The 229,077-nt window shown below is 68.1% G+C and carries 208 protein-coding genes, 6 tRNA genes, 1 other RNA gene and 7 pseudogenes (1 of these 222 only partly in view); 125 read left to right on the top strand and 97 right to left on the bottom strand.

The window, feature by feature from the left end:
- Positions 1–293, top strand: the 3' portion of a protein-coding gene (locus QE416_RS01110; RefSeq protein WP_210073521.1) for an AraC family transcriptional regulator. It extends 643 nt beyond the left edge of the window; the window shows 293 of its 936 coding nt (coding positions 644–936); its start codon lies beyond the left edge, outside the window; the stop codon is at positions 291–293.
- Between the two features lie 78 nt (positions 294–371).
- Here QE416_RS01110 and QE416_RS01105 read toward each other — a convergent pair whose 3' ends face one another.
- Positions 372–1,865: a SulP family inorganic anion transporter gene (locus tag QE416_RS01105; RefSeq protein WP_307312887.1), complete on the bottom strand. Its 1,494-nt coding sequence runs from the start codon at positions 1,863–1,865 to the stop codon at positions 372–374.
- Positions 1,866–1,980: 115 nt separating this feature from the next.
- Between QE416_RS01105 and QE416_RS01100 the strand changes: the two genes are divergently transcribed.
- A complete protein-coding gene (locus tag QE416_RS01100) occupies positions 1,981–2,352 on the top strand; it encodes a MerR family transcriptional regulator (protein ID WP_307312885.1) in 372 nt (123 codons plus the stop codon).
- A complete protein-coding gene (locus QE416_RS01095) occupies positions 2,349–2,924 on the top strand; it encodes a GNAT family N-acetyltransferase (RefSeq protein ID WP_307312884.1) in 576 nt (191 codons plus the stop codon). The genes QE416_RS01100 and QE416_RS01095 overlap by 4 nt, the downstream gene beginning before the upstream one ends.
- An 83-nt stretch (positions 2,925–3,007) precedes the next feature.
- On the opposite strand, the gene QE416_RS01090 is transcribed toward QE416_RS01095, so the two are convergent.
- Positions 3,008–3,751, bottom strand: a complete 744-nt coding sequence (locus QE416_RS01090) for a FadR/GntR family transcriptional regulator (protein ID WP_307312883.1) — start codon at positions 3,749–3,751, stop codon at positions 3,008–3,010.
- Between the two features lie 77 nt (positions 3,752–3,828).
- Here QE416_RS01090 and QE416_RS01085 point away from each other — a divergent pair, with 77 nt between their 5' ends.
- From QE416_RS01085 to QE416_RS01065, 5 genes are all read left to right on the top strand, one after another.
- Entirely contained in the window at positions 3,829–4,719 is an 891-nt protein-coding gene (locus tag QE416_RS01085) for a proline iminopeptidase-family hydrolase (RefSeq protein ID WP_307312881.1), read from the top strand.
- A 37-nt stretch (positions 4,720–4,756) separates the two neighbouring features.
- Complete coding sequence (locus QE416_RS01080) at positions 4,757–6,181, top strand: APC family permease (protein WP_307312880.1); 1,425 nt, start codon at positions 4,757–4,759, stop codon at positions 6,179–6,181.
- Positions 6,178–7,104, top strand: coding sequence for an acetamidase/formamidase family protein (locus tag QE416_RS01075; RefSeq protein ID WP_307312879.1), 927 nt, complete (start codon positions 6,178–6,180; stop codon positions 7,102–7,104). Before QE416_RS01080 ends, QE416_RS01075 begins: the two co-directional genes overlap by 4 nt.
- A 52-nt stretch (positions 7,105–7,156) precedes the next feature.
- On the top strand, positions 7,157–7,897 hold the full coding sequence (locus QE416_RS01070; protein ID WP_210073536.1) for an MgtC/SapB family protein: 741 nt from the start codon (positions 7,157–7,159) through the stop codon (positions 7,895–7,897).
- A 22-nt stretch (positions 7,898–7,919) separates the two neighbouring features.
- A tRNA-Ser gene (locus QE416_RS01065) sits at positions 7,920–8,011 on the top strand.
- Between the two features lie 80 nt (positions 8,012–8,091).
- Here QE416_RS01065 and QE416_RS01060 read toward each other — a convergent pair.
- The 6 genes from QE416_RS01060 to QE416_RS01035 form a co-directional block, all read right to left on the bottom strand.
- Positions 8,092–8,763, bottom strand: a complete 672-nt coding sequence (locus QE416_RS01060; RefSeq protein WP_267787763.1) for a Fic family protein — start codon at positions 8,761–8,763, stop codon at positions 8,092–8,094.
- Entirely contained in the window at positions 8,750–8,923 is a 174-nt protein-coding gene (locus QE416_RS01055; protein ID WP_267787761.1) for an antitoxin VbhA family protein, read from the bottom strand. Before QE416_RS01055 ends, QE416_RS01060 begins: the two co-directional genes overlap by 14 nt.
- Before the next feature lie 71 nt (positions 8,924–8,994).
- Positions 8,995–10,053 carry a helix-turn-helix domain-containing protein gene (locus tag QE416_RS01050; protein WP_307312876.1) on the bottom strand — a complete coding sequence of 353 codons (1,059 nt, stop codon included), beginning with the start codon at positions 10,051–10,053 and terminating at the stop codon, positions 8,995–8,997.
- Positions 10,054–10,139: 86 nt separating this feature from the next.
- A complete protein-coding gene (locus tag QE416_RS01045) occupies positions 10,140–12,458 on the bottom strand; it encodes a DUF3488 and transglutaminase-like domain-containing protein (RefSeq protein ID WP_307312875.1) in 2,319 nt (772 codons plus the stop codon).
- Complete coding sequence (locus tag QE416_RS01040) at positions 12,445–13,701, bottom strand: DUF58 domain-containing protein (RefSeq protein ID WP_307312874.1); 1,257 nt, start codon at positions 13,699–13,701, stop codon at positions 12,445–12,447. The genes QE416_RS01045 and QE416_RS01040 overlap by 14 nt, the downstream gene beginning before the upstream one ends.
- Positions 13,698–14,750, bottom strand: coding sequence for a MoxR family ATPase (locus tag QE416_RS01035; RefSeq protein ID WP_307312873.1), 1,053 nt, complete (start codon positions 14,748–14,750; stop codon positions 13,698–13,700). The genes QE416_RS01040 and QE416_RS01035 overlap by 4 nt, the downstream gene beginning before the upstream one ends.
- A 167-nt stretch (positions 14,751–14,917) precedes the next feature.
- On the opposite strand from QE416_RS01035, the gene QE416_RS01030 reads away from it, so the two are divergent.
- The 6 genes from QE416_RS01030 to QE416_RS01005 all read left to right on the top strand — a co-directional run bounded on the left by QE416_RS01030 (position 14,918) and on the right by QE416_RS01005 (position 23,541).
- Entirely contained in the window at positions 14,918–15,850 is a 933-nt protein-coding gene (locus tag QE416_RS01030) for an ROK family protein (RefSeq protein ID WP_307312871.1), read from the top strand.
- Positions 15,851–15,938: 88 nt separating this feature from the next.
- On the top strand, positions 15,939–17,144 hold the full coding sequence (locus tag QE416_RS01025) for an ROK family transcriptional regulator (RefSeq protein ID WP_210073544.1): 1,206 nt from the start codon (positions 15,939–15,941) through the stop codon (positions 17,142–17,144).
- Between the two features lie 138 nt (positions 17,145–17,282).
- Entirely contained in the window at positions 17,283–18,641 is a 1,359-nt protein-coding gene (locus QE416_RS01020; protein WP_267787754.1) for an extracellular solute-binding protein, read from the top strand.
- Between the two features lie 2 nt (positions 18,642–18,643).
- Complete coding sequence (locus QE416_RS01015) at positions 18,644–19,576, top strand: carbohydrate ABC transporter permease (protein ID WP_210073548.1); 933 nt, start codon at positions 18,644–18,646, stop codon at positions 19,574–19,576.
- A complete protein-coding gene (locus tag QE416_RS01010) occupies positions 19,573–20,484 on the top strand; it encodes a carbohydrate ABC transporter permease (RefSeq protein ID WP_267787752.1) in 912 nt (303 codons plus the stop codon). The genes QE416_RS01015 and QE416_RS01010 overlap by 4 nt, the downstream gene beginning before the upstream one ends.
- A 30-nt stretch (positions 20,485–20,514) precedes the next feature.
- Positions 20,515–23,541: a glycoside hydrolase family 38 C-terminal domain-containing protein gene (locus tag QE416_RS01005; RefSeq protein ID WP_307312868.1), complete on the top strand. Its 3,027-nt coding sequence runs from the start codon at positions 20,515–20,517 to the stop codon at positions 23,539–23,541.
- A gap of 74 nt (positions 23,542–23,615) precedes the next feature.
- Here QE416_RS01005 and QE416_RS01000 read toward each other — a convergent pair whose 3' ends face one another.
- From QE416_RS01000 to QE416_RS00985, 4 genes are all read right to left on the bottom strand, one after another.
- A complete protein-coding gene (locus QE416_RS01000) occupies positions 23,616–23,765 on the bottom strand; it encodes a hypothetical protein (protein ID WP_307312866.1) in 150 nt (49 codons plus the stop codon).
- A gap of 27 nt (positions 23,766–23,792) precedes the next feature.
- On the bottom strand, positions 23,793–24,287 hold the full coding sequence (locus QE416_RS00995) for a hypothetical protein (RefSeq protein WP_210073552.1): 495 nt from the start codon (positions 24,285–24,287) through the stop codon (positions 23,793–23,795).
- A 4-nt stretch (positions 24,288–24,291) separates the two neighbouring features.
- Positions 24,292–26,298, bottom strand: a complete 2,007-nt coding sequence (locus tag QE416_RS00990) for a primary-amine oxidase (protein ID WP_210073554.1) — start codon at positions 26,296–26,298, stop codon at positions 24,292–24,294.
- Positions 26,299–26,370: 72 nt separating this feature from the next.
- Positions 26,371–27,846: an APC family permease gene (locus tag QE416_RS00985; protein WP_307312865.1), complete on the bottom strand. Its 1,476-nt coding sequence runs from the start codon at positions 27,844–27,846 to the stop codon at positions 26,371–26,373.
- A gap of 216 nt (positions 27,847–28,062) precedes the next feature.
- Here QE416_RS00985 and QE416_RS00980 point away from each other — a divergent pair, with 216 nt between their 5' ends.
- From QE416_RS00980 to ffs, 3 genes are all read left to right on the top strand, one after another.
- A complete protein-coding gene (locus tag QE416_RS00980; RefSeq protein WP_307312864.1) occupies positions 28,063–29,562 on the top strand; it encodes an APC family permease in 1,500 nt (499 codons plus the stop codon).
- The gene (locus tag QE416_RS00975; protein ID WP_210073559.1) at positions 29,555–30,253 is read left to right on the top strand and encodes a helix-turn-helix domain-containing protein; all 699 of its coding nucleotides are present in this window, start codon (positions 29,555–29,557) and stop codon (positions 30,251–30,253) included. Before QE416_RS00980 ends, QE416_RS00975 begins: the two co-directional genes overlap by 8 nt.
- Positions 30,254–30,273: 20 nt before the next feature.
- An RNA gene (gene ffs, locus QE416_RS00970) (signal recognition particle sRNA small type) lies at positions 30,274–30,370 on the top strand.
- A gap of 68 nt (positions 30,371–30,438) precedes the next feature.
- Here the strand turns inward: ffs and QE416_RS00965 are convergent.
- On the bottom strand, positions 30,439–31,107 hold the full coding sequence (locus tag QE416_RS00965; RefSeq protein WP_307312863.1) for an NUDIX domain-containing protein: 669 nt from the start codon (positions 31,105–31,107) through the stop codon (positions 30,439–30,441).
- Positions 31,108–31,150: 43 nt separating this feature from the next.
- On the opposite strand from QE416_RS00965, the gene QE416_RS00960 reads away from it, so the two are divergent.
- From QE416_RS00960 to recR, 7 genes and pseudogenes are all read left to right on the top strand, one after another.
- Positions 31,151–31,909, top strand: coding sequence for a DeoR/GlpR family DNA-binding transcription regulator (locus QE416_RS00960; protein ID WP_307317830.1), 759 nt, complete (start codon positions 31,151–31,153; stop codon positions 31,907–31,909).
- Positions 31,910–31,967: 58 nt separating this feature from the next.
- Positions 31,968–34,114 (top strand): annotated as a pseudogene (gene pta / locus QE416_RS00955) (phosphate acetyltransferase).
- Positions 34,111–35,343 (top strand): acetate/propionate family kinase, encoded by a 1,233-nt coding sequence (locus QE416_RS00950; RefSeq protein WP_267787739.1) that lies wholly within the window; start codon positions 34,111–34,113, stop codon positions 35,341–35,343. Before pta ends, QE416_RS00950 begins: the two are co-directional and overlap by 4 nt.
- A 125-nt stretch (positions 35,344–35,468) precedes the next feature.
- A complete protein-coding gene (locus QE416_RS00945; protein WP_373458828.1) occupies positions 35,469–36,212 on the top strand; it encodes an HAD family hydrolase in 744 nt (247 codons plus the stop codon).
- A 122-nt stretch (positions 36,213–36,334) separates the two neighbouring features.
- On the top strand, positions 36,335–38,872 hold the full coding sequence (locus tag QE416_RS00940; protein WP_267787735.1) for a glycoside hydrolase family 65 protein: 2,538 nt from the start codon (positions 36,335–36,337) through the stop codon (positions 38,870–38,872).
- Positions 38,873–39,026: 154 nt separating this feature from the next.
- Complete coding sequence (locus QE416_RS00935; protein WP_307312862.1) at positions 39,027–41,942, top strand: DNA polymerase III subunit gamma and tau; 2,916 nt, start codon at positions 39,027–39,029, stop codon at positions 41,940–41,942.
- Positions 41,942–42,535: a recombination mediator RecR gene (gene recR / locus QE416_RS00930; RefSeq protein ID WP_056229546.1), complete on the top strand. Its 594-nt coding sequence runs from the start codon at positions 41,942–41,944 to the stop codon at positions 42,533–42,535. Before QE416_RS00935 ends, recR begins: the two co-directional genes overlap by 1 nt.
- A gap of 113 nt (positions 42,536–42,648) precedes the next feature.
- Here recR and QE416_RS00925 read toward each other — a convergent pair whose 3' ends face one another.
- Positions 42,649–44,046: a threonine/serine exporter ThrE family protein gene (locus QE416_RS00925; RefSeq protein WP_307312861.1), complete on the bottom strand. Its 1,398-nt coding sequence runs from the start codon at positions 44,044–44,046 to the stop codon at positions 42,649–42,651.
- Positions 44,047–44,228: 182 nt separating this feature from the next.
- On the opposite strand from QE416_RS00925, the gene QE416_RS00920 reads away from it, so the two are divergent.
- Positions 44,229–45,515, top strand: a complete 1,287-nt coding sequence (locus QE416_RS00920) for an aspartate kinase (protein WP_210073576.1) — start codon at positions 44,229–44,231, stop codon at positions 45,513–45,515.
- Between the two features lie 102 nt (positions 45,516–45,617).
- Here QE416_RS00920 and QE416_RS00915 read toward each other — a convergent pair whose 3' ends face one another.
- Both QE416_RS00915 and QE416_RS00910 read right to left on the bottom strand, forming a co-directional pair.
- Positions 45,618–46,892 (bottom strand): tetratricopeptide repeat protein, encoded by a 1,275-nt coding sequence (locus tag QE416_RS00915; protein ID WP_307312860.1) that lies wholly within the window; start codon positions 46,890–46,892, stop codon positions 45,618–45,620.
- A complete protein-coding gene (locus QE416_RS00910; RefSeq protein ID WP_267787727.1) occupies positions 46,889–48,118 on the bottom strand; it encodes an ATP-binding protein in 1,230 nt (409 codons plus the stop codon). The genes QE416_RS00915 and QE416_RS00910 overlap by 4 nt, the downstream gene beginning before the upstream one ends.
- Positions 48,119–48,350: 232 nt before the next feature.
- Here QE416_RS00910 and QE416_RS00905 point away from each other — a divergent pair, with 232 nt between their 5' ends.
- From QE416_RS00905 to QE416_RS00880, 6 genes are all read left to right on the top strand, one after another.
- Positions 48,351–49,421, top strand: a complete 1,071-nt coding sequence (locus tag QE416_RS00905) for an aspartate-semialdehyde dehydrogenase (RefSeq protein ID WP_210073589.1) — start codon at positions 48,351–48,353, stop codon at positions 49,419–49,421.
- A 98-nt stretch (positions 49,422–49,519) separates the two neighbouring features.
- A complete protein-coding gene (locus QE416_RS00900; RefSeq protein WP_307312859.1) occupies positions 49,520–50,992 on the top strand; it encodes a malate:quinone oxidoreductase in 1,473 nt (490 codons plus the stop codon).
- A gap of 7 nt (positions 50,993–50,999) precedes the next feature.
- The gene (locus QE416_RS00895; protein ID WP_307312858.1) at positions 51,000–51,605 is read left to right on the top strand and encodes a thymidine kinase; all 606 of its coding nucleotides are present in this window, start codon (positions 51,000–51,002) and stop codon (positions 51,603–51,605) included.
- 50 nt (positions 51,606–51,655) lie between these two features.
- Positions 51,656–52,684, top strand: a complete 1,029-nt coding sequence (gene galE / locus QE416_RS00890; protein WP_307312857.1) for a UDP-glucose 4-epimerase GalE — start codon at positions 51,656–51,658, stop codon at positions 52,682–52,684.
- A 62-nt stretch (positions 52,685–52,746) separates the two neighbouring features.
- Complete coding sequence (locus QE416_RS00885; protein ID WP_307312856.1) at positions 52,747–53,520, top strand: FadR/GntR family transcriptional regulator; 774 nt, start codon at positions 52,747–52,749, stop codon at positions 53,518–53,520.
- Positions 53,521–53,530: 10 nt separating this feature from the next.
- Positions 53,531–54,352 (top strand): siderophore-interacting protein, encoded by an 822-nt coding sequence (locus QE416_RS00880; protein WP_307312854.1) that lies wholly within the window; start codon positions 53,531–53,533, stop codon positions 54,350–54,352.
- A 19-nt stretch (positions 54,353–54,371) separates the two neighbouring features.
- On the opposite strand, the gene QE416_RS00875 is transcribed toward QE416_RS00880, so the two are convergent.
- From QE416_RS00875 to QE416_RS00860, 4 genes are all read right to left on the bottom strand, one after another.
- Positions 54,372–55,151: an HAD-IIB family hydrolase gene (locus tag QE416_RS00875; protein ID WP_307312853.1), complete on the bottom strand. Its 780-nt coding sequence runs from the start codon at positions 55,149–55,151 to the stop codon at positions 54,372–54,374.
- 1,420 nt (positions 55,152–56,571) lie between these two features.
- Entirely contained in the window at positions 56,572–57,099 is a 528-nt protein-coding gene (locus tag QE416_RS00870) for a hypothetical protein (protein ID WP_307312850.1), read from the bottom strand.
- A 157-nt stretch (positions 57,100–57,256) separates the two neighbouring features.
- Positions 57,257–59,623, bottom strand: coding sequence for a bifunctional lysylphosphatidylglycerol flippase/synthetase MprF (locus QE416_RS00865; protein ID WP_307312849.1), 2,367 nt, complete (start codon positions 59,621–59,623; stop codon positions 57,257–57,259).
- A gap of 85 nt (positions 59,624–59,708) precedes the next feature.
- Positions 59,709–60,206: a hypothetical protein gene (locus QE416_RS00860; RefSeq protein WP_307312848.1), complete on the bottom strand. Its 498-nt coding sequence runs from the start codon at positions 60,204–60,206 to the stop codon at positions 59,709–59,711.
- A 167-nt stretch (positions 60,207–60,373) separates the two neighbouring features.
- Here QE416_RS00860 and QE416_RS00855 point away from each other — a divergent pair, with 167 nt between their 5' ends.
- The 3 genes from QE416_RS00855 to QE416_RS00845 all read left to right on the top strand — a co-directional run bounded on the left by QE416_RS00855 (position 60,374) and on the right by QE416_RS00845 (position 62,331).
- Positions 60,374–60,901 (top strand): RNA polymerase sigma factor, encoded by a 528-nt coding sequence (locus tag QE416_RS00855; protein ID WP_307312847.1) that lies wholly within the window; start codon positions 60,374–60,376, stop codon positions 60,899–60,901.
- On the top strand, positions 60,898–61,479 hold the full coding sequence (locus tag QE416_RS00850; RefSeq protein WP_307312846.1) for a hypothetical protein: 582 nt from the start codon (positions 60,898–60,900) through the stop codon (positions 61,477–61,479). Before QE416_RS00855 ends, QE416_RS00850 begins: the two co-directional genes overlap by 4 nt.
- Positions 61,480–61,884: 405 nt before the next feature.
- Positions 61,885–62,331 (top strand): IS3 family transposase, encoded by a 447-nt coding sequence (locus tag QE416_RS00845; protein ID WP_307312845.1) that lies wholly within the window; start codon positions 61,885–61,887, stop codon positions 62,329–62,331.
- A gap of 312 nt (positions 62,332–62,643) precedes the next feature.
- Here the strand turns inward: QE416_RS00845 and QE416_RS00840 are convergent.
- The 4 genes from QE416_RS00840 to QE416_RS00825 form a co-directional block, all read right to left on the bottom strand.
- Positions 62,644–62,720: transfer RNA gene (locus QE416_RS00840), tRNA-Pro, on the bottom strand.
- Positions 62,721–62,853: 133 nt separating this feature from the next.
- A complete protein-coding gene (locus QE416_RS00835) occupies positions 62,854–64,365 on the bottom strand; it encodes a hypothetical protein (protein ID WP_307312843.1) in 1,512 nt (503 codons plus the stop codon).
- A 115-nt stretch (positions 64,366–64,480) separates the two neighbouring features.
- Positions 64,481–65,389, bottom strand: a complete 909-nt coding sequence (locus tag QE416_RS00830) for a metallophosphoesterase (RefSeq protein WP_307317827.1) — start codon at positions 65,387–65,389, stop codon at positions 64,481–64,483.
- Between the two features lie 11 nt (positions 65,390–65,400).
- Positions 65,401–68,100, bottom strand: a complete 2,700-nt coding sequence (locus QE416_RS00825; RefSeq protein ID WP_307312842.1) for a transglycosylase domain-containing protein — start codon at positions 68,098–68,100, stop codon at positions 65,401–65,403.
- A 119-nt stretch (positions 68,101–68,219) separates the two neighbouring features.
- Here QE416_RS00825 and QE416_RS00820 point away from each other — a divergent pair, with 119 nt between their 5' ends.
- From QE416_RS00820 to QE416_RS00790, 7 genes are all read left to right on the top strand, one after another.
- Complete coding sequence (locus QE416_RS00820) at positions 68,220–68,438, top strand: hypothetical protein (RefSeq protein WP_056229468.1); 219 nt, start codon at positions 68,220–68,222, stop codon at positions 68,436–68,438.
- Positions 68,435–68,902 carry a RidA family protein gene (locus QE416_RS00815; RefSeq protein ID WP_307312841.1) on the top strand — a complete coding sequence of 156 codons (468 nt, stop codon included), beginning with the start codon at positions 68,435–68,437 and terminating at the stop codon, positions 68,900–68,902. The genes QE416_RS00820 and QE416_RS00815 overlap by 4 nt, the downstream gene beginning before the upstream one ends.
- 130 nt (positions 68,903–69,032) lie before the next feature.
- Entirely contained in the window at positions 69,033–69,755 is a 723-nt protein-coding gene (locus QE416_RS00810; RefSeq protein ID WP_307312840.1) for a phosphatase PAP2 family protein, read from the top strand.
- Positions 69,756–69,801: 46 nt separating this feature from the next.
- Positions 69,802–70,236, top strand: coding sequence for a YbaB/EbfC family nucleoid-associated protein (locus QE416_RS00805; protein WP_307312838.1), 435 nt, complete (start codon positions 69,802–69,804; stop codon positions 70,234–70,236).
- Positions 70,233–70,538 carry a hypothetical protein gene (locus tag QE416_RS00800; RefSeq protein WP_141376141.1) on the top strand — a complete coding sequence of 102 codons (306 nt, stop codon included), beginning with the start codon at positions 70,233–70,235 and terminating at the stop codon, positions 70,536–70,538. Before QE416_RS00805 ends, QE416_RS00800 begins: the two co-directional genes overlap by 4 nt.
- A complete protein-coding gene (locus tag QE416_RS00795) occupies positions 70,538–71,425 on the top strand; it encodes a WXG100 family type VII secretion target (protein WP_307312837.1) in 888 nt (295 codons plus the stop codon). The genes QE416_RS00800 and QE416_RS00795 overlap by 1 nt, the downstream gene beginning before the upstream one ends.
- The gene (locus QE416_RS00790) at positions 71,425–71,853 is read left to right on the top strand and encodes a hypothetical protein (protein WP_307312836.1); all 429 of its coding nucleotides are present in this window, start codon (positions 71,425–71,427) and stop codon (positions 71,851–71,853) included. The genes QE416_RS00795 and QE416_RS00790 overlap by 1 nt, the downstream gene beginning before the upstream one ends.
- A gap of 128 nt (positions 71,854–71,981) precedes the next feature.
- On the opposite strand, the gene QE416_RS00785 is transcribed toward QE416_RS00790, so the two are convergent.
- From QE416_RS00785 to QE416_RS00765, 5 genes and pseudogenes are all read right to left on the bottom strand, one after another.
- A complete protein-coding gene (locus tag QE416_RS00785; RefSeq protein ID WP_210073627.1) occupies positions 71,982–72,941 on the bottom strand; it encodes a hypothetical protein in 960 nt (319 codons plus the stop codon).
- 231 nt (positions 72,942–73,172) lie between these two features.
- Complete coding sequence (locus QE416_RS00780; protein ID WP_307312835.1) at positions 73,173–73,679, bottom strand: hypothetical protein; 507 nt, start codon at positions 73,677–73,679, stop codon at positions 73,173–73,175.
- Positions 73,680–73,837: 158 nt separating this feature from the next.
- A complete protein-coding gene (locus QE416_RS00775) occupies positions 73,838–74,800 on the bottom strand; it encodes a hypothetical protein (RefSeq protein WP_307312834.1) in 963 nt (320 codons plus the stop codon).
- 27 nt (positions 74,801–74,827) lie between these two features.
- On the bottom strand, positions 74,828–75,115 hold the full coding sequence (locus tag QE416_RS00770; RefSeq protein WP_307312832.1) for a WXG100 family type VII secretion target: 288 nt from the start codon (positions 75,113–75,115) through the stop codon (positions 74,828–74,830).
- Positions 75,116–75,244: 129 nt separating this feature from the next.
- Positions 75,245–75,541: pseudogene (locus QE416_RS00765) on the bottom strand (acetyl-coenzyme A synthetase); the annotation flags it as partial.
- A gap of 96 nt (positions 75,542–75,637) precedes the next feature.
- Here QE416_RS00765 and QE416_RS00760 point away from each other — a divergent pair.
- Positions 75,638–76,591, top strand: a complete 954-nt coding sequence (locus QE416_RS00760; RefSeq protein WP_307312831.1) for a hypothetical protein — start codon at positions 75,638–75,640, stop codon at positions 76,589–76,591.
- On the top strand, positions 76,588–76,938 hold the full coding sequence (locus tag QE416_RS00755) for a GntR family transcriptional regulator (RefSeq protein ID WP_307312830.1): 351 nt from the start codon (positions 76,588–76,590) through the stop codon (positions 76,936–76,938). Before QE416_RS00760 ends, QE416_RS00755 begins: the two co-directional genes overlap by 4 nt.
- Before the next feature lie 66 nt (positions 76,939–77,004).
- On the opposite strand, the pseudogene QE416_RS00750 reads toward QE416_RS00755, so the two are convergent.
- A pseudogene (locus QE416_RS00750) lies at positions 77,005–77,294 on the bottom strand (acetyl-coenzyme A synthetase); the annotation flags it as partial.
- 318 nt (positions 77,295–77,612) lie between these two features.
- A pseudogene (locus tag QE416_RS00745) lies at positions 77,613–77,903 on the bottom strand (acetyl-coenzyme A synthetase); the annotation flags it as partial.
- A 47-nt stretch (positions 77,904–77,950) separates the two neighbouring features.
- Between QE416_RS00745 and QE416_RS00740 the strand changes: the two are divergent.
- Complete coding sequence (locus QE416_RS00740; protein ID WP_307312829.1) at positions 77,951–79,645, top strand: recombinase family protein; 1,695 nt, start codon at positions 77,951–77,953, stop codon at positions 79,643–79,645.
- Between the two features lie 29 nt (positions 79,646–79,674).
- On the opposite strand, the gene QE416_RS00735 is transcribed toward QE416_RS00740, so the two are convergent.
- The 3 genes from QE416_RS00735 to QE416_RS00725 form a co-directional block, all read right to left on the bottom strand.
- The gene (locus QE416_RS00735; protein ID WP_307312827.1) at positions 79,675–80,487 is read right to left on the bottom strand and encodes a restriction endonuclease; all 813 of its coding nucleotides are present in this window, start codon (positions 80,485–80,487) and stop codon (positions 79,675–79,677) included.
- Between the two features lie 115 nt (positions 80,488–80,602).
- A complete protein-coding gene (locus QE416_RS00730; protein WP_307312825.1) occupies positions 80,603–81,520 on the bottom strand; it encodes a recombinase family protein in 918 nt (305 codons plus the stop codon).
- A gap of 2 nt (positions 81,521–81,522) precedes the next feature.
- Positions 81,523–82,146 carry a hypothetical protein gene (locus tag QE416_RS00725; RefSeq protein WP_307312823.1) on the bottom strand — a complete coding sequence of 208 codons (624 nt, stop codon included), beginning with the start codon at positions 82,144–82,146 and terminating at the stop codon, positions 81,523–81,525.
- Positions 82,147–82,356: 210 nt separating this feature from the next.
- On the opposite strand from QE416_RS00725, the gene QE416_RS00720 reads away from it, so the two are divergent.
- From QE416_RS00720 to QE416_RS00700, 5 genes are all read left to right on the top strand, one after another.
- Positions 82,357–83,223 carry a hypothetical protein gene (locus QE416_RS00720; RefSeq protein ID WP_307312822.1) on the top strand — a complete coding sequence of 289 codons (867 nt, stop codon included), beginning with the start codon at positions 82,357–82,359 and terminating at the stop codon, positions 83,221–83,223.
- A gap of 3 nt (positions 83,224–83,226) precedes the next feature.
- Positions 83,227–84,501: a hypothetical protein gene (locus tag QE416_RS00715; protein ID WP_307312821.1), complete on the top strand. Its 1,275-nt coding sequence runs from the start codon at positions 83,227–83,229 to the stop codon at positions 84,499–84,501.
- 76 nt (positions 84,502–84,577) lie between these two features.
- On the top strand, positions 84,578–85,795 hold the full coding sequence (locus QE416_RS00710) for a DNA cytosine methyltransferase (RefSeq protein ID WP_307312820.1): 1,218 nt from the start codon (positions 84,578–84,580) through the stop codon (positions 85,793–85,795).
- A gap of 36 nt (positions 85,796–85,831) precedes the next feature.
- Complete coding sequence (locus QE416_RS00705) at positions 85,832–86,110, top strand: restriction endonuclease, SacI family (protein WP_307312819.1); 279 nt, start codon at positions 85,832–85,834, stop codon at positions 86,108–86,110.
- Positions 86,020–86,907 (top strand): restriction endonuclease, SacI family, encoded by an 888-nt coding sequence (locus QE416_RS00700; RefSeq protein WP_307317824.1) that lies wholly within the window; start codon positions 86,020–86,022, stop codon positions 86,905–86,907. Before QE416_RS00705 ends, QE416_RS00700 begins: the two co-directional genes overlap by 91 nt.
- A gap of 119 nt (positions 86,908–87,026) precedes the next feature.
- On the opposite strand, the gene QE416_RS00695 is transcribed toward QE416_RS00700, so the two are convergent.
- From QE416_RS00695 to QE416_RS00670, 6 genes are all read right to left on the bottom strand, one after another.
- On the bottom strand, positions 87,027–87,698 hold the full coding sequence (locus tag QE416_RS00695) for a hypothetical protein (protein ID WP_307312817.1): 672 nt from the start codon (positions 87,696–87,698) through the stop codon (positions 87,027–87,029).
- Positions 87,699–87,709: 11 nt separating this feature from the next.
- Positions 87,710–87,970, bottom strand: a complete 261-nt coding sequence (locus QE416_RS00690; protein ID WP_307312815.1) for a hypothetical protein — start codon at positions 87,968–87,970, stop codon at positions 87,710–87,712.
- 59 nt (positions 87,971–88,029) lie between these two features.
- Positions 88,030–89,229 carry a hypothetical protein gene (locus tag QE416_RS00685; RefSeq protein WP_307312814.1) on the bottom strand — a complete coding sequence of 400 codons (1,200 nt, stop codon included), beginning with the start codon at positions 89,227–89,229 and terminating at the stop codon, positions 88,030–88,032.
- Between the two features lie 580 nt (positions 89,230–89,809).
- Positions 89,810–90,130, bottom strand: a complete 321-nt coding sequence (locus tag QE416_RS00680; protein WP_307312813.1) for a hypothetical protein — start codon at positions 90,128–90,130, stop codon at positions 89,810–89,812.
- The gene (locus QE416_RS00675; protein WP_307312812.1) at positions 90,127–90,441 is read right to left on the bottom strand and encodes a hypothetical protein; all 315 of its coding nucleotides are present in this window, start codon (positions 90,439–90,441) and stop codon (positions 90,127–90,129) included. Before QE416_RS00675 ends, QE416_RS00680 begins: the two co-directional genes overlap by 4 nt.
- A gap of 114 nt (positions 90,442–90,555) precedes the next feature.
- Positions 90,556–90,858, bottom strand: a complete 303-nt coding sequence (locus tag QE416_RS00670) for a hypothetical protein (protein ID WP_307312811.1) — start codon at positions 90,856–90,858, stop codon at positions 90,556–90,558.
- Between the two features lie 300 nt (positions 90,859–91,158).
- Between QE416_RS00670 and QE416_RS00665 the strand changes: the two genes are divergently transcribed.
- Positions 91,159–91,518: a helix-turn-helix transcriptional regulator gene (locus QE416_RS00665; RefSeq protein WP_307312810.1), complete on the top strand. Its 360-nt coding sequence runs from the start codon at positions 91,159–91,161 to the stop codon at positions 91,516–91,518.
- Positions 91,515–92,207 carry a cation transporter gene (locus tag QE416_RS00660; RefSeq protein ID WP_373458827.1) on the top strand — a complete coding sequence of 231 codons (693 nt, stop codon included), beginning with the start codon at positions 91,515–91,517 and terminating at the stop codon, positions 92,205–92,207. The genes QE416_RS00665 and QE416_RS00660 overlap by 4 nt, the downstream gene beginning before the upstream one ends.
- Positions 92,208–92,451: 244 nt before the next feature.
- Here the strand turns inward: QE416_RS00660 and QE416_RS00655 are convergent, their stop codons facing one another.
- Both QE416_RS00655 and QE416_RS00650 read right to left on the bottom strand, forming a co-directional pair.
- Entirely contained in the window at positions 92,452–93,126 is a 675-nt protein-coding gene (locus QE416_RS00655) for a hypothetical protein (RefSeq protein ID WP_307312809.1), read from the bottom strand.
- 185 nt (positions 93,127–93,311) lie between these two features.
- The gene (locus QE416_RS00650) at positions 93,312–94,238 is read right to left on the bottom strand and encodes a hypothetical protein (protein WP_307312808.1); all 927 of its coding nucleotides are present in this window, start codon (positions 94,236–94,238) and stop codon (positions 93,312–93,314) included.
- A gap of 1,413 nt (positions 94,239–95,651) precedes the next feature.
- Between QE416_RS00650 and QE416_RS00645 the strand changes: the two genes are divergently transcribed.
- From QE416_RS00645 to QE416_RS00630, 4 genes are all read left to right on the top strand, one after another.
- Complete coding sequence (locus QE416_RS00645; protein WP_307312807.1) at positions 95,652–96,839, top strand: hypothetical protein; 1,188 nt, start codon at positions 95,652–95,654, stop codon at positions 96,837–96,839.
- Between the two features lie 363 nt (positions 96,840–97,202).
- The gene (locus QE416_RS00640) at positions 97,203–97,442 is read left to right on the top strand and encodes a hypothetical protein (protein ID WP_307312805.1); all 240 of its coding nucleotides are present in this window, start codon (positions 97,203–97,205) and stop codon (positions 97,440–97,442) included.
- Between the two features lie 74 nt (positions 97,443–97,516).
- Entirely contained in the window at positions 97,517–97,654 is a 138-nt protein-coding gene (locus QE416_RS00635) for a hypothetical protein (RefSeq protein ID WP_307312803.1), read from the top strand.
- A gap of 71 nt (positions 97,655–97,725) precedes the next feature.
- Positions 97,726–98,652: a hypothetical protein gene (locus QE416_RS00630; RefSeq protein WP_307312802.1), complete on the top strand. Its 927-nt coding sequence runs from the start codon at positions 97,726–97,728 to the stop codon at positions 98,650–98,652.
- On the opposite strand, the gene QE416_RS00625 is transcribed toward QE416_RS00630, so the two are convergent.
- The 3 genes from QE416_RS00625 to acs all read right to left on the bottom strand — a co-directional run bounded on the left by QE416_RS00625 (position 98,641) and on the right by acs (position 103,364).
- Positions 98,641–99,837 (bottom strand): hypothetical protein, encoded by a 1,197-nt coding sequence (locus tag QE416_RS00625; RefSeq protein ID WP_307312801.1) that lies wholly within the window; start codon positions 99,835–99,837, stop codon positions 98,641–98,643. The genes QE416_RS00630 and QE416_RS00625 overlap by 12 nt on opposite strands.
- Positions 99,838–99,972: 135 nt before the next feature.
- Positions 99,973–100,536, bottom strand: coding sequence for a hypothetical protein (locus QE416_RS00620; protein ID WP_307312799.1), 564 nt, complete (start codon positions 100,534–100,536; stop codon positions 99,973–99,975).
- An 848-nt stretch (positions 100,537–101,384) separates the two neighbouring features.
- Complete coding sequence (acs, locus tag QE416_RS00615; RefSeq protein WP_307312798.1) at positions 101,385–103,364, bottom strand: acetate--CoA ligase; 1,980 nt, start codon at positions 103,362–103,364, stop codon at positions 101,385–101,387.
- A gap of 492 nt (positions 103,365–103,856) precedes the next feature.
- Here acs and QE416_RS00610 point away from each other — a divergent pair, with 492 nt between their 5' ends.
- The 15 genes from QE416_RS00610 to QE416_RS00540 all read left to right on the top strand — a co-directional run bounded on the left by QE416_RS00610 (position 103,857) and on the right by QE416_RS00540 (position 117,461).
- The gene (locus tag QE416_RS00610) at positions 103,857–104,786 is read left to right on the top strand and encodes a TadA family conjugal transfer-associated ATPase (protein ID WP_267789338.1); all 930 of its coding nucleotides are present in this window, start codon (positions 103,857–103,859) and stop codon (positions 104,784–104,786) included.
- Entirely contained in the window at positions 104,783–105,691 is a 909-nt protein-coding gene (locus QE416_RS00605) for a type II secretion system F family protein (protein WP_307312796.1), read from the top strand. Before QE416_RS00610 ends, QE416_RS00605 begins: the two co-directional genes overlap by 4 nt.
- Before the next feature lie 37 nt (positions 105,692–105,728).
- Positions 105,729–105,965 carry a DUF4244 domain-containing protein gene (locus QE416_RS00600; protein WP_210073659.1) on the top strand — a complete coding sequence of 79 codons (237 nt, stop codon included), beginning with the start codon at positions 105,729–105,731 and terminating at the stop codon, positions 105,963–105,965.
- Positions 105,962–106,291 carry a TadE family type IV pilus minor pilin gene (locus tag QE416_RS00595; protein ID WP_307312793.1) on the top strand — a complete coding sequence of 110 codons (330 nt, stop codon included), beginning with the start codon at positions 105,962–105,964 and terminating at the stop codon, positions 106,289–106,291. The genes QE416_RS00600 and QE416_RS00595 overlap by 4 nt, the downstream gene beginning before the upstream one ends.
- Positions 106,291–106,620, top strand: coding sequence for an Rv3654c family TadE-like protein (locus QE416_RS00590; RefSeq protein ID WP_307312791.1), 330 nt, complete (start codon positions 106,291–106,293; stop codon positions 106,618–106,620). The genes QE416_RS00595 and QE416_RS00590 overlap by 1 nt, the downstream gene beginning before the upstream one ends.
- A 60-nt stretch (positions 106,621–106,680) precedes the next feature.
- Entirely contained in the window at positions 106,681–109,518 is a 2,838-nt protein-coding gene (gene topA / locus QE416_RS00585) for a type I DNA topoisomerase (RefSeq protein ID WP_307312790.1), read from the top strand.
- Positions 109,515–110,189: a dTMP kinase gene (tmk, locus tag QE416_RS00580; RefSeq protein ID WP_267787680.1), complete on the top strand. Its 675-nt coding sequence runs from the start codon at positions 109,515–109,517 to the stop codon at positions 110,187–110,189. Before topA ends, tmk begins: the two co-directional genes overlap by 4 nt.
- A gap of 68 nt (positions 110,190–110,257) precedes the next feature.
- Positions 110,258–111,436, top strand: a complete 1,179-nt coding sequence (locus QE416_RS00575) for a DNA polymerase III subunit delta' (RefSeq protein WP_307312788.1) — start codon at positions 110,258–110,260, stop codon at positions 111,434–111,436.
- Positions 111,433–112,974, top strand: coding sequence for an alpha/beta hydrolase (locus tag QE416_RS00570; protein ID WP_307312787.1), 1,542 nt, complete (start codon positions 111,433–111,435; stop codon positions 112,972–112,974). Before QE416_RS00575 ends, QE416_RS00570 begins: the two co-directional genes overlap by 4 nt.
- A 61-nt stretch (positions 112,975–113,035) precedes the next feature.
- On the top strand, positions 113,036–113,707 hold the full coding sequence (gene deoC, locus QE416_RS00565) for a deoxyribose-phosphate aldolase (RefSeq protein WP_307312784.1): 672 nt from the start codon (positions 113,036–113,038) through the stop codon (positions 113,705–113,707).
- A 65-nt stretch (positions 113,708–113,772) separates the two neighbouring features.
- A tRNA-Thr gene (locus QE416_RS00560) sits at positions 113,773–113,845 on the top strand.
- Between the two features lie 148 nt (positions 113,846–113,993).
- Positions 113,994–114,125: a hypothetical protein gene (locus QE416_RS00555; protein WP_307312783.1), complete on the top strand. Its 132-nt coding sequence runs from the start codon at positions 113,994–113,996 to the stop codon at positions 114,123–114,125.
- 68 nt (positions 114,126–114,193) lie between these two features.
- Entirely contained in the window at positions 114,194–114,589 is a 396-nt protein-coding gene (locus tag QE416_RS00550) for a hypothetical protein (protein ID WP_210073674.1), read from the top strand.
- A 158-nt stretch (positions 114,590–114,747) separates the two neighbouring features.
- Complete coding sequence (locus QE416_RS00545) at positions 114,748–116,886, top strand: efflux RND transporter permease subunit (RefSeq protein WP_307317820.1); 2,139 nt, start codon at positions 114,748–114,750, stop codon at positions 116,884–116,886.
- On the top strand, positions 116,883–117,461 hold the full coding sequence (locus QE416_RS00540) for an isochorismatase family protein (RefSeq protein WP_267787676.1): 579 nt from the start codon (positions 116,883–116,885) through the stop codon (positions 117,459–117,461). Before QE416_RS00545 ends, QE416_RS00540 begins: the two co-directional genes overlap by 4 nt.
- 10 nt (positions 117,462–117,471) lie before the next feature.
- Here QE416_RS00540 and QE416_RS00535 read toward each other — a convergent pair whose 3' ends face one another.
- The 3 genes from QE416_RS00535 to QE416_RS00525 all read right to left on the bottom strand — a co-directional run bounded on the left by QE416_RS00535 (position 117,472) and on the right by QE416_RS00525 (position 121,087).
- Positions 117,472–118,506: a PAS domain-containing sensor histidine kinase gene (locus QE416_RS00535; protein ID WP_307312781.1), complete on the bottom strand. Its 1,035-nt coding sequence runs from the start codon at positions 118,504–118,506 to the stop codon at positions 117,472–117,474.
- A 170-nt stretch (positions 118,507–118,676) separates the two neighbouring features.
- Entirely contained in the window at positions 118,677–120,266 is a 1,590-nt protein-coding gene (locus QE416_RS00530) for a molybdopterin-dependent oxidoreductase (RefSeq protein ID WP_307312780.1), read from the bottom strand.
- 44 nt (positions 120,267–120,310) lie between these two features.
- The gene (locus tag QE416_RS00525; RefSeq protein WP_307312778.1) at positions 120,311–121,087 is read right to left on the bottom strand and encodes a DMT family transporter; all 777 of its coding nucleotides are present in this window, start codon (positions 121,085–121,087) and stop codon (positions 120,311–120,313) included.
- Positions 121,088–121,358: 271 nt separating this feature from the next.
- On the opposite strand from QE416_RS00525, the gene QE416_RS00520 reads away from it, so the two are divergent.
- Complete coding sequence (locus QE416_RS00520; protein WP_307312776.1) at positions 121,359–121,841, top strand: Lrp/AsnC family transcriptional regulator; 483 nt, start codon at positions 121,359–121,361, stop codon at positions 121,839–121,841.
- 38 nt (positions 121,842–121,879) lie between these two features.
- On the opposite strand, the gene QE416_RS00515 is transcribed toward QE416_RS00520, so the two are convergent.
- From QE416_RS00515 to QE416_RS00500, 4 genes are all read right to left on the bottom strand, one after another.
- Complete coding sequence (locus QE416_RS00515; protein ID WP_307312775.1) at positions 121,880–122,065, bottom strand: hypothetical protein; 186 nt, start codon at positions 122,063–122,065, stop codon at positions 121,880–121,882.
- 91 nt (positions 122,066–122,156) lie between these two features.
- Entirely contained in the window at positions 122,157–123,197 is a 1,041-nt protein-coding gene (locus QE416_RS00510) for an aldo/keto reductase (protein WP_210073689.1), read from the bottom strand.
- 57 nt (positions 123,198–123,254) lie between these two features.
- Positions 123,255–124,292 carry a methionine synthase gene (locus QE416_RS00505; protein WP_307312772.1) on the bottom strand — a complete coding sequence of 346 codons (1,038 nt, stop codon included), beginning with the start codon at positions 124,290–124,292 and terminating at the stop codon, positions 123,255–123,257.
- Positions 124,293–124,312: 20 nt separating this feature from the next.
- Entirely contained in the window at positions 124,313–125,305 is a 993-nt protein-coding gene (locus tag QE416_RS00500) for a putative oxygenase MesX (RefSeq protein ID WP_307317818.1), read from the bottom strand.
- 117 nt (positions 125,306–125,422) lie between these two features.
- Between QE416_RS00500 and QE416_RS00495 the strand changes: the two genes are divergently transcribed.
- Positions 125,423–126,364, top strand: coding sequence for a LysR family transcriptional regulator (locus QE416_RS00495; RefSeq protein WP_267787669.1), 942 nt, complete (start codon positions 125,423–125,425; stop codon positions 126,362–126,364).
- A gap of 59 nt (positions 126,365–126,423) precedes the next feature.
- Here QE416_RS00495 and QE416_RS00490 read toward each other — a convergent pair whose 3' ends face one another.
- The gene (locus tag QE416_RS00490) at positions 126,424–130,797 is read right to left on the bottom strand and encodes a beta-L-arabinofuranosidase domain-containing protein (protein WP_307312770.1); all 4,374 of its coding nucleotides are present in this window, start codon (positions 130,795–130,797) and stop codon (positions 126,424–126,426) included.
- A gap of 332 nt (positions 130,798–131,129) precedes the next feature.
- Between QE416_RS00490 and QE416_RS00485 the strand changes: the two genes are divergently transcribed.
- On the top strand, positions 131,130–131,729 hold the full coding sequence (locus tag QE416_RS00485; RefSeq protein WP_210073697.1) for a hypothetical protein: 600 nt from the start codon (positions 131,130–131,132) through the stop codon (positions 131,727–131,729).
- Between the two features lie 52 nt (positions 131,730–131,781).
- Here QE416_RS00485 and QE416_RS00480 read toward each other — a convergent pair whose 3' ends face one another.
- Genes QE416_RS00480 through QE416_RS00465 form a run of 4 tightly spaced genes read right to left on the bottom strand, consistent with a single transcriptional unit; the run spans position 131,782 to position 138,622 of the window.
- The gene (locus tag QE416_RS00480; RefSeq protein WP_307312769.1) at positions 131,782–133,152 is read right to left on the bottom strand and encodes a hypothetical protein; all 1,371 of its coding nucleotides are present in this window, start codon (positions 133,150–133,152) and stop codon (positions 131,782–131,784) included.
- The gene (locus QE416_RS00475; RefSeq protein WP_307312768.1) at positions 133,133–133,864 is read right to left on the bottom strand and encodes a TIGR03943 family protein; all 732 of its coding nucleotides are present in this window, start codon (positions 133,862–133,864) and stop codon (positions 133,133–133,135) included. Before QE416_RS00475 ends, QE416_RS00480 begins: the two co-directional genes overlap by 20 nt.
- Positions 133,857–134,909 carry a permease gene (locus QE416_RS00470; protein ID WP_307312767.1) on the bottom strand — a complete coding sequence of 351 codons (1,053 nt, stop codon included), beginning with the start codon at positions 134,907–134,909 and terminating at the stop codon, positions 133,857–133,859. Before QE416_RS00470 ends, QE416_RS00475 begins: the two co-directional genes overlap by 8 nt.
- A complete protein-coding gene (locus tag QE416_RS00465; RefSeq protein ID WP_307312766.1) occupies positions 134,906–138,622 on the bottom strand; it encodes a family 43 glycosylhydrolase in 3,717 nt (1,238 codons plus the stop codon). Before QE416_RS00465 ends, QE416_RS00470 begins: the two co-directional genes overlap by 4 nt.
- A gap of 344 nt (positions 138,623–138,966) precedes the next feature.
- Here QE416_RS00465 and QE416_RS00460 point away from each other — a divergent pair, with 344 nt between their 5' ends.
- Positions 138,967–143,040 carry a LamG-like jellyroll fold domain-containing protein gene (locus tag QE416_RS00460; RefSeq protein WP_307312765.1) on the top strand — a complete coding sequence of 1,358 codons (4,074 nt, stop codon included), beginning with the start codon at positions 138,967–138,969 and terminating at the stop codon, positions 143,038–143,040.
- 148 nt (positions 143,041–143,188) lie between these two features.
- Complete coding sequence (locus QE416_RS00455) at positions 143,189–143,554, top strand: DUF5684 domain-containing protein (protein WP_307312764.1); 366 nt, start codon at positions 143,189–143,191, stop codon at positions 143,552–143,554.
- A 392-nt stretch (positions 143,555–143,946) separates the two neighbouring features.
- On the opposite strand, the gene QE416_RS00450 is transcribed toward QE416_RS00455, so the two are convergent.
- From QE416_RS00450 to QE416_RS00435, 4 genes are all read right to left on the bottom strand, one after another.
- The gene (locus tag QE416_RS00450) at positions 143,947–144,372 is read right to left on the bottom strand and encodes a hypothetical protein (RefSeq protein ID WP_307312763.1); all 426 of its coding nucleotides are present in this window, start codon (positions 144,370–144,372) and stop codon (positions 143,947–143,949) included.
- Positions 144,373–145,389: 1,017 nt separating this feature from the next.
- Positions 145,390–145,465, bottom strand: a tRNA-Lys gene (locus QE416_RS00445).
- A 39-nt stretch (positions 145,466–145,504) separates the two neighbouring features.
- On the bottom strand, positions 145,505–146,551 hold the full coding sequence (locus QE416_RS00440) for an iron chelate uptake ABC transporter family permease subunit (protein WP_307312762.1): 1,047 nt from the start codon (positions 146,549–146,551) through the stop codon (positions 145,505–145,507).
- A complete protein-coding gene (locus tag QE416_RS00435) occupies positions 146,518–147,570 on the bottom strand; it encodes an iron ABC transporter permease (protein ID WP_307312761.1) in 1,053 nt (350 codons plus the stop codon). Before QE416_RS00435 ends, QE416_RS00440 begins: the two co-directional genes overlap by 34 nt.
- Before the next feature lie 23 nt (positions 147,571–147,593).
- Here QE416_RS00435 and QE416_RS00430 point away from each other — a divergent pair, with 23 nt between their 5' ends.
- Positions 147,594–148,643 carry an iron-siderophore ABC transporter substrate-binding protein gene (locus QE416_RS00430; protein WP_307312760.1) on the top strand — a complete coding sequence of 350 codons (1,050 nt, stop codon included), beginning with the start codon at positions 147,594–147,596 and terminating at the stop codon, positions 148,641–148,643.
- 117 nt (positions 148,644–148,760) lie between these two features.
- Here QE416_RS00430 and QE416_RS00425 read toward each other — a convergent pair whose 3' ends face one another.
- Both QE416_RS00425 and QE416_RS00420 read right to left on the bottom strand, forming a co-directional pair.
- Positions 148,761–149,432 (bottom strand): fasciclin domain-containing protein, encoded by a 672-nt coding sequence (locus QE416_RS00425; RefSeq protein WP_210073724.1) that lies wholly within the window; start codon positions 149,430–149,432, stop codon positions 148,761–148,763.
- Between the two features lie 156 nt (positions 149,433–149,588).
- Positions 149,589–149,765 (bottom strand): hypothetical protein, encoded by a 177-nt coding sequence (locus tag QE416_RS00420; RefSeq protein WP_307312759.1) that lies wholly within the window; start codon positions 149,763–149,765, stop codon positions 149,589–149,591.
- Between QE416_RS00420 and sigK the strand changes: the two genes are divergently transcribed.
- From sigK to QE416_RS00400, 4 genes are all read left to right on the top strand, one after another.
- The gene (sigK, locus tag QE416_RS00415; protein ID WP_210073725.1) at positions 149,752–150,354 is read left to right on the top strand and encodes an ECF RNA polymerase sigma factor SigK; all 603 of its coding nucleotides are present in this window, start codon (positions 149,752–149,754) and stop codon (positions 150,352–150,354) included. The genes QE416_RS00420 and sigK overlap by 14 nt on opposite strands.
- Positions 150,351–151,163, top strand: coding sequence for an anti-sigma factor (locus QE416_RS00410; protein WP_267787639.1), 813 nt, complete (start codon positions 150,351–150,353; stop codon positions 151,161–151,163). The genes sigK and QE416_RS00410 overlap by 4 nt, the downstream gene beginning before the upstream one ends.
- 77 nt (positions 151,164–151,240) lie before the next feature.
- A complete protein-coding gene (locus tag QE416_RS00405) occupies positions 151,241–151,879 on the top strand; it encodes a DNA-directed RNA polymerase subunit beta (protein WP_267787638.1) in 639 nt (212 codons plus the stop codon).
- A gap of 188 nt (positions 151,880–152,067) precedes the next feature.
- Complete coding sequence (locus QE416_RS00400; RefSeq protein ID WP_267787637.1) at positions 152,068–152,952, top strand: aminodeoxychorismate lyase; 885 nt, start codon at positions 152,068–152,070, stop codon at positions 152,950–152,952.
- A gap of 56 nt (positions 152,953–153,008) precedes the next feature.
- Here the strand turns inward: QE416_RS00400 and pstB are convergent, their stop codons facing one another.
- From pstB to QE416_RS00380, 4 genes are all read right to left on the bottom strand, one after another.
- A complete protein-coding gene (pstB, locus tag QE416_RS00395) occupies positions 153,009–153,788 on the bottom strand; it encodes a phosphate ABC transporter ATP-binding protein PstB (RefSeq protein ID WP_103206156.1) in 780 nt (259 codons plus the stop codon).
- Positions 153,789–153,808: 20 nt separating this feature from the next.
- On the bottom strand, positions 153,809–154,897 hold the full coding sequence (gene pstA / locus QE416_RS00390) for a phosphate ABC transporter permease PstA (protein WP_210073729.1): 1,089 nt from the start codon (positions 154,895–154,897) through the stop codon (positions 153,809–153,811).
- Positions 154,894–155,913: a phosphate ABC transporter permease subunit PstC gene (gene pstC, locus QE416_RS00385; protein WP_074696616.1), complete on the bottom strand. Its 1,020-nt coding sequence runs from the start codon at positions 155,911–155,913 to the stop codon at positions 154,894–154,896. Before pstC ends, pstA begins: the two co-directional genes overlap by 4 nt.
- Before the next feature lie 156 nt (positions 155,914–156,069).
- Complete coding sequence (locus QE416_RS00380; protein WP_210073730.1) at positions 156,070–157,197, bottom strand: phosphate ABC transporter substrate-binding protein PstS; 1,128 nt, start codon at positions 157,195–157,197, stop codon at positions 156,070–156,072.
- Positions 157,198–157,344: 147 nt separating this feature from the next.
- Here QE416_RS00380 and QE416_RS00375 point away from each other — a divergent pair.
- Both QE416_RS00375 and QE416_RS00370 read left to right on the top strand, forming a co-directional pair.
- Positions 157,345–161,297, top strand: a pseudogene (locus tag QE416_RS00375) (Pls/PosA family non-ribosomal peptide synthetase).
- Positions 161,294–162,592, top strand: a complete 1,299-nt coding sequence (locus tag QE416_RS00370) for a M1 family metallopeptidase (RefSeq protein WP_307312754.1) — start codon at positions 161,294–161,296, stop codon at positions 162,590–162,592. Before QE416_RS00375 ends, QE416_RS00370 begins: the two are co-directional and overlap by 4 nt.
- A 109-nt stretch (positions 162,593–162,701) precedes the next feature.
- On the opposite strand, the gene QE416_RS00365 is transcribed toward QE416_RS00370, so the two are convergent.
- The 4 genes from QE416_RS00365 to QE416_RS00350 are packed head-to-tail and all read right to left on the bottom strand — an operon-like array spanning position 162,702 to position 167,195.
- Positions 162,702–163,340 (bottom strand): hypothetical protein, encoded by a 639-nt coding sequence (locus QE416_RS00365; protein WP_307312753.1) that lies wholly within the window; start codon positions 163,338–163,340, stop codon positions 162,702–162,704.
- The gene (locus QE416_RS00360; RefSeq protein WP_307312751.1) at positions 163,337–164,287 is read right to left on the bottom strand and encodes an NUDIX domain-containing protein; all 951 of its coding nucleotides are present in this window, start codon (positions 164,285–164,287) and stop codon (positions 163,337–163,339) included. Before QE416_RS00360 ends, QE416_RS00365 begins: the two co-directional genes overlap by 4 nt.
- Positions 164,284–166,446 carry an RNA degradosome polyphosphate kinase gene (locus QE416_RS00355; RefSeq protein WP_307312749.1) on the bottom strand — a complete coding sequence of 721 codons (2,163 nt, stop codon included), beginning with the start codon at positions 166,444–166,446 and terminating at the stop codon, positions 164,284–164,286. Before QE416_RS00355 ends, QE416_RS00360 begins: the two co-directional genes overlap by 4 nt.
- A 56-nt stretch (positions 166,447–166,502) precedes the next feature.
- Positions 166,503–167,195, bottom strand: a complete 693-nt coding sequence (locus QE416_RS00350; RefSeq protein WP_056229289.1) for a winged helix-turn-helix domain-containing protein — start codon at positions 167,193–167,195, stop codon at positions 166,503–166,505.
- A 114-nt stretch (positions 167,196–167,309) separates the two neighbouring features.
- Here QE416_RS00350 and QE416_RS00345 point away from each other — a divergent pair, with 114 nt between their 5' ends.
- The 4 genes from QE416_RS00345 to QE416_RS00330 all read left to right on the top strand — a co-directional run bounded on the left by QE416_RS00345 (position 167,310) and on the right by QE416_RS00330 (position 170,527).
- Positions 167,310–167,600, top strand: a complete 291-nt coding sequence (locus tag QE416_RS00345) for a hypothetical protein (protein WP_267787632.1) — start codon at positions 167,310–167,312, stop codon at positions 167,598–167,600.
- A 130-nt stretch (positions 167,601–167,730) separates the two neighbouring features.
- On the top strand, positions 167,731–168,330 hold the full coding sequence (locus QE416_RS00340; protein ID WP_210073736.1) for an FABP family protein: 600 nt from the start codon (positions 167,731–167,733) through the stop codon (positions 168,328–168,330).
- 2 nt (positions 168,331–168,332) lie between these two features.
- Positions 168,333–169,421, top strand: coding sequence for a folate-binding protein YgfZ (locus tag QE416_RS00335; protein WP_307312748.1), 1,089 nt, complete (start codon positions 168,333–168,335; stop codon positions 169,419–169,421).
- Positions 169,418–170,527 carry an aromatic acid exporter family protein gene (locus QE416_RS00330; RefSeq protein ID WP_210073738.1) on the top strand — a complete coding sequence of 370 codons (1,110 nt, stop codon included), beginning with the start codon at positions 169,418–169,420 and terminating at the stop codon, positions 170,525–170,527. Before QE416_RS00335 ends, QE416_RS00330 begins: the two co-directional genes overlap by 4 nt.
- Before the next feature lie 3 nt (positions 170,528–170,530).
- Here QE416_RS00330 and QE416_RS00325 read toward each other — a convergent pair whose 3' ends face one another.
- Positions 170,531–171,319, bottom strand: a complete 789-nt coding sequence (locus tag QE416_RS00325; protein WP_307312747.1) for a class I SAM-dependent methyltransferase — start codon at positions 171,317–171,319, stop codon at positions 170,531–170,533.
- A gap of 62 nt (positions 171,320–171,381) precedes the next feature.
- Here QE416_RS00325 and QE416_RS00320 point away from each other — a divergent pair, with 62 nt between their 5' ends.
- Positions 171,382–172,128: a phosphoglyceromutase gene (locus QE416_RS00320; protein WP_210073741.1), complete on the top strand. Its 747-nt coding sequence runs from the start codon at positions 171,382–171,384 to the stop codon at positions 172,126–172,128.
- Positions 172,129–172,191: 63 nt separating this feature from the next.
- Here the strand turns inward: QE416_RS00320 and phoU are convergent, their stop codons facing one another.
- Entirely contained in the window at positions 172,192–172,875 is a 684-nt protein-coding gene (gene phoU / locus QE416_RS00315; RefSeq protein ID WP_210073743.1) for a phosphate signaling complex protein PhoU, read from the bottom strand.
- A gap of 173 nt (positions 172,876–173,048) precedes the next feature.
- Here phoU and QE416_RS00310 point away from each other — a divergent pair, with 173 nt between their 5' ends.
- Positions 173,049–174,263, top strand: coding sequence for a cell wall metabolism sensor histidine kinase WalK (locus tag QE416_RS00310; RefSeq protein WP_307312746.1), 1,215 nt, complete (start codon positions 173,049–173,051; stop codon positions 174,261–174,263).
- Positions 174,260–174,943: a response regulator transcription factor gene (locus QE416_RS00305; RefSeq protein WP_210073747.1), complete on the top strand. Its 684-nt coding sequence runs from the start codon at positions 174,260–174,262 to the stop codon at positions 174,941–174,943. The genes QE416_RS00310 and QE416_RS00305 overlap by 4 nt, the downstream gene beginning before the upstream one ends.
- A gap of 57 nt (positions 174,944–175,000) precedes the next feature.
- Here QE416_RS00305 and QE416_RS00300 read toward each other — a convergent pair whose 3' ends face one another.
- On the bottom strand, positions 175,001–175,549 hold the full coding sequence (locus QE416_RS00300; RefSeq protein WP_307312745.1) for a DNA modification methylase: 549 nt from the start codon (positions 175,547–175,549) through the stop codon (positions 175,001–175,003).
- A 159-nt stretch (positions 175,550–175,708) separates the two neighbouring features.
- Between QE416_RS00300 and QE416_RS00295 the strand changes: the two genes are divergently transcribed.
- Positions 175,709–176,191 carry a CarD family transcriptional regulator gene (locus tag QE416_RS00295; protein WP_056229249.1) on the top strand — a complete coding sequence of 161 codons (483 nt, stop codon included), beginning with the start codon at positions 175,709–175,711 and terminating at the stop codon, positions 176,189–176,191.
- A gap of 48 nt (positions 176,192–176,239) precedes the next feature.
- A complete protein-coding gene (gene ispD / locus QE416_RS00290; protein ID WP_307312744.1) occupies positions 176,240–177,442 on the top strand; it encodes a 2-C-methyl-D-erythritol 4-phosphate cytidylyltransferase in 1,203 nt (400 codons plus the stop codon).
- Here the strand turns inward: ispD and QE416_RS00285 are convergent.
- A complete protein-coding gene (locus QE416_RS00285; RefSeq protein ID WP_307312743.1) occupies positions 177,439–177,900 on the bottom strand; it encodes a GNAT family N-acetyltransferase in 462 nt (153 codons plus the stop codon). The genes ispD and QE416_RS00285 overlap by 4 nt on opposite strands.
- 66 nt (positions 177,901–177,966) lie before the next feature.
- Here QE416_RS00285 and cysS point away from each other — a divergent pair.
- From cysS to QE416_RS00270, 3 genes and pseudogenes are all read left to right on the top strand, one after another.
- Positions 177,967–179,368 (top strand): annotated as a pseudogene (gene cysS / locus QE416_RS00280) (cysteine--tRNA ligase).
- On the top strand, positions 179,361–180,359 hold the full coding sequence (rlmB, locus tag QE416_RS00275) for a 23S rRNA (guanosine(2251)-2'-O)-methyltransferase RlmB (protein ID WP_267787625.1): 999 nt from the start codon (positions 179,361–179,363) through the stop codon (positions 180,357–180,359). The pseudogene cysS and the gene rlmB overlap by 8 nt, the downstream one beginning before the upstream one ends.
- A 19-nt stretch (positions 180,360–180,378) precedes the next feature.
- Positions 180,379–181,020, top strand: a complete 642-nt coding sequence (locus QE416_RS00270; protein ID WP_307312742.1) for an NAD(P)-dependent oxidoreductase — start codon at positions 180,379–180,381, stop codon at positions 181,018–181,020.
- Between the two features lie 236 nt (positions 181,021–181,256).
- Here the strand turns inward: QE416_RS00270 and QE416_RS00265 are convergent, their stop codons facing one another.
- Positions 181,257–182,579 (bottom strand): DUF4032 domain-containing protein, encoded by a 1,323-nt coding sequence (locus QE416_RS00265; RefSeq protein WP_210073757.1) that lies wholly within the window; start codon positions 182,577–182,579, stop codon positions 181,257–181,259.
- A 79-nt stretch (positions 182,580–182,658) separates the two neighbouring features.
- The gene (locus tag QE416_RS00260; RefSeq protein ID WP_103206182.1) at positions 182,659–183,762 is read right to left on the bottom strand and encodes an ABC transporter ATP-binding protein; all 1,104 of its coding nucleotides are present in this window, start codon (positions 183,760–183,762) and stop codon (positions 182,659–182,661) included.
- A gap of 212 nt (positions 183,763–183,974) precedes the next feature.
- Here QE416_RS00260 and QE416_RS00255 point away from each other — a divergent pair, with 212 nt between their 5' ends.
- The 3 genes from QE416_RS00255 (at position 183,975) to QE416_RS00245 (ending at position 185,508) form a co-directional block, all read left to right on the top strand.
- The gene (locus QE416_RS00255; RefSeq protein ID WP_210073759.1) at positions 183,975–184,955 is read left to right on the top strand and encodes a thioredoxin domain-containing protein; all 981 of its coding nucleotides are present in this window, start codon (positions 183,975–183,977) and stop codon (positions 184,953–184,955) included.
- A 41-nt stretch (positions 184,956–184,996) separates the two neighbouring features.
- On the top strand, positions 184,997–185,374 hold the full coding sequence (locus QE416_RS00250) for a hypothetical protein (RefSeq protein WP_307312741.1): 378 nt from the start codon (positions 184,997–184,999) through the stop codon (positions 185,372–185,374).
- A 61-nt stretch (positions 185,375–185,435) separates the two neighbouring features.
- Positions 185,436–185,508, top strand: a tRNA-Thr gene (locus QE416_RS00245).
- A 23-nt stretch (positions 185,509–185,531) separates the two neighbouring features.
- Here the strand turns inward: QE416_RS00245 and QE416_RS00240 are convergent.
- The 3 genes from QE416_RS00240 to QE416_RS00230 form a co-directional block, all read right to left on the bottom strand.
- Positions 185,532–186,002 (bottom strand): nucleoside deaminase, encoded by a 471-nt coding sequence (locus QE416_RS00240; protein WP_307312740.1) that lies wholly within the window; start codon positions 186,000–186,002, stop codon positions 185,532–185,534.
- Positions 186,003–186,073: 71 nt separating this feature from the next.
- Entirely contained in the window at positions 186,074–186,355 is a 282-nt protein-coding gene (locus QE416_RS00235; RefSeq protein ID WP_307312738.1) for a hypothetical protein, read from the bottom strand.
- 3 nt (positions 186,356–186,358) lie between these two features.
- Positions 186,359–188,245: an amylosucrase gene (locus tag QE416_RS00230; protein ID WP_373458825.1), complete on the bottom strand. Its 1,887-nt coding sequence runs from the start codon at positions 188,243–188,245 to the stop codon at positions 186,359–186,361.
- A 91-nt stretch (positions 188,246–188,336) separates the two neighbouring features.
- Here QE416_RS00230 and QE416_RS00225 point away from each other — a divergent pair, with 91 nt between their 5' ends.
- Positions 188,337–188,849, top strand: a complete 513-nt coding sequence (locus tag QE416_RS00225; protein ID WP_307312737.1) for a hypothetical protein — start codon at positions 188,337–188,339, stop codon at positions 188,847–188,849.
- A 94-nt stretch (positions 188,850–188,943) separates the two neighbouring features.
- Positions 188,944–189,882 carry a DMT family transporter gene (locus QE416_RS00220; RefSeq protein WP_307312736.1) on the top strand — a complete coding sequence of 313 codons (939 nt, stop codon included), beginning with the start codon at positions 188,944–188,946 and terminating at the stop codon, positions 189,880–189,882.
- A 61-nt stretch (positions 189,883–189,943) separates the two neighbouring features.
- Here the strand turns inward: QE416_RS00220 and QE416_RS00215 are convergent, their stop codons facing one another.
- Together QE416_RS00215 and msrB are read right to left on the bottom strand one after the other, a co-directional pair.
- A complete protein-coding gene (locus QE416_RS00215; protein WP_307317814.1) occupies positions 189,944–190,495 on the bottom strand; it encodes a nitroreductase family protein in 552 nt (183 codons plus the stop codon).
- Between the two features lie 14 nt (positions 190,496–190,509).
- Positions 190,510–190,918, bottom strand: a pseudogene (gene msrB / locus QE416_RS00210) (peptide-methionine (R)-S-oxide reductase MsrB).
- A gap of 71 nt (positions 190,919–190,989) precedes the next feature.
- Between msrB and QE416_RS00205 the strand changes: the two are divergent.
- The 5 genes from QE416_RS00205 to groL all read left to right on the top strand — a co-directional run bounded on the left by QE416_RS00205 (position 190,990) and on the right by groL (position 195,000).
- Positions 190,990–191,961, top strand: a complete 972-nt coding sequence (locus tag QE416_RS00205) for a DUF2332 family protein (RefSeq protein WP_307312735.1) — start codon at positions 190,990–190,992, stop codon at positions 191,959–191,961.
- Between the two features lie 24 nt (positions 191,962–191,985).
- The gene (locus tag QE416_RS00200) at positions 191,986–192,240 is read left to right on the top strand and encodes a DUF3263 domain-containing protein (protein WP_210073773.1); all 255 of its coding nucleotides are present in this window, start codon (positions 191,986–191,988) and stop codon (positions 192,238–192,240) included.
- A 35-nt stretch (positions 192,241–192,275) separates the two neighbouring features.
- Positions 192,276–192,878: a LytR C-terminal domain-containing protein gene (locus QE416_RS00195; RefSeq protein WP_210073775.1), complete on the top strand. Its 603-nt coding sequence runs from the start codon at positions 192,276–192,278 to the stop codon at positions 192,876–192,878.
- 131 nt (positions 192,879–193,009) lie between these two features.
- Positions 193,010–193,210 (top strand): cold-shock protein, encoded by a 201-nt coding sequence (locus tag QE416_RS00190; RefSeq protein WP_056229192.1) that lies wholly within the window; start codon positions 193,010–193,012, stop codon positions 193,208–193,210.
- 170 nt (positions 193,211–193,380) lie between these two features.
- Positions 193,381–195,000 carry a chaperonin GroEL gene (gene groL, locus QE416_RS00185; RefSeq protein WP_210073777.1) on the top strand — a complete coding sequence of 540 codons (1,620 nt, stop codon included), beginning with the start codon at positions 193,381–193,383 and terminating at the stop codon, positions 194,998–195,000.
- A 75-nt stretch (positions 195,001–195,075) separates the two neighbouring features.
- Here the strand turns inward: groL and QE416_RS00180 are convergent, their stop codons facing one another.
- The 7 genes from QE416_RS00180 to QE416_RS00150 form a co-directional block, all read right to left on the bottom strand.
- Positions 195,076–195,903, bottom strand: a complete 828-nt coding sequence (locus QE416_RS00180) for a MerR family transcriptional regulator (protein ID WP_307312734.1) — start codon at positions 195,901–195,903, stop codon at positions 195,076–195,078.
- 52 nt (positions 195,904–195,955) lie between these two features.
- On the bottom strand, positions 195,956–197,626 hold the full coding sequence (locus QE416_RS00175) for a cell wall metabolism sensor histidine kinase WalK (RefSeq protein WP_210074183.1): 1,671 nt from the start codon (positions 197,624–197,626) through the stop codon (positions 195,956–195,958).
- A 135-nt stretch (positions 197,627–197,761) separates the two neighbouring features.
- Complete coding sequence (locus QE416_RS00170) at positions 197,762–198,454, bottom strand: response regulator transcription factor (RefSeq protein ID WP_055838218.1); 693 nt, start codon at positions 198,452–198,454, stop codon at positions 197,762–197,764.
- Positions 198,455–198,523: 69 nt separating this feature from the next.
- Positions 198,524–200,173 carry a DNA repair helicase XPB gene (locus QE416_RS00165; protein ID WP_307312730.1) on the bottom strand — a complete coding sequence of 550 codons (1,650 nt, stop codon included), beginning with the start codon at positions 200,171–200,173 and terminating at the stop codon, positions 198,524–198,526.
- A gap of 47 nt (positions 200,174–200,220) precedes the next feature.
- Positions 200,221–200,568, bottom strand: coding sequence for a hypothetical protein (locus tag QE416_RS00160; protein ID WP_307312728.1), 348 nt, complete (start codon positions 200,566–200,568; stop codon positions 200,221–200,223).
- Complete coding sequence (locus QE416_RS00155; protein WP_307312726.1) at positions 200,558–201,019, bottom strand: helicase-associated domain-containing protein; 462 nt, start codon at positions 201,017–201,019, stop codon at positions 200,558–200,560. Before QE416_RS00155 ends, QE416_RS00160 begins: the two co-directional genes overlap by 11 nt.
- Positions 201,020–201,954: 935 nt before the next feature.
- Positions 201,955–202,233 (bottom strand): multidrug ABC transporter ATPase, encoded by a 279-nt coding sequence (locus QE416_RS00150; RefSeq protein WP_210073785.1) that lies wholly within the window; start codon positions 202,231–202,233, stop codon positions 201,955–201,957.
- Between the two features lie 107 nt (positions 202,234–202,340).
- Here QE416_RS00150 and QE416_RS00145 point away from each other — a divergent pair, with 107 nt between their 5' ends.
- Both QE416_RS00145 and QE416_RS00140 read left to right on the top strand, forming a co-directional pair.
- Entirely contained in the window at positions 202,341–202,724 is a 384-nt protein-coding gene (locus QE416_RS00145) for a cold-shock protein (protein WP_210073787.1), read from the top strand.
- Positions 202,708–203,280 (top strand): DUF3027 domain-containing protein, encoded by a 573-nt coding sequence (locus QE416_RS00140; RefSeq protein ID WP_307312725.1) that lies wholly within the window; start codon positions 202,708–202,710, stop codon positions 203,278–203,280. The genes QE416_RS00145 and QE416_RS00140 overlap by 17 nt, the downstream gene beginning before the upstream one ends.
- Positions 203,281–203,338: 58 nt before the next feature.
- Here QE416_RS00140 and serC read toward each other — a convergent pair whose 3' ends face one another.
- Positions 203,339–204,460, bottom strand: a complete 1,122-nt coding sequence (gene serC, locus QE416_RS00135; protein WP_307312724.1) for a phosphoserine transaminase — start codon at positions 204,458–204,460, stop codon at positions 203,339–203,341.
- Positions 204,461–204,559: 99 nt separating this feature from the next.
- Here serC and QE416_RS00130 point away from each other — a divergent pair, with 99 nt between their 5' ends.
- The 4 genes from QE416_RS00130 to QE416_RS00115 all read left to right on the top strand — a co-directional run bounded on the left by QE416_RS00130 (position 204,560) and on the right by QE416_RS00115 (position 208,595).
- Positions 204,560–205,258: a metal-dependent transcriptional regulator gene (locus QE416_RS00130; RefSeq protein WP_210073793.1), complete on the top strand. Its 699-nt coding sequence runs from the start codon at positions 204,560–204,562 to the stop codon at positions 205,256–205,258.
- 320 nt (positions 205,259–205,578) lie between these two features.
- Positions 205,579–206,418: a M23 family metallopeptidase gene (locus QE416_RS00125; protein ID WP_307312723.1), complete on the top strand. Its 840-nt coding sequence runs from the start codon at positions 205,579–205,581 to the stop codon at positions 206,416–206,418.
- 338 nt (positions 206,419–206,756) lie between these two features.
- Positions 206,757–207,254: an HNH endonuclease gene (locus tag QE416_RS00120; RefSeq protein WP_115919011.1), complete on the top strand. Its 498-nt coding sequence runs from the start codon at positions 206,757–206,759 to the stop codon at positions 207,252–207,254.
- A 180-nt stretch (positions 207,255–207,434) separates the two neighbouring features.
- Positions 207,435–208,595 (top strand): SpoIIE family protein phosphatase, encoded by a 1,161-nt coding sequence (locus QE416_RS00115; protein ID WP_210073795.1) that lies wholly within the window; start codon positions 207,435–207,437, stop codon positions 208,593–208,595.
- 18 nt (positions 208,596–208,613) lie between these two features.
- On the opposite strand, the gene opgC is transcribed toward QE416_RS00115, so the two are convergent.
- From opgC to QE416_RS00095, 4 genes are read right to left on the bottom strand one after another with little or no spacing between them, the layout of a single operon-like run.
- Positions 208,614–211,157 (bottom strand): OpgC domain-containing protein, encoded by a 2,544-nt coding sequence (gene opgC / locus QE416_RS00110; RefSeq protein ID WP_307312719.1) that lies wholly within the window; start codon positions 211,155–211,157, stop codon positions 208,614–208,616.
- A complete protein-coding gene (locus QE416_RS00105) occupies positions 211,154–211,570 on the bottom strand; it encodes an ATP-binding protein (RefSeq protein ID WP_210111979.1) in 417 nt (138 codons plus the stop codon). Before QE416_RS00105 ends, opgC begins: the two co-directional genes overlap by 4 nt.
- The gene (locus QE416_RS00100; protein WP_307312716.1) at positions 211,513–211,899 is read right to left on the bottom strand and encodes an STAS domain-containing protein; all 387 of its coding nucleotides are present in this window, start codon (positions 211,897–211,899) and stop codon (positions 211,513–211,515) included. Before QE416_RS00100 ends, QE416_RS00105 begins: the two co-directional genes overlap by 58 nt.
- Before the next feature lies 1 nt (position 211,900).
- A complete protein-coding gene (locus QE416_RS00095; RefSeq protein WP_307317812.1) occupies positions 211,901–213,817 on the bottom strand; it encodes a glycosyltransferase family 2 protein in 1,917 nt (638 codons plus the stop codon).
- A gap of 225 nt (positions 213,818–214,042) precedes the next feature.
- On the opposite strand from QE416_RS00095, the gene QE416_RS00090 reads away from it, so the two are divergent.
- The 6 genes from QE416_RS00090 to QE416_RS00065 all read left to right on the top strand — a co-directional run bounded on the left by QE416_RS00090 (position 214,043) and on the right by QE416_RS00065 (position 222,581).
- Entirely contained in the window at positions 214,043–214,600 is a 558-nt protein-coding gene (locus QE416_RS00090) for a cysteine hydrolase family protein (RefSeq protein ID WP_307312715.1), read from the top strand.
- Positions 214,601–214,768: 168 nt separating this feature from the next.
- On the top strand, positions 214,769–215,485 hold the full coding sequence (locus QE416_RS00085) for a hypothetical protein (protein ID WP_115919912.1): 717 nt from the start codon (positions 214,769–214,771) through the stop codon (positions 215,483–215,485).
- On the top strand, positions 215,485–217,029 hold the full coding sequence (locus tag QE416_RS00080) for a DNA polymerase Y family protein (RefSeq protein WP_307312714.1): 1,545 nt from the start codon (positions 215,485–215,487) through the stop codon (positions 217,027–217,029). The genes QE416_RS00085 and QE416_RS00080 overlap by 1 nt, the downstream gene beginning before the upstream one ends.
- 33 nt (positions 217,030–217,062) lie before the next feature.
- Positions 217,063–220,548: an error-prone DNA polymerase gene (locus QE416_RS00075; protein WP_307312713.1), complete on the top strand. Its 3,486-nt coding sequence runs from the start codon at positions 217,063–217,065 to the stop codon at positions 220,546–220,548.
- 64 nt (positions 220,549–220,612) lie between these two features.
- Entirely contained in the window at positions 220,613–221,746 is a 1,134-nt protein-coding gene (locus QE416_RS00070; protein WP_307312712.1) for a DUF2510 domain-containing protein, read from the top strand.
- Between the two features lie 169 nt (positions 221,747–221,915).
- Complete coding sequence (locus QE416_RS00065) at positions 221,916–222,581, top strand: peroxiredoxin-like family protein (RefSeq protein ID WP_210073807.1); 666 nt, start codon at positions 221,916–221,918, stop codon at positions 222,579–222,581.
- Between the two features lie 56 nt (positions 222,582–222,637).
- Here the strand turns inward: QE416_RS00065 and coaBC are convergent, their stop codons facing one another.
- Positions 222,638–223,840: a bifunctional phosphopantothenoylcysteine decarboxylase/phosphopantothenate--cysteine ligase CoaBC gene (gene coaBC / locus QE416_RS00060; RefSeq protein ID WP_307312710.1), complete on the bottom strand. Its 1,203-nt coding sequence runs from the start codon at positions 223,838–223,840 to the stop codon at positions 222,638–222,640.
- A gap of 182 nt (positions 223,841–224,022) precedes the next feature.
- Between coaBC and QE416_RS00055 the strand changes: the two genes are divergently transcribed.
- Positions 224,023–224,787 carry an NRDE family protein gene (locus tag QE416_RS00055; protein ID WP_307312708.1) on the top strand — a complete coding sequence of 255 codons (765 nt, stop codon included), beginning with the start codon at positions 224,023–224,025 and terminating at the stop codon, positions 224,785–224,787.
- Between the two features lie 14 nt (positions 224,788–224,801).
- A tRNA-Arg gene (locus QE416_RS00050) sits at positions 224,802–224,874 on the top strand.
- A gap of 72 nt (positions 224,875–224,946) precedes the next feature.
- Here QE416_RS00050 and QE416_RS00045 read toward each other — a convergent pair.
- Both QE416_RS00045 and QE416_RS00040 read right to left on the bottom strand, forming a co-directional pair.
- Positions 224,947–225,384, bottom strand: a complete 438-nt coding sequence (locus tag QE416_RS00045; protein WP_210073814.1) for an ImmA/IrrE family metallo-endopeptidase — start codon at positions 225,382–225,384, stop codon at positions 224,947–224,949.
- A gap of 10 nt (positions 225,385–225,394) precedes the next feature.
- On the bottom strand, positions 225,395–225,799 hold the full coding sequence (locus QE416_RS00040) for a helix-turn-helix domain-containing protein (protein WP_307312706.1): 405 nt from the start codon (positions 225,797–225,799) through the stop codon (positions 225,395–225,397).
- 84 nt (positions 225,800–225,883) lie between these two features.
- Here QE416_RS00040 and QE416_RS00035 point away from each other — a divergent pair, with 84 nt between their 5' ends.
- The 7 genes from QE416_RS00035 to QE416_RS00005 form a co-directional block, all read left to right on the top strand.
- A complete protein-coding gene (locus tag QE416_RS00035; protein WP_210073818.1) occupies positions 225,884–226,045 on the top strand; it encodes a hypothetical protein in 162 nt (53 codons plus the stop codon).
- A gap of 173 nt (positions 226,046–226,218) precedes the next feature.
- Complete coding sequence (locus QE416_RS00030) at positions 226,219–227,241, top strand: ribonucleotide-diphosphate reductase subunit beta (protein WP_210073820.1); 1,023 nt, start codon at positions 226,219–226,221, stop codon at positions 227,239–227,241.
- On the top strand, positions 227,238–227,531 hold the full coding sequence (locus QE416_RS00025; RefSeq protein WP_210073822.1) for an acyl carrier protein: 294 nt from the start codon (positions 227,238–227,240) through the stop codon (positions 227,529–227,531). The genes QE416_RS00030 and QE416_RS00025 overlap by 4 nt, the downstream gene beginning before the upstream one ends.
- 74 nt (positions 227,532–227,605) lie before the next feature.
- Entirely contained in the window at positions 227,606–227,698 is a 93-nt protein-coding gene (locus tag QE416_RS00020; RefSeq protein ID WP_210073824.1) for a class III lanthipeptide, read from the top strand.
- Positions 227,699–227,742: 44 nt separating this feature from the next.
- The gene (locus tag QE416_RS00015) at positions 227,743–227,835 is read left to right on the top strand and encodes a class III lanthipeptide (protein WP_210073826.1); all 93 of its coding nucleotides are present in this window, start codon (positions 227,743–227,745) and stop codon (positions 227,833–227,835) included.
- 123 nt (positions 227,836–227,958) lie between these two features.
- The gene (locus tag QE416_RS00010; RefSeq protein WP_307312703.1) at positions 227,959–228,213 is read left to right on the top strand and encodes a hypothetical protein; all 255 of its coding nucleotides are present in this window, start codon (positions 227,959–227,961) and stop codon (positions 228,211–228,213) included.
- On the top strand, positions 228,206–229,077 hold an 872-nt coding region (locus tag QE416_RS00005; protein ID WP_307312700.1), incomplete at its 3' end, for a beta-ketoacyl synthase. The genes QE416_RS00010 and QE416_RS00005, both read left to right, overlap by 8 nt.

Raw genomic sequence — 229,077 nt, 5'->3', positions numbered from 1 at the left:
ACGTCGAGGCGCACGCGGCAGAGCCCGTGGTGCTGGCCGATATCGCGCAGGCGGCTCGGCTGTCGCCGCGCGGCCTGCAGTACGCGTTCCGCGCGGCCACCGGACGAACCCCGATGCAGTACCTGCGCCGCGTGCGTCTGGACGCCGCACGCGCCGAGTTGCGCAGCGCCGACCCGTCGGTCGAGACGGTCGCGGCGATCGCGGCACGGTGGGGGTTCTCGAACCTCGGGCGCTTCGCCGCGATGTATCGCGGGGAGTTCGGCGAGACGCCGTCGATGACGCTGCGGTCCTGAGGGCGGCGGGCTCGCGTCGAGAGGGATCCACCGGCGGGCTCGTGGCCCCGGCGTCACCCTTCGAGGCGAGCGCGGGGGTCAGTGTCCCGCGCCGAGCCCTCCGCTCAGGCGCGCGTGCAGCCGGGCGGCGGTGTCGTTCATGCCCTCGATCTCGACCGTCGTGCCGAGGTGCGCGTACTTCGTCTGCACCGCGTCGAGAGCTGCAACCGTGGACGCGTCCCAGACGTGCGAGCGCGACAGGTCGATGACGACCCGCCGAGGGTCGTCGTGGTACGCGAACTTCGTGGTCAGGTCGTTGCTCGAGGCGAAGAACAGCTCGCCCTCCACGGTGTAGCGAGCGGTGTCGCCCTCCACGGACCGCGTCACCGCGGTGACGCTCGCGACCCGTCGTGCGAAGAGCACCGCGGCGGCGATCACGCCCACACCCACGCCGATCGCGAGATTGTGCGTCCACACCGTCACGGTGACCGTGAGCACCATCACGATCGTCTCGCTCAGCGGCATCCGGCGAAGGGTGGAGGGGCGGATGCTGTGCCAGTCGAAGGTGGCGATCGATACGACGATCATCACGGCCACGAGCACCGCCATCGGAACGACGGCGACCACGTCGCCGAAGGCCAGCACGAGCACGAGCAGGAAGACGCCGGCCAGGAAGGTCGAGATGCGGGTGCGCGCTCCCGAGGCCTTCACGTTGATCATCGTCTGGCCGATCATGGCGCAGCCGCCCATTCCGCCGAACAGCCCCGACAGCAGGTTCGCCGCCCCCTGGCCGAGGGACTCGCGCGTCTTCGACGAGGGGGTGTCGGTGATGTCGTCGACGAGTGCCGCGGTCATGAGCGATTCGAGAAGGCCGACGATCGCCATGGCGACGGCGAAGGGCAGGATGATCGCGAGCGTCTCGCCGGTGAGCGGCACGTTCGGAACAAGCAGGGCGGGCAGGCTCTCGGGCAGGGCGCCCTGGTCGCCCACGGTGGGCACCGAGATGCCGAAGACGACCGCGGCTGCGGTGAGCAGGACGATCGCGACCAGCGGCGCCGGGACGACCTTGGTCACGCGCGGCAGCAGATACATGATCGCCAGCCCCGCCGCCGCGATCGGGTAGACCGCCCAGGGCACGCCGATCAGCTGCGGCACCTGGGCGACGAAGATCAGGATCGCGAGGGCGTTGACGAAGCCCACCATGACGCTGCGGGGAATGAATCGCATGAGCTTGGCGACCCCGAGAATGCCGAGGATGACCTGCAGGATGCCGCCCAGGATCACCGTCGCGAGCAGGTAGTCGGCCCCGTGCTCGCGGGCCACGGGGGCGATGACCAGGGCGATCGCGCCGGTGGCGGCGGTGATCATGGCGGGGCGGCCGCCGAGGAAGGTGATCGCCACGGCCATCACGAACGATGAGAAGAGCCCGAGGCGCGGGTCGACCCCGGCGATGATCGAGAAGGCGATCGCCTCGGGGATGAGGGCGATGGCGACGACGAGGCCGGCCAGCACCTCGCGGGTCAGCAGGCGAGGCGAACGCAGGGCCTGCAGGACGGTGGGCTCGGTGCGCGGGCGCGCGGGGGCAGAGGTCATGGTGATGCTCCGGGGTGGGGGAGGGGTCCGCTTCAACGCGGGGAAGAATAGGGGGGTCGCGATCGCGACCTATCGAACTCTACCGTAACGAGAGGGTTGCGGGATCGGGGATGGCATGACCGACGTGCGGCCGATGCAGATCGGCGAACTCGCCGAGCGGACGGGGCTGTCGATCCGCACCCTTCGCCACTACGACGAGATCGGGCTGCTCCGCCCCTCGGCGCGCAGCGAGGGCGGGTTCCGGCTCTACACGGCCGACGACGAGTCGCGGTTGCTTCTCATCCGCCGGATGAAGCCGCTCGGATACTCCCTCGAGCAGATGGGGGAGCTGCTCGCCGTGGTCGACGGACTCACCGAGGCCCCGGGCGATTCCGCTCTGGTGGCCCGTCTCGCCGACATTCGCGACGAGGCGCATCGCCGTCGCGAAGACCTGCGGCGCCAGCTCGCCGCCGCCGACGAGTTCGTCAGCCAGCTGGAGGCGCGATGACCGCTCACGACATCACGCTCGAGGGTCACGGCATCCGTCTGACCCCGGCGGAGCCGGCGGACGCGGCGCAGGCGTGGCCGCTGGCCGACGCGGAGCTCTGGGGTCGCATGACGACCCCGTGGGCGGATTCGGTCGAGGCCTACGCCGCTCGGGTCGAGCAGCAGGTCGCGACGCCGGGGCTGTACGCCTTCACCGTGCGCGACGCCGAGACGCGAGAGGTTCGCGGTGCGACGACGTTCTACGAGTACGTGCCGCCGCAGAGGCGGGTCGAGATCGGGACGACCTGGTACGGCCGCGCCTTCCAGGGTGGGCGCACGAACCCCGCCGCGAAGCTGCTGCTGCTCGCCCACGCCTTCGACCAGTGGCAGGTGAACCGGGTGGCGCTGCGCTGCGACGCGCGGAACGAGCGCAGTGCGCGCGCGATCGAGCGCCTCGGCGCGACGCGAGAGGGGCGGCTCCGGCGGCACCGCATCGCACCCGACGGCAGTGTGTCGGACACGCTGTACTTCTCGATCCTCCGCGAGGAGTGGCCGGCCGTGCGCGCGGGTCTCGAGGGGCGTCTGGGCGGCTGACCCGCCCTCGCGAGCAGGCTCGCGCGGCGGAGGATGCCCGCGCGCGAGCGGAACGTTCTCCGCGGGCGAGGTGAGCGGGATGCTCAGCCGGCCGCAGCCTCGGCTGCCCGGCGGCGCGCGAACTCCCGCGCCTCGGTGAACAGCTCGAGGTCGATCTGCACGTGCCGGCGGGCCAGCTCGGCGGCCTGTTCGGGCGAGGCCTGAACGATCGCATCGACGATCGCGTCGTGCTCTCGCGCCGCGCGCGTCTCCATGCGGCGATGACTGCCGCGATCGCCCCACGGGTGCGCGGGTGCCGACAGTGACAGATGGCGCTCGTGCTCGAGCAGGATGTCGCGCAGCGCGGTGTTGTGCGCCGCCTCGATGATCGCGAGGTGCAGCAGGCTGTCGGCGCGCTGCTTGGGGTCGCCCGACTCGGCGGAGTGGAACTCGGCGAGGCGCTCACGCATGACGGCGATGTCGGCGTCGCTGCGCCGCTCGGCGGCGAGGCGCGCGAGCGAGGAGTGCAGCATCGAGCTCGCGGTGCACGCGTCGACCAGGTCGCTCCAGCGCTCCTCGAACCAGCGGTCGACGCCGACGACGATGGAGGCGGGCCACTCCTCGGCGACGAACGTGCCGCCCCCGCGCCCCCGACGCCGTTCGATCAGACCCCTCGTGGACAGGTCGTCGAGGGCCGCGCGCACCGTCGTCCGGCCGACGCCCAGGAGGGGCGAGAGGTCGCGTTCGGCGGGCAGGCGGGTACCCGGGAGGAACTCGCCCACCGCGACGGCGGTGATCAATCGCTCGGTCACGCGCTCCACCAGGGAGGCGTCGTCGGTGTCGGCCATGGGCTCCCGTCGTTTCTCCCATGTTAAATCCGAAGAAAAGGTTTGCCAACGCACCTTTAAGGGTCCACGATAACTCCATGCAGCGCGAGATCACCGTTCCCTTCCACGACGGCTTCACCTGGGCCCGACTCACCGAACCGGCCGAGCCCTCCGGGAAGGCCCCCCTCTTCGTCCTCCACGGCGGGCCGGGGATGGCGCACGACTACGTCTCGAACCTGGACGCCCTCGCCGATCTGACCGGGCGCACCGTCGTGCACTACGACCAGATCGGGTGCGGCAAGAGCTCGCACCACCCCGACGCGCCGACCTCCCAGTGGGTGCCGCAGCTGTTCGTCGACGAGTTCCACAACCTCCAGCGCGCGCTCGGCTTCGACGAGTACCACGTGCTCGGGCAGTCCTGGGGCGGCATGCTCGGAGCCGAGATCGCCGTCCGCCAGCCCGCGGGGCTGCGGAGCCTGGAGATCTGCAACTCCCCGGCATCCATGGCCCTCTGGCTCGCGGGGGCGGCCCGCCTCCGTGCCGAGCTCCCCGCACGAGCCCGCGAGGCGCTCGACCGCCACGAAGCCGCGGGTACCCTCGACGACCCGGAATACGCGGAGGCCACCCGCGTGTTCTACGAGCGGCACGTCTGCCGAGTGACCCCCATGCCGCAGGACTTCGTCGACAGCGAGCAGCAGATGCTCGCCGACCCGACCGTCTACTTCACGATGAACGGCCCGAACGAGTTCCACGTCGTCGGCACCGGTCGCGACTGGACGATCATCGACCGTCTGCCCCGGGTCGCCGTGCCCACGCTCGTGGTCGCCGGCGAGTTCGACGAGGCCACGCCCGAGACCTGGGAGCCCTTCGTCGAGCGCATCCCCGGCGCCCGGTCGCACGTCTTCGCCGGGGCGAGCCACTGCACCCACCTCGAGATGCCCGAGGCCTTCCGCGCGGTCATCGCCGACTTCCTCGCACCCCTTCCCTGACGACGTACCCCGACCCCCACCCGAACCAGGAGACCCGATGTCGCATCACGCCCCCGAGGCCCAGCAGTCGCTGGAGTCCTTCGGCTACAAGCAGGAGCTCAAGCGCTCCATGTCCACCCTCGACCTCGTGGTCTACGGTCTCGTCTTCATGGTGCCCATCGCGCCGTGGGCGATCTTTGGCGTCGTGTTCAACGCCGCCAGCGGCATGGTGCCGTTGGTCTACCTCACCGGGGTCATCGCGATGATCTTCACCGCCCTCGCCTACGCGCAGATGTCGAAGGCGTTCCCGATCGCGGGCTCGGTGTTCTCGTACGTCGGTCGGGGTCTGCACCCCACCGTGGGCTTCTTCGCCGGGTGGGCGATCCTGCTCGACTACCTGCTCGTGCCGACCCTGCTCTACGTCTTCGCGGCGTCGTCGATGGCGGGGATCTTCCCCGATGTCCCGCAGTGGATCTGGGCCGTGGTCTTCGTCGTCGTCAACACCGTGATCAACGTCCTCGGCATCGGCTCCATCAAGATCGCGAACCGCGTCATGCTCGCCATCCAGCTCGCCTTCGTGGTGATCTTCGTCGTCATCGCGATGATCGCGCTCTCGTCCGGCACGATCCCGGGCGCCGAGTTCACGATGGCACCGCTCTGGGATGCCGAGAAGGTCAACCCCGCCCTCATCGCCACCGCCCTCTCGATCGCGGTGCTGAGCTTCCTCGGCTTCGACGGCATCTCGACGATGGCCGAGGAGTCCACGGGGGACCGGAAGTCCGGCGGACGCGCGATGATCATCGCCCTGCTCGTGGTCGCGGTGCTCTTCATCGCGCAGACGTGGTTCGCGAGCGCCCTGGCCGCCGGCACCATCGAGTTCGGCGACGACGAGGTCAACAACGCGTTCTTCCTGCTGGTGGCCAAGGCCGCCGGCAGCGGGTGGGCCACGGCGTTCCTCGCGGTCAACGTCATCGCGGTGGGTATCGCCAACGCGGTGGCGGCGCAGGCCGCGACCTCGCGCCTGCTGTACTCGATGAGCCGTGACCGGCGCCTCCCCGCCTTCCTGTCGAAGGTGACCTCTCGCCAGGTTCCGATGGCCGCCATCCTGATGGTCAGCGCCATCTCGCTGGTGCTCGTGCTGTTCTTCGTCGGCCAGATCGCCGTGATCTCGTCGCTGGTGAACTTCGGCGCTCTGCTCGGCTTCATGCTGCTGCACGTGTCGGTGGCGGCGTACTACCTCGGCAAGAAGAAGTCGAAGAACTATCTGCTGCACCTCGTCGTGCCGCTGGTCGGGTTCCTCATCATCGGTTACGTGCTGCTCAACGCCGACATGACCGCCAAGGTCGGCGGCATCCTGTGGCTCGTCGTCGGGGGGATCGTGTACCTGATCTTCGCTCGCAAGCACGGGGGAGCCGCTGATCCTCTGCCCGAGCACGCCACGTCCACCGCCGGTGAAGGCGGGGGAGAGGTCGCCCCTCGATGACCGTCGACCACTGGCTCGGCAAGGATCACGGTCGTCCCGGCTACGACGCCTCGGTGCCTCCGGTGCTGCGCCTACGGCCCGGGACCGGTGAGACGATCGCCTTCGAGACCGACGACGCGGTCTACGCCGAGCTCCACGACCACGGTGATCTCGGTGCGCTACGGGCGCCGATCAACCCGGTGACCGGGCCCGTGTACGTCGAGGGCGCCAAGCCGGGCGATGCCCTCGCCGTGCACGTGCACGAGATCCGCCTCGGCGATTACGGCTGGTCGCAGAGCCTCCCCGGCGCGGGCGCGCTGCAGCACCGCATGCCCGACCACGTCATCAGCCGTCGCATCCCGATCGACGCCGAGGGCGTGCATCTCACCGACCGGCACGTGGTTCCCGCGCGACCCATGATCGGGTGCATCGGAACGGCTCCCGCGTCGGGGCGCAACTCCACCGTGATGCCCACGACCGCTCTCGGCGGCAACATGGATCTCACCGACGTCGCTCCGGGGGCCACGGTCTACCTGCCCGTCGAGGTCGAGGGCGCGCTCCTGTCGATCGGCGACATCCACGCCGTGATGGCCCGCGGCGAGTCGTCGTTCGTCGCCATCGAGGCGGCGGGCGTCGCCGTGGTCTCGATCGATCTCATCGCGGATGCCGCTCTGCGGGCGCCCCGGGTCGAGACCGACGAGGAGTGGATCTTCGTCGGCCTCGGAGACCCGGTCCAGGAGAGCATCCGGCGCGGGTACGAAGACGTCTTCGACGAGCTCGTCGACGCGCGGGGATGGGACCGCATGGATGCCTACGCGGTCATGAGCGCGCTCGTGCACAGCGAGCTGGGCGGCCCGACCGGCTCCGAGGCGCCCGACCCGCTGCACCCGTTCCGGGCGGTGGGGGCGGTGACGCTGCACAGGTTGCCGAAAAGCGTGCTCTGACATACTGCGCCGGTGACCGGCGCTTCCGAGCCCGCCGCGAGGGGTGTTTCGCATGGCTGATCTCGACTTCGTGCTGCGCCTGCTGCTGGCAGCGGGGTGCGGCGTGCTCATCGGCTTGGAGCGGCAGTATCGCTCCCGCACGGCGGGCCTTCGCACGCAGGCGCTCGTGGCCATGGGAGCTGCCGCTTTCGTCCTCTTCGGCAGCGAGCTGGGGGTGGGCCAGGGCTCGCTGCAGATCGCCGCCTACGTCGTCTCGGGAGTCGGTTTTCTCGGCGGTGGTGTGATCCTCCGGCAGGGCCTGTCCGTGCAGGGACTCAACACCGCTGCGACCCTGTGGTGCTCGGCGGCCGTCGGCTGCCTGGCCGCGGGCGGGCTGGTGGTGCCGGCGCTGACGATGACGGCGCTGGTACTCCTCGTGCACGTCCTCCTCCGCCCGCTCGGTCGCCTCGTCGACCGCGCCCCCGACGCCAACGCCGAGACGATCGGGGCATTCGTCCTCACGGTGCGCGCGCTCGAGGAGCGCGAGCAAGAAGTGCGCGAGCTGCTCTCCGACACCCTGGAGTCACCCGATGTCCTCGTGCTCGCGATGTCGAGCCACGAAGACGACGGCGTCGATGAGGAGCCGGCGGGCGTGATCCTCGACGCCGAACTGCTCATCGAGGGAGACGCGCCCGAGTTCCTGGATGCCGTGACCACCCGGCTTTCGCGCGACACCGGTGTGCGCGCGATGTCGTGGAGGGCGGAGGACAGCCCGATCACCGTCCGAACCCGGCGCCGATTCGGGCGGGGCTGAGCGACGTGTAAGATCGTCCCTTGGAAGTGTGTCCGAGCGGCCTAAGGAGCATGGCTGGAATCCATGTAGGCGGGGTAACTCGCCTCGCAGGTTCAAATCCTGTCACTTCCGCCACGAGATGAGCCTCACCCTAAGGGGTGGGGCTCATCTCGCATGATGCGGGTCCCTCATAAGACATGGTTTACCCAGAGATCTCAGGTCAGGTCGGGGCGTATCGCCAAGCGTTGGATCTCGTCGGCTGACCAGTCCGCGCGCGTCTCGTCGTCCGGCAACGTGACGACTTTGTCGAACATGCGAACGAGGGGTCCGAGATCTTGCTGATCGGACCCGGCGCGCGCCGCGAGATGGTTCTCGTCACCGTGGACGGGGCGCCAGTCGAGTTGCCACCCCGCGGCTAGTGCGACGCGATTCCAGTAGATGCGCTGCACTCGTCCGTTGCCCTCTCTGAAGGGGTGGATGTAGTTGATTTTCTCGTAGTGATGGGCAATATGCTCGACGAACTCGTCGCGGCGTAGTCCGGAGAGATGATTGTCCTCGGCGAGTGCCGCGAAGCAGATGCTGGCGGCGTGCTCAATGTAGCCGACGGGGAGGAAGAACTCGGCGCCAGGAACATTCTTCCGTACGTCGATCGTCCTCACCTGCCCAGCCCAGTCGTAGATGTCCTGGAAGAGGTGAAGGTGGATCCGTTGCAGCTCGCGCAGATCGTTTGTCGCCGGAACCGGTTCATCCAGCAGCTGCAGTGCTCTCACGAAGGAGAGGTCTGCCTCGGCGGCGCTGAGATCAGCTGCGGAGGTGAGCCCGAGGAGGTTCCTCAGGACGTTGGTTCCCGGTATCAGATACGGATCGACGACTTCAGGAGAGGCCATACCTGCTGCGCACCCGGTCGACAAGCTCAGTCGAGTCGATCTTCCCGGCAACATACGCATCGGCGTCGGTGAGGGTCGCCTTGCTGATACTCAGTCCCTCGATCTCGGCGCTGTGGATCGCCGCCTCGACGCTCTTCGCCCGCACTGCGGTGGTCTCCATCTCGACTCCCGTCCCGTTCGTCACAGTCTACGAGCGACGGCTGACTCTCGACTGGACCCCAGACCTCCTGATCAATTCGGTGGGGTCGCACCAGGCGCGCGGTTCGTTCGGAGCAGCTGCTGAACTTCGGCGAGCGAGACCGAGCGTTTCGATGTGCCCCGTCTCTCAACCCAGCTGAACCCGCCTCCGAAATACTTCCCGGTAGCAAGAGTGCCGCCAAGGACTAAATGGGGGAGGTGCTCGGCGGGCTGTGGGGGGATATAGACGACGAGAACGCGATGATCGCCGCGCTCAATCACTTCGACCCTCAGATCCCGAGGGTGAGGTGTGATGTATCGATTGATGATCTCTTCGACGCGAGGGACTGCCGCATCGATGTTCCGAATGCCGTCCACGTTAGTGATCACATCACGATCAAACTCGTCCCGCGTTGTCGTGAACCCGACGACAATGACGCCGCCCGCCGGTGAGTTGGCGAAGCTGGCGACATCGAGGGCAAGTTCGAATTGACCGGCTGCGCTGTCCACACCCCACAGCTTTGCCTTTGCCTCTAGCCATGATGATTCTGGTACTCCCCGGAATGACTCCCACGCGTGGGAAAGGAGGGACTGCATCGCGCCGTGTGGAGAGTCGACAGACAGCATCGTTCCGCGGACGCTCGCGATGACCCGCATGCAATCACGTGCGAGCTCGCGCATCTCGACGCCAACGTCTGGGGTGAACGTCACCTCAATTTCGTCGCCTTCCGAGTGAGAACGGAAGGTGGCCGACTCGAAATGGAGGCTTCGCCACGAGCTCGCGCTTCGCCTCATCATCGATTCGACTTCGTCGGCGTCATCCATCGGCGGAAATTCTATGGATAGCGAGACGCGGTTGGGCGCGGTGTCAAACCACATGGCTTCACCTCCCGCCGTGCAATCTCTCATTCGTCTGCGAAGCGGGTCTGGTGGGAGGCCGAGGGCTTCTTCCGCGGATTCTGAGAACACAATCAGCGCTGCTTCGCCGGAGAGGTAGGGCGCGACCGACTCGAGCACCGCTCCAACACGGAGTGTCGCGATGGCGTCAAGGTGCACGTCTATGTCCGCATAGCAACCGACCGTTACTCCGTTCGGGAACGTGAATTGGCGCATACTGCAATTCTCGCGCGGCGTGCCTATACCGGCGATCGAGGATGTCCGTGTCCGCGGTCTAGGCGTGTGCGGCCGGCAGTGACTCGTCAGACGGCGGTGGTCTCTCGCTGGATCGCTTCGGCGCCGGGCCGAACGACGAGCGAGCGAGGGTACGCCCGCGCGAGGAACCGGCGCAGCGGTGCAGTTCTCTCATCGAGAGCCGCACGCACGCCCGTGACGGCGGCGACGAGACCGGGTCCCCGAGCGGGGTCGAAGCTGTCGCCCGCGTAGCTCACCCGTTCGACGGCCTCGCGGAGAAGACCGACGTCGTTGGACGGTGCGCCATGCTCCTCGACGAGCAGCACCGCGAAGGCGCGCGGAGACAGCGCGGACGAGACCGGGATGCCGAGATCCACCGCGTCCTCGAGCATCGCCGTCCACGCGGCCACCGGGTCGCCCGCGCGCGCGGCGGCGAGGCGTCGGCGACGCCGCACGATCCGGGCGACGGCCGGGACCCCGGCGAGCACCAGCAGCACGAGGATCCCGAGGACCGGGGCGACCCACGCGGTGCTCTGCCGCGCGGCGACTGAACCACCGCCGGTGGACTGCGCCCCGGGGTCGTTCTCGGCGGCCTCCGACGGCGCCGACGAGGGCTGATCGGCCGGGGCCTCGGCATCCTGGCTCGGGGTGTTCGGGGTGGTCGTGTTGTTCCCGGAGGAGCCCGAAGCGAAGTTCGTGGGGACGCCGAGGCTGTTCGTCGGCTCGAAGGGCACCCATCCGATGCCTTCGAAGTACACCTCGGGCCACGAATGCAGCTGACTCGAGCTGACCGAGTATTCGGTGCCGCCCTGCTGGGGGATGCTCGAGGCCGTGCCGGGAAGGTAGCCGATGACGATGCGCGCCGGGATGCCGAGGGTGCGGGCCATGACGGCGAAGGCCGAGGCGTAGTGCACGCAGTACCCGGCGCGCACCTGCAGGAACTGCGCCACGGCGTCGAGGCCCGCTCCGTCGAACCCGGAATCGACGGGGGCGTCGAGCGAGTAGCGGAACTGGCTGCCGCGGAACCAGTTCTGCAGGGTCACGAGCTTGTCGTAGGGCGTCTGCGCGTTCGCGGTGACCTCACGGGCGGTGTCGCCGATGACGGCGGGCACGTCGGCGGGGAGCGCGGTCAGCGCGGGGTCGAGGTCCGTTCCGCCGACGGTCTTGGAACGGATCTGCTCGAGGGTCGGGCGGGGGACGCTCGCCTGCACCTCGTAGACCTGCTCGCGTGTGGATCCGGCGCGGGTCACCACCGTGCGGTTCTGCGGCATGCCCAGCCAGTCGCCGTTCAGGCCCGTCACCGTCGAGGCCGGGTACGGCACCGGCAGCCAGGGGCTGTCGAGCTGGTCGACGGTGACCGTGGTCGTCCAATCGGCCAGGGCGACGTCGCCGTCGACGCCCACGCGGTCGAACACCGCGCCGTCGGAGGGCAGCGGGACGGTGTCGAAGCTGTCGGGCTGCCAGACGGCACCGTCGAAGCGCGACAGGGTGACCGCGCGCAGGTACGGCGCCGTCGGACCCGTCGTGCGCACCTTCAGCACCTCGACGTCGCGCGGCTGCCGCAGGTCGTTGCCGAGCTCGAGGTTGGGGTTGATCGTCGTACCCAGGCCGCCCGTGCCGCCGCTGGCGAACCGCAGGCCCGGCTGCGGGAGCAGGGGGGTCGCGACCACTGCGACGATCACGGCGACGGCCGCGACGCCCAGAGCCGTCGCCGAGACCCCGAAGAGACGGCGGCCCTGCGCGGGGCGAGCGCGATCGTCCCGGCGCGCGGAGGCCGCGGCACGGGCTCGCGTGTCGATGCGGAGCAGGAACAGCAGAGCGGCCGCCAGCGCCACGAAGCTTGCGACGTCGACGTCGGAGGGGATCGCGATCGTCGGGATGAGCGAGACGGCGACCAGGCCCACCCCGGCGAGCAACGGCATCCGGGCGGTCAGGACGACGTGGTCGAGGACGATGGCGAGCGCGCCGATCGCGGCGATCAGAAGGAACGCCAACCCTTCATCCGGCGGGACGGGGGCGACGCCGTCGCGGATCTCCGCCGAGGCCTGGGCGACGAGCCCGGGTACCGAGGCGAAGGTCGAGGGGGTGGGGATGACACCGAACAGGGCCGTGGAGCGGCCGAAGATCGCCGTGAGCAGCACGATCCACACGACCACCTCCGCGATGCTCGCCACCAGGGCGGGCAGCCGCGACAGACGGACGACCAGCCCCGCGCCGAGTGAGCCTCCGGCGACGAGAACGGCCCCCGCGACCCAGGCGCCCGGGGCGATGACCGAGAAGACCGGCAGCATCGCGGCGGCGATCGCGGCGCACAGACCGATGGTCAGCAGGGTCGCGTCGCGGCGACGGCGGGGAGTGCGCAGCACGGTGAGATCAGCGACCGACACGGGCGTACCCCTGTTCCATCGCGTCGTCCCAGGCGAGGGCCACGTCCGCCCCCGGGCGCAGGTGCGCCGCGCGCCAGCCGGCGGTGCGCACGGCATCGAGCTGCGCGTGCTCGGCCACCACGATCAGTACGGGAAGGGCCGAGTGCGTGCCGACCGACCCGAGGGTCGCGCGGTCCTCGGGTTGCAGGTTCCCCGTGATGACGACGACGGGACCCAGCAGAGCCGAGACGGTCACCGGCACCACGCGGTGGGACGCGTCGTCGGCGCGCGCCCTCAGGCTCGCGAAACCCGCGGCGGCCGCTCGCGCCTCGACGTCGTCGCCGCCTTCGACCGGGTCGGTGAGAAGAGTGCCGTCGCTGTCGACGACGTCGACGGTGTACCCCTCGTGCACGAGGTGGGCGACCGCCGAGACGCACGCGGTCACCGCCGTCTCGAAAGCGGGGTCGCTGCCGGGAGCGTGGGCGGCCAGCGGCGACCACCGCGAGAGCGCGCGGTCGATCACCACGGTGGCGGCCGGCGAGGACTCCTGCTCCTCCTGGCGCACCATCAGCGTGTCGCGGTGGGCGGTGGCCCGCCAGTGGATGCGACGCATCGAATCGCCCGGCGCGTAGGGACGGGCGACGAGGTTGTCGGCCCCCTGTCCCAGCTGCAGGGCCGCGGTCTGGCGCGTGCCGCCCGCCTCACCCGACGCCGAGGGCAGCGGAGCCAGATCGACGATCGCCGGGGCCACGGTCACGGAGGTCGCCCGGCCGAGGGCGATGCGACGGCGCACCAGGCCGAAGGGATCGGTGGTCGTCACTTCGAGGGGACCGATCGAGTGGATGCCGCGCGAAGCGCCGACCACGTCGTAGCGCACCTCGACCGTGCCCGCTGCACCCGAGAGCGTCGAGGCGATGGGTGCCGAGGTCCCCCGGGCATGGCCGGTGAGTCCCGCCGGAAGCGTGTCGCTCCATCGTCCGGGCCCGGTGGGGAGGGCGCTGGAGAGCGTCGTCCGCACCACGACGGTCGCGGGACCTCCGACCTCGGGGGTCTCGGGCGTGACCACACGCGAGACCGACCCCGTGCCGCGCGTCAACAGCAGCGCGATCGCCGACACCGCCAGCAGAGCCACGAGCAGGGTGGCGAAATACAGCAGTTCCGGGATGCCGGCGCGCTGCGCGACCACGAACCCGGCGACGGCGAGGAGGACGGCCCCCGTGCCCCGCAGGGTGAAGGGCCACAGGCGCTTCACACCGGCGCTCACGGCCGCGGGGCGAGAGGAACGCGCACGCTCGTCGCGATGCGCTCGAGCGCGTCGGCGACGACCGCGGCCCCGGCCCGCCCGCCCGCGGCCGAACGGTTGGCGATCAGGCGGTGCGCGAAGACCGGTGACAGCAGAGCGGTGATGTCATCGGGGATGACGTAGGCGCGCCCGTCGAGAGCGGCACGCACCTTGGCGGCGCGTACCAGCTGCAGGGTCGCGCGCGGGCTCGCCCCCAGCCGGATGTCGGGGTGACTGCGGGTGGCTTGCGCGAGGGCGACGACGTAGTCCTCGAGAGCGGGAGCCACGTGCACGCCGCGTGCCCAGGCGATCAGCGCGGTCACCTGACGCGCGGTCACGACCGGTGTCAGGGCGTCGAGAGGGTTCACCGCGTCGCGCTGGCGGAGCATGAGCGCCTCGGCCGCGGCATCCGGGTATCCCATCGAGATCCGCAGCAGGAAACGGTCGCGCTGGGCCTCGGGGAGCACGTACGTGCCCTCCATCTCGAACGGGTTCTGGGTCGCGACGACGAGGAACGGCGAGGGGAGCACGTGCGTGCGGCCGTCGACCGTGACCTGGCGCTCCTCCATGGCCTCGAGCAGCGACGACTGCGTCTTGGGGGAGGAGCGGTTGATCTCGTCGGCGATGACGATGTGCGCGAACACCGCGCCCGGGGTGAACTCGAACTGCCGCTGCACGGGGTTGAAGACCGACACGCCAGTGATGTCGCCCGGCAGGAGGTCGGGAGTGAATTGGATGCGACGCACGTCCGCGTCGACCGTGGCAGCCAGCGCCCGCGCGAGCATCGTCTTGCCGACGCCCGGGACGTCTTCGATCAGCAGATGGCCCTCGGCGAGCAGCGCGATGAGGGCGCTGCGCACGGCGTCCGGCTTGCCGTCGATGACGGTCGACACCGAGGCCAGAATGTCCCCGGTCAGCCGGGCGAAAGACGCCGCGTCGAGAGGGGTGTCGACCCCGGGCCGAGCCGAGCCGGTGGGGGTGTCTGCGCGGCGCAGCCGCGTGGTCGCCTCGGGCGTGACGGTCTCGTCCATGGCATCTCTCTTGTCGCGGAGGCGGGCGCGTCCTCGCCACCGTGACCCGATCGTAACCCGGGCCGTGGCGGAGGGGGTCGGAAAGCCGCGGGTGCACAGGCGTCACTCGGGGAGAGGGGGCTCGCCCCTAGGATCGGGGAGCGTTGGTCCACCCGAGGAGCCCGCGCATGTCGCACACCACCCCGTCCCTGCCCGCCGTCACCCATGTGCTCGCCGTCGACATCGGCGGGACCAAGGTCGACGCGGCCCTGGTCTCGGCCTCCGGCGAGGTGGTCCGCGCGAGCGTGAACCGACGCCCCACCGGCCGTGAGAACGACCGCGACGTCATCGCCGGAAACGTCCGCGCGGCCGCCGAAGCCGCGCTCGCCGCCGTACCGGGAGCCACGGTCACCGCGATCGGCGTCGGCAGCGCGGGCCCGGTCGATCTGCCCTCGCGCTCGGTGTCGCCCCTGAACCTCCCTCTGGCGGCGGGGCTGCCCGTCGACGAGGTGCTGGGCGGGCTGGTCGACGGCCCGATCCATCTCGCGCTCGACGGCACCTGCATCGCCCTCGCCGAGCACTGGCGCGGGGCCCTCGTCGGCTGCGACGACGCGATGGCCATCGTCGTGTCGACCGGCGTGGGCGGCGGCCTCGTCCTCGGTGGTCGTCCCGTCAGCGGAGCGAGCGGCAACGCCGGCCACTTGGGCCAGACCTTCGTCCGCACCCTCGAGGGGGGCGAGATCGTGGCGGCGACGCTCGAGGCCGTCGCCGCGGGGCCCGGGACCGTCGCGTGGGCGCGGTCGCGGGGCTGGGAGGGCGAGACCGGTCTGGATCTCGCCGCTTCGCACGCGGCGGGGGATGCCACCGCCATCGCCGCCGTGAGCCGTTCGGCGACCGCGGTCGGCCAGGCCATCGCCGCGGCCGCCACGCTGTGCGACCTCGAGGCCGTGGCCATCGCCGGCGGTTTCTCGCAGGTCGCCCCCGATTACGTCGACCAGGTGCGCGCCGCAGCCCAGGCGGCCTCGCTGCACGCCTATGCGAGGCGGTGCCGCATCGTCGGTTCGGGTCTCGACGGCGATGGACCTTTGCTGGGCGCGGCCGCACTGGCGCTGCAGTCCTGAGCGCACCGTACCGAGAAGTGCGTGGATGAGCGGGCGTAATCTGGGCGAGAGGGCCCGCGCCGCGGACCGGCGAACGAGGGCGGGGGTCATGCGCACCGGATCCAACCTGCCCGCCGTCGGGGAGTACAACCAGACGCTCGTGCTGGACCACATCCGGCGCTCGCCCGAGGGACTCAGCCGGGTCGAGCTGACGGCGCGCACCGGTCTCAGCGCGCAGACGCTCAGCAATGTCACCCGTCGCCTGGCCGACGAGGGACTCATCGTCGAGGCGGGCAAGGTCATCTCCGGCCCCGGCAAGCCGCGCACGATGCTCAAGCTCGCGCCGCGCTCGCGATTCGCGGTCGGCGTGCACCTGGATCCCGTGGTCGACACGATCGTGGTCGTCGACATGGCGGGCGAGGTCATCGTCCACGACGAGATCGCCCGCCCCGTCGTGTCCGCCCCCGGGAGTCTCGTGGATGCCGTGGGTGCCGCCGTCGACGCGATCGTCGAGCGCGCCGGCATCCCGCGCGAGCTCGTGCTCGGTGTCGGCGTCGCCGCCCCGGGTCCTTTCGACGCGCGTGGGGGGCGCCTGCTCGACCCGCCCCTGCTGCCCGAGTGGCACAACGTCAACGTGCGCGAAGACCTGGGAGCCGTGACGGGCCTGCCGGTCATCGTCGAGAAGGACGTGACCGCCGCCATGGTGGGCGAGATGTGGTTCGACCGCTCCGATGCTCTCGGCGACGCGATGTTCCTGTACTACGGTGCCGGCGTCGGCGTCGGACTTGCGATCGCGGGTGCTCCCGTGCGCGGACGGACCGGCAACGCGGGCGGCATCGCCCACGTCGTCGTCGATCCCGAGGGCCCGGAGTGCGCCTGCGGGGCACACGGCTGCCTGGGGGTGTCGATCGAGCCGCGCGTGCTGCTCGCCGAGGCGGGGTACGCTCCCGCTCGCGCCGGGGACACCCGTCCCGATCTGGATCGGCTCGTGCGAGACGCCCGCGAGGGCGAGGAGCGCGCGGCCGCCGTGCTGCGACAGGCGGGGGCGCGCATCGCCCGAGCGCTCGTGGTGACGAACAACCTCATCGACGTCGACGAGGTGGTCCTCGGCGGTCCGGTGTGGGAGCGTCTCGCGGGAGTCCTGGGCGACATCGTCGCCGAGCGCGTCGCGGTCGACGCCGCCTCGACCGCGACGCGCGAGATCGTCGTGCGCCGCTCACGTGTCGGGTCCGATGTGGCGGCCGTCGGGGCCGCCTGCCTCATGCTCGACGGTGCCTTCTCCGCGCGGCCGGCGCGCATGATGATCGCGCTCTGAGGCGCGCCCACCGTCTCTCATAGCCGGGCGAGTCCCGATCGTTACGCGCGCTCGCGCTCTCGGACTTGCCGAGTTAGTCCATTTGATTTATAAAAGGTTTTGGCGACGCGGTGTCTCCACCCGAGCAAGGGAGCTTCAATGAAGAAACTGACGATGGCGACCGGTCTTCTGACCGCCACCGCCCTGACCGTGGCCCTCGCCGGCTGCTCCGCGGGGAGCGCGGGTGCGGGCGACGGGAAGACGATCCGCGTCGCGTACCAGACCACGGCGACCTTCAACCAGATGCAGACGCTGATGGAGACCGCCAAGTCGCAGTACGAGGCCGCGCATCCGGGTATGACCGTCGAGCTCGTGCCGATCCAGGCCGAGGGCGCCGACTACTACACGAAGCTCGCGCTGATGAACAAGTCGGCCAGCACCGCCCCCGACGTCCAGTACGAAGACACCTTCAAGATCCAGTCCGACGCGGCCGCCGGCTACCTGCTTCCCCTCGACGACTACCTCTCGACGTGGAGCGACTGGTCGCAGTTCGCCGAGGGGGCCAAGCAGGCCGGTCTCGGCCCCGATGGCAAGACCTACGGCGTCTCGCTCGGCACGGACACCCGCGGCCTCTGGTACAACAAGGAGATCTTCGCGAAGGCCGGCATCTCGGTGCCGTGGCAGCCGAAGACCTGGGCCGACGTGCTCTCCGCGGCCGAGAAGGTCAAGGCGGCCGACCCCGACGTCATCCCGATCAACGTCTACTCGGGCAAGACGGCCGGCGAAGCGGCATCCATGCAGGGTCTCGAGATGCTCCTCTACGGCACCGAAGACAGCCTCTACGACACCTCCTCGAAGAAGTGGGTGGTGGGCAGCCAGGGCTTCAAGGACTCGCTGCAGTTCGTCAGCGACGTCTACCAGGGCGGCCTCGGGCCCTCGCTCCAGCAGGCGCTCGACCCCAACATCTTCACCAGCGTGACCGCCGACTGGCTGCCCAAGGGCAAGCTCGCCATCGCCCTCGACGGCTCCTGGCAGTCGGCCGCCTGGGTCGACGGCGGCACGGCCCCGTGGCCCGCATGGAGCGACGCCCTCGGCATCGCCGCGATGCCGACGCAGAAGGGCCAGGCGCCCGGCACGACCAGCATGTCGGGCGGGTGGACGCTCGCGATCGGCAAGAACACCAAGAACGCCGACGCCGCGTGGGACTTCCTCTCCACGGCCGTCAACAAGGACAACGCCACGTCCTACAACATCGACAACAGCCAGATCGCGGTGCGCTCCGACGTGGCCCAGTCCAGCGAGTACCTGGACGCGAACCCGAGCTTCAAGACGTTCTCGAGCTTCGTCGACACCACGCACTTCCGTCCGGCGACCGAGGACTACGACAAGATCTCGAACCAGATCCAGGTCGCCATGGAAGCCGTCATGACCGGGCAGTCCAGCGTCGACGACGCGGCCGCCGCCTACGATCAGGCCGTCATCGGCATCGTCGGCGAAGACAACACCCAGAACGGCTGAACATGACCGCCCTGGCTCAGACCGGGGCGACCGGAACCGACCGGGGGTCGCGCGCCAAGACGCGCGGCCTCCGGTCCTCGGCCCGGGCGCTCCCGCTCCTTCCCGCAGCACTGCTGCTCGCCGTGTTCCTGCTCGGTCCGATCCTCGTCTCGCTGTGGGGCTCCCTCACCAACGCGACGCTCTCGGGCTCCACGGCGGTCGCGAGCGAGTTCGTCGGCCTCGACAACTACACCCAGCTCTTCAAAGCCCCCGACTTCCCGGTCGCGGTCGTCAACACGATCGTCTTCGTGTTCTTCTCGGCCGTCATCGGCCAGAACATCCTGGGTCTCGCACTTGCTCTCATGATGCGCTCGGGCAACCGCGTCGTCACCGCGGTGGTCGGCACGATCGTCGTCACGGCGTGGGTGCTGCCCGAGATCGTCGCGGCCTTCGCCGCCTACGCCTTCTTCCGCGACAACGGCACCCTCAACGCCATCCTCGCCGTCTTCGGGCTCGACCCGGTCAGCTGGCTGTTCACGATGCCGGTGCTCATGGTCATCTTCGCCAACATCTGGCGCGGAACGGCCTTCTCGATGATGGTCTACTCGGCGGCTCTGGCCGACGTGCCGCCCGAGATCACCGAGGCCGCCGAGGTCGACGGCGCGAGCGGCATCAAGCGCCTCCTGCTCATCACGATCCCCATGATCCGCTCGACCATCGGGACGAACTCGATGATCGTCACGCTGCAGACCCTCTCGGTCTTCACGCTCATCTTCGTCATGACCGGCGGTGGCCCCGGCAACAAGAGCACGACGCTGCCGATCCTCGCCTACCAGGAGGGCCTGAAGTTCGGCGAGCTCGGGTACGGCACCGCGATCGCCACGATCATGCTGCTGATCGGTGCGATCTTCTCCTTCTTCTACGTCCGCGCGCTGCGCGAGGAGGTCTCCTCATGACCACCGCCACCCTTCCCGAGGTCACCGGCGCTCGCGTCCGGTCGTCGCGCCGTGCCCCCGCGCGCAAGAAGGCGTCCCTGTCGTCGCCGCGTACCCGTGTGCTGCGGGTCGTCGCCAACACGCTGCTCCTCGTGGTCGGCATCCTGTTCGTCGTGCCTCTCGTCTGGCTCGTCACGGCCTCGCTCGATGCGCAACCCACCCTCGCCATCAAGATGCCCGAGGTCGTCACCCTCGACAACTTCGCGGCCGTCATGAAGCCCGACCTGCTCTTCCAGCCCCTGTGGAACAGCGTCCTGCTGGCGGGAGGCACCTCGATCGCGACGGTCGTGCTCGCCTCGCTCGCCGCCTATCCGCTGTCGCGGTACAGGATGCGCGTGGGAAAGCCTTTCCTCTACGCGGTGCTCTTCGGCACGTGCCTTCCGATCACGGCGATCATGGTGCCGGTCTACAGCTTGTTCGTGCAGCTGAATCTCATCGACTCGATCGGCGGCACGATCCTCTTCCTGACCGCGAGCGCTCTGCCGATCGCGATCTGGATGATGAAGAACTTCATGGACGGCGTACCCGTCGAGCTCGAACACGCCGCATGGATGGACGGTGCGGGTTCGATGCGCACCCTCGTCCAGATCGTGCTGCCCCTCATGCGCCCGGGCATCGCGGTGGTGTTCATCTTCACGTTCATCCAGGCGTGGGGGAACTTCTTCGTTCCCTTCGTGCTGCTGCTCAGCCCCGACTACCAGCCGGCGGCGGTCAGCATCTTCAACTTCTTCGGGTCGTTCGGAGCCGTGGCCTACGGCCAGCTCGCGGCCTATTCGATCGTCTACTCCCTTCCGGTCCTCGGCCTGTACGTGCTCGTGCAGCGCGGACTCGGCGGCCCGTCGGCCCTCGCCGGCGCGGTCAAGGGCTGACCCGTCCCCCCAGACAAGGAATCCACCTTCATGCACGACCGCACCGCGCTCACCGAGATGCGCATCGAACGCTTCGTCCGCGAGCGTCTCGCCCCCGCCGTCTACCGCGCCCGCCAGCCCCTCGACATCCAGGCATGGGAGGCCCCCGGCGAGCCCGTGACCTTCGCCGTGGCTCGGGATGCCGAGTACCGCCCCTTCGCCGTCGGAACGCCGTGGGGTCGGGCGTGGGGCACCACCTGGTTCGCCGTCTCGGGAGAGATCCCCGCCGCCTGGCGTGACGGCTCGGGCGCCTTGCCCGCCGGGACGGTGGCCGAGTTCGTCGTCGACCTCGGGTTCACCGCCGGGCAGAGCGGCTTCCAGTGCGAGGCGTTGATCTGGAACCGCGACGGGGCGCCGATCAAGGGCGTTTCGCCCTTCAACAACGCCACCGCGGCGGCGATCGGCGCCGACGGCCGGATCGACGTGCTCGTCGAGGCCGCCTCCAACCCCGACGTGGGCAGCCTCTTCACGTTCGAGCCGACGCACCTCGGCGACCCCGCGACGGCGGGAGACGCTCCTCTCTATACGCTGCGCGAGATGTCGATCGGCCTGCGCGACCTCGCGGTGTGGGAGCTGCTGCAGGACTTCCGGCTCCTGCACGGCCTCATCGCCGAGCTCGACGCCACCTCCGCGCGCCGGGCGACCCTCCTCGAGGGAATGGATGCCGCGATCGACGCGGTCGATCCCGATGACGTCGCGGCGACGGCGCAGGCCGGTCGCGACGCGCTCGCTCCTCTGCTCGCCGCCCCCGCGGCATCCAGCGCTCATGTCCTGCACGCGGTCGGTCATGCGCACATCGACTCGGCGTGGCTCTGGCCGGTGCGGGAGACCGCCCGCAAGGTGTCGCGCACCTTCAGCAACGTGCTCTCGCTCATGGACGAAGATCCCGAGTTCGTCTTCGCCAGCTCGTCCGCGCAGCAGTTCGCGTGGATGAAGGAGCACTACCCGGCCCTCTGGGCGCGGCTCAAGGCGCGCGTCGCCGAGGGGCGCTTCGTGCCGGTGGGCGGCATGTGGGTCGAGTCCGACACCAACATGGTGGGCGGCGAGGCCATGGCCCGGCAGTTCGTCGAGGGCAAGTCGTTCTTCCTCGAGGAGTTCGGCATCGACACCGAGGAGGTGTGGCTGCCCGACTCCTTCGGCTACAGCGCAGCGCTGCCCCAGATCATGAAGGCCGCGGGCGCCCGCTGGTTCCTCACGCAGAAGATCTCGTGGAACGAGACCAACCGCATCCCGCACCACACCTTCCGCTGGGAGGGGATCGACGGTTCGCGCATCTTCACGCACTTCCCGCCGGTCGACAAGTACAACTCCGAGGTCACCGCGGCCGACCTCGCGCACGCCGAGCGCAACTTCGCCGACAAGGGCCGCGCGCGCACCTCGCTCCTTCCCTACGGCTTCGGCGACGGCGGCGGCGGACCCACCCGCGAGATGACCGCGACGATCGCTCGCACGCACTCGCTCGAGGGCGCGCCGGTGGTGAAGCACTCCACCCCGCGTGACTTCTTCGAGACGGCGGAGGCCGAGTACGCCGATCCGGCCGTGTGGGCGGGGGAGCTGTACCTGGAGTTCCACCGCGGCACGTACACCAGCCAGTTGCGCACCAAGCAGGGCAACCGCCGCAGCGAGCACCTGCTGCGCGAGGCCGAGCTGTGGGCTTCGACCGCGACCGTGCGCACCGGTGCCGCCTACCCGGCCGAGGCGTTCCGTCGCCTGTGGCGCCTGGTGCTGCTGCAGCAGTTCCACGACATCCTGCCCGGCACCTCGATCGCGTGGGTGCACCGCGATGCCGAGCGCAACTACGCGGCGATCGCGACGGAGCTCGAGCAGATCATCGCCGACAGCCTCCGCGCTCTCGTCGGCACCGGGGAGCACGCGGTCGTGGCAAACGCCGCGCCTCACCGTCGCGCCGGCACCCCGGCGCTCGCCATCGCCCCCGCGGTCCCGGCCGGCGACGTCGCACCCCGGCCCGCGGGCGAGGGCTTCGTGCTCGACAACGGCCTCGTGCGCGTGGTCGTCGATGGCCGCGGTCTGATCAACTCGATGATCGAGGTCGCCTCGGGTCGCGAGGCCGTTCCCGCCGGAGAGTCGGCGGGGCTGTTCGAGGTGTTCCGCGACACCCCCACCCAGTGGGACGCCTGGGACATCGACGAGACCTACCGTCGCCATGTCACCCCCCTCGACTCCGCCGAGGCCGTCCGCCTCGACGGCGACGCGGTGCTGGTCGAGCGACGCACGGGCGATTCCACGATCGTCACGCGCATCGCCCTGGCCAACGGGTCGCGCACGGTGCGTCTCTCGCTCGAGGTCGATTGGCACGAGCAGCAGAAGCTCCTCAAGCTCGGTGTGCCCGTGGACGTGCACACCGATCGCGCGGCCAGCGAGATCCAGTTCGGTCACGTCGTTCGTCCGACCCACACGAACACCTCGTGGGACGCCGCGCGCTTCGAGACCGCCGCCCACCGCTGGGTCCGGGTGGCCGAGCCGGGGTTCGGTGTGGCCGTCACCAACGACTCCACCTACGGCCACGACATCACGCGCCACGAGCGCGGGGCGGGCGGGACGTTCTCGCTGGTGCGGCTGTCGATCATCCGCTCGGCGAAATTCCCCGATCCCGGTCAGGACCAGGGAGCGCACCACCTCGAGGTCGGCATCGTCGTGGGCGCCGACGTGATCGACGCCGTGGCGGAGGGCTACCGCACCAACCTGCCCGAGCGGACGGTGGCGGATGCCGCCGAGTCGACGGTCGCACCCCTGGTCACGCTCGATCGTCCCGGGGTGGTCGTCGAGGCGGTCAAGCTCGCGCAGGACGGCTCGGGAGACGTCGTCGTGCGCCTGTACGAGGCGTTGGGTGAGCGCACCCGCGCGCGCGTGGAGGCCGGGTTCGAGGTCGCGGGTGTCACCGAGACCGATCTGCTCGAGCGCGAGGTCGACGCCGCCGCGGTGACGAGCGTGGCGGGCGGAGCGGTCGAGCTCGACCTGCGCCCGTTCCAACTGGTCACGCTGCGTCTCGCCCGCTGACCGCGCAGGATCCGCGGGGCGGGCGAGCGGCGAGGCCCTCCCGCCCCGCGGTGCCGTCGGGTGGGAGGGCGCGCTCAGTCGGCGTCGAGGCCGATCTCGGCGAGCAGCAGCGACGCCACCCGCCACGGCTCGATGCCCGCGGTTTGCCGGGCACCCGGTGGTGGTGCGGCCGCGCTGACGGGGCGGGCGCGGCCCGGGCCGCGGAACGCGCGTCTCTTCGGCACGCGTGACCTCGCGAGCCGCGTCCGGGGTCACACCGACGCCACCGCCATGAGAGCGACGGATGCCGCCATCGCACCGATCTGGGCACGGTCGAGCCGAGCCCGCATCCGACGCATCATCTCGAGAGACAGCACCGCGTACACCGCCGCCGTGCCGAGCAGCACGGGCGCCAGGGCGAGCCCATGGGCGTGGCCGGCGGGGGCGGCGTGCCCGCCCATGCCGAGCTGCAGCCCGCCCATCACGACCATTCCGAGCGTCGTATGGACGGTCATGAGCACGGGGACGTGCGGCGTCCGGCGTTGACGCGGCCGGCGCCACACGGTGAGTGCGATCGCGCCGGCGAGCAGGAGCCCCGTCCACCAGACCGGAGCGACCACCCCGAACACCGCGGCATCCAGCATCGCCAGGAGCATGAGGGCGGATGCCAGGACCTCGGGCGGCCGCACCCGCGCGCGATCGGCTGCCAGACAGCAGGCACCGACCGCGGCAGGGGCGACCGCCGCCACGTGGAGGATCTCGCTCATCGCCTCAGCAGTGGCATTCGGCGGCCGGGGCGTCGCCCGCGTCGTGGCCGTGCTCGTGCTCGGATGCGTGCGCGGCGGGCGAGCAGTGCGTCGAGGCCGGTGCGGGCACGTTCAGCACGGGGTTCCGCTCGAAGAAGTTGTACGGCTTGAGCGTGAACTTGGCGTAGTCCATCGGCATGACGGGCCAGTCCTCGTTGCGGGGGAAGTGCGTGAGCCCGAAGGTGTGCCACAGCACCACGTCTTCGCCCACGAGCGGCTCGTCGCCGGCGATGAATGCCGGGATGCCGGCACCGCCGGGGTGCTGGTTGACGAAGTCGCCCGCGGCGTAGCGCTCGTCGGGGTCGTACTTCGTGACGTACAGGCTCTTCGTGGCGAACGCCGCACGGGCGGCGATCGACGACGTGTCGTCGGCGAGCAGCATCGGCGTCTCGGTCGGGAAGAGCACGTACGAGGTCGCCTGACCGCGTTCGGTGGTCTTCTCGGTCGAGGCGATCTGCCAGACACGGTTCACGGAGCCGTCGGCGAGACGGCCCGAGACCTTCTCGCTCGTGAGGGGAGTGACACTCTTGGTGAAGGCGTTACCGGCCGGGTTCTCGGCCGAGATCGGCACGCGCACGGCGTCGATCTCGTTCACGACGTTCGCGACGCCGTCGACCGTCATGTCCAGGCGGGCCGAGAAGAGGTGCTGGTGGTACGGGGCTCCTAGACCCGGTGCCACCTCCGAGGCGTACGGGTAGCCCTCGCCCGGGTAGGCCGAGGTGAACAGGATGCCGGTGAGCTTGGCCTCGCACTCGATGGTGCCGTCGAGGTAGAGGTACCAGTAGAAGCCGTAGTCGTAGTTGCCGACGGTGGTGAAGAACGAGATCACGAGACGTCGGGAACGGCGCACCTCGCTGGCGCCGGTGAAGATGTCGGTGTGCTTCCAGAGGGTGCCGAAGTCCTCCTCGTGCATGCACACGGCGTTGCGGACGGTCCGCGGCATCCCGTTCTCGTCCGAGAGCACGGCGTCGACGTAGGTGATGTCGCCGACGCAGTCGCAGCCGAGTGCGAGCTCGTTGGTGTAGCGGCCGAAGAGGTACTCACCGGTGTCGAAGTAGTTCTGCCAGAAGCGGTTCGGGGCGGGGTCGGCGTAGGGCACGATCATCTCGCTGATCGAGCCGCGGTACATCACGGGTCGTCCCGCGAACGACAGCTGGCGCAGGATCAAGCCCTCGCGGGTGTCGAAGCCGATGCGCAGGTCCCACTCGCCCCACGAGACGTGCTCGCCGTCGACGGTGAAGCTCGACCCTTCGGGCTGGGTGATGACGATGGGCTTCAGTCCCTCGAGCGGCGGGCCCTGCAGCTCGGGGTCGTCGTAGTTGCCGTGCGTCTCGGGCACGGTGAACCCGGGGGTGTCGATGATCTCGGTGACCCGGCGGTCGGCGACGTCGATGTAGGCGGTGAGGCCGTCGACGGGGTGCGCCCACGGGTGGTCGCCGGGGTGGTCCTGACGGAACGCGAAGGCGCGCAGCACGCGCCGACCCACCTCGTTCTCGTAGCCGTAGTGGCCGGCCGAGAGGGGCACGAGGACGACGTCGGCGGTCGTGAGCCCGCGCGCGGCGAGGGCCGCGACCCACTCGGCGCTCTCGCCCGCGATGACCCCGACCTCCTCGAACTCAGCGTCGAGGATCGGGAGCTGTCCGTCCGAGCCGTCCAGCTCGGTCTGACGGAGCACCTGACCGGTGGACAACGACACGACGAGGTCGAGCGAGTGCGCCGTGCGCAGGTTGAGCAGCTGGACGCGTGCCCGGCGCTCGGGGAAGGGGCCCTCGCCCCGCTCCCATGCCAGCACCTCGCCCTTCGGGGCTTCTTCGAGGCCGACGTAGGCGAAACGGGTGGCTTCGTCGAGCCCGTCGAGGCTGGAGGCGATCGCGTGCACGGCGGTGATCTCCTCGGGCGACAGGGAGGCCAGCGGGTGGGCGGGCGTCGCGGGCGCGGTGAAGGCGGTGGACGTCGGGTCGGTGAGGGTCATGATGTCTCTTTCGGGTGGAGCGGGAGGGAAAGGGGCGGGAGGGATGCCGCGACACCGGGCCGCGGCATCCGGTCATCCCGCGATGGCGTCGGTGAGCTTGGCGTAGGCGGCGGGGCGGCGGCGCCGGATCCAGGCGGCTTGGGCGTACCCGAAGGCGGGGACGACCACCACGAGCGCGAGCAGGGCCCAAGTGACCGCGCCGAAGGTGGGCGCGCCCTGGGCGTCGACGTCTCCGACCATCACGGGGAAGTAGGCGACGATCACCACGGCCGAGATCGCAAGCCCCACGAAGCCGAGCGCCGGCGCGATCATCGTGTTCCACGGACGACGGTCCTGGCGGTTGCGCGAGAAGTACACGATCACCGCGACCGAGGTCACGGCCATCAGGATGACGATGGCCACGGTCGCGACGCCGGAGAGCCAGGTGAACACCTGCAGGAGGGGGTCGAGTCCGAGCAGGGCGAACGCGGCGAGCAGGACACCCGCCGTGACGGTCTGCACGATCGACGACACGTGCGGCGAGAGGTGTCGTGCGTGCACGCCGGACACCGCCTCCGGGAGGACCCCGGCGCTCGACATCGCGTGCTGGTAGCGCGTCAGGACGTTGTGGAACGACAGGACGCACGCGAACATCGAGGTCAGCAGCAGGACGTTGACGATGACCTCGCCGACCGTGCCGAGGTACAACGCGACGGTGCGGAGCATCAGCGTCGCGGGGTTCTCCGCGGCGGCGGCGAGTACGCCGTTCGGTCCCCAGGCCATCACCAGTCCCCAGGTCGACACGGTGTAGAAGACCCCGATGCCGATGACGGCGCCGTAGGTCGCCCGCGGGATCGTGCGGTCGGGGTCGCGCGCCTCGTCGCGGAAGATGGCGGTGGCCTCGAAGCCGATGAAGGCGGCGATCGCGAACATCAGCCCCACTCCGGGCGAGCCGCTGGCGATGTTGGCGGGCTCGAAGGGCGCGAGGCTCAGTCCCTCCGGGCCTCCGGTGGCGACCACCGCGCCGACCAGGACGAGGACGATCGCCACCTCCGCGATGAGAAGGACGCCCAGCACCTTGCTGGACAGGTCGATGTGCCGGTAGCCGAGTATCCCGACCAGCGCGACGGTGGCCAGCGCGTACAGCCACCACGGAAGATCCGGCCCGCCCACCGACACGATGGTGATCTCGAGCAGGTACCCGACGTAGCCGTACACCGCGACCTGGATGGTCGTGTAGGTCAGGATCGCGGTCCACGCCGCGGCGAGCCCGGAGGGGCGTCCCAGGCCGTATCCGATGTAGGTGAAGAAGGCGCCGGGGCGGGGGACGTGCCGGGTCATGGCCGCGAGGCCCACCGCGAACAGAAGCAGGATGACGGCGCTGACGGCGTACAGAGCCGGGTAGCCGACACCGTTGCCGATCAGGATGCCGAGCGGGCCGGCGCCGCCCACGACGGTGAGCGGCGATGCGGCGGCGACCACCATGAAGATGATCGCCGTGACACCGAGGGAGCCCTGCAACGTCCGCTTCGCCGACGCCGCCACTCCCTTCGATTCGAGTTGGGTCATTTCCAGTCCTCCGGAGTTCGGGTGAGGGTGCGCGGTTCGTGAGTCGAGGTTCCCGTGGCGTCGTTGCCGGACCGTGTAGTCGTCGTGAAGGTGTGCCCACACCGAGTGAGACGCCCGCCGGGGGTGTGTCTCAGTCGAGGTCACGAGCACGAAACACGCGGGTCGCCCGGGTGCAACGCCCGCCGCGTACGGTCGGCAGCACCCGACGGAGACCACGTGAACGCACTCGCTCGCGCCATCGCGCGCCCCGACCCTGTCGCCGGCTTCGGCGACCGGTCGCCCCTGCACGGGCTCGACAGGCGTCGGATCGGCATCGTCGACCTCGCCGCTCAGTCGATCGCGGCGGTCGCCCCGGCCGCGGCGGCGACGACGGTCGTCCTGCTGGTGGCGGGTGTCGCTCCCGGGGCGACGGTCACCGCGATCGTGGCCGCGGCGATCCTGAGCCTGGGGGTTGCCCGGACGATCTCGCAGTTCGCCCGTCGCTTCGCCGCCACGGGCGCCCTGTACACCTACACCGCTCGCGGTCTCGGCACACGGGCCGGCCTCGCCGCGGGGGCGGCGATCCTCACGGGGTATGGCGCGGTGGCGATGTTCGCCATGCTCGGCGGCGCGTACTACGCCACCTACCTGGTGTCGGGGCTCTGGCCGTCGATCGACCGAACGATCGTCACCGCACTGTTCCTCGTGGGTCAGGGCCTTCTCGTCGCGTTCGTGCTCGTCCGCGGCATCCGGATCTCCGCCCGTGCCGCTCTCGTCGTCGAGACCCTGTCGGTCGCCCTGATCGTCGTGCTCCTCATCGCGCTTCTGGTGCGCATCCGTCCGATCGACCTCGCCGCGGTCGCGGGGGTGGGAACGGCACACCTCGATCCGACGGCTTTCGCGGCGGGGGCGGTGATCGCCCTGACGGCGTTCGTCGGGTTCGAGTCCGCAGCGACGCTCGGCGTCGAATCGGTGTCTCCGTTGCGCAACGTCCCGCGCGCGATCACCGGCACCGTCGTTCTGTCCGGCCTTCTCTACGTCCTCGCGGCGCTGACCCAGGTGGCCGGGTTCGACGCCCTCGGAGCCGATCTGGCGACCAGCGTCTCGCCGGTCAACGAGCTCACCGAGGCGTACGGTCTGGGCGGATGGGGGGTGGTCGCCGATCTCGGCATCGCGGCGTCGTTCCTCGCCTGCGCGATCGGCACGACCACCGCGCTCGTGCGGGTGCTGTTCGCGCTGAGCCGCGACGGGGTGCTCCCGGACGCCGTCGGACGCGCGCATCGGCGCTTCGGTACCCCGGCGGCGGCCGTCGGGTGCGCGCTCCCGGTCATCACGGCTGTGCCGGTGCTCGTGGTCGCCGCGGGGATCGACACCCGCGACGCGATGCACGTCACGATCGGGGTGGGGGCCGCGGGGTACATCGTGGCCTACATCCTCGTCTGCGTCGCCGCCCCCGTGTTCCTCCGCCGCATCGGTGAATCCACGGTCGGCGTCACGGTGGTCGCGGGGGTCTCGGCGCTCGCCCTCGCCGCGGCCCTCGTGTCGTTCTTCATCGACGACGCGGCCGAGGGTGGGCCGGTCGTCGCGATCGTCGCGGTGCTGGCCGCCGTGTCCGCCGCCGTCATCTCCGTCCTCCGTCGCCGGCACGGCCCGGGGGCGCTCGGTGTCTACGACGAGCCGGTCGCGGCGCAGGTGCTCGGGGGAGTGGTGTCGCCGCGGCATCCCGGCGATGCGTGAGCAGCCGGCGCTCGCCGCACGCCAGCCCGGTGCCGTGCACTCCGCGCTCGCCGTCCTCGAGGCCGTCGCCCAGCTCGGCGCCGGGGTGAGCGCCCAGCGGATCTCCGCCGAGCTCGGCCTCCCGCGTGCCACGACCTACCGTCTCGTGAACCTCCTCGTCGAAGACGAGTACCTCGTCCGCACGCCGGATCTCGCGGGGTTCGCGCTGGGCGCGAAGGTCGCGCAGCTGGCGGCCGTCGTCGCTCCGCCGGCGCGTCTGTCGTCGGCCGCGCGGGCGGTGCTCGCCGAGGCGCGCCTGACCGTACGCGGGGGAGTGCACGTCGCGCTGTTCGTCGACGGGCGGGTCGCGGTGGTCGATGCCGATCCCGACTTCCCCCTGTCGGACGAGGCGCGTCTTGCGCGCGAACCCGCCCGGTACGCGCTCGGCCGACTCATGCTGGTGTCGCAGGGCGACGAGGGCACGCCCGAACTCGACCGCGCGCGCGACGACCTCGCACGATGGGGGGCGACACGCCAGAGCGGAGAACTCGTGGCCGCGTCGGGGTGTCTCGCTGTGCCGATCGTCGATGCGAGCGGCCTGGCGGCGGGCGCCGTGGCGTTCTCGGGGCCGCGACACCGTGTCGACGACCCCGTCGACGTGCTGTCGGCCCTGCGGCCGGCCGCCGACGCCCTCGCCCCGCTGATGGTGTGACGCGCATCGGGTAGGCTGTACTCGGCTCTCCGCGTGGCGGTATCCCGGCCAACTCCCCCAGGACGGAAACGTAGCAAGGGTAACCAGGCTCTACCGGGTGCGCGGAGGGTCTTTTCTTTGCCCGGAAGCCTCGGCTGCGCGACGGGATGCCGGCTGAGTTGCGCGCTTGTCGGACTGCGGTCCCGTCACCGGGAGGCGAAGGGCCCGTCGAGAACCGCCCACTGCAGCAGCATGATGGTCTTGGCATCCTGGATCGATCCGTCCCGGATCATCGAGAGGGCGACATCGATGTCGTACTCGAGGATCTCGATCTCCTCGTCCTCCTCGGCGAGGCCCCCGCGGTCGCCCTCGCGCTCGGCGCCGTCGTAGGCCGCGGCGAAGAAGTGCAGCCGTTCGGTGACCGAGCCCGGACTCATGAAGGCGTCGAAGACGTGCTCCACCTCGGCTACCCGCACGCCGGTCTCCTCCTCGGCCTCGCGGCGGATCGCGGTGACGGGGTCGTCGTCGTCGAGCAGGCCCGCCGCGGTCTCGATGAGCATGCCGTCGGGGTGGTCGTTGACGTAGATCGGGTAGCGGAACTGTCGCGTGAGCAGGACGGTCCGCCGTTCGAGGTCGTAGAGCAGGATCGTCGCGCCGTTGCCGCGGTCGTAGGTCTCGCGGGTGAGGGTGGTCCACTCGCCGTCGTCGCCTCGGTACCGGAACGTGGTCGCGCGCAGCACGTGCCATCCGGCGGCGAGGAGCTCGACGCCGGTGACCTGCACACGGGGGTTCCTGTCGAGGTCGAGTCCGGTCCGGTCGAGGCCGGAGCGGCCGCGGTGGTCGGGAACGGTGGAGCCGGGTGGGGGGAGGGTCATGAGTCGGAACGATAGTGCAGAAACGTGCAAGAATGCGAACGTGATGCTCGCCGCCGCCCGCAAGGACGCCCTCCTCGACCGCCTTCGCCGCGATGGCCGACTCGTCGTGAAGGACGTGGCCGTCGAACTCGGTCTGTCCGAAGACAGCATCCGCCGGGACCTGCGAGAACTGGATGCCGCGGGCCTGGCCGTCCGCGTCTACGGCGGCGCCCTCCCGGCATCGCCGGCCGTCGCCGACTACTCCGCGCGTGCCGAGGTCGCCCGGTCGAGCAAAGCACGTGTCGCGGCGGCGGCGGTGGCCGTGATCGAGCCGGGCGCCACCGTGCTGCTCGACGGCGGTACCACGACCCTCGCGATGCTCGACGTGCTACCGCGCTCGTTCTCGGGAACCGTCATCACGCACTCGCCGACGATCGCCGCGGGGCTGCTGCACCACGACGCGGAGGTCATCGTCCTGGGCGGGCGCATCTTCAAGCACTCCGCCGTGGCCTGCGGGGCAGCCGCGATGGAGGCGGCCCAGAACATCAGCGCCGACCTCTTCTTCCTAGGGGTGACGGGCGTGCATCCCGAGGCCGGGCTGTCGACGGGAGATGCCGAGGAAGCGGCGATGAAGAGAGCGCTCGCCGCCCGCGCGGCCGAGACGTTCGTTCTCGCGAGCGAGGAGAAGCTGGGCGCAGCCTCGCGCTTCGGCATCCTGCCGCTGGACGGGGTGACCGGGATCATCGCCGACCTCGATCCCGGGGCCGGGCTCGCGGGAGAGCTGCGCGCGGCGGGAGCGCGCCTGCTTCCGGCGTCGCCGTGATCACTCGACGCCGAAGCAACCCCGCAGCGGTGTCGGAGGCGCGCAATAGGCTGGACGCGTGACGCAGAGCATCTACATCACGTCGGCCGAAGGTCATTCGGGCAAGTCCTCCGTGGCCCTGGGCGTCCTCGACGCGCTCAGTCGTGTGACGCCGCGCGCGGGGGGTGTTCCGGCCCATTGCGCGATCCACCGCCGAGCGCGACTACGTGCTCGAGATGCTGCTCGACCACGACAGCGTCGACCTCGACTACGACGACTGCGTCGGCGTCACCTACGACGACGTCCGCGACGACGCCGATGCGGCTCTGGGGCGGATCGTCGAGCGCTATAAGGCCGTCGAGGCGCGGTGCGATGCCGTCGTGATCATCGGCAGCGACTACACCGATGTCGGAAGCCCCGCCGAGCTGGCGTACAACGCCCGGATCGCGGCCAACCTCGGTGCCCCCGTGCTCCTCGTGCTGGGCGGTCGCGCGCAGCAGGGCCACAGCGAGACACTCGGCATGTCGGTCGCCCGTACCCCTCACGAGGTCGGCCAGATCGCCTCGCTCGCGGTGGCAGAACTCCAGCACGAGCGAGCGGCGCTGTTCGCCGTGATCGCGAACCGCGCCGATCCCGATCACCTCGACGAGATCATGGCATCCGTCCGCCAGGTCGTCGACGCGGTGCCGGTCGGTGCGCCGGCCGAGCAGCGCAGCGTCCCCGTGTGGGCCCTCCCCGAAGACCGGTTCCTGATCGCCCCCTCGGTGCGCGGCGTGCTGCGCTCGGTCGAGGGTGAGCTGATCAAGGGCGACCCGGCCCTGCTCACTCGCGAGGTCCTCGACGTCGTCGTGGCGGGCATGTCGATGGTCAACGTCCTCCCGCGTCTCAAGGAGTCGGCGGTCGTGGTCATCCCGGCCGACCGCAGCGAGGTGCTCCTCGCCGCCCTCCTCGCCAACGCCTCGGGCACGTTCCCCTCGCTCGCGGGCATCGTGCTCAACGGCGGCTTCGAACTGCCCGACGCGATCGTGCGCCTGATCGACGGGCTGGGCTCGCCGCTGCCGATCATCGCCACCGACCTCGGCACCTACGACACGGCCGTGCGCATCATGAACACGCGTGGCCGTCTCGCCGCCGATTCGCAGCACCGCTACGACACCGCCCTGGCGATGTTCGAGCGCCACGTCGACACCGAGCTGCTCACGCGCGAGCTGGGCGTGGCCCGCCCGAGCGTGGTCACCCCGCTCATGTTCGAATACGGCCTGGTCGACCGTGCTCGCAGCGACCGTCGCCGCATCGTCCTGCCCGAGGGCACCGACGATCGCGTACTGCGGGCCGCTGCCACCGTTCTCTCGCGCGGCATCGCCGACCTCACGATCCTCGGCGAGCCGATCGAGGTGCGCGGGCGCGCGATCGAGCTCGGCATCGACATCCGCGACGCCGAGGTGCTGAGCCCCTTCGACGCCGTCCACGTCGACAAGTTCGCCACCGAGTACGCCCGGCTGCGCGCCCACAAGGGCGTCACCTACGCGCAGGCCGCCGACACCGTCACCGACGTGTCGTACTTCGGCACGCTCATGGTGCACCTGGGCCTCGCCGACGGCATGGTGTCGGGCGCCGCGCACACCACGGCCCACACGATCCGTCCGGCCTTCGAGATCATCAAGACCGCCCCGGGTGTCTCGGTCGTCTCGAGCGTGTTCCTCATGGCCCTCGCCGACCGCGTGCTCGTATACGGCGACTGCGCCGTCATCCCCGACCCCACCAGCGAGCAGCTCGCCGACATCGCCGTGTCGTCGGCCGCGACCGCCGAGCAGTTCGGCATCGCGCCGCGCGTGGCGATGCTGTCCTACTCGACCGGCGAGTCGGGCACCGGCGCCGACGTCGAGAAGGTGCGCACCGCCACCGCCCTCGTGCGCGAGCGGGCGCCCGAGCTGCTGGTCGAGGGCCCCATCCAATACGACGCCGCCGCCGACGCCGCCGTGGCCCGGGCCAAGATGCCCGACTCCGAGGTGGCCGGGCGCGCGACGGTGTTCGTCTTCCCCGATCTCAACACGGGAAACAACACCTACAAGGCCGTGCAGCGCTCGGCCGGAGCCGTCGCCATCGGGCCGGTCCTGCAGGGGCTGAACAAGCCCATCAACGACCTGTCGCGCGGCGCTCTCGTCGACGACATCGTCAACACCCATCGCCATCACCGCGATCCAGGCCCAGGGGGGCACCCAGTGAGTGTCGTCCTCGTCGTCAACAGCGGGTCGTCGTCGTTCAAGTACCAGCTGCTCGACATGGCGCGTGAACAGGTCCTCGCCTCGGGACTCGTCGAGCGCATCGGCGAGGGCACCGGCGTCGCGAAGCACACGGTGAAGGCGGCGTCTTTCGGCGCAGCGGGCGAGCCCGTGCCGACGGTGACCGATGCCACTTCGACCATCGAGCGCGAGATCGCCGATCACACGGCGGGCTTCGCCGTCATGCTCGAGGCCTTCGCGCAGCACGGCCCGTCGCTCGACGAACGCCCGCCCGTCGCCGTCGGGCACCGGGTCGTGCACGGTGGGGCGCGGTTCTTCGCACCCACCGTCGTAACCCCCCTCGTCGAGATCAACATCGACGAGCTCTCGGTGCTGGCGCCGTTGCACAACCCGGCCAACCTCGCCGGGATCGTCGCGGCCAAGAAGGCCTTCCCCCACGTCCCGCACGTGGCCGTCTTCGACACGGCGTTCCATCAGTCCCTCGCCCCCGAGGCGTACACCTACGCGATCGACCGCGAGGTCGCCGAAGCCCACCGCATCCGTCGCTACGGATTCCACGGAACGAGCCACAAGTTCGTCAGCGAAGCCGCCGCGGCCTTCGTCGGCCGCCCTCTCGGCGAGCTCAAGCAGATCGTCTTCCACCTCGGCAACGGCGCCTCGGTCGCCGCGATCGAGGGGGGCCGCTCGGTCGACACGTCGATGGGACTCACCCCGCTCGAGGGACTTGTCATGGGCACGCGTTCGGGCGACCTCGACCCCGCGGTGCTGCTGCAGCTCGCCCGTCGCGCCGACATGTCGATCGCCGACCTCGACACGCTCCTCAACAAGCGCTCCGGCCTGCTGGGTCTGGCGGGTGTGTCCGACATGCGCGACATCGGAGAGCGCAGAGAGGCCGGCGACCCGTCCGCCCAGCTCGCCTTCGACGTCTACATCCACCGCCTGCGCGCGTATGCGGGCGCGTATCTCGCGCAGCTCGACGGCGTCGACGTCATCTCGTTCACCGCGGGCGTGGGCGAGAACGCCGCCGCCGTGCGAGAGGGCGCCATGGCCACCCTCGGCTTCGCGGGCGTCGAGATTGATCCCGAGCGCAACGCCTCGCGAGAGCGCGGCATCCGGCGCATCTCCACCGACGCCTCGCGCGTCCAGGTGCTGGTCGTCCCCACCGACGAAGAGCTCGAGATCGCCCGTCAGACCCTCTCCGTCACCGGCTGAGTCGCTCGCGGCCCCTCACCTCTTCGAACGGCCCGCCGTGCAACCGGCTCGGTCCGCCCCCGACCGCTACCCTGAGATCGCCGCGCATCGGCGCCCGTGACCCGCACCCCGATCTGGAGCCCGCCGTGACCGACAGCCCCGACCTGCCCGACCTGCCCGACCTCACCGCTTTCGAGGGAGTGTTGTTCGACCTCGACGGCGTGCTCACTCCCACGGCCGAGGTCCACATGCGCGCCTGGAAGACGATGTTCGACGAGCTGTTCGCGGCGTGGAAGATCGAGCCGGCCTACACCGATCGCGACTACTTCGAGTACGTCGACGGCAAGAAGCGGTACGACGGCGTTGCGAGCCTGCTGCGCAGCCGCGACGTCGAGGTCCCGTGGGGCGACCCCTCCGACGATCCGTCCGAAGACACCGTGTGCGGAGTGGGCAACCGCAAGAACGAGGTGTTCTCGCGGATTCTCCGTAGCGAAGGCATCGCGCCCTACCCGGGTTCGGTCGCCCTCCTCGATCTGCTGCAGGCCGCGGGAACCCCCATCGCCGTGGTGTCGAGCTCGAAGAACGCCGTCGAGGTGCTCGACGCGGCCGGCATCCGCGAGCGCTTTCCCGTCGTGATGGACGGCGTGATCGCCGAGCGCGACAATCTCTCGTCCAAGCCCGCCCCCGACGTCTTCGCCGAAGCCGCACGCCTGTTGGGCGTCGACCCCGCCCGATCCGTCGCCGTCGAAGACGCTCTGAGCGGCGTGCAGTCCGCCGTCGCCGCCGGTTACGGCGTCGTCGTGGGCGTCGACCGAGGCGTCGGGGCGGACGACCTCCGTGCCGCCGGGGCCACCGTGGTCGTCGACGACCTCGCGGCGTTCGTAGACTGAGCCGTCGCCACCCGCGACACGCGTCATCGCCCGCCCCCATCGGCGAGACCGAGCACCATCCGCGCGAACGGCCCGTGGCCGCCTCGCGCCTACCCGAACCTGCCACCGGAAGGCACGCCCCGATGATCGATCGCGATCGTTTTCCCGTCGACGAATGGCGCCTCGTCGAAACCGAGTTCTCCCTCGACGACGTGGGGGTCACCGAGACCCTCTTCGCCGTCGGCAACGGGTACCTCGGCTTGCGCGGCAATTCCATCGAGGGGCGCTTCGCCCTCGAACAGGGCACCTTCATCAACGGCTTCCACGAGACGTTCCCCATCCGGCACGCCGAGCAGGCCTACGGCTTCGCCGAGGTCGGGCAGACGATCATCAACGCTCCGGATGCCAAGGTCATGCGCGTCTACGTCGATGACGAGCCGCTCTCTCTCGACGTCGCCGACGTCCGCGAGTACGAGCGCGTGCTCGACATGCGCCAGGGAATCCTCCGCCGCAACCTGCTGTGGGTCACGCCCTCGGGCAAGCGCGTGCGGATCGAGGACGAGCGTTTCGTCTCGTTCGACGAGAAGCACCTCGCCGTCCTCCGTCTGACCGTGACGGTGCTCGACGCCGACGCTCCCGTCACCGTGAGCAATCAGCTGCTCAATCGTCAGGACGGCGAGGGGATCTACGGCGGCTCGCCCATGGCATCCAAGCAGTCCGGTTTCGACCCGCGAAAGACCGAGAAGCTCAGCGACCGCGTGCTGCAGCCGCGCGAGTACTGGCAGGACGGCAACCGTTCGGCGCTCAGCTACGAGGTGAGCGAGTCGAACATGACGCTCGCCGTCATCGCCGACCACCTCGTCGAGACGGAGAACGAGTACACCTCGCGTCAGCTCGTCGAGCCCGACATCGCCAAGAACATCTACCGCGTGCACGCGAAGGCCGGCGTGCCCACCACGATCACCAAGCTGGTGAGCTATCACACCTCGCGGGGCGTCCCCACGGGTGAGCTGCTCGATCGCTGCCGACGCACGATCGATCGTGCGGTCGAGACGGGGGTCGACGGGCTCGTCGAGAAGCAGATCGCCTGGTACGCCGACTTCTGGGACCGCTCCGACGTGCGCATCGGCGGTCACGGCGACCTGCAGCAGGCCACGCGCTGGTGCCTGTTCCAGCTCGCGCAGGCCGCGGCCCGCGCCGACGGACAGGGTGTCCCGGCGAAGGGCGTCACCGGTTCCGGGTACAGCGGTCACTACTTCTGGGACACCGAGGTCTACGTCCTGCCGTTCCTGGCGTACACCTCGCCGCTCTGGGCCCGAAACGCCCTGCGCATGCGGTACCTGATGCTCCCTGCCGCCCGCAAGCGCGCGCACCAGCTCAACGAAGCGGGTGCCCTGTTCCCGTGGCGCACCATCAACGGCGAAGAGGCGTCCGCTTACTACGCTGCCGGCACCGCGCAGTACCACATCAACGCCGACGTCGCCTTCGCCCTGGCGAAGTACGTCCGCGCGACGGGGGACGAGGAGTTCCTCGCCCGCGAGGGTGTGGACATCGCGGTCGACACCGCCCGCCTCTGGTCGACGCTGGGCTTCTGGCGCTCGAGCGACGCCGCCGAAGACGGGGAGCGCGACTCGTTCCACATCCACGGTGTGACCGGACCGGACGAGTACACCACCGTCGTCAACGACAACCTCTTCACGAACGTCATGGCGCGTTTCAACCTGCGCTTCGCCGCCCGCACGGTGCGCGACCTCGCCGAGAACAACCCCGAGGCCTATGCGCAGATGGCCGACCGCATGAACCTCGACCCCTCCGAGCCGGAGCGCTGGGACAAGGCGGCCGAGGCCATGCACATCCCGTTCAGCGAGGCCCTCGGCATCCATCCCCAGGACGCCGTCTTCCTCGAACGCGAGATCTGGGACCTCGAGAACACCCCGCCCGACCAGCGCCCCCTGCTGCTGCACTTCCACCCGCTGGTCATCTACCGCTACCAGGTGCTCAAGCAGGCCGATGTGGTGCTCGCGCTGTTCCTGCAGGGAAATCACTTCACGGATGCCGAGAAGCTCGCCGACTTCGAGTACTACGACCCGCTGACGACGGGCGATTCGACGCTGTCGGCGGTCGTGCAGTCGATCTTGGCGGCCGAGGTGGGCTACCAGGACCTCGCCTTGGAGTACTTCCGGCAGGCCGCCTTCGTCGACCTCGGAGACCTGCACCACAACGCCTCGGACGGCGTGCACGTGGCATCGGCCGGTGGGGTGTGGACCGCCCTGGTGAGCGGCTTCGGCGGCATGCGCGACCACTTCGGCCTGCTCACCTTCGACCCGCGCCTTCCGGCCGACTGGCCCGAGCTGTCGTACGTGCTGCACTGGCACGGCACGCGCCTGGACATCACGCTCACCGAGACCGCGCTGACGCTGCGCGCCGGGGGAGAGGGCGACCCCGTCACCTTCGCGGTGCGCGGGGCGACGTACACCGTGGCTCCGGGTGAGACCGTGCGCGTCGCGCTCCACGGGCAGGGCCCGGTGCGGCCGGGTCGGCCCTCGATCCGCCAGCTCGAGGGCTCGGTGCGCGAGGACGGCACGCTCCTGTCGGCCTCGGTGCCGATCGTCACGACGGCGATTCCGATCGTCGGCGACGACGACGGGCCGATCGCGGTCGGGCTCGACGGCGGTTTCTGAACCACCGACGCGGCGGCATCCTCCGGGATGCCGCCGCGTTCGGCGTTTCGGGCGCCGCCGCGCGATGACGGCCCGGGGCTCGGCATCCGGTGTTCTGGCGGGGTCTATCGACGGCGGCGGATGCGATGTCGGAGGTACGCCGTAGGCTGGTGTGGTGACGACAGCCCTGTACCGCCGATACCGCCCCGAGGCGTTCGGCGAGATGATCGGGCAGTCTCAGGTGACCGAGCCGCTCATGACCGCACTGCGCAGCGATCGCGTGGGTCACGCGTATCTGTTCTCGGGTCCGCGCGGCTGCGGTAAGACCACGTCAGCCCGTATTCTCGCGCGTTGCCTGAACTGCGCCGCCGGCCCCACCGACACCCCGTGCGGCACGTGCGACAGCTGCGTCGAGCTCGGTCGCGGCGGCGGCGGATCGCTCGACGTGGTCGAGATCGACGCGGCGAGCCACAACGGCGTCGACGACGCCCGCGACCTCCGCGAGCGCGCGATCTTCGCACCCGCGCGCGATCGCTTCAAGATCTTCATCCTCGACGAGGCGCACATGGTGACGCAGCAGGGCTTCAACGCGCTGCTCAAGCTCGTCGAGGAGCCGCCCGCGCACGTGAAGTTCATCTTCGCCACCACCGAGCCCGAGAAGGTGCTCGGCACGATCCGTTCGCGCACGCACCACTATCCCTTCCGGCTCGTTCCGCCCGCGGCCATGCTCGAGTACGTCCAAGAGCTGTGTGAGACCGAGGGCGTCGGCGTCGAGGCCGGTGTGCTTCCGCTCGTCGTCCGCGCCGGTGGCGGATCGCCGCGCGACACGCTCTCCCTGCTCGACCAGCTCATCGCCGGCTCCGACGCGGACGCGGGCGGTCACGTCCTCGTGCGGTACGAGCGCGCGGTCGCGCTCCTCGGTTACACGCACTCCGAGCTCCTCGACGAAGTCGTCGACGCCTTCGCCGCCAACGACGGTGGGGGAGCCTTCGCCGCCGTCGACCGGGTCGTGCAGACCGGTCAAGACCCGCGTCGTTTCGTCGACGACCTGCTCGAGCGCTTGCGCGACCTGATCGTGGTGGCAGCCACAGGCGCGGGCGCCTCGGCGATCCTGCGCGGCATCCCCGACGATGAATTCGATCGCATGTCCCGTCAGGCGACGGCGTTCGGCGCGCCGCGCCTCTCGCGCACCGCCGACCTGGTGGTCGCCGCCCTCGACGAGATGACCGGGGCCACGTCCCCGCGCCTGCAGCTCGAGCTGTTGGTCGCACGCGTGCTCACCCACGCCGGCGTCGCCCAGGGCACGTCGCCCGCCATGGCGCACGATCTCGAGGCGACGCGCGGCGGCTCGCATGCCTCCGCTCCGGCCCCCGCGACGGGAAGACCGGCGTCTCCCGCGGCCGACATCGCCTCTCCCGGCACATCGCCGGCGTCCCCCGCGGTGGCGAGCCCCGGAGGATTGCGAGTTGCCGCGCCCGGGATCGCCTCCCCGGGCAGCACTTCTCCGGCGGTTGCCGCTCCCTCTGTCGCGCCCGGGATCGCCTCTCCCGGCAGCACTTCTTCGGCGGTTGCCTCCCCCTCCGTCGCGCCCCCGACTGCGTCTCCCGCGGTCGCTTCTCCCGGTGTCGCCGCGCCAGCCGCTGCGTCTGCCGGGAAGATCGCGTCGCCCGGTATCGCCGCACCGGGTGCCGCAGCACCCGGTGTGGCCGCACCCGGTGCCGCTTCGCCCGCTCCGGCGGCACCCGCCGCGGCCTCACCGGGAAAGTCGCAGGCCGTTCCGGTGCGCCCGGCCGATGCAGAACCGCCCTCTTTCGGACCGAGCGACGACGATGCACCGCCGCCGTTCACCGACGACGACGCTCCTCCGCCTTTCGACGACGACGAGCAGTCGCCGTCTGAGACGGCAACGCCACCCGCGCGCGGCGCAACGGGGGCGATCTCCCCGTCGGGCCCGAGCCCGTCCGACCAAGAAGACACTCGGGCGTCGGCAGGATCGCCGTCGCGCCCCACCGCGCGTGCTGCGGCGTCTGCGGGTTCCGGTCGTGTCGAGGCGTCGGACGACGTCCACCCGTTCGACACGGCTCCGACTCCGCAGACCGCGTCGTCCGAACTCGACCCCGAGCCCGAATCGGCGCCCACCGAGGCCCCCGCGGCAGCAGCCCCGCGCCACGACGCCGCTGCGTCCTCGGCGTCGGAGTCGGCTGCACAGCGACCCGCCGCGGCGTCGACCTCGGGCGCGCCGTCCGACGACACGGAAGAGGCCTCGCCGCTCGAGCCGACCGCGCCCACGCCGCCCGCCACCCCCGTAGGCCCGATCGAGCTCGGACACGTCCGCGACGCGTGGCCCGAGGTGCTCGGCCAGCTCGAGGTCGCGAGCCGGTCGTCGTGGCTCATCGTGTCGACCGCCGCCGTCGCCGCCTTCGAGGGCGACGTGCTCACGCTGGCATTTCGGACGGGGAGCGATCTCACCGCCTTCAAGACGCGCACCCCGGAGGGCGGCCCGAGCGAAGATCTCCGCCAGGCCATCCAGGCGGTCCTCGGCGTCCGGGTCAAGTACCTCGCGCGCCTCGAGGGAGACGGTCACGGGGGATCCGGTCCCGGCGGCTCCTCGCGCGGCCCCTCGGCTCCCACGAGTGGCCCGGCGTCGGGCGCTCCCACGACCACGACTCCCGCTCCGCAGGGTTCGGCGCCGTACTCATCGTCGGTGACCGAGTGGGCCGTCGCGCCGATCCCGGCATCCGACGGCTCCGCCCCGGCGGCGATGCGGGTCCCTGCGGCTCCGTCCACGGCCCTCGCCGTCGATGACGAGCCCGACGAGGCGACCGCGGTCGCCCCCTCCGAGCTGCACGAGGGCGTTGTCTTGCCGCCGCGCGAGGTCACCCCCTCGGTGGCCGCACCGGACGAGGTCGACGACGACGACGTCATCCCACCGGTCGACGAGGCCGAGGCCCCGCTGCCGCCGGTCGTCGTTCCGCGCATGGCCCCCCTCAGCGGGGGCGTCCAGCGCTACGGCGAAGCCGTGGTGCGCCAGATGCTCGGGGCGAACTACGTGCGCGATGAGCCCTACGAGCCCCCGACGAGGTTCACCTGATGTACGACGGCATCGTCCAAGACCTGATCGACGAGTTCGGCCGCCTTCCGGGCATCGGCCCGAAGTCGGCTCAGCGCATCGCATTCCACATCCTGCAGTCGCCGTCGTTCGATGTATCGCGCCTGTCGACGCTGCTCGGAGAGATCCGCGACAAGGTGAAGTTCTGCGAGATCTGCGGCAACGTCTCCGAGCAGGACCGCTGCTCGATCTGTCGCGACCCGCGTCGCAATGCGACCTTGATCTGCGTGGTCGAAGACGCCAAAGACGTCGCGGCGATCGAACGCACCCGCGAGTTCCGCGGCCTCTACCACGTGCTGGGCGGCGCCATCAGCCCCATCGCGGGGATCGGTCCCGACGATCTGCGTGTCACCCAACTCATGCAGCGCCTCGCCGACGGCACCGTTCAAGAGGTCATCCTGGCGACGAACCCCAACCTCGAGGGAGAGGCCACGGCGACCTACCTCAGCCGGCTGCTGCACACCCTCGAGATCCGCGTGACGCGTTTGGCATCCGGTCTCCCCGTCGGCGGCGACCTGGAGTACGCCGACGAAGTGACCCTGGGCCGCGCCTTCGAGGGGCGTCGGACGCTCTGACGTCCGTGCGCGCGGGGTCAGGGCATCCCGGCACCCCCACTACCGCCGCACGCGCGCTCGCACCGGGGAATACCCGACGGGTCGCCCGCACGGGCTGGCCCCGGGGTGCGCCGCTACCGCCGCACGCGCGCTCGCACCCGGGTGACGCTCGACAGGGTCGCCCGCACGGGCTGGCCCAGATAGATGCCGAGAGACGCACCGACGGCGAGGGCGATGCCGATGGTCGCCGCCCCGGCGAGCGTGGTGACCCCGGTCATAAGCACGGCAGGATCCTGGCCCGACTCCACGATCCCGAGAAGACCGCGGAAGACCGCGGCACCGGGCACGAGCGGGAGGATCGCCGCGGTCGTGATCGCCACCGAGGGCACGTGCAACCGGTAAGCGACCACGATGCCCGCGAAGCTTCCGACGAAGGCTCCCACGCCGCTCGCGGCGGCGACCTCGAAGCCGAGGCCGGAGGCCGCGACGTAGCCCGCCCAGGCCACCAGGCTGAGGGCGGCGCTCACCACGACGATGCGCGCGCCGGCACCGTTGAACACCGCGACAGCGATGGCGATCACCGCGGCTCCCACGAACTGGACGCCGACGGGTCCGAGCGGCAGCGCGTTCGACGGCGGCGACATCCCCATCCCGAGAACGCGCACCGTTTCGAGCCCCGCGAGAATCCCCAGCACCACGCCGAGAGTCTGCGTGGTGAGTTCGAGGATGCGTCCCGTCGCGGTCAGAGCGAAGCCGTCGATGGCATCCTGTGCCGCGCCCACGACGGTAAGACCGGCGAGCATCAGGACGATTCCGGATGCCACGATCACCGACGGTCTGATGGCCGCGGCCGCGTCGAGACCGGTGTAGCGCAGCAGCGGCGACAGCGCCGCGAAGACGGTGAGGACGAAACCGCCGGCGATCTGCGCGAAGAAGTACGGCACACGCGCGCGCGCCAGCACGTATTGCGTGGTGGCGGCGAGGGCCGCGGCGATGAAGGACAGCACGAGGGCGAGCCAGTTCGCCCCGAACATGATCGCCACTCCCGCGGCGAGCGACGCCTGTGAGGCGATGACGATCGCGGGGCGATAGCGGAAGGGCAGGCGACGGATGGCCCGACACCGCACAATCGCATCGTCGAGCCCCAGGCCGCCGGTGATCTCCTGCACCAGGGCCTGCAGGCGCTGCAGCTTCGCGTGGTCGGGGACCGAGCCCCGCACCACGCGCAGCAGGGTGGTCGGGTGGCTCGCGCCCGGGCGGCTGTGCGCGATCGTGATCGAGTTGTAGGTCACGTCGACGTGCACCGGGTCGAGTCCGTACGCCCCGCACACCCGAACGATCGTGAGGGTCACCTCGTTGGCCGGGGCACCGACGACGAGCATGGTCTCGCCGATGCGGATGGCGAGATCGAGAGTGCGCGTCGACAGGGCCTCATCGATGATCGGAAGCAACGTCGTGTCGGGGGAGGAGACCTCGTCGACATGGACGAGCCGGCGCAGAGACGACAGCAGTCGGCGCGGGGTGGGGGACAACCGCGGGCCTCCAGAGAAGGGGGAGAGAGGGAGGGTTCGATCCTATCGACGGGCTCTGCGATTTCTCCCGGCGTCGACCCATGACGGAGGCGGTATGCGCCCGCCTCTAGGATGATCCTCGGGCGCGGCACGAGCGCCCCGTCGTGGCATCCCGACGCGCGACCTCTCCGGGAGTTCTCCTCATGGCTCTGATCGTCCAGAAGTACGGCGGTTCGTCCGTCGCCGACGCCGAGAGCATCAAGCGGGTCGCCAAGCGCATCGTCGACACCCGCCGCGCGGGTCATGAGGTCGTCGTCGCCGTCAGCGCGATGGGCGACACCACCGACGAGCTGCTCGATCTGGCGAACCAGGTCGCGCCCATCCCTGCGCCGCGCGAGCTCGACATGCTGCTCTCCAGCGGGGAGCGCATCTCGATGGCGTTGCTGGCGATGGCGATCCACTCGATGGGCTTCGAGGCGCGCTCCTTCACCGGCAGCCAGGCCGGAATGATCACGGATGCCACGCACGGCGCAGCCCGCATCGTCGATGTCACGCCCGTCCGCCTTCGCGAGGCGCTCGACGAGGGAGCGATCGTGATCGTCGCGGGCTTCCAGGGCTTCAACCGCGACACCCGCGACATCACGACCCTCGGTCGTGGCGGATCCGACACCACGGCCGTGGCGCTCGCCGCGGCGCTGAAGGCCGATGTCTGCGAGATCTACAGCGACGTGGACGGCATCTTCACCGCGGATCCCCGCGTCGTGCCCCTCGCGCGCAAGCTCGACCGGGTCGGCAGCGAGGAGATGCTCGAGCTCGCCGCCAATGGCGCGAAGGTCCTCTACATCCGCGCGGTCGAGTACGCGCGTCGTCACGGCGTCCTCATCCACGCCCGTTCCACGTTCAGCTCGGGCGAGGGCACCTGGGTGCTCGACGCTTCGAAGACCTCCGCACTCGTCCCCGAAAGAGAAGTCATGGAAGAGCCCATCGTCGCCGGCGTCGCCACCGACCTCAGCCAGGCCAAGATCACCGTCATCGGTGTGCCCGACGTGCCCGGCAAGGCCGCCGACATCTTCAAGATCGTCGCCAAGTCCGGCGCGAACGTCGACATGATCGTGCAGAACGTCTCGGCCGCTGCCACGAGCCGCACCGATATCTCGTTCACGCTGCCCAAGACCGACGCCACCGCGGCCCTCAAGGCGCTCGCCGCGGAGCAGGCCGAGGTCGGGTTCGAAAGCCTCGTGCACGACGACCAGATCGGCAAGCTCTCCGTCGTCGGCGCGGGCATGCGCACGCACTCGGGCGTTTCGGCGACTCTCTTCGAGGCGCTCAGCCTGGCCGGCGTCAACATCGAGATGATCTCGACCTCCGAGATCCGCATCTCGGTCGTGGTGCGTGGTGTCGACCTCGCCGAGGCCGCCCGTCTCGTGCACACGGCCTACGGGCTCGACGGTGACGCCGAGGCGACCGTCCACGCCGGCACCGGTCGCTGATCACCGTCTCGCCTCGACGCGCAGGATGTCGCCGGGCGCGGAGGTCGCCGCGTTCCAGAACGACGCAGGCGCGTCTCGGGATGGCGTGATCGGTGACGCCGACTAGTTCGACGTCTCCCGTCTTTCCTGATCGGTCCGGGGAAAGGGCTCCGGCAACCGGTCACCCGAGAACGACCAGACGATGATGTACAGCACCGCGCCGATGAGGAAGAGCCCGAGAAGGACCACTCCGGCGATCGCCCCCGGCCACAGGAGCACGAGCAGTCCGGCGGGTCTCGTCATCGCGCGCGAGACCAGGCCGCGGGTCATGAGCTGGAACAGGACCACCAGCACACCGCCCGCGTAGGCGCTGCACAGTCCCAGGGTCAATCCGAGAGTGCCGAGGGGATCGCCCGCCGTGGCGTAGACGACGATGCCGATGAGGTCGAGGACGAGAGCCCCCGCGATCGCCCACGAAGTGAACTTCGACAGGGGCCCATCGTCCATCCGAGACGCGACGATGGAGCGGAACAGGTCACCCAGGTTGCGCTGCATGCGCCGGAGCCACAACCCCAGGATGGCGATGGCTCCCGAGAACAGGAGGGCCTGAACGATCGCGCCGGCGAGATGACCGAGGCCGGTGTCGATGCGCCATCCCCACAGGCCGCCGGTCGGAACGCAGACCGCGAGCAGGGCCACGCACAGGCCGAGGACGACCGAGACGGGGAAAACCAGCGCCCTGCTGGCGGCGAGCTCGAAGAAGACCTCGTTGTCGTCGTCGCCGGGGGCCTTCGCCACGCGACGAGCCGTCTCGAGGAGGGCGTCGGATCCGCGCTGACCCGGTCCGCCGAAGACGGCGAGGACGCGTTGGGCATCGTCGTTCGTCGGGTCGATGCGCAGCGCGGAGGCGGCACTCTCGCGAGCTTCGCGCGAGCGGCCCACCTTCCACAAGCACGTCGCCCGCGCGAGGTGCAGATCGACGTCATCGGGCTGCGTCTCGAGCGCACGCTCGAGGGCGGGGATGGCCTCGGCGGCGCGACCGAAGGCATGCAGGACGCGCGCGTAGGTGAACACCGCGAACGAGACCTCGGGGGCCAGTGCGTACAGACGGTCGGCGGCGTACAGGGCCTCTGCCTCCTGGGCGGTCTCCATCTGGGTGAGGGCCAGCAGGCGCCACGCCCACGCGTCGTCAGGAAACGATGACACCGCGCCTCGGGCGAGCGGCGTGAGTTCGTCCCAGCGCTCCAGCTCGACCAGGGCCTCTCCGACGATCCGCTGTGCTTCCGCGTTGCCGGGGTCCCGCGCGAGCACCGCTCCCGCCTCCTTCAGTGCCTGTTGACGCCGTCCGAGACTCAGCAGCGTATCGGCGTTACGGAGTGTCCGTGCGTCGTCGCTCACAGGCGGCGCACGCTTTTGAGGTAGTCGCGCAACTGGGTGAAGGTGCCGTCGTCTTCGCCGAAACGGACGATGTTACGGGCCGCCTCGAGCCAGGGGCCCGTAGACGAGGTGGTCTGAGCGACGCCATGTCGCAGATCGTCCATGCCGATGAGACGCGCCGTGCCGGTTCGTGCGCTCTCGAGCAGCGCGTTCTCGCTCGCGACCTCGCAGACATAGGCGATGTCGGCGCCGCTGTAGCCGTCGGTCAGCCGTGCGAGCTCCGCGAGATCGACACCCTCGACGGGACGGCGGGCCAGGTGGTGGCGGAAGATGGCCCGCCGAGCCTCATCGTCGGGAGGGAGGACCAGCACCGTGCGGTCGAGGCGGCCCGGTCGCCTCAAGGCGGGATCGACATCCCACGGCTGATTCGTCGCCGCAAGGACGAAGACGCCCTCGTTGTCGCTGGCGACACCGTCGAGTTCTTCGAGCAGGGCGACGACGACCCCGCGCATCCCGCTGTGGCGGGCCTGCGAACGGCGCTGCCCAATGGCATCCAACTCGTCAAGGAAGATGACCGTCGGGGCGTCGCGGCGCGCAAGCTGGAAGAGGTCTCGGACGTTGTGCTCGCTCTCGCCCATGTACCGGTCGAGGATGTCGCTGATGCCGACGGAGAGGAACGACGCCCCGAGTTCGCCGGCGATCGCACGGGCGATGAACGTCTTGCCGCACCCCGGCGGTCCGTACATGAGCAGTCCGCCCCGCAGGCTCTTGCCGTAGAGCGCACGCAGCTCGGGATTCTTCAGCGGGGCGAGGAACGCCGCATTCAGCCGCTCTTTCACCTGGGACATGCCGCCGACATCGGTGAGGGTCGTCGTGGGTCGCTGCAGGTCGTGCGCGTCGAACGCCGGGGCACTCTCGCCGTCGACGAACGCGGGCCGCGCGATGTGACCCACCTCGGTCTCGGCGGCCGACCAGTCGAAGCCGGCCTCCGGACGGGGTGGGGAGGGAGGGGCCGCAGGTCTGAGGCTCGCCGGGTCGGGGGCCGCGGGCGCACCCAGCGCTCGAGCGAGCAGTTCGCGGGCCCGCGAGTCGGCGGGGGAGTGCGATAGAACGGTGCTCGCCTCTGAGACGGCCTGGTCTGCGAGTCCGCGTTCCCAGAGCTGCGTCGCGAGATGCAGACGCAACTCGTCGTCGAGTGGTGCGGCCTCGACGGCGCGACGCAGGGCTTCGATCAGCGGGTCGTTCATCGGTCTCCTCGCGACGGGGGTGCCCTGCCATTGTGGGCGAGACCACCGACACGTGCCATATCGTCGTCTCACCTGTGGATTGTTCGCCGTGCGAGAGCAGCGGTCCTGCCATCCTGGCGTTCACGACCGCCGGAGCGGCCGGCGCTGATCGGCGACCCCCCGAGCGCACGCTACTCTGGCACGAATGTCGCGCGCATCCGTCCGCGCGCCCCCGCGTACCCGAGGAACAGCCATGACCCGCATCTCCGATTCCGGAATCTCCCTCGCAGTCGTCGGCGCCACCGGCCAGGTCGGCACCGTCATGCTCGAGATCCTCGCCGAGCGCGCGTTCCCGATTCGGGAACTCCGACTGTTCGCCACCGCGCGCTCCGCCGGCTCGTCGATCGAGTTCGCGGGCCATTCCGTCGTCGTCGAAGACGTGGCCACCGCCGACCCCGCGGGCGTCGAGGTCGCTCTGTTCTCCGCCGGAGCTACGGGGAGCCGGGCGCACGCGCCGCGCTTCGCCGAGGCGGGCGCCCTCGTCATCGACAACTCCAGCGCCTGGCGCATGGATCCCGAGGTCCCGCTCGTCGTGAGCGAGGTCAACCCCCACGCGATCGACCAGGCCGTCAAGGGCATCGTCGCCAACCCCAACTGCACCACCATGGCCGCCATGCCGGTCCTGAAGGTCCTCGACACCGAGGCCGGCCTCGAACGCCTCATCGTCAGCACCTACCAGGCCGTCTCCGGCTCCGGCCTCGCGGGCGCCCGGGAGCTCCTCGGCCAGGTCGAGGGCGTCCTCGCCCAGGGCGAGGTGGAGCGTCTCGTGCGCGACGGCTCGGCCCTCGATTTCCCCGAGCCCGAGAAGTACGTCGCCCCGATCGCCTTCGACGTCATCCCCTTCGCCGGCAACCTCGTCGACGACGGACAGAACGAGACCGACGAAGAGAAGAAGCTCCGCAACGAGAGCCGCAAGATCCTGGAGCTCCCCGACCTGCGCGTCGCCGGTACGTGTGTGCGGGTCCCCGTCTTCACGGGTCACTCGCTCAGCATCAACGCCGAGTTCGCTCGCGACCTCTCGCCCGAACGCGCTCGTGAGCTCCTCGCCGAGGCCCCCGGTGTCAAGCTCGAAGAAGTGCCCACGCCGCTCCAGGCCGCCGGCACCGACCCCAGCTACGTCGGTCGCATCCGCGCCGACCAGTCCGCTCCCGAAGGCCGAGGCCTCGTGCTGTTCATCAGCAACGACAACCTGCGCAAGGGCGCGGCTCTCAACGCGGTGCAGATCGCCGAGCTCGTGGCGCACAAGCGCCTCGCGACTGTCTGAGACACGGCATCCGGATGCCGGGTGCGAGGTGTCTCGACATCGAACCGACGGTTCTCTCGATGTCGAGACACCTCTCGACCCGCACCTAGAATCGACGGGTGACTGAAAACGTCGATGTTCTTCTCATCGGTGGCGGCATCATGTCGGCCACTCTCGGCACGCTGCTGAAGGACCTCCAGCCCGATCTCAAGATCGCGGTGCTCGAGCGTCTCAGCGACGTCGCTCAAGAGAGCTCGAACGCCTGGAACAACGCCGGCACCGGTCACGCGGCGCTGTGCGAGCTCAACTACACGCCTGAGGCCAAGGGCGGCACGATCGACCCGGCCAAGGCCGTCACGATCAACGAGCAGTTCCAGCAGAGCCGTCAACTGTGGGCCTCGCTCGTCGCCGAGGGTGTGCTCGATGAGCCGTCGACGTTCATCAACGCCACGCCCCACATGACGTTCGTCCGCGGCGAGAAAGACGTCGCCTTCCTCCGCAAGCGCTACGAGGTCCTCAAGCAGCAGCCGCTGTTCGCGGGTATCGAGTACAGCGAGGACTCGCGCGTCATCAACCAGTGGGCTCCGCTGCTCATGCAGAAGCGTCGCAAGGGCGAGCCCTTCGCCGCCACGCGAGTGCCCGCCGGCACCGACGTCGACTTCGGCTCGCTCACGCGCCAGCTGTTCGCGAACCTGCGCGAGAAGGGCGTCGAGGTGGCTACCAACCACGACGTCAAGAAGCTCAAGAAGCAGAAGGACGGGTCGTGGGAGGTCTCGTACCGCCACGTCATCGGCGGGACCCCCGGCTCCATCAATGCGAAGTTCGTCTTCGTGGGCGCGGGCGGCTGGGCCCTCAAACTCCTGCAGCGCTCGGGAATCCCCGAGATCAAGGGCTACGGTGTCTTCCCGATCGGCGGGCAGTGGTTGAAGACCTCCAACCCCGACATCGTGGCGAAGCACCGCGCGAAGGTGTACTCGCAGGCGTCGGTGGGTGCACCCCCCATGTCTGTGCCGCACCTCGACACGCGCGTGATCGACGGGGAGTCGTCGCTGCTGTTCGGACCGTTCGCGACCTTCAGCCCGAAGTTCCTCAAGAACGGCTCGATGCTCGACATCGTCACGCAGGTGCGTCCGCACAACATCCTGCCGATGCTCAAGGTCGCCGTCGACAACCCGAGCCTCATCAAGTACCTCGTCAGCGAGTTGCTCAAGACCCACTCGAAGAAGGTCGACAGCCTTCGCGACTTCATGCCCACCGCGAAGGACGAGGACTGGGAGCTGCTCGACGCCGGCCAGCGCGCCCAGGTCATGAAGCGCGACAAGGACAAGGGCGGCGTGCTCCAGTTCGGCACCGAGGTCGTCACCTCAGCCGACCACTCGATCGCCGGTCTCCTCGGGGCATCCCCAGGAGCCTCCACCGCCGTGTCCATCATGCTGGGGCTCATCAAGACCTGCTTCCCCGAGCGCATGGCCGACTGGGAGCCGCGCCTGCGCAACCTGATCCCCAGCTACGGCGAGACGCTGAACACGAACCCCGCCGCCGCGCGCAAAGAGCTGGATGCCACGGCCCACGCTCTCGCGATCAACCCCTGAGTCGCGCGTGGCGAAGCTGTACTTCCGCTACGGAGCGATGAACTCGGGCAAGTCGACAGCCCTGCTGCAGGCGGCGTACAACTACGAGGAGCGTGGTCAGCGCGTCCTGCTGGCCAAGCCCGAGATCGACACCAAGGGCGCTGATCAGATCGACAGCCGCCTCGGCGTGAAGCGCGCGGTCGACTTCCTCGTCGCCCCTGACGACGACCTGCGCGAGGTCTTCCACGGCGCCGCGGGCCACGCACCCGTGGCGTGTCTCCTGGTCGACGAGGCGCAGTTCTTCACCGCCGCGCAGGTCGACGACCTCCTGCGCATCGCCGTGCTCGACGGCATCCCCGTCCTCGCCTACGGCATCCGCACCGACTTCCGCACCGAGGCCTTCCCCGGATCCGCCCGCCTCATGCAGATCGCCCACAGCCTCGAAGAGTTGAAGACGATCTGCCGGTGCGGTCGGAAGGCGATCTTCAACGCACGGCTGGTGGGCGGCCGGTTCGTCTTCGACGGCGATCAGGTCGCCATCGACGAGGGGCAGATCGAGGGCGAAGTGACGTACGAGTCGATGTGCGCCGCGTGCTACCTGCGCGAGTCGGGCGGGCGGCTCGACGGGCGCTGAGCCCCTCTCGCGCGATCAGCGCGGTGGTGCCCGAGCGATAGCCTGGAGGCATGCGCGTACTCCTGGCCGGCGGAGCCGGTTACATCGGAACCCACACGGCCGTCGCCCTTCTCGAAGCGGGCCACGACGTCGTCCTCCTCGACGATCTGTCTGGCACGCACGCGGTCGCCGCCGAGCGGGTCGAGAAGATCACCGGCAAGTCCGCGCCCCTCATCGTGGGCGATGCGGCCGACGAGGCGGTCGTCGCGTCGGCGTTCGACGAGCACGGACCGATCGACGCGATCATCCACCTGGCCGCCTTCAAGGCCGTGGGGGAGTCGACGCAGAAGCCGCTCGAGTACTACTCCAACAACCTCGACACGACCTTCGCCCTGCTGCGGGTGGGCATCGCCCACGGCATCCGGAGCTTCGTCTTCTCGAGCACCGGAACGGTGTACTCCGACCCGGCCGACCTCCCGTTCACCGAGGAGTCGACGACGAGCATCGATCTGTCGAACGCGTACAGCAAGTCCAAGCGCATGAACGAGGTCGTCCTCGCCGACGTCGCGCGCGTGAACCCCGCGCTGAACGTCACGGTGCTGCGTTACTTCAATCCGGTGGGCGCGCACCCGTCCGGCCTGATCGGTGAAGACCCCGCCGGCATCCCGAACAACCTCATGCCGTTCGTCTCGCGCGTGGCGATCGGCACGCTCGACGAGATCGGGGTCTTCGGCGCCGACTACGACACCCCCGACGGCACGGGCTTGCGCGACTACATCCACGTCGTCGACCTCGCCGAGGGTCACGTCGCCGCTCTCGAGCAGGCGCAGCCCGGCCATCAGGTGTTCAACCTCGGTACCGGTCGTCCGGTGAGCGTGCTCGAACTCGTCGCCTCGTTCGAGAAGGCCGTGGGGCGCGAGCTGCCGAAGAAGATCCTCGACCGTCGCCCCGGAGACGTCGCCGCGACGTACTGCGACCCGTCCAAGGCCGGTGAGGTCCTCGGCTGGCGCACGCGTCTCGGCATCGACGACGCCTGCCGCGACTACTGGAACTGGCAGACCACGAACCCGGCCGGGTATCGCACGACCGCCGACGCCTGATCATCCACGCGTAGGCTGGTGTGGTCGGGCCACACCAGCGTGCTCGACGGAACGGGGACTCCTTGCCGAACATCGCACCCCGTGCCTGGCAGATCGTGCTCGAACGCATCGAGGGCGATCTCCGCGAGGGGCGCCTGTCGCCCGGCGACAGACTGACTCCCGAGCGCGAACTCGCGTCCCAGCTCGGGGTCGGTCGATCGAGCGTGCGTGAGGCGGTGCGGGTTCTCGAGGTGCTCGGGGTCGTGCGCACGGCGACGGGCTCCGGGCCCACCGCCGGGGCCATGATCGTGACGACACCACGGGGCGGCCTCGCCGCCTTCCTCCGGTTGCAGGTCGCCGCGAACGGTTTCCCCTTGACGGACGTCGTCCGCACGCGCATCGTGCTCGAGGTCGATGTCGTCGAGCGGTTGGCCCGCGACGACGCCGATCTTTCCGAGGTGGTCGGCATCCTGGACGCGATGGATGCCGAAAGCCTCGCCCCCGACGAGTTCCTGGCTCTCGACGCGCGTTTCCACCAGGCCCTGTCCGAGGTGTCCGGCAACGCGGTCGTCTCGGCGATGATGGCGGGCCTGCGCAGCTCCATCGAGGCGTACACCCGGGCGGGGGCCGCCCGCCTCGACGTGTGGCCGGTCGTCGCCGAACGGTTGCGCTCCGAGCACCGACACATCCTCGCGGCGGTCTCGCGTGGCGACGCCGAGGGCGCGCGCGAGGCCGTGCGTGCTCACATCACCGATTACTACACCGAGGTGGCGCAGGCGCTGAGCCCGTCCGATGCGGACGAAGCCGCCGTCGGTGACGCGGCGCGTGCCGCCGTACGTTCTTCGCCGTCCGCTTGAGAGGATCCCCATGAGCGATCGACCCGCGCGCCCGCCGCGCCCGCAGCACATTCTGCACGTCGTCGAGACCGAGCGTCTCACCCCGCACCTCGTCCGCGTGCGCGCTCGAGGGGAGGATCTCGCGGTGTTCCGGGACAGCCCCCACACCGACAAGTACGTCAAGATCACGTTCGCCAAGCCGGAGCTCGGCCTCGAGCCGCCGTACGACCTGGCTTCTCTGCGCAACACGCTCGCGCCGGAGGACCTTCCCGTCACCCGCACGTACACGGTGCGCGCGGTCGAGGGCGATGAGCTGACGATCGATTTCGTCGTGCACGGCGACGAAGGTCTCGCGGGCCCCTGGGCGGCGGGTGCACAGCCGGGGGACCGTCTCGTGGTGTCGTCGCCGGGAGGCGGCTACGCGCCCGACTCGACGGCGGACTGGCACCTGTTCATCGGCGACGAGTCCGCTATCCCCGCGATCGCCGCGGCTCTCGAAGCCCTGACTGCGGATGCCGTCGGCGCGGCGTTTCTCGAAGTGCAGGCCGCCGACGAGCAGCTCGCACTGGCCGCCCCCGCCGGCATCGAGATCACCTGGGTTCACCGAGGGGCTGCGGTGGCGGGTGCAACGAACGTCCTGGCGGATGCCGTGTCCGCGTGGCATCCGCTCGACGGACGAGGACACGTGTTCGCGCACGGAGAGCGTGAGGCGATGAAGCGGATCCGCGATCTCGTCTTCACCCGGTGGGGCTTGGCACGCGAGCAGGTCTCCCTGTCGGGCTACTGGGCCTACGGCCGCACCGAGGATCGGTTCCAGGCCGAGAAGCGCGAGCCTATCGGACAGATCCTCTGACGGCTCGCGCTGCCCGGGCTCACTCCCCGGTTCGTGCGGGAAGCGTCGGGATGAGCTTCTCAAGGAACGCGGCGGTGTCTTCCCACCCGTGGACGGCCTGGCACTCGACGCCCATGGCCAGCACGGGGTAGTCGTTGCCGTCGGGATCGAGGCGGTCTCCGACGAAGAGCATGTCGTCGAGGGGGATGCCGGTGGCCTCGACGAGCTTGTTCATGCCGTAGGCCTTGTCGATGCCGCGGTGGGTGATGTCGACGGAGGTCGATCCGCCGGAGCGGACCTCGAGGTCGGGAATGCGGTTCGCCACGGCCTCGCGCAGACTGTTCTTTTTCTCGCCGGTGGGGTCCCAGGCCATCTTCGCCTCGAGAGGCGCGGACTGCCCGAGGGCCGAGAACGTGATCTGCGAGCCGCGGTCCTCGAGGATGTCACCCCAGGGTTCGGCCTCCCACAGCCCGAGACGCTCGGCCTCTTCGCGCACGGCGGTGAGGGCACGCTGCTTCTCGTCGTCGGTGAGCGAGTGGGCGTACACGGTCTCGACGCCGGCGGGCGTGAGCAGGTAGTACTGGGTGCCGCAAGTGGGCATGAGGTGGAAGTGCGCGAGCAGCTCGGGAGAGGCCTGGGGAAGACGCTCGACGACCTGGCTGCGGAACTGCTGGAGCTGCCCGCCGGAGATGATCGCGACCTCGACCTTCTCGGCGAGAGCGAGCAGCAGGTCGCCGATGCGCGGGTCGATCGCCGACTTCGAGGGGGCGAGGGTGTCGTCGAGGTCGAAGGCGACGAGGCGGGGCGAGGCGTCGGACACGGTGCTCCTGAGCAATGGAAGATCGTCGCACGGAGGTGTCGCGTGCGGGCGTGGGGCGAGACTGTGGGGTCTCGCACATGAAAGATTCTACCGATGGTCTCTCGAGGCCCCTATTCGTCCTCCGCGACCGCGGTGCGCGCACAGACAGGACAGCTTCGTCGCCGTCGATGAGGCCACCGATGTCGACGCGGCTCTGCCCGCCCTCGCATCACTCGCTGAACCGGCCGCGCAGCCCGTTCTACTCGGCTCGCTCGAGGTGGGTGATCTCGAGTCCAGGGTTCAGCGCTGAGCACGGTCACCGCCCTGGGCGCTGGGGGCGACCAATGGGGCAAGTCCATGGCCTGCCATGGTCCGGCCGTGTTTTGTTCACTTTGAAATGCGGTCGAACGTGGCCGCCGCGCCATACAACAGGCTCAGGGAGGCACTGACGAGAACGCAGGCAAGCAACCCCTTCCCGCCGAGCAGGAGGTACGTGCTCAAGCTCGCACCGGTGATCGCGCACCAGACGACGCACCAAGCCGCGCTTGCACGCGGTGATGTTTCGATGAGCCACCAGGGGCGAGGACGCGGCGAAGTTCTACGAGTCTTCATGAGAGTCGGCTGCCGACGAGCCGGTGGCGTCGACCGGCGACGTAGGCGTCCCTGTCGTCGACGATCACCCCTCATGACAGTCAGTCCAGCTCGGTCGCATGTGTCGTACTTTTTGTGTAGCTGTCGATTTCGCTCGCATGATTTGGGGTTTCCGCTCGACGTTGTATCGGGAGGGGGGCTACCAGCACGACGGGTTGAGTTCGATGCCATCCCATTCGCTGACGAGCTGTGTTTGATGGGCTGGACCGGAACACGGGCAAAAATCGCGGCGCATCGAGGGAGTCTCGTCGTACTCGAAACTGGCGCATGACGCGGCGCTGCCTTTGCGTCGCGTCGCCCATCTGAGGAAACGCCGTGGTGCGCTGAGCCTCAGTCCGACCGGTTCATGGCCGCACAGTGCGCACAAGTTCGGCACCCGGTGTGCGGCATTCGTCTGGTCGGCAGCACTTGCGCGCGCTTCTAAGACAACGCGCTCAAGCGACGGATGTAAGGACAGCACTCCGTCGCCCCGATGGGAACTGTCGGGGCGGATTGCAGAGTCGAATTGAACGCGGATTGTCGGATCTTCACGAAGCATCCGTCTGACGGCATCAACGACGCACTCCTCCATGTCCCTCTTTCAACGTGATGTGGGTGCGTTCAGCGATCGCACTGCGGGCGGCTGACGGTCGTTTTCTGGTTCAGACATAGTGGGGTCTTCTTCCTCGTTGCGCGTGGGTGCGAGCCCGGTTGCTCTTTCCGCCCAGAGCCCGCCTCCTCGGTGGCAGGCGGGCTCCGTGCTTTGTGGGCGGGGCCGGCGGATACTGCGCCGGCCTGGGGAGTGCGGTGGTCAGGAGGCGGCGACGGTGATGTCGAAGATGGTGCGGTGTCCGTCGGGTCCGGCGACCCAGCCCTTGGTCATGCCGGCCTTCTCGGCCGAGAACGCCGCGTTGAAGGATGCATCGTCGTCGGTGGCACCGGTGGTGGCTGCCTCGAAGGTGACGATGGTGCTGTCGTCGGTGCCGCCGGTGCCGGTGAAGGTACCGCCGGTTTCGGTGTCCATGACGATGATGAGCGACTGGCCCGGTGCCAGCGTCACGGGGCCTTTGGCGAGGTCGGCGGGGGTGACGAAGAGCGGGGCGGGCTGACCGTCGATGAAGATGCCTTCTTCGTTGTCGGGGGTGACATCCTCATCCTGGCTGGGCGAGGGGACACCGTCGATGAATGTGTCGTCCTGAGGGGCGGGGACACCGTCGATGAAAGTGCTCTGATCCGGGTTGGGGGTTTCCTGGGCTGCGGCGTATGCCGCGGCGCCGGTGGTCATAAGGCCCACGGCGAGGATCGACGCGGTCACGGCGGTGAGGGTTCGAATGCGCATGAGCTGCACCTTTCAGTTGATGTCGCGGCCCCGTTCCGGTGAACGAGTGGTGATCGCGGCCTGTACTGAGGGAATGACCGTCAGCGCCGTCTCTCTTTCACATCTGCGAAATATCTTTTCTGGGGATTTGCTGGACTCGCGCGGCTCCGCCGACGCCTCACGGTCGCGCGGGTCTGCGGATGCGTCCGGCAAGGCGGGCGGCCCCCGCGATGGTGAGCCCGGGGATGTAACACCGCAGGAGCGCGAGGGCGATGGCGGGAAGGTGGACGGACTCGGGGTAGATGATCCATAGCGGGGTGAACTCAGGCTGGAACTTCTTTTTGAAGTTGGCGAGGGATCGGAATCCGTAGGCCGGCTCAATGACGCCGCTGAGAACTTCGAGGAGTCGGTCGACCGCGGGTAAGTCAGCCGTCTTCTCAACACGATGCGGGGCCAGGGGTGACCCGGACAAGCTCAAAACTGTGCACCGCTCGTCGCGGAGCCGCTCGACGACGGCGCCGATCACGAATTCCATGACCCCGTTCATGGCATCGTGTCGGCGCCTCATCACGTCGAGGGCGTATCCCACCACGCCGTCAGCGTCGAAGATGGGGATCCACGTGGTGACAGCCACGATGCGATCAGTTGCATCACGCGCCAGCATGAGACGCGCCGCGGGGTCGACAGCCTCATCGAGAGTGCCGAGGGTGAAGCCCATCTCGGGGATGGCTTTGTCGGTCACCCACTCCTCAGAAATTTCTCGCAGTTGTACCCGGTCGATGAGGGTGAGTTCGGCCCATGACACCCACTGCGCCCGAACATTCTCGCGGTGGGCGCGGTTGGCGGCTGTTCTGATGTCTTGTCGTTTTTTGCCGACCGGTGTCCAGGTGCGTGGGTCGAGGGTGGCCTCATCGGCCACGCGTGTTTTCTGCCAGTGCAGCTCCTTGAGCGCCTCGGTCGCTGCGTTGTCGACGCTGTAGAAGACGGGCGTCCAGCCGTTGTCTCCGCAGAATTCTGCGAAGGCCCGGGCAACATCGGCACGATTGCGATCAGCTCCGAAAGCCCCGCCGAGCGTGACGGCCACACGGCCCTGCACGCGATACGCAAAGGCCGCATCCGCATCAGCGGCGAACCAGTATTCGTTGCCGGGCCAAGTAGTCATGAACCCAAGAGAGCTGCACCCGCGGTGTACCAACTCCCGCGCTCGCAGACGGTCCTCGAGACCTCGAACGGAGTGCGCGCCGAGGATCAGCCGGACGGTGGCCCACACGCACACGGCCCAGAAAATGATGGAGGGCAGATACCAGAGCACCTGCGCGAAGGGTGTGCGGGGGACGTCAGTGATCCACTCCGCCGGTAAAAGTGAGGGCGGGAGAAGACGCAGGGGTGCGTCACGTAGAACAGACCAGGTGGTCTGACGGGGAGAGAAATCATCTGCTGCAGCTAAGGCACTCGCGGCATACAAAGCCATCGTCCCTCCTGCGGCGATACTCACCGTTGAGAGGAAGACGGCCCACGCCCGCGTCGTCGACGGCGCGGCGACCGCACGTCGACAGGCGAACAGCGAGGTTGCGACAGCGAGGGGAACGACCGCAGCCACGATGAGACCGACAAGGGTCTGCCATACGTACTGAGCGTCCGTGCCGCGAACCTGCGCAAGGAGGGCAAGGGTGCCGGGTTCAGCGGTAACGAAGACTGCCGTCATGCCGGCGAAAACGATCAGATTGAGCCCGATGGCTACCCCAAGAGCTCCGCGACGGCCGCGCAGAATTCCCCATGCCGCGACGAGCAACACCACCAACGGGAGGACCGCAATCAACCCTGCGTTCGGTTGCACCTCCTCGTATGTTTCCGCGACGGGGCAAGGCGAACTCGTCGAACCGAGTGCACAGATGACACGTCCGGCGAAGACCAGCGGGTCGTACGACAGCCACCCGTATGCCGAGAGCAAGCCCGCCCCGCTTCCCCACAATGTGGCCACGATCGGGCCCACCGCAGTGATCGCTGTGAGAGCGGACAACAGCACGCGGGTCTCATGGTGCGAACTCCGACCCAAACCGCGCCTGCTCACCCGATGCCCGCCGGTGAGCATCCCCATGGCCAAGCCGATCGGCAGGGCTATCAGCGCGTGGAGGTCACTCGCGGAAGCGGCGTAGAGGAAAAGCGTCACCGCCAGAACGACGCAGAAGACCCGAACCCGGCGACGCCAAAGCGCACCCTCGAAACAGCTTGCAGCCATCGCGACAGCTACGAGCGCGGCAACCGGGGATGCTCCGGTGACCGGAATCTCTCCCAGAGGCAGAGCGGGAATCACCTTTGTCTCGATTACTCCAACGGTCATCCCAACGGCCGATGTCACTAATCCGCCGCCGGCATACGCGAGAAGCGTCCGCGCACCGCCCATGAGGCGCTCAGCCCAGGTACCTACAACGGCGACAGCCAGCACCACGATGGGTAAGACCGCTGGGCTGTCCACTCGCACAAGGCTGAATCCCAGGGCACGTAGATCGAAGGGACCGGAACCGGAGAACTGGCCAGCCCCCATCGATACCAGGCTGACTCCAAGGACAGTGGCCGCGACAGCGAGAGAGATAAGTGGGACGCGTTGACGCGTCGTGGCCGCGTCAGAATCACCGCGCTCCACGGTTAAAGGAGACAACGGTGACGGTGAAAGTCAGCCGCTGAGCATCCGAGCCGACGAGCCAGGCCGAGACCTGACCGGGCGCCTGTGCAAAGAAGGAGACATTCTCATCGCTCGTGGCCGCGGTGAAACGGACTATTGCGCCGTCGCTCGTCCCGCCCTCGCCGGTCCACCCGCTGTGTTCACCGCCGCCCACCTTGACGATCAGAGCCTGCCCGGGAACAAGAGTGATTGGCGCCGCCGTGAGTTGCGAAGGCGCAAGCACCATCGGCGCGGGGAGGCCGTCGACGACGGTGTCAGGCTGAGGAGCCGGCACACCATCGATGAAGGTGTCGAGCTGAGGCGCCGGCACACCGTCGATGAACGTGCTGGGCTCGGATGCCTGGGGGTCGCGAGCGGCCAAGAAGCTGGTGCCCGCGACAACCGCCGAACCAATGAGGATGGCAGCAGTTGCGGAAGCCAAGACGGTAATGGTTCGAAAGCGCATGAGGCGCACCTCTCTTCAGGTACCGCGCCTCGTTCGGGGCGAACGAGCGATGATCACGGCATGCGTCTCGTTATGGCCGCCACGAAGATCGACCTTTCACCCGAGAGAAAACTCTCTGGATAGGCCGGTTTGCGAAAGGATTGGCCTCCACCGGCCATGATGAACGTGTGCAATCCCGCTCTCATCCCTACGAGACGCTCGTCCGTCTGCACGGCGACGCTGTCCTCCGGTTTCTGCGCCGGCGAACTGACCCCCACACCGCCGAGGACGTGTTCTCCGAGACGATGCTCGTGCTGTGGCGACGCTTCGATGACATACCCCATGACGAGCCTCTGCCATGGCTCTACGTCACCGCGCGGAACTGTCTACGTACCGCGGAACGGTCGATGCGACGCCAGGGGCGAGTTGTGGAAAAGATCACGACGGTCGATCCGCCGAAAGACACTGTCGATGCGGGCCTTGAGGAGGACCCTCGCGCAGACTGCCTACGCAGCGCCATGGCGCGCCTCTCGTCAACGGACGCCGAGGTCCTTCGCCTATGGGCCTGGGAAGAACTGGGACCGACGGAAATCGCAACAGTGCTCGGGACCTCGGTCAACGCCGCCACAATCCGGCTCCACCGAGCTAAAAAGAAGCTTCGCCAGGAAATGGACGCGCCCCGCCGACCCGACAACACGAAAGGAGAAAAGCGATGAACGACGACGACCTCAGAGAGTTACTGCGCAAAGCAGACCCCAGTAACGGGCAAAAGCCCCTCGACGACGGACGCATCCGGCGCATCGTTGCGGCCGCGGAGCGCGACAGCCTCAGCGGCCAGAACGCCCCCAGCCCTCAGCGTGGTCGGCTGTTCGCCGGCGTCTCGATCGGGGCAGTTGCAACGGCAGCCGTGGGTCTCGTCATCGCTAGCCTCGTCGCCACCCCCGCCATTCAGGCCCCCGGCCCGGATGACACCTCCCAGACCTGCGCGCCAGTAAGCGTCGACAGCCTCCGTGAGTTCGACACCGCATACGAAGCGACAGCGACCGCCATCAAAGGCGACAACGTGACTCTGCAGGTAACACACACCTTTGCCGGATCCCCACCGAAGGAGCTCACCGTCCCACAACCCGATAATCCCAGCGCGCCGGATGGCGGCGGTCTATTTGCCGTCGGTAAGACGTACCTCATCGCATCAGCCGACAATTACATCTCCGATTGCGACAGCGGCATCACAACGGACGACCTACGACAGCTCTACCTCGAAGCCTTCACCACGCCGACAAACGGCGGCTAGAAAGATTCAGGCGGGAGGCCTCGTCGTCACGAGGATCAGGCGCCTGGAGCTGAACCCGGTCTTGTGGGCACCTGATCTGAGTGGCGAGAGTCGTTCCTGAAGGACTCGTGATGCCTGCAGCTCACCCGGTGGAGTTTCGTCGGAGGGCGGTTGCGCTCGCGCGGTCGAAGGAGAAGCCGGTCGCGCAGCTCGCGGCCGATCTGGGGATCAGTGAGTCGTGTCTGCACCGTGGATGAAGGTCGCTGACGTTGACGAGGGCGTCCGGGAAGGCCTGATCTCGGACGAACGTGCGGAGTTGGTCCGGCTGCGGCGAGAGAACCGGGTTCAGGCCGCGGAGATTGAGATCCTTCGGCAGGCGTCGTCGTATTTCGCGCGGGAGGTGGTCGGCCCATAAGGGTCTTTCCGGTGATCGACCGCCTCGTCGCCGCTGGGATCGACGGGGCCCTTGCCTGCCGGGTGGTGGGAATCTCGCGGTCCGGTTTCTTTGCCTGGAAGAACCGCCAGTTCGCCGCGGACCGCCCGGACAAGCTCTGGGTCACTGACATCACGGAACATCCGACGAGGACCGGGAAGGTCTATTGCGCGGCCGTCGTTGACGTGTTCTCCCGCCGCGTGGTCGGATGGGCGATCGCCGACCACATCCGCGCAGAGCTCGTTGTTGACGCGCTCGATATGGCGAGGTGGCGACGCCAGCCCGAACCAGGAACCGTGGTGCATTCGGACCGCGGATCTCAGTACACCTCCTGGGCGTTCGGTCATCGGCTGCGCCTGGCAGGGCTGCTCGGATCCATGGGCAGGGTCGCGTCTAGCGTCGACAACGGCCTCATGGAGTCGTTCTGGTCGACGATGTGACGCGAGCTTCTCGACCAGCACGCCTGGCAGAGCCGTGACGAACTCGGGCAGGCGATCTTCGAGTAGATCGAGGCCTGATACAACCGAGACCTCGGCACGGTCCCTGCGGTCGAGCTTTTTTCGGACAGTAACGGGTCCGACTTCCACGAATGCCGCCTGTGATCAACCAGGCCATACACGCGCTCCGAGTGTCTCAACGAAGCGGTGCCGAACGCGCTGAAACTCAAAGGGCCTCCCGCGCGTCTGCGGGAGGCCCTTTGAGTGAGAGCTTCGAACGCTTTTCTTCGTCCGAAGGTTGGAACATTCTTGAATTGGTCGGGGTGACAGGATTTGAACCTGCGGCCTCGTCGTCCCGAACGACGCGCGCTACCAAGCTGCGCCACACCCCGTTGCAACTAGAAAAGTCTACCCTGCCCGGAGCGGTGCTGCGAACCACGGGCGGATCTTCTGCTGCGTCGACGACGTCGACAGGGGTGGGAGCGTCGCCCTCCCGCGAACGAGAGGGCTCATCTCCGCGTCAGATCACGCTCGGAGAACTCCGGTTCGGCGACGCGCCACACGGAGGGCGACGAGCCCGACGCCGATCGCCAGAATAGATGCACCGCCGATTCCGGGCAGCGACCCCGCGGAGATGCCCGTGAAAGCCAGTGCGGCTGGAGCCATCGGAGGCGGTGACGGAACCGGCGCGAACGCCGAGGCCGTGGGGCTCGCGCTGGGTGCCGGTGTGCGATCGGTGGACGGGGGAGTGAAGGCGAGCTGCTCCGTCTGGGCGGGCGTGGCGAATCGCTCCGTCCAGAAGTAGCGGGAGACGAAGTGCGGCACCGACTGGGCCTCCTGCGAGGAGCGTTCGATGCGCCAGACGGCCGTGTAGACGCCGGGGCCGGGGAGCGTCGTCGTCGATGTCTCGTAGACGCCGGCGCCGGTGGCCGGATCGGTGCGCAGCTCGAGGTGCGCCACCGGTGTGAGATTCGCGGGGATCTCGGATGACTCGGCGGGGAACGCATTCGTCCGGTACACGTCAGCCGAGGCCGAGACCACGACGAACTCACCGTTATCGTGGCGCGGCCACACTCCTTCTGCGGCGGTGATCGTCACTCGGTCGACGAAACGTGCTCGTGCGTCGATTCGTGCGGCCGTCTCGATGCGTGGCGAGAAACGCACGGGTCGCGGCGAAGCGTCCTGTGCGGCAATCTCGAATTCGGTCGGTCCGGCGGGGCCGGCAGACTCTTGTTGACCCGGTGTGGAGTAGTAGCGGATCGCGGCAGACCTGACCGAGAACGCCCCGCGGGCGCGGACGACGTACGGTCGTCCATCTTCGGATGCCGAGGGAGGAGCCACGATCGGATAGCTGACCGACCCGTGGACGCCGCTGCGTTCGGAGCTTCCGGTATCGGCGAAGATCGCGTTCTCGAGTCGCAGCGTTCCCGATGCGGTGTCGTCCACATCCACCGTCAGCGTTCCTCGAGTTGGGTCATCCTCGTCCGTCGTCAGCGTCAGTTGGCCTCCGACGCGTGGGACGGAAATCTGCTCGGCTTCGGCCAGATACTGCACGGTTCGCTGCTGGATCGCGCTGCTGTTCTCAGGGCTCGCTCGTCGCATGATGTAATCGATCGCCTGGGGCAGGTCGTTCCCGCCGTACCCCCAGGAGTGCAGAGTGGTATCCCGATCGACGATCGCTTTGACCGCCCAGCCGACGCTCGCCGCCTGCACGGGATCATCGGTCTGCCCGTAGGTGCTGACGAGGTAGTTGATCGACACGAGCTGCTGGGGGCTCAGCCCATTCACGTCGCTCGTGACGCCGTGGTCGGTCGTCGTGCCGGTCGCGACGGGGAGCCCAGGGTGGATGCAGTACGTGTGAACATCGCCTACTCGCATAGAGCCGTGCCACCCGGTGCGTGAGAGCGGGGCCCAGGTGCCGAAGCCGGTGCCCCGGTCCGCGCCGTGCGCGGCCGGGGCGACAGCGACACCCACGAGGATGGCTACCAGCGTCAGCACAGCGGGCAGACGTCGGAGGGAGGGGGGAGGACGGTGCATTCGAGGAGTCCCTTCGGTCGAGGAACTCGATCCTGCGGGACGGGCACGCCGAGGCGACGACGAAAAGGGTCGATCCGTGAACGGATCGACCCTTCCTCAGGCTGTGGAGAAGCCGTCAGCGCGGAAGCAACGTCAAGAGGGACGCTTCCGGTCTGCACGCGAATCGCACCGGCGCGTAGATCGAGTGTCCCAGCCCGGCGCTGACGTTCAGCGGCACGGTCCGATCTTCGTGAGTCCACTCACTCAACCCGCGCGCTTGATCCAGGGGGATGTCGCAGTTTGCCACCAGCGCCTCGCGGCGGAACGGCACCCGCACCTGTCCACCGTGCGTGTGACCGGCGAGCAGCACGTCGGCGCCGAAGTCCGTGAAGGTGTCGAGCGTCCGCCGGTAGGGCGCGTGCATCACGCCGAGCGTGAGGTCGGCGGCATCCAGGTGTTCCAGTACCGGGGGAATGAGCTCGGGGTGGTCCCACTTGCGGTGCGCGTCGTTGACGCCGAATGCGGTGACGCGGAGCCCCTTCACCTCGAACGACACCGCGGTGTCATCGAGGATCTTCCAACCGAGGTCGTCGGCGAAGTATCGGTCAAGCGCCTCGACATCGAGATGCTTGTGCGCGGGCTGATGGCCGGACGGCCCCAGGAAGTACCGCAGGGGGTTACGAGGCGCGGGCTCCTGGAAGTCGTTCGACCCGTGCACGACCAGGCCCGGGATGCCGCGCAGGGGCGTGAACGCGGTGCGGATCCCGGTGAGGCCGTCGCGGTGTCCGAGGTTGTCGCCGGTGTTCACGACGAGGTCGGGTGACAGCTCGGCGAGACGGGCCATCCACTCCTGTTTGCGATGCTGCCAGGGGGCCATGTGCGCGTCCGAGACGTGCAGCACGCGGATCGGCTCAGCGCCCTTGGGGAGGACACGCAGGGCGTGGTAGCGGACCGTGAAGAGGTAGCGCTCGATGCCCATTCCCCACACGGCGGCCCCGACAGCGGCCGCCCCCGCAACCCCGAGGGGTGCGAGGGCGGCCGTCATGAGAGGACGCGTCACGAGCACTTCTTCGCGACGATGGAAAGAGCTATCGCGGCGCTCTTGTTGGTCGCCGTGCCGGCGGCGGGGTTCGTCGACGTCACCTGGCCCTCGTTCGGAGCGTTTCCCTCGGGCTGGCAGGCGCCGATGGACACGTTCGTGAAGCCGGCTGCGTTCAGCGCCGCTTGAGCGGCCGGAACGGTCTGTCCGCCCACGTTCGGCACCGTCGCACCCTGCCCGTTACCGGGGCTGAGGGTGATCTGCGAGCCCGCGGGAGCGGAGCCTGCGCCGGGGTTCTGCGCGGCGACGGTGTCGGGACCCGACGGCGAGTCGACGGGGTCGCCGACCGTCACTCGGAATCCGGCGTTCTGCAGAGTCGTCGTCGCGGCGTCGATGCTCTGCCCGACCACGTTCGGCAGGTCGCGTTGCTGCGTGCGAAGCAGATTCGACGCCGGGTCGGGGAAGCGGTCGCCCCCGTAGACATCGTCTGCCGCACGCTGTACATCGCGAGCCAGTCGATAGCGCAGGTCGCTCAGCTGGATACGATTCGCGTACTTGCCGAAGAGGGTGGTCGTTCCACCGTCCCAGTTGCCGACCCACACCGCGGTGGTGGTGTTAGTGGAGGACTCGATCATCCAGGTCTCGTGGGCCTCGTGCGTACCGGTCTTTCCGAGCACGGGGGTACCATCGCCGGGGTTGGCCGCCGCACCGGTGCCATTACCCGTCATGACCCCCTGAAGAGCGTATGCCGCGGTCGCGGCGATCTCCGGCGTGAGCGCCGTCTCGCACTGCAGGTCCGGAACAGGGCGGTCCGATCCGTCTGCCGCGGTCACCTTGTCGATGACCTTGGCCGGGCAGCGGCTGCCCCCGTTGGCGACGGTGGCGAAGGCGCCGGCCATCGCGATCGGCGAGATGTTATCGCTACCGATGACCTCGTTCGCGTTGGCCATCGTGATCTCTTTGCCGTCACCAGTGGTGACGCCGAGCTTCTTGACGACCTTGGCGATGTCGCAGAGGTCGAGCTCAGCTGCCATGGCGAGGTAGCCCGTGTTGAGTGAGTCGCGCGTGAACATCATCGGCGTCCCGACGTATCCGCCGCTGTTGCCGAAGTTGTTGATCGTGTAGGCGCCTTGGTTGACCCAGTTGCCCGCGCAGGAGTTCGTCATATTCGGCACGGGGCGCAGGCGACCGTTGAGCGTCTCATTGAGGGAGTGGCCCTTTTCGAGCCAGTCGATGAGAGTGAAGAGCTTGAACGTCGACCCGGCGCTGAACCCGATCGACCCCCCGTTCGTCGAATCGCCCGCGAAGACAATCGAGTTGTACGAGGGATCCGATTCCGCGAGGCTCTGGTCCTGCGTGAATTTGGTGTTCTGTGCGATCGCGAGAAGGCGTCCCGTCTTGGCCTCGAGGCTCACGGCGGTCGCACCGAATTTCAGCTGGTCCATGGATGCGGGGGCGTTGTCGCTCATCGTCTTCTGAGCCGCATCCTGCACGGTCCAGTCCAGAGTGGTCTGAATGGTCAGACCGTCCTGACGCAGAGCGCGCACGCGGTCGTCGGTCTCGGCGCCGAAAGCGGGAGAGTTGAGGATCGTCGACACGACGTACTGGCAGAAGTACGGTGCGGCCGACGACGCGCAGCCCTGGCTCGTCGGCGTGATCTGAGGCGAGATCGGCTCGATCGCCGCGGCCACGTACTGCTCGTGCGTGATCTTTCCGTCGATCTCCATGCGGCTGAGCACGTAGAGCTGACGACCCTTGGTCTCGCTGTAGCCGTCGGCGGCGTTGACGAGTTGCTCCTGGGTGATCTCGCCGTTGTCGCGCAACGTGTAGAGGGCCTGGATCGTGCTCTGGTCGACATCGTCGATCGAGCCGTCGGGTGCCTTGTTCCACGCGGTCTCGCCGTCGCTGATCGAGCCTTCGGGGCGGTCGATCCGGAAGCGGTTGGGGTTCTGCACCATGCCCGCGAGAACCGCCGCCTGGCCGACGCTCAAGTTGGCGGCGGGGGTGTTGAAGTAGTAGCGCGCCGCGGCGTCGATGCCGTAGGTCGTGCCGCCGAAGTTGGCGATGTTGAGATAGCCCAGAAGGATCTGGTCCTTCGTGTACTCCTTCTCGAGCTGGATCGCGTACCGCATCTCTTGCAGCTTGCGCTGGTAGCCCGCCGCTCCGTCGGACTGCACAGCCTCGAGCGCGCACTTCTGCAGCGCTTCGTCACGCGAGACCGCGGGGGTGGTCTCGGTGGCCTCGACGGCCTTCGCGTCGCGCTCGCAGCGCTGCACGAGCACGTTCTTCACGTACTGCTGGCTGATCGAGGAGCCACCCTGGGTCTCGCCACCCGAGGCGTTGCTGAGCAGCGCGCGGGTCGTACCGATGAGGTCGACACCGCCGTGCTGGTAGTAGCGGGGGTCTTCCGACGACAGGATCGCGTCGTACATGACGGGCGAGACCTGGTCGAAGGTGACGGGGGAGCGGTTCTGGTCGTAGAACTTCGCCAGCACCCGGTCGCCGGCCATGAGCGTCGTCGGCTGCATGAGCTCGTCGGGCTTCAGGTAGCTGGGCATGTTGTCGAAGACGGTGATCGCGCTGGAGGCAGCGGCACCGGAGACGGCGATGGCCGGCGTCACGGCAGCGGTGACCAGGAGTCCGGCGACTGCGCTCAGGCCGACCAGGCCGACGATGCCGCCGAGGGCACCGCTAGCCGTTCGTTTGTTCTCGGGCATAGGCTTGATGCTAAGCGACGTTGCTGGGCGATGCCTTGAAGGCGTGCGCTCGCGCGCGGACGCGTCCACCCTCGCGCGCAACACAGCTGCGCGCTCCGAGCCACCTCCGGGAGCCCGTCATGACCACGTGGGAGTACCTCACCACACCCCTGCTCATCCACAACACCGCGGCGATCCTCAACAACTGGGGCAAGCAGGGGTGGGAGCTCGTGCAGGTGGTCACCGGTCCCGAGGGCGGACTCGTCGCCTACTTCAAGCGGCCCACCGGCGGCGGCGCGGCCAACGCCGGCCTGGGTGCTGCCGAGACGGCCGCGCGACAGTTCGAGGGCCAGCAGTGAGCGTCTCCGAGCGCCTCGCCGCCCTCGGCGTCGATGTCCCGGCGGTGGTGCCTCCGGTCGCGTCCTACATTCCGGCCAAGCGTCACGGAGACCTCGTGTACACCTCGGGTCAGCTCCCCATGGTCCAGGGTGCCCTGCCCTCGACCGGCAAGGTCGGTGAGTCCGAGGGCCTGATCGCCCCCGCGGATGCGAAGACCCTCGCCCGTCAGTGCGCGCTCAACGCGATCGCCGCAGCCGCGGCCCTCGTCGGCGGCGTCGACAACCTCACCGGGGTGCTCAAGCTCACCGGCTTCGTGGCATCCGTCCCCGAATTCACCGGGCAGCCCGGCGTCATCAACGGCGCGAGCGAGTTCCTCGGCGAGGTCTTCGGTGAGACCGGCGCCCACGCGCGCTCCGCTGTCGGTGTGCCCGTCCTCCCCCTCGACAGCCCCGTCGAGGTCGAGGTGATCTTCACCGTCGCCTGACGACGACCCCGGATGCCGGCACCCCGGCCTTCGCACGAGAGGGACGCCCTGGTCGCACGGGGCGTCCCTTTCGTCATCGTTGCGCCGCTGTCTCGGCTGATTCAGAAGTGTGCGGGGGCAGGATGCCCCCGTGACCTCCTCTTCCACGCCGAGTGGGCCGTCGACGGCCGAGAGCGCACTTCTCACTCCTTCGGCTCACCTCCGGCGCGACATCGTGGTGGCGATCTCGACCATCGTCGTGCTCCTCGCCGTGGGATTCATCCTCCGCTTCGTGCCGATAGACGTGGCGTTCTCGAACGCGGTGCATCATCTGCATGTCAGCGCCCTCACCCAGGTGGCGGAGGCGTTCTACCGCTCGCTGAAACCGCTGCCCGCCGCGGGCATCATGATCGTCGCCACGGTCGCCGTAGGCCTTCTCTCCCGCCGGTGGCAGGTCGCCCTCGCCTTCTTCGGGGAAGTGGCGGTGACGTGGGGTCTCGCGGAAGCGGCGAAACTCATCGTCGACCGACCGCGCCCCGGGATGTCAGAGGCCATGACGCAAGCGGTCGGCGCGACGGCCGATCCGTCGTTCCCGAGCGGTCACGTCGCTTTCACGGCATCGTTCGCCGCCGTGTTGATCTGCGCGCTCTGGACGACGCGATGGCGCGCCCTCGGCATCGTCGTCGGGGTGGTGCTGGTCGTGGGGATGTCGGTGTCGGTCGTGGTCATCGGCGTGCACTACGCCGGGGATGCCCTGGCATCCATCGTCTGGGTGGCGGGGGTGTATCCGGCGGTGCGGGCGGGAGGGGCCATGCTCGTCATCCCGTGGGTCGAACGCGCGATACGGCGATCGGTCTCGTCGCGGGGGCGCTGATTCGCTAGCATCGAGGCCGAGTCGATTACCGGGGGGAAGGACTCGTATGGATGACGCCGCGCAGATGCTGCTCACTATCGCCGGGCAATTGGAACGAGCCCAAGAGCTGTCCAATGTGGCCGAGGAACTGTCGGGCGAGCTCGCCACGCTGACGGGGATGGGGCGAAGCGACGAAGACGGGGCCACGGTGACGGTCGACCATCAAGGAATCGTCATCGATGTCGCCTTCTCGGATGCGATCCGGGATGCCGACGGGCCCACCGTCTCGGAGTGGGTGATGTCGGCGACGACCCGGGCGATCGAAGACCTGCAGAAGCAGGCAGAGCCCATCCGGGCAGCGATCCTGCAACCGCATCTGGCCGCTCCGGCGGTCGACTTCTCAGCGCGGATCGACGAGCTCTTCGAGAGGGTGCAGCGGTTGGACGCCGAGACTTCGGCCGCAACGCCCGTGAAAGACGAGTTCGAGGGGGGCTCACGATGACGGATCTTGAGGTACAGGCCGATGCGCTGCACGCGCACGCCTCTCGGCTGAACGGCTCGGCCGACCAGTTGAACGACGCAGCCGTGGCCGCGTTGAGTGCCGTGGCACTGCAGCCGGTGGCTTTCGGATTGCTCTGCTCGTTCCTCGTTCCCGTGGTGACCCTGCAGCAGTCGACGACGGTCGCCGGACTCTCGGCGCTCCGCCTGGCACTCGCCGCCGAGGCCACCGCGGTTTCAGCGGCTGGTACGACATACTCTCTTCTCGACGATCACCTGGCCGCCGAGATCGCGAAGGTCATCTGATGTCGCTCATCGCCGCACCGACGTACGAGAGCGGGCTGAGCGGGGAGGCCGTGCTGGGTGCGTTGCCGGTCGCCGGGGGGATCGCTGATTCCGTGCGCGACTTCGGCAGCGGCAACATCACATCGGGCGTGATTGATGCGGCCGGCTCAGCGCTCGATGTCGTCAGCCTGATCGCGAACCCGATCGCGACGCTCGCGTCATCGTGCGCATCGTTCCTGCTCGATTACATGTCGCCGCTGCACGAAGAGCTGGAGCTGCTGACCGGCAGCCCCGAGATGGTGCGTGCACTCGGCGAGACCTGGGACAACGTCGGAGACGCCCTCACGGCCGTCGCGGACGACCGGGATAAGGCGCTCGGAAACCTCCGTGAGTCGTGGCAGGGAGCCGCCGCCACGGGCTACGAGACGGTCGCGACCGGCCTCACCGCGATCATGCGGTCCCTCGCGGAGGCCGCCCACAGCAACGCGAACGGGCTTCGTTTGGCGGCATCCGTCGTCCAGATCGTCTACGAGATCGTCAAGGGCATCATCGCCGACCTCGTCGGACAGCTCATCCAGGCGGTCGTCGAGGCGCTGGCCACCGTCGGCGTGGGGCTCCCGGTGATCATCGCCCAATGCAGCACCAAGATCGCGACCCGCGTGCCTCAGGTCGCCCGGTGGGTCGAGAAGATTCAGGAGGTGATGCAGAAGATTCAGGGAATCGTCGAGCGTTTCACCCAGTTCGGTCGCGAATTTCAGGTCGAGACGGCGGGAATCGAGAAGATGCTCAACGTGGGTGAGCTCCGGGTCAACTTCCAAGCACTCGACGTGGTCAACGCTGTCAAGGGCATCAACGCCGGAGTCGGAAAGTCGGCAGAGGCCGACGCAGATCAGCAAGGGGGGCGCTGATGGTCGCTCCTGATTTCTCCGGCGTCCCCTTCGATGTGCAGGAACGTCTCGCCGCTCGCGACGCGAAGTATGCCGCCGCGATTGCACGGGGTATTGCCTTCGAAGCGGTTCGAACGGCGGTCGAAACAGCCCAGGGGGCGGCCGTGTCGTTCCAGGGCGAGGTGAGAGCGACCGTGTCCTCTCGCGGGCTTCTGACTGAATTGCATGTTTCCTCCCGCGGAGTCGCTCTCGGTCCGCGCGCCCTCAGCCGTCTCGTGACCGCCACGATTCGCGAGGCGCTCACCAATCTGCAGGAAAATCTGACGAACGCGATCGAGGAGGCCGATCCTGGAGTGGCCGGGGCCTCGGTGTTGAGCGAGATGCGGGCTGGCCTCGTCGGTCCGCTATCCCTGCTCGATGCGGAAGGCCCGGTTCAGGGCCTCCGCTAGCGTCGACCGGTCTGCAGGGCGCAGCCTCACCGGCATCGCTGAGTGTCTCACCCAGCCCATCGTTGGTGCGAAAGGCGGAAGGATTCTCCACGCGACATCCGCCCGCGTCGTGTGCGCGACTCCGTCACTCAGCTGTCGCCACGCGGACCCGGCAGGAGAGTGGACGCGACAGTGGGGATGCCGCGGGGTGTCGCCGTGCCCAGAGAGGCGCTCCCCACATGTGCACTCACGTTCAGCCCCGGCCGTGCGCCTGACGGTGCTTCCCAACGGTCGATCGCTTCGCTGCGCTTCATGAGCACATTGCTGGGTGCGTCCGGCGCCTCCTGCCAGGGGATTTTGTTGCCGAGACCGTAACCTTTCCAATCCGGGTGGACCAGCCGACGATCAAGAACCAAGCGCGGACCGTCCGCGTCATGGTTGGGGAACACCCCGACGCCAGCGACGAGCGCATCCGCTCGCCCCCATGAACTGGCGGGCACCCTGTCGAGCAGTGCGTCGAGCGTGTGAGCCACCGCCCGGATCGTCGGCACGTCGTAGTCCCGCGAGCCGTAGGCAAGGATCACGCCTGCACGGATGACGACGGCGCTCAGGGGTGGGAGCGATGACAGGACCTCGACGAAAGCGGGCTGAAGCAAATCCGTCGCGAACGCGGGGACGAACCCTTCCACCTGCCAGCGTCCATCGGCCGTGCGCGAAGGTTCCAGAGGGGGGAGTGCCAGACCGAGGTCCTTCTCGGTTGCGAGAGTATCGACCATCCGAAGTTCCGGAAGCGATGCGGGGAGCTCGAGCCAAACACCGGTGGTTTCGCGGCGATCACCGTAGGGCAGGCCGCCGTTTGTCGTGCTGTACCGGTAGCCGATCAGACGTGCTGCTCGAAATGCGCGCTTTTCGACAGATCCGTCAATGACCTCGCTCAGGCCCACCGGCCAAATGTCGAAGCCGTGTTCACCGCGCAACGAGGCCTCGGCCAATTCGAAGGGGCACGGAGGCTGCGCATCGTTCCACGACCACCCCTGAGAGGTGACGTCATGCCGCAACGTGGCACGGCGCTGCGCGGCCTCTTCGCGTTTCCGCTTGCCAAAGATCACGTCTGCCGTCTCCTCGATCTCTCTATCAATTCGGTGTCATGCCATCATGCCCACGGAGCCTCTCCGCCTGCGAGATCGCCGCAGAGACGGCTATCGGCGAGGTTGAGCCCGGTCTGCCGTCCGCCGCTTTCGGTACTCGGTCACACGGCATAGATGTCGTGGTTCTCGCAGCCGACCGACCCGCCGCCGACAGGGCGGCATCGACTCTCCCCGTGGGGGTGATCGCGCTCCTCAGACGCCATGATGAAGAGCCGACGCGACCGCCGGTAAGTCTGAACCCCCTGCCCGCGTACCGATGTAGAGTCCTGAAGACGTACCCGGCGGCACGTCCCAGACGTCCACCGCTTTGCGTCGCGACATCGTCACGTGCTTCGGAGCGTCGGAGGCTTGCGGCCAAGGCACCTTTCCGCCGAGACCGTATCCCTTCCAATCAGGTCGCACGAGCCGTTGCTCGGGCCTCAGCCCTGCACCGCCGATCGTCCGACGGGAGAACACTCCGAAGCCGGCGACGAGACGTCCGGCCTGGAAATCTCCCTCACCGACGGTGCCCCGGAGGGCATCCGCGACACCAACCATCCAGATGTCGTGGGATCGCGAACCGCGTAATACGGCCTCGCCGAACTCGAAAATCGGCGCGGGTGCTGCACCCTCCCACGTCCATCCGGCGGCCGACACCTCCTGGCGCAGGACCTCTCGGCTCTGCTGTGCTTCGTGGCGCTGGCGCTTTCCAAACATCACGTTCGAAGTTTAGGCGCGTTCACCGAGTTCGCGAGGAAACCCGGGTGAGACGAGTGGCCCGTCGAATTGCTGCTTCGCGGCGTGACGCGGCTCCTTCCCAGCGACGCGTGACAAAGGTGACGCTCGGGCTCCCGTCGCTCTGTGATCAGCCCCGGCGATCAGGCACGCGGAGCCGCCCCGCCCTGCGAGATGGTGGAGGCCACGGTCGGGATGCCCGGAGGCATCCCCGAGCCGATGGTCGCACGTCCGAATTGTGCGCTCAGGGAAAAGCCCGGTGCATCGTCGTGGGTGGGCTCCCACACCTCTACCGCCTCGCTGCGCTTCAACATGACATTCTTCGGGGCGCCGGGCGCGTCTGGCCACGGCACTTTCTCCGCCAGCCCGAAGCCTTTCCAGTCGGGGCGCACAAGACGCTGGTCGAGTGAAAGGCTGGCCCCGCCGGGGACGCGCCGTGGAAACACCCCGGTGCCCGCGACGAGAGCGTCGGCGCGGCCCCAGGCGTTGCCGGGCACCGCCTCGATCAGTGCAGCAAGGGTCGTCGCGACGGTTCGAATGGTCTGCGCGTCGTAGCGCTGCAATCCGTAGGCGAGGATCATTCCCGCGCGGATGACGACGGCTGTGAGAGGGGGAAGGGTCGCAAGCGCCGTGACGAATGTCGAATGAAGGAGGTCCGAGGCGAACTGCGGGACGAAACCTTCGACCCGCCATCGTCCGTCGGTCGTCCTCGCAGGGCTCAGTGGGGGAAGAGGGAGCCCCTCGTCCTTCTCCGTCGACGAAGCGTCTACGAGACGGATCTCGGGCAGCGAGTCGGGCAGGTCGATCCACACCGCGCTCGTCTCGCGACGATCCCCGTACGGGATGCCTCCGTTCGTCGTGGTGTAGTCGTAGCCGATGAGTCGCGCGGCGCGAAAGGGACGGGTGTTCACCATGCCGTCGACGACATCGCCTAAGCCGACCGTCCAGATTTTGAACCGCTCGGGGCCTCGAAGGGCCGCCTCCGAGAGTTCGAAAGCGGGGGCGGGCTGGGCGTCGCTCCACCGCCACCCCTGCTCGGCGGCGGCAGCTTTCAGCTCTTCGCGCTGCTGCGCAGTCTGCTCATGCCTTCGCTTGCCGAAAATCACGGTCGCAGTCTAGGCAGACCGAAACGATCAGAAGGACTTAGCGAGCGAATCCTCCGTCGCGGCAATCGCCTCACCCGTTCGCAGAAGCACCTCCGCGCACCCGTCCAACAGCGTCTGCATCGACCGCATCTGTTCTTCCCACTGGGCGCGTGCGACGGAGTACGCCTCCCGCGCCTCGCCTCGCCACCCGCTTTCCATGGTCGCCAGTCGCGCGTCGAGCGCGTCGAGCTCGCCTCGGATTCCCCCTGACGCGGCGCAGAGCACCTCGACCGTTTGACTGACCCTGCCGAACTCGATTCGAATGTGATCGGCCACGCTCATCCCCCCCGGAACAATGGTTTCGACCCCTGTCACAATACGAGATCGCACGGCCACGGAGAGCGCCGCGCTCGAGTTCGCTGGAAGATCCCGGATGCCGAAGCCCGCGGCATCCGGGATCTGATCTCACTTCACTTGGGCGCTGATGACGCTCATGACGGCCGTATCGGCGAGGGTGATGGTGTCTCCGACTTCGCGGCCCTCGGCGACGTCGCGCAGGAGTCGGCGCATGATCTTGCCCGAGCGGGTCTTGGGCAGCTCGCCGACGATGTAGACGTCGCGGGGGCGGGCGATGGGCCCGATCTGCTGGCCGACCCAGGTGCGCAGCTCATCGCCGAGACCCTCGACGGGGTGCTCCTTCAGGTAGCGGCTCTTGATGATGACGAACGCGACGACGGCTTGGCCGGTGGTGCGTGCGTCAGCGTCTGATGGAGAGATCTAGTAGTTCGGGGCTGGTATTTGTACCTTTCTTGCGGTACAAAGTTGTAGCAGGTATCAAGTACAAGAAGGGGTCATGGCATGGTGGAAAAGTTGATGGAGCGGTGGAATCTTCTCATTCTCGCGCCGGGCGCTGAGCTTTTTGTGGCTCTCATCGTGGCCGTGGCGTGCGCCATCTTTGCTCGCCCGTACGTTCGCCGTGCCAGGGCTGATCGCGCATCGTTGCCCCCGATGCTTCCCGGCACGGCGGCCGCTGTGATCATCGCGTGTCTTGTCGACTTGATAGGGCGAGCGCTGTGGGTTCGCTTCCCAGTGGTTGCCTGGTGGAGTTTCGCTCTGCCGTTGGTGGTCGCGGCTTTGGGAGTGGGGGCGACCGCCTTGGTCAGTACTCCAAGCGTTCGCAGCACGGGGGAGCCGACGTTGGTTGGCGTCAGGCGTTCTTGGCTGAGTTTCGCGAGCACGTCCGCCGTGTGGATCTCAGGTGTCCTCGCGACCGCTGTTCTCGTGACGACCCTGTGCAGTGGCAGTGTGTCGTCTCTGGACGAGTTTGGCCGAAACGTTTTTATCGACTTTGGCGACGCGGGAGTCACAACTTTCTACGGGTGGTCGTATGGGCTTCCTGTCCTCGTCGGTCTCGCCCTCATAACCGTGATGACGGTGATTGCGCTTGCGAGGATCGCGGCGCCACCGTTCGTGAGCGCGGTTTCTTTCGCCACCGAGCGTCGTGCTCGTCGGGTTGTCTCGAACGCCGTCCTGTCTCTCGCGGCGGCCGCCCTTGCTCTGGCATGGGGCGGGGCATTGCAACTCATTGGTCAAGCAGGATCGAGCTCCGCGGGCGTGGGCATACCCGGGGTGGGAGAGTTCAGTTGGAGCCCCGGTTACTCGTCGTTTGCAGGAATCTTCCTGTGGGGTGGGTGGGCGATGGAGGTCATCTCCTTAGTTATCCTCTTTGCTCTGATCGTCGGTGTGGTTCCGTTCGATCTGGCTGCTCGGGGCTTGACAGATCGTCGGAGCGAAGAGGTTCGGTCGCGATGAGTCCGGGCGGTGAAAGCGCGACGTCCTCGATGATCTACGAGCGACTCAGGGGACTTATAGCTAGTGGGTATCTCGGACAGGGAGAACGACTCCCTACGGTTCGTCAAACGGCGGCGGACTTCGGCGTGGCTCCCGGGACAGCGGCTCGCGCGTTCCGTCAACTCGAACAGGAGGGTCTCGTTGAGACGCGAAAGGGAGGCGGGACCCGCGTTGCCGACAGTGCGTCGCCTCTGCCCGGTTTGGTTGTGGCGAAAATGAGAGAACTAGTGCAACTCGCGGACTCGTTGAACATCACGGTCGATGACCTGCAGAGCGCGCTGCTCGCGATCTGGCCTGCCACGAGGTGAGCTGGCGAGGGCTCAGTGCCGTCGTCCTGATGCGGGAGGGCGATGCTCGGCTATGAGTGAGCCCACCTACCTACCGGTGACCTGCCCCTTGATCGTGGACACGGCCATCCTGTCCGCGAGGGTTGTCATGTCCCCGACCTCGCGGCCCTCGACGACGTCGCACAGCAGCCGGCGCATGATTTAGCCCGATCGTGTCTTCGGCAGTTCGGTGACAAGGTACAGGTCACGAGAACGTGCAATGGCACCGATCTGTTGCGCGACCCACGCTCGCAAGTCGGCGACGAGACCGGTCGAGTCCTCGTGCTTCGGCGTGGATGTCTGCTTGGTACATCCAGAGCGACGACCGCCTGGCCGGTGGCGCCGTTAAGTCAAGCGTGACGTGCGAGGTGTTCACGCAGAACGCCGGACCACTCGTCGAAGGCGTCGAGATGCGCGTCGTGGCTCGCGTTGGAGATATCGGCGCGGCTCGTCTCTGGCCGTCGCTGTACTAACTCGTCCTTCTGCTCTGGCGTGAACATGCCGTTGTCCCCAAAGGCCGCGACGGTTGGAACGCGTAAAGACTCCCACTCGTCCCATCGGGGCTCATGGACGGCTCGGATTGCGCGCTCCATGACGTCCGGATCGAATCGCGGGCGCAGGCCCTCGCACCACGCGCTGACACATCGACACCACGATTACTTGTCGGTGACCTGACCCTTGATGGTGCTCATGACCATCGTGTCGGCGAGCGTGGTGGTGTCTCCGACTTCGCGGCCCTCGGCGACGTCGCGCAGGAGTCGGCGCATGATCTTGCCCGAGCGGGTCTTGGGCAGCTCGCCGACGATGTAGACGTCGCGGGGGCGGGCGATGGGCCCGATCTGCTGGCCGACCCAGGTGCGCAGCTCATCGCCGAGACCCTCGACGGGGTGCTCCTTCAGGTAGCGGCTCTTGATGATGACGAACGCGACGACGGCCTGGCGCGTGGTTGTCTTGTTATGTATTACGATGCGACCATCGATCGTCGAGGGGAATCATGGCGTCACGGGAGCAGTTCTGTGCGATCTACACACGCATCAGCGATGACCGAGAGGGTGAGGAGAGAGGCGTTCAGCGCCAAGAGGAAGATTGCCGGGAACGGGCTGAAGAACTCGGCTTGACTGTCTACGAGGTTTATAAGGACAACGATCGTGGAGCGTCCGACCGATCCTCCAGGAGTAAGAAGAAGCAACGAGACGACTACATCCGAATGCTGGCGGATGCCAAGGACGGCAAGTTCGCCACAATCATTGCCTACTCGAACTCACGCCTGACTCGAAGAGTCAGAGAGTGGCTCGACCTCGCTGACCTCTGGAAGCAGTACGGCGTCGCCATCCGGACAGTGAAGTCAGGAGATAGAGACCTCACCAATGGTGATGAGCGAGCCGTAGCGCTCACGCTCGCCACCTGGGACGCTAACGAGGTTGATCGAATCTCAGAGCGAGTGAGGCGAACCAACCGACAGAAGGCCTTGGAGGGAAAACCTGCCAAGCAGCACCGTCGCCCCTTCGGCTTCGAGGAAGATCAGATCACTCATCGACCGGAAGAAGCCCAGGCTATCCGTGAGGCCATACACGACATCATCGCTGGAGCCTCGATCACCGACATCTGCCGAAAGTGGGAAAGGCTGGGGATCAGGACTTCTGACGGCAAAGAATCCTGGAAGTGGACTCCCATGAAGAGAGTCCTACTTGGCTGGCGAACCGTCGGCATCCGGGAATATCCCCAGCGCAATCCGCAGACCGGCAAACTTGAGCGAAGCCCGCTTTTCAACAACGACGGCGAGATGGTGAAGGGTACTTGGGATGCGATCATCAGCCTGACTGAGCGCGAAGCTGCTTTACAAAAGCTTCAGGAACGCACGCGGGCGAGTGAACGCAAGGGGCAGTGGCTGCTTCAGGGAATCTTGAAGTGCGGCATCTGTAGCCGTACGCTCTATGGCGCGCTCCAGAGAGAAGGCGTGGATGGTCTGTACACCTGTACAGGAAGCGGAAAGACCCATCTGGGGATCAACGCTCCGACTCTGGAGCAATACATTCAGAACCTCATCCTCCGCTACGAGCTGGAGAAGGCTCTTCACGGGAACCCGCGAGTGGATCCCACGCAAAAAATCTGGCCCAAGGAGGGCCGCTATAAGCAGCTCGAGGGCTTGATCGAAGCCCAGATGGAGGCCTTTAGCTCCGGCTATGTGGAACCACGGGATCACTTCAAGCAGCTCGGCATCCTTACCAAGGAGCGAGACGCGCTGGAGCGAGAGCGTGCGAAGTTCGAGCTCATGCTTCTGGATCGCCCCAACAGGGTGGCCACGATTGCAGATGCGCAACGGTGGTTCATCGATCGAACATCCTTGGAGTTCGTAGACCTGAGACAACTCATCCTCAACGAGATCGACTTCATCGTGATTGGGAAGGGGTCCAAGGGCTACGGTGGTCGAACCCACGCGGCTGTCCGACAGGAAAAGATCTGGGCGAGAGCAGAGGTTTTCTGGAAGGCGCCGCACTACACCTGGAACGGAATCTCGACAGAGGAGCTGCTGGATATGCCGATCCAGCTCACCGGCGCTCTCGGAGAGAGTGCGCCCAGCTCGGCCACGGTTCCGTCTGAGCCAGTGGAGGAGTGGACGCCCGAGGCTGTCTCAGCCCGCCTTGCCGTAGATGGAAAGCGTGTGCCACCAGAGGCGGCTACAGCCTGAGGAGGCGGGCCATGAACGCTCGGGATAGGTCAGCTGTCTAGGTTGTGCCAGTGATCTCCGAGAACCCAGCGAACTGCCGAGATGCGGCCGGAGAGGTAGCCCCAGGCCCAATCAGACTCGACATCCTTCGCTAGTTCGTCGACGCCGTACTGCTCTTCGACTGCCCGCTTAGCTGCGAGCATGCCGGCCTTGATGTCATCTGGCCACCCGCGAGCATCCACATCCTCGTCCGCTGGCTTGCGGCCGTACCAAAGTCGGTCCATGAGTTCCGATTCGACGGCCAATATCTCCGAGACTCGTCGCAGCGTGCTGGTTCCAACATCGTGCTTGAAGGCGATGTCGAGGTGCTTCTCAACCAGCTTCAAGAGCTGCGGCTTCTCCCACACGCGGATGCGGAATGGTGGCCGGTTAGTGCGCTCGTAGTCGGCGATCCAGTCTTTGGCGCCATTGGTCAAGTAGCCGGAAGCGATGAACAGGACGACGGACGGACGCTCGGCGACAGCCCAGGCGATCGTCCCTTGGAGGGCATCAGGGGGAACACCACGCTTGTAGTGCTTGCAGTCGATGAACCAGCGCTCCGCATATTCATGTCCATCGATGTCGCTCATCGTCTTGTGCGCGACGATGTCCCGGCCTCTATCGGAGGGCGATGATGCAAGCGGCGTCCCCTTACGCCAGTCCACATTCGTGAATTCGCTCTCCGAGATAAGGTCGAAGCAGAACTCCTCAAAGTCAGTGGGGGAGAGCCCATCGAAGTCCAGTGAGCCAAGCGCAAAATCGTCCTCAGCTGTCTCCGGAATGGTCTCGGTCTCATCCGGCTGAGCATCGGTCTCGTTCACCATAGCCTCAGTATAGGAAGGCCCGTAGGCCGCACGAGCGAGGCCAGGGATCGAGTCGTGGCCCCGACCTTGCCTCGAAAAATAGGATGGTAGGTGCTCTCAGTGCAGAGGCATCAGCTCAGTCAAACTGTTCCGTCCTGGTCAGGTACCGATACACGGAGGAGCGCAGCACCGTCGACGCCTTCAGTGCCTTCGCGTAGGCCTCCCCATCATCGGCAATCTCCTCCGGGATTGCAGCGGCACGGGCATCCGAGAGATCTTTGGCAATGGCCTCGCAGTCTTCGCCGTGCTGATCTCTCAGGACATCGATCAGCATGAAGTCAGATTCCGTAAGCCCAGTCAGGGCGAGATAACGGTAGACGATCGGGCGGGATACCGCAGCGTGCTTCTCAGCCCTCTCGCGCTCGGGATCATCGAGGCCGTCGGGGATGGCCGCCAGCCGGTGTGCGGTGATCTTCTCAGCGATGAGCCGGGGGTTCTTGTAGTCCTCAAGCTGAGCGAGCCGGTTGATCTCCGCGCAGTCGTCCAGAGTCAGTTTCTCGGGCCGACCGAGCCTGATCCCGAGCACATGCTTCTTGTAGTGAAGTGACTCTTTCGTGGCCTTCGAGATTCGTTCCCTGTAATCCTGTGCGCCGAAAGCTTCCATGGCGAGCTGAAACGACTCCATGGCGTCCTTCGGAGCATACTTTTGATAGCGAGACTCGCCTACGACGGTGAAAACACAGCCGTTGCTCGTGTACTTGTTCACCGCCGCGAGGAAGTCGTAAAAGTCTCTGCTAAGTCGGGACCAGCTCACCATCACGATCTCGGCCTTGTGCTTGGGGTCGAGCGCTCGTTCGCTGAGTGCACCCCATTGCTCACTCTTCTTGAGGCTGATGGTTCCGCTGACCTTGTCGCTGTAGATGTTCTCGGTCGGAACACCGTAGTTGGCGAGCGCATCGATCTGCTGGTCGAGGGTCTGCTCCTTGCGGTCTTCCTTCTTGTCTGTTGAAACCCGCGCCCAACCGAGCGGGATTAGGTTAGATGTTTTCGCCATTATCAGGCCCTCCTCTCGGCATCGCGCTTGAGGAACTTATGGTTGTCTCGCGGCACATAGGGCTTGGCTCCCTTTCTGAGGCCGAGCACCCGCAGGACTGTCCACTTGCTGACGGCGATGTTTCGATCTCTCTTCAGCCCACTAACTATTCGATCCGGACCCCAGTTGTCCTGCTCCCGTCTCTCCCAGACCCAGTCCACATCCGCCTGACTGAGCTTCGGCGTCGGGCCGACGGGGATCTCTCTACTTCGAGCCGCCGCCGCCGCGTCTTGCTTCCTCTCTGCGATTCCTTCGAGGCGGAGATCCACGATGTTCTCTATGACCGCGAACCAATCACTCTTGGAGAGTGTCAGGCGCTGTGGAGCGAGAATGGTGATGGACGCCTCGATCCCTTCGAGCGACCTCAGCCACACGCCAAGGCCGGTGAGGTTCCGCCCCCATCCTGCGAGCGAGCCGACGACAACTTCCACCGGTTCAGTCGACAGCCTCGCCTCGGCCAGTAGCTCATCGCCAGATTGGTGGATGTTCCCGGCGGCGACCCCGTAGCCGACCAGCGTGTGAGCCTGCTCGTCCGTTGTCGGCTGGTTCCTCCGAGCGCTCGGCGCTATGAGTCCTAACTTGAGCATAATTTCCTCCCTCGCGGTGCGGTTCTTTCGCACCGACGAAAAGGCATATCGGAGCGCGTTCGAACCGCACCGATCCTGGGCTGTTCGCAACCGTTCGTTTGCGAACAGCTCACGAGACACGATGTCGGAGGTCGTCAGTAGGCTCGGATCAAGCGAAAGGTGGGAAACTTGGGACTCAACTGGCCTGGAGTAAGCACGGGCGGCGGAGACATGGACGCTGCATTGCAGAGGGAAGTACGCGAACTCATAGACGAATTCGGCGATGCCCTCTCCGGTGCGCTAGCGAGGTTTGGCTTGCCGCCACACGCTTCTCCGTTCTTTCGCCCGTTCTCGCTCGTGGCGTTGCGGGATAGCGGGCAGGTCCTGATCGGGCTTGGTCCGGCGGTCGGTGTGGCGCAACTGACTTGGCTGGACCAACCCACCCAGTTCTACGCTCTACCCGCCATGGTGGACCTTCTGAAGAACCAGCTGGGCTGGGAGATTGGCGCCGTGCTGAGCCTCCCGCTACCGGATGATTCTCAACGAACAGCAAAGATCGAAGCAGTAGCCGCCGCCCACGCAAACGAGGTCGAGACGCTGAACTCGCTGTCGAAGCTCGGCGACATCGCCCATGTGCGCCACTTGGAGCCATACCTCCGAAAGTTTCTCGAGGATCATCCAGAGCCCAGCCGCAATGTCTTCATCATGATGCGCTTCAGCGACTCTCCTCAGATGAAAGAGATTCACCAGGCGATCGTCGCAGGTCTGGCGGAGCACGGCTTGAATGCTGTGCGTGCGGACGACCGCGACTACACAGGAGAGGTGTGGTCCAACATTGAGGTGTATCTGACCGGCTGTCAGTACGGGATCGCCGTCTTTGAGGACATCGAGAAGCGGGACTTCAATCCCAATGTGTCTCTGGAGCTTGGCTACCTCATGGGTAGGGCCAAGCGATCCCTTCTTCTCAAGGAAAAGCGCCTTCCGAACATGCCGTCCGATGTGGTTCACCGCCTGTACAAGGAGTTCGACGGGTTCGACATCGCCAACTCCATCAAGCGAGAGATCGGCATTTGGATAACCAGAGATCTTAGGATCTAAGGGGTGGCTTTGAATGATCGTCTGGGGCTCAGCACCGACTCGGAGGGGCTACTTGCTCGCGTGAGAGAACGGTTCCTCCGCTCGGGCGACTTCAATGGTCTTCACTTTCAAGGCACGGATGTAGAACCGCTGCGGGCTGCAGCAATCGAACTGCTGCAAGCCGGCCTGATCGAGATCACGACCGGGGAGGACTACCCCAACATTCACATTCGGCCGTGGCCTTCGCGTAGGCCGATGGAGGATCAAAAAGAAGACCTCCTCTCCCTCGGGCCCGACGACTACGGTGTGTGTCTCTACCCGACGCCGGCCGGCATGAGGGGAGTGCGGTTGCCCCGGAGACTGGACGGCCGTCCCTTCGCGCGGGCCATGGCAAGGGGTAAAGGAACTCTGGAGCTGGCCTACTTCGAGTTCGATGTGCTGGAGCAGTATCGGAACGACAGTCGCTTCATGTTCGGCTTCGGTGAGTTCGGCGCGAGCATGAGCCTCTCAGATGAAGCCTCGCTCGATCCGTCGGCGCCCGAGCGGGATCATGTTTTCCTGAACCACATCGGCTTCGCGTACGACCTGAGCCGCTACGACCCCGAGAAGCCTGACTCGCCAATCCTTCGCCGCGTCGCTGTGTTCTACTCCGATCTGAAAACCCTCACCCCTGAGCACCAAAGACGATGGGAGACCTACCAGGTTCCTGACACCGATCTGGAACCGCATCCACTTTGGTGGAACGGGCAGATGGGCACTTGGCCAGACGGCGTAGGGCCCTTCACCCGCATCTTCATGGAGCTTGAGAACCTGAACGAACTGGCGGACCTGGCGTTCGATAGACCGCTTTTTCGCTCAACTGAGCGGCCAGCGGACCTCGGTTGGATACTCCGCCCCTCGCAGAGAGAGTGGGATGACTTCGTCCGTGAGATGGACAAAGTGCTGTCGGAGAATCTCATATCTAAGTTCTTCGATGCCGCTTTCGTTCTCAAGACAGACGAGAGCGGTCAGCATCTCGGAACCTTGACACGCCTGGAGCTATTCATGGAGATGCACGGCGTCGACGCCGACCGCGCCAAGCACGCGGTGTCTCCCCTCAAGGAGGTTCGCGCTGAACGGCAGGCACCGTCCCACCGGTTGCGGACGAACATCACTGACCAGACCTTCATTCACCGGCAGATCCAGCTCGTAGAGCGCGTCTACTCCGCTCTCGGCGCCATACGGCAGTGGCTGGCTACGCATCCCAGATGCTCCGAGTGGAGAGAGAAGTATCCAGATTTGAAGACCTACATGCTCTGAGGTCTCAGCAGGGCGGCGCGGGGCCCGGGCAGGCCAGCATCATCTCAATGTCGTAGCCTCGCGATACGATTGTTCGATGCCCGTGAAGCCTGCCGATCCCACTGATTCGACGCGGGCAAAACAGCCCGTTATCAGCCTGTTTTCCGGGGCTGGTGGCCTGGACCTCGCTGTCGAACGCGTGGCCGACGGTCCTCTTCGTGCTCCCGCGGTCCCTGCTGACGGGCCCTTCCGTGTCGCCGTCGCAACTGACGCCGCGCCCCAGGCGCTCGACACGCTTGCGCTCAACCTCCCGGGCACCTCTACGCTGCCTGGCGACATACGCGAGACGCCGACATCAGAACTCTTGCGGATCGGTTCCATGTCAGAGGGCGATGCAGCTCTCGTCGTTGGTGGTCCCCCCTGTACTCCGTTCTCGAAATCCGGGTTCTGGCTCGCTGAGAAACGGGAATCCCGAGACCCCAACGCTTCCTTGCTCGAAGAGTATGTTCGCGTGGTGGCTCAAGCTCGACCTGAGGCCTTTGTCCTGGAGAATGTCCAGGCGCTGACATACAAGACTCACGAAGGCCACTTCAAACAGCTCCTGTCTACCCTTTCGGAACTTGGTTACAACCCTCAGTGGAAGACGCTCCTCGCAGCGGACTATGGTGTGCCTCAGCTGCGCAAGCGTGTCTTTATCGTCGGTCGGCGAGACGGGAAGGCGTTTCAGTTTCCCGAGGCTACGCATGCCGGTCCGAGCGAAACCACAAAGACCTGGGATCTGACGAAACCATTGCATGTAAGCGCAGAGGAAGCCTTCGCGGGCCTCACAACGGTGCCCGAGGTGGGGGAACTTGTTGAGGGTAAGTATGGAGAATTGGCTGCGGAAGTCCCCGGTGGCCAGAACTACCTCTGGCACACCGAGCGCTACGGCGGTCGGAACGAGTTCAAGTGGCGTTCGCGATACTGGACCTTTCTCCTTCGGCTCGCTCCTGACCGCCCCAGTTCGACTCTCCAGGCTCAGCCGGGGCCCTATGTAGGTCCCTTCCACTGGGAGAACCTCACGAATACAGAGGGCGCATTGCGTGCTCGGCGTCTGCGAGTTCCTGAGCTGCTCCGACTCATGACTTTCCCTGACAACTTCCGGGTAGTCGGAAGCCGCGCGGACATTCAGCGACAGCTTGGGAATGCAGTCCCTCTCGAGTTGGGTAAGGCTGTGCTCCGCGCGTTGACGCTTCAGCTCGGCTACATTGAAGCCGAGACAGACAGCGACGACAGACTCGTTCGATCTGCGAGCGGTTCGATACTGATCAGCTGACGCGGGCGATCGGGTCAGGGGGGCCCGAGCCGGCGGATGAGAATCAACAAGACCGACGCTGAGTTCGTGCTGCGGCAAGCGCTGGCACTCGCACAGAGCGACAGCGACCTTCCCGTGATTTGGACCAGTCATACGAGGTCCGTGTTCGGTCTGGACGAGATGACCTGGACTCCTGCACTGGCGACCATGCTGCTAGCTAAGGCGGTCGACGACAAAGTCGATGCATTCAGCCTCAAAGCGGGCCAGCCCGGAAACGCTCGCGCCTACAGCGCCCGGGCGTCCTCTGCCACGGGGTACTCGTTCCGGCAGCTGTAGAGCACGGTTTCTCAATCCGGAACACCGGGGCCGAGCCGCTCAACAACAGCCCGTTCAACGGCGCAGACCGCTTGCAGGACATCGAGCGGCGGGCGTCGAAGATCTGGAACTACAAATTCTTTTACAGCATCGCGGAGCAGGCTGACCGGCTCGACCGCACCGATGCTCTGAAGGCCCTCGCAGCGTTCCTGCGTGAAGCTCTTTCGGTGGCGGCCGTTGCTCGCAGCGTTGTGGTCAAGGCTGATGGCCTCAATGCATGGGGCGCCAGGGTCGCGGTCAAGGATTATCTGCGCTTCGACGCCGACGATCGTCCGAAGCGCTTGCAGGCCTTTGCGGCAGCGTGCCTCGACCTGGCTTTCGAGGAGGTTCGATCTCGCCGACTCAACGACCCTTCTCGGGACATTCCTGGCGATGTTCACGCCATGGGGCCGTCAGCCCCCCTTCTGGCGGTTGAAGTTCGCGGCAAGAAGGTTGGACCGCAGGAACTCAGTAGCTTCGTGAGTGCATGCCAGAGAGCGAGCATCGGCCGCGCTTTGATGCTGGCGGACTCGCCTGGTCAGATGGACCTGGCGATTCTTGCCGAGAACTCCAATCAGCACTCGGTCGGTACGCTTGTTGAGGTATGCACCTCAGCCCCCGAGCTTCTTTCGAGCGCGCTGATCTGGGCGCCTCTTCCTCTTGACGACGCTATTGCAAAGTTCTCCAGCTCGTATCTGGCGCGTCTGAAGGAAATCGAGGTGGGCGTGGGCAGCTTGCAAGAATGGAGTCGTGCCGTAGCGGTTGCGCAGAATCGTTGAGTGCCCCTCCGTATTCGTAGCTGCCCGCCTCAGCCTGTGACAGAGAGAGGCGGGCAGGTCATGGCATCTGGCGCTAAGGACGCCTCAGATTGCAGGTTCCGGTGGTGATCAGGAAGTCCTTAGCGCAGTCGAGCAAGCCCCGCGCCAGCATTGCTCCGGATGGAGACATTCCCCGGACCCCGGACCAGCTCCAGGTAGACGAAGATCGGAGCAAAACGCCCAGATATCTCTACATTGCTGCGCGGTGTCTCGCCGACCTGCTGGCTATTGCCGAAGCGGATTGTGATTGGGTCTCGATTCGTCAGCACAAAGCTCACAGAGTTCTGCGATTCGATCCGCCACGGTCCATCCTTAACTGTCACCGACTCTATGATTCCCGGATACTCTGCCCGGAGAGCGAGCGTGCCAGGCTGCGCAACAAAGTCCTGGCCGTGGTTCTGTGGTCCGTTCTGGTCAACGCCGAAGAAGTGCGAGCCGCGCCATCCTTCGAGCTGGTCGGGTGTGAACCGGAAGGGACCCGTGAACTCCGAGACACCCGGTGAGCTGGTCTTGACCGTCACAGCCTCTGCTGGTTCGGCGGCGGTAGTGAAGCCGCCGACGAGGACGGCAGTGATGGTGACGGCTAGAGCGGCTGCGATTAGCTTAGGCATGTGATTCTCCTTGGAAGGTTTCGTGAAATATCGAGCCCCTGAGGTTGAGTCGCCGTGGCGACACACACAAGCTGCAGGGTTGTCGGCGGCGATGTCGCACACCGGCTCGCTGGTAGTGGTGATGGCCTTGGTTTGCTTCATTGCTGTATCCATCAGTGCCACCTTCGGCGACGCTTCTGCCGGGAAGGAAGGCCAGCCGAGCTGTAGAGACTCGAAGCCTGGAGGTAGAACTCCAGGTCGTAATACTCCGACGAGTGCTCTATCTGAAACATGCGGTCGCGGAGTAGGCGCCTCGCCTCGTCGGGCTGCTCGACGGCAAACTCCTGAAGGTCCATGCCGGTGAACTCCTCAAGGCTAGGGTCTGCGAACCTCATGAAGGGGACGATGGTGTCTGTTGCGTTTACGATTCTCATTGGTCATTTGATCCTTGCTTTCTCCCGCCTCAGCGGGGTTGGGTGGTTGGTGGGTGGGGTCAGTCCTGGTCGAAGAAGAAGTCGGCATCATCGAGGTCGTCGAAGCTCTCAGCAGCTTCGACCGCAGTGAGAACACTTGCTCGGCCCGCGGCGGGCTTGTCGGCTGGGGAAACTATCTCCACCGGCTTCCCCGTGAGGAAGTGGTCGAGTTGAGGCGGCGTCCCCTTTTCGACATGGAGGATGCCGCGGGCGGTGTCGCCTGAGCCGTCGATGACTAGCTCGGAGATCGAGGTAAGCCGAGCTTTCAATGCCGCCCATTGCTTGGGATGCTCTTGCTGAATGGTTTGGTGCTGCTCAGAGAGCTTGAGGTTGGAGACTATGAAGACCTTCGTGAACTTGGCGATCTTGTCCGAGTAGCGAGCAGAAACCTCAAGGGGATAGCCTTCGAGGATCTTTAGAAGGTCGACCATGGCAACGCTGGTGTTGTACTCGTCCAGAAGAAGGATGTCCTGGCCGCGGTAGCCATCGAAGGGGTTCTTCCAGTTGGGAACGCGGTAGATCGCCTCGTAGCCGTAAGTCTCGAAGAGCGCCGAAGTCTTACCGGTTCGAGTGCCGCCATGAATGTAGTGGACTTCGATCTCACGGAACTTCTTGCCCCAGGTTTCGCGATCACGGATGAGTTCGAGCTTTTCCAGATGGCTTGCATAGATCACAGCCCGGGGATCATCATGAATCACCTCATGCGCAGACTTCCCCTCAAGCATGATCTGCTCTGAGTAGGAATCGAGATCCGTCCGCTTCCCCTGCCTCAGCGTGAGATCGAGCTGGCCCAGATTGATGACCTCGCCGGATGCCGCCCGCTTGTCCTCACGGGTGGCGTACTTCACGGCCTGGATGCGAGTCTTGCTGGCCACTTCGTAGTGGCCCTTGGGGAACAGTTTCCGCAGTGTGGAAAATCGGAGCGCCGACTTGGTCTCAAGGTAAAGCTGCCAGTGTAGGTAACCGGTGGTAGGGGCCGCTTCCAGCTGTCCAACTACAGCCTTGTACCTACCGAGCCGCTTCTCGACCTCGGCCTGGGTGTACTCGCTGAGAGGGAGAGTGAGCACCCAACGGCGAGACTCGGTGTCCTTCGGATTGGATTTCGGTGAGGGAGTCGGGTCGGGCTGTGGGGCAGATTTAGAGGCGGCGTGAGCTTGAGCATCAGCAGCAGCCTCTCTCTTTCTGACTTCAGCCGCGAAGATTGAAAGAAGATCAGACATGTGTCCTCCGCGGGATAGGTTTGTTAGTTCCTCCTGGGTCAGCAGGATTGCAGTCCATATCACAACGCATAGAAACGAAGAAGCGGCCCGGGTGGTGGAGAGGAACTAAGGCACCTATCTGCCAACTCATTCACCACCCGAGCCGCAAGCTGAAGATGACGAGGCTCCAACCCCACCCGCTCGGTGTAGCACTCTTATATCAACATGGACTGCTACCTCGGAGCACCGCACACTTGCTGAGGAACGAAGGCTGAAGTTGCGACAGATGTGGAAACCTGCGACAAAGGTGAGACAGAATGGAGCACGGAAAAGCAGCGTTCTAGCCTGGTCTTGCGACACATGTGAGTAGAAGAGTGTCGCAAGAACAGCCCAGAAGCCCGGACCTGTCGGGTTTGCGACAGCCGCGACATAAGTCTCGTAAAGGTAATACTAGGAAGCGGCGACGGGCACAGCAGTGGTGTCGCACACCCAGAGCGAGATCCCGCGGAACAAGACTGCCCGCCTCAGCCTGTGAGAAGGAGAGGCGGGCAGGTTGTGCGTTGGACTGTCAGAAGCGTCTCAGATCGTGGGATCTGGCGAGTCAGAGCGGGATCTTCGTGAGGCCCAGCTCCTCGATGATGGGATCGAGCTTGCCAGTGTCCTTGGTCCTGGAGCGGCCGGGTACCTTGCCGTCGACCTCCCAGTTCTTCAGCCGGGTATGGCACACCATCCAGCCTCGGCCCTTGGAGCGCTTGTCCATGAGCAGAGCAATCGCATCCTTTTGGCTCATGGCGAAGAGCGCCTTCGGCCTCCGCGTAGATATTGGACCGTAGGCCAGGAAGACCACGGACAGCCGCCCGCCGTCATCCAGCCATTCCTCGTAGGCCGCATCTTCCTCTGGGGTGTTCTCCCTGGCGATCATGCGGAGAGCTTTCGAGCCAAGCGAGCCTCTGCCAACTCCCGATGCCTCGCATAGAAGGGGTCGTTTGTGATTCGATTTAGGATCAGCTCAAGATAAGACTCCTCCGATTCCCCGATGAACTCAGCCTCTGCCTTGAGTCGAGCAAGTGGCCTGCCGCTTGCCACCGACAGCTCTACGAGGTTGGTCGCTGCCTTCGGCTCTGGTGCTCCCCAGATCCGGAGCTGGGTTCCATCCAGCCTGTCCAGCCAGGCAGTGATCTGCTCGTCAGTCTCGCGCTTCTTCATCTCGATCTCCTCGTCGTTCCGCCCCATCTGAGCGGTTCTGCTGTTCTTCTACCGAGATCCCGAGCGTGTGTGCGCGCATCGACGAAAAAAGATGGGCTGATGCCGAAGCACCAGCCCATCTGCCGCGGAAAGACCTGCTTTTCAGCGAATAAGGAAGTCTTCAGCGTAGGTTGTGGCTGTCAGGTCAACAGCGTTGATCTTCTTGGCCACATCGTTTCCAGCCTTCGTGATGTTTCCGTTCTTGCCGAAGAGGTTACCGCCGAAGAAGACGAACAGAGCGGCTAGCACGGCCATGGCCGCGAAGGTGAGGAAGCCAGCGAACTGTCGCTTCCAGAGTAGGACGACAGCCACGGTGGCGATGATGCCGACCAGCACGGGGCCGATCCAATCGCTTATCGCGGTGCTGACGAGGTTGCCGAGTGCAAGCGTAGTGATTATCTCCACGGTTCCTCCAGATGAGTTCGCCCCTGGTGGGCCACAGCTCATATCGAGGCGATCGTCAGCTGCCCGTCTCAGCGTCGAGGATCATTGGACGGTCAGGATGTGCGCAATGACGAGGATGGCGTCTTAGATCGCAGTCTGGCGTGAGTCCTCGTCGGTAGCTGCCTCGACCCGGACGGACGCGAGATTCATCCTGTCGCTGCTTATCTATCTCCGAAGGTGTGAACTCAGTCATCTCGGCTGCTGTGGCTGGCTATCGTAGACACCTTGTGGACAGGTCAGTCAACGCTGTATGGTCATTGAATGCTGACCATTGCTTCGAAGCTCGATGCCATGAACCGCCTAGGGCGAGCCATGGCCGACCCGACCCGCTCGCGTATCCTTCTAGCGCTCCTCGACGCTCCCGGATACCCGGCGCAGCTTGCGCGCGACCTGGAGCTGACGCGGACCAATGTCTCGAACCACCTGTCTTGTCTGCGTGGCTGCGGCATCCTCGTGGCTGAGCCTGAAGGCCGTCAGACCCGCTACGAGATTGCAGATCCGCACCTAACAGCGGCGTTGACGGGGCTAGTCAGTGCGACGCTGGCTGTCGATGAAGCTGCCCCGTGTCTGGACCCAAGCTGCTCGGTCCCGGGGTGCTGCGGATCGGAAACTCAGCGGTGACCACCATTGCACCGAGCTCAAGAAGGGTCGGCGTACTTCGCCGACGGATCAGAATCGTAGTAGCGATCACAATCATTTGGAATGTGATCGAGGCGGTCGTGGCGCTGACCGCTGGGAGCATAGCTTCCTCTGCAGCGCTAGTCGGATTCGGACTCGACTCCATCGTCGAGGTGCTCTCTGCAGCCGCTGTAGCCTGGCAGTTTGCTTCTCCAAATCCCGAGAAGCGGGAGAAGGTCGCGTTACGCATCATCGCCGTCTCCTTCTTCGGGCTCGCGGCGTATGTCAGCGTGGATGCAATCTTGTCTCTAGCTGGCTTGCGCGATCCGGAGCACTCGCCCGTGGGAATAGCAATCGCTACTCTAAGCCTGATCGTCATGCCCTTCCTGAGCTGGTTCGAGCGGCGCACAGGCAAAGAGCTTGGCTCTGCCTCCGCTGTTGCTGATTCTAAGCAGACACTGATCTGCACCTACCTCTCGGCCGCTTTGCTCGTTGGATTACTGCTCAACACCCTGCTCGGTTGGGCCTGGGCAGACTCGATAGCTGCTCTGGTGATCGCCTTCTTCGCTGTGCGAGAAGGCGTCGAGGCTTGGAAGGGCGACGCTTGCTGTGCCGCCCCAATCGCTGCTCTCAACGGGGGCCGCGAGGAGAACGAATGTTGCGATGACTGCTGTGTATCGGCGCCTCGATGAGCCGTTGTGTCGCACACCTGCTGGAGCGAGGGGTCAACTCTTCTGAGAATACTGACGCTCGTGCATCGTCATGCGATCTTGACGACTTCAGCGCATCGTTGCGTCCTTGGCATCTGAACGCAGGCTAGAGGCGCGCTCTGGCCGATCCTCTGCGCTGCGCGCTCAGACTGCAATCTCCAGCAGCTCGACGGCACAAGAAAAGCCCCCGGAGCTGGAGGCATCCGGGGGCCTTTTTCAAGAGATGTCAGCTACCGCATCTGATTCCGTCGAAAGTCGAGGCGGGTGTAATCACAATGCTCTCGTTGGAGATTGGGCTCACTCGATCCTTGGCGGTGTAGTCAACGACGAGCTGAAGTTTCTGCCCGGGCATGGTCGAGGGCAATGCAGCGTCCATCACAGGCTTGGTGAAATCGAAGCTGGTGGCGGTTGTATCCGAGATGACCATACGCTTGCCAGATGCATCACCCACGGTGAGCCTATACTTTTCGGCGTTCGGCATCGCTGGCCAGCTGAGCCGGGCGTAGGTAGACATGGCGTTCCCACCAGTCATTGTGGTGCAGCTTATGGTTGTTGCCTTCAAAGCCGGGACTGCAACTTCGGGGGTACCGGTGCCTGGCTGTTCTCCGCCTCCGCCTGGCGTCGGTGTGCCTGGGGCGGTGGGGGTAGGCGTCTCTGCGCCTGGGGTCCCTGGAACGGGTGTCTCGACACCCGGGTTTCCTGTGCCCGGTGTCGTGCCGTTGCCCCCCTTGCCCTTCATGCCTGCGATGCCTACGAAGCCGTCCGAGTCCACAGTGCGAACCTGGAACAGGCCATCCTGGAGGGCCGCCGATCCTGAAGTTGCGGCCAGCGTTCCAATGCCGATGCTGGCAACGAGTCCGACGGCGGCGGCGGTGAGTATGGTCTGTGTCTTCTTGTTCATGGTGATCTGCCTCCAATAGTTGAGATCGCAGACCCATATCAAAACGAGCGGTGCGGTGCAGATAGAACCTTCGGATGGCAATAAGAAGGGGCCGCAATCGAATCGTCGAACTCGATTGCGGCCCCGCACTCACTGGAGGCGACACCACTCTTGAAGGACCGTGCCTCCATCCATATCAGCCAGCATCACCAGCCAAAGCCCAACCGCCGAGCGATGCCCTTCTGTGCTCGGGGATCGCCGGATAGCGCGGTGAAGAAGTCGACCATGAAGCCGACGACCTCACGGGTGGGGCGGTAGATCATACGGTGGGGGAGCTGGAAGGCCTTCACGCCGTCCTTCCCCAGCACAGCCTTAGCCGTCTTCTTCCCCGTCCAGCCAGCCAGCTTGACTGTCAGCTTGAGAAGCTTTGCCGCTTCGCCCATAGCGGCTTCCAAGAGCGTCTTGCGGGCTCTTGTCGACTTCTGCTCCCAGCGTTCTGCAGGCATGTAGGCCAGCTGCCTGTAGTTCGGCATGGTTTCGAGCCGCTTCTGAAGGGCGCCATCCGCCTCCATGCGAGCACAGGCCTCCAGCTCGGCCTTATCTCTCATGTCCTGGTATCGATGGCCGAGCTCGGCGTGAGCGGCGTTCCGGTACAGGTGTGCGTGCTTCTCTGAGCTGACCGCCAGTCCCTCGAGGGTGTCCGTTGCCGTCGACGGGTTCCGGACGACGAGAAGCCTCACATTCCAATCGGGGGACTGAGCGAGCTGCGCAAGGATTCCGGGATCATTGCTTCCCCCAGCCAGCTCGAAGTCCTTGGGGTTGGTACTACGGCCAGCCCCGGCCGTCCGAGGAGCCTTCCGATCAGCCGCGATCGACTCTTCTCCGGGTTCCGATTGCGTTTCAGTGCTTGCGAGCTGTCGCTGTCTCCGGCGTACTTCGACGGGCGTCAGCTTCCTACCGTCCTTCGTCCATGTCTGCTTTCGATTCGATGTGCCGACTGTGTAGATGCCGTCCACCATCGGGCTGACCTCAAGCGTCCTACCGTTGGGAGCTGCCAGCCCACCGCCCGCCTCAGCAATGCCGGGCAGGTTGGTGTGCGCACCATCACCGAACGGGCAGTTCAGCTCAGCCACGCAGCGTCTGAATGTACGATCCTTCGAGATGTGAAGGCGGGCATTGACCGAAGCGCTCATCGTGCCGCCTCCTTCCTGGATGGAGCAGGCAGTAGGAAATCCTGCATGCCTGCCTCGTAGGCGTCTTGCGCATCAGCGAACGAGCGGTAGTGCCACTCGACGGTGCAGCCCATTGGGTTCCGGCAGACCGTGATGGCACCTGAGTGGTCATTGAGATGGTGGAACATGTTCCCCTCCTTGTTGAGTCAAATCTGCATATCGATGCAGATAGAACATCAATGCCGAAGTTCAGCAAGTACCCTCTCGGCCTCTTCCTCGTCCTCGTAGCGGATCATGCCCGATAGGCAGTCGCTGCATGGTTGCCAGCACACCTGCGTCTCAGGCCAGTCAGGGTCGGCGTGGTAGTAGACCCTCTCGCCTTGCAGTTTCTCTCTTCTCATGGTGAATCACCCCGCGGCTACTATCGACCGAGCCTTCCGGGTCATCGGTGCAGATAGAACATTGGTGAGCGTCCACCTCCTGGAGGCCGGCTGACCACTGCCAACAATTCTGTTGACTCGTGCTTAGGATCAAGCAGGAGGCGCAACCTGAGCCTCGTGCTCGAGAAAATGAAAAAAGACTCCTGGATACTCCCGCTGCTGCCGCTCCCGCTTCCGCTGCTTAGGAAGCTCAGATTCTTGTCAGTCGGCTCATCGTGTGGAGTCGAGTAGGGCTGTTGGTAAAGCTCTGTCAGTTCTTGGTGACAGCTTTCAGCATCCCCAGTGCTGTGGCATGGGTTCTCGTCCGGGGAGAAGGGTTAGCAGTGGTGCGACACCATCACGCAGTGTGATCGGCGTATTCCACTGGGCGGGTTCGCAGTGGAGAGGAGTGAAGACTGCTGGTGCAGCCTTCAGCGGGTCTCGGAGGCTACGGCCTGAGGACAGGTTGGAAGGGTGTCAGCACTTTCCAGCGGGATGCCGAAGAGCGCTTGCGGTCTTGGGAGCCCTGCAAGGCAGGGCTGGGAGGAAACGATGGAGCGCCGAGGGCGGTCCGTCGTCTCCTCCCGGAGCAATCGTCAGAGCGCCGAGGGCGGTCTGGCTATTGCTCCTGCGGGAAAGATGCACCGTGCAAGCGGTGCCTCTTTACCGCTGACGACGAGCTTCGCTCGGCGTCTGCGTCTGCCCCCTGGCGGCCGTGCCGCCTCTTGCTGTTCCATGAGCCGGTCTCAGCACTCGACAGCAGACGCAGGAAGACGCGGAGGGCTGACACCAGGCACCGTGCGATCAAACACGAAGAACAGTTCGCGCCCGTGTTGTCACCTGTTTTGATATGCGACTCGGACCGGCGCGCCAATACGCGAACCGGTCAGGAGAACACCGCCTAAGCCCATAGGAGCTGTTCTAAGACCCGATCCACGCAGGGGAGCGAAGCAACATGAGCATGACCAACAGCGGGTCCGTGATGGACTTTCTCGCAGATGAAGAGTACGACGATGCCGAGGGCGGCACGCCCGAGCTGATGCCCGCAGTAGCGGACTCAGCACCCGAGCTGACCACCACGGCAGTTGAGGAACCCGCCGAGTACGACACCATCGGTGCAGATGGAACCACTGCCGTCGACCTCGTGCCCGACACTTTTCGATCCGGCAAGCGACAGAATCCCAACGCTCCGAAGTATGGGAGAACCTTCTTCACCGACCGGGACAAGCTCGGTCTGTGGTTCCTGTGGAAGTTTCCGCTGGCCTCTTCAAAGCAGCTTGGCATCGTGTGGGGCATCAAGAGGGCGAGCGCTCACAAGCGAGCCCTGGCCCTCAAAGAGCTTGGACTGGTCGGCTCGGAGAAGATCATGGGCATGACTCAGCTCTGGTTTCTGACCAAGCGAGGACAGGACTTGCTCACCTTCCATGGCGTGATCGATGAGCGAGTGTCACGGCTATACAAGCTCGGAAGCGTGCGACTGTTCAACCTCGAACACCGCCTAGCCGTCACTCAGGTCGCCGCTCAGCTCGTCGGCGGAGTCTCCGGCATACAGAAGACAAGCCAAGTCCCGATCCCAACCGGTCTCGACCTACTGCCTAGGCTGATCCCCGAGCAGTACATGAACACTGCCTATGGAGCGATGGCAAGCCGCTACGACAAGGGTGAGAAGAAGAATGTCATCGACCCGGATCAGGCATGGAGAGATCAGGAACGCATTGCGCAGGAGGTCGAGTCAGGTCGGCTACCTATCTCCGAAGCGCTCGCCAGGAACCCCGGACAGTGGACGCTGACGACCGATTACACGAGTCGCAAGTACAGCAATCAAAACCACCCAGTAGATCTTGCAATCGACCTCGAAGACCACCGCACCGACCTCAAGCAACCTGTTTCCATCGCGATTGAAGTTGAGCTGAGCCTCAAGAACTCGGAAGACCTCTTGCGAGTAGTCACAACCATGGCCCGCCAGCGAGAGCGAGGGGCGGTCCCGGTGTTCGCAGGATTCGTCTATGTCTCCCACAAGAAGGCCGTCTTCGAGGCGCTACAGGTTGCCGTGAAGAGGATTGGCGCACAGCGTCTATTCGCATCCATGCAGCTGAGGGATGCCGAAGGCAAGCTGTACAGCGGCGAGGGTTGGCGTTTCTGAAAGTACGCGCACACCAACGGCGGCGAGGAACCACCACCCTCGCCGCCGTTCTTTTCTGTCTGCCCGAGATTGCCATGTTCGCTCAGAAATCGCCGTCTCTCGAACAGTCATGCAGAATGACCACTCTCAGGCCATGGGTGCCCGTCTAACACCGTGAGGCAGCCCAGAGGGTCAATGACATCGGGGCTGTAGCGGGCGCGCTCAGAACAGCTTTTCAGTGTCCGCCGATGAACAGTTCCGGCTCGCCTCGGCCACTAGGAAAGAGCCGGTCGGAACAAATTCCTAGGAGGAGTTGACTTCCTAGTAGGTCCATTCATGATTGACCCAACCAACCACGCCACATCCGCTTGAAAGGCAATCATCATGGCAAACGCAACCGCTACCCAGGCTCCCTCCGTCAAGGCCGGCGAGTTCGACCGCAAGGACATCACCCGGATGTTCGCTCGCCTCAAGCACGAGGTCGGAGGCCTGGTGGACGACGCCGGTCGCAGTCGTCCCTTCTACGCCAAGAGCAAGGAGGAGGCTGTGGCGAAGCGGGACGCCGCCGTGAAGGTGCTCAACGAACTGGCCGACCGGATCGACCTGCTGAAAAAGCAGGACTGACTACGGGAAGCAGGGCCGGGGGATAATCCCCGGCCCTTCTCATTGGTTCAAGCGAAAGGAACGGAGAAAAGCTGATGACATTCTTCGAACTCGTGGAGCTTCTGCGACAGGGAATCGAGATCATGCTCCAGGCGATCGAAGACGGCTGGAACATCAGCCGACCTTGGCTCCATGATGGAGCACAGCGGATCGCTGACAAACTCGCCGGCTGACAAGCGATCCCGATTGGCAGCCCCCGACCGATGGTCGGGGGCTATTTCGCAGGCGCCGATAGGCTGGCCCCATGGATACGGTCTACATCCCCTCGCGCGGCCGCGCCTACACTCGCAAGTCCCACGAACACCTACTGCGCTACGGGATGACCAACTGGGCCTATCTGGTGGAGCCGTTCGACTATGTGGACTATGTGCGAGGCCTTCGGGAGGACGGTATCGGAGATCCCGAGCGGCATGTGCTGATGTTCGATGCCGAGGTCTATAAGGCGCCCTACCGGGAGTACACCAACCCAAAAGGTTTCCAATACGAGGACGAGCGCTTCTGGCAAGAAGGGCTTACGACCGGTCCTGGTCCGGCTCGCAACGCCATGCTTGACATCGCGCGAGAGCGTGGGGAGGCCCACTGCTGGATGTGGGACGACGACATCCAGAGCTTTTCGATCAATGCCTTCTACTGGCAGCCGCAGACCTACACGCTGGGCTCCAAGAACCGACCGCCACGAGAGCGCATCAATGTTGTCGCCGCGCTTGAACTTTTCGAGCGACTTCTCGATAAGTATTCCAACCTGGGAACAGCCGAGTTCGACAAGTCAGGCCTGAGCCGCAACCACGAGAAGAACCGGCACCTGGCGCAGGGAGCCAAGAGCTATACCTGCATGAGAATCAACACCGCGATTGACATCCCCTGGCGAGGGCGGCGCAACGATGATGTGGTCTACTCGCTTGACTACCTCATGCGCGGGCTGGTCAACCTGAGCAGCAGAATCATCGTCTACAACACTCCACTACCAGACAATGACAAGACGGCTGGTGGCATGGACCATGACAACCTTGAGAAGGCTCAGGCCGTCGTGAACCTGTACCCGTTCCTGTCGAGCGTGAGCTACACCAAGGTGCAACGCGGCGCTCATCACCATGTGGATTACAGCAAGGTACACACTGAGCTTGCACTCAGGGACGGCTCAAGCCTGGATGACCTGATCCTAGATCGCTGATTGCCACCGCTCGAGGCGGGCTTCCTGATCGATTAGGGCCATTCGCTCCGGCGTCTGTGAGCCGTCAAGCTCTCTGCCCCTGCCGGTTCCCTTGTCTCGGTAGATTGTAGGCGTGGCCTCAATGTAGCGTCGCAGCCGACGGTTGAAGCCGTCTGCTCCCTCCGCCGCATGTAGCTCATCCGCCTCCGCTTGGCTCACGCCGAGGTGCGCTTTCGCAAAGATGCGGAACTGCGGCAGATCCATAAGGTAGGGCGACGGTTCGATGGCAAGCCTTGGCTCGGCGGCAGGCTCGGCCTCAGCGAGGCGGAATCGATGGAGTGGGAAGACCCAATGGGTAAAGACGCCCGGTTCGACTCGTTCCCAGCGCTCGCCTTCCGCAAGCAAGAACTTCTCACCGGTTTTGGTCGCTTGGGCTTCCTCGTCGAGATGCCGCTTCAGCTTTCGAGCGAACTCGGGGTCTGTCGACTCGACAAGCTCTCGCTCGCGAGCGGCGGTGATCTGAGCCCGCAGTGCATCGACATAGAGCAACTGGGCCGGATCGAACTTTAGGTTGAGATCCTGTCGCTTGATCTTCTTCCTAGCATTGCCGGCCTTGACTCGTTCAATCTCGTAGCCGAGCTGCTTCGAGATCAAACCGCCCAACCTCGTGAAGGTATCTCGGGAGAGGAGCAGTTCAACTGCCTCCCGCGTCGGGTAATGGCCACGCGTGGCAAGGAGGGCTCGCTCTTCGGCGGACGCGTCGGCCAGGAGTTCCTGGATAGCGTCGTAGTCCAGCTCCGAGCGGCGCTCCCCGAAGCGTCCCATCAGATGCCGTATGTGATCGAGGCCAGCGTAGGGATCAGCGTCGAGCCTGATCGAGACGGGAACAGGTCCGTCGTAGTTCATCTCCCTGAGCGCCCAGCACCAGGGCAGACCCTCGACGATGTGGAAATCGGGGTCGAGAACGATAGGCGACCAGATCAGTGCCACTGCAAGGCTCTGCGCCTCTAGCAGGTCGATGTGCTCACGGATGATCTTTTGACGCTCAGAGATCAGGGCCGCGCCGGACTTAGCGTAAATCAGGATTTGCTCTACGCTCTCGGCCATCTCTTCGGCAGTCAGGCCATCGGGGACATCAATCAGAGAGAGGTCTTCCACCTCCATCGCAGCCTGCACGCCTCGCATGTGGGGGCCGAACTCCTCCATTGTCCAGCCTTTAGGCTGTATTGCCTCAAGGCTCGGGGAGGGGACCTTGATCAACGAGAACGGGAAGGCTGGAGCGCTCTTCTCGTTCTCACTGTCCGTGTCGTAGAACCGAAATCTTTCCACAATGACTGTGGATCAGGACTTCTTCGGCTTACCAGCCATCCGGTTCGCAGTGGCCTGGGCGTCTGCCTTGGCCTTCTTCTCCAGGCGATCTTTTACATGCTTGGGCAGGTTCGAGTTCTGTTCGAGAACCTTGCTCGCGGAGTTTCCAGTGCGACGGCGCTGAAATTCGACGGCATCCACAAGTATCTTAGAAGTGGCGCTGAGCGAAACGACCTCTCCGGCCGCGAGTTCTTCCTCCGTGATGGTTCGCAGGTAGGCAGCGGCGATGGCTTTGATCTCATCCTGGATCTGAGTCACCTCCTCCTTCTTCGCGGCGAGCCGAGCCTCCGCGTCCTCGGACAGCTGCCGAACATCCAGAACTTCGATGGCAACCCGCTGTGCCTTCTGCGCAAGTTTGTCTTCAGCGAAGAGATCAAGCCACTGCTCGGCGTCGTCGAGGTCAAGCGGGTCGTTGAGATTGAAGCCGGGAGCGTAAGCGCTGATCACGCCGTGACGAGTGAGCAGCTCGGCAGGCAGGCTACCGTCCTCGTTGGCCTCTGCGGAGAGGTCAGTGACCTTGTAGTTCGCCAGCGCCATTGGGTACTCCTTGACTGTAGATGCGGGCAATTCAAGTCAGCCTATAGGGAGGCTCCAGCTCACACCGACTTGAAGTCCGGAAGCGCTGATGTATCGATGTCTTCTCCAAACTCGTTCGCCACAGTCGTAGCAAGATGTTTGGCTCCTGCGGCAAAGATGCGGGCACACGCAACGGTGGGCCAGAAGTACAACGCCCGCTTTCCAGGACTGCCGGAAACGCGCGCCAGAACACCCTCGTCGTTTGCGCTCGCAAGCTTCGTGCCGAACTTCTTGCTAGACACGGGACCGGGCCACTGCTCCGATCCGATCCCAGTCACAGCTCCGTGCGCCAAGCAGTGGCGAACCTCAATCCAACTTTTGGACAGATCCAGAACTCGTCCCCACGAGACCGACTTTTCCGCCCAAGCTAGGGAGGTCCCGCTCTGGGTTGGTAGGTTGAGTGACCATTCTGGGGCCCCGGACACATCTATTCCGACAGCATGGCTGAGCTTCGCGCGAGCGTCTTCAATGCTGGGGTTAGTGAGGTCGGCGTTCGCCGCTACCTGCGCCCATCCGTAGCCGTTCCGGATCATCGCCGCGGCAACAAGGTCCTCCGCAAACGCCTCGAAGGCGCCTGTTACGCCAAGCACTATGGCACCGCACAGCGCGGACTGCGATTGTTTCGGTCTTCCGACTGGGCGTGGAGCAGGCCACAACTGAAACAGCAGGGTAGGGCCTTTGAGTGCGCGAGCATACTTCTCCACCACAGACTGCACACTTACATCTATCTGCAAGGTAATTCCTTCGTGCCTCTCAGATGCTCGCGGTCAGCATTCGCCGGGTCAAGGCCGACGCTCCTTCATTGTTGACTACCGGTCTCCTCGAGAATTCTCCTGGATGGTCCTCATCACCATCGTGTCCGCCAGGGTCTGGGTGTCACCGACCTCCCGGCCCTCTGCCACATCTCGCAGCAGTCGACGCATGATTTTCCCTGACCGGGTCTTCGGAAGATCGTCAACAAGGTGGATCTCGCTGGGGCGAGCTATCGGGCCGATCTGATCCCCAACCCAGGCCTTCAGCTCGGCGACGAGGTCCTCGCGGTTTCTCGCCTTACGCGCCTGGCTCTGTTTGATGCATACCCAGGCAACAACGCGCTGACCGGTGGTCTCGTCGCTCGCCCCGACCACGGCGGCCTCGGCGACGCCCTCGTGTCCGACGAGAGCGGATTCGATCTCGGCGGTCGATAGACGGTGGCCCGAGACGTTCATGACGTCGTCGACCCTGCCGAGCAGCCACACGTCGCCGTCGTCGTCGAGACGGGCGCCGTCGCCGGCGAAGTAGTAGCCCTTGTCGGCGAACTTCTCCCAATAGGTCTCGCGGTACCGGTCGGGGTCGCCCCAGATGCCGCGCAGCATGCTCGGCCATGGTTCGGTGATGACGAGGAGGCCGCCGCTGCCATTGCCGACCGGCTCGCCCTTCTCGTCGACCACGGCGACCGAGACACCGGGGATCGGCACTTGGGCGGAGCCGGGCTTGGTCTCGGTCACTCCGGGGAGAGCGGAGATCATCATGGCTCCGGTCTCGGTCTGCCACCACGTGTCGACGATGGGGGTCTTGTCGGCGCCGATGATCTCGCGGTACCAGATCCAGGCCTCGGGGTTGATGGGTTCGCCCACCGAACCGAGCAGACGCAGCGACGACAGATCGAACTTCTGGGGCACGTCGCGCCCGATCTTCATGAACGATCGGATGGCCGTCGGCGCCGTGTAGAAGATCGTCACGCCGTGCTTCTCGATGAGCTCCCACCAGCGTCCCGGATGCGGAGTGTCGGGGGTGCCTTCGTAGAGCAGCTGCGTCGCGCCGTTGGCCAGGGGGCCGTACGTGACGTAGGTGTGTCCCGTGATCCAGCCGATGTCGGCGGTGCACCAGTACACGTCTGTTTCGGGGTGCACGTCGTGGACGACGCGGTTGGTGAATGCGGCTTGGGTGAGGTACCCGCCCGAGGTGTGAAGAATCCCTTTCGGCTTTCCGGTGGTTCCTGACGTGTAGAGGATGAAGAGGGGGGTCTCGGCGGGGAACGCCTCGGCCTCGTGGTCGGCGGAGGCCTTCGGAACCACGTCGTGCCACCAGAGATCGCGGCCCTCGGACCAGTCGACCTCGTTGCCGCCCCGCTTGACCACGAGCACGTGCTCGACCGTCTCTTGCTCACCGGAGCCGTTGCGGTCGGCGAGGGCCAGGTCGACCGCGGGCTTCAGGGGCGACACCTTTCCCTTGCGCCATCCCCCGTCGGCGGTGATGACGAGCTTGGCGCCCGCGTCGTCGATGCGCGCGCGCAGGCTGTCGGCCGAGAACCCGCCGAAGACGACGGAGTGCACGGCGCCGATTCGCGCGACGGCGAGCATCGAGGCGACGGCCTCGGGGACCATCGGGAGGTACAGCGCGACGCGGTCCCCTCGCTCGACACCGAGCTCGGTGAGGACGTTCGCCAGGCGCTTCACCTCGTCGGTCAGCTCGGCGTAGGTGACGTTGCGCTGGTCGCCGGGCTCTCCCTCCCAGCGCAGAGCTATGCGATCGCCATTGCCCGCTTCGACGTGCCGGTCGAGGCAGTTGTACGCGACGTTGAGCTCACCGTCGGCGAACCACTCCGCGAACGGGGGGTTCGACCAGTCGAGCACCTGCGTGAAGGGGCTGTGCCAGTGGAGCTCGCGGGCTTGCTCGGCCCAGAAACCCTCGCGGTCCGCTGCGGCGCGCTCGTAGAGATCGCGGTGGGCGACGGCCTGGGCGGCGAAGTCGGCCGACGGCGCGAACCGGCGGGTCTCGTTGAGGAGGTGGTCGATCTGGCTGCTCATCGCGGCGCTCCTTCGCGTTCACGGACCCGCGCAACTGCGCGCGGTGTCCTCACTGTGGTCACGTTATCGACCCCCTCCTGCACCGGTTACCTCCGATAGATGGGATCGGGGTGAATGGGAAACAGGTGATATATCGCCGTGAATAGGTCGGTCGAGTTGGCCGGACCCATCTGCACGCGTACTCTAGCTAGCGCCCGAACATCGCTTCCGGCACTCGTGTCGGGGGGAGCCCCCCAATTTTTCCCCGGCGCGTGGCGGCATCCCTCGCCCCCCACTGTAGGGATGCCGCCCCCTCTTTCTTGGTGCTGTTGCCCCTCGCTGTCGAGGGTCTGTCCCGAAACGTCTTGGGTGGTTCCTCCCCAGGAGCGGTTGTTCACTCCGCCTCCACCGATCGCCTCGGACGGCCCGCGGACCGTCGCATCGTGACCCTACGGTCGTCGCGTGACCTTCCTCACCCCACTCCGCAACGGCCTCGACAACGGGGTCGTCGACATGCTCGATCCCGCGGTGGCGTTCCTCCGTCCCTTCCTCGACGACCCGTGTGTCACGGACCTCTTCGTGAACGGCGACCGGGGACTCTTCGTCGACCGGGGTGAGGGGGTCGAGCGGGTGACGTCGTGGCTGGCGAGCGAGGCCGAGGTGCGCCGTCTCGCGGTGCGCCTGATCGCGCTCGGGGGTCGTCATCTCGACGACGCATCGCCCTGCGTCGACGTCCGGCTCGAGAGGGGAGTGCGGGTTCACGCCGTTCTGGCACCCGTGGCTGCGAGCGGGACGAGTATCTCCGTGCGGGTCCCGAAGTTCGACGGCCCTGATCTCGGCGACCTCCAACGTGCGGGCATGTTCTCAGCGCGTCAGCGGGAGCGGCTGGAGCGCCTCGTCGACCGGCGGGAGAACGTGCTCATCGCCGGGCCGACCGGGGCGGGGAAGACGACCCTTCTCGCTGCGCTGCTCGCTCGGGTCCCCGCGACGGAGCGCATCATCACGATCGAAGAAGTTGCGGAACTGCATCCCGACCATCCGCACCACGTCGCGCTCGAGGCGCGACAACCCAACATCGAGGGCGCCGGTGGCATCTCCCTCTCCCGTCTCGTGCGCGAAGCGCTGCGCATGCGCCCCGACCGGCTGATCCTCGGCGAGTGTCGGGGGGAGGAGATCCGGGACCTGCTCATGGCCCTCAACACCGGCCACGACGGGGGAGCGGGAACCCTCCATGCGAGCAGCCTCGTCGATGTCGCGACGCGTCTCGAAGCCTTGGGGGCCCTCGCGGGAATGGATGCCAGAACCTGCGCGCGCCAGAGTGCCGGGGCCATCGGCGCGGTCATCCACGTGGAGCGTGTCGGCGGGCGGCGACGCGTGACCGGCTGGGGTCGTCCGGTGCTTCGGGACGAATGCCTGCGGGTCGAACCGGAGAAGTGGGCGTGAACGTCAGGATCCTCGGCCGAACGCGTCGGAACTCGCGTGGCGACGGGCGGAAAGCTGATCCGATCGAGACGGTTCTGCGTCTCGCCGTTCTGTTGTCGGGCGGAACCGCCCCGACTCTCGCCTGGAGATACCTCGCCGAGGGCGGTGACCCGGCGCTGACCGCTGCGGCTGACGCCGCCGAGCGGGGAGCCGACGTCGGTGCCGTCCTTCGCGCGGCGGGGGACTCCTGGCATGGCCTCGCCGCGATCTGGAGTGTGGCTGTGGCCGCCGGGGCTCCGCTGTCCGACGCCCTCCGCTCGGTCGTCGGCGCGCTTCGCGAGACCGCCGAGGTGTCGGCTGATGTGCGCGTCGCTCTCGCCGAACCGGCTGCGACAGCCCGCCTCCTCGCCTGGCTGCCCCTCGTCGGCATCCCTCTCGGTGGTCTTCTGGGTTTCGACCTGGTCGGCACCCTGCTCGCAGATCCATTCGGACGAGGTTGTCTGGCCCTCGGGCTCATCCTGATGGCGACGGCGTACGTCTGGATGCGGCGTCTCTCCCGGAGGGCGCAGCCGCCACGGGTGATTCCTGGGCTGGAGGCCGAGCTGTGGGCGGTCGTTCTGTCTGCGGGGGTCTCCGTCGACCGGGCTCGCGGAGTGATCGACGACCTCGGAATCGACCCGACGGGGCGCGTCGAGGTGAGGGACACTCTCGAGCTGGCGACCCGCGCAGGTGTCCCGGCCGCCGAGCTGCTCCGCGGCGATGCCTGGATCGCGCGCTACCGCGCGCGGACCGACGGTCGAGTCGCCGCGGCGCGTCTGGCTACACGACTGCTCGTCCCCCTCGGCGTGTGCACACTCCCCGCGTTCCTGTTGATCGCCGTCGTGCCTGCCGCGCTTGCCGTCCTGCGGTCCACGGCATTGCCGTGACCGCCGTCCATCCGCCCTTGAGAAGAAGGAAAGATCCATGATCCGTTTCGTTCGCACCGCGATCCGCCCTCGACCCGCCGCAGACCTGCCCTCCCTCACGAGCGCTCGCGCCGGCGCCTTGTTCCTCGACGAACGCGGCGCTGCGACCGCCGAGTACGCCATCGCGACGATGGCTGCCGTCGCGTTCGCGGGACTACTCGTCGTCATCATGCGCAGCGATGAGGTACGCGGGATCCTGACGGACCTCGTGCGCCGTGCACTGACGGTTCAGTGAAGATCCCGCAGCTCGAGGAGCGCGGCGCGGCCACCGCTGAATTCGCCGTGGCGCTGCCGGCTGTCCTGCTCGTGCTCGCGCTCGGCGTCGGTGTGCTCGGGTCGGTGGCGACCACCGTCCGTGTGCAGCAGGCGGTGGCCGAGGCCGCCCGACTCCTCGGTCGCGGCGACGAGGACGCCCTGTCACGCCTCGCGGAGGTCGGCGCGACCGCCTCGGTGGACCGCGGCGGAGGAGTGGTGTGCGTCCGCGCCTCCGTTCCGGTGCCGCTGGGGCTTCCCCTCCCGCCCTCATCCGCCCGGGCGTGCGCCCTCGATGGAGGTCGCTGATGCCCGGCACGGTGACCACTGTCGGCGTGGTCGCCGTGATTGCGGGTCTCGTCTGCGCTCTGGCCGTGGTCGGCGGGGCTTCGCTCGCCGTCGAACGTCTGGCGGGCACGGCGGACGCTGCCGCCCTCGCGGCCGCGGACGCCGCGAGCGGGGCGGTGGCGGGAGTGCCCTGCGAGGAGGCCGCCCGCATCGCCGAGGCGGGGGACGCGAGCCTGCGAGAGTGCGATGTCGAGGGCCTGATCGCCACCATCACCGTCGCCGGGGCGTACGGTGGGATTTCATTCGATGCGCGCTCACGGGCCGGACCCCCCGAGGCCGCGACCCCGTGAGACCTCCCGGAACCCGAACAGGGAGGCGTGTGTATGGTGTGCATCGACGAAAGGACCCCAGTGGCAAACGGAAAGAAGCTCGTCATCGTCGAGTCTCCGACGAAGATGAAGTCGATCCAGGGATACCTCGGCGACGACTACGAGGTGCTCAGCTCGGTCGGTCACATTCGCGACCTCGCGTCGAAGAAAGAGATCCCGGCCGACAAGAAGGCGGCGTACGGCAAGTACTCCATCGACGTCGAGAACGACTTCGACCCCTTCTATGTCGTCAACGACCGCAAGACCAAGACGGTCGCCGAGCTCAAGCGAGCGCTCAAGAGTGCCGACGAAGTCCTGCTCGCCACCGATGGCGACCGCGAGGGCGAAGCCATCGCGTGGCACCTGCTCGAGGTTCTCAAGCCCAAGGTCCCCGTTCGTCGCATGATCTTCCACGAGATCACCAAGGACGCCATCAAGGAAGCGGCGGAGCACACGCGCGAGCTCGACGTCTCTCTCGTCGACGCGCAAGAGACGCGCCGCGTCCTCGACCGTCTCTACGGTTGGGACGTTTCGCCGGTGCTCTGGCGCAAGGTCGGTTCCGGCCGCGAGGGCACGGCGCTCAGCGCCGGCCGCGTCCAGTCCGCGGCGACCCGTATGGTCGTCGAACGCGAGCGGGAGCGCATGGCGTTCGTCTCCGCTTCGTACTGGGACGTGGAAGCCCTTGCCTCGCAGGCGGGATCCTCCTTCACCACCCGGCTGAACCGTCTCGACGGCGCCCCCATCGCTCGCGGTGGCGACTACGACGACAACGGCCAGCTCAAGAAGGCCGTCGTGGTCCTCGACGAGGCGCAGGCCCGTGCCCTCGCCGACGCGATCACCGCCGCGGGTACCGCGACCGTCGCCAAGGTCGAGGCCAAGCCCGGCACGCGCAGCCCCCGTGCTCCCTTCACGACCTCGACGCTCCAGCAGGAGGCGGGTCGCAAGCTCTCGATGAGCGCCAAGCACGCCATGGGGGTCGCGCAGCGACTCTACGAAAAGGGCTTCATCACCTATATGCGTACCGATTCGGTCGCCCTGTCGGGGCAGGCCATCTCGGCGGCGCGCGCGCAGGCCGTCTCGCTCTACGGCGACAAGGCGGTCCCCGCGAACCCGCGTGTCTACAAGAGCAAGTCGAAGAACGCGCAGGAGGCCCACGAGGCCATCCGCCCCTCCGGCGAGACCTTCCGCACTCCCGCCTCGCTCGCTTCCTCCCTCGACCGCGATGAGCAGAAGCTCTACGACCTCATCTGGAAGCGCACGGTCGCCAGCCAGATGGCGGATGCCAAGTACGAGACGACGACCGTCACCCTCACCGTGAAGGCGGGTGCCCAGGTCGCCGAGTTCACGGCATCCGGAACCGTCTACACCTTCAAGGGGTTCCTCGAGGCCTACGAAGAGGGCGCTGACGAGAAGCGCAACGACGACGACGCGGACCAGTCGCTGCCGGCCGTCGCCGTGGGCGACACGCTGTCGGTCAGCGACGTCGAGCCCAAGGGCCACAGCACCTCTCCGAAGCCGCGCTACACAGAGGCCAGCCTGGTCAAGGCGCTGGAAGAGAAGGGGATTGGCCGCCCGTCGACCTTCGCCAGCATCATCGGCGTGATCCTCGACCGCGGCTACGTGAGCAAGCGCGGGCAGGCCCTGGTACCCAGCTGGCTCGCCTTCAGCGTCGTACGTCTGCTCGAGGAGCACTTCGCAGACCTCGTCGACTACGACTTCACCGCTGCCCTCGAGGACGATCTCGATGCCATCGCCCGCGGCGAGCAGCGTCGCACCGAGTGGCTGAAGTCGTTCTACTTCGGCTCCGAGAAGCAGGTGGGGCTCCGCCACATCGTCGACAACCTCGGCGAGATCGATGCTCGAGAGCTCAACTCCACCCGCATCACCGACACCGCGACCCTCCGCTTCGGCAAGTACGGGCCGTACCTCGAGGTCACCGACCCCGCGGCCGGCCCCGAGGCGAAGCCCCGCATCGTGAACATCCCCGAAGACCTCGCCCCCGACGAGCTCACGCCGGCGAAGGCGCAGGAGCTCATCGACGCCCCGGTTGCCGGCGACCGCGTGCTGGGAGAGAACCCCGACAACGGCAAGCTCGTCGTCGTCAAGGACGGTCGCTTCGGGCCCTACGTCCAAGAAGTCGATGCCGAAGAGCCCGAAGAGGTCGACCAGGCCACGGGCGAGGTCGTCGAGGCCCCCAAGAAGCGCGGCGCGAAGAAGGAAGCAGCTCCCAAGCCCCGAACGGCGTCGCTGTTCCGGTCGATGTCGGTCGACACCGTCGATCTCGACACCGCTCTGCAACTGCTGTCGCTTCCGCGCGTCGTCGGCACCGACCCGGAGTCGGGCGCCGAGATCACCGCGCAGAACGGTCGCTTCGGTCCTTACCTCAAGAAGGGCACCGACTCACGGTCGCTCGACGACGAGAAGCAGATCTTCGACATCACACTCGAGCAGGCCCTCGCGAAGTACGCCGAGCCGAAGTACGGCGCCCGCCGGGCATCCAGTGCGCTGAAGGAGTTCGACGCCGACCCCGTGAGCGGCAAGCCCCTCAAGCTCAAGGACGGCCGTTTCGGCCCGTACGTCACCGACGGCGAGACGAACGCCACGGTTCCCCGCGGTGAAGACGCGATGGCCCTGACCTTCGAGCGCGCGGTCGAGCTGATCGCTGACAAACGCGCCAAGGGTCCGGCGCCGAAGAAGACGGCGGCGCGCAAGGCTCCGGCCAAGACCACTGCGGCGGCCAAGACCACGGCCACGAAGACGGCCGCGGCGAAGACCACGGCCACGAAGACCACCGCGGCCAAGACGGCCACGGCCAAGACCACCACGGCAGCGGCACCCAAGACCACGACCACGCGCAAGGCGCCGGCGAAGAAGTCGTGACCGAGGATCGCACCCGGCCGCTGACCGTCCCCCGGGCGGCTGCGGCCGGGGGGCCCGGCCTGTTCGTGACCTTCGAGGGCGGCGACGGCGCGGGCAAGACCACCCAAGCCTCGATGCTCGAGGAGTGGCTGACCGCCCGTGGCAACACGGTCGTGCGAACCCGTGAGCCCGGTGGCACCGAGGTGGGCGTGCGCATCCGCGACATCGTCCTGCATCATCGCGGTCACATCGCGGCACGCGCCGAAGCTCTGCTGTACGCCGCGGATCGGGCTCATCACGTCGAGACCGTCGTGCAGCCGGCCATCGCCCGCGGCGACGTCGTGATCCAGGACCGCTACCTCGACTCGTCCGTCGCCTATCAGGGCGCGGGCAGAATCCTGGATGCCGACGACATCCGCGCCCTGTCGCTCTGGGCGACGGGCGGGCTGCTGCCGGATCTCACGGTGTTGCTCGACCTCGATCCGGCCGCGGCGCGTCGGCGCCTGGATGCCGACGACAAACCGTTCGACCGACTCGAGGCGGAGAAGAGCGAGTTCCACGCGCGCGTACGCACCGGCTTCCTCGCCCTCGCCGCCGACGAGCCGCGGCGTTTCCTCGTCCTCGATGCCATGCGCCCGGCCGACGAGCTCGCTCATCACGTCCGTGCGGCCATCGCCGAGCGTCTCGGCTGACGCGGGGCCGGACGATGCACAGCCGACCGCCAGCGGCCGTGTCCGACCCCGCCGTTAGGCTGGAGCCCATGTCCGTCGCCCTCGATTCGCCCGCTTCCTCCGCAGGGACGACGGCATTCCCGTGGGATGCCGTGTGGGGGCAGGACGAGGCGGTCCAGACGCTGCAGCACGCGGCATCCGACCCCTCCGCCCTTGCCCACGCGTGGCTCATCACCGGCCCTCCCGGTTCGGGCCGCTCCACTCTGGCGTACGCGTTCGCCGCGGCGCTCATCGCCGATCCGGGCGACGAGCAGGCGCAGCGTCAGGTGCTCGCCCGCACCCACCCCGATCTCACCGCACTGCGCACCGAGCAGGTCGTCATCCGCATCGACGAGGCGCGACGCCTGGTCGAGCGTGCCTCTTTCGCCCCCTCGCTCGGACGCCACCGCGTGATCGTCGTCGAAGACGCCGACCGCATGGCGGAGCGCACCTCGAACGTTCTCCTCAAAGCCCTCGAGGAGCCCCCCGAGAAGACGGTGTGGGTGCTCTGCGCGCCCAGTGACGCCGACCTCTTGCCGACCATTCGCTCCCGCGTGCGCGTGCTGCGCCTGCGCGAGCCGTCCGTCGCCGACGTCGCCGCTCTCATCGTGGAGCGCACGGGGGTGAGCCCCGACATCGCCGAGGAGTCCGCGCGGCACGCGCAGCGCCACATCGGCATGGCGCAGCGGCTCGCGACCGACGACGACGCGCGCGGCCGTCGGGCCGAGACCATCGCCGCCGTCCTCGCCGTGCGCGGCATCGGCGACGCGGTCGACGTCGCGGGGCGCATCGTGCGCCTGGCCACCGACGACGCCAAGGCGCTCACGGCCACGCGCGATGAGGAGGAGCGTCGCTCGCTCCTGCGCATGCTCGGTGTGGCCGAGGGGGCCGCGGTGCCGCCGTCCGTGCGCGGCCAGGTCAACGCCCTCGAAGACGACCAGAAGCGCCGTGCGACCCGCAGCCTGCGCGACGGCATCGACCGCGTCCTCACCGACCTGCAGTCGCTTTTCCGCGACGTCGTGATGATCCAATACGGCCGGGAGGGTGATCTCGTCAACAGCGAGCGTCTCGAGGCCCTGCGTGCCGTGGCCTCCGAGTGGTCTCCCTCCCGCACACTCGGAGTCCTCGACCGCATCTCGGTCACCCGCCGCAACCTCGAACAGAACGCCGCCCCGCTGCTGGCGCTGGAGAGCCTCATGATCACCGTCGCCGACGGATCCGCCCCGTGAGCGTGCGTCGCCGTCTGGCCGCCGTCGTCGCGGGCATCGTGGGTCTGTCTCTCGCACTGTCGGGCTGCCTCTACGCGCAGATCCCGCCCATGGCTCCCGCGGTCGGTCCGTCGCCGGCTCCGCAGACCGAAGGCATCGATGCCGCGCTCTTGCCGTATTACGGGCAGACGCTCACCTGGACCGACTGCGGTTCGGCGGGTTTCGACTGCACCACGGTCACGGCCCCGCGCGATTACTCCGATCCGTCCCAGGGCGAGCTCTCGCTGGCTGTCATCCGCCACCGCGCGACGTCGGGTCAGCCCCTGGGCTCGCTTCTGACCAATCCCGGCGGACCCGGTGTGAGCGGCGTCTCCACCGTCCGCGACTCCCTCTCGCTCGTGGCGGATGAGACGCTCACGAAGGACTACGACGTCATCGGCTTCGACCCCCGCGGCGTCGGTCAGTCTGCTCCGGTCACCTGCTACGACGCGGCGGGCATGGATGCGTTCCTCTACGACATCCCGCCGGGAGCGCGCGGCAGCGACGAGCGCAACGCCGCCCTCGAGAAGCGTCAGGCCGATTTCGCGCAGGCGTGTCAGCAGAACAGCGACGGCATCCTGCCCTACGTCTCCACCGAGAACGCCGCGCGCGACATGGATCTGCTCCGCGCCGTCCTGGGAGACAAGAAGCTCAACTACCTCGGCTTCTCCTACGGCTCGTTCCTCGGTACCACCTACGCGGGGCTCTTTCCCGATCGCGTGGGTCGCATGGTGCTCGACGGCGGCATCGACCCCAGTCTGCCCGGCAGCGCGAGCGGGATCGCTCAGGCGGTCGGATTCGAGAACGCCTTGCGCGCCTTCATGGCGGACTGCCTCGAGAACTCGGACTGCCCGTTCACCGGGTCCGTCGACGATGCGATGAATGACCTCTCGTCGGTGCTCGAGCGGGTCGACGCGCGTCCTCTCGCCGGTCCCGACGGCCGACAGCTCGGCGCGGACACTCTGGTGACATCGATCGTGGCGGCTCTCTACAGCGACCAGAACTGGCCATACCTCCGTATCGCGCTGAGCGGTGTGCAGAACGGTGACGCCTCCGTCGCGTTCCAACTCGCCGACTTCTACAACGGTCGCGTCGACGGGAAGTACCAGGACAACACGATGCAGGCGCTGCGCGCCTACAACTGCGTCGACTATCCCGACGAGGGCGACGAGAACAATCCGCAGATCGAGCAGGAGCTCCGAGAGAAGGCGCCGGTCGTCGCCCCGTACTGGCTCGGGCCCGACGCCTGCGAGGCGTGGCCGGCACCGCCGACGGGCACGCGTGAAGCGATCACCGCCCCCGGCTCCCCGCCGATCGTCGTCCTCGGTACGACGGGCGATCCCGCGACCCCGTATGCCGAGGCGCAGGCGCTCGCCGGTCAGCTGTCGCAGGGTGTGCTCGTCACCTACGTCGGCGAGGGGCATCTCGCCTACAACAAGGGCAACGACTGCGTGAACTCGGCGGTCGACGATTACCTGATCGACGGCACCGTGCCCGCCGCGGGGCTGCGCTGCGAGTAGCGCCGCGTTCGGGCCCGACCGTCCGCGTAGGCTGAAGACGTCACATCCCGAGGAGACCCCTATGAACGCGCCCATCGTCGACCTGGCGTCCTACATCGACCACACGCTGCTCAAGCCCGAGGCCACTCGCGCCGATGTCGAGCGCCTCATCGCCGAGGGCTCCGAGCTCGGCACCTACAGCGTGTGCATCTCGCCGTCGTTCCTGCCCGTGCAGCTCCCCGAGGGCCTCAAGCTCGCCGTCGTGTGCGGCTTCCCCAGCGGCAAGCACCACGCCGAGGTCAAGGCGGCCGAGGCCGCCCTGTCGGTCGCCCAGGGCGCCGACGAGATCGACATGGTCATCGACGTGGGTGCGGCGATCGAGGGGCGTTACGACGTCGTCGAGTCCGAGATCCGCGCCGTGCGCGCCGCGGCTCCCGCCCCCACCGTGCTGAAGGTCATCATCGAGTCGGCGGCGCTGAGCGACGAGGCGATCGTCGCCGTCTGCGAGGCCGCGGTGAACGCGGGCGCCGATTTCGTCAAGACGTCGACCGGGTTCCACCCCGCAGGCGGAGCGAGCGTCCACGCCGTCGAGCTGATGAAGCGCACCGTCGGCGACCGCGCCGAGGTCAAGGCTTCGGGGGGAGTGCGTACCCGCGCCGCCGCCGAAGAGATGATCGCCGCGGGGGCCACGCGCCTCGGTCTGTCGTCGAGCCGGGACATCCTCGCCGACCGCACCGCGGTGGGCGACTACTGAGCGCGTACCTCGGCACGCGCTGGAGCATGTAAGATCGATGATCGTGCACGCGACAGCGAGCACATGCCGCCTTAGCTCAGACGGCAGAGCGATTCACTCGTAATGAATAGGTCAAGGGTTCGATTCCCTTAGGCGGCTCCGAAGGCCCTCACCCGCTTCCACCGGGTGGGGGCCTTTCTTCGAAGGGCTGGATGCCACGGCCGCGGCGTTTCCTTTCCTCGCCTACGGCACCGAATGGCTGGCGTTCGCCCACCTGCTGATCGCGGCCGCCCTCCGGGGGCATCCCGTGGGTTGGCAGGTGATCGACATCTCGTTCGGGGTGGTTGCGGCCGTGCAGCTCACCGTCGCGCTGGTCGCGACGCGTCGTCCCTGGGCGCTGTCGCCGGCTCCGGCGACGATCTCGGCACCCGCCCGATAGGCTGAACCCGCCTCGTTCCGCGCCCGCGTGACGGCCGTCCTCCGCCCGCTGACCCCGCTGGAGCCTCCGTGTCGAACGCCCTCGATGCCGTCATCGAGATCTTCACGTGGGTGGGTCTCGGCGGTGGACTGCTGTTGGCATTCGCGGCGGTGTTCCTCCTGCTCGCAGATGGCACCTGGCTGCCCGTCCGCGCGGTCGTGGAGCACGTCGACGACGGTCGCGTGGTCCGTTGGTTCGACGCCGACGGGGGAGTGAACGAAGCGCCGCTCTCGGCGCACGACGAGGTGAAGATCGGCGCCGCCGATATGGCCGATATCTTCTACCGCCGCGGCTCGTCGAATCGCATGCGGCTCACGCGCTCCTCGCCCCTCGTCCGATTCGTCTCCTTCCTCGCCGCGGGAGTGCTGGGCCTGGGCGTGGTCGCTTTCGTCGTCTCGATCGTGGTGCTCTTCGCGCGAGGCTGACGAACTGGCACAGAGGACATATTGCTAGATAAGCTAGCTATATGTCCGACTCGCCTGCGTCCACTCGTCGCTCCACCCGCACAGCCACGCGCCGCTCGCTACGACCCGCGCGGGTATCGCGGTGGCTGCGCATCGGCATCCCGAGTCTGCTCGTCCTGATGTGGGTGGCGGGCGGATCGATCGGTGGACCGTTCTTCGGCAAGGTCGATCAGGTTGCGACGAACGACCAGTCGTCCTTCCTGCCGCAGTCGGCCGACGCGACCCGCGTCAGTGAACGGCTGACCGATTTCACCGGGAACGACACGATTCCCGCGATCGTGGTCGCCTCGACCTCCGACGGCAGCGCGCTCAGTGATGCGCAGGTCGCCGCGCTGCAGAGTCTCGCAACGGACGTGGCCGCCGTCGAGGGGGTGCCGGGCGACGCCTCGCCCCCTGTCGTCTCGGACGACGGCCGCGCGGCGCAGATCTTCGTGCCGATCGACAGCTCCGGCGAGGTGCGTGAGGTGGTCGAGCAGGTGCGCGAGACGGTTGCGGCCGGGGTGCCCGCCGGAGTCGAAGCGTGGGTCACCGGTCCCGCCGGGTTCACCGCCGATCTCGTGAAGGGCTTCCTCGGTATCGACGGTCTGTTGCTGATCGTGGCCCTCGTGGCGGTGTTCGTCATCCTCGTCGTCGTGTACCGCTCACCGCTGCTGCCGATCCTCGTCCTACTGACCTCGGTCTTCGCCCTCTGCGTCGCGCTTCTCACCGTCTGGTGGCTCGCGTACGCCGGGGTCGTCGTGCTCAACGGTCAGGTGCAGGGGATCCTGTTCATCCTCGTCATCGGTGCGGCCACCGACTACGCCCTCCTCTACGTCGCGCGGTTCCGCGAAGCCATCGGCGAGGGCCTGACGAGATGGGATGCCACGACCCGGGCGTGGAGGCGGGCGTTCGAGCCCATCCTGGCCTCGGGAGGCACCGTGATCGCCGGGCTTCTCTGCCTGTTGCTGTCCGACCTGGCCACCAACCGTGCTCTGGGCCCGATCGCGTCGATCGGGATCGCGTTCGCCGTGCTCTCGGCACTGACGTTTTTGCCCGCCCTGTTGGCGCTGGTCGGCCGGGCGGCGTTCTGGCCGTTCCTGCCCCGGCCGGGCCGATCGGCGATCCCCGCCGACCTCACGCAGCCGGCGAGGGGCCTCTGGCCGCGCCAGGCGCGATTCGTGGCCCGTCGCGCTCGCCCGGTGTGGGTCGTGTGCACACTCGTCCTCCTGGCGGCGTGCGTCGGCGTCACGCAGCTGCGCGCCGACGGGGTGCCCGCGAGCGACCTCGTGCTGGGGGTTTCGGAGGCGCGCGACGGTCAGGCGGCCCTGGCCGAGCACTTCCCGGGCGGCTCCGGGAGCCCGGCATACGTTGTCGTCCCCGAGCAGGAAGCTGCTCGGGCTGTGACCGTGCTGCAGAACGCCTCGGGGATCGACGCGGTCTCGGTACTCAGCGCCGACGCCCCCGGGGGACAGTCGCCCGTGAGCGTGGTCGACGGCGCCCTGCAGACCACGACGTCGGGTGCGCCCGGAACGCCCGCCCCGACCCCGACGGTCGCCGAGGGCGATGTGCTGCTGGCCGCGACCCTCGCCGACACGGCCGATTCCTCGGCGGCAGACGACACGGTCCGTCAGCTCCGCATCGCTCTGGCCGACGAGCTGGGAGAGGGAGCGGCCCTGGTGGGCGGGGTGACCGCGACCCACATCGACTCGATCGACACCTCGATCCGCGACCGCTCGTTGATCATCCCGATCGTGCTCGTCGTGATCCTGCTCATCCTCATGGCGTTGCTGCGCTCGGTCGTGGCCCCGCTCGTCCTCATCGGTACCGTCATCGTCTCGTTCGGCGCTGCTCTGGGGGTCAGCGCCCTGGTGTTCGACGGCATCCTGGGCTTCCCGGGCGCGGATCCGGCGGTGCCGTTGTACGGCTTCGTCTTCCTCGTCGCCCTGGGCGTGGACTACAACATCTTCCTGATGTCGAGAGTGAGGGAGGAGTCGCTCGTGCACGGCACGCGCGCGGGAATCCTGCGCGGACTCGTCGCCACCGGTGGGGTCATCACCTCGGCGGGTCTCGTGCTGGCGGCGACGTTCGCCGCTCTCGGGGTCATTCCGATCCTGTTCCTCGCGCAGCTCGCCTTCATCGTGGCGTTCGGGGTCCTGCTCGACACGTTCGTGGTGCGATCTCTCCTCGTGCCGGCGCTCGCCTACGACCTGGGTCGTCGCATCTGGTGGCCTTCGAAGCTGGGCAGGGGAGATGTCGGGGCGCGTAGGCTCGACGCATGACGCGCGCCCTGTTCATCGTCGATGTCCAGAACGACTTCACCGAGCGCGGCGCGCTGGGTGTCGAAGGAGGCGACGCGGTCGCCGAGCGCATCTCCCGGTACCTCGCCGAGCACGCCGACGATTACGCGCTGATCGTGGCTTCGCGTGACTGGCACCATGGCGACGACGACAACGGCGGCCATTTCTCCGAGGCCCCCGACTTCGTCGACACGTGGCCGGTGCACTGCGTCGGCGGAACCTTCGGCGCCGACTACGACGAGGTGTTCGACACCGCGCGCGTGACCCACCACCTCAAAAAGGGGCAGGGCAAGCCCGCCTACTCGCTGTTCGAGGGCGTCACCGACGAGGGCGAGACCGCGGCGCAGCTTCTCGAGGCTCACGGCATCCGCGACATCGACGTCGTGGGGATCGCGACCGATTACTGCGTGCGAGCTTCGGCCCTCGACGCCCTCGGCGCCGGGCGTCGCGTGCGCGTGCTGATCGACCTGATCGCGGGCGTGCACCCCGATTCGAGCGCCGCCGCCCTCACCGAGATCGAGACGGCCGGAGCGCAACTCGCGACCTCGGGCGACTGAGGCGCCGCGCTCAGTCGCGCTCGTCGTCGGCGCGGGGGAGGGTGATGGTCACGCTCGTCCCCTCGCCGAGAACGCTGGTGATGCGCAGCGTGCCGCCGTGCTCGCTCACGATCCGCTGGACGCTAGCGAGCCCGATGCCCCGACCCCCGTCCCCGGGGTCGGCGAAGCGGCCGCGGTTGCCCTCGTGGGTGATCGAGGCGAGATCCTCGGGGTGGATACCGCGTCCATGATCGCGCACGCGGATCGCGGCGCCTTCGTCCGTTTCGAACGCCTCGATCTCGATGAGGTCGTCCGAATACTTGGCGGCGTTCTCGAGCACATTCGCGATGGCCCGCCGAAGGCCCAGCACGTCGCCCCAGACGGACACGGCATCCATCTGGCCGAAGACGACCCGACCGGGCGCGTCTCCGGGAAGGACCAGTGAGACCGCCCCGCGGGCGATGAGGTCCAGGCTCGCTCGGCTGCGGCCTCGCTGACTCGCGGTGTCGACCTCGGCCATGAGGGCCTGGGCCATCGCGATGAGGTGGTCGCTCGCTTCTCCCGCAAGATGCAGGAGTCGGTGGTCGGGGGGCAGCTCTTCGCCGATGAGGTCGAGATAGCCGCGCAGGGCGGTGACCGGCGAGAGCAGATCATGCGCGAAGGTGCGCTGCAGGGCCAGACGCTCGTCGGCGGCCTGCTTCTCGGCGGTCAGGTCGCGCACGATCTTGACGAAGCCCCGAACCTGGCCGTGCTCGTTACGGATGGCGGAGATCGTCACGCGCGCCCAGAACTCGCTGCCGTCGCGACGGACGCGCCAGCCGGTGTCCTCGACGTGGCCGTCTCGCTGGGCTGCGGCCAGCAACTGGTCGGGCTTGCCGCGGCGTCGGTCCTCCTCGCGGTAGAAACGCGAGAAGTGCGAACCGAGGATGTCGTCCTCGCTGTACCCCTTGATGCGTTCGGCGCCGAGATTCCATCCGCGCACGAACCCACCGCTGTCGAGCTTGACGATCGCGAACAGATCGACCTGCTCGTCCCAGTCCTGGGGAATCGAACGTCGGATGCTCATCAAGGGGCGGGTGGGTTCGTGATCGGGTGAAGTGGACGTCATCCGCGGTCCATCCGTGGCCGTGGTCATACGAGGGCGCCCGTGTGGGCCGGGGTGCTTGCTGAAGGCATACGCCGATCATGCCGCGGGGGTGCGCCCGGAAACAGAGATTGACATTCCCGGGCGGCACCTCACGACGAGACGGTGACGAGCGTCCGCTGCCAACCGCTCGAGCCGTCGGGGGCGATCGGCGCCTGATCCTGGATCTGCAGGTTACCCTGCTTGTCGGTGGCTCGGACGGCGATGTAGTGCGTACCGGCGTCGGCGGTCCAGTCGAGCTTCCACTGCACCCACGACTGGTCGTTGATCGGCGTCGACAACTGGGTCTCCTGCCATTCGCCGTTGTCGATGCTGACTTCCACCTTCTGCACGCCCACGGGCTGAGCCCAGGCCATGCCGGCGATGACGACGGGGCCCGCCGGGACGGGCGAGCCGATCTTGGGCGTGTCGACGCGCGACGACATCTTGATGGGGGCCTCTGCGGAGTAGCCGCGGGGCGTCCAGTACGCCTCGTCCTTGTCGAAGCGCGTCACCGTGAGCTTCGTGACCCACTTCGTCGCCGAGACGTAGCCGTACAGGCCCGGCACGACCATGCGCACGGGGAAGCCGTGCTCGAACGGGAGCGGTTCGCCGTTCATCTTCACGGCGAAGATCGCATCGAGGTTGTCGTCGGTGAGGGACGAGAGGGGAGTGGATGCCGTGTACCCGTCGACGCTCTCGGAGAGGACCATGTCGGCATCTCCCTGAACGCCGGCCATGCGCAGGACGTCGCGGATGGGGATTCCGGTCCAGATGGCATTGCCGACGAGTCCGCCGCCGACCTCGTTGGACACGCAGGTGAGGGTGACGCCGTACTCGTCGAGTCCCATGTTGACGAGATCGTCGAAGCTGAGCTCGATCGGGTTGTCGACCATGCCCTCGATCGAGAGACGCCACGTGGTGGGGTCGACGTTGGGGACCGTGAGCGCGGTGTCGACGCGGTAGAAATCGCCGTTCGGGGTGATGATCGGGGTCAGGCCGTCGATCTCCCAGTTCGCACCCTCGGGCACGGTCACCGTGGTGCGAGCCGAGGGGATCCGCAGGGCATCGCGGGCGGCGGCGACCGACGAGGTGGCGGCGTTGAGCACGCGGGCTCCGACGCCCACCACGACGGCGCCCACCGCGGTGAGGCCGGTGAACAGCAGGAACTGGCGACGGTCGGTGCCCACGGCATCCGCCTTTACCGCGGTCGCGGCCGAGACCCAGCGACGCAGGCGCACGATGGCGAGGAGCAGGACGAGGACCCCGGCGACGGTGCCGATGACCGGGGGGAGCCAGGCGAGAGCTCCGGCTCCGGCGCGCGTGACGATGGCCGCGGTCGCGAGGATGCCGCCGATGCCGAGCAGGATCACCCCCACGAAGCGGAAGCGGTACTCGAGCACACCGGCCACGGCGGCGGCCACGGCGGCACCGAGACCGACGCCGGCGAGCAGGGCGATCTTGTCGCTCTCGCCGAACAGCGTGATCGCGAGCTCTTTCAGGGGGCGCGGGACGATGTCGACGATGAACGAGCCGACGGCCAGGATCGGACTCGCCGATCGGGCGACGAGCGCCGCGAGCGCTTCGGCGACGGCCAGCAGAGCCGCCGCAGACACGATGCCGGCCAGGGCGGCCCAGATCCAGGCGTGCGGGCGGCGGACCGTGGTGGTCTTGTCTTCCCGGGCCGCGGTGTCGGTCGTCATGGCATCCCTCGTCTCCGCTCCGCGCGTATTCGCGAAGAGCCTTCCTACCTGTTCGGAGCGGAGGGCGGAACGGATGCCGTCAGGAGCCCGGCGTCGGGAGCGCTCGCGGACGCGGGGGACAGCGCGAAGACCGCGACGCCCGTCGTGATCAGTGCCAGGGCGAAGCCGAGGCCCGGGCCGAGGGGCTCTCCGAGGAGCGGCACGGCCACGACGGCGGTGAGGACCGGGCTGAGGGCTCCGGCGGCGGCGGGCAGGCTGCTGCCGAGGTTCTTGACCGCCACGACGTAGCAGGCGGTCGAGAGCAGCCCCGTGCCGACCCCCTGCACGAGGGCGTACGTGCCCACGGTGCTCAGGTCGGCTGTGCCGGTGAGGAGGGTGGAAGGCAACACGCCCGTCGTCGCCAGGAGCAGGGCGGATGCCACGGACGTCACCGACACGACCACGATCACCGTGATCGGATCGAGCCGGGCGCGGGCGACCCCGAGCGTATAGGCGGCCCATACGAGGCCGGCAGCCAGAAGCACGGCGATACCGGCGGGCCCCGCCGGTCCGCCGGTGAACAGCGCGCTGGTCAGCACTCCCGCGACGATCGCGGCGAGGGCGAGCAGGTGGCGCGGCGACACCCTGCGGCGCACGCACAGGAAGAGCAGCACCGCGACGAACAGGGGGACGGTCCCCGGCACGAGCAGTCCGGTGAGCGCCGCAGAGGTGAGGTGTGCACCCCAGGCGAACAGCAGGAAGTGCGGCAGGCCGGCCAGGAGTACGAGAGCGAGGACAGCGGGGCGCTCGGCGCGGAGAGCGCGGAATGCGCGGGGATCCACGGGCTCAGGACGACCGCGGGAACGGCGAAGCGAACGATCGCGGCATCGATCATCGTGAGTCCGGCGCCCTCGAGCGCGCGCGTCGACAGGGCGAACGACGACCAGAGGGCGACGACGGCGGTGAGAGCCGTCAGGCCGACGACGGTGCGGCGGGGCAGCGCTCGGGGTAGGGGCAGGGTGAACGTCGTCACCCTGCGAGCGTAAAAAGATCGCTGACGCAGCGGATTGCGATTCTTGCCCACAGCCCTCGAAAATTGGCAGAATCTGCTACATGGCTTCGCTCGATCGCATCGACCGACTGATCCTGCGTGAACTGCAGCAAGACGGTCGGCTCTCCAATCAGGAACTGGCCGATCGCGTCGGTCTCTCGCCGTCGCCGTGCCTGAGGCGCGTGCGCCAGCTCGAGCAGGCGGGCGTCATCGAGGGCTATCGCGCGGTGGTCTCGCCGAGAGCGGTCGACCTCACCATCACGGCCTTCGTACGCTTGCGGCTCGCCTCGCACGAGGGGGCGACGGTGGATGCCGTCGAGGAGCGCTTGCGCGCGATCCCGCACATCGTCGAAGCGCACCTGCTCGCCGGCGACTGGGACTACCTGGTGCGCATCGTCACGCCGAGCTTCGAGGAGTACGAGCGACTCCTGCGCGATCACCTGCGCGCGATCCCTTCGCTGTCGTCGATCGACACGACCTTCGCGTTCGGGGTCACCAAGCCCGTTTCGCCCCTGCCGCTGGAACCGGCCCCCGGGCACGCGTAAGGCCCGGGTCGACGATCGCGACCCGGGCCCGGGGCTATTCAGCGCTGCGAGCGCTGCTTGAGAACCTTCGCCTGCACCTTGCGGCGGATCTTCTGTACCTTGGGGTCTTTCCAGACCCGGTAGGCCACGGTTCCGGCGGCGACCGCACGGCCGACTGCCGTCCGGGCCAGGACGGCCCCTGCGAGTCCGACCGCGCCGGTTCCGATCCAACGTGCGACACCCATGACGCCTCCTCGATTGCGTGTGGGTTCTCACCTCACACGATCCAGCGCCGGATGCCGCGCCGCTTGCGCCGACGCCGTGGTTGTGCGTCGCTCAGCGCAGCGACCCGCCCGAGGGGGCGGCGAAGGGCTCGAGGGCGGCGATCACGTCGTCGCCCAGTGTGGCCTTGCTCGCCTCGACGGCGTCGTCGATCTGGCTCGGGCGCGAGGCGCCGATGATCGCGGTGGTGACCACCGGGTCACGCAGCACCCACGCCACGGCCAGCTGCGGGATCGACAGCCCCGCATCGCGGGCGACCCCGTCGATGCCGCGGATGCGTTCGAGGTAATCGTCGGTGAGGGCGGACTCGTCGAGGAAGCGGCTGTCGGCCGCTCGCGAGTCGGCGGGGACGGTGCCGTCGAGGTACTTCGCGGTCAGCAGGCCCTGGGCGAGCGGCGAGAAGACGGCGCTGCCGACCGAGAGCTCGCGCAGCGTGGGGAAGAGCTCGGACTCGGGCGTGCGATCGAACAGCGAATAGCGCGGCTGGTGGATGAACAGGCGCACGCCCTCGGCTGCGAGCAGCTCGTGCGCGCGGCGGGTGAGTTCGGCCGGGTAGTTCGAGATGCCGACGTAAAGCGCCTTGCCGCTGCGGACGATGTCGGCGAGAGCGGTGACCGTCTCTTCGATCGGCGTCTCGGGGTCGACGCGGTGGGAGTAGAACACGTCGACGTAGTCGGTGCGCATGCGCGTGAGGCTCTGCTCGAGCGAGCGCACGAGGTACTTGCGCGACCCTCCGTCGCCGTAGGGCCCGGGCCACATGTCGTACCCGGCCTTCGTCGAGACGAACAGCTCGTCTCGGTAGGGGCGCAGGTCGCTGTCGAGCACCGTGCCGAAGGTCGTCTCGGCCGCGCCGTAGGGCGGGCCGTAGTTGTTGGCGAGATCGATGTGCACGACGCCGCGGTCGACGGCGTGGCGCAGGATCTCGCGCTGCGAGTCGAGCGTGCGTCCGCTGCCGAAGTTCTGCCAGAGACCCAGCGAGATACGGGGGAGGGGGATGCCGCTCGCCCCGGCGCGCAGGAACGGCACGTCGTCGTAGCGGGTGGAGGACGCGGTGAACGCGGACGTCAGGCGGGGGTCATCGGCGGCGATGGGCATGCTTCTCCTCGACGGTGAAGGGGGTCACCGTCGACTCTGCCACGGATCGCGCGGCCCTCAGGCGGGAACGTGCGCGAGTTCTTCGCGAAGGATGCCGGCACCCGCCGAGAGCGCGCTGAGCTTGTCGAACGCCACCTGGCGCGGAAGGGGCGCCATGCCGCAGTTCGAGCTCGCGATGAGCTTGTCGGCATCCACGAACTGCAGGGCACGCCGCAGGGTGTCGGCCACCTCTTCGGGGGTCTCCACCTCGTGGCTGGCGACGTCGATCGCGCCGAGCATGACGTTCTTGCCGCGGATGAGCTCGATGAGGTCGATCGGCACGTGCGAGTTGTGGCTCTCGAGCGACACGGTGTCGATGCTCGAGCGCTGCAGCAGGGGGAACGACTCCTCGTACTGGCGCCATTCCGCCCCCAGGGTCGCCTTCCAGTCGGTGTTCGCCTTGATGCCGTAGCCGTAGCAGATGTGCACCACCGTCTCGGCGCGCAGTCCCTCGGCGGCGCGCTCGAGGGTGGCGACGCCCCAGTCCTTCATCTCGTCGAAGAAGACGTTGAAGGCGGGCTCGTCGAACTGGATGATGTCGACGCCGGCGGCTTCGAGTTCGAGCGCCTCCTGATTGAGGATGGTGGCGAACTCCCACGCGAGCTTCTCACGGCTGCCGTAGTAGCGGTCGGCGAGAGTGTCGATCATCGTCATGGGGCCGGGAAGGGCCCACTTGATCGGGCGATCCGTCTGCTGACGCAGGAACGCGGCATCCTGGACGAAGACGGGCTGGCGACGGCTCACCGCGCCGACCACGGTCGGTACGCTCGCGTCGTAACGGTCGCGGATACGCACGGTCTCGCGGTTCTCGAAGTCGACGCCCTCGAGGTGCTCGATGAAGGTCGTCACGAAGTGCTGGCGGGTCTGTTCGCCGTCGCTGACGATGTCGAGGCCCCGGCGCTCCTGCTCCTTCGCGGCGCTGCGCAGGGCGTCGTGCTTGCCCTCGACGAGCGTGTCGCCGTCGAGTTCCCACGGCGACCACAGCACCTCGGGCTTGGCGAGCCAGGCGGGCTTCGGGAGGCTTCCGACGATGGAGGTGGGCAGGAGAGTGTTCACGGCGGTCGCCTTCGGGGAGGTCATCGGGTGGGGAGGGCGTCGGCGACGAGCCAGGCGTCGAGCACGGCACGGTGAGGCTTCACGAAGTGCTCCTCGGTGTATCGGCCCTGCGTGATGCCCAGGCGACTGCGCTCGTCGCGGTCGTAGGCGATGTCGGTGCGGGTGAAGTCCTCGTGCGCCAGCGTCGGGCGGTAGACCTCGCCCGCGGGCTCGTGCGCGTTGTAGATCTCGGGACGATAGATCTTCTGGAACGTCTCCATCGTCGCCACCGTGCCGGCGAGCTGCAGGTCGGAATAGTCGGCCAGCAGGTCGCCGCGGAAGTAGAACGCCAGCGGGGCCACGCTGCCGCGCGGCATGAAGTACCGCACCTGCAGGCCCATCTTCCCGAAGTACTCGTCGGTCAGCGAGAACGAGTCCTGCTCGTACTCGTGCCCCAGGACGGGGTGCACGACACCGGCGCGGTGGTATTCGCGGCTCGTCGACACGCTGATGCACACGACGGGCGACTGCGTGTAGCGCTCGCGGTAGGCCTCGGAGTCGAGGAAGTGCTGGAAGAGCTTGCCGTGCAGGATGCCGAAGCCCTCGGGGAGCGTGAAGGCCTTGCCCTCGCCGTTGGCCGCCGGCAGCAGCACGCTGAAGTCGTAGTCGCGCAGGTAGGACGAGAAGTTGTTGCCCACGATGCCCTGGTGGCGCTCGCCGGTGGCCGAGTCGAGGAGGTGGAGGTCGAGGACCTCGAGCAGGGGGAACTCGCGATCGTCGCCGTCGTCGTCGAACTGCAGCTCGGCCGAGACGATGTCGAGCTCGACCCGGTAGCGGTCGCCGTCGGGGTTGTCGGCGTCGGCGAGTTCGTTGAAGCGGCGGTCGATCATGGCCAGCGCATTGCGCAGGTTCTGCCGGCGGTGCTCGCCCCGGGCGAGGTTGGCGAAGTTCGTGGTGATCCGCGAGCTGGTCGAGGGGGCGTAGTCCTCGTCGAAGCGCGTGGTGGAGATGCGGAACGTGATGTCGTTCGCCATGTCGAGCCAATCGGATAGGGCCGGGGTGGGCCGTGCGGTGATCGTGTCCTCATCGTGCGCCCTCTGCGGGGTCATCGAGTAATTCCGCTCCGCTATACGCGGGTATAGCTTTGGGCTATGGCAAAGCGCGCGAGTGGCATCACGCTGCAGCAGATGCAGTACTTCATCGAGGTGGCGGCGGAAGGATCCATCAGCGCCGCGGCCGACCTGCTCTACGTCGCGCAGCCCACCATGTCGGCCGCGATGCGCGATCTCGAGACGCGGGTGGGCCGGGACCTGTTGACCCGCTCTGCGCGCGGCGTCACCCTGACCGTCGACGGGGTCGAGTTCCTCGGCTACGCCCGGCAGGTGGTGGAGCAGGCCGAGCTGCTCGAGCAGCGCTACCTCGGTCGACCGCCCTCACGACGCCTGCTGGGCGTCTCGGCCCAGCACTACTCGTTCGTCGTCGACGCGTTCGTGCGGATGGTGAAGGCGACGGATGCCGCGGAGTACGAGTTCTCGCTGCGCGAGACCCGCACCTTCGACATCATCGAAGACGTCCGGACGCTGCGCAGCGAGCTCGGCATCCTGTTCCGCAACGACTTCAACCGGAACGTGCTCGACAAGCTGCTGCGGGACTCGGGGCTCGCCTTCCACCCGCTCTTCCGCGCCGAGCCGCACATCTTCGTCTCTCGACGCAATCCGCTCGCCGGTCGCGAGCGCGCGACTCTGGACGACCTGGCGGACCTCCCGCGTCTCACCTTCGACCAGGGCGCGAACAACTCGTTCTACTTCGCCGAGGAGATCCTCTCGACCCTCTCCAGCAGGCAGGAGATCCGGGTCTCCGACCGCGCGACGATCTTCAACCTCATGATCGGTCTCGACGGATACACGATCTCCACCGGCATCATCAGCGACGACCTCGACCCCGAGATCGTCGCGGTCCCCCTCGACGTCGACGAGCGGATCGAGATCGGCTGGATCGGGCGGACCGCCATCCCCCTCACCGAACAGGCGCAGCGGTACCTGGGCGAGGTGCGCGATGTCGTGGCGGGGTTCGGGGTGGAACTGCTGGATTGAACGCCCGCGGACGCCGAGAGGCGACGACTCCCGAAGGAGCCGCCGCCTCTCGGGATCGCTCAGCTCGCGCGGGTGCGCGGGCGACGCATCGCCCAGCCGGCCGCTCCGGCGACCAGCAACATCGCTCCGAGCAGGGCGACACCGAACGGAGCCTGAGCCCCGGTCGCGGCGAGGGTGCCCTTCGCGGAGACCGTGACGGGCAGCCGCGCGATCTCCGACCCGTCGGCGGCCCACACCACGATGTGGTGCTGGCCCGTCGGGAGCGACGGGGGGATGCGCACGTCGAAGCTCACGCGTCCGTTCGCGTCCGCGACGGGGATCCCCGTGATGCGGATCGGATCGCTGCGCAGCTCGGCCGTGACCTGCTCGCCGGGGGCGAGACCGCTCACGCTCACGCGCACGACGCCACCACGCTCGACCGCGTTGACCGACGACATGGCCGTGCGCGGCGTCGCGGTGCCCGCCGTCGGCGAGCCGGTACCGCCCGCGGTGGGCGAGGCGGTGCCCGACGGGCCGGGGCCCGCCGTTGCGGTCGGCTGCGGGCCGGCGGTCTCGGTGGGTTCCGGGCTCGCGGTTCCCGTGGGCTCCGGGCTCGGCGCATCGGTGCGGACGACGGCGACCGTGTAGGTCGTCTTCGTCCGGTGATCCTGCGCGTAGGCCTCGAGGGCGAGCGTCGGGGTGCCCTCGCCGAGGGCCACCGTGCGCACCTTCGTGTCGTCGATGAGGATGCCGTTCGCGAAGACCAGCCCGCTCGGAACGGCCGGGTCGGCGTCGAACGTCACCTCCGTGCGACCCTTCGGCACACTCAGCGTGTATGCGGTCGTGGTCCCGTCGAAGGCGGGCGAGAGCGTTCCCCCGTCGAACGACAGATCCGTCAGCGCCGACGCCGTCGCGAAGGCGGTCTGCGTCGCCGTGAACACGCCGTACACGCCACCGACGAAGCTCGATCCGTTGCTCTGGAACCGCACCGTGACGACGGGGATCTTCTTTCCCTCGGCATCCAGCACGTAGCCCCCGTTGGCATCCTTCTTGTACCGGTCCTTCGCCTCGGTGTCGGACAGGAACGACGCGGGGATCTCGTCGTATTGCACGTACCACTGGTCCGCTCCTGCGGCGTTCGTGATCCGCTCGCTCTTGAGCTTCTGATCGTTCACGTAGACGTCGAAGGTGCGTCCGTCGTCGCCGCCGTAATAGCGCACGCCGAGGTAGTTCTTCGGCGCCGAGGGGTCGATCTGCAGGTCGTACTGGAAGAACGCCGCGGGGTTCGCCTGCGCGTCGCGATAGCCCATGCCCCGCCACACGCCGACCTGCGAGAGGTTGGTCTTGTAGCTCTTTCCCGCCTCGCTGTTGTTGTTGTCGAACGAGACCAGCGAGTCGACCGTGGTCTCGTCGATGCGCAGCTGCTCCTTCTCTTTGCGGATCATCGCCTGAGCGGCGGCGGAGTCGGGCTCGATGAGGTTCATGTACAGGCCGTAACGGACGTTGTACATGCTGTAATACGGCTCGAATGTCAGGGCGGCTGCGGCGCTGTCGACGTTCTTCAGGCCGAACCGCATCACCGACCGATCGTTGTTGTCGAGACCGTTCTCCAGACGCACCAGGTTGGCGGCGATGTTCTTCTTGAAGTCATCGACGTTCGACACCAGCACGTTGTTGCTCACCGACTTGTCGGCCACGCTCATCTGCACCAGGATGCCGGCCTCGTACGAGGCGTCGACGTTCGTCGAACTGAGCGCCGTCGAGAGCACGATCGGGCCGTACCGGAAGGCCACCCAGTTCGGGTTGCCGGCGTCGGAGTCGACCGTGACGGAGGCGGGGAGGGTGTACACGAGCTTGTCGCCGGCGGATACCGGAACCACGAGGTACCCGTTCTCTCGGGCGACGTCGACGGTGTTGCCGTTCACCGTCAGCGTGGGGTTCGGCGACCAGTCCGGCACGCGCAGACGCAGGGTGGTCCCGCTGGCCAACGCGGTGCCGTCGAGCGACGCGACGGAGAACTCCACCACGTCGGTGTTCGGGACGTCCGCCGTCTGCGTCAGCTTCAGGTTCTGCTCGGGGGAGTCGAGCTCCGACGAGCGGAACATGTTGACCCACACCGAGGTGCCCTTGTGGAAGTAGATCGAGTCGCCGAGCTTCGTGAAGCTCTCGGTGGCGGTGCCGTGATCGCACCAGAACTCGTCCTCCTTCTTGCCGAAGACCTTGGCATAGCCCGCGGTCTGGGGCTGGAAGTACGTCATCATTCCCGTCTCGGGGTTCTGCGACGCGAGGATCGTGTTGATGTACGTGTTCTCGTAGTAGTCGGCGTACTTCACGTCGGGGGCGACGCGGAACAGCGCTCGCGTGAGCTTGAGCATGTTGTACTCGTTGCACCCCTCGACCGTGGAGTTCTCGCCGTAGCCGCTGGTGTTGCCGTTCGTGGCGAAGTCGTACAGGGTACCGGGCTGTTGGAAGTGCTCGGAGTAGCTGTTGCCGCCGCCCACGTAGGAATGGTCCTCGACCACCATCGCCCAGAAGTTGTCCGCCGCCTGTCGGTACATCCCGAGGTCGGCCTTCTCGGCGTCGCTGAGTCGGGCGTACAGCGTCGGGTCGTCGGTGAGGACCGTGTACCGCTTCAGCGCGCCGATCAGCTTCGGGATCGTCGTGTTCGCGTGCTTGCCGGCGAGGACGTCCTGACCCGCCGCGAGCTGGCGGAACAGCGTCGTCTCGTCGAAGTACTGGGCGGCCTTCTTGTGGTTCTCATCCATCGAGATGCTGTAGAGGTCGTACAGGGCTTCGTTCATTCCGCCGTACTCGGTGTTGAGCAGTTCACCGGGGTTGGCCTGACGCGATCCCCAGGTGTTCAGCCAGGTTCCGAACTTCTCGGCCACGGTGAGCGCCTCGTCTCCGACCGCCTCGGGCGCGTATTGGTGCGCCTTGAGGAGTCCGGCCAGCACCTTGTGCAGGTTGTAGAACGGCACGATCAAGCCGTCGCGACCGCCGGGCAGGTACGACACCGGGAACGGTGAGACGTAGCCGGCGTTGTCGGGGTCGTTCTGCGCGTAGGCGTCCTGTGCCGCTTTGAGCCCGTCGACCGCCGTCGTGAGCTTCTCGAGCAGCTGCGCCTTGCGTGCGGCATCCGTCTCCGTGGCGTACGCCTGCGACAGCGCGGAGAGGAAGTGGCCGAAGAAGTGCCCCTGGAAGCGCGCGCCGGTGGTGCGCTCCCATCCGCCGTAGGGCTGGGCCGTGGTCGGAATGCCCGAGAGCTGGTCGAAGGAGTAGAGGAAGCGCTTCGGATCGAGGGTCAGCAGCCAATCGACCATCTTCGTGTGGCTGTTCTGCAGGTAGGGGTCTGCGACGAAGACCTCGTTGAGATCGGTGTCGTCGACGTACAGCGAGGCGGTCGATCCCTCCGCCGGCACCGTGACCGTGAACGTCTTCGTCCGGGCGGTGCTGCCGCCGTAGGTGGCGCTGGCCGTCAAGGTGACGGAAGAATCCGCCCCCTGCGGGCGGACGACCGCGGCCTGTCCGGCCTGGACGGCGATGACGTCGGCGTTCGACGAGGTCCACGACAGCTCGGATCCGTTCGCCGTCGAGGTCGGCACACCGAAGTCTGCGGTCGCGGTCGTGGGGACCGACACGGAGTCGAGGCCCTTCTGCGCGATGGTCGAGGGGTCGAAGGTGGGGTCGTTCTGCCGCTGGAGGGCGACGACGTCCGACGTGGTGGCGACGGCGTCGTAGAGCGTGTAGTCGTCGAGGGCGCCCTGGCTGTACGCGCCGTTGTGGACGACTCCGTTGAAGCCGATCGTCTTCTCGACATCCGTGGTGCCGAGCACGCCCGAGGCGTTCGGGCCCACCGGGACGACGACCGTCGAGGTCTGCTTCTCGCCGTTGCGGTAGAACGACACCGCCTTGGTGGTCTTGTCGTAGGTGACGACGACGTGCGTCCAGGCGTCGCTCGGGAAGAACGCATCCCGCGTGCCGGTCACCGCGACCTTGTAGGGCTGGTTGTTCCCGGGCCCCACGGAGAGCGCGAGCGGGGTATTGGGTCCTTCAGAGGTCAGGTACCACCCGTCGGTGAACCACTCGCGCTTGTTCCAGGTGAACACCTGTTCGGCATCGCCCATGCTCCCGTCGGGTTTGAACCAGAAGGAGGCGGTGAGGTTCTCGGGCTGCAGGGAGGGGGACGTTCCCAGGCCCAGCGCGTCATCTCCCGAGAGCTTCAGCGCCCGACCATCGATTCCCGCGGTGTACTCGGCCGCCCCTCGGATCATGGAGGTGGGGTTCCCGCGGGGGCCGCTGTCGGCGATCGAGTCGTCGAAGGGGAGGTCGAGGATCTTCGAGCCGTCGAGCCCGGTGTCCGCCGAAGCGACGAGCGGCGTCGTGAGCGCCACCGCCCCGCTCGCGACCATGAGGGCCACGGCACCGAGCGCGACCGATTTTCGGATACGGGACATGCTGTTCCTTCCTGCGGCATCGCAGAACGAGGAAGTCGGGCGTGCGGCGGAAGGCGTCGAGGCCTTTCACGAAAGGGGGCCGGACCTCCTGGCGGAGCGTCATTGCGCGGCGACGTCTTCGTCGCCTGAGGTGATGTTAGCGCTCACAGATCGGGCCGAAAGAGCTATCTCGGACACAGTTACCTGATCGTGACGGCAATTCGTCCATTCATCGCGTCGTCAGATGAGAAACCGATGAGAAGGATCTCCGCGCCCTTCCTGCCGGCTCGGGAATGCGTTTACTGTCTCAGGACGCGACACCGACGTCGCGGACCATTCGAAGGAGAGTGACCATGCAGCACGCATCCCCCCGTCCCCGTGCCCTCGTTCAGCGCATCGTCGTCGCGGCCGCAGCGCTCGCCGCCGTCATCGCCCCCTTGGCGGCGACCTCGACACCTGCCGAGGCGGCCGGGCGCATGACCTACACGCTCTATACCGAGGCGAACCCCACGGCCGACCAGGCCGATGCGTACGACCGCATCCGAGCGGCGATGGATGCCGCGGTCTCGCGCTACAACGAGTTCAGCGACTTCGACCGGCACTTGAACGTCTACTACGTCCCCGGGGTCCCCACCGCCGAGGCGAGCATCGACGGGACGATCCGGTTCGGCGAGAATCGCGGCTTCATGCAGGAGCGCACGGCGCTCCACGAGATCTCGCACACCGTCGGCAACGGCACCGCCAACGCCTGGTACGCGATGTGCCAGAACGGGCAGTGGACCGGCCCCAACGGCAACGCGAAGCTGGCCGAGTTCGATGGAGCCGGGGCCGTGCTCAACTGCGGAGGATCGCACATCTGGCCCTACGGCCTGAACTACGACAACGAGATGTCCGATCTCAACGCCGACCGGCACGTCCAGCTGATCTGGGCGATGATCGCCGACGGCATGTGAGTCCCGGGTCGAGCGTCGCCTGGCGGCCCCTCCCGCCGGGCGACGCTCGACCTCAGGCGCACCAATCGGGCCGCGTGCCCGAGAGCTGCGTCTCGATCTCGCCCGACTCGGCGTCGACGATGCGCGTCGAGCGGCCCACGCGGTCGGCGCGTGCGGGATACCCGTCGATCGGCGCCGCCTCGGGTGCGCTTCCGACAGCGAGGTGTCGGCCGCTCGGTGAGGCACACACCTCCTGGAGACGTTCGCCGCTCCCCGCGACGGCGAGCAGGACCTCCGACCCCTCTGCCGTCGACCGTGTGATCTCCTGGCCGGTCCACGTGAGGACGGACGTGGGGGAGAGCACGAGACTGCCGAGCGTCGAGGTGGCCGCGGGGGCCCCGGTGACATCCGTCACCGAACCGTTCGTCAGATCCAGGACCGAGGTCGCGGCATCCGACGACACCACGACCGACGTCGTCCCCGGGAGGATGCCGCGCAGATCGCCGAGCTGGCCGAGTGCCCGCGGCGGAGCGACCCCCGTCCCATCCACGAGGACGAGACTCCGGTCGGCGGCCTGCGCCACCAGGTAGGCGCTACCGGGCACGAAGAACCACGCGTCGGTGCGCAGCGGCATCCCGTCTATGCCGTGCACGGCGCGCGGCGCGGAGTCGTCCGCCGCCGGGTCGGTCAGAAAGAGCGTGTTCGTGTACTCCGTCGTCCCATCGGCGGAGGGACCGGTGAAGACGTACCCGACTCGACCGGCGTCGGCGGATGCACGAAGGAGTCGGATGTCGCCTCGGCCCGGCACGGGAAGGGTGGCTTCGACACCCGCATCGTCGACCGTCTGCAGACGCGCGCCTCCCTCCGGGGCGAGCACGAGCGCCACGACCCCGTCCGGAGTGTCGGCGTATTCCTGGATGCGCGGTGCCGACAGCAGAGTGGTCTCCGTCCCGCGTGACAGGTCGTGACGGACGACGCGGTCCGGTGTGTCGTCGACCCGGTCGAACGCCCCGCCCCGCTCGAGGACGGTGACCGTGTTCGAGGGCGTCGTGAAGGTGTACTCCACCGCGCTCGTGGCGCCCGTGGCCCGTGATCGCAGACCCGGGGCGACGATGCGGTACGTCGTGTCGAAGTCGAGCAGGTCGGTGAAACGTACCCGGACCGAGGCGCCGTCGAGGTCGATGTCGGCGGGCGCCGCGGGTTCGATACGCAGCCCCTCCATCGAGGAGGAGTCGAGCGGTTGGTCTGTGCGCAGGGTGAGTGTCAGATCGCGTTGAGAGACGGTGAACGAGACATCGCCGGTGACGGCGCGCAGGCGGGGCCCGCGATCCAGGGCCACAGCCGCCATCGCGACGCTCGCGCCGACGAGGACGAGGACGACGATCGCCGCGACGACGAGGAAGCGGCGCCGCGTACGGCGGGGTTCACGAGAGGTAGGGATCATCGGGTTCGGGCACCTCCTCGATCGTGTCGGGACGGAGCACGGTCGCGCCGTCGTCGTCGGTGAAGGTTCCCGCGACACGGACCCAGGCGCCGGTCTCGACGCCCGCGGGCAGGGCGGAGCGCTCGATGCGGACCGCGAAGAGCTGGGCGTCGACCGTGCAGCAGGTGACCGCATAGCGGCCGATCCGCGCGGTGTCGGTTGCGGCGTCGAGAAGGACGAAGCCGGTCACGTCGGCCTGCTGCCCCACGAGATCGGATGCCGTGGACCCGGCGCCGAGGATGGTGGCCCAGTCTCGCAGCGAGAACCTCGTGGGATCGCTTCCCACCAGTGAGGGCGCCGCGACATCGCCTCCGCCGCTGGTGGCGGCGGTGCTCGTGAGTGCGCGCTCGGCGCTCAGCACGGCCGGCGGCGCGACGAGCAGGGCGAGGGCAGCGACGACGACGAGGGTCCCGCTCACGGCGGTGGCGAGAAGACCGCGGCGAGGCGCGTGGTCATGGCCGTGATCGTCGTGCTCCGGCGCTCGCCGCGCGAGCGAGAACCACACGGCCAGAGCGAACAGGGCCGCTCCCACCAGCGTGAGGACGACGGTGAATACCACGTACCGCGGGTGGATGTACAGCGTCAGGTCGCCCCGGGCGGCGAGGGCGAGGGTGCAGAGCACGCCGATGCCGCACAGAATGAGCCCGGTCCACCGGGAGAGGAACTCAGACAACGAGGTTCACCGCCAGGCCGATCGTCACGGCACCAAGGGCGACGAGAAGGGTGAGCCCCGCCAGCGCGCGCACGCGGAAGGTCGTGGACAGCATCGCGAGCATCTTCACGTCGATCATCGGCCCGAACACGAGGAAGGCGACGAGCGCTCCCGGCGAGAAGGACGACGCCAGGGAGAGGGCGAAGAACGCATCGACGTTGGAGCAGATCGCGATCACGAAGGCGAGCACCATCAGCGCCAGGATGCCGACCACGGGGTGCCCGCCGATCCCGGTGAGCGTCTCGCGAGACATCGCGACCTGGATGATCCCCGCGATCGCCGCGCCGAAGAAGAGCGCCGGCAGCATCGCCGAGACCTCGTCGCGGAACATCCCGGCTGCTCGCGCAAGAGAGGCCCGTCGGCGGGCGGAGGGCGCGGCGGCGCAGGTCGCCGCCCACGCGGGGGCGAGAAGGCGCTCCGGTTCCGGGTGCAGGCTCACCACCCACCCGACGAGGTTCGCGATGACGAACCCGCCCAGCAGCCGCGACACCAGGATGCCGTCGTCCCATCCGAACGCCTGATAGGTCGTGATGAGGGTCACCGGGTTCACGATCGGAGCGGCCAGCAGGAACGTCACCGAGTCGGCGACCGAGAACCCCCGCAGCATCAGCCCGCGCGCCAGGGGCACGTTGCCGCACTCGCAGACGGGGAGCACCACTCCCAGCAGCGACAGCACGGCGCGGCGGGCTACGCCCCGGCGGGGGATCACGGCATCCATGATTCTCGTCGGCACCCACAGCTGCACCGCGATCGAGATCACCACGCCCAGGAAGACGAACGGCAGGGACTCGATCACCACGCTCGCGGCGAGGGTGACCCCATCCGACAGCGCGCTGGGCAGGGGAGTGTCGGCGCCGATGGTGACGAGTCGCACGGCCGCGGCGGCGACCACCACCGCCGCGATGACGAGCAGGGGGCGTCCGAAGGGCCTCCGCCCCGGCTCGGCCGGGGCGGAGACAGCCGGGGACGTGCGGTTGCTCAGCTGCCCCGAGGGGGCTCTGCTCATGACAGCCGTCGGCGGCGCAGCGCCCGCACCGCGACCCCGGCCAGAAGTGCTCCCGCGCCCAGCAGACCCGCCGCGAGCGCCACGTCGGCGCCGGTCTTCGCAAGCGACCCGGCGGCGACGACCTCGACGCCGAGGCGACTGAAGACGGCTCCGTCGGCGCGTGCGATCTCGAGGGTGTGTGCGCCCGTGGCGAAGTCGGCGGGGACGACGACGCGGAAGGCCACGCGACCGGAGGCATCGGCCACCGGAATGCCGGCGATCGGCAGCGGAGTGCTGCGCAGGACGGCGGAGATCTGCTCGCCGGGGTTCAGCCCCGTCACGGTCACGTCGAACGACTGGCCCTGCGCGACGCGCGTCGCGCTCGCGGTGGCGACCGGGCCGGAAGCGCCGGGCGAGGGCTGTGCGGTGGGCTCCGGGGAGGGCGAGGGGCCGCCCGCGGGCACGACCGTGACGGTCATCGTCACCGTGCGCAGGGCCGGCAGCACCTGCTCGTCCTTGCTCATGTCGAGCACGGGTCGATCACCGGCGGCCCAGTGGACGCGTCCGATGCGGGTGTCGCGGCCGTTGCCGGCGACGCCGTCGCCCCAGGTGTGGAAGACGTAGAGCTCGTTCCCGTCGTCGTCGGTGGTGACCGCTCCGTGGCCGGGGCCCTGGGGGTAGGTGAGGTAGTCCCACACCCCCTCGGGCATCGGCACGCTCTTCATCAACGGGGTGTTGTACTTGTGCCAGCTGTCGATGTCCATGAGATCGCTGTCGAGATCGGCCCAGACGCCGCCGACGACGTAGCGCGGGCTCACGCCGTCGCTGGAGTAGATCAGGTAGATCCTGCCGTCGCGTTCCATCGCGAACGACCCCTCGGCCAGGCGCAGCTCCCACGAGAGCGACGGCGAGATCACGGGCTTCGCCTCGCCGACGATCCGGGTGGGGTCGGCGGGGTCGACCTTCGCGATCCACGTGAGCGGGTCGCCGAAGCCGGGGGAGGTGAAACGCTGCGACCACGTGTAGTACGCCTGCCCGTTCGCCTCGAAGTACGTCATGTCGAGGCTGATGTTGCTGTGACCCTCGCGGCCCAGGGCCGTCCCGTCGGCTTCCAGGACCGCGGCGGGCTTCGACCAGTCCGCGGGGTCGGCGGGGTCGCCGCCGTCGCGGAGCTGCATGATGTGCGACTGCACGGTGCGCCAGTCGGCGCCGTCGTTGGCCTGCGCGTCGCCCGAGTTGAAGCACGGCGAGAACAGGATCGACAGCTTCCCGCCGATCTCGTGGATCTCGGGTGCCCAGTAGCACCCGGCGATCGTTCGACCGTCGGTGGTGGTGTCGCGCCGTGTCCAACGGTTCAACAGGTCGACCTCGCGCTGGGCTCCGCCGGCGGCATCGGAGAGTCCGTCGAAGGTGTCGGAGACGCGGATGGGCAGGTGGGCCGAGGCGATGTTGTTGTTGTTCGTGTCGTCGGTCGCGATGAACAGATACTGCGTCTTGCCCCCGCGCTCGTAACGGTAGATGGTCGGGTCGGCGCGGTTGGCCGCGAAGGGAACGCTGTAGTCCTTCTGCCGGACGGTGCCCGTGACGGTGACGGTGCCCGACGTGGCCGCCCGGGCCGCCGCGAGCTCGTCCGTGTTCCAATCGACGGGGAGGGTCGCGGTCGACCCGTCGCTGTACGAGAGGTCGGCGCGCGTGCGATCGAGGTCTTCGCCGGCGCCCGCCGCGATCGTGGCGGGAGCGACCGTCACCGCCGTGTTGACGACGCGGTCGTAGCGTTCGGCGAGGGCCGTCGTGATCGTCCCGCTGACGGGCAGGATGCCGCCGGGCTCCGCGTTGGCGACGCGTTCGGCGAACGATCCCCAGCCGGGGTCCGCGACCCCGATGGGGGAGCCGACGACGACGTCGCCGCGGTTTCCGGCGGAGACGACGCGGCTGCGTGTGCCGTCGTCCTCGGGGTTGAAGGGGTCGGCAACCTGCTCGGTGCGGGCGAGGTCGGTCACGGTCGTGTATCGGGCGGTGCCCGAGGCGTCGGTCCACGACACGAGGTAGCGCTGCTGGGCCGAGTCCCACACGGCGCGCGGAGAGACGACCCCGTCGGTCGTGCCGAGGTCGATGGTGCCGAGCTCGGCGAACTGCGAACCCCGATCATCCTCGGCGCGGAACACGAGCGCTCCGCTCTGGGCCGTGGCATCCCGTGCTCCCGACATCTCGACGCGGGTGGCGAGGAAGCCGAGTCGGCCGTCGGAGAAGAAGAACGGCGAGGGGGAGCCGATGCCGCGTTGCTCGACGTTGTCGAGACCGACGTGCTCGCCGCGGGCGAAGACCACACCGTAGTTGTTCTGCAGGGGCTGCGCGGTGTCGGCCGACGTGCCGACCGCGAGGTGGATGCTCCGCGCGACGGTGTCCTGATTCGCGTCGTGGTCGTTGGTGGGTGTGCGGGTGTACGCGACGAGGCTCTGCGCCGTGGCGGGATCGAGCACGGTCACCGTGAAGGTCTTCGAGAAGGTGGTCGTGCCCCAGGCTGCGGCCGCGGTGACTTCCGCGGTTCGGTCGCCGGAGCCCGGGTTCACGAGCGCCCCGTTCGAGACGGCCGCGCCGCTCCAGCGCAGGTCCACGCCCGCGACGCTCGGAAGGGAGGTCCCGGATGCCACGACCGGCGGCACGACGAGCGAGGCGCTCAACCGCGCCGAGAGGTCGGCTGCGGAATCGGCTCGCACGGTCACCTGCACGGGTGCGCCGATCGCTGTCGCCCCGGCGAAGGCGGCGGTCGGCGTCAGCGTGACGGTAGCGTCCGACAAGCCCGGCGCGGGCCGCGTCACCCGGCCGTCGGGTGAGACGACGTCGGGGTCGCTCGACGCCCAGGACAGGGTCGAACCACCGCTGCCGACGCGGGGAAGCGCGAGATCCGAGACGACGTCGGAGGTGTCGCCGAGCTCGACGGCGGTTGCGTCGGCTCGCGCGATCGCTTCTGCCGCGGGGGCCGCGATCTCGCGGATCTGTTCGGTGCCGAGCGCTCGGCGATCCACGCGGACGTCGTCGATCGCCCCCGCGAAGAAAGGGTCTCCGGGGTAGAGCGACTTGCCGATCAGCCCCGAGAACAGCGACGATCCCACGGTCGCGGCACCGGTCGCCGTCGTCGCGGTGGAGGCCACGGCTTCGCCGTCGACGTAGGTGGTGACGCGCTGTCCCGACTGCAGGGAGACCGCGATGTGGCTCCACCGGCTCGATGCGGCGGGGCCGTTACCGGTCGCCCGCTGCTCGGTGCCGGACTTGACGGCTCCGATCAGGTTTCCTCCGCAGCGCGGGGTGGCGAACAGGTATCGCTCGTTCGAGCTGCCGAGGCTGTAGGCCCACGAGCACTCCTGCCCGCCCGACCACCGCATCCACGCCGAGATCGTGACGTCGCCCGTCGTCGTATCCGTCAGGCCTGGAGCGATCTCCACGAAAGCCGCCCCGGACGTCGACGAACCGCCCGGCAGCGCCAGCGCACGGTCGGAGCCGCCACGCGGGCCGGTGACGATGTTCGCGCCGGCACCGCGCACCGTTCCGGCGTGGGCACCCGCGGCATCCGGGATCTGCGCTCCCGCGGCGATGGGTCCGGTGGGAAGGGCGTCGAAGTCGTAGACGAGTGCGGCGGCGGGAGCCTCCGCCTGGGCCGGAGCGATGCCGGTGACCAGTCCGGTCCCGACCAGGGCGACGGCGAGGGCGAAGGCGGCAGGACGACGTGAACGCATGCGGGGGAGCCTTTCGGGCGTACGGCGAAGCGTCTCGTCCGGGTCGCCAGCGAGGCGACCGGACCGCACGTCGTCGTGGCGGTCCGGGCCGGTAATGCGGTTTCCGGCCTGGGTCGCGACCGACATTAAACAATGAGCGCGGGTAAGCGCAAGGCACATGTGAACCTTCACGTCGTGACCTCATCGATGCTTGACCGCCGCACGAGCGCCTTGTACGGTGCTTCTGAGTGTGAGCGCTAACACAGCGCCGACTCGAAAAGTCAGCAGAGCTGCTGTCCTTTCGTATTCGGTGAACGGCGCCGCATCGCCCGCCCGTCCCCGCATCCGAACGGAGCGTCCTGCCCATGCGCGTCCCCCGTCTCCTCGCCGCCACCGCCGTCGCCGCGGTCGCCGCGTCGACGTTCGTCACGGTCCCCGCGGCTTCGGCCGCGGCCGTGCCCGAGCCCGGCCTGCACTACACCTTCGACACCCTGAGCGGCACCCTCGGCGCCGGGGCGGCGATCCCCGACACCGGCACGCGGTCGCCACGCGCAGACGGCGTGGTTCAGAACGGCGGCATCACGATCGTTCCGGGCGTCACGGGCGCTGCGAACGACAAGGCCATCCGCCTCTCGGGCGGTCGCAACGACGCCGATGCGGTCGCCCCGTACGTGACGCTGCCGAACGACGTCGTCGCCTCCACCGATACAGCCCTGACCGTGAGCCTCTGGACGAAGTGGGAGGGCGCGGGCAACGGCTCGTGCCAGCTCGCTTTCGGTCTCGGCCGTTCGACGACGAAGAACGTCCTGGCCTCGACGAGCTGCAACGGCACCTATGGGGCGGTGTCGGACGGTTCCGGCGAGCGTCGCGTCGGCAACGGCGGATCGGCCCTGCCGGTGGGGCAGTGGGCGAACGTCACCCTCGTCTTCCAGCCCGGGCAGCGGCTCACCTACTACGTCAACGGGCAGCTCGACGGCGCGGATGCCGATCTCACCGGCATCACGCAGACGATCGACGCCGCACTCGGTCAGAACGGCGTGGGCGGCTATCTCGGGCGCTCGTTCTGGGACGACCCCTACTACGTCGGGGCGATCGACGACGTCCGCATCTGGAACACCGCTCTGTCGGCCGACGACATGCGCTCCGTCGGAGCAGACGGATACCGCGCCGTGCTGGCATCCGACTCCGTGTCCCTCGGCGACACCTCGAGCGTCGATCGGAATCTGCAGCTGCCGGTCAGCACCGAGGCTGGCTCTTCGGTCTCGTGGGCGACGAGCGACGCGGCCGTGGTGGCCGCCGACGGCACCGTCACGCGTCCTTCCGCGAGCGTCGGCGACACGACCGTGCAGCTCACCCCCACCCTCACCCTCGGCGGTCAGACGCGCGTCGCCTCCCCCATCGCGGTGACGGTGCGCGCGCTGTCGGCCACGGAGCAGGACGAGGCCGTCCGCCAGGTCGCCGACGCCCTGCCCTCGCAGGCGGGGCTCTCCGGTGACGTGCGCGGATCGATCACTCTTCCCGACACGGGCGCAGATCTGAAGCGCACGTTCTCGTCGGCGCAAGCCGGTGACGTCGAGATCTCGTGGTCGTCCTCGAACACCGCGGTCGTCACCGACACCGACTCGGGCGTCTCGCCCGACGTCGTGGAGAAGGGCCGCGTCACGCGTGGTGACAGCGACACGGCGGTGACACTCACCGCGACTCTGCGCCTGGGTGAGGCGACCAGGACCGTGCAGCTCCCGATCACCGTTCTCGCCGCGTCCGAGCACACACGCGAAGACGACGAGGCGTACATGTTCGTGTACTTCCGCGACAACACGATCGACGGCGAGAAGATCCGCTTCGCCGTCTCCGAGGGAAACGACGCGCTCAACTGGCGCACGCTGAACAACGCCAACCCCGTCCTCGAATCCACCCAGGGCGACATGGGCCTGCGCGATCCGTTCGTGCTGCGCTCCAAAGAGGGCGACCGGTTCTTCCTCCTCGCCACCGACCTGTCGGCCGCGCGCAAGGGCTTCCCGACCGACAACGGCAGCCGCTACCTCGAGATCTGGGAGTCGACCGACCTCGTCAATTGGGGCGAGCAGCGTCACATCGAGGTCTCACCTCCCAGCGCGGGCATGACCTGGGCGCCCGAAGCGCACTACGACCCGACCATCGACGCCTACGTCGTGTACTGGTCGTCGCGCCTGTTCCTCGATGACGCGCACACGCAGGAGGACGGCAACGGTCCGCAGATCCTCATGTCCACCACGCGCGACTTCGTGACCTTCACGCCCGCCGTTCCGTACATCAAGTCGGGCGACATCGAGGGGCTGCGCAAGACCAACGCCGGCCTCATCGACACGACCATCATGGAGCGCGACGGCACGTACTACCGCTTCACGAAGGGCACCGAGCAGACCGCCTGCCGCCCCGACATCGTGGCCGAGAAGGGCACCGACCTGCGGGCCCCGTCGACCTCGGGGGAGTGGAAGAAGTTCGACACCTGCCTTTCGGCGAACGCCGGCCTGCCCGAGACCGAGGGTCCCTCGGCCTTCCGCTCGAACCCCGGCGACATCAACGGTGACCGCAACTACGTGCTCGTCGACTGGTACGGCGGCGTCGGGTATATCCCCCTGTACACCGAGTCGCTGGAAGACGGGAAGGTCGACTGGAAGGTTCCCGCGAAGTACTCGCTGCCGCCCTCCCCGCGCCACGGCGTGGCCTTCGGCATCACCCGCGAGGAGCGCGACCGCCTCATCGCGAAGTACAACCCCGAGCAGCTCGTGACCTCGGTCGAGCCGTTGTCGTTCGACGTGGCCCCCGGCACCACCTCGGTGGCTCTGCCGGCGACGGTGAAGGCCGCCCGCTCCGCGGGCGCGATCGACATCGGCGTCACGTGGGAACAGCAGGATCTTTCGGCCCTGAAGGCTCCGGGCGACAGCGTGCAGATCCGCGGAGCGCTCGACGACGGCTCCGTGACCCCGGCGATCGCCACCGTGACCGCGGTGGGTGGCTCGGTGGCATCCACCTCTCTCTCGATCGGCTACGACTCGCGTGCGCTCGCCGTCGGGGCGATCACGTCGCTCACCGCTGCGGTGGCACCCGCGAACGCCGACCAGAGGGTGACCTGGACTTCGAGCGCCCCCGCGGTGGCCTCGGTCGACGTATCTGGGAAGGTGACCGCCGTGTCGGCCGGCACCTCGACCATCACGGCCGAGACGACCGACGGTCGCACGGCGACGCTGACGCTGACGGTGGTGAAGGCCGAGGCCGATCTGCTGCTGCGCTACAGCTTCGATGGAACGGATGCCACGACCGACGGCTCCCGCGTGACCGACGTCTCCGGACGCGGGCACGACGCCACGATCCGCGGCACGGGTGCCACGATCGCGGCGGGCGCACGGGACGCGGCCGGGGACTCTGCCCTGTCGTTCCCGGGCGGCCGCGCGGGCTCGAACGCGGCCTACGCGACGATCGCGGGAGACGTGGTGCCCGACGGCACGCGTGATCTCACGGTGTCGACGTGGATGAAGTGGGATGGCGCGGCCCCCTGCGAGTGGCCGCTGTCGCTCGGCTCGAGCACGACCAACTACCTCTTCACCAGCGCTGACTGCGGGGGCGTGGCCGCCGCGATCAAGTCGGGCTTCACCGAGAACAAGTCGGGCGCAGCGGCCCTGCCCACCGGTACGTGGGCGCAGGTCACCCTCGTGCTCACGGGCAAGAAGACCCTGGCCACGTACGTCAACGGCGCGAAGGTCGCCGAGATCGCCACGATCTTCGACGCCTCCGATCTCGAGGCATCCGGCGGGATCGGCGGCCTGCTGGCCAAGTCGCAGTACGGGGCGGACAGCTTCTACGGCGGCGACCTCGACGAGGTCCGGGTCTACGGACGGGCACTGGATGCCACCGAGGTCGGCACCCTGTTCACGAAGGGAACCCTGGTGACCGAGGTGACTCCCTCGCCGGAGCCGTCTCCCGACCCGTCGACCTCGCCGGACCCGTCGGTCTCTCCCTCGCCGAGCGCCTCCGCGCCCGGCCAGCCCTCGGCGTCGCAGACCCCGTCCGCGGGCCCGACGGCAACGGCGAGCTCGACGCGTGTCGAGCAGGGTGGGTCGTTCACGGTCTCGGTGACGGGGCTCGCGGCGGGCGAGCAGATCAGCGCAGTGCTCAACAGCCAGCCGTTGACGATCACCGGCATCCCGGCCGCGGACGCTCGCGGCGCGGTCACCTTCCGCGTCACGGTTCCCGCCGACTTCGCGACGGGCGCGCACACGCTGGTGATCACGCGCGCCGACGGCTCCACCCTCTCGCGCCTCGGCGTGCAGGTGGTCGCTGCCGGAACCCTCGCCCGTACCGGCGCCGAGCTGTCCTGGGGCCTCGGCCTGGGCGCGTTCGCGCTGATCGCGGCGGGCGCGGGGCTGGTGGTGCTGCGGCGTCGCTCGCGGGTGAGCTGATGGCTTGGTCGTGGGCCCCGTCATCAGGGCGGGGGCCCACGACCGCTGACGCTGAATCGGTGCGTGTGCCTCCGCCACCGCGGGGGAGCTTCGTCCCTAGACTCACGCCATGCTTACCTTTCTCGAGGCCGCGCCTCTTCTTGCAAACATGCAAACCACGGATAACTCCGGATCGACCGTCGGCGGTGCAATCGGCGGTGTCATCGGGTACATCCTGTTCGTCGCTGCCGTCTGGCCGCTCCTGAAGAAAGCCGGGCAGCCCGCATGGGTGGCACTGATTCCCGTCGTCGCCGCGTTCTTCATCGTCCGCGCCGCGGGTCTGTCCGCGTGGTGGACGCTGCTCTACCTGGTCCCCATCGTCAACATCGTCTTCGCCGTCATCGTCGCCCTACGACTGGGGCGAGCATTCGGCCACGGCGCTCTCTTCTCGATTTTCCTGCTCTGGCTTTTCCCGCTGATCGGATACTTCATCGTCAGCTACTCTCGCGACACCCATAACCCCGCCCGCATCTGAGATTGCCCCACACGCTTCGCGACGAGTTCGAATGCGGGCACCTGAAGGAGCTGACCCTGCGATACCTGCGCCTGCTCGAGCGCGGCGTAGAGATCGAGTTCTCCAGCTCAGCAACCGCTCCGAGTGTCTCTCGCGTCCACGTTCCCCGGCCGAACAAGTGGGGGATGCAACCTGGAACGCCTTCGACGGCACGACGGCCAGCGTCCGCGAATGGACTCGCTGGGCCATCGCCATACCCGTTCAGGAGGCCTACGACACTCAGGCCCAATCCGGGTCAGTGGATGATCAAGCAACAATCAGGCTGCACATGCCATAACGGTCGGTGCGGGGCTGGCGCTGCGGCGTTGGTCGCGGGTGAACTGACTACTTCCCTGAGAGACCCTCTGTGGGAGCTAGCGCGGCGTCCATTGCCACCATCGCGCGTGATGCTCGCCTTCGTCGACGCGGAATGCTCTTCCGCAGATGGTGCACTCGCACTCGTAGGTCACTGGCCACCCCGAACGATCCTGACTGAGCATTCGCACGTGACCGCGGTCCTCTTCCCTCGTCGGGTCGAAGGCGAGGAGACGCCGGTAGTCATCGCACCAGCACTTCCATGCGCGGTAGTTCTGCACTTTGTCGAGGGCGTGGACCAGGGCGTCTCGGTTCGGGGAGATCATCCCGCCGAGTTCGATGGTCGCTGTAGCCCGTTCGATCGCGGGAAGCGCGAGACGGAGATGCTCCAGGACGTTCTTGTCGCGCGTCCCGATGATGTCCCACGAGGCCTGCCAGATGCGCTGTGGGTCGCCGGAGAGAAAGTCGGCGAGGGGGTCGGCCATCGCGTCAGAATATGGCGGCGAGCACCCGGTGAGAAATCCAGCAGCGGGACCTGATCGGCGTCCGCATTCGCGGCGATTGGTACCTCGAAAGGCTCGGCAGTTGACCGCCGACGTGAAGATGGCGTTCGTCGAGGGCTACGAGCGAGGTGAGCCGACCGCCGACTAGCCACGAAGCTCGGTGTCCATCGGGCGACGCTCGACAACCTGATCAAGCGTCTTGAGCTCACCCGCGAGGATCCCGATGCCGTCCCCTTGGTCATCCACGACGAGATCGTTGCGTCGTGTCGAGCAGGGGAGACGCTCGCGGTCATTGGTAGCCGGCATGGCTTTAGCCCGAGCAAGGTGCAGTGGTTGCTGGTTGCGGCAAGGGGTGAGCTTTCGTCGCTCGCAGCGTGACCACGCGCAACTCAACCAAGCGTCGGACCGCTGGACTGTCGTGCGAAGCACCTGACCCGTGATGCTCAGCATCGAGTGCGAATGGATTCGCGCCGGGACGAAAGACACCTCAGCCGCTCCACGCATCTGCTCAGGCGCGATTCCAGGGGGGAAGCGGGAGTTGCTCCCCTGAAGGAGGGATAGAAAGCACCACCGCCGTAGATCCGAGGACGATCACCGCGCTGATCGCCACAAGAACGCCTGCGAGCAATGGTCGCTTGCGCGTACGACCGTGGAACAACACGAAGAAAGAAATCGTGGCAAGCGCCAGCTACATCACCAGCGAAGTCAATCCCGCTTGGACGTGCCACAGCCGCTCTGCGTCCCATCGAGGCGAATCGTCAAGGACCGAAGTCGGCTTAGAGAATGTCCAATCGAGCCCCGTCACGCCGAACGCGAAAGGGCACACGAGACCAACTAGCGTTGCGATCACCAGAAAGACGATTCCCCCGGTGGGGCGAATGTCGGGGCGTTCGTCTCGGGTAACCATCAATTAAGACCGGAAATTCTGATGGGAAGTGTCTTCGGAGGCGGCAAGTCTCACAGACATCGCTCGTGGCGATTTTTCGAGTAACGATGACGTGGTGGGCCCCGTGGGGCTCGAACCCACGACCCGCGGATTAAAAGTCCGATGCTCTACCGACTGAGCTAGAGGCCCTCGCCGACAAGCCTACCGGCCTCAAGGGGGCGTTCGTGCTCACCGGCGTCGACGCGACACGATCCAGAACAGATACGCGCCGCCGACGACGGCGGTGAGGAGCCCGACGGGAATCTGCAGCGGGGCCAGAGCGCGCTGAGCGATCACATCGGCGACCAGCAGCACCGCCGCGCCCGTGACAGCGGAGCCGACCAGGGGGATCCCACTCGAGCCCATGGCCCGCCGGGCGAGCTGCGGTGCGGCCAGGGCGATGAAGCCGATGGGCCCGGCGACGGCCGTCGCCGTCCCCGTCAGAAGGGCGGCGACCACGATCAGCGTCAGGCGCGCGCGGCGGGTGCGCACACCGAGTGCGATCGCGGTGTCGTCGCCGAGTTCGAGAGCGCGGAAGTCGCGGTATACGGCGAGCAGCACGAGCGACAGGATGCCGGTCGAGGCGAACAACAGCGCGACGTCGTCGACCGAGGTCGCGGCCAGGCTCCCGTGCAGCCACTGCGTCGCGTTGCGCGCGATCTCGAGGGGAGCGCGGGTGAGCAGATAGTCGTTGACGGCCGAGAGCAGGGTCGACAGGGCGATTCCCGCGAGGATCGTCCTCTCTCGTGAGACGCCGACGCTGCGGGCGATGGCCATGACGATCACGATGGTGAGCAGCCCGCCCATCCACGCTCCGGCCGCGGGGGACGCCGACGGAGCGATGAGTGTGAGACCGACGAGCGCACCCGTGGCGGATCCGGCGCTGAACCCGATGATGTCGGGGCTCGCGAGCGGATTGCGGGCGAGGGTCTGGAACACCGCGCCGGCGAGCCCGAGGGCGGCCCCGATCGCGAGGGCGGCGAGCACTCGCGGCACCCGCAGCCCCACCACCACGACGGTGGTGCGTCCGTCGCCCTCTCCGGTGAGGGCGGATGCCACTTGCTCCAGCGACGCGTGGAAGGAGCCCGTCGTGAGGCCCACGACGGCGGCGATCGAAGCTACGACCAGCGTCGCGACGAGGACCAGGGCGTACCGGCGACGCCTCCGTGATCGAGCGGGCGTGCGCAGGGGCGTTCCCAGGCTCACGGCGTCTTCGTCCTTCGCAGGATGAGCCACAACAACAGTGGGGCACCGAGGAAGGCGGCAACGATCCCCGCCTCGACCTCGCCGGGAAGAGCGATGACACGGCCGAGCACATCGCTCGCGAGGGTGAGAGCGGCGCCCGTGACGGCCGCGAGGGGGAGTGAGACGCGCACGGATCCGCCGACCGCCCCGCGCACGGCGTGCGCCACGAGCAGCCCGATGAAGGCGAGGGGGCCGGCAGCCGAGGTCGCGGCGGCGCAGAGCAGGGTGATCGCGGCGCCGGCGCCGAGCATGATGAGCGCCGGAGAGACACCGAGTGAGCGGGCCAGGTCGCTTCCGAGCTGCAGCTGATCGAGGCCGCGTGAGACGAGAAGGGCCAGAACGACGCCCGCCACCGCGAACGGGAGGAGTTGCGCGGCCACGTCGGGATCGCGCCGCTCGAACGAGCCGACCGCCCAGAAACGGAACGACTCGAAGGTGTCATCGTCGACCAAGGTGATGATCCGGACGACGGCGCCGAGACAGGCGCTGAGCGCGACGCCCGCGAGAACGAGGCCGATCGCGTCGTCACGGCGGTCCCCACGGGCCGCCAGGTGGACGAGCAAGGACGCTCCCGCCGCACCGGCGAACGCGAACCAGACGTACCCGCTCGCCGTCGCGACGCCGAAGAACCCGATGGCGACGACCACCCCCAGAGCAGCCCCCGCGTTCACACCGAGCAGGCCCGGGTCGGCGAGGGGGTTTCGTGTGGCGGCCCGCATGAGCACTCCCGCGACGCCGAGGCAGGCCCCGGCGAAGATCGCGGTGAGTGTGCGGGGCAGGCGCAGCTCGTAGACGATGACGCCCACGGCATCCCGTCGATCCGTGAGAAGGGCGGACCACACCTCGGAGGGCGCGAGAGCACGCGACCCCACCGCGAAGCTCGCGAGGATCAGAAGACACAGGATGCCACCGACGGCGAGGGTGATCGAGAGAGCTCGAGCACGCGAGGAGCGTCGTCGGCGTCCCGGGAGAACCACGCCCGGGGCGACGGACGGGTGGACGTCGAGCATGCGGGTAAGGATAACCTAACCCCGTGACTCTCTTTCGTTTCTCGTCCCACCGTGCCCGTTTTCGTCCCCGACATCTGCTCGCCACCGGGGTCGTCGCGACCGCCCTGGCCCTGGCCGGGTGCGCCGGCCCCGCGACGGGGCCCTCGACCGTGGATGCCGAGGCGGGCTCCACCGGGCAGTGGATCGTCTCGCGAGACCTCGAACCCGGGATGGGCTCGCCCGAGGCGGATGGCGTCTTCCCCCGTGAGGTGACCCACTTCGCGGGAACGACGAAGATCGCGGCCGAACCCCAGCGCATCGCGGTCGTCTCCACGGGGCAGCTCGACGCGCTGCTCTCCCTCGGGCAGGTGCCCGTCGCCGCGACCCGCGCCGAGAACAGCGGCCTCGTGCCGCAATACCTCCGTGAGGCGCTTCCCGACAAGGCGGCGGCGCTCGATGCCATGGCCGATATCGGCGAACGCACCGAGCCCGACCTCGAGGCGATCGCACAGGCCGCCCCCGACCTCATCCTGATCAACTCGACCCGGGGCGCGCAGCTCTACGACGCCCTCTCCGCCATCGCACCGACCGTCGTGACCAAGGGCAACGGCGTCAATTGGAAGAGCGACTTCCTCCTCATCGCCGACGCCCTCGGGGACGAGGGGACCGCGCGCGGAGTGCTGGACGACCTGCAGGGCGAGAGCGCTGCCTTCGCCCAGACGCATCCCGCCGGCGAGCCCACGGTGTCGTTCCTGCAATCGACCGGTGACCGCACCCGCATCATGGGACTGCCGTCGTTCGCGGGAGGTATCGCCCAGGATCTCGACCTGGGGCGCCCGGCGTCGCAGCAGTTCGACGAGACGTCGCAGGAGATCAGCGCCGAGCAGATCGACCTGGCCGATGCGGACCGCGTCTACTACGGCGGAACCGGGCAGGGGCGGAGCTTCATCGAGAGTGCCCCGCTCTGGCCGACCCTCGGCGCGGTGGCGGACAAGCGAACGGTCACCGTCGACTTCGACCCGTGGTTCATGAACGCCGGGCCGATCGCCGCGCGTCTCGTCCAGGAGGAGATCATCCGGACCGTCGGGGACTGACGAACCCCGCAGACACGAAAGCGAGCGCCGGACCCCCTCGCCTGGGGTCCGGCGCTCGCCGTCAGGGTCGGTCGATCATCGACCGCTCGGAAGCGCGGATGAACGCGCGTCCGGGAATTACATGGTGGGGGGCATCAGCACCGAGTCGATGAGGTACACGGTGGCGTTGGCCGTCTGGACGCCACCGCAGATGACGTTGGTCGAGCCGTTGACGGTGATGGCGTCACCCGAGCCGGCGACGGTGACGTCCTGGCCCTCGACCGTGGCGTGCGTGCCATCGATCTCGCTGGGGGTGAGCTGGCCGGGGATCACGTGGTACGTGAGGATCTTGGTCAGCGTGGCGGAGTCGGTCTTGAGTCCGTCGATGGTCGCGGCCGGGATCTTGGCGAACGCGTCGTCGACCGGGGCGAAGACGGTGAACTCCGAGCCGTTCAGCGTGTCGACGAGGTTCACGTCGGGGTTGAGCTGGCCGCTGACGGCCGCGGTGAGCGTCTTCAGCAGCGGGTTGTTCGAGGCGGCGGTGGCCACCGGGTCAGCGGCCATACCGGCAACCGAGCCCGAGCCCGAGGGAACGGCGGCGGCGTAGTCGGCGCAACCGGGGCCGACCAGGTTCGCGGCGGGGTCCATGGCGCTGGACGACATCGACGGCGATGCCGACATCGAGGGCATCGAGCTCTCTTCGGTGGTCGAGCCACCCGAGGTGGTGCCGCCCGAACATGCGGTGAGAGCGAAGGCCGAACCCAGAACGAGGGCGAGACCAGCGACAACGGGCTTCTTGTTGGTGAGCATGACATTCCTCCGAAATCATCCGGATCGCGTCTGCGACCCGTCAGGGACACCCCGGTGCGAGGGGCGGTTCGCCGTGGAGCGGCTTACACAGGGTCTTCGGGACCCCCTCGCGATCGGATTGCGAAATGTTGCGAATTCGGCCGCGCGCGGGTGTTGTCAGGCATGAAAAGGCCTGATGAGAAGCTCGTAAATATTCTTGAGAATGTTTTTGAACCGCACCGCCGGATGCTGCTTCGCCTCGGGGTGGCCGGGTAACGGTTTGCCCATATCTGTTCCGCCACGCGCGTGCGCTCGCGTGGGCGCGCGCGAGAGGTAGGCAATGATGGATGCCATGGTGATCGACGGTTTCGACCTTCCCGACGATGGGGTGGAGAACGCCGACCACGTCGGGAGTCTCCTGCTGCGCGTGGCCGATGGCGATCGGGCGGCCTTCGCGGAGCTCTACGACTCACTGTCCGCTCGCGCCTTCGGCCTGATCCTGCGCGTGCTCGTCGACCGCTCGCAGAGCGAGGAAGTGCTTCAAGAAGTCTTCTTGGAGATCTGGCAATCCGCCGGGCGCTTCACTCCGAACAAGGGACAGGGAAGATCGTGGGTTCTCACGATCGCTCACCGTCGAGCGGTGGACCGCGTGCGGTCATCGCAGTCGAGTGTCGATCGAGACGTGCGCGCGGGCTTCCGGGATATGGACGTCGCTTACGACGCCGTCTCCGAGAAAGTCGAACTGAAGATGGAAGGGCGGCGCGTCGTCGATGCACTGGCGGCGCTCCCGGACGCTCAGAAGGAAGCACTCACGCTCGCTTATTTCGGCGGGTACAGCCAAAGTGAGATCGCGACCCTGGTCGGGGCGCCGCTCGGTACGGTCAAGACACGAATGCGTGACGGATTGTCGCGGTTGAGAATCGAGATGGGGGTGGACAAGTGAACGAGAGGGATTTCGCCGACCTCGCCGTCGGACACGCGCTCAATGCGCTCTCCGAGGCAGATGAACGCGCGTACCAGGAGGCTTTGGCGGGCAACCCGCATTGGGACCACCACGTCCGCGATGCAGCCGACGCCGTCGCCGCCATCAGCGCCTCCGTCGAACCCGTCGAGCCCCCGCCCTCCGTGCGGGCCTCGCTGTTCGCGCGTATCTCCGAACTGCCGCAGGAGTCGGTCGGCGTGGCGACCCTTCCTGCCTCATCATCCGCCGACGAAGACTACGCCGCCGCTGGTGTGACGCCGATCGAGCCGGAGCGCGAGACGGCGTCGACCGGTGTGTCCGCGGCATCCGGTTGGGGACCCCGCCGGTGGTTCACCCTCGCGGCTTCGTTCGCGGCCGTCCTCGTTCTGGGCTTCGGGGCCGTCACGGTCAGCCAACTGGTCTCACCGCCGGCCTCCGTCGTCGCTCTGAGGTCGATCGAGCAGGCCCCCGACGCCCAGTCGGCGTCGACCACCCTCCCCGACGGAACGGTGGCGACCGCGCACTGGTCGCCGTCGACCGGGCAGAGCGTGCTCGTCACCGACGGGATGCCGGCCCTCGCCGCCGACAAGACCTACGAGCTGTGGTTCGTTCGCGGCGACACCCCGATCGCGGCCGGGACTTTCGAGCCCGACGAAGCGGGGAAGGCTACGGCGGTCCTCCAGGGAGAGATGCACGCGGGAGACGTCATCGCGGTGACGATCGAGCCCGCCGGCGGATCGCCCGACGGGACGCCGAGCACCGCCCCCGTCGTGGTCGTCGCCACGGCTTGATTCTTCGTGTCTCCTCGGCCGCTCGCGGGGACAGGCGAGCGGCCCGGGGGAGCAGATCGACGCTCTAGCCTGGATGGATGAGCGATTCCCCCCGCGAGTTCCATAAGCCGGTTCGGCGTCCCGCCGAGCTGTTCGATCGTCTCTTCTCCGCGGAGGATCCGGCCGAGGTATCGCGGGTTGCGCACAGCACGGCGCAGGCCCTGCTGTCGCGAGTGCGGGCCGATCCGAGCGTCGACGTGGTCGAGCGTCTCATCGCCTTCACCGACGACCACGGCATCGACGACATCGCCGAACTGTGGTCGCGCTCGCCCGCCCGATCGCTGCCCGGGGCGCTCTGGCGGCTCTACCTGCTGCAGCTGATGATCCACGATGACGCGGCGACGGCAGCTCTGCTGTACGAACGCGGACGTGTGGAGATCACGACGGTGGATGCCGTGGTCGCCGGCGCTCCCGCCCCCGCGGGCCCCGAAGAACTCGTGCGGTTGATCGACACCATTCTGCGTGGGCTCTTCGAAGGGGACTTCGCCGTCGCCCTCGACCGTGCAGCGGCGTTCTGCCGTGTGCAGGCCGCGGGTTCGACACACCTGGCCGACGACTACGAGAACACCGAATCGGAGCGGGCCTCGGCCTTGACGACGCGGGCTCTGCGCCTCGCCACCTACGCGGAAGACCTCTCGGCATCCGCCGCTCTCTGGCGCCGTGACGCGCTGACCTGAGCGGGAAAGATAAGTGCCGGACCGCAGAACGCCTCTCGGCGCATGGCCGCTCATAGCGGCAGAAGATGGAGCCCGGGGTTACTGCGGCCCGGCTATAGGAGTGTAACAAGACCCGCCTGCGGACATTCCCTTCCGCGGCCCCGTTGACAAGGCTCGGGCGTGTCGGTCGTGCGGCGTAGGCTCGCCCCATGGCTTGGCGCTTCGCTCTCGTGATCGACCCCGTGGCATCCGACGTGCAGCGCAACGACTACTCCGACACCCTGCGGGAGATCGACCCCGACGGCCCCGCTCTCGGTGTGGGCGAGCTGAGCGCACAGCGCGGTGACGGGATCTTCGAGAGCCTCGGCGTCGTCGACGGGCACGTTCAGGAGGTCGAACCCCACCTCGCGCGTCTGGTGCACTCGGCCGCGCTCTGTGACCTCCCCGTGCCGAACCTCGCGCAATGGCGCGTCGCGATCCAGCGCGCCGCGCGCGCCGCGGGCGAGGGCGAGAACGTCATGAAACTGCTCCTCAGCCGCGGTGTCGAGCACGGGCCCGCCCCGACCGCCTGGGTGACGCTCGCCGACGCCCCCGACAACGACCGCGCACGCTCCGAGGGAGTCCGCGTCGCGACGCTCGACCGCGGCTACGCCCTCGACGTGCCCGCTCGCGCTCCCTGGCTCCTGCTCGGGGCGAAGACGCTGTCGTACGCGGTCAACATGGCCGCGATCCGCGAGGCGAAGCGACGCGGTGCCGACGACGCCGTGTTCGTCACGAGCGACGGTCATGTGCTCGAGGCGCCCACGGCATCCGTCGTCCTGCGCTTCGGGGATCGTTTCGTCACGCCGGAACCTCAGGCCGGCATCCTGCACGGGACGACGCAGCTCAGCCTGTTCGCCTTCCTCGAGGGCCGCGGCTTCGCCACGACGTACGAGACGGTGCCGGCCGAAGATCTGACGAGAGCGGATGCCGCGTGGCTCCTCTCGAGCGTCCGGCTCGCGGCCCCGATCCGTTCCGTCGACGGCATCGAGGTGGCGCTCGACCGCGCGTTCACCGACGAGCTCAACGCCTACCTGCTCAGCCCGCGCGACTGAGGGCTCGAGAGAACGACGAAGGCCCCGCCGGAGCGGGGCCTTCGCATGAGAGCTGGTTATCCGAACCGGCCGGAGACGTAGTCCTCGGTCGCCTGGACACTCGGTGCCGTGAAGATCGACGCGGTGTCGTTGTACTCGATGAGCTTGCCCGGCTTGCCGGTGCCCGCGATGTTGAAGAAGGCCGTCTTGTCGCTGACGCGCGAGGCCTGCTGCATGTTGTGCGTCACGATGACGATCGTGTACTCGCTCTTGAGTTCGCCGATGAGCTCCTCGATCGCGAAGGTCGAGATCGGGTCGAGCGCCGAGCAGGGCTCGTCCATCAGCAGCACGTCGGGTGAGACGGCGATCGCGCGCGCGATGCACAGACGCTGCTGCTGACCGCCCGAGAGGCCGCCGCCGGGCTTGTCGAGGCGGTCCTTGACCTCGTTCCACAGGTTCGCGCCCCGCAGCGACTTCTCGACGAGGGCGTCGGCGTCGCTCTTGGCCATGCGCTTGTCGTTGAGCTTGGCGCCGGCCAACACGTTCTCTCGGATCGACATGGTCGGGAACGGGTTCGGGCGCTGGAACACCATGCCCACGTGGCGGCGCACGAGCACGGGGTCGACGCCGGGGCCGTAGAGGTCGTCGCCGTCGATGAGAACGCGTCCCTCGACGCGCCCGCCGGGGATGACCTCGTGCATGCGGTTGAGGGTGCGCAGGAACGTGGACTTGCCACAGCCCGACGGCCCGATGAACGCGGTGACCGAGCGCGGCTCGATGTCGATCGAGACGCCCTCGACCGCGAGGAAGTCGCTGTAGTAGACGTTGAGGTCCTGGACCTCGATGCTCTTGGACACGAGTGTGTGCCTTTCTGGGCTCAGCGCGCCTTGGGCGCGAACACCGCCGCCACGATACGGGCGATCAGGTTGAAGATGACGACGAGGACGACGAGAAGGAAGGCCGCACCCCAGGCGTTCGCCTGCGACGCGTCGATGTCCTGCCCCGGGAAGCTGTACGCGGTGTACGCCATGACGGGCAGGGTCTGCATGGGGCCCTCGAACGGGTTGGCGTTGAAGTTGTCGGTGAAGCTCGCGGCGATGAAGATCGGTGCGGTTTCCCCGACCACGCGGGCGACGGCCAGGACAACACCGGTGATGATCCCCGATGCCGCGGTGCGCAGCACGACCTTGATGATCGTCGCCGAGCGGGGCACGCCGAGAGCGAGCGAGGCTTCGCGCAGGTCGGCGGGGACCAGACGCAGCATCTCCTCCGTGGAGCGGATGACGATCGGGATCATGAGCACGCACAGGGCGATGGATGCCGAGAACCCGCTGAACGCCTTCGGTCCGACGACCAGGCTGAACAGAGAGAACGCGAACAGACCCGCGACGATCGAGGGGATGCCGGTCATCACGTCGACGAGGAAGGTGATCGCGCGGCGCAGCGGGTTGTTCGGCTGCGCGTACTCGACGAGGTAGACCGCCGCGAGGACGCCGATCGGCACCGAGATGAGGGCTGCGATCCCCGTGATGATGAGCGTGCCCGTGATGGCCTGCCAGGCGCCGGCAGTGGCGACGACCTCGAGCGTGTCGGGGTTGAACGCGGTGCCGCCGACCTGCGTGACGAAGTTCCAGTTGACGACCGCCAGGCCCTTGGACACCACGGTCCACAGGGTCGAGACGAGCGGGGCGACCGCGAGCAGGAACGCGACGGTCACGAGTCCGCGCACGACCCGGTCCACGGCCTTGCGGCGGTTCTCGACGATCGAGGAGCCGACTCCGATGGCGATCAGGTAGAGCACTGCGGACAGGACGAGCCACGCCGCGAGGTTGAATCCCCCGAGCAGGAACTGGACTCCGGCCACGACGATCGCGACCCCGAGCAGGAGCGCGGGCTCGATGAAGCGGGGGAGCTGACCGCTGGTCAGCGCCAGGGGAGAGGAGGACGACGGGGCCGTGACGGTCATGAGCGCTTGCCCTTCTTGCGACCCTTCGCACCGGGACCGGTGGCCCCGATGATGTAGCGAGCGAGCATGTTCACCGCGAGCGAGACGACGAACAGCATGAGACCGGTGCCGATGAGCGCCGAGCGCTGCAGGTCGGTGGCGATCGGGAAGTTCAGTGCGATGTTGGCCGCGATGGTCTGCGAGTTGTAGCCGTCGGTGAGCAGCAGCACAGAGTAGATGAGGCTGGGCGAGACGATGAGCGCGATGGCCATGGTCTCGCCGAGCGCGCGGCCGAGGCCCAGGAGCGTGGCCGAGACCATACCGCTGCGTGCGTAGGGGAACACCGCGAGACGGATCATCTCCCAGCGTGTCGCGCCGAGGGCGAGGGCAGCCTCTTCGTGCAGGCGCGGGGTCTGCAGGAAGATCTCGCGGGTGATGGAGGTGACGATCGGGAGGATCATCACGGCGAGCACGACGCCACCGGTGAACATCGTCGAGCCGGTGGTGGACACGGGGCCCTGGAAGAGCGGGATCCAGCCGAGGTACTGGTTGAGGAACTCCCCGACCGGTACGAGCAGGGGGCGCATGACGATGATGCCCCACAGGCCGAAGACGATCGAGGGGACCGCGGCCAGCAGATCGACGATGTAGCCGAGGAAGCCGGCGATGCGGCGGGGCGCGTAGTGCGAGATGAACAGCGCGATCCCGATGGCGACCGGGGTGCCGATGACCATGGCGATGAGGGCGGCCCAGATGCTGCCGAAGAGCAGCGGACCGACGTACTCCCAGAAGTTCGTCCAGCTGCCGTTCTGGTACCCGGCGAGATCGCCCTCGGTCCAGTTGCCGGTGATGGCGGGGATTCCGCGGATGATCAGGAAGATCGCGACCCCGGCGAGGATGATCATGATCGACACGGCGGCCGTGGTCGACAGCCCCAGGAAGACGGAGTCTCCGACGCGGCGCTTGCCGACGATCGACGTCCGCGGCGGGGGAGGGGAAGACGGGGCGGTCTCTGTGTCTGCGACGGTGTCAGTCACGGGGGATCTCACGCTCGGCACGGGTCATGGGTTCTCCTCGGTCGGGTGTTCTCTGAGGATGTCGGCTCAGCGGAGCATTCGACGGGGTCGACCGCTCCGATCAGCCCGGCCCGACCCGCACGCGAGGTGCGGGCCGGGCCGAGTCCGAAGAGATGTTTACTTGATCGACGCGAGGGTCTCGGCAGCAGCCGAGAGCACCGAGTCGGGCAGCGGCGCGGAGCCGGCGTTCTTGGCAGCGACCTGCTGGCCGAGCGTGCTGGTGACGAAGCCGAGGTACGACTTGACGAGCTCGGACTGCTTCGCGTCCTTGAACGTGGTGCAGGCGATCGCGTACGACACGAGCGGGATCGGGTAGGTCTCAGCCGTGAGCTTCGAGTAGTCGAACTTCTTCGACAGGTCGCCCGCGACGCCGTTGCTGGCGTCGACCGCGGCAGCGGCGAAGGTCGCCGTGACGGCCTCGGGGCTGTAAGCGATGGCGGTGCCGTCCTGGATGATCGACGCGGCGTTCAGGCTGCCGATGGCGGAGTGGTCGGCGTAGCCGATGGTGCCGGTGCCGGCCTTGACGGCCTCGACGACGCCCGAGCCGCCCTTCTGCTTCGACACGTTGCCCTCGATCGGCCAGTCCTTGCCCGCGGGCTTGGTCCAGACCGACGACTGCGTCGCGGCGAGGTAGTTGGTGAAGTTCTGCGTCGTGCCCGAGCCGTCCGAACGGGCGACGGTGGTGATGGCGCCGGCGGCGAGGGCCGTTCCGTTGTCCTTCGTGATGGCCGGGTCCGACCAGTCGGTGATCTGCAGGGCGAAGATCTTCGCGATCGTCTCACCCGAGAGCTTCAGGCTGGTCACGCCGGGGATGTTGAAGATGATCGCGACACCGTCGAGGTAGACGGGGATGTTGACGCCGCCGTCGGTGCAGAGGGCCTTGGACTGGGCCGTCTGGTCGGCGTTCAGCGGCGAGTCGGAGCCGGCGAAGTCGTACGCGCCGCTCAGGAAGTTGGTGACGCCACCGCCGGAGCCCTGCGACTTGTCGTAGTTGATCGTGACGCCCTTGGCCTGAGCGTTGTAGGCGCTCGTCCATGCGGCCTGCGCGTTCGCCTGGGCGCTCGAGCCACCGGCCGTGATCGTGCCCGAGAGGTTCGGGTCGACGGTGAACGCGACGTCGGACGAGGTCGACGTGGGGGTCGAGCCCGCGGCGTCGCCGGAGCCCGAGGTGCCGGCGCAGCCGGCGAGTGTCAGAGAGGCCACGGCGGCCACGGTGCCCAGCTGGGCGAGTCGGGAGAGCTTCACGGTGTGAATCCTTCGCATGTCGGGAACAGGAACCCGGTGCAGGGTTCGTCGTGAACGGTAAACAGCGACGGAGAACAGACTGCGTTGCACGGGTGAACGGGAGGTGAACCGGGGCGGCCGTCCCGGGGTGTTTTCCTGGGGGTTGTACTGTTCACCTCCGTGACGACCTCCGCTTTCGAAGCTCAGGCCCCGCTGGACCGGACGGGGGCTGCGCCGCCCGCGCGCACTCTCATCGACATCCTGACCGACGTCGCCGCTCGGTATCCCGAAGCCTCCGCGATCGACGACGGGTCGGGTGCCCTCAGCTACCGCGAGCTGCTGGCGCGTGTGTGGCGGACGGCAGCGGCTCTGCATGACGCTGGAGTGCGACGGGGTGACCGGGTGGGCGTGCGCATGCCGTCCGGTTCCAAGGAGCTGTACGTGTCGATACTCGCGGTCATGGCGGCGGGCGCCGCCTACGTGCCGGTGGATGCCGACGATCCCGACGAGCGCGCCCGCCTGGTGTTCGGTGAGGCCGGGGTGCGCGGCATCGTCGCGGGGGAGGGCGAGTTCGTGGCGACCGAGGGCGACCTCGTTCGTCTGTACGACGGAGACGCTCCGCATCCGGGCACGAACGCCGTGCCGATCGTCGCCCCGCCCACGGCCGACGACGACGCGTGGATCATCTTCACCTCGGGTTCGACCGGCGTCCCCAAGGGCGTCGCGGTCTCGCACCGCTCGGCGGCTGCCTTCGTCGAAGCGGAGGGGCGCGTCTTCCTGCAGAGCGAACCGCTCGGACCGGGGGACCGTGTGCTGGCCGGGCTCTCGGTGGCCTTCGACGCCTCGTGTGAGGAGATGTGGCTCGCCTGGGGTCACGGTGCGTGTCTCGTGCCGGCTCCCCGTTCTCTCGTGCGGTCGGGCGAAGACCTCGCGCCCTGGCTGCTCCGCCAGGGGATCACGGTCGTGTCGACCGTGCCGACGCTCGCGGCGATGTGGCCGGCGGACTCGATCGAGAACGTGCGCCTGCTGATCTTCGGCGGAGAGGCGTGCCCGCCCGAGCTCGCCGCGCGCCTGGTGGCCGAGGGACGCGAGGTCTGGAACACGTACGGACCGACCGAGGCGACGGTCGTGGCGTGCGCGGCTCCGCTCGACGGCTCGCTGCCCGTGCGCATCGGTCTGCCCCTCGACGGCTGGTCTCTCGCGGTGGTGGATGCCGAGGGACTCCCCGTGGCGGAGGGAGAGGTGGGCGAACTGATCATCGGCGGCGTCGGTCTCGCCCGCTATCTCGACCCGGCGAAGGACGCCGAGAAGTACGCGTCCATGCCGACTCTCGGGTGGGAGCGGGCCTATCGCTCGGGCGATCTCGTGCGCTTCGAGCCCGAGGGTCTGGTGTTCCAGGGGCGCGCGGACGACCAGGTGAAGGTCGGCGGCAGGCGGATCGAGCTCGGTGAGGTGGAGTCGGCCCTGCAGGACCTTCGCGGTGTCAGCGCCGCCACGGTCGCCGTCCGCACCACCGAGGCGGGCGTCCCGGTGCTGGTCGGCTACCTCGTGATGGAGGAGGGCGTCGAACTCGACCGCGCCGCCGCTCGCGCCGCTCTCGCAGAGCGCCTCCCCGCCGCGACCATCCCGCTTCTGGGCGTGGTCGACGCTCTTCCCGTGCGCACCTCGGGCAAGGTGGACCGGGCGGCTCTGCCGTGGCCGCTCCCCGGTGTCGAGGCTCCCGCCCCCACCGACTTCTCCCTCGATGAAACCTGGCTGGCCGAGCAGTGGCAGGCCGTCCTGGGCCTGCCGGTCACCGAGCGCAAGGCGGACTTCTTCGATCTGGGCGGCGGGTCGCTCGCGGCGGCCCAGCTCGTCTCGCGCATCCGTGCACGCGTGCCCGAGTTCTCGGTCGCCGACATCTACGACGTGCCGAGACTGGGGGCGATGGCCAAGGCGCTCGGACCGCAGCTCGCCGACGAGACCCCCGCCGAGTTCCACCGCGCCGAACCGACGCCGCGCACGACCCAGTGGGCGCAGACGCTGCTCGGTGTGCCGCTCTTCGTCCTCTCGGGGGTGCGGTGGCTGCTCTACCTGCTGACCGCCTCGGCGATCCTGCGGCTCGTCCCCGGCTTCGACGTCCTGCCGACGGTGCCGTGGCCGGCTCTCGTGGTCGGCCTCGTCGTCTTCGCGACGCCGTTCGGGCGCATGGCGATCGCGGTGGCGTCCGCTCGCCTCCTGCTCGCGGGCCTGCGCCCGGGCGACTATCCGCGCGGAGGGTGGGTGCACATCCGCCTGTGGCTCGCCGAGCAGATCGCCGACCAGGTGGATGCCGTGGGTCTCGCGGGCGCCCCCTGGGTGTCGTACTACGCCCGCGCTCTCGGCGCGCGAATCGGTCGCAACGTCGACCTGCACGCGCTGCCGCCGGTCACGGGAATGCTCGTCGTCGGCGACGGAGCCTCGATCGAACCCGAAGTGGATCTGACCGGGTACTGGATCGACGGCGACCTCGTGCGCATCGGAGAGGTGCGCATCGGGGCGGAAGCCACCGTGGGCGCTCGTTCGACCCTCGCTCCCGGAACGCGCATCGGTCGCCGCGCCGAGATCGCGCCGGGATCCGCGGTCTTCGGCCGCGTCAAGGCCGACCAGTCGTGGGCCGGGTCTCCGGCTGTGCGCGTGGGCGGCACGGCGAAGGGCTGGCCGACCGAGCGCCCGGCGTCGCCCACCCGCTGGCTCTGGGCGTACGCCGCGTCGGCGGTCGTCCTGGCGCTGCTACCGCTCGCGTCGTTCACCGTCGGCGGGCTCGTCGTCGCGCAGGGGATGCGCGGCGCGAGCGATCTCGCGCAGGCAGCCGCGGGGGCCTTCGCCTGGCTCGCTCCCGGCGTCGCGGTCACGGGCCTGGTGTTCGCGGCATCCGTGTGGTCCTTCTCGTGCGCGTCATGTCGATCGCGCTCCTCGAGGGGACGTACCCCGTGCGCAGTCGCGTCGCCTGGCAGGCGTGGACGATCGAAAGACTCCTGGATGCCGCCCGCACGGTGCTCTTCCCGTTGTACTCGTCGCTGTTCACCCCCGTATGGCTGCGCCTGCTCGGTGCGCGCGTGGGCCGCGACGTCGAGGCGTCGACGGTGCTGCTCATCCCGTCGATGACGCGGATCGAGGACGGGGCGTTCCTCGCCGACGACACCATGGTGGCCTCCTACGAGCTGCGAGCCGGCTGGCTGCGGATCGGGCCGGTGCGCATCGGCAAGCGCGCGTTCCTCGGTAACTCCGGCATGGCCGCTCCCGGACACCGCGTTCCGCGCGATGGGCTGGTCGCCGTGCTGTCGGCCGCGCCGCTCAAGGCCAAGGCGGGCTCGTCGTGGCTCGGCTCACCCGCGGTGCGCCTGCGCCGGAGGTCGGCGGAGGGCGACGAGTCGCGCACCTACCGGCCGACGTCGGCGCTGCGTCTCGCGCGAACCCTCTGGGAGCTGTGCCGCTTCGTGCCGGTGGTCGTGACGTGTGCGCTCGGTCTCGGCGTGATCTTCGCACTCGCTGCACTGTGGCAAGGTCTGGGCCCGGTGTGGACGCTGTTGCTCTCGGGCATCGTGCTGCTCGCGGCGGGCGCCGTGGCGGCCGGCGTGTCGACGGCGGCGAAGTGGGCGATCGTCGGCGTCATCCGGGCGGGGGAGCAGCCGCTGTGGTCGAGCTTCGTGTGGCGCACGGAGGTGTCGGACACCTTCACCGAGATGGTCGCCGCCCCATGGTTCGCGCGCGCGGCGGCGGGCACGCCGGCGCTCGCCGTGTGGCTGCGCACTCTCGGCGCGAAGATCGGGCGCGGGGTGTGGTGCGACAGCTACTGGCTGCCCGAGCCCGACCTGGTCACTCTGGGGGATGCGTCAACCGTCAACCGCGGATGCGTCGTTCAGACGCATCTGTTCCATGATCGAATCATGAGTATGGATACCGTCGAGCTGGAGCCGGGGTCGACCCTCGGCCCGCACAGCGTCGTCCTTCCCGCCTCGACGCTCGGCGCGCATGCGACCGTGGGCCCCGCGTCGCTCGTGATGCGCGGGGAGACGGTACCGGTCGGCTCGCGGTGGAGCGGCAATCCCATCGGTCCGTGGCGTGCGGTGAAGGTGCGCGCCTACCAGTCGACGACGTGAGCGTGGTCGACCGGTACGCCCCGCAGAGCGGCGACCTGTCGTACGACGTCGAGTCGTACGACCTCGTGATCGGTTACCGCGTGCGCACCAATCGCCTCGAAGGCGTCGCGACGATCGTCGCGGTCGCCCGCGAGGCGGTCTCGTCTTTCGCCCTCGACCTCGTCGGCCTCCGCACCTCGCGCGTGCGCGTCGACGGTGCGAGCGCCCGGTTCTCGGCCGGTCCCCGCGTCCTCCGCGTCACCCTGCCACGCGCGCTCGCCGCGGGTGATCGTTTCGAGGTCGAGGTGACCTACGCGGGGGCCCCGGCTCCTCGCCGTTCCCGGTGGGGAACCCTCGGGTGGGAGGAACTGACCGACGGTGCCCTCGTCGCCGGCCAGCCGACCGGCGCGCCGACCTGGTTCCCCTGCAACGACCGCCCGGACAATCGGGCGCGTATGCGGCTCGAGATCACGGTCGACGAGGGATACGTGGCGGCGGCCACGGGGGTCGCCGGTCCGAGCGTGCGGCGAGGTGGTCGGGTGACGACCACTTTCGTCTCCGACGTCCCCACGGCCACGTATCTCGCGGCCGTGCACGTGGGGCGCTATCGCACGCGCCAGCTCGAGGGCACCGGTGATTCGCTCGTGCCCGCGGTCACGGTCACGGCCCCTCCGGGACTCAGCGCGGCCGTCGATCGGGCGTTCGCGACGGTGCCCGGCATGCTGCGGGCCTTCGATCGGTTCTTCGGGCCCTACCCCCAGCAGGTGTGCACGCTCGTGGTGACCGCCGACGAGCTGGAGATCCCGCTCGAGGCCCAGGGGTTGGCGGTCTTCGGCATGAACCATCTGGTTCCCGCGGCGCAGCGCCTCGTGGCGCACGAGCTGGCGCACCAGTGGTTCGGCAACAGCGTCGGCATCGCCCGGTGGAGCGACATCTGGCTCAACGAGGGCTTCGCCTGCTATGCCGAGTGGTTGTGGTCGGAGACTTCGGGTGGCGCGTCCGTCGAGTCGTGCGTCGCAGACTTCTACGCCCGTCTCGCCGCCAAACCCCGCGATCTTCTTCTCGTCGATCCGGGCCCCGACGACATGTTCGACGACCGCGTCTACAAGCGCGGCGCCCTGACCCTGCACGCTCTTCGGCGCACGCTCGGCGACGACGCGTTCTTCGAGCTTCTGCGATCGTGGACGGCGGAGCATCGGCACGCTCTCGTGACCACCGACGATTTCCGCGCCGCGGTCGAACACGCCGGGGGAGCGGATGCCGCGGCGGTGCTGTCACGGTGGATCGACGACGAGGCTCTGCCGGCGCGACCCTGACGGTCGAACCGCAGCGCCATCGCGACTCGCGGGACCGGACCGATGACCTCGGCCGGCGGAGCCACCGGGCAGAGCATCGGGCGGTTTCGGCGCACCCACCCACGGCGCCTCACACCGAGACGTCGTCCGCGCGCGCCTCCACGGCCACCGCGAGCACGACGCCGTCGGGACCGTCGAGGTCCCATCCGCGCCAACGCCGTTCGCGCGCACCCGCCTCGCCGTCGTCCCCCGCCTCAGCCCTGTCGGACGAGGGCGACCGCACCCGAGCCGACCACCGCGCACCGTTCAGGGTCACCTCCACGCACCGCGGATCCACGCCGAGTGCCCGGCCGTCCGCCTTGAGGACGGCCTCCACCCGCGCCCACGCCCGGGCCTGCTCGCCCCCAGTCGCACGGTGCTCCGCCTCCGCCCGCGTAGCGCTCGTCTCGAGGCCAGCCGGCCGGTCGGACACCACGAGGGGAAGAACCCGCTCCAAGCCGGCCGCGTTCCCGGGCACCGCATCCACACCGACGCTCTCGTGCCCCGATGCCGTGGCCACGACGGCCCAACCACCGGCGTACGACACCGAGGCCGCGGCATCCGCCCCCTCCACGCGCACGCGGCCGTGGTCCGCACCGCACGCGGGGCAGCGCGACGTGAACCGCGCCCCCGGCAGCAGCTCGGCGAGCAGTGCACGCGAGACGTCCCGGCGCTTCGAGCCCGCGGGAACCTCGCGCCACGCGACACGGATGCCGGCGGGAAGCGTCACACCTTCGGCTCGTGCGTCTCGATGGCCACGATGCCGGCACCGGGATGCTCGACCGGAATGTGCACGACCGAGAACGCGGCGGGCTCGAGCGCCGAAGCACTGCCCAGGTAGGAACCGCCCATGGTCCCGGTCGCGAGCGCGAGCTCGTGCAGGATGTCGGGGAGCACCGGCCGATGGCTCGACACGACCACCGGTTTGCGGGCGCGCACCCGCTCGCCGATGAGGGTGCGCGAGTCGGCGCGTCCCTCTTCCCACGCGTCCTGACTGACCGCGTCGGTCAGGTGGATGCGCTGGCCCAGGGCCTGGGCGAGGGGTGTCGCCGTACGAATGCATCGCTCCGCAGGGCTGGAGTACACCCGCCGCACGCCGAACGCGAGCAGGGGTCCGACGATCGCCTCGGCTTGGCGGCGACCGCGCGGGGTCAGCGGCCGCACGCTGTCGGAGCCGTCCCATTCCTCACGCGCGCGTGCTCTCGCGTGGCGCAGCACCACGATCGGGAAGGTCGGCAGGGCCCCCTCGTCGACGATCCGCGCGAACTCGTCGAGGATTTCGATGTCGACGGGATAGGAGAGGTTCTTGCGCGCCTTCTTCAGGCTCACCCACTCGATCGCCGCGACCTCTTTGTTGGGGACGAACGTCGAGCTGCGCACGGCGGCGTCCGTCGCCTCCGCCGCCCAGTAGTGCACGATCTTGGTGCGTGAGCTCGGCATCCGGTATCTCGAGACGCCCACGGGCACCCCGAGCGAGACCCGGATGCCGGTCTCCTCGCGGATCTCGCGCACGGCGGTCTCGGCGAGCGTTTCGCCGGGGTCGACCTTTCCCTTGGGGAGGGTGAGGTCCCGGTACTTCGTCCGGTGGATGAGCAGAACGCGGAGCTTGCCCTCCACGAAGCGCCACACGACGCCGCCGGCCGCGTAGACGGCCGTCTCGGGTTCGGCCTTCGTCACCGCGCCGTCCGGGCCCGGCGCTTGCGCTGCACGAGCGCCATGGTGTGCTCCTGCAGATCGATGAGAGGCGCACCGGACTCGTCGACGCTGTGCCGCGTCCACTCTCCCTCTGAGCCGAGGTGCCACGAGCTCGTGCCGTCGTCCATCGCGAGGGTGAACAGCGTCGTGAGCTCTTGCACCTGAGCCGGGTCGACCACGCGCACGAGCGCCTCGACGCGGCGGTCGAGGTTGCGGTGCATCATGTCGGCGCTTCCGATGAAGACCTGCGGGTCGCCGTCGTTCTCGAAGGTGAAAATGCGCGAATGCTCGAGGTAGCGACCGAGGATCGATCGCACCGTGATGTTCTCGCTCATTCCGGGGACGCCCGGCTTGATCGAACAGATTCCGCGCACCCATACCTCGACGGGAACACCGGCCTGGCTCGCGCGGTACAGCGCGTCGATGATCTCCTCGTCGACCATCGAGTTGACCTTGATCCGCACGCCGGAGGGCTTGCCCTCGAGCGCGTTGCGACGCTCCTTGTCGATGTGACGCAGCAGCCCCTTGCGCAGGTGCAGGGGAGCCACGAGAAGACGCTTGAACTTCTTCTCGATCGCGTAGCCGCTGAGCTCGTTGAACAGGCGCGTGAGGTCGCGGCCCACCTGGTCGTCGACGGTGAACAGCCCGAAGTCCTCGTAGATGCGGCTCGTCTTGGGGTTGTAGTTGCCCGTGCCGACATGGCTGTAGTGGCGCAGGCGACCCTCTTCCTCGCGGATAACGAGCGCGAGCTTGCAGTGGGTCTTGAGCCCCACCAGACCGTAAACGACGTGGACGCCGGCCTTCTCGAGCTTGCGGGCCCAGACGATGTTGTTGGCCTCGTCGAAGCGCGCCTTGACCTCGACGAGCGCGAGGACCTGTTTGCCGGCCTCGGCGGCGTCGATGAGCGCCTGCACGATGGGGCTGTCGCCCGACGTGCGGTACAGCGTCTGCTTGATGGCGAGCACGTGCGGGTCGCGGGCGGCCTGCTCGAGGAAGGCCTGCACGCTCGTCGCGAACGACTCGTACGGGTGGTGCACGAGCACGTCGCCCTTGCGGATCGCACCGAACAGGTCGGCGCGTCCGTTCTGCTCGGGCGGCTGGAAGGCCAGCGCCGTCTTGGGCACGTGCGGCGGGTAACGCAGGTCGGGGCGGTCGATGCGCGACAGGTCGAACAGACCGCGCAGGTCGAGGGAGCCCGGCAGCCGGTAGACCTCCTGCTCGGTGATGTCGAGTTCGCTCAGCAGCAGCGAACGCGTGACGTCGTCCATGTCCTCGGTGATCTCGAGGCGGATGGGGGGACCGAAACGACGACGCAGGAGCTCGGCCTCGAGCGCCTGGATGAGGTTCTCGGTCTCGTCCTCCTCGATCGTCATGTCCTCGTTGCGCGTCAGACGGAACGCGTGGTGGTCGAGGACCTCCATCCCCGGGAACAGATCGCCCAGGTGGTTCGAGATGAGTTCCTCGAGCGGCAGGTAGCGCACGCCGGGTCCGTCCCCGCCGATCTCGACGAAGCGCGGGAGCATCGGTGGCACTTTGAGACGCGCGAACTCCTGGCGGCCGGTGCGAGCGTTGCGGATGCGGATCGCGAGGTTGAGCGAGAGCCCCGAGATGTAGGGGAACGGGTGCGCCGGGTCGACGGCGAGCGGCATGAGCACCGGGAAGACGTTCCGCTGGAAGTACTCGGTCAGGCGCGCGGCGGTGTCCTCGTCGAGCGACCCCCACGACACGACCTCGATGCCGGCTTCGGCGAGGGCGGGACGCACCTTCTCGGTCCACGCGGCGGCGTGACGCAGTTGCAGGCGGTGGGCCTCGGCCGAGATGTCGGCGAGCACGTCGAGCGGGGCGCGGCCCACGTTGGTGGGAACGGCGAGCCCCGTGACGATGCGGCGCTTGAGGCCCGCCACCCGCACCATGAAGAACTCGTCGAGGTTGCTGGCGAAGATGGCGAGGAAGTTCGCCCGCTCCAGGACCGGGACCGTGGGGTCCTCGGCGAGCTCGAGCACACGCTGATTGAACGACAGCCAGCTGATCTCACGGTCGAGGTAGCGGTGGTCGGGCAACTGGTCGTCTTCGGCCTCTACGGCCTCGTCGAAGTCGTCGTCGTCGCCGAGGCCGGCATCGAGCGAGTCGTGTTCCATCATTCCCACATCATTGCAGGGGTCGGTGACACGGGGGTGAACACGCGGTGCGTGCGACCTTATGCGGAGGGGGATGCCGCGGCGGGGGCGTCGTCTTCGTAGACGTTGAACCGGTAGCCGACGTTGCGCACGGTGCCGATGAGCTGCTCGAGATCGCCGAGCTTGGCGCGGAGGCGTCGAACGTGCACGTCGACCGTGCGCGTGCCGCCGAAGTAGTCGTAGCCCCAGACCTCGCTGAGCAACTGCTCGCGGGTGAACACGCGCGACGGGTGCGTGGCGAAGAAGTGCAGGAGCTGGAACTCCTTGTAGGTGAGGTCGAGGGGCTTACCGTGCACCTTGGCCGAGTACGACGACTCGTCGATCGTGATGCCGGAGGTCTGGATACGCGTCGACACCTGGTCAGCGGCCCGTCGCCCCATGGCGAGGCGGATGCGCGCGTCGATCTCGGCGGGACCGGCACCGACGAGGACGACGTCGTCGATGCCCCAGTCCGTGGAGACGGCGGTGAGACCGCCCTCGGTCACGATGAGCACCAGGGGCGCCTCGACGCCGGTGGTCGTGAGGATCTTGCTGAGCGACTTGGCCCCGACCAGGTCGAAGCGGGCGTCGACGAAGATGACGTCGGCACTGGGGGCGTTCACCAGCTGCGCGGCCTCGGCGGGTATTTGCCGCACCCGGTGGCTCAGCAGTTCGAGCGCAGGCAGAGCAGCCCCGCCGCCCGGGGCGGAGCTGAGTACAAGAAGCTGAGCCAAGAGGACCTCCCGTGCGGCGTGCCGCGCACCCGATCATCTTAGGGCGACGCGCGGAGCCGCTCGACACCGGCGCTGCGCGTGCGCGCCGAGGGGGTCGTGAGTGATGATGGGGTCATGTCCACGCCTGACCTCGCGCCGCGTCGCACATTCGGCGGCATCGTCGCCGTGTGGGTGCTGGCCGCGGTGGCCGGAGTGCTCATCGGCCTGTTCGCTCCGGAGCACTGGCGCGCCCAGTGGATCACCGTCGCTCTGGGGGGCTGCATCATCGTGGCGTTCGCCGTGCAGCTCTGGTACGGCCGCTCGCAGGCCTTCATCCAGCGCATGGCGTTGAGCAGCCTCGGGGCGATGGTGGTGCTGGGCATCATCACGGCCGGGTTCGGACTCGCGGCGCTGGTGTCGGGCTAGGATTGGGCTATGGACCTTTTCGCGCTCGAAGCGTTCTTCGTGGGACTTCTCGGCCTCGCCTCGCTGGCGATCGCCTTCGTGTCCGGAACGGTCATCTGGAACCTCTACCGCGGCCAGCGCTGAGCGCGTCGTGATCGAGATCCCGACCGATCTTCCGGCCGACCTCGTCCCGCTCTCGTGGCTGGTGGGCGTCTGGGAGGGCACCGGCGTCATCGACTACGAGGTCGATGGCCGATCCTTCTCGGGCGAGTTCGCCCACCGCGTCAGCTTCAGCCATGACGGCGGGGGATTCCTCAACTACTCCGCCGATGCGTGGCTGATCGAGGGCGACGGGCGGCGCCCCCTCGTCTCCGAGATCGGCTACTGGCGTCTCGCACGACCCGTCGGCGACGCCGACGCCGGCCCCGGGCTCCTCCCCGCGACGGCCGAGCCCGTCACCCGCACGGCCGACGACGTCGAAGCCCTGCGCAACGCCCAGGGCGGCTTCGACATCGAGGTGAGCCTGGCGCACGCCGATGGCATCCTGGAGCTCTATGTCGGGCAGGTGAAGGGGCCGCGCATCGATCTCGCGACCGATGCCGTCGTCCGTACCGCCGGTGCGAAGACCTACACGGCGGCTACCCGCCTGTACGGGCTCGTCGACAACCACCTTCTCTGGGCGTGGGACATCGCGGCCCTCGGTCGCGAGCTGGGCTCGCACGCCTCGGCTCGACTGGCCCGGGCAGAGTGACCATGTCATCCCTCTCCGCCGTCCCCGGTGCGGTGATCGACGATCGCGGGCTGCGCCACGTCGGCTCTCCCGTGGCGGAGCAGCGCCGCTTGGCATCCGGATCCGCTCTCGCGCCCCTCGGCGACCGCCGCGTCATCACGGTCTCGGGTGAGGACCGCCTCAGCTGGCTCGACTCGCTGTCGTCGCAGGCCCTCACGCACCTCGCGCCCGGCGTCTCGACCGAGTTCCTCATCCTCGACCCCCAGGGACGCGTCGAGCACGCCGCCTCGGTGGTCGACGACGGTGAGACCGCGTGGCTTCTCGTCGACGCGTCGGATGCCGCGGCCCTCGCCGCGTGGCTGACGCGTATGCGCTTCCGCCTGCGCGTGGTGGTCGCCGACCGCTCCGACGACCTTTTCGTGCTCGGCGGAACGCGCGAGGCAGTGGGGGTCCTCTCGTCCGTCGCGCCGGTGTGGGTCGACCCGTGGCCGGACGTCTCGCCGGGTGGGTGGGCCTACGCCCGCGTCGACCCGCACCCGGGTGCCGACCGCGACTGGGCCGAGGCGATCGTGGATGCCGCGGAGTTCGAGCGAGTGATCGCGTCGGCCGTGAGCGGAGAGACGGCCTTGGCCGGTCTCGACGCGGTCGAAGCCCTGCGTATCGCGGCGTGGCGTCCTCGCGTGGCCGTCGACGCCGATGAGCGACTGCTCCCGCACGAGATGGACTGGCTCCGCACGGCGGTGCACCTGTCGAAGGGCTGCTACCGCGGCCAGGAGACGGTGGCGAAGGTCCACAACCTCGGTCACCCTCCGCGCCGCGTCGTGGCCCTCCAGCTCGACGGCAGCGACAACGTCCTCCCCGTCCGCGGAGACGCCGTACGCGCGGGCGATACCGTGATCGGCGCCATCACCTCGGTGGCCGTCCACCACGAAGAGGGGCCGATCGCCCTCGCCCTCGTCAAGCGCACCGCTCCCGAGGGTGAGCCGCTCATCGTCGACACCGCCGACGGACCGCTGGCCGCGGCGGCCGAGACCGTCGTTCCCGCCGACGCGGGCGCCACAGCCGCCGTTCCCCGTCTGCCGCGCCTCGGGCGCCGCCGCGCCGCGGAATGACCCCCGACGACTCCTCGACGACCGTCGGGGTCGTCGTCGCCGGTCCGCGCTGGCGCTCCACCGTCGGGCGCCGGGTCAACCGCGTGCGCGAGTCGCTGCCGGCGATCGCGCAGATCGTCGTCGCCGCGACCGCGGCGTACGCTTTCGCGCACTTCGTGCTGGGGCACTCGGTCCCTCTGCTCGCGGCGACGGTCACGGTGTCGAGCCTCGGGCTGGTGCGCGACGCGCGCCCGTGGCGGGTCGCCGAGACGGTCATGGGCATGCTCGTCGGTATCCTCATCGCCGAGGTCGTCCTGCTCGTCGCCGGGGCCGGATGGTGGCAGATCGCGCTCGCGATGACGGTGACCCTCGTCGTGGCCCGGTTCCTGTCGCCCCAGCCGGGCTTCGCGCTCGCGGCGGTCGTCCAGTCGCTCATCGCCCTGGTGCTGGTGTCGGGTGTGCCGTTCCTGCGCCTCGTGGACGGGGCGATCGGCGGCGTCGCCGCGCTCATCGTGACCGCGCTGATCCCGCGCACCCTCCGCCGCACCGAGCTGCGCGACGCCGACGAGCTGTTCGACGCGCTGGATGCCGCCATGGACACCATCGTGCGGGCGCTGCGCAGGGGCGATCGCGCACGCGCCGAGCGCGGTCTGGAGCGCGCGCGTTCGCTGCAGACCTACGTCGACGCGTGGAGCGGGTCGCTCGAGTCGGGCCGCGAGGTCGCGCGCATCTCGCCGTTCCTGCGCCGCCAGCGCACCGAGCTCGATCGCCACGAACGCGTCCGCGGCGCCCTCGACCTCACCACGCGCAACCTTCGCGTGGTCGCCCGGCGCGCCGCCTACCTGTGCGCGGACGGCGAGAGCCGACCCGTCCCCGCCGATCTGCTGGCCGAGCTTGCCCGGGGCGCGGGCCTCGTCCGCGACAGCCTCGACGACATCTCGCTCGAGCCCGTCGCCCGAGAAGCCGTCGGAGCAGTCGCGCGACGACTCGATCCCGCGGTTCTGCTGCCCGAGGGGCGCGTGGGCGAGCTCAATCTCGTCGCGGCCCTGCGTCCGCTGGCGGTCGACCTGCTCGTCGCGGCCGGGATGCCCTCCGCCGACGCCCGGGCGCTCCTTCCGCGCGTCTGACGCTCAGCTCGGAGCGACTGCCTCCCACGCCACGCCCACTTCGCCGAGCCGCCACCTCTCGCGGCGCAGCAGGGGCCACCCCGCGTCGGCCAGGGCGAGCATCGCCGTGCGCCACCGGTGGACCGGCCCGAACGGGGCGACCGCCGCGGCTCGGGCCCATTCGCGATCGAGCGAGGTCACGAACTCATGCACGCGTTCCCCCTCGACGTTGCGGTGGATCAGGGCCTTCGGCAGGCGCTCGGCGGCGATCGCGGGGGAGTCGAGCTCGGCGAGACGCAGCGAGATGGTGAGACTGCGGGCCACGGCATCCGCTCCCACCTCCGCCCAGGTCGCGACGCGGCCGATCTCGTCGCAGGTTCCCTCGACCAGGAGGCCGTCGGGCTGCAGCCGCGCGCACATGCGACCCCAGGCGTCCGCGACGTCGCCCTCGTCGTATTGGCGGAGCACGTTCATGGCTCGGATGATCGCGGGGCGACGAGATGTCGGCAGGGGGACTTCGAAGCCCCCGCGTGCGAAAGACACGCCCTCGACCCCGGCGGACTGTTCGCGGGCCCGAGCGACGCGGTCGGGGTCGATCTCGAGGCCGAGGACCTCGGCGTCCGGTCTCTGGCTGCGAAGCCGGGCGAGGAGCTCGAGGGGAGTCACCGCACTCGCTCCGAAGCCGAGGTCGACCACGAGCGGGTCGTCGGCACGACGAAGGACCGGGTGCCGAGCGATCCAGCGGTCGATACGACGAAGGCGATTGACCCCGGTCGTGCCGCGGGTGGGACGGCCGACGGGGGAGGGGGTCACTCGAACATCTTGTCAGGCCGTCCAGCCCCGGCCCGCGGCCCTCACCTCGATAGCATGGAGTCATGCCTCACACGCTGATCCTCCTCCGCCACGGGCAGAGCGAGTGGAACAAGACCAACCAGTTCACCGGCTGGGTCGACGTGCGACTCACCGACCAGGGCAAGGCCGAGGCGAAGCGCGGCGGCGAGCTGCTCGCCGAGTCCGGTGTCCTTCCCGACGTGCTGCACACCTCGGTGCTCAGCCGCGCGATCCAGACGGCCAACATCGCCCTCGATGCCGCCGATCGCCTCTGGATCCCGGTCAAGCGGTCGTGGCGCCTCAATGAGCGTCATTACGGCGCTCTGCAGGGCAAGGACAAGGCGCAGACCCTCGAGGAGTTCGGTAACGAGCAGTTCATGCTCTGGCGTCGTTCGTTCGACGTTCCGCCGCCGGCCCTGCCCGCCGACGACCAGTACAGCCAGGTCGGCGACCCCCGTTACGACGGGATCGACGGCGAGGTGCCCGACACCGAGTCCCTGAAGATCGTCATCGACCGCATGCTGCCCTACTGGCACAGCGACATCGTCCCCGACCTGCAGGCAGGCAAGACCGTGCTCGTCACGGCGCACGGCAACTCGCTGCGCGGTCTCGTGAAGCATCTCGAGGGCATCAGCGACGCCGACATCGCCGAGCTGAACATCCCGACCGGCATCCCGCTGGTCTACCGCCTCGACGACGACCTCAAGCCCCTCGGCCCGGGCGAGTACCTCGACCCCGAGGCCGCGGCCGCCGGCGCCGCCGCCGTCGCCGCCCAGGGCAACAAGCACTGACGTCGAACAGAAAGAGGGGGTGGATGCCGGTCGGCATCCACCCCCTCTTCTCGCGTTCCGCGGTCAGATGACCGGGCTCGGTTCGTGGGTCGATTCGTCGTCGGCGCCGGCCCAGTCACCGGTCGCGAGGTAGATGACCTTCTTGGCGACGGACACCGCGTGGTCGGCGAAGCGCTCGTGGTAACGGCTGGCCAGGGTCGCGTCGACCGTCGCCGTCGCCTCACCCTTCCAGGAGTCGCCGAGCACCTTCTCGAAGACGCTGACGTGCAGTTCGTCGATGTCGTCGTCGGCGTCGCGGATGGCTTCGGCGAGCCGAAGGTCCTGCGTGCGCAGCAGCTCGGCGAGCTTGCGCGATACCTCGACGTCGAGCTCGCCCATGCGGGTGAAGGTGCTCTTCAATCCCTTGGGGATCGCGCGCTCGGGGAAGCGCGAGCGCGCGAGCTGTGCGATGTGCTCGGCCATGTCGCCCATGCGCTCGAGTGAGGCGCTCACCCGGAGCGCGGTGACGACGATACGCAGGTCGCGCGCCACGGGCTGTTGGCGGGCGAGGATCTCGATCGCGAGCTCGTCGAGTTCGAAGGCCTTCTCGTCGATGATGGCATCGGCTTCGATGACCTCTTCGGCGAGGGAGACGTCGCTGGTGCCGAACGCGCGGGTGGCGCGGTCGATCGCAACGGTCACGAGGTCGGCGATCTCGACCAGTCGGCTCTGAACGTCCTCGAGGGACTGGTGGAATACTTCGCGCATGGGCGGGTACCTTCCTCGTCGGCGGCACGGCACATAGGTGTCCCGCAACCCTGGGGGATTCTTCCCAGCGAAGGTTAACGAGTGGTGCTGTGACAGTGAATAGTAGCCTCTGCTGCGGCTCTCACGGGGGTGAACGGCCGGTGACGCTCAAGGGGCGCCTCTACTGTGGAGGCATGCAACAACCGCAGCTCGTGCTGCTCGCGCTTCTGGCTGGACTCCTCGTCGGAGCGGCGGTCGTCGGCCTCGTGGTCGCGGCACTGCGTGCCCGTGACCGCTCTCTCGCGCAGACCTCCGCCGAGGTGCCCGAGGGCGTGGAGGCCATGCTGGGGGCGATGGACGACCCCGCTTTCGTGTGCGACACCTCGTCGACGGTGCTGGCGCTCTCGCCGGCCGCCGAGGTCTTCGGCGTCCAGGCCGGCGAGGTGATCGCGAGCGAAGAACTCAAGCGTGTGGCTCGCGTGGCGCGCGACACCGGCTCGGGCATCGCCGAGAACCTGCGCTTGCGGCGCGGCGCCGCTCCCGCCGAGCCGCGGCTGGTCGCCGTGCGCGCCACTCCCATCTCGGGTCGTCTGACCCTCGTCGTACTGCGCGACATCACCGAGCACGAGCGCGTGGAGGAGATGCGTCGCGATTTCGTGGCGAACACGAGCCATGAGCTCAAGACACCCGTGGGTGCGGTGAGTCTGCTCGCCGAGGCGATCGAGTCGGCGGCCGACGATCCCGCTCAGGTGCGGCACTTCGCGTCGCGGCTCCAGGCCGAGGTCACGCGATTGGCGGCCCTGGTCAATCGCATCCTGAGCCTTTCACGTCTGCAGGCCTCAGACGAGTTGCGCGACGTGCGCGACGTATCGATCGACGAGGTCGTCACCGCCGCGGTCGAGGGGTACGCCATCCAGGCGGATGCCGCCCAGGTCACGGTCGTCCGCGGAGGCACCAAGGGGCTGTGGGTGCGCGGCGAGCCGCAGATCCTCACCGAGGCCGTCGGCAACCTCGTGGCCAATGCCATCGCGTACTCCCCGCAGGGCTCGAAGGTCGGAATCGGCGTGAAGCTCGACGCCACCGTGGTCGAGATCGCGGTGACCGACCGCGGTATCGGCATCCCCGAGAGCGATCAGCACCGCGTCTTCGAGAGGTTCTACCGCGCCGACCAGGCTCGCTCGCGTCGAACCGGCGGAACCGGGCTCGGCCTCTCGATCGTCAAGCATGCCGTCCAGCGCCACGGGGGCGAGGTGCGGCTCTGGTCGCGTCCCGACCGCGGCTCGACATTCACCATCCGACTTCCGATGTCGGAGGCTCCCGATCTGGAGAGCGTCCGCCCCAAACCCCGCCGCAAGGGCCGCAAGGGCTCCGCGACGACCCCCGTACCCGCGAAGGGAGACACCGCATGACCCGCGTTCTGATCGTCGAGGACGAACCCGATCTGGCCGACCCGCTGGCCTACCTTTTGCGACGGGAGGGCTACGAGGTCGAGATCGCCGAAGACGGCGCCCTCGCCCTGGTCGCTTTCCGCGATCGCGGTGCCGACATCGTCCTGCTGGACCTCATGCTTCCCGGGATGCCCGGGACCGAGGTCTGCCGCCAGGTGCGACTGAGCTCCCAGGTTCCGATCATCATGCTCACGGCCAAGGACTCCGAGGTCGATATCGTCGTCGGTCTCGAACTCGGCGCGGACGATTACGTCACCAAGCCGTACTCGACCCGCGAGCTGTTGGCGCGGATGCGGGCTGTGCTGCGCCGCCGCGCACCGGAGGAGGCCGACCTCGACGACCGCATCCTCTCCGGCGGGCGCGTGGTGCTCGACATCGACCGGCATACTGTCGCCGTCGACGGGGGAGAGATCAACATCCCCCTCAAGGAGTTCGAACTCCTCGAGGTGCTGATGCGCAACGCCGGTCGCGTGCTCACCCGCGGACAGCTCATCGATCGCGTCTGGGGAACGGACTACTTCGGCGACACCAAGACGCTCGATGTGCACATCAAGCGCATCCGCTCGCGCATCGAGCAGAACCCGAGCGAGCCGAGCATGCTCGTCACCGTGCGAGGCCTGGGCTACCGGTTCGAAGCCTGACGGTCGCGGGAACGACGAAGGCGCCGACGGAGAACCGTCGGCGCCTTCGTCGTGTGTTCAGGACGCGGGAGTCGCGCTGGGCGTCGGCGACGGCGTGGCCGGGAACGAGGTCGACGCCTCGGGGCTCGGCGCGAGAGGGGCGAGGTACTCGAGCGCCCCGTCGAGGACGGGCACCTGGATGAGAGCACCCTGTCCGTTGCCGGACTGGAAGTACACGGGAACCGTCGAGCCGGGGGCCGCGTCGATGTCGTCGAGGCGGAGCGGCTCGACACCGTTGGCCAGATCGCCGAGGCTCAGGGTTCGGTTGGCCGGCACCGTCACCGAGGCGGGGACGGCGGTCGCGCCCTCGCCGACCTCGAGCTTCAGTGTGAGCACGTCGGTGGTGTCGTTGACGATGGCGGCGACGAAGTTGCCGGTGGTGCCGTCTTCGTCGGCGACGATCATCGCATTGCGGATGTGCAGCGGACCGGAGTCGGCGGGCACGTTCACACCGTCGGACGCGGAGTAATCGATGGTGGTCGCCTGCGGGGCGAGGATGTTGCATCCCGTCGTACCGAGTACGACAGCTGCACCCACGGCGATGGACGCGATCAGGCGCGTTTTCACGGATCCTCCAAGATCGACAGACGGCATCCAGATCATCCTACGGGGTCAGCGGTACCGGGCTGCTCGCACGCGCACGAGGGGAGGGGTCTGCGGGGAGGGCGGAACCTTAGCGCATGCGGGCCTGTGGTATCCTGGATGTTGCCGAAAGGACATAACTCCATGCTTTTTGAGGTTGGCGAGACCGTCGTTTACCCGCACCATGGCGCGGCCACGATCATCGAGGTCAAGGAACGCGTTATCAAGGGCGAGACGAAGAAATACCTGAAGCTCAACGTCACCCAGGGAGACCTCGTCATCGAGGTCCCGGCTGACAACGTCGACCTTGTCGGCGTTCGTGACGTGATCGGCAAAGAGGGTCTCGACCGTGTCTTCGAGGTGCTCCGCGCACCCTTCACCGAGGAGCCGACCAACTGGTCGCGTCGCTACAAAGCGAACCTCGAGAAGCTCGCTTCGGGCGATGTGATCAAGGTCAGCGAGGTCGTTCGCGACCTCTGGCGCCGCGATCAGGACCGCGGCCTGTCCGCCGGCGAGAAGCGCATGCTGGCGAAGGCGCGCCAGATCCTGGTGTCCGAGCTCGCTCTCGCCGAGAAGACCGACGAAGACCGCGCGAGCGTCGTGCTCGACGAGGTCCTCGCGTCCTGATCCCGCTCGGTGCGTCGCCCGTTCGTGGCGGCGCGCTAGCGTGAACGGGTGACTCTCACCCCCGTCCCGCGTCTCGCGGTCATCGTCGTCGCCGCCGGCTCCGGTACCCGTTTGCAGGGTGGTGCGCCGAAGGCGTTCGTCGGCATCGACGAGAGGTCGATTCTGCATCACGCTCTACGCGGGGTGTTCGCCGCGACGTCTGCGCAGGTCGTCATCGTCGTGCCGCGGGGGTACGAGGGCGAAGCGCTGGCCGATGCGCGGGATGCCGCGGGAGACCGCGCCGACCTCGTCACCGTCGTGGTGGGCGGGGCGACTCGGCAGGAGTCGGTCGCCGCGGGGCTCGGCGCGCTGTGGGGCGATGTAGAGATCGTGCTCGTGCACGACGCCGCGCGTGCGCTGACGCCGCCCGCGGTCTTCGACCGCGTGGTCCAGGCCGTCGAGGCCGGAGCCGCTGCCGTCATCCCGGTCCTCCCCGTCGTCGACACCATCAAGCGCGTCGACGCGGAAGGTCGCGTGATCGGCCCCGTCGATCGCACGGAGCTCGCGGCGGCTCAGACACCGCAGGGATTCGCTCGATCGGTTCTCGAGGCGGCTCTGGCCGAGGTCGACTCCGATCACACCGACGACGCGGCCGCGGTCGCGGCAGCGGGGCACCCCGTCGTCACGGTCGAGGGAGACGCGGTGGCGTTCAAGATCACGACCGGCCCCGACCTCGACCGCGCTCGTGCCCTTCTCGAGACGGGCCCCGCGGCATCCGTCGTCCCCCCGTCGACCCACTCGGCGCCGCGCGTGGGCATCGGCACCGACGTGCACGGCTTCGGGGGAGAGGGCACGCTGTGGCTCGCGGGTCTGGAGTGGCCGGGCGAAGAGGCGCTGTCGGGACACTCCGACGGTGACGCCGTGGCGCACGCGATCGTCGACGCGCTTCTGGCCGCGGCCGGTCTCGGCGACATCGGCACGCACTTCGGCACCGACCGGCCCGAGTTCGCCGGTGCTCACGCGTCGGCGTTCCTCGCCCACACGGCCGGACTCCTGTCGGCGGCCGGGTGGCGCATCGGGAACGTCTCCGTGCAGGTGCAGGCGAACCGCCCGCGTTTCGCGTCCCGTCGCGTCGAGGCGGAGCGGGCGCTGTCGGCGGCCCTCGGCGGTGCGGCGGTGTCGGTAAGTGCCACGACAACCGACGGACTCGGCTTCACCGGGCGCTCCGAGGGGGTCGCCGCTTTCGCGACGGCCCTCATCGTGCCGGCTTAGAGCTCGCGGGTCATGAAGGTCGACAGCGGGTCGGGCTGGTACGGCGCGAACGCGGGGCACTCCACGAAACCCTCGCTCGCGTAGAGACGACGAGCGGGCAGGAAGTCGTCGGTACTCCCCGTCTCGAGCCAGAGACTCCTGATGCCGCGCTCGCGCGCATCGTCCATGATGTGCCGCAGGATCGCGCGGCCGATGCCTTGGCCGAGGAAGTCCTCGGCGACCCGCATCGACTTCAGCTCGGCGCGATCGAGGTCCAGGTCTTTGCACGCGCCGATGCCGGCGAGCTCGTCGTCGACCCAGGCGGACCAGACCGTGACGCCGTCCGCGGTGAGCCGGTCCACGTCGAGGGCGTGCACGCTCTCGACGGGTGTGTTCTCGAGCATGCCGGCGAGGTGTGCGGCGACGAGAGCGCGCGTGGCGTCTCCGGACAGGTCATCGGGGCGAATCACAAGGGGCACCCCCGCACATTAGCGGCGCTATGTTTCGCTCAGGGGTCGTGAGGGGGCGGCCGGTAGGCTGGGCCGGTGACTGTTCGGCTGTACGACACGAAGGCGCAGGGACTGCGCGACTTCGTCCCCCTCGACCCCTCGAACGTCACGGTCTACGTCTGCGGGCCCACCGTGCAGTCGGGCCCGCACATCGGCCACGTGCGTGCGGCCCTGGCCTTCGACCTGCTTCGCCGGTGGCTCGAACGCCGCTACGGCCGAGTCACGTTCGTGCGCAACGTCACCGACATCGACGACAAGGTCCTCGCCAACGCGACCGAAGTCGAGCCGTGGTGGGCTCTCGCCTACCGCATGGAGCTGGAGTTCTCGCGGGCGTACGAGGCCGTCGGCATCCTTCCCCCCACCTACGAACCCCGCGCGACGGCATCGGTGACGCAGATGCAAGAGCTCATCGCCGAGCTCATCGAGCGCGGCCACGCCTACGCTGCCGCCGGCGACGTCTACTTCGATGTGCGCTCGTGGCCCGCGTACGGCGAGCTCACCCGTCAGAGCCTGGATGCCATGGAGCCGGCGTCCGACGCCGATCCCCGGGGCAAGCGCGACCCTCGCGATTTCGCCCTGTGGAAGAGCGCGAAATCCGATGAGCCGGCATCCGCGACCTGGAACTCTCCCTGGGGCGCGGGACGGCCCGGCTGGCACATCGAGTGCTCGGCGATGTCGCGCCGCTATCTCGGGCCCGAGTTCGACATCCACGGCGGCGGTCTCGACCTGCGCTTCCCGCACCACGAGAACGAGATCGCGCAGTCGACGGCAGCCGGGGACTCCTTCGCGCGCTACTGGATGCACAACGGCCTCGTCACCGTCGACGGGCAGAAGATGTCCAAGTCGCTCGGCAACTTCACCCTGGCCGCCGACGTGCTCGCCGCTCACGACCCGCTCGTGGTGCGCTACGCCCTCGCCGCCGCGCACTACCGCTCGAACCTCGACCTGAGCGAGGCGTCCTGGACCGAGGCCGAGACGGCCCTCGGCCGGATCCGGACCTTCCTCGACCGGGCAGAGCGTCTCGTGCAGCCGGGGTGGACCGAGGCGACGGAAGGGCTCCCGACGGAGTTCGTCGAGGCCATGGACGACGATCTCTCCGTACCCCGCGCGCTCGCCGCGATCCACACGAGCATCCGATCGGGGAAATGCGATGCTCGACGCCGGCAAGTACGATGAGGCGAAGCAGGACGTCATGGATGTCATGCAGATGACGCTCGTCCTGGGGATCAACCCCCACTCTTCTCAGTGGGGTGACACCGGCGGGGGAGCGCAGACCGCCGCTCTGGACGCCCTCGTCCAGACGATGATCACGCAGCGTGCGCAAGCGCGCGCGGACAAGGATTGGGCGGCCGCGGATCGCATTCGAGACGCGATCGCCGCCGCAGGAATCACGCTGGAGGACACTCCGGCCGGAACGCATTGGAGTATCGATGGCTAAGCCTGGACGCCCGGGAGCACGCAACCCCGGCAAGAAGAAGGGGCCCCTCAAGGGCACCGGCGGCCACGTCCGCAAGGCACTCGAAGGGCGCGGACCCACCCCGAAGGCCGAAGACCGCGCCTGGCACCCCGCGGGCAAACGCAAAGCCGCCCAGGAGCGCTACGCCGCCGCCGGTGGCAAGGCGAAGCCGGGCGTGCGCGCGGTGGGGAGCAACCCGAATCGCAAGAGCCCGAAGGCGGCCGACGACACCGAGACGGTCACCGGTCGCAACTCCGTGCTCGAGGCGCTGCGGGCCAAGATTCCCGCCACGGCGATGTACGTCGCCCAGCGCATCGAGATGGACGACCGCGTCAAAGAGATGCTGTCGATGGCGACCAACCGCGGCATCCCGGTGCTCGAGGTGACGCGTCCCGAACTCGACCGTATGGCCGGCTTCGACGGCGTGCACCAGGGCGTCGCGCTCAAGGTGCCCCCGTACGCCTACGCGCACCCCCAGGACCTGCTCGAGCAGATCGTCGACCGCGGTCAGGTTCCACTGCTCGTCGCGCTCGACGGTGTCACCGACCCTCGCAACCTCGGAGCGATCATCCGTTCCACCGGCGCGTTCGGCGGTCAGGGCCTGATCATCCCGCAGCGTCGATCGGCGAGCGTCAACTCCGCCGCCTGGAAGACCAGCGCCGGGGCCGCCGCGCGTATCCCGGTCGCGCTCGCTGCCAACCTCACGGCCACGCTCAAGGAGTTCAAGAAGCAGGGCGTGTTCGTGCTCGGCCTCGACGGCGACGGTGACGTGTCCCTGCCCGCCCTCGAGCTCGCCGATCGTCCCGTCGTGATCGTCGTCGGTTCCGAGGGCAAGGGCCTGTCGCGCCTGGTCACCGAGACGTGCGACCAGGTCGTGTCGATCCCCATCTCCGCCGCAACCGAGTCGCTGAACGCCGGCATCGCGGCATCCGTCGCCCTGTACCAGGTGTCGACGCTCCGCGGCACCGTCTGATCCACCGAGAGGAACGCTCATGCCCCGCATCGCCGTCATCGGAGGCACCGGTTACGCCGGCAGCCACATCGTGACCGAGGCCGTCCGCCGCGGTCACACGGTCGTCTCGATCGCCCGCTCGGTTCCCACCGAGCGCATCGAGGGTGCGACCTACCTCGAGGGCACCGTCCTCGACGTCCCCGGTCTCGTCGCCCAGCTCGAGGGCGTCGACGTCGTGGTGTCGGCCGCCGCTCCCCGCGGTGACATGGAGGGCAAGCTCCGCCCCGCGATCGCCGAGCTCGTCACCGCGCTCCCCGAGAACGTCCGCGTGGGCGTCATCGGCGGCGCCGGCGGTTCGCTCGTCGCCGAGGGCGGCCCGCGCCTGATCGACACCGACGGGTTCGCCGAGGAGTACAAGCCCGAGGCGCGCGAAGCGATCGGCATCCTCGAGGATCTCCAGGCCGACGACACCGGGCGCGACTGGTTCTACGTGCACCCGGCCGGCGGCTTCGGCTCGTGGGCGCCGGGCGAGCGCACCGGCTCGTACCGCGACGGCGGCGACGTGCTGGTGGTCGACGGCGAGGGCAACTCGTTCATCGGCGGCGCCGACTTCGCCATCGCCGTCCTCGACGAGATCGAGAACCCGAAGCACACGCGCGGGCGCTTCACCGTGGGGTACTGAGCCCACGACGCACCGAGGCCGTGGCATCCTGGATCGACTCCGGATGCCACGGCGCTCGTCGTTTCGTGGGGTGCGGTGCTCGCGCCGCTGCGCTCGTCCGCGCGTCCTCTCCGCCGCGAGGACACGCGATCTGGACGAGATGACACGATTTCGCGTGTGATCTCGGCGAGATCGCGTGATTTCGCGATCGTGCCGCGAACACGGGACTGGTGCGGACGGACGGCTCGGCGGCGGCGTCAGACCAGGTCTCGCCAGTCGACCGAGTCGGTGTCGGTCGTGGGCACCTCGCCGGTGGCGGGGGCATCGGCGTCGGAAATCGTCGGCAGCGACATCGTGTCGGTGGGCGGGCCCATGACCGTCGCCTCGTCGCGGCGGTGGCGCAGGACGTCGTCGATGTAGGAGCTCACGACCTCGGCGAGCGGCACGGACCGGCCGCGAGCCTGCGACATGTACCAGCGGTGCTCGAGAACCTGGTGGAACACCTCGGCGGGCTCGAGCTTGGCTCGCAGATCCCACGGGATCGCCATGACGATGGGTTCGAACACACGGGTCAGCCACTCGTGCGCGACCATCTCTTCGTCGGCGCCGAGACGTGAGACGCGCGCGCGGAACTCGTCGAGGTCGTTGAGCAGACGGCGGGCCTGGTTCTCTTCGACGTCGAGCCCGGTCAGGCGCAGCAGACGGCGCTGGTGGTGACCGGCATCGACGACCTTGGGCTGGATCGACACCTTCGTGCCGTCGCTCGCCGTGCGGATCGACATCTCACCGATGTCGAAGCCGAGGGCGTTGAGACGGTGCACGCGCTCGGTGATGCGCCACGACTCGTCGACGGCGAAGGACTCCCTGTCGGTGAGGGCACCCCACAGCGAGTGGTACGACGACACCAGTCCGTCGGCGATGGCCACGGCATCCACTCCGCCCTCGAGGCGACCGCCGGCCTCGAGGTCCATGATCTCGCCGGCGATGTTGATGCGGGCGATGTCGAGGTCGTGCGCGCGCTGACCGGGCGTCAGGCGGTTGCCGTGCAGCTCGCCCGTCTCGGCGTCGACGAGATAGGCCGCGAACTCGCCCGCATCGCGGCGGAACAGCGTGTTCGACAGCGATACGTCACCCCAGTAGAAGCCGACGTTGTGCAGGCGTACGAGCAGCACCGCGAGAGCGTCCACGAGACGCGTCGCGGTGTGCGGGCGCAGCACCTGCGTGAACAGCGCGCGGTAGGGGAGCGAGAAGCGCAGGTGCGAGGTGACGAGGGCGGCGGGAAGGGGACGGCCCGAGGCGTCGGTGCGCCCGGCGATCACGGCGACACGGTCGACGCAGGGGGCATCGAGGCGGTCGAGATTGCCGAGCATGTCGTACTCGCGCCGGGCCATCTCTTCGGTGGTCTCTTTGATGGCGACGACGCGACCGGAGAGGTTGGCGAAGCGCACGAGGTGCCGCGAGATGCCCTTGGGAAGTGCCACGATGTGGCTGCTGGGCCAGTCGGCGAGAGCGGTCGACCAGGGCAGCTGCAACAGGCCCGGGTCGACGGTGCTCGCCGTGATGCTGAGGGATTCGGACACGGGAACCTCCGGGAAAACAGTGCGGCGCGCCCCCGACCCGACGGATCGGGATCGGGGACGCGCCGCGTCGGTGCGTGGATCAGGCCGAAGCGATGGCCCGGTCGGTGAGGCGGTCGCCGGTCTCCACGTCGAAGACGTGCACGTGGCCGGGAACCGGCGCGAGCACGACCGTCTCGCCCGCGTTGGGGTGACGGCGACCGTCGACGCGAGCGACGAGGTCGGTGCGCTTGCCGTTGATGTCGGTGTGGCCGTAGAGGTAACCGTCGGCGCCGAGCTCCTCGACGAGGTCGACGACGACCGAGAGGCCGCGACCGTCGGCGGGGGCGACCTGGATGTCTTCCGGACGGACGCCGATGGTGACCGCGGAGCCGTTGGCCTTGCCGATGGTGTCGGCTTCGACGGGGACGACGAGGTCGCCGAAGCGCACGCCACCCTCAGCGAGGTCGGCGGTGAAGAGGTTCATGGCGGGCGAGCCGATGAAGCCGGCCACGAAGACGTTCTTCGGGGTCTCGTACAGGTCGCGCGGGGTGCCGACCTGCTGGAGCAGGCCGTCCTTGAGCACGGCGATGCGGTCACCCATGGTGAGCGCTTCGGTCTGGTCGTGCGTGACGTAGACCGTGGTGACACCGAGGCGGCGCTGGAGCGACGCGATCTGGGTACGGGTCTGGACGCGCAGCTTGGCGTCGAGGTTCGACAGCGGCTCGTCCATGAGGAAGACCTGGGGCTGACGGACGATCGCGCGGCCCATGGCGACGCGCTGACGCTGACCACCCGAGAGGGCCTTGGGCTTGCGGGTCAGGTACTGCTCGAGGTCGAGCAGCTTGGCGGCCTCGAGCACGCGCGAGGCGCGCTCTTCTTTGCCGACACCGGCGATCTTGAGCGCGAAGCCCATGTTCTCGGCGACCGTCATGTGCGGGTACAGCGCGTAGTTCTGGAAGACCATCGCGATGTCGCGGTCCTTCGGCGGGACGTCGGTCACGTCGCGGTCGCCGATCAGGATGCGGCCGGAGTTGACCTCTTCGAGGCCGGCGAGCATGCGCAGCGAGGTGGACTTGCCGCAGCCGGAGGGGCCGACGAGAACCAGGAATTCGCCGTCTGCGACGTCGAGGTTCAGCTTGTCGACCGCGGGGCGGGTTCCGCCGGGGTACAGACGGGTTGCGTTGTCAAAGGTGACGGACGCCATTTTCTCTTCTCCTTCACCGGCAGGTACGTGCCGGACGATCCGTAGTGAATGGAATGAACGGGGGCGACCCCGTGCGCCCGACGTTGGACGCATTCGTCAGTATCGCACGTGTCTGGTCATTTCTCAGCCAGCCTGGCTACCATCGATCCTCGTCGCCCCACCCGCGCGACCCCCCTGATTTCATGCGGCATCGTCCGTGCCCGGAAGGTTTCATGTCCAACGACCAGTCACCGAATGTGCCAGCAGAACGCGACCGCCGTGAGGCGGTGCGCGAGAAGGCGCAGCAGGTCAAGGCGAAGCAGACGCGATGGCGTATCGCGCGTCGCTCGCTGCTGGGTATCGGGGCCGTCGCCGTGATCGCCGTCGGCGCCGTGGGCGTCTCGTTCGCGCTGAACTCGCGGGAGTCCCGCTCGCAGGCGCTTCCCGACGCCGCCACCGACGACGGTTTCGTCATCACGAGCGCCTCGCAGGTGGCCGACCCGCTCGCCGATCAGACCGTCGACGGCAGCGCCGCGACGATGTCGGCACAGGCCACTCCTCCGGCCGCCGAGCCCGCACCGGCGACCGAGCCGACCCCCGAGCCCACGGGCACGGCTGCGCCCGTCGACATCCGCGTCTACGTCGACTACATGTCGGCCGAGGCGCGCGAGTTCCAGACCGCGAACGCGAGCCAGTTGTCGAAGTGGGTCGGCGACAAGGCCGCCACCCTCACGTACTACCCGGTGGCGATGCTGACGTCGAAGTCGAACGGCACGAAGTACAGCCTGCGCGCGGCCGGTGCCGCGGCGTGCGTGGCGACGCACTCGTCGGACCGCTTCTTCGCGTACAACCACGAGCTGCTCACGAACCAGCCCGCGGTCGACTCCGACGGCTACAGCGACCAGCAGCTCGCCGACATGGCGCAGGGCGCCGGCGTGAGCGACATCGGTGCGGTCCGCGACTGCATCGAGGGCGAGACCTACACAGCGTGGGCCAAGGCCGCCACCGATCGTGCGATCAAGGGCCTGCCCGGCACGAAGGGACAGGCGCTGACCGCGACCCCGACCGTGCTCGTGAACGGCACCGAATACGTCGGCAACATGGATGACGCGAAGGAGTTCGCCCAGTTCGTGCTCACCGTCGACAGCAACGCGTACTACTCGACCGCCACCCCCACGCCGTCGGTCTCGCCGTCGGCCACTCCCGCGGGCTGAGGCGTCGGCGCGAACGCGTCGCTGTATGAGATTCTGGTGACATGAACGAAGAGCTTGAGGACTCGCCCCCGCGGCGGTCCCTCACGCAGCTGAAGGCATGGGTGCAGGAGTTCCGCGACCAGGGTCACTTGTTCGCAGGCCAGCTCAAGGTCGTCGAGCAGGAGGATGCCGACAGCCAGGACACCGGTCTCGTGGTGATGAACCTGATGAACGCGCGCGCGTCGATCTACATGCAACCGCAGGGGTATGACGAGCCTCTCTGGGAGGCGACCCTCACGGCGCGCCCGGAAGACCTGACGCTGTCGCCGCACGAGATGGCGAGCTTGGCCGCCGAGCTCGTGGTGGCGGGCAACCTGTGCTCGTTCCTGCAGTGGAAGTCCTTGGAATGGGACCGCGACAGTGGGAAGCACCGCATCTGACCGGTCTCGAGCGACCCTTCCGCCGCTCTAGACTCGTGCATCGAGGCGTCACGCGTCTCACGCCGGCTTGGCGCAATTGGTAGCGCACCGTACTTGTAATACGGGGGTTGCAGGTTCAAGTCCTGTAGCCGGCACCTCGTACCTGGCTCATTCGCGCTCAGCCGTGCTGCGCTGTCCATTCGCGGAAGGGCAGCGAAGCCCCCTCGACCGACACCTGCTGCGTCGGTAGCGTCCGTTCGTCCGCGGGCTTGGCGTACTCGTCGTAGAACGTGGCGAGGCTCATGAGCCGGTTGCCGTCCTCGTAGTGCTCACCCTCTTGCTCCCTCGTCACCGCGTAGACGAGGCGGTCGGGCTGCGCGTAGTACACGGCGCCGAGGCACATCGGACAGGGGTAGGCGGTGACGAACATGTCGTAGCCCGACAGGTCGGTGATTCCCCGCTCTGCGGCGGCGCGGATGGCGCGAATCTCGGCGTGCGCCGTGGGGTCGCCTTCCTGTGCGACGTGGTTGACCGCCTCGACGACGATCTCGCCCTCTTTTACGATGAGGCAGGCGAAGGGCTTGCCGCCGGCCTGCACGTTCTCCCTCGCGCGAGAGATGGTGAGGGCGGACAGTTCGGCGTCGTTCATGGCCTCACGCTAGGCGTCCCTAGCCCAGGGAAGCGGCCCTTGCCTCTGCGGTGATCATCGTGCCATGCGGGTCACGGCAACGCCTTCGCGAGAGCGACGAGAAACACGGCCGCCGCCACGATCATCGCCAGCCCCGCCAACAACGCCCCCGCAATAGCGGCCCCGCGCAGCGGCCCCCGCCGTCGGCTCGCGTCCAGCGAGAACAGCAGCGCGCAGACCGCGACGACCAGTACGAGCAGGTCGCCGATCAGTCCCTGCGGCGCCCACACCGATGTCGCGATCGCGACGATTCCCGCCGCCAACGCGCCCACGTGCCACGCGGGGCCGCGTGCTCCACCGGGATCGTCGGACACGGCTCAGCGCATCCGCACGCGCAGCCACCGCACGCCGTGGGGCGCGAGGGTGAGACCGGCGCCCAGCCAGACGGGCTGAGACGACACGAGGTCGAGGGCCTCCGGCGCCATTCCCGACAGCGTCAGCGCATCGATCTCTGCGGACGAGTCACCCACGTTCGCGAGAATGAGCACCGAGAACCCGTCGCCCGGGCGCAGGAACGACACGACGGACGCCGTGTTCGCTCCGAAGGCGATCAGCTCGTTGCCCGCGAACTCCGGCGTGGACCGGCGTACCTCGGTGAGACGCGACAGCCGCGAGTAGACGCGGCCGGCCGGGGTGCCGGCATCCGTTCGATCCTCGTAATTCTGCTCGGGACGGAAGGGGCGGTTCACCCAGCGACTGTCGCCCGCTTCTTCCGGCCGCTCGGCGAACGAGTAGTCGTTGAGCTGGGCGACCTCGTCGCCGAGATAGAGCAGGGGGATGCCACCGCTCGAGAGGGCCAGGGCGTGAGCGAGAACGACCCGGTCCTCCCCTCCGGCGTCACCCGCCTCGATACCCGCGAGCGACGCGGTGGTGCCCGTGACGCGGGCATCGCCCGTGCGCGGGTTCTCCTGGAACGGCACGCCGCGCGCGAACGATCCCTCGGCACGGCCGACGTAGAAGTCGTTGAGGAAGCGGCGGTGCGGGTAGCCGTCGATGCCGAGCTCGGCGGCATCCTCGTCGGCGAACGTCCAGCCGATGTCGTCGTGGCTGCGCACGTAGTTCACCCACGCGGTGCCGGCGGGCAGGGCGTGGCGGCGCTCGAGCGCCTGCTGCAGCAGTCGGGCGTCGCGAGTGGCGAGCGCCTCCCAGGTGAGGGCCATCTGCAGGGGGTTGTAGGAGATCTGGCATTCCTCCGGCGAGATGTACGAGATCACCTCGTCGGGGTGCACGATGGCCTCCGACTTGAAGAGCAGACCCGGAGCCGCCATGCGCAGCACCGCGTTGAAGGCCTGCAGCAGCAGATGGGCCTCGGGCAGCGACTCGCAGGTCGTACCGAGTTTCTTCCAGATGAAGGCCACGGCATCCATGCGGAGGATCTCGACGCCCTGGTTCGCGAGGAAGAGCATCTCCCCGGCCATCGCCTCGAAGACCGTGGGGTTGGCGTAGTTGAGATCCCACTGGAAGTGATAGAACGTCGCCCAGATCCAGCGTCCGTCGTCGAGCTGGACGAACGATCCCGGGTGGTCGTCGGGGAAGATCTCGCGCGTGGTCCGCTCATAGGCGTCGGGCAGCTCGCGGTCGGGGTAGATCAGGTAGAAGTCCTCGTACCCCGCTTCGCCCGCGACGGCCCTGCGCGCCCACTCGTGCTCGTTGCTCGTGTGGTTGAAGATGAAGTCGACCACGAGCGAGATTCCCGCCCGGCGCAGATCGGTCGCGAGGGCCGCGAGTTCTTCGATCGTGCCGAGCGCCGGATTCACCCGGCGGTAGCTCGACACCGCGTAGCCGCCGTCGCTGTTGCCCTCGGGGCTCTCGAACAGCGGCATGAGGTGCAGGTACGTCAGGCCCAGTTCGCGGAAGTACGGAATGGAATCCCGGATGCCGTTGAGCCCGCCCGCGTACCGATCGACGTAGCAGACACCACCCAGCATGCGCTCGCTCTCGAACCAGTCCGGCGCGCTCTCGCGCTCCCGGTCGAGGGCCTTCAGCGTGCGCGGACGCGCCGTCCACGAGGTGCGCGCGAGATCGAGGACGGATGCCAACCGCTCGAGGCCGTCGGGTCGATCGCCGTAGAGCTGGGTGAAGAGGTCGTGCAGGCGGGGGAGATGCTGTTCGGCGTGCGCGAGGAACTCGCGGTCGGCGTCGGCCGCGCGGAGGTCGTCGATCAGGCGCGAGACGTCGTCGGGGCCGGGGTGGAGCTGGGTCACGGGTCACAGCCTGACGCATCCGGACCACCGCGGTCGACATCGACGTGCCGCGGCGCTGGTGGGGAGCGAGACCGTGAGTCATCATGGGCCCGTGGTCCCGGAATCCGTAAGTCGCCCGTCGTCCCTCGTCGCCGCATCGACGGGGGTGGTCGTGGTCGCGGTCTACGCGAGCATCGCCCTCTTGCAGATCCTCGTGTGGAACCCCGAGGCGGCCGTGCCGGGCTTCACGGCCCACGCGGTCTGGCGCGCGGTGGAGGAGGCGGATCAGGGCCCGCCGAACGGGTTCGTCGTCGCGATCATCGCACTGGGCCCGCTGTTCGCGGTCGTCGTCCTCGTCCTGTTCACCGTCACCGGCGCCGGGGTATGGCCGACCGTCGCGGGCTACCTCGGCCTGCTCGCCGCGGGAATGCCCGGGTACTTCGTCGCTTCGTTCGGCCCCAGGATGGGACTCGCCGACACCTACGGCATCAGCGGTGGCGATTTCGCGGTCGGTGGGGCTGCGTTGTATGCGGTGAGTCTGCTGTCGCTGGGCGCCCTCGTCGCGATCTTCGTCGGCGCAGCAGTCCGCAATCGCCGGGAGCGGGACGCTCTGGCGGCCGGGTGAGTGAGCGACGGGGAGACGGGTGACCGCCGGCTCGGCCCCACCCCGCGTCGTACGATCGACGGTGGCTCCCGCGCGGGGGCGCGAGGGGAGAGCCGTGGCGGAGCGGGGTTCGGTCGGACTGGCCGTCGGAGGAGCGGTGCTCATCGGCGCCCTCACCGCGCTCCAGGCGCGCATCAACGGCAGTCTCGGTGCGGAGCTGGGGGACGGTTTCGTCGCCGCCGCGATCTCGTTCAGCTCGGGCCTGCTCATCCTCGTCGCGCTGTCGGCGCTGATCCCCGGCGGCCGACGCGGGTTCGGACGTCTGGTCGGCGGCATCCGGTCTCGATCGATCCCGCCGTGGATGCTGCTGGGCGGTCTGCTCGGGGCGTTCACCGTCGCGAGCCAGGGCCTGACGGTGGCGACCATCGGCGTCGCATTGTTCACCGTCGGTTTCGTCGCCGGGCAGACCACCGGTGGGCTCGTGCTCGACCGCATCGGGTACGGACCGACCGGCGTCGTTCCGGTGACCGTGCGCCGTCTGATCGGTGCGCTGCTGGCGATCGCCGGCGTCGTCGTCTGCTTGTCGGGGGACGCGCTCGGCGCCGTTCCCCCCTGGATGCTCGTCGTCCCCGTGATCGCGGGTGCGGGCGTGGCGTGGCAGCAGGGCACGAACGGACGTCTGCGCGTTCGCGTGGAGAGCCCGCTGACCGCGACGCTGGTGAACTTCATCGGCGGAACGGTGGTCCTGCTGATCGCCGCGGGCGTGCACGTCGCGGTCGTGGGCGCACCGCGCACCGTGCCGACCGAGCCGTGGCTCTACATCGGCGGGGCGGTGGGCGTGATCTACATCTTCTTGTCGTCGGTCGTGGTGCGCCGCACGGGTGTGCTGCTGCTCGGTCTCGGCTCGGTCGTGGGTCTTCTCGTGACCTCGGTGCTGCTCGACGCGCTGTGGCCCGCGCCGGCGGCCCCCTCGACCCTGGTGGCTCTGCTCGCCGCGACCGTGGCGATCGGCGGAGTGACCGTCGCCGCGGTCCCGTTCCGCCGCCGTCGCTGACGGCGGAAACGACGACGCCGCCGAGGACCGGAGTCCCGCGGCGGCGTCGAACGAACAGGGGTCAGAGACGCGTCTCGTCGACCGAGCGCTTCTTCTTGCCTCCGGGCATGCGTGAGATGTGCTTGGCGGCATCCACGGTCTTGCGTCGCGTGGCGCGGGTGCGAGGGGGCTTGCCGCCGATGTAGAGCCACCCGAGCAGGACCTCGCCCTTGTCGAGCCCGTGCGCCTTGGCGAGCACCTTGCTGCGGGTCCTGTCGTCGGTGCGCCAGAACACGCCGAAGCCCGCTTCGTCGAGCACGAGGCTCAACATGTGGGCGACTCCGGATGCCACGGCCTCCTGCTCCCACGCGGGGATCTTCTTCGAGCGGAGGTTCGCCACCACCGCGATGATCAGCGGTGCGCGCCGGGGCTTCGACGACATCCCCTTCTTGCCATCCGCCTTGTTCAGCGCACGGGCGAGGATGTCGCGGTCGGCGCCGCGGATCTCGATGAGCCGCCAGGGCTTCAGACTCTTGTGGTCGGCGACGCGACCGGCCGCGGCGACGAACGCCTCGAGCTCGGGACCGGTGGGGGCGAGGTCGGTGACCTTCGACCACGACCGGCGGTCGCGCATCGCCTCGAGTGCGCTCATGCCTTGTCTTCGGGGGTGAAGTTGAGCGACAGCGAGTTCATGCAGTACCGGTCGCCGGTGGGGCGTGCCGAAACCGTCGGGGAAGACGTGTCCCAGGTGAGAGCCGCAGTTGGCGCAGCGGACCTCGGTGCGCTGCATGCCGTGGCTGTTGTCTTCGATGAGCTCGACCGCCTCGGGGCGGACCGACTCGTAGAAGCTCGGCCACCCGCAGTGCGAGTCGAACTTGGTACCGCTCTGGAAAAGCTCGGCGTTGCAGGCGGCGCAGGTGTAGAGACCGGCGCGGCTCTCGTCGAGCAGCTCACCGGTCCAGGCGCGCTCGGTACCCGCCTGGCGAAGCACCGCGTACTGCTCGGGGCTGAGTTCGGCGCGCCACTGGTCGTCGGACTTGTCGACGGCGTAGGTCATGTTCACTCTCCTTCTTCGGCTCTATTCTCTCGTGCCCGGCAGCGGTCAGGTCGTGACGGCATAATCTCCGGGTGACCCAGGATGCCGTGACCGCCGTCGTCGATCGTTATCGGCGTTTCTCCGAAGACGAGGCTCCCGGTCGTTCGGCGGTGTACGCGAACTGGGCGGAGCGTGTCGCGGACGACACCGCGGTGGCTGCCGCCCTCGCGCGGATCCCCGAGACGCGACGACAGCCGCCGCTGGTGTTCGCCGTGATGCGTCTGCTCGGTGCGCCCCTCGACGACGTTGACGCGTGGGCTTCATGGGTCACGGCCCACGCTGACGCCATCGTCGAGGAATGCGGTCGCCGGAGCGTGCAGACCAACGAGCCCCTCCGCTGCGCGGCCCTGCTCCCCGCCCTCGCTCTGATCGAGGGGCCGATCGCCCTGCTCGAGGTGGGCGTGAGCGCGGGGCTCTGCCTCTATCCCGATCGGTACTCGTACCGCTATCACCGCGGAGAGATCGTCGCGGTCGACCCCGTCGACGGCCCGAGTCGCGTGGTTCTCGACAGCGACCTCGAGGGGCACCCCGACCTGCACATGCCGCAGATCGTCTGGCGTGCGGGCATCGACCTCAGCCCCCTCGACGCCCGCCACACGCAGGACCGCGACTGGCTCACCGGCCTCGTCTGGCCGGGGGAGGAGGGGCGTCTCGAACGCATCGAGGGGGCGCTCGACATCGCGGCGGCCGACCCGCCTCTGCTCGTCGCGGGCGACGGCGCCGAGGCCCTTCCCGCGCTCGCCGCCCAGGCTCCGGCCGGGGCGACCCTGGTCGTGACCACTCCGGGCGTGCTCGCTCACGTGCCCCGGGTGCACCGCGCCGCCGTGATCGATGCCGCCCGGGCGGCAGGCCGGTGGATCACGCTCGACGCGCCCGGCCTGCACGACGGCTGGACGCGGCGCCCCGAGCCCGTGCGGGGCGGGTTCGCGCTCGCTCTCGATGGAGAGGTGCTCGCGGAGGTCGACCCTCTCGGGGCGTGGGTGGCGTGGCATCCGGGATCGTGAGCGATGGCGCAGTAGCGTAACGGCGTGCCTCTGTCGGACCGTGACCTCGCCTTCCTCGCTTTCGAGGGCCAGTGGCGCCGTCACGCGGGGGCGAAAGAAGAGGCCATCCGCGCGGAGTTCTCGATGACGCCTGCCCGGTATTACCAGCTGCTCGGGCGCTTGATCGACACCCCCGAGGCGCTCGCACACGATCCGATGCTCGTGCGTCGGTTGCGGCGGCGGCGCGATGACGCGGCGGATCAGCACCGCGCTCGTCTCGGCCGGACGGCGGCCCGCTGACGGGCTCGCCTCGACGCGACCGATAGCATCGTCCAATGGCCAGATCGACCTTCCCTCGGGATCGCTTCGACGACCTGCCGACTGAATCCGGCCGCGTCGGCGCTCACCGGGCCGAGAACCCCCGTCTGCGCGGATGGATCGTGTTCCTGTGGGCGGCCATCGCCACCCTGGTGCTGATCATCGCCGGCATCTTCGCGACGCTCCTGGTCTCGGGGCGTATCTCGCTCGGTTCCGACGCCGCGCCCAGCCCGACCGTCTCGGTCGAGCCGACCATCCCGGCCGTCGTCGACACGTCGTACTCGGTGGTCGTGCTCAACGGCACTCCCGACAACGGCCTCGCGGCCTCCGTTCGCGACCAGATCGTGGCCGCGGGCTGGAGCGGCGACAACGTCGAGACCGGCAACTCGGACAGCACCGATTTCGCCGACACCACGATCTACTACCGCCTCGAGAGCGACGCGGCCGCGGCCGAGGGCCTGGCCCAGACGATCGGCGGTGCGCAGATCGCGCAGAGCGACTTCCTGCAGCCGACGGACGACCCGAACACCCCGGCCGACGAGAGCGACGTTAAGCGCCTGATCGTCGTGATCGGCCTCGACCGCGCGAGCGGTCAGCCCTCCGCTTCCCCCTCCTCCTGAGTCCGCGAGCGCCGCGTGTTTCCGCGGCGTAAAAACTTGGATGCACGCGCGTCAACAATGCTCCGGAACCCCGATTCCGCGGCATCCTCCGTGCTTACGATGACCTCGTCGTTCAGCAACAGGAGATTCGCATGACGCAGGGCACTGTCAAATGGTTCAACGCCGAGAAGGGCTTCGGCTTCATCACCGTCGATGACGGGCAGGACGTCTTCGTCCACTACTCGAGCATCGAGATGTCGGGTTTCCGTGTCCTCGAAGAGGGGCAGGCCGTCGAGTTCACCGTCGGCACCGGTCAGAAGGGCCCTCAGGCGGAGTCCGTTCGCCTGGCCTGAGCTCTGGCGAGAACGCCGCGGCATCCGACTTCCGGATGCCGCGGCGTTCGGCGTTTACGGGGCGGCTCGTGGCTTGCACTCCCTAGGGGCGAGTGCCAGAATGAATTAGCACTCGCTTTCGTCGAGTGCCAAAATCTGCAAGTCACCCGTCCGGGAGGGACGACACACTTATGGCAAAGATCATCGCTTTCGACGAAGAGGCCCGGCGCGGTCTCGAGCGCGGCCTCAACACTCTCGCCGACGCCGTCAAGGTGACCCTGGGCCCCCGCGGTCGCAACGTCGTGCTCGAGAAGAAGTGGGGCGCCCCCACGATCACGAACGACGGTGTCTCGATCGCCAAGGAGATCGAGCTCGACGACCCGTACGAGAAGATCGGCGCCGAGCTGGTCAAGGAGGTCGCCAAGAAGACCGACGACGTCGCGGGTGACGGCACCACCACCGCCACCGTTCTCGCCCAGGCGCTCGTGCGCGAGGGCCTGCGCAACGTCGCCGCCGGCGCCGACCCCATCTCGCTCAAGAAGGGCATCGAGAAGGCCGTCAAGGCCGTCACCGACGAGCTCCTCGCCTCCGCCAAGGAGGTCGAGTCGAAGGAGCAGATCGCCGCGACCGCGTCGATCTCCGCCGCCGACCCCGCGATCGGCGAGCTCATCGCCGAGGCCATCGACAAGGTGGGCAAGGAAGGCGTCGTCACCGTCGAGGAGTCGAACACCTTCGGCACCGAGCTCGAGCTCACCGAGGGCATGCGCTTCGACAAGGGCTACATCAACCCCTACTTCGTCACCGACCCCGAGCGTCAGGAAGCGGTCTTCGAAGACCCCTACATCCTGATCGCCAACCAGAAGATCTCCAACATCAAGGACCTTCTGCCGATCGTCGACAAGGTGATCCAGGAGGGCAAGGAGCTCCTCATCATCGCCGAGGACGTCGAGGGCGAAGCGCTCGCGACCCTGGTGCTGAACAAGATCCGCGGCATCTTCAAGTCGGTCGCCGTCAAGGCTCCCGGCTTCGGCGACCGTCGCAAGGCGCAGCTGCAGGACATCGCGATCCTCACCGGCGGCCAGGTCATCACCGAAGAGGTGGGCCTCAAGCTCGAGAACGCGACCGTCGACCTGCTCGGCCGTGCGCGCAAGGTCATCATCACCAAGGACGAGACCACGATCGTCGAGGGTGCCGGCGAGTCGGAGCTGATCGAGGGTCGCGTGACCCAGATCCGCCGCGAGATCGAGAACACCGACAGCGACTACGACCGCGAGAAGCTCCAGGAGCGCCTCGCGAAGCTCGCCGGTGGCGTCGCCGTCATCAAGGCTGGAGCCGCGACCGAGGTCGAGCTCAAGGAGCGCAAGCACCGCATCGAAGACGCCGTGCGCAACGCCAAGGCCGCCGTGGAAGAGGGTGTCGTCGCCGGTGGTGGCGTCGCGCTCATCCAGGCCGGCAAGAACGCTCTCGCGAACCTGGAGCTCACGGGTGACGAGGCCACGGGCGCGAACATCGTGCGCGTCGCCATCGAGGCCCCGCTCAAGCAGATCGCGCTCAACGCCGGTCTCGAGCCCGGCGTCGTCGCGAACAAGGTCGCCGAGCTCCCCGTGGGCCACGGCCTCAACGCCGCGACCGGCGAGTACGGTGACCTGTTCGCACAGGGCATCATCGACCCCGCCAAGGTGACCCGTTCGGCTCTGCAGAACGCCGCCTCGATCGCCGGCCTCTTCCTCACCACCGAGGTCGTCGTCGCCGACAAGCCCGAGAAGGTCGCCGCTCCCGCGGGCGACCCGACCGGTGGCATGGACTTCTGATCCCCGCCTAGGCAACACACGGAACGCCCCCTCCTCCGGGAGGGGGCGTTCTGCGTGTTGCGGACGTGGCCGCTGTCAGTTCAGCGGGCGGCAGACGTCGGTGACCAGAGCGTCACCCGGTACGCGGTCGGGGGTGGTCAGGTAGACGTTGAAGACGCGCGAGGCGAGAGTGTCGTCGCCGCGCGGGCTCAAGCCGTCTTCCACGAGGCGGGCGTTGATCATGTCGTGCGCCTGTGCGATCTGCTCGTACGGGCCCGTCACACGCGCGACGAGGCAGTCCCGGGGAGGCAGCTCGATCACGGTGAGAGGGGCGTCCACCGTCGTCCCGGGGGCGACGGGCAGGAAGATCGACAGATCGACATCGTGCTCGACGTACTGGTCGTCGTGCTCGATGACGCCGCAGGCTCCGATCGGTGCAATCGACCGCTCGGCGAGGAGAGGCATGAGGCGGCCCCAGAGCTCCCCCTCGTGGGAGTAGGACGCCACGGTGCCGCGCAGGGCTACCGCGGTCAGTGCGGGGACGGTGGTGCGGGTGAGCGTGATGGACATGGGATGGTCTCCGGTTTCGAGAAGGCGGGTGATCAGCGACACCCTCTCCCTCGCTGCGCGAGCTTCCTCATGAAGTTCCGCGCGCTGCATCTGCAGTGCGCGAGTCCACGCCGGAGTGCCACGCGCGTCGAGGAGGGCGCCGATGGCGGAGACGCCGAAGCCCACGTCGCGGAGGTTGCGCACGTCGGCCGCGTCGATCAGCTGGTGCGGAGCATAGCGCCGGTATCCGGTCCAGGGGTCGATGTCGGCGGGGACCAGCACACCATGACTGTCGTAGTGGCGGAGCATCCGCACCGACAGGCGGGTGAGGGCGCTGAACCGACCGATGCTCATCAGGTTCGGGGTCTCGGCCATGAAGCCATCGTGTCCTCTCACATCGTGTGAGGGTCAAGCGTCGGGGCGTCCGTCACGTCTGCGCGTCGGGCCGGTACCCCTCGGGCAGGCGTTCGAGCGGCTGCGTCTCGATGAGTGCGTGCTCCTGGGCGTCGCGGCGATCAGCGAGGGGGAGGGAGACGCGGAAGGTCGCTCCGCCCCCGGGGGTATCGCGCACATCGACCGTGCCGTGCAGCAGATCGACGATGGATGCCACGATCGACAGGCCGAGACCCGAGCCGCCGGTCTCGCGGGTGCGCGAGGTGTCGGCGCGCCAGAAGCGCTGGAAGATCTGCTCGCGGATCTGCTCCGGCACCCCCTCGCCGTGGTCGATGATCTCGATCCATCCCATGTCGGACTCGCCGTCGACGCCGACGCGCAGCCCGATGGGGGAGTCCTCGGCGGTGAAACGCCGCGCGTTGCCGAGCAGGTTCGCCACGACCTGACGCACCTTGTTCTCGTCGCCCATGACCACGGGGGCGAGGCGCGGCACGGGACGGACCACGCCGATCGGTGTGGCCGGGGTTCCATCCGCAGGAGTGGATGCCGCCAACTCGGTGCCGTCCTTCGATCGGCGCCGAAGCCGCGAGAGGGTGGCGCCCGCTATCGCCATCGCCGAGGTGGTGGGAGCGGTGCGACGGCGACCGTTCCCGTTCGCAGGTTTGCCTCCGGCGTCCAGGAGCGGGTCGAGGGTGATGGTGGGAAGGATCAGCTCGTCGCGCGAGGTGGCGTCGTCGACCGTGACCTCACGCTGGGGCGAGGTCACCCGCAGGTCGAGGGCGGCGTCGCGCGCGATCGGGCGCAGGTCGAGGGCGGTGATGGTGACGTCACGGCGTTCGTCGAGGCGGGCGAGCGCGAGGAGGTCCTCGACCAGGGCCCCCATGCGGATCGCCTCCTTCTCGATACGCTCCATCGACTGCGCGACATCCTCGTCGGAGCGGATCGCCCCCATGCGGTACAACTCCGCGTAGCCGCGCATCGTGACGAGGGGTGTGCGAAGTTCGTGGCTGGCGTCGCCGATGAAGCGACGCATCTGCCGCACGGTGGCATCCCGTTGTCCGAGGGCGCCGTCGATGCGGGCGAGCATCGCGTTGATGGCGGTCTTGAGCCGGCCCACCTCGGTGTCGGGGACGATGTCCGTCAGTCGCTGGCTGAAGTCACCGGCCGCGATGTCCATGGCCGTCGTCTCGACCTGGCGGAGGTTGCGGAACGCGAGGGTGACGAGCCACCGGGTCAGCAAGGCCGTGGCGATGAGGATCAGCAGCGCGACGAAGGCGTAGATGCCGATGTAGGCGGCCACGATCCGGTCGGTCGGGGCGAGCGGCTGGATCACCATCTGCGTGTAGACCCCGGGGTTTCCGGGCACCTGCAGCACCCCCACCCGGGCGACGAAGTGCTGACCGGACTCGGGCGACTCGAGTTCGATGCGGCGATCGATCTGGCTGTAGGTCTGCTCGACCGTGAAGGTGGGGGGGATGTCGGGCAGAGCGGTCGTCGACGTGCCGTTGTAGAACGCCTCGCGCTGTCCGTCGGGACCGTACACGACGACCATCGACCCGATCTGCGGGGCGTTCTCCACCTGCGAGAAGACGACCCGCCCGTCGACGGGAGCCGTGGTGAAGATGCTGTTCGCGATACTGCCGGCGGCCTGCTGCGCGAGCTGCTCGTCGAGGTTGTTCACCAGGGTGGTGCGCAAGAACACCATGGTCCCGATGCCCGCGGTGAACAGCCCGATGGCGAGCAACGCGACGGTGACGCCGGTGACCTTGGTGCGCAGGCTCAGCCCGCGCCACCAGCGCGTGAGCGAATCGTCGGAGTGCGACAGGAGCGAGCCTTTCGCTCAGGCGGTCTTGCCCGACTTCAGCATGTAGCCGAAGCCGCGCTTGGTCTGGATGAGCGGCTCCGAGGAGTGCGGATCGATCTTGCGGCGCAGGTACGAGATGTAGCTCTCGACGATCCCCGCGTCGCCGTTGAAGTCGTACTCCCACACGTGGTCGAGGATCTGCGCCTTCGAGAGCACCCGGTTGGGGTTCAGCATCAGGTAGCGCAGGAGCTTGAACTCGGTCGGGCTCAGGTCGATCGAGACGTCTCCGACGCTGACGTCGTGGGTGTCCTGATCCATCGTCAGTTCGCCGGTGCGGATGATCGACTCTTCGTCGGCCTGCATCGTGCGGCGCAGGATCGCCTGGATGCGGGCGACGATCTCATCCAAGCTGAACGGCTTGGTGACGTAGTCGTCGCCACCCGCGTTGAGCCCCATGATCTTGTCTTCGGTCTCGTCCTTCGCGGTGAGGAACAGGATCGGCGCGGTGTAGCCGGCGCCGCGCAGCCGCTTGGTGACGCTGAACCCGTTCATGTCGGGGAGCATCACGTCGAGCACGATGAGGTCGGGTTCCTCCTCGAGCACGGCCGAGATCGTCTGCGCGCCGTTGGCCACGGCTCGCACCTGGAAACCGGCGAAGCGCAGGCTCGTGATGAGCAGGTCGCGGATGTTCGGTTCGTCGTCCACGACGAGGATGCGAGGAGCTGTCATGCCCTCATTATCGTGATCTGACCCAGCAATGTGCTGGATATGGAACGGAAAGCCGCGTGCTGGTATGCGTCAGGCGGCCTGGGCGTCGATTCCGTCGGCATCCAGGATCGTGTAGGCGTACCCCTGCTCGGCCAGGAAGCGCTGGCGATTCTGCGCGAAATCCTGGTCGACGGTGTCACGCGCGATGAGCGTGTAGAAGCTCGCGGTGTGGTTCGACTGCTTCGGTCGGAGAAGTCGACCGAGGCGCTGAGCCTCTTCTTGGCGCGATCCGAACGACCCCGACACCTGGATGGCGACCGAGGCCTCGGGCAGGTCGACCGAGAAATTCGCGACCTTCGAGACGACCAATAGCGGAATGCTCCCGTCGCGGAAGCCCTGGAAGAGCTCCTCGCGCTCGGGGATCGGCGTGGCGCCCGTGATCTGCGGGGCGTTCAACGCCTCGGCGAGCTCGTCGATCTGATCGAGATACTGACCGATGATCAGAACCCTCTCACCCGGATGCCGTTCGACCAGACGTCGGGCGACCTCGATCTTCGCGGGGGCGGTGGCGGCGAGACGGTAGCGATCCTCGTCGGCGGCTGCGGCGTACTCGAGCCGCTCATCGGCGGGAAGGTCGATACGCACCTCGTAGCAGGCCGCGGGTGAGATGAAGCCCTGAGCCTCGATCTCCTTCCACGGCGCGTCGAAGCGCTTCGGGCCGATCAGGCTGAAGACGTCTCCCTCGCGGCCGTCCTCGCGCACGAGAGTTGCGGTGAGGCCCAGGCGGCGGCGCGCCTGCAGGTCGGCGGTGAGCTTGAACACCGGTGCGGGAAGCAGGTGGACCTCGTCGTAGAGCACGAGGCCCCAGTCGAGGGCGTCGAGCAGGGCGAGGTGGGCGTACTGGCCTTTCCGCTTCGCGGTGAGGATCTGGTAGGTGGCGATGGTGACCGGCTTGATCTCTTTGACCTGCCCGGAGTACTCGCCGATCTCTTCGGGGGTGAGGCTCGTGCGGCGCAGCAGCTCGTCGCGCCACTGTCGTGCGCTGACGGTGTTCGTGACGAGGATGAGCGTGGTCGTGCGGGTGTCGGCCATAGCGCCCGCACCCACGAGCGTCTTACCCGCTCCACACGGGAGGACGACGACCCCGGAACCGCCCTCGGAGAAGGATTCGACCGCCTGGCGCTGGTAAGGGCGGAGGCTCCAGCCGTCCTCGGCCAGGTCGATCGGGTGCGGGGTCCCGGGCGTGTAGCCGGCGAGGTCTTCGGCGGGCCAGCCGATCTTCAGCAGTTCCTGTTTGATGTGCCCGCGCGCCCACGCGTCGATGAGGAAGCTGTCGGGGCTCGGGCGGCCGATCAGGAGCGGGGCGATGCGCTTGTTGCGTGACACCTCGCTGAGCACCGCGGCGTCGGTCGAGCGCAGCACGAGCTCGCCCTCGTCGTTGCGCTCGATGACGAGGCGCCCGTACCGGTTGACGGACTCGCGGATGTCGGTGCTGACCGAGGCCGGCACCGGGAAGCGGGACCACCGATCGAGGGTGTCGAGCATGGCCTCGGCGTCGTGGCCGGCTGCACGCGCGTTCCACAGCCCCAGGCGGGTGATGCGATACGTGTGGATGTGCTCGGGTGCACGCTCGAGCTCGGCGAAGACGGCGAGCTCATGCCGCGCCGTCTCTGCCTGCGGGTGCGCGACTTCGAGGAGCACGGTGCGGTCGCTCTGCACGATAAGGGGGCCGTCAGCCATAGCGTTCGAGTCTACCGGTGTCGAAGAGGGCAGGGCGTTCGCGGCCGTCACTCGACGGGCGCGACGCCGTCGATGTGCGACAGGGGGAGGGTGCGCTCGACGTCGGCTCCGCGGTCGCGACCGCGCAGGCGTCCGCCGCCGAGACCGGTGGCCTCCAAGCGGAAGACGCGGGCAGAGCCGTCGGGCAGGCGCACCGTCACGTCGATGATCGATCGCGCGCGAACCGCCTGATCGAGTTCGCGCTCGAGCCACGCGGCATCCGAGTCTCCTGCGCCCGTGCGCAGACGCTCGATGAGGTCGGCGTAGGTGTCGGCGGGCGCCGTGGCCGTGGCACCGGGGGATGCCAGTTTGGCGCGCTCGAGAGCGCGCGGGCGCCCCTCGGCGTCAACCGCCACCGCGGGGGTAGTGCGCGTCGGTGAGGGCCCAGAAGACGACGTCGGCCGAGACGTGCGAGACCAGTTCGTCGTCGGTTCGGGTGAGAGCGATCGAGCGCAGCGACTGGTCGACTTCCATCGAGCGCAGAAGCGTCTCGTCGTCCGTCATGACTCGAGTGAGGTGCGACTGCGCGTCGGCGGTGACGCGCACGCGGCCGTGTTCGGCGGCGGTGCGCTCGATGACGTACGCGAGCGGCTGGGGGAGGCCCGTGAGCGAGATACCGGTCAGGAAGGCGCGAAGGCTGTCCGCCGTCTCGCCCGCGGTGATCGCGGCGCCGATGCTCGCGGCGCTGAAGCGATAGCTCGAGGCTTGAGCCCGCGACTCGCGCGCGGCCATCGAGCGCAGCCGCACGTCGAGGTGCGGAGCGAGAGGACCGGGGGCGATCGCCGTCAGGTCGTTCTGCAGGTACACGCGATCGACCTCGGGCGGCAGCAGCTCGCGCAGGGCCGAGGTGTCGACGTCGCCGCCCTTCGGCCAGCGGGAGCGCCCAGGGGGTCGCGTGGCCGTCGGCGTCGAGGAGCCCCCAGCGGACCAGGCGCTTGATCCAGAGGTCTGCGCGGTCGGGGCCTTCGGGGTCGAAAGGTGTCGCGGAGCGCCACTGCTCGCTGGGGATCCACCCGCCGTCGGTGGAGCGGTACGCCGACGGAAGGGCGTCACGCAGGGCTTCTGCGGTGCGCTGCCATCGTTCGAGAGTCGGCAGGCGCAGCCACTCGCGCCCGGCGGGAGAAACGAGCCAGGCACGCTCGTTCGTTCCGAGAAGGCCCACCTCGGCCGCGAGCCCGACGAGCAGGTCCGCTTCGGCTGCGGTGGTCACGGCCCCGGCGTCGACGAGGCGTCGTCTCTCGGTCGCGCCCAGCGACCCCGATCCGATGCGTCCGAGCGGGGCGTCGAGGGTCTGCATGAGGACGTCGGCGAGGGATGCCGCGTTGGTGAACACCGCTTCGGAGGCGGCCCCGGTGCTCTCGGGCGTCGCATGGGTGCGGCGCGGGGGCGCGGCATCCGGGATCCCCGAGGGCAGGACCTCGCGCGCGGCGTCGATCACCGTGGGGAAGGGGAGCCCGTCGTCTCCGATGAGGGCACGGGATCTCAGACGCTCGCCGATCTCACCGGTCGTCGGTCGTCCCTCGGCGGCGTCGAGCAGGGCGACGGCTTCGTCACGACTCAGCGCGGGAAGCCCGCGCGCGACCGAGACTGGGTCGAGCAGCGCTTCAGCCGCGTCGAACATGTCGCGCCACGTGCTCGACGGCGAGATGTTGCGTTCGGCGAAGAGTCGGGCGAGGTCGGTGTCGCTGCGCGCGCTCAACGAGACCGCAAGTGCGCGTTGTGCGGAGGTCTCGGGCACGTCGTCAGGCCTTGTTGGCCTTGGCCCTTCGGATGAAGCTCATGATGAGCACGGCGAGGAGGCACGCGAATGCCACCGGGGGAGCGACGTAGACGAGGAGGCCGATGACGGGCCAGACGCCGGAACCCATGTCGGCTCCGGAACTGGAGCCGATGATGATGGCGAAGAAGCACACGATCGACAGCGCGAGAAGGCCCAGCGACATGAACGCGAGAATGCGGTCGATGCGGCGGACGGGGACGTCGTCGCCCGGTGTGCTGCCACCGGAGGTGCGGGTGCTCATCGGGCTCAGCCTACCGCTTGGCGGCGGTGCCGTAGGCTGGAAGACCGGGATCCGTTCGGGTCCCGTGTTCCGCTGCGCTTTCCGCGCACTCATCCAGCGAGGTGTCCATGCCCACCGGCAAGGTCAGGTTCTACGACGACGAGAAGGGCTTCGGCTTCATCGTCACCGATGACGGCCAGGACGTGTTCCTGCACGCAACCGCCCTGCCCGCCGGAGCCCCCGGACCGAAGGCCGGGACGCGCCTCGAATTCGGGGTCGCCGATGGAAAGCGCGGTCTGCAGGCGCTGTCGGTGCGCGTTCTGGATGCTCCCGTGAGCCTGTCGAAGCGCTCGCGCAAGCCCGCCGACGACATGGCGATCATCGTCGAAGACCTCGTCAAGCTGCTCGACGGTATCGGAGGGGACCTGCGACGCGGTCGCTACCCCAACGCTCCGCACGCGCAGAAGATCGCCGCGGTCCTGCGCAAGGTCGCCGATGACTTCGAAGCCTGAGCAGCCCGTCGATGAGCGCCTCACCGGCGCCCACGACCTCGCGCTCGCCGCCCTGCACGAGATCACCCCGGCCGACACCGTCGGCCCCGCAGCCGGATACACCGCGGAGGAAGGCGGAGCGGTCTCGCTGCGCTTCCACACCCGGCTCGCGGGCTACCCGGGTTGGTTCTGGACGGTCACCGTGGCCGTCGTGGACGGCTCCGAGCCGACCGTGCTCGAGGTGGAACTGCTGCCCGGCGACGGCGCTCTGCTGGCCCCCGACTGGGTGCCGTGGGCGACTCGTCTGGCGGAGTACCAGGCGGCCCAGGTCGCTGCGGTCGTCGAGGACGACGAAACCGACGAAGACGAGCCGGACGATGACGAGCCGGACGACGACGATGAGGACGACGAAGACGACGACGAGCCGAAGGCGCGCTTCCACGCGGGAGACCTCGACGGCGTCGACATCGACGAGTTCGACGGCGCGGACGACGATGTCGACTCGGACGAAGATGTCGAGTCGGACGACGAAGACTCCGATGACGACGACTACGACGAGGGCGATCGCAGCTACTGACCGCCGCTCATGACGAAGGCCGTCCCGCTGGTGCGGGACGGCCTTCGTTCTTGTCAGCTCAAGCCTGCGGCAGGCGCTCGATCGTGTAGTCGATCGCGCCGATGAGGCGGCGCACATCCTCGGGCTCGATCGAGACGAAGGTCGCGATGCGCAGCTGGTTGCGGCCGAGCTTCCGATAGGGCTCGGTGTCGACGATGCCGTTCGCGCGCAGGCTCTTGGCGATCGCCGCGGCGTCGATGCTGTCGTCGAAGTCGATCGTGACGACCACGGGGGAGCGGTCGGCGGGATCCTTCACGAAGGGAGTCGCCACCGCGCTCGCATCGGCCCACTCGTAGAGAGCGCCGGACGATTCGGCGGTTCGGGCGCCGGCCCACGAGAGGCCGCCGTTGTCGAGGATCCATCCGAGCTGGTCGTCGAGGAGCAGGAGCGTCGCGAGAGCAGGGGTGTTGAGCGTCTGCTCGAGACGCGAGTTGTCGAGCGCGTTCTTCAGGCTGAGGAACTCGGGAATGTAGCGGCCGGATGCCGCGATCCGCTCGATCCGCTCGATAGCGGCGGGCGAGACAGCGGCGTACCAGAGCCCTCCGTCGGAGCCGAGGTTCTTCTGGGGCGCGAAGTAGTAGACGTCCGCCTGTGCCACATCGAAGTCGATGCCTCCCGCGGCGCTGGTCGCGTCGATGACGGTGAGGGCTCCGGCATCCGCCTCCACGCGCCGGATCGGGGCGGCCACCCCCGTCGAGGTCTCGTTGTGCGGCCAGGCGTAGACGTCGACGCCGGCGACGGCCTCGGCCGCCGAGCGCGTACCGGGCTCGACCTTGCGCACGTCGGGTGCCTGCAGCCACGGGGCGGCGGCCGCCGAGGCGAACTTGCCGCCGAACTCGCCGAAGACGAGGTTCTGGCTGCGGTTCTCGATGAGCCCGAACGCGGCGGCATCCCAGAAGGCCGTCGATCCGCCGTTGCCGAGGATGATCTCGTACCCCTCGGGCAGACGGAACAGCTGCGACAGGCGCTCGCGCGTGCTGGCGACGAGGTTCTTCACCGGTGCCTGGCGGTGCGAGGTTCCGAGGATCGACGCACCGCGGGTGACGAGGGCCTCGAGCTGCGCACCGCGCACCTTCGAGGGGCCGCACCCGAAGCGACCGTCGGCGGGCAGGAGATCGGCGGGCAGTTCCACGTGCGACATGGCACCGATTCTAGGGTCACCCTCGGACGCCGCCCGCGCTCATGTCGGAGGGGGTCGGTAGGCTGGGAGGACTTGCCGCGCGAGATCGAGGACACCCGAATGACCGACCTGATCGACACCACCGAGATGTATCTGCGTACGATCCTCGAACTCGAAGAGGAAAAGATCGTGCCGCTGCGCGCGCGCATCTCCGAGCGCCTGGGGCACTCGGGACCCACCGTCTCTCAGACGGTCGGTCGCATGGAGCGCGACGGTCTCGTGGTCGTGTCGGAAGACCGCCGCCTCGAGCTGACGGACTCCGGCCGTCAGAAGGCCGTCGACGTCATGCGCAAGCACCGACTCGCCGAGCGTCTGCTCAGCGACGTCATCGGTCTCGACTGGGCGTACGTGCACGATGAAGCCTGCCGTTGGGAGCACGTGATGAGCGAGCAGGTGGAGCGTCGGCTCGTCGAGCTCCTCGGCCACCCCACCGAGTCGCCGTACGGCAACCCGATCCCGGGTCTCGATCAGCTCGGCGACGCAGCGAGCGCCACCTTCGACGACGGAGTGATCGGTCTGGTCCGCAAGCTGACGGATGCGGGCGCCCCCATCACGGGCACGGTTCGCCGGCTCGCCGAGCCCGCTCAGGTCGATCCCGAGCTGCTGCAGCAGCTCAAGGCCGCCGGCGTCCTGCCGGGCGCCCGCGGTGACTACCGCTTCAACGAGGGATACGTCCTCATCCAGATGGACGGCGTCGACGAGGGGCTCGAACTGCCCGTCGAGGTGGCCTCGCACATCTTCCTGGTCGCCGAGGACTGAGCTCGGCCGCTTTCCGCAAGGTCGGGCCGAGCATCGCCTGGGAGCGGTTACCGGAGCGTGACTTGTTCGTTATCTTCGGGTAGCCTCAGAAAGTCCACAGGTGAGAAGCCCGCCGTCGGACCCCTCGCGGTTTGCCTCATCGGCTCGTCGTCCGCGCAGGGCCCAGCCCGCACATCGTGCCCCGTATTCGAGTGCTGACGAGCCAGCGTCCCCGAAGACGCAGAGGCGCCGGAGGAACTTTGGCTGAACACAACGAGCCCGCAGCGGACCTACCCGAAGGCACCGCGACGGAACCCACCCGCAAGAGCACTCGTGCCGCGGTGACCCGACCGACGAGCCGCGCTCTGCAGACCGCGCCCCTCACGACTGCTCCGGTTGTTCGCCCCACCCCCGCTCGAGGCGCATCGTCGCCTCGCCGTGTCGGCAAACCGCTGCGCAGCGCGGTGATCCTCTCGATGGTCGCCGGCCTCGTCGCGACCGTCGCGATCCCCGCCTATGCCGCGACCATGCCGGCCGCCGAGACCATGACGTTGCAAGAGATGTCGGCTGCCGACAACCAGTCGCTGGTCGTGGCGTCCGACGCCGCCGCTGAGACCCTCGACCGCAGCAGCTACTCGGCCACCACGGCTGACGAGATCCAGAAGAAGAAGGATCAAGAGGCAGCTGCCGCCGCCGCCGCCGAGCGCGCCCGTCAGCTCGCCGCCAACGCCTCGAAGGCGTCGACCTCGGTGAGCTCCATCGACCTCAACATGACCGCACCCGGATCGGGCGAGGTGCGCTGGCCCCTCACGAGCTACACCCTCGGTCGTGGCCTGTGGGACTCCGGCTATCACCAGGGTGTCGACCTGCTCGCTCCCGGCGGTCAGCCCATCTTCGCCGCCGCCGGTGGAGTCGTCAGCGTCTCGCAGGAGAGCTACGGCGGGTACGGTGTCGCGATCGTGATCGAGCACGTGATCAACGGCCAGAAGGTATCGACCACGTACGGCCACATGACCTACGGCAGCCGTCAGGTGCAGGCCGGCCAGACCGTCGCCCCCGGTCAGCTCATCGGTCTGGTCGGATCGACGGGCAGCTCGACCGCCAATCACCTCCACTTCGAGGTGCACATCAACGGCTCGGTCGTCGATCCTTACGCCTGGCTGCAGCAGAACGCCGGCTGATTCTTCTGACGGGGCGGCGTGGCGGAGGACATCGTTCTCCGACACGCCGCTTTCCGTTTGCCCCCTCGGCCGACCCCGGGCGTGTCGTGGTGGGTTAGCCTGTCACCGACGTCGGAAGAACCGAAGGGACCAGCCGATGAACACCAGTCCGCGCATCCGCACCATGGATGCGCTCGGGCTGCTCGTTCTTCGGCATCGTGTGATCGGATGCCGCGGCCTCGCCGTGACCTCTCAGGCGCTGTCTGCCTAGACAGCGCCTTTTTCATACCCTTTCGCGCCTGCCGTCGTCGCGAGTCGAACATCCGAGAAGCCGTCTCGGCCATTCGAGAGGACGAGAAATGCGCACACTGGTGCTGAACGCGGGCTACGAGCCCCTCGCTGTCGTGTCTTTCAAGCGAGCCCTCGTGCTCGTCATGAACGACAAGGCCACCGTCATCGAGAGCGTGGACGAGGACCCGGTCTGGGCCGCCCACGGAACCTACGACCGTCCGGCGGTGATCATCCTGACGCGCTACGTGCGCGTGCCGGGCGCCCGCCAGGTACCGGTCACCCGCCGCGGTGTTCTGCGCCGTGACGCGCACCGCTGCGGATACTGCGGCAAAGCGGCGTCGACGATCGATCACGTGCTTCCCCGCTCGCGCGGCGGTAAGGACACGTGGGAGAACCTCGTAGCGTGCTGCCTGCTCTGCAATAACGTGAAGGGCGATCGCACACCTCAGGAGATGCGCTGGGAGCTTCGGCTGGTGCCGGCGCCCCCTCGAGGCTCGTCGTGGACCGTGCGCGGCGTGGACAAGAGCGACCCGCGTTGGGAACCATATCTGGCGCTGGCGGCCTGAAAACGACAAACTCGGGACCTCCTCCCGCGGGCGTCGATAGGCTGAAACGGTCGGCGCGATCGGTTCCGCGGTGGCGTGGGGACGGCCTCGACTCGAGCCGTTCACACGATGCCCATGCGCCGATCCGTCGCGGTCTCGTCGTCCCCGACGGGATCCACGCGACGCGAAGGGCAGTCCTCGATGGCCACCGATTCTCACCGCACCGTCTCCGCTGTCGAGCGCATCGGCTTGATGGATTCGCCCCCCGAAGAGCGCTTCGATCGCATCACCCGGCTCGCGCGAGAGATGTTCGACGTGGACTACGCGCTCGTCAACATCGTCGGCGAAGACGAGGTGTACACGAAGTCGCAGCCGCCCGAGACCCACTTCGGTCGCACTCCCCGCGAGGCGGTGTTCTGCGGTGAGACGGTCAAGCAGGACGGCATCCTCGAAGTCGACGACGCGACCCTCGACGAGCGTTTCCGTGACATCGCCTCGGTGACCGAGTACGGGATGCGGTTCTACGCGGGCTTCCCGTTGCGCACCGACGACGGTGAGCCGGTCGGTACCCTCTGCCTCATCGACCCCGATCCGCATGCCCTCGACGAGGATCAGCGTCGGTCGTTGGAGCATCTCGGTCGATGGGCGCAAGCCGAGATCCGACAGAGCGATCCGGGTCCGGTCGAGGGTGCCGTGGCGACCGGCCGAACGCCGCGAGCGGACGACTTCACCGCGGACGGTGTGCGATTGGCATCCCTCGCCATTCCGCACGGGGTCGTCAGCGGCGATCGGAGCGGGTGGCAGGAAGTGGGCGGACGCGTGGTCGTGACGCTCGCCGACGTCATGGGCAAAGGCGAGGCGGCGGGTGCGGTGGCGGAAGCGCTGTTGCACGCACTGCAGGCGCGTCGAGACATGTCTCCGGTGGCGGCGATGCTCTCGGTCGAGGACGAGGCCCGCTCGAGCGGCCTCTACCTCGACACCTTCGCGACGGTGTTCCACGCGGTCATCGACGCCGCCGCCGGCACGGTCGACTACATCGACGCCGGTCATGGTCTGACCCTGGTGCTCCGCGCCGACGGGTCGTCGGAGCGTCTGACGTCGCGGAACCTCCCCCTGGGGCTGCGCCCCGCTGACGTCGAGTGGGAGGCCGGGCGCGCGAGCGTCAGCCGAGGAGACCTGCTCGTGAGCGTGTCGGACGGCGCCCTGGACGCGTACGACTCGACCCTCGAGAGCCTGCGTCTCATCGGCGACGACCTGCGCGCGGCCGCCGACCCGCACGGATTCTTCGACGGCTTGACTCTGCGGGTGTCGACGCACCAGGTCGACGACGACGTCACCGCGGTCGTGCTGTCGGTGAGCTGACGGCCTCCGCGCAATCCGTCACCCCGGCGAACCGATCACGGTCGTCGGGGTGACGGCATCCTGGGTCTGCTCCAACGTCAGCGGGATGACGGAGAAGAGGAATCGCTTTCGGACCATGAAGAGGATGAGTCCGATCACGACGCTGTGGATGAGCGTTCCCTGCCATATGCTGCCGCGGTCGAGGCCGGGGATGTTCGCGACGGCGAGCACGAAGAACACGTGCACGATGAACACGTAGAGGCTCGCCTGGCCGAGGGGGATCCACAGCCAGCCCATGCTCTTGTACAGCGGCTTCCACGCCACCGTGAGCACCGCGTACGAGCACACGATCACGAGGGGCAGATCGAGCAGGCGTCCCCATTCGAGGAAGATGCGCTGGTACCCCGAATCGTAGAGCGAACCGTAGAGGTCGGCGGGGAACGGGACGGGCGTGAAGCCGTAGGTCTGACCGGCCCAGAGGTACACGAGGAAACCCGCGTAGCCGACGACGAACACACCGACGCCGATCTTGCCCGGGATCGAGGTGAGGGCGCGGATGATCTGTCGCCGGTAGTAACCGATCACCAGACCGTGCGTGAACAGCACCTGCCAGAGGGCCAGGGGGAAGACCGCATCGAACTGCGAGGGGAGGCTCAGCGCACCGGGCGCCACATAGTGCACCGCGTAGACGCCCCAGCTCAGGGCGAGGACGAGCCACCACATCTTGCGTCGGATCAACCACATGAGGGCGGGATAGGCCAGGCTCAGCACCACGAACAGGCCCATGATGTTGAACGGCCACGGGCCCATCTCGAGCAGGAGGAACTGCCGAACCGCGTACCAGGGCGGTGGGTAGTCGAGCAGGCGTTCCGCGTTGGGGTAGAGGTCGTAGACGCGGCCGCTGTCTCCGGTGCCCCCTTCGCCCGTACCCCGGTCGGTGAAGGTGGTGATTGCGGTGGTGTCGACGAAGGGGACGAAACCGACGGCGAAGATCAGCAGGATCACGGCCAGGGCGACGAGATACTGCTTGCGTGCGCGAGCCCATGCGGCGAGGGCGGCGGCCCACTCACCCCCGCGCGCGATGGCGGCCGGGAAGACCATCCCCAGGACGATGCCGCTGAGCAGGACGAAGAGCTCGGCGCCGGTGATCGCGCCGATCGCCTTGAGCGATGCATAGGCGAAGGGGCTGGTGACCTCGATGTGCGTGACCACCACGACCACGATGATGAAGCCGCGCACCATGTCGATGCGCAGATCCCGGCTCGCGGAGGAGTCGTCGTACCGCCACTTCGGCACGGCACGCCCGACGAAGCCGGATGCCAGGAAGGCCACGGCCAGCACCGCGGCGCTGCCGGCGATCCAGTTCATCTCGTCGGTGGGCTCGGCGCCGCCCTGGCGGACCTGGACAGTCGCGGCGGAGGCCTGTTCGGGGGTGACGACGGTCGTCACCGGACCCCAGCGGATGAGCCCTGCGGCATCGAGGTCCGCCCGAAGCGATCCGGCGAGCTCACCGTTCGCCGTCGCCCGCCAATCGACGACCTGACCACCCGCCTCCGCCTCCTCGCGGACGACCTCGAGCCAGGTGACCCCCGTGAGGAGAGGGTGGTCGGGGAGTTCGGCCAGGATCTGCCGCCACCACCCCTGCTTGACCGCGAGCTCGGTGTCACCCTCGCGGCCGAAGTCGTAGAGCGCACCGGTGTCGAGGAGCATGGGCTTGTCCTCGGCGACGGCGAAGCGGTCGTAGAACGATGTGCGCTGGCCGGTGGCGTAGCCCCAGCTCTCGTCGAAGCGCGCGGCGACCTCGCCCTCGTCGGGGGCGCTGTTCGTTTCGAGCGGGACGTCACGTCCGGCGGCGGCCGCCGACTCGCCCTTGCCGAAGTAATACATCGTCAGTCCTACGCGATCGACCGCGTCGGGGTCGGGGAAGTACGGGCCGTACGGGTCGTCGGCTTCGGAGAAGAGCCCGTCTCCGTCGGTGTCGAGGGTGAGGCGGTCGCTCTTCGTCAGGGTGTCGAGTCGCCCGTCCGCGCGTTCGAAGGGGTAGCCGGCGGCGTACGAGGGGCTCCACACGGTCTCGGCCCGCGACGATCCCGCGTGCACCACCTCGGCCACTCGTTCGAAGGCGCGGACGTATGCGGTCGGCTGCTGTCCCCATGACACCCACGACCCGTTCATCTCGGGGGCGAAGCGCACGAACTGCACCGCATCGTACTGCGAACGGTAGTTCTCCAGACGGGAGTTGAGGTCGGCCGCGTCGGCGTCGGTGAGCCGGTCGAGGGGTACCGAGGGCTCAAGGGTCAGGACGAGGGCGGCACCCTGACCGGCGACCTGTGTCGCCGCGCGCTCCCACTCAGAGATCGCCCGACCGTCGAGGGGATACGACAGGCGAACGGTATACATCGCGGGCTGTTCGCCGAGGCGACCGCGGTACCCGTCCGGGCCGTCGTCACCCCAGTTGAGCTCGGCCCCGAACCATACGCCGTCGTCGGTGGGGACTGCGGCGGCGGCCGGAGCCGCCACGGTCAGAAGGAGCGCGGCGGTGAGCCCCAGAGCCGCCGCGACCCGCTGTCCGATCCGTCTCACGTTCTTCTCGACTCCAGGGTCCACACGTTCCGGTCGCCATCACGGTCGAGAGCCACGTCGTCGACGCTCGCACGGGCGAGAGCGAGGCCCCGGCCGCTGACCTCCTCCTCGCCGGCCATACGCACGGCGTCCAGATCGAGGAGGGGAGGATCGCCGTCGTCGCGGAACGTGGCCCGGATCACCCTGGAATCCGCGAACAGTTCCAGGGTGAACCGGCGCTCATCGGCATCCCCCCGCGAATGTTCGACGACGTTGCCGGCGATCTCGATGACGGCGGTCTCGAAACCGAGACGAGTCGCGGCGGGGACCTCGCCTACCTCGGACCACCACGCGGCGAGCAGCTCGAACACCGCCTCTAGGCTCGCCGGCGCGACCGCGGCGTCGAGCGAGCGGTGGGCGGTCGAATCAGCCACGGAGGGCCCTCGTCGACGCTGGGGCGCGGACGCAGCACGCGATCGAGATTGGTCAGACCCAGAACCATCGTGACCTGCTCGGACGGCGCGGCCAGACGCAGGTCGCCGCCCGACTGTCGCGCGACCTTCAGGCACGATACGAGGGCGCCGAGCCCCGACGAATCGACGAACTCGGTCTGCGAGAGGTCGACCACGACGATCCCACCCGCCCCGCGGTCGATCTCGGCGGTCACGGTCTCACGGAACGTCTTCGCCGAGACCATGGTGAGTCGGCCTCGGGGGATGACGACGGTACCCCCGTCTCGGGTGTCGATGTCGACCTGGAGCATGTCAATAACCCTTCGGTTGGTGATCGGAGGCGGAGTACAGCACCGCGCGCACGATGATGCTGAAGACAGCGAGGTCGTAGAGGACCCACGCGATGTTGATCAGGGGAGCGATGCCCTCGGCCTGACCGGCGGCATAGCGGATCGCCACGACACCGAGGGAGGCGATCATGGCGCCCATCACCCACAGCTGCGGCTTCACCAGATCCCACCGCGGGCGGTTCTCGAGCGAGCGCGTCTTCGGGGTCACCGAGAAGCCGAGCGAGCGACCGCGGTAGACGTTGTCGAACGCGCTGGTCACCGCACGGATCCAGACCGGGAAGAGCGCCAATGAGTACTGCGCGCCGCGCCAGGTGGGGCGTCCGTTCGCGACGACGAGGAAGAGCACCTGGTTGATGACGAAGAACGGGATGAAGCGGGCGAAGAAGTCCACGCTCCACGCCTGGACGGGCATGACCCCGAAAGACAGGTACAGCACGGGGGCGGCGACGTAGACGATCGCCGCGAACCCGGACAGGTAGCTCCACATGGTGCCGAAGTACATCAAGCGCTGACCCCAGCTGAGGCCCTTCTGCACCAGCGGATTCTCGCGGAACATGACCTGCATGGTGCCCTGGGCCCAACGCAGGCGCTGGGTGAGCATGGTGGGCAGGTCCTCGGGGGCGAGTCCCTTCGCGAGGACCTCGTCGTGGTAGACCGACGTCCACCCGAGGCCGTGCAGGCGCATCGAGGTGGCCATGTCCTCGGTGACCGAGATGGTGGCCAGGGGCATGATCGCCTGGGCCTCCTCTTCGCGTCCGACGTCGAAGGACTCCACGAGCATGCTCACCGACTCCACCGCGGCCAGCGGCGACAGGCTGCGCTCGCCGAGGGCGTCGAGGGCGAGGTCGTCGACGGCGGCCAGAGCGGCGGGGTCGCCGGTGACCTCGGCCAGCTCGGCGAGTTCGGCGCGCACGCTCGCGATGTCCTGGTCGGCGAGCTCTCGGCGCACCTCGACGATGCGGCGCTGGAACGCGAACGTCAGATCCGCCAGAGCGTCCCCGCGGGCGATCCCCGACTTCAGATCGTCGAGGGCTCGCCCGACCGCGTCGAGGGATGCCGTGATGCGGGGATCGGAGACGTGCTCGCGGCGAGCACGGGCGAGAACCCGACGGGAGGAGCGGATGCCACGGTTCACCGCGAGGGTGACCTCGCCGACGTAGCGCGAGACGCCCAGTTGCATCATGGCCTCGCGGCGGAGGATCGCGTTCGACCCGCAGAAGAAGGCGGCGTTCCAGCCGTCCTTGGATTGCTGGATGGGGCCGTAGAACAACGGGGCCTGGCTCCCCAGCGGGTCGCTCACGGGCACGTTCACGAACCACTGGGGCGTCTGGACCAGCGCGACGGTGTCGTCTTCGAACCACCCGAGGGTGCGGTCGAGGATATCGGGGGACGGCACCTGATCGGCATCCAGGATCAGAAGGAACTCGCCCTCGGTCACCATGAGGGCGTTGTTGAGGTTGCCGGCCTTCGCGTGGCGCGGGCGGTCCCGCCACGCCTCTGAGCGGGTGACCACCCCGATGCCCTCGGCCTCGGCGAGAGCGCGCAGCTCGGGGCGATCGCCGTCGTCGAGGATCCACGTCTCGTGCGGGTAGCGGATCGCTTTCGCCGCGCGGGCGGTGTGCATCACGAGGTCGAGGGGCTCGTTGTAGGTGGTCACGAGCACGTCGACCGTGACGTCGTGCCGGAGCGGGGGAGCGTCGTGGCGCTCGCGGAGTCGCCACGCCCCCAGGCCGAACAGCAGGGAGTCGATGAGGCTGTAGGTCTCGGCGAGGACGAGGGGGACGGCGATCCACCAGGACTCCCAGTTCACCGAGGCGAGCCAGCGCCACGTGATGTAGTTGAGTCCCGTGGCGGCCGACAGGATCACGATGATTCGCACGAGAGCGAGACGTCGCGCCTTCGACAGCTCTCGACGCCGAACCTCTCGTCGCAGGTCGTCGCGATGAATGGTGGTTTCGACGATCACGTTTGTGAACCTTTCCGTCTACTTTTCATCCTGTTTGAGAAGAAGTTCACCCGCACAGTCCTTGACGCGCGAGCGACCGAAACGACAAGGTTCGTCTCCTCGGTCCGAGAAGCACCGCTCGGGTGGTGAGATGGATGCATGGCCCGCGCTCTCCTCGTCATCGACATGCAGCAGGGGTTCGACGACCTCGCCTTCTGGGGGCCGACCGCGAACCCCGACTGCGAACGCAACGTCGCCTCGCTGATCGACGCCTGGCGCCGGGCGGAGGAGCCGATCGTCGTCGTGCGGCACGATTCGGCCTCTCCCGGTTCCCCCCTTCACCCCGATGCCGAGGGCAACGCCCTCGTGGAGGTGGTCGCCGACGCCCCGGCGGACCTCGTCGTGTCGAAGAGCGTCAACTCGGCGTTCTACGGAGACCCCGACCTGCACGCTTGGCTGGGCGAGCGCGGCATCCGGGAACTGGTGATCTGCGGCATCCAGACGAACATGTGCGTCGAGACGACCGCGCGCATGGCGGGAAACCTCGGCTACGACGTGACCGTGGTGCTGGATGCCACGTGCACCTTCGACCTGAGCGGAGAGATCGCGGGGCTCGGGACCGTCACCCGCACGGCCGCCGAACTCATGGCGAACACGGCCGTCGTGCTGCAGCAGGGAGGGTTCGCGCGGATCACCGCGACGACCGATCTGGTCTGAAACGGCGTGTGCACGGAGCCGTCCTCGGCGGGATGTCGGCGAGCCCGCGCGCGCTTTTCGTTTCGCGATCGGCGCTTTCCGCGCGATGTCGGAGGTCGATCGTATCTTCGACCCACAGGGATTGAGGTCATCGAACAGATGTTCTAACCTGTGGGAGTGAGGGCGATCGTGAGAGACCAGGTACAGGCCGTACCCGATATCCATGCGCTGCGCGATCGCCTCGAGCGCATGCAGGGGCGCCGCATGGACGCCCCCGTCCTGCCGACGCACCCGGCGTTCTCGTCGTTGCTACCCGGTGGGGGCCTGCGGCCGGGGTCGGCGTACGCGCTGACCCGCTCGGCCTCTCTTCTGCTGGCGCTCATGGCCCGTCCCTCCCAAGACGGGGCGTGGTGCGGGGTGATCGGCATGCCCGAGCTCGGCGCCGAGGCCGCAGAGAAGTACGGTCTCGATCTCGACCGTCTCGTGTTCATCCCCGATCCGGGTCCCCGGTGGCTGGCCGTGACGGCGACGATCACCGAGGTGCTCCCCGTGGTGGCCGTGCGCCCTCCCTCGGGATCGACGGCCGCGCGCGGGGGTGCCGAGACCACGCGACTGGCCGCTCGCCTGCGCGATCGCGGGTCGGTGCTGCTCGTGCAGGGAGCCTGGCCCCAGGCCGAGGCCGTGATCGACGTGGCCGACCCCCGATGGTCGGGGCTCGGCCAGGGGCACGGGTATCTGGCTGGTCGCGAACTGACCGTGTCGGTGACCAGCCGCCGTTCGCCGAACCCCCGGCGCGCCCGCATGCTGCTGCCCGCGGCCGACGGGTCGATCGAGCTGCTGGGCGCTCCGGCCGAGCGTCTGGTTCCGCGCGAGCGCACCGCGTTCCCGGTGCGGGCGGTGGGGTGATGCAGGCCCCGACGCGCAGCCTCGTGCTGTGGTTCCCCGACTGGCCCATCACGGCGTTCGTGAGCGAGGCCGTCAGTCCTCCTCGACCGGATGCCGCGGTGGCGGTTTTCGCGCACAACCTCGTCATCGCGTGCTCGTGGGCGGCTCGCGCACAGGGCGTACGCCGCGGGCAGAAGCGCCGTGACGCGCAGGCGTTGTGCCCCGGGCTGCAGGTGGTGCCGGCCGACCCGGTACGGGACGTGCGGGCGTTCGCCCCGGTGGTCGCCCGGATCGAGGAGCGCGCGCCCGGGGTGCATGTCGTGCGGCCGGGGCTCTGCGCTCTTCGGGCGCGCGGGCCGGCGCGGTACTACGGCGGCGAACTCGAGGCGGCTCGGATGCTGATCCGTCAGCTCGACGACGACGGGTTCGCCGGCGTGCGTGCGAGCGTCGCCGACGGGGTGTTCACCGCCGAGCAGGCCGCTCGTTCGGCTGCGGCCGACGACCCCGTCCGCATCGTCGAACCCGGCGAGGCCGGAGCTTTCCTCGCGCCCCTCTCGATCGCGACCCTCGACGACGACGAGTTCGGCAGCCTGCTGTCGCGGTTGGGCGTGCACACCCTGGGAGAGCTGGCCGGGCTCTCGGTCGAACGAGTACGAGAGCGTTTCGGCGAGAGGGGCGTGCGCCTGCACGCGCTCGCCGGGGGGCTCGATTCCCAACCGGTCCAGCCGCGCACACCCCCGCCCGAGTTGCACCGCGATGTCGCGTTCGAACCACCGCTCGAGCTCGCCGACCAGATCGCGTTCGGCATGCGCGTGGCGGCCGAGGAATTCATCGCCCAGCTCGGCGCGCACGACCTCGTGTGCACGGAGCTGCGGGTCGTGCTCACGGGGGAACGGGGCGAGCGCAGCGAGCGTGTCTGGCTGCACCCCGGTTCGTTCGATGCCGCGGCCGTGGTCGACCGCGTGCGCTGGCAGCTCGCCGAAGACGCCCAGGGCATCTTCGGCAGCGGCGTGGCGGGCGTGCACATCGAACCCGAGGCCGTCGACGCCGCGGCGCACCACGCCAAGGGGCTGTTCGGGGCCGGACCCGACGAGCGCGTGCACCACGCCCTCTCGCGCGTGCAGGCCATGCTCGGACACCGCGGGGTCGTGACCCCGACGATCGGCGGTGGGCGCTGGCTCGCCGAGCGTCAAGTGCTCGTGCCGTGGGGGGATCGCGCGGTCACCGAGAAGGTGCGGACCCGGCCGTGGCCCGGCAGTCTCCCCGACCCCCTGCCCGCCACCGTCTACCCCGAGCCGCGTCTGGTGGGGGTCACCGATATCGCAGGGGCTCCGGTCACGGTGGGGGAGCGCGACGTCCTGAGCGCTCCGCCCGCGGTCCTCGAGACCGCGGGGCAGCGACGCCGTATCAGCGAGTGGGCGGGCCCGTGGCCGATCAGCGAGCGGGGGTGGGACGCATTGCGCGCACGCAAGGCACACCGCTTCCAGGTGGTGGACGCCGATGGCGGTGCGTGGCTCCTGGTGGTGGAAGAGGGCGAGTGGCGGGCGGAGGGGCGGTATGACTGACCAGCGATCCGGCCTCGGGATCGGGGTGCGCTGATGGGCTGGACCAACCCTCCCGTCAAGTGGTCGGAGCTCGAGCGCCTGCTCAGTGACTCCCGCCGTCCCACCGGGGCCCCGCCGAACGGCGACGGAGGCGACAGCCCGGCATGGTCGCACAAGCGCGGCGCCTACGTGCCGCCCTCGATCGACCGACCGGCCGACACCGTGCCCTACGCCGAACTGCACGCGCACTCGTCGTACTCGTTCCTCGACGGTGCGTCCTCTCCCGAAGAGCTCGTCGAAGAGGCCGAACGTCTGGGCCTGCATGCGCTCGCCCTCACCGACCACGACGGCTTCTACGGCATCGTGCGCTTCGCCGAGGCCGCCGAGCAGCGGGCGGTGAACACCGTCTTCGGCGCGGAGCTCTCGCTCGGGCTCGCCGGTCCCCAGAACGGTGAGGCCGACCCGATGGGTTCGCACCTCCTCGTCCTCGCCCGTGCGGAAGAGGGGTACCACCGACTCGCCGCGGCGATCACCCACGCCCAGCTCACCGGCGCCGAGAAGGGCCGACCGGTCTACGACCTCGAAGACCTCGCCGAGCGTGCCGGAGGACCGGGCGATCCGCAGTGGGCGGTGCTCACCGGATGCCGCAAGGGAGCGGTGCGTCAGGCCCTTGCTTTCGAGGGCCCGGCCGGAGCCGCGCGAGAACTCGACACGCTCATCGACCTGTTTGGCGCGGAAGCGGTCTACGTCGAGTTGATGGACCAGGGCGATCCGCTCGATTCCCGTCGCAACGACGTGCTCGCCGGTCTCGCCGCCGAGCGGGGCCTGCCGATCCTCGCCACCAACAACGTGCACTACGCCGCTCCGCAGAAGGAGCTGCTCGCGGCCGCCGTCGCCGCGGTGCGGGCCAACCGCGGGCTCGACGAGCTCGACGGCTGGCTCCCCGCCCACGCCGGAGCGCATCTGCGTTCGGGGGTCGAGATGGCGGCGCGGTTCCGGCGGTATCCCGGAGCGGTCGCTCGGACGGTCGAGCTCGCCGACGAGATCGCCTTTCCGCTACGTCGGGCCAAGCCCGCGCTGCCGCAGCAGAAGGTCCCCGAGGGGCACACGCCGATGTCGTGGTTGCGCCACCTGGTATGGGAGGCCGCCCCGCGGAAGTACCCGAACCTGTCCGACGACGACCGGCGCCGCATCGAGCGCGAACTGGGTGTCATCGAGATGAAGGACTTCCCGGGCTACTTCCTCATCGTCTACGGCATCGTCGCCGAGGCGCGTCGGCGCGGCATCCTCTGCCAGGGGCGCGGTTCGGCGGCCAATAGCGCCGTCTGCTATCTGCTCGACATCACTGCGGTCGACTCGATCTTCTACAAGCTCCCGTTCGAGCGGTTCCTGTCGAGCCTGCGCGACGAAGAGCCCGACATCGACGTCGACTTCGACTCCGACCGCCGCGAAGAGATCATCCAGTGGGTCTACGAGGAGTACGGGCGCGAGCGGGCTGCGCAGGTGGCGAACGTCATCCAGTACCGGCCGAAGAACGCCGTGCGCGACATGGCCCGAGCCCTCGGGCACTCCCCGGGGCAGCAGGACGCCTGGTCGAAGCAGGTCGAGCGGTGGGGCGCAACGCTCGAGACCGGGGCCGATCACGACATCCCCGACCAGGTCATCGAGTTCGCGTCGGAGCTGCTGAAGGCGCCGCGACACCTCGGCATCCACTCGGGCGGCATGGTGCTCACCGACCGCCCGGTGGGAGAGGTCGTTCCCATCGAACACGCGCGTATGGAGAACCGCACGGTGATCCAGTGGGACAAAGACGACGCCGCGTGGATGGGGCTGGTCAAATTCGACCTGCTGGGCCTCGGCATGCTCGCGGCTCTGCAGTACTGCTTCGACCTCATCCGCGGGGCGACGGGCGAGGACTGGGAGTTGTCGACGCTGCCCAAGGAAGAGAAGGCGGTCTACGACATGTTGTGCCGCGCCGACTCGATCGGGGTGTTCCAGGTGGAGTCGCGCGCGCAGATGGGCTTGCTGCCCAGACTCCAGCCGCGCAAGTTCTACGACCTGGTGGTGCAGATCGCCCTCATCCGCCCCGGTCCCATCCAGGGTGGGGCCGTGCACCCGTTCGTGCGGCGCAAACTCGGGCAGGAAGAGATCACCTACGTCCACCCCAAGCTCGAACCGGTGCTCGCGCGCACGATGGGGGTGCCGGTGTTCCAAGAGCAGCTGATGCAGATGGCCGTCGCCATCGGCAACTGCTCCGCCGAAGACGCCGACCTGCTCCGCCGGGCCATGGGCTCCAAGCGCGGGCTCGAGCGCATCGATTCCCTGCGCGAGACGCTGTACGCGGGTATGGCCGAGAACGGCCTGGTGGGGCAGGTTGCCGACGAGTTGTACGCCAAGATCCAGGCGTTCGCCAATTTCGGTTTCGCGGAGTCGCACTCGCTGTCGTTCGCGCTGTTGGTCTACGCCAGTTCCTGGATCAAGCTGCACTACCCGGCGGCGTTCCTCGCGGGTCTCCTGCGCGCGCAGCCCATGGGGTTCTACTCACCCGCCACGCTCACCGCCGACGCCCGACGGCACGGGGTGCAGGTGCGTCGACCAGACCTGCTGCGCTCGGGGGTCGAAGCGACCCTCGAGGGAATCGGCGACACACCGGATCATGCCGTCACCGGGCAGGCGGATGCCGCGGGCTCAGGAGCAGACAAGAAATCGGCACCCTGCCCGGGGAGGCGCGCGCCGACAGGGCTCGATGCGTGCGCGCACGCGGTTCAGTCGCCGACGGGGGAGTTCGACCCCTCCGAAGCCGACGAGAGTCCCGCTCATCGCCGTGACGCGGGGTTCGCCGTACGTCTCGGTCTGGCGGGGGTCACCGGCATCGGGGTCAAGGTCGCCGAGCGCATCGTCACCGAGCGAGACACCAACGGGGACTACCGAGACCTGCGCGACCTCGTGCGCCGTACGGGGCTGGTGACGGCTCAGCTCGAGGCCCTCGCCACGGCCGGGGCATTCGAGTGCCTCGGGCACACACGGCGCGAGGCGATCTGGCTGTCGGGCTCGGCCGCTCTGGATCGCCCGGAGTTCCTTCCCGACTCGCTGGTGGCCGTACAGCCGCCGTTGTTCACCGATCCGTCGAGCTACGAGATCCTCGCGTCCGACCTGTGGGCGACGGGGCTGTCGGCCGACGACCATCCGCTCACCCACTTCCGTGCCGCGCTCGACGCCCGCGGCGTGCTGACCTCGAGCGAACTGCGCACCTTCGAGACCGATCGGCGGATCGAGGTGGCGGGGCTCGTCACTCACCGGCAGCGGCCGGCCACGGCCTCCGGGATCACGTTCCTCAACCTCGAAGACGAGCACGGTTTGATGAACATCATCTGCTCGGTCGGCGTCTGGAACAGGTACCGCCGGGTCGCCCGCGAATCCCCCGCCCTGATCGTGCGGGGGGTGCTCGAGCGCTCGGTCGAGGGAGTGACGAACGTGGTCGCCGACGGGTTCACCGATCTTCGGGTGGGCGTGGCCCACTCGTCGCGAGACTTCCGATGACGTCGGACGTCATCACTAGACTCGGGCCATCTCGCCCGGTTCCGCACCTGACAGGGGAAACGACATGACTGACACTCCCACTCCGCCCGACGGCTGGTATCCCGACCCCGCGGGAGGCGGCGGTCTGCGCCGCTGGAACGGCACGAGCTGGACCGATGAGGTGCGCTCCGCCGCCGGTGACCAGGCAGCGCCGGACGAGTCGGTGCACGACGCCTCTTCGTCGAATGCCCCGGTCGACGCCTCCGGCCAGGACACGCCCGGCCGTGACGGCTCACACGACGCCTCTTCGTCGAACGCTTCTGTCGACGCCTCCGGCCAGGATGCGCCCGGCGGTGACGGCTCACACGACGACGCCGCCGCCTCGCTCACCGCGTCCGAGCCCGTCGCCCACCCGCCGCATGAGGGCGCAACGCTCGACCGCGCGCCGCATGCGCCGAACGACTCCGCAACCTCGACCCCCGCGGGTGCTGGATACACCGCGGCCAGCGCGGGTGTTCCGCCGGTGACACCGCCCGTTGCTCCGTCCGCGGCGCCGGCGTACACGTCGGCTCCCGCCTTCCCCAGTGCCCCGTCGTACCCCACCGGTCCGGCGTACGGTGCCGCCACCGCCGCAGGCGCAGACTACGGTGCGGCCCCGGGCTACCCGAGCGCACCCCCGGTCGCCTACGACACCGCCGCGCCCCGCCGCGACATCAAGACCAACACCGTGTGGATATGGCTGATGGTCTTCCTGCCGGTGCTCAGTCTGCTCGGCGTGGTCATCTTCGACTGGTCGTCGTACTTCCGCGACGCCTTCTACGCCGGTGTGTACTCGTACGATTCCGGCCCCGCGTCGATGGCCGGCACCAACGCGGCGACCACGCTGATCGCCGTGGTGTCGTCCGTGGTGAGCCTGGTGGTCTCCGCGCTCACGGTGCTGTTCGCCTTCCTCGACTGGCGTCAGCTGCGCGCCCGTGGCGTCGATCGCCCGTTCCACTGGGCTTTCAGCTTCTTCGTGCTGGCGATCGGCTCGGGCCTGGTCTACATCATCGGGCGCGGTGTCATCCTGCGGCGCCGCACCGGTTCCGGCCTCGCCCCGATCTGGGCGTCTATCGCCGTCCACGTCGCCGTGATCATCGCGCTCATCGTCTGGATCATCGTGCTGGTCTCACAGCTGACGACCATGATCAGCGAGTTCTCCAGCAGTTACGGCTACTGACACGAGGGGGTGCCGTCGGTCGATTCGGCGGCGCCCTCTCCCCTCTGTTCGATGATGACGCTGCGTGACGTTGTGTTGCCCTTCGCGTCAGCATCGCCCGAGGCATCCCGTGGCCGACATACGGTCCTCTCACCGACGCCCGATGTCGGTTCCACCGGGGAGGCCACGCATGTCCACACCATCCATCGCCCAGCAGGTCGACGACTTCAACGTCGGCTTCGAATCACAGATCGGCGATCGCCTCGCCACGGTCTTCTCCGACGAGCAGAGCGACCTCCGCGCAGCAGGCGTGCCGACCGGTGCCCTCGGCGAGGGTGACGCGGCTCCCGACGCCGACCTGGTGACCGCCGACGGCGCGACGGTCACGTTTTCGTCCGTCCTCGGCGGTACGGCAACCGTCGTCGTCTTCTACCGCGGCGCGTGGTGCCCGTACTGCAACATCACGCTGCGCACCTACCAGCAGAGCCTTCTGCCGACGCTTGAGGAGCGCGGCGCGCAGCTCGTCGCGATCTCGCCCCAGACCGCCGACGGCACCGCGCAGAGCCAGAGCAACGGCTCCCTCGGCTTCGCGGTTCTCTCCGACCCCGGTAACGTCCTGGCCGACCGGTTCGGCATCGTCACCGAACCGAGCGCGCACGCCCAGGAGGCGCACACGGAGCTCGGATTCGCCGTCTCGGACAGCAACGCCGACGCGACGGCGCGCGTGCCCTTCCCTTCGGTCTACGTGATCGATCGGGCCGGACGCATCCGCTTCGCAGATGTCCACGTCGACTACACCTCGCGCACGGAGGTCGCCGACATCGTCGGGGCCGTCGACCGTCTCGGCGAGAGCTGATTCGGTGCCGACCGCCGGGGCGCCCCGCCTCGGTGGTCGGCTCGAGGCTCCTCGGATCAGCGGCCTCGCGCCACCAGGATCGCGTCGAGCACCGCGTGAGCGGTGTCGTCCTTCGAACCCGACACCGTCGAGATGACCTCGCCGGCGGCGTCGACGATCATGAGCTCGTTGTCGGACGTCTCGAACCCGCGAGACCACCCCACGGCGTTCGCGGCCAGAAGATCGACGCCCTTCCGCGCGGCCTTGGTTCGGGCGCGCTCGAGCAGCTCGGCGTCGTCGGCGACCGTCTCAGCGGCGAACGCCACGATCGTCTGCCCCGCTGGGCGAGCGGCTACGAGCCCCGCGACGATGTCCCGGTTCTCCCTCAGCTCGAGGGAGAGTCCGCCGGGGGAGTCCTGTTTGCGGAGCTTGTGCTCCGACACCGCGGCGACGGAGTAGTCGGCGACCGCCGCGGCCATGACGATGACGTCGGCGTCGGGTGCCACGGCATCCATCGCCTGTCCGAGTTCGTCGGCGGTGCCGACGGCGATCACCTCGACGCGAGGATCGGGACGGGTATCGGCGTCGAGGTGCGCGGCGACCAGGGTCACACGGGCGCCTCGGTCGGCGGCGGCCCGCGCGATCGCCACGCCCTGTCGTCCGCTCGAGCGGTTGCCGAGGAAGCGAACAGGGTCGATGGGCTCGCGGGTGCCCCCGGCGCTCACGACGATCGAGACTCCCTCGAAGTCGCGCGGTCGTTGCACCAGGGCGAGGGCTGCGGCCGCGATCTCTTCGGGCTCCGACATGCGTCCGGGGCCCGAGTCGCCGCCGGTGAGCACGCCGTCGGTCGGGCCGACCACGTGCACGCCGCGGGAGCGCAGGACGTCCATGTTGTGGACGGTGGCCGGATGCCGCCACATCTCGGTGTGCATCGCGGGGGCGACGACCACCGGTGCGGTCGTGGCGAGAAGGGTCGTGCCGAGCAGGTCGGAGGCCAATCCCGCCGTCATCGCGGCCAGGGTGTTCGCGGTGGCGGGAGCCACGATCACCAGATCCGCGGATTGGCCCAGGGCGACGTGACGGACGCGCGCGACGTCGTCGTGCACCGAGGTCGTGACCGGGTTGCGGCTGAGCGACTCCCACGTCGGCAGGCCGACGAAGCGCAGCGCGTCCTCGGTGGGGATGACGTGCACGTCATGCCCCGCCTTCACGAGCAGGCGCACGAGGCTCACGGTCTTGTAGGCGGCGATGCCCCCGGTCACTCCCACGACGACGAACATCGTCCCAGTCTTCCAGGTCGGCATCCGCGGCGGGGCGGAGTGCCGAGAACAGGGGAGCCGACGGGAACGGGGGCTTTCCGTACCGAACGGCCTGTTCTCGTGCCGCTGCCCGTTCTCGTGACGGTGTCGGGTCGCCTCCACGGCCCACCCGACGTTCGTTCGGCACGGGTAGCGTTGTCGGAATGTGCACCGTCGTGATCGACGTCCCCACCGCTCCCGGCGAACCCGTGCGGGTGCTCGCCGTCCGCGACGAGGACCGCGATCGCCCCTGGCGCGGCATCGGACCCTGGTGGCCCGAGCGCGACGGCGTCGTGGGCGTGCGAGACGACCGCGCCGGCGGTGCCTGGCTCGCAGTCGATCCGACCGCTCAGCGGCTGGCGGTGCTGCTCAATCGCGAGGATCTCTCCGACCGCCGCGACGATGAGGTCGTCAGCCGAGGCAGCGTTCCCCTCGACGCGGTGGGGTCCGGCATCCCGAACCGTCCCGCCACCCGCGGCTTCAATCTCGTGGAGGTGGATGCCACGGGCGCGCACCTGGTGGAGTGGGACGGCCTCGTCTCGCGTCGCACGCCGCTGACCCCCGGCACGCACATGGTCGCCCATCACGCCGTCGACGACCCGGGCACCCCGCGGATCGCGCGCTGGCTGGGCGCCTTTCGCGAGGCCGGCCTGGCGAACGGATCGGACTGGTGGATGCCCTGGCTCGGCGTGATCGAGACGTCGACACGCGAGCCCGAGGGGTCGGTCCTGCGCCGAGACGCCCACGACGGGCTCGTGCTCGAGTCGCTTCTGGTCTGTGTCGCGAGCATCGGCCCCGAGGGAGTGGACCTGCGCGAAGGGACGCTCGCGGAGCCGGGGCGGTGGGACGAGGGTCTCGTCGACGCTCTGCGCGATCGCATCCCCCTCGCGAGTTCGCCCCGAACCACTCGCGGTGAAGCGCCGCAGTAAGCTGGGGAGATCCCGCCTCCGTAGCTCAGGGGATAGAGCGCCGCACTCCTAACGCGGGCGTCGCAGGTTCGAATCCTGTCGGGGGCACTTCGGGCGGACGCTCTCGGCAGGCTCCTGTTCATCGCCGTGCTCGCCCTGAGGCGGCGCTTCGCCGCCGGGTCACGACGCCCAGCGTGCGAGATGATCGTGCTGGTCCCGCCCGAGACGCGGTCGTGTGTACGCGGCGCCGTGGACGCGGACGAGGTGGTGTTCGACGAAGGCGCGAAGCATTTTGACCGTGACACCCAGCTCTTCGGCGACCTCGCTGGGACTCAGCCCGATCGATTCGAGCCGAGCGTAGTGCGCGGGATCGACGAGCAGGGCGGCAGCGTACGCGTCGGCCGCGGCTTCTGCGGCGGGATCGTCGCGCCCTTGGTGCGCGTGGAACGCATGACCGAGCTCGTGCGCGAGGACGCACGCGCGTTCGATGGGAGTGAGGCCGAAATCGTAGACGACTCGGCGCCGCTCGTGATCGTAGAACCCTCGATACGGTTCGGGGAGGTGGGCGACGTGGACGGTGACGCCGAGGTGCGCCGCGTGGGCGAGGAGCTGCCGCATGATCTCCCTGTCAGTCGGTGGTCGTCCGCTCGTCGGTGTTGGCGGCGTCGCGGAGACCGGGCGCAGTGCGACCGATGTAGGTCACGTTGTCTTCGTCGTCGACGATAGGGGAGGCCTCCGACATCGACTCGAGCAGCATCTGCAACCCGTCCTGCGCGCCGCGGCCGCCGCTGTAGTCGACCAGGGCCATGCTCACGATCTCGGTCGTCGGCACCTGCAGGACCGCGGCGATTCGCTCGAGTTCGGAGACGGACGTCTCGTTCACGCCGTCTTCGCGCCGCTTGAGATTCGACAGGGCGATCCCGGTGCGCCGGGCGAGCACTTCTCGCGTCATGCCTCGCCGCGCGCGTGTGGCCCGGATGGCGGTGCCGAGATATGCATCGAACGCGTGGGGCGTCTTCTTCTGCCGGACCATGCCGTTCAGCCTAGGGGAGTAGGTGTGCGCAAATGGGCTCCCGGCGAGTTGAGATGTTCGCATTCAGTCTGTTAGTGTCCAAATATGGATACCAGCGCTTCGCGATCTGCGGATCGGGCCTCTCCGGCCCAGGATCCTCGGGGTGCGGACCTGCCGAACCCCGGCGTCGACGAGGTGTCGGTGCGGGAGTATCTCGTCGCCGGCGGCCGCCAGGGCCTGACCGTCGAGGAGATGTTCCCCACCTGATCTCGTCTTCACCGAATACCGCGCTGGCTCCTTTTCCTGGCGTGGAACCGTATCTTCGCACCTGACCACCGTTCGTATCCCCCGCTCTCGAACCGACCACTTCTTCTGCCCGAGGCTCGACGATCCAGTGAGATCCGACGTCGACGTGCATAACGGCTCAATCGAGGGGGGCCATGGTTCGTTGGAGCACGCTGGTCGAGTCGGCATCGTTCGATCAGCTCGGCACACTCGATGCGAGCGACATCTCCGATCACGCCAACCTGCTGGCGGAACGTCGCCTTCGCCCGCGCGATCTGTACCGGCGCTGGGAGGAACAGCAGTGGTCGGCGGACGCCGTTCGTCTCGATCGTGATCGCGACACATTTCAGACCCGCCTGCCGCGCACGCTGAGGCGTCAGCTCGAAGCCACGATCTCGACGTTCATCGTCGGCGAGTACACGGGGCTCGACCTGCTCGCGCCCGTCCAGCTCGGTGCGCCCGATGAAGAGGATCTGATCTTCCTCGGCACCCAGGTCGCCGACGAAGCCCGTCACGCACGCTTGATGTTCCGCGTCGGTCACGAAGTGCTGGGGTATGACCCCGACCCGACGATCATGCTGCGGCAGGCCTGGGAACTGGCGGAGCAAGAGCATCGGGATCTCGCGCTGCTAGAAGGCGAGATCATGCGGGCGAGTGTCGCGAATCCCCGCGACTACGAGAAGTGGCTGCGGTGCGTCACCCTCTTCCACCTCGTGACCGAAGGCGTCCTCGCGGTGAGCGGTCAGCGCTCGATCGTGCGTGCCCTGGGGAAGACCGACCTGCTCCCCGGCATCCGCTCCGCCTTCGCGGCGATGTGTCGAGACGAGTCACGCCACATCAGCTTCGGTCTGCACGCGCTGCGGACGGGCATCCGAGAGGGCCACGCCGACGCGATCTACGACGTGCTCGAGAGGGCCATGCCGCTCGCGCTCGTCCTCACCGACCGACTGCAGCCCACCTCGGCCTTCCTCGCGGCGGACTCCCACGAGGCGCGCGCCGCGACGCAGACCGGCGTCGACTCGTTCCTGCGCGGCATGCGGTGGATCGGAGCCGACCCCGCTTTCACCCGCCACGTGGTCGACCGGGCACGGGTGGTCGCGCCCGAACGCCTCGAGGGCCGGCATGTACGAGAGCACACCGGGCGCGTCGCCGCCCCGATCGAGAGGAACCCCTCATGACCCCCGACGACGTCATCGCAGGGCTTCGCGCCTTTCTCGCCGACATGCTCGACCTCGCGCCGGAGTCGATCCGGCCGGAGAGCACCCTCTTCGACGATCTGGATGTCGATTCGCTGTCGGTCCTGGAGCTCGCCGTCTTCTCGGAAGAAACCTACGACGTCGATCTCGAGCCCCTCCTGCGCGAAGCGCACACGGCGGGTGACCGCGCCGAGGTGACTCTGGCGTGGCTCGCGGATCGGATCGTCGCCGCCCGCAGCCCCGCGCCCTCGCAACCCGAGGCGGCGTCATGAACCATCGAGTCGCCCGCGCGAACCCCGCGTCGCCCGCGACCCGCGCACTGCGACCACAGAAAGGAGGTGACGACATGCAGGCGATCCTCAACCTCCAGAAGCTCGAGGCGGCCACCGACGTCTCGGCCATGGCCGCGAGCACGGTCAGCAATCACTGCGTCCGCTGAGCACGACAGCGCGCTCAAAGGCGATCCACGGAAAGGAGGGGAACATGTCGATCCTCGATCTGCAGAAGCTGGAGACGGCTCGAGAGACCGCCGACGGCTTCGCCGCGGTGAGCAGCATCAGCACCCACTGCTTCTGATCGCACCGTGATGGGGCGGGTGAGCGCACCCGCCCCGGTCGTCGGAACCGCCGTTTGGTGGGGGAGTGACCTCTCCCACCAAACGTGCGATCTCGCTCATTTGTGGAAGACACGGAGAACGAAATGACTCACAACGAGGACGACGTGAAGACCTGGGTCGCCGAGTGGCGCCTGTGGGGCGGAGTCTCCATCGTCGTGCTGCTCGTCTGGGGTGCGTGGTGCCTCATGCGCGGGAGCTTCGACACCTTCTGGCCCCTCGGTGCGATCGTCGTGTGGGCCGGGGTCCTCCTCTCGGCCCCGTTCTGGCCCTCTCGGCGTAAGCCCGACACCTCGGACGACACCTCCCGACCGAATCCGGAGGGCCGTCGCGATGTCTGAGCGGATCGTGGTCACGGGGATGGGGGTCGTGACGCCGATCGGATCCACCGTCGGGACGTTCTGGTCGGCGCTTCTCTCGGGACACTGCGGCGTTCGCGACATCGACGGATTCGATGTGAGCGATCTCGGAACGCGGTTCGCGGGTCAGGTCGACGATGCCGATTACCACCCCCTCGTGCCGGCCAAGGTCAGACGACGTGTGGACCGGTTCGTGGCGATGGCCCTCGCCGCAGCCGTTCAGGCGGCCGGGCAGAGCGGACTCGATGAGAAGGTCGATCCCGCGCGCCTCGGAGTCTGCGTCGGCACGTCTGCCGGTCCCCTGGCGACGAATGCGGAGGCGAGCGCGGCACTTGCCGTCGGCGGTGCGCACGAGCTGCGGCGTCGGTTGCCCTACCTGGCCGCCAGCGGATCGATGGGCGGCGCGGCCGCCGAGATCGCGAGAGCCCTCGACGCGCGGGGACCGTCTCTGACCGTCTCCACCGAGTGCTCCAGCGGAGCCAACGCCATAGGGCTGGCGACGGCCCTGCTGCGGGCGCGGGTCGCCGACGTGATGGTCTGCGGCGCGTCCGACGCCACGGTCACCCGGCTCTCGATGGCGAGCATGTCGATCGTCGGCGCGCTCTCGGAGCGAAACGACGCCCCGTCCCGGGCCTGCCGTCCCTTCGACGCCGACCGCGATGGATTCGTGCTGGGCGAGGGGAGCGCGATGCTCGTTCTCGAGACGGAGACCCACGCTCGTCGGCGAGGGGTGCAGCCGCTCGCCGAGGTCCTCGGATTCGGCGCCGCCACCGACATCGCTCACGCGACCGCCCCCGATGCCGATGGACGGGGCGCCGTCGCAGCGATGCGCGCGGCCCTGGTCGA

The sequence above is a fragment of the Microbacterium sp. SORGH_AS_0421 genome, assembly GCF_030818635.1.
Lineage (GTDB): Bacteria > Actinomycetota > Actinomycetes > Actinomycetales > Microbacteriaceae > Microbacterium.
This window is presented reverse-complemented; position numbering and strand designations above follow the sequence as displayed.

Bases quoted from the DNA above. Each gene is read 5' to 3' on its own strand.
- QE416_RS00190 (WP_056229192.1), top strand. From the start codon at position 193,010: ATGACGCAGGGCACTGTCAAATGGTTCAACGCCGAGAAGGGCTTCGGC.
- QE416_RS01015 (WP_210073548.1), top strand. From the start codon at position 18,644: ATGACCGCCCTGGCTCAGACCGGGGCGACCGGAACCGACCGGGGGTCG.
- QE416_RS00495 (WP_267787669.1), top strand. From the start codon at position 125,423: ATGGCAAAGCGCGCGAGTGGCATCACGCTGCAGCAGATGCAGTACTTC.
- recR (WP_056229546.1), top strand. From the start codon at position 41,942: ATGTACGACGGCATCGTCCAAGACCTGATCGACGAGTTCGGCCGCCTT.
- QE416_RS00075 (WP_307312713.1), top strand. From the start codon at position 217,063: ATGGGCTGGACCAACCCTCCCGTCAAGTGGTCGGAGCTCGAGCGCCTG.
- QE416_RS00435 (WP_307312761.1), bottom strand. From the start codon at position 147,570: ATGCTCGACGTCCACCCGTCCGTCGCCCCGGGCGTGGTTCTCCCGGGA.
- QE416_RS00485 (WP_210073697.1), top strand. From the start codon at position 131,130: ATGCAGCACGCATCCCCCCGTCCCCGTGCCCTCGTTCAGCGCATCGTC.
- QE416_RS00120 (WP_115919011.1), top strand. From the start codon at position 206,757: ATGCGCACACTGGTGCTGAACGCGGGCTACGAGCCCCTCGCTGTCGTG.
- QE416_RS00575 (WP_307312788.1), top strand. From the start codon at position 110,258: ATGTCCGTCGCCCTCGATTCGCCCGCTTCCTCCGCAGGGACGACGGCA.
- QE416_RS01020 (WP_267787754.1), top strand. From the start codon at position 17,283: ATGAAGAAACTGACGATGGCGACCGGTCTTCTGACCGCCACCGCCCTG.
- QE416_RS00115 (WP_210073795.1), top strand. From the start codon at position 207,435: ATGGCCACCGATTCTCACCGCACCGTCTCCGCTGTCGAGCGCATCGGC.
- QE416_RS00540 (WP_267787676.1), top strand. From the start codon at position 116,883: ATGACGCGCGCCCTGTTCATCGTCGATGTCCAGAACGACTTCACCGAG.
- QE416_RS00450 (WP_307312763.1), bottom strand. From the start codon at position 144,372: ATGGCCGACCCCCTCGCCGACTTTCTCTCCGGCGACCCACAGCGCATC.
- QE416_RS00420 (WP_307312759.1), bottom strand. From the start codon at position 149,765: ATGGCATCCATCATTGCCTACCTCTCGCGCGCGCCCACGCGAGCGCAC.
- QE416_RS01030 (WP_307312871.1), top strand. From the start codon at position 14,918: ATGTCGCACACCACCCCGTCCCTGCCCGCCGTCACCCATGTGCTCGCC.
- QE416_RS00180 (WP_307312734.1), bottom strand. From the start codon at position 195,903: ATGGCCGAGACCCCGAACCTGATGAGCATCGGTCGGTTCAGCGCCCTC.
- sigK (WP_210073725.1), top strand. From the start codon at position 149,752: ATGATGGATGCCATGGTGATCGACGGTTTCGACCTTCCCGACGATGGG.
- QE416_RS00960 (WP_307317830.1), top strand. From the start codon at position 31,151: ATGCTCGCCGCCGCCCGCAAGGACGCCCTCCTCGACCGCCTTCGCCGC.
- QE416_RS00040 (WP_307312706.1), bottom strand. From the start codon at position 225,799: ATGGTCCGGCAGAAGAAGACGCCCCACGCGTTCGATGCATATCTCGGC.
- galE (WP_307312857.1), top strand. From the start codon at position 51,656: ATGCGCGTACTCCTGGCCGGCGGAGCCGGTTACATCGGAACCCACACG.
- QE416_RS00760 (WP_307312831.1), top strand. From the start codon at position 75,638: ATGGTGGAAAAGTTGATGGAGCGGTGGAATCTTCTCATTCTCGCGCCG.
- QE416_RS00825 (WP_307312842.1), bottom strand. From the start codon at position 68,100: ATGCCCGAGAACAAACGAACGGCTAGCGGTGCCCTCGGCGGCATCGTC.
- QE416_RS00335 (WP_307312748.1), top strand. From the start codon at position 168,333: ATGTCATCCCTCTCCGCCGTCCCCGGTGCGGTGATCGACGATCGCGGG.
- QE416_RS00880 (WP_307312854.1), top strand. From the start codon at position 53,531: ATGAGCGATCGACCCGCGCGCCCGCCGCGCCCGCAGCACATTCTGCAC.
- QE416_RS00010 (WP_307312703.1), top strand. From the start codon at position 227,959: ATGACTCACAACGAGGACGACGTGAAGACCTGGGTCGCCGAGTGGCGC.
- QE416_RS00990 (WP_210073554.1), bottom strand. From the start codon at position 26,298: ATGACCCTCACCGACCCGACGTCCACCGCCTTCACCGCGCCCGCGACG.
- QE416_RS00870 (WP_307312850.1), bottom strand. From the start codon at position 57,099: ATGCGCATTCGAACCCTCACCGCCGTGACCGCGTCGATCCTCGCCGTG.
- QE416_RS00805 (WP_307312838.1), top strand. From the start codon at position 69,802: ATGGATGACGCCGCGCAGATGCTGCTCACTATCGCCGGGCAATTGGAA.
- QE416_RS01035 (WP_307312873.1), bottom strand. From the start codon at position 14,750: ATGGACGAGACCGTCACGCCCGAGGCGACCACGCGGCTGCGCCGCGCA.
- QE416_RS00240 (WP_307312740.1), bottom strand. From the start codon at position 186,002: ATGAACGACGCCGAACTGTCCGCCCTCACCATCTCTCGCGCGAGGGAG.
- pstA (WP_210073729.1), bottom strand. From the start codon at position 154,897: ATGACCGTCACGGCCCCGTCGTCCTCCTCTCCCCTGGCGCTGACCAGC.
- groL (WP_210073777.1), top strand. From the start codon at position 193,381: ATGGCAAAGATCATCGCTTTCGACGAAGAGGCCCGGCGCGGTCTCGAG.
- QE416_RS00310 (WP_307312746.1), top strand. From the start codon at position 173,049: ATGCAACAACCGCAGCTCGTGCTGCTCGCGCTTCTGGCTGGACTCCTC.
- QE416_RS00995 (WP_210073552.1), bottom strand. From the start codon at position 24,287: ATGAGCGAGATCCTCCACGTGGCGGCGGTCGCCCCTGCCGCGGTCGGT.
- QE416_RS01005 (WP_307312868.1), top strand. From the start codon at position 20,515: ATGCACGACCGCACCGCGCTCACCGAGATGCGCATCGAACGCTTCGTC.
- QE416_RS00130 (WP_210073793.1), top strand. From the start codon at position 204,560: ATGACCGACCTGATCGACACCACCGAGATGTATCTGCGTACGATCCTC.
- QE416_RS00790 (WP_307312836.1), top strand. From the start codon at position 71,425: ATGGTCGCTCCTGATTTCTCCGGCGTCCCCTTCGATGTGCAGGAACGT.
- QE416_RS00170 (WP_055838218.1), bottom strand. From the start codon at position 198,454: ATGACAGCTCCTCGCATCCTCGTCGTGGACGACGAACCGAACATCCGC.
- QE416_RS00965 (WP_307312863.1), bottom strand. From the start codon at position 31,107: ATGACCCTCCCCCCACCCGGCTCCACCGTTCCCGACCACCGCGGCCGC.
- QE416_RS00020 (WP_210073824.1), top strand. From the start codon at position 227,606: ATGCAGGCGATCCTCAACCTCCAGAAGCTCGAGGCGGCCACCGACGTC.
- QE416_RS01090 (WP_307312883.1), bottom strand. From the start codon at position 3,751: ATGGCCGACACCGACGACGCCTCCCTGGTGGAGCGCGTGACCGAGCGA.
- QE416_RS00330 (WP_210073738.1), top strand. From the start codon at position 169,418: ATGACCCCCGACGACTCCTCGACGACCGTCGGGGTCGTCGTCGCCGGT.
- QE416_RS00795 (WP_307312837.1), top strand. From the start codon at position 70,538: ATGTCGCTCATCGCCGCACCGACGTACGAGAGCGGGCTGAGCGGGGAG.
- QE416_RS00590 (WP_307312791.1), top strand. From the start codon at position 106,291: ATGCCCGGCACGGTGACCACTGTCGGCGTGGTCGCCGTGATTGCGGGT.
- QE416_RS00355 (WP_307312749.1), bottom strand. From the start codon at position 166,446: ATGATGGAACACGACTCGCTCGATGCCGGCCTCGGCGACGACGACGAC.
- QE416_RS00610 (WP_267789338.1), top strand. From the start codon at position 103,857: ATGCTCGATCCCGCGGTGGCGTTCCTCCGTCCCTTCCTCGACGACCCG.
- QE416_RS00645 (WP_307312807.1), top strand. From the start codon at position 95,652: ATGAGCATGACCAACAGCGGGTCCGTGATGGACTTTCTCGCAGATGAA.
- QE416_RS00465 (WP_307312766.1), bottom strand. From the start codon at position 138,622: ATGCGTTCACGTCGTCCTGCCGCCTTCGCCCTCGCCGTCGCCCTGGTC.
- QE416_RS00165 (WP_307312730.1), bottom strand. From the start codon at position 200,173: ATGGCTGACGGCCCCCTTATCGTGCAGAGCGACCGCACCGTGCTCCTC.
- QE416_RS00620 (WP_307312799.1), bottom strand. From the start codon at position 100,536: ATGGCGCTGGCGAACTACAAGGTCACTGACCTCTCCGCAGAGGCCAAC.
- QE416_RS01050 (WP_307312876.1), bottom strand. From the start codon at position 10,053: ATGCGCCAATTCACGTTCCCGAACGGAGTAACGGTCGGTTGCTATGCG.
- QE416_RS00320 (WP_210073741.1), top strand. From the start codon at position 171,382: ATGCCTCACACGCTGATCCTCCTCCGCCACGGGCAGAGCGAGTGGAAC.
- QE416_RS00025 (WP_210073822.1), top strand. From the start codon at position 227,238: ATGACCCCCGACGACGTCATCGCAGGGCTTCGCGCCTTTCTCGCCGAC.
- QE416_RS00015 (WP_210073826.1), top strand. From the start codon at position 227,743: ATGTCGATCCTCGATCTGCAGAAGCTGGAGACGGCTCGAGAGACCGCC.
- QE416_RS00295 (WP_056229249.1), top strand. From the start codon at position 175,709: ATGCTTTTTGAGGTTGGCGAGACCGTCGTTTACCCGCACCATGGCGCG.
- QE416_RS00080 (WP_307312714.1), top strand. From the start codon at position 215,485: ATGCAGGCCCCGACGCGCAGCCTCGTGCTGTGGTTCCCCGACTGGCCC.
- QE416_RS00545 (WP_307317820.1), top strand. From the start codon at position 114,748: ATGTGGGTGGCGGGCGGATCGATCGGTGGACCGTTCTTCGGCAAGGTC.
- QE416_RS00195 (WP_210073775.1), top strand. From the start codon at position 192,276: ATGGCCAGATCGACCTTCCCTCGGGATCGCTTCGACGACCTGCCGACT.
- QE416_RS00145 (WP_210073787.1), top strand. From the start codon at position 202,341: ATGCCCACCGGCAAGGTCAGGTTCTACGACGACGAGAAGGGCTTCGGC.
- QE416_RS00035 (WP_210073818.1), top strand. From the start codon at position 225,884: ATGGATACCAGCGCTTCGCGATCTGCGGATCGGGCCTCTCCGGCCCAG.
- QE416_RS00480 (WP_307312769.1), bottom strand. From the start codon at position 133,152: ATGATCCCTACCTCTCGTGAACCCCGCCGTACGCGGCGCCGCTTCCTC.
- QE416_RS00065 (WP_210073807.1), top strand. From the start codon at position 221,916: ATGTCCACACCATCCATCGCCCAGCAGGTCGACGACTTCAACGTCGGC.
- QE416_RS00675 (WP_307312812.1), bottom strand. From the start codon at position 90,441: ATGGGGCGGAACGACGAGGAGATCGAGATGAAGAAGCGCGAGACTGAC.
- QE416_RS00070 (WP_307312712.1), top strand. From the start codon at position 220,613: ATGACTGACACTCCCACTCCGCCCGACGGCTGGTATCCCGACCCCGCG.
- QE416_RS00140 (WP_307312725.1), top strand. From the start codon at position 202,708: ATGACTTCGAAGCCTGAGCAGCCCGTCGATGAGCGCCTCACCGGCGCC.
- QE416_RS00405 (WP_267787638.1), top strand. From the start codon at position 151,241: ATGAGCGATTCCCCCCGCGAGTTCCATAAGCCGGTTCGGCGTCCCGCC.
- QE416_RS00940 (WP_267787735.1), top strand. From the start codon at position 36,335: ATGATCGATCGCGATCGTTTTCCCGTCGACGAATGGCGCCTCGTCGAA.
- QE416_RS00100 (WP_307312716.1), bottom strand. From the start codon at position 211,899: ATGCTCCAGGTCGACATCGACACCCGAGACGGGGGTACCGTCGTCATC.
- QE416_RS00260 (WP_103206182.1), bottom strand. From the start codon at position 183,762: ATGGCGTCCGTCACCTTTGACAACGCAACCCGTCTGTACCCCGGCGGA.
- QE416_RS00690 (WP_307312815.1), bottom strand. From the start codon at position 87,970: ATGAGAATCGTAAACGCAACAGACACCATCGTCCCCTTCATGAGGTTC.
- QE416_RS00520 (WP_307312776.1), top strand. From the start codon at position 121,359: ATGGCTTCGCTCGATCGCATCGACCGACTGATCCTGCGTGAACTGCAG.
- QE416_RS00055 (WP_307312708.1), top strand. From the start codon at position 224,023: ATGTGCACCGTCGTGATCGACGTCCCCACCGCTCCCGGCGAACCCGTG.
- QE416_RS00860 (WP_307312848.1), bottom strand. From the start codon at position 60,206: ATGCGCTTTCGAACCATTACCGTCTTGGCTTCCGCAACTGCTGCCATC.
- QE416_RS00835 (WP_307312843.1), bottom strand. From the start codon at position 64,365: ATGCACCGTCCTCCCCCCTCCCTCCGACGTCTGCCCGCTGTGCTGACG.
- QE416_RS00530 (WP_307312780.1), bottom strand. From the start codon at position 120,266: ATGACGACCGACACCGCGGCCCGGGAAGACAAGACCACCACGGTCCGC.
- QE416_RS00630 (WP_307312802.1), top strand. From the start codon at position 97,726: ATGGATACGGTCTACATCCCCTCGCGCGGCCGCGCCTACACTCGCAAG.
- QE416_RS01095 (WP_307312884.1), top strand. From the start codon at position 2,349: ATGACCGCTCACGACATCACGCTCGAGGGTCACGGCATCCGTCTGACC.
- QE416_RS00725 (WP_307312823.1), bottom strand. From the start codon at position 82,146: ATGCTCAAGTTAGGACTCATAGCGCCGAGCGCTCGGAGGAACCAGCCG.
- deoC (WP_307312784.1), top strand. From the start codon at position 113,036: ATGAACGCGCCCATCGTCGACCTGGCGTCCTACATCGACCACACGCTG.
- QE416_RS00045 (WP_210073814.1), bottom strand. From the start codon at position 225,384: ATGCGGCAGCTCCTCGCCCACGCGGCGCACCTCGGCGTCACCGTCCAC.
- QE416_RS01055 (WP_267787761.1), bottom strand. From the start codon at position 8,923: ATGGAGACCACCGCAGTGCGGGCGAAGAGCGTCGAGGCGGCGATCCAC.
- coaBC (WP_307312710.1), bottom strand. From the start codon at position 223,840: ATGTTCGTCGTCGTGGGAGTGACCGGGGGCATCGCCGCCTACAAGACC.
- QE416_RS00425 (WP_210073724.1), bottom strand. From the start codon at position 149,432: ATGCTCACCAACAAGAAGCCCGTTGTCGCTGGTCTCGCCCTCGTTCTG.
- QE416_RS00090 (WP_307312715.1), top strand. From the start codon at position 214,043: ATGGCCCGCGCTCTCCTCGTCATCGACATGCAGCAGGGGTTCGACGAC.
- QE416_RS00215 (WP_307317814.1), bottom strand. From the start codon at position 190,495: ATGCGCGACCGCCGGTCGTGGTCGAAGGTCACCGACCTCGCCCCCACC.
- QE416_RS00975 (WP_210073559.1), top strand. From the start codon at position 29,555: ATGCGTGAGCAGCCGGCGCTCGCCGCACGCCAGCCCGGTGCCGTGCAC.
- QE416_RS00535 (WP_307312781.1), bottom strand. From the start codon at position 118,506: ATGAGCATCCGACGTTCGATTCCCCAGGACTGGGACGAGCAGGTCGAT.
- QE416_RS00030 (WP_210073820.1), top strand. From the start codon at position 226,219: ATGGTTCGTTGGAGCACGCTGGTCGAGTCGGCATCGTTCGATCAGCTC.
- QE416_RS00800 (WP_141376141.1), top strand. From the start codon at position 70,233: ATGACGGATCTTGAGGTACAGGCCGATGCGCTGCACGCGCACGCCTCT.
- QE416_RS00640 (WP_307312805.1), top strand. From the start codon at position 97,203: ATGGCAAACGCAACCGCTACCCAGGCTCCCTCCGTCAAGGCCGGCGAG.
- QE416_RS01075 (WP_307312879.1), top strand. From the start codon at position 6,178: ATGACCGTCGACCACTGGCTCGGCAAGGATCACGGTCGTCCCGGCTAC.
- QE416_RS01025 (WP_210073544.1), top strand. From the start codon at position 15,939: ATGCGCACCGGATCCAACCTGCCCGCCGTCGGGGAGTACAACCAGACG.
- QE416_RS00920 (WP_210073576.1), top strand. From the start codon at position 44,229: ATGGCTCTGATCGTCCAGAAGTACGGCGGTTCGTCCGTCGCCGACGCC.
- QE416_RS00345 (WP_267787632.1), top strand. From the start codon at position 167,310: ATGTCCACGCCTGACCTCGCGCCGCGTCGCACATTCGGCGGCATCGTC.
- QE416_RS00680 (WP_307312813.1), bottom strand. From the start codon at position 90,130: ATGATCGCCAGGGAGAACACCCCAGAGGAAGATGCGGCCTACGAGGAA.
- QE416_RS01100 (WP_307312885.1), top strand. From the start codon at position 1,981: ATGACCGACGTGCGGCCGATGCAGATCGGCGAACTCGCCGAGCGGACG.
- QE416_RS00175 (WP_210074183.1), bottom strand. From the start codon at position 197,626: ATGGTGTTCTTGCGCACCACCCTGGTGAACAACCTCGACGAGCAGCTC.
- QE416_RS00250 (WP_307312741.1), top strand. From the start codon at position 184,997: ATGAACGAAGAGCTTGAGGACTCGCCCCCGCGGCGGTCCCTCACGCAG.
- QE416_RS00150 (WP_210073785.1), bottom strand. From the start codon at position 202,233: ATGAGCACCCGCACCTCCGGTGGCAGCACACCGGGCGACGACGTCCCC.
- QE416_RS00730 (WP_307312825.1), bottom strand. From the start codon at position 81,520: ATGGCGAAAACATCTAACCTAATCCCGCTCGGTTGGGCGCGGGTTTCA.
- QE416_RS00255 (WP_210073759.1), top strand. From the start codon at position 183,975: ATGTCCAACGACCAGTCACCGAATGTGCCAGCAGAACGCGACCGCCGT.
- QE416_RS00625 (WP_307312801.1), bottom strand. From the start codon at position 99,837: ATGGAGGAGTTCGGCCCCCACATGCGAGGCGTGCAGGCTGCGATGGAG.
- QE416_RS00695 (WP_307312817.1), bottom strand. From the start codon at position 87,698: ATGAAGCAAACCAAGGCCATCACCACTACCAGCGAGCCGGTGTGCGAC.
- QE416_RS00720 (WP_307312822.1), top strand. From the start codon at position 82,357: ATGGACGCTGCATTGCAGAGGGAAGTACGCGAACTCATAGACGAATTC.
- QE416_RS00510 (WP_210073689.1), bottom strand. From the start codon at position 123,197: ATGCCCATCGCCGCCGATGACCCCCGCCTGACGTCCGCGTTCACCGCG.
- acs (WP_307312798.1), bottom strand. From the start codon at position 103,364: ATGAGCAGCCAGATCGACCACCTCCTCAACGAGACCCGCCGGTTCGCG.
- QE416_RS01060 (WP_267787763.1), bottom strand. From the start codon at position 8,763: ATGGCCTCTCCTGAAGTCGTCGATCCGTATCTGATACCGGGAACCAAC.
- QE416_RS00755 (WP_307312830.1), top strand. From the start codon at position 76,588: ATGAGTCCGGGCGGTGAAAGCGCGACGTCCTCGATGATCTACGAGCGA.
- QE416_RS00865 (WP_307312849.1), bottom strand. From the start codon at position 59,623: ATGGGGGCTGGCCAGTTCTCCGGTTCCGGTCCCTTCGATCTACGTGCC.
- QE416_RS00500 (WP_307317818.1), bottom strand. From the start codon at position 125,305: ATGGCGAACGACATCACGTTCCGCATCTCCACCACGCGCTTCGACGAG.
- QE416_RS00910 (WP_267787727.1), bottom strand. From the start codon at position 48,118: ATGAACGACCCGCTGATCGAAGCCCTGCGTCGCGCCGTCGAGGCCGCA.
- QE416_RS00455 (WP_307312764.1), top strand. From the start codon at position 143,189: ATGCAAACCACGGATAACTCCGGATCGACCGTCGGCGGTGCAATCGGC.
- QE416_RS00305 (WP_210073747.1), top strand. From the start codon at position 174,260: ATGACCCGCGTTCTGATCGTCGAGGACGAACCCGATCTGGCCGACCCG.
- QE416_RS00515 (WP_307312775.1), bottom strand. From the start codon at position 122,065: ATGGGTGTCGCACGTTGGATCGGAACCGGCGCGGTCGGACTCGCAGGG.
- QE416_RS00270 (WP_307312742.1), top strand. From the start codon at position 180,379: ATGCCCCGCATCGCCGTCATCGGAGGCACCGGTTACGCCGGCAGCCAC.
- QE416_RS00850 (WP_307312846.1), top strand. From the start codon at position 60,898: ATGAACGACGACGACCTCAGAGAGTTACTGCGCAAAGCAGACCCCAGT.
- QE416_RS00735 (WP_307312827.1), bottom strand. From the start codon at position 80,487: ATGGTGAACGAGACCGATGCTCAGCCGGATGAGACCGAGACCATTCCG.
- QE416_RS01080 (WP_307312880.1), top strand. From the start codon at position 4,757: ATGTCGCATCACGCCCCCGAGGCCCAGCAGTCGCTGGAGTCCTTCGGC.
- QE416_RS00665 (WP_307312810.1), top strand. From the start codon at position 91,159: ATGCTGACCATTGCTTCGAAGCTCGATGCCATGAACCGCCTAGGGCGA.
- QE416_RS00985 (WP_307312865.1), bottom strand. From the start codon at position 27,846: ATGACCCAACTCGAATCGAAGGGAGTGGCGGCGTCGGCGAAGCGGACG.
- QE416_RS00600 (WP_210073659.1), top strand. From the start codon at position 105,729: ATGATCCGTTTCGTTCGCACCGCGATCCGCCCTCGACCCGCCGCAGAC.
- QE416_RS00470 (WP_307312767.1), bottom strand. From the start codon at position 134,909: ATGAGCAGAGCCCCCTCGGGGCAGCTGAGCAACCGCACGTCCCCGGCT.
- QE416_RS00710 (WP_307312820.1), top strand. From the start codon at position 84,578: ATGCCCGTGAAGCCTGCCGATCCCACTGATTCGACGCGGGCAAAACAG.
- QE416_RS00460 (WP_307312765.1), top strand. From the start codon at position 138,967: ATGCGCGTCCCCCGTCTCCTCGCCGCCACCGCCGTCGCCGCGGTCGCC.
- QE416_RS00635 (WP_307312803.1), top strand. From the start codon at position 97,517: ATGACATTCTTCGAACTCGTGGAGCTTCTGCGACAGGGAATCGAGATC.
- QE416_RS01070 (WP_210073536.1), top strand. From the start codon at position 7,157: ATGGCTGATCTCGACTTCGTGCTGCGCCTGCTGCTGGCAGCGGGGTGC.
- QE416_RS00655 (WP_307312809.1), bottom strand. From the start codon at position 93,126: ATGAACAAGAAGACACAGACCATACTCACCGCCGCCGCCGTCGGACTC.
- serC (WP_307312724.1), bottom strand. From the start codon at position 204,460: ATGTCGCACGTGGAACTGCCCGCCGATCTCCTGCCCGCCGACGGTCGC.
- QE416_RS00400 (WP_267787637.1), top strand. From the start codon at position 152,068: ATGGCTTGGCGCTTCGCTCTCGTGATCGACCCCGTGGCATCCGACGTG.
- QE416_RS00490 (WP_307312770.1), bottom strand. From the start codon at position 130,797: ATGTCCCGTATCCGAAAATCGGTCGCGCTCGGTGCCGTGGCCCTCATG.
- QE416_RS00820 (WP_056229468.1), top strand. From the start codon at position 68,220: ATGACCACGTGGGAGTACCTCACCACACCCCTGCTCATCCACAACACC.
- QE416_RS01010 (WP_267787752.1), top strand. From the start codon at position 19,573: ATGACCACCGCCACCCTTCCCGAGGTCACCGGCGCTCGCGTCCGGTCG.
- rlmB (WP_267787625.1), top strand. From the start codon at position 179,361: ATGGCTAAGCCTGGACGCCCGGGAGCACGCAACCCCGGCAAGAAGAAG.
- QE416_RS00830 (WP_307317827.1), bottom strand. From the start codon at position 65,389: ATGACGGCCGCCCTCGCACCCCTCGGGGTTGCGGGGGCGGCCGCTGTC.
- QE416_RS00905 (WP_210073589.1), top strand. From the start codon at position 48,351: ATGACCCGCATCTCCGATTCCGGAATCTCCCTCGCAGTCGTCGGCGCC.
- QE416_RS01105 (WP_307312887.1), bottom strand. From the start codon at position 1,865: ATGACCTCTGCCCCCGCGCGCCCGCGCACCGAGCCCACCGTCCTGCAG.
- QE416_RS00705 (WP_307312819.1), top strand. From the start codon at position 85,832: ATGAGAATCAACAAGACCGACGCTGAGTTCGTGCTGCGGCAAGCGCTG.
- QE416_RS00685 (WP_307312814.1), bottom strand. From the start codon at position 89,229: ATGTCTGATCTTCTTTCAATCTTCGCGGCTGAAGTCAGAAAGAGAGAG.
- QE416_RS01085 (WP_307312881.1), top strand. From the start codon at position 3,829: ATGCAGCGCGAGATCACCGTTCCCTTCCACGACGGCTTCACCTGGGCC.
- phoU (WP_210073743.1), bottom strand. From the start codon at position 172,875: ATGCGCGAAGTATTCCACCAGTCCCTCGAGGACGTTCAGAGCCGACTG.
- QE416_RS00740 (WP_307312829.1), top strand. From the start codon at position 77,951: ATGGCGTCACGGGAGCAGTTCTGTGCGATCTACACACGCATCAGCGAT.